General features: G+C 63.4%; 220 protein-coding genes, 1 tRNA gene and 1 riboswitch (1 of these 222 running past the window's edge). Of the genes, 130 read left to right on the forward strand and 91 right to left on the reverse strand.

Annotated features, from left to right (window positions below; translation table 11 throughout):
- Together EP376_RS11520 and EP376_RS11525 are read left to right on the forward strand one after the other, a co-directional pair.
- Window positions 1-130 carry the end of an NAD(P)-dependent oxidoreductase gene (locus EP376_RS11520; protein ID WP_127655670.1) on the forward strand. It extends 770 nt beyond the left edge of the window, so 130 of the gene's 900 nt are visible here — the last part of the coding sequence; the start codon falls outside the window, past its left edge; the stop codon is at window positions 128-130.
- Between the two features lie 97 nt (window positions 131-227).
- The gene (locus tag EP376_RS11525; protein ID WP_127655671.1) at window positions 228-635 is read left to right on the forward strand and encodes a universal stress protein; all 408 of its coding nucleotides are present in this window, start codon (window positions 228-230) and stop codon (window positions 633-635) included.
- A gap of 45 nt (window positions 636-680) precedes the next feature.
- On the opposite strand, the gene EP376_RS11530 is transcribed toward EP376_RS11525, so the two are convergent.
- From EP376_RS11530 to EP376_RS11545, 4 genes are all read right to left on the reverse strand, one after another.
- The gene (locus EP376_RS11530; RefSeq protein ID WP_127655672.1) at window positions 681-851 is read right to left on the reverse strand and encodes an adenylosuccinate lyase; all 171 of its coding nucleotides are present in this window, start codon (window positions 849-851) and stop codon (window positions 681-683) included.
- A gap of 188 nt (window positions 852-1,039) precedes the next feature.
- Window positions 1,040-2,143, reverse strand: a complete 1,104-nt coding sequence (locus EP376_RS11535) for a site-specific DNA-methyltransferase (RefSeq protein ID WP_127655673.1) — start codon at window positions 2,141-2,143, stop codon at window positions 1,040-1,042.
- Window positions 2,144-2,232: 89 nt separating this feature from the next.
- A complete protein-coding gene (locus tag EP376_RS11540; protein WP_127655674.1) occupies window positions 2,233-2,871 on the reverse strand; it encodes a ribonuclease HII in 639 nt (212 codons plus the stop codon).
- Window positions 2,872-3,017: 146 nt separating this feature from the next.
- Window positions 3,018-3,347, reverse strand: coding sequence for a hypothetical protein (locus EP376_RS11545; RefSeq protein ID WP_127655675.1), 330 nt, complete (start codon window positions 3,345-3,347; stop codon window positions 3,018-3,020).
- A gap of 168 nt (window positions 3,348-3,515) precedes the next feature.
- Between EP376_RS11545 and EP376_RS11550 the strand changes: the two genes are divergently transcribed.
- Window positions 3,516-3,800, forward strand: coding sequence for a hypothetical protein (locus EP376_RS11550; RefSeq protein ID WP_127655676.1), 285 nt, complete (start codon window positions 3,516-3,518; stop codon window positions 3,798-3,800).
- Window positions 3,772-4,476 carry a winged helix-turn-helix domain-containing protein gene (locus EP376_RS11555; protein WP_127655677.1) on the forward strand — a complete coding sequence of 235 codons (705 nt, stop codon included), beginning with the start codon at window positions 3,772-3,774 and terminating at the stop codon, window positions 4,474-4,476. Before EP376_RS11550 ends, EP376_RS11555 begins: the two co-directional genes overlap by 29 nt.
- A 3-nt stretch (window positions 4,477-4,479) precedes the next feature.
- Here EP376_RS11555 and EP376_RS11560 read toward each other — a convergent pair whose 3' ends face one another.
- Complete coding sequence (locus tag EP376_RS11560) at window positions 4,480-5,331, reverse strand: helix-turn-helix domain-containing protein (protein ID WP_127655678.1); 852 nt, start codon at window positions 5,329-5,331, stop codon at window positions 4,480-4,482.
- 95 nt (window positions 5,332-5,426) lie between these two features.
- Between EP376_RS11560 and pobA the strand changes: the two genes are divergently transcribed.
- Window positions 5,427-6,596 carry a 4-hydroxybenzoate 3-monooxygenase gene (gene pobA / locus EP376_RS11565; protein ID WP_127655679.1) on the forward strand — a complete coding sequence of 390 codons (1,170 nt, stop codon included), beginning with the start codon at window positions 5,427-5,429 and terminating at the stop codon, window positions 6,594-6,596.
- Here pobA and pcaQ read toward each other — a convergent pair.
- Window positions 6,590-7,534 (reverse strand): pca operon transcription factor PcaQ, encoded by a 945-nt coding sequence (gene pcaQ, locus EP376_RS11570; RefSeq protein ID WP_127655680.1) that lies wholly within the window; start codon window positions 7,532-7,534, stop codon window positions 6,590-6,592. The two genes, pobA and pcaQ, sit on opposite strands and share 7 nt — an antisense overlap.
- Window positions 7,535-7,634: 100 nt before the next feature.
- Here pcaQ and pcaC point away from each other — a divergent pair, with 100 nt between their 5' ends.
- The 3 genes from pcaC to pcaG are packed head-to-tail and all read left to right on the forward strand — an operon-like array spanning window position 7,635 to window position 9,340.
- On the forward strand, window positions 7,635-8,018 hold the full coding sequence (pcaC, locus tag EP376_RS11575; protein ID WP_127655681.1) for a 4-carboxymuconolactone decarboxylase: 384 nt from the start codon (window positions 7,635-7,637) through the stop codon (window positions 8,016-8,018).
- Window positions 8,011-8,739, forward strand: coding sequence for a protocatechuate 3,4-dioxygenase subunit beta (gene pcaH, locus EP376_RS11580; RefSeq protein WP_127655682.1), 729 nt, complete (start codon window positions 8,011-8,013; stop codon window positions 8,737-8,739). Before pcaC ends, pcaH begins: the two co-directional genes overlap by 8 nt.
- Window position 8,740: 1 nt before the next feature.
- The gene (gene pcaG, locus EP376_RS11585; protein WP_127655683.1) at window positions 8,741-9,340 is read left to right on the forward strand and encodes a protocatechuate 3,4-dioxygenase subunit alpha; all 600 of its coding nucleotides are present in this window, start codon (window positions 8,741-8,743) and stop codon (window positions 9,338-9,340) included.
- Here the strand turns inward: pcaG and EP376_RS11590 are convergent.
- Window positions 9,304-10,236 carry a LysR family transcriptional regulator gene (locus EP376_RS11590; RefSeq protein WP_127655684.1) on the reverse strand — a complete coding sequence of 311 codons (933 nt, stop codon included), beginning with the start codon at window positions 10,234-10,236 and terminating at the stop codon, window positions 9,304-9,306. The genes pcaG and EP376_RS11590 overlap by 37 nt on opposite strands.
- Window positions 10,237-10,357: 121 nt before the next feature.
- Between EP376_RS11590 and EP376_RS11595 the strand changes: the two genes are divergently transcribed.
- The 3 genes from EP376_RS11595 (at window position 10,358) to EP376_RS11605 (ending at window position 13,637) form a co-directional block, all read left to right on the forward strand.
- Entirely contained in the window at window positions 10,358-11,557 is a 1,200-nt protein-coding gene (locus EP376_RS11595) for an acyl-CoA dehydrogenase (protein ID WP_127655685.1), read from the forward strand.
- A complete protein-coding gene (locus tag EP376_RS11600) occupies window positions 11,550-12,704 on the forward strand; it encodes a CaiB/BaiF CoA transferase family protein (RefSeq protein ID WP_127655686.1) in 1,155 nt (384 codons plus the stop codon). Before EP376_RS11595 ends, EP376_RS11600 begins: the two co-directional genes overlap by 8 nt.
- Before the next feature lie 99 nt (window positions 12,705-12,803).
- Window positions 12,804-13,637 carry a 3-oxoadipate:acetyl-CoA acetyltransferase gene (locus EP376_RS11605; protein ID WP_127655687.1) on the forward strand — a complete coding sequence of 278 codons (834 nt, stop codon included), beginning with the start codon at window positions 12,804-12,806 and terminating at the stop codon, window positions 13,635-13,637.
- 68 nt (window positions 13,638-13,705) lie between these two features.
- Here EP376_RS11605 and EP376_RS11610 read toward each other — a convergent pair whose 3' ends face one another.
- Window positions 13,706-14,284 (reverse strand): TetR/AcrR family transcriptional regulator, encoded by a 579-nt coding sequence (locus EP376_RS11610; protein WP_127655688.1) that lies wholly within the window; start codon window positions 14,282-14,284, stop codon window positions 13,706-13,708.
- Here EP376_RS11610 and EP376_RS11615 point away from each other — a divergent pair.
- A complete protein-coding gene (locus tag EP376_RS11615; RefSeq protein ID WP_127655689.1) occupies window positions 14,277-14,690 on the forward strand; it encodes a DUF4188 domain-containing protein in 414 nt (137 codons plus the stop codon). The genes EP376_RS11610 and EP376_RS11615 overlap by 8 nt on opposite strands.
- A 191-nt stretch (window positions 14,691-14,881) precedes the next feature.
- On the opposite strand, the gene EP376_RS11620 is transcribed toward EP376_RS11615, so the two are convergent.
- Window positions 14,882-14,958: transfer RNA gene (locus EP376_RS11620), tRNA-Arg, on the reverse strand.
- 140 nt (window positions 14,959-15,098) lie between these two features.
- On the opposite strand from EP376_RS11620, the gene EP376_RS11625 reads away from it, so the two are divergent.
- A complete protein-coding gene (locus EP376_RS11625) occupies window positions 15,099-16,124 on the forward strand; it encodes a LacI family DNA-binding transcriptional regulator (protein ID WP_203331025.1) in 1,026 nt (341 codons plus the stop codon).
- Here the strand turns inward: EP376_RS11625 and EP376_RS11630 are convergent.
- On the reverse strand, window positions 16,121-17,005 hold the full coding sequence (locus EP376_RS11630; protein WP_127655690.1) for a DMT family transporter: 885 nt from the start codon (window positions 17,003-17,005) through the stop codon (window positions 16,121-16,123). The two genes, EP376_RS11625 and EP376_RS11630, sit on opposite strands and share 4 nt — an antisense overlap.
- A gap of 290 nt (window positions 17,006-17,295) precedes the next feature.
- On the opposite strand from EP376_RS11630, the gene EP376_RS11635 reads away from it, so the two are divergent.
- On the forward strand, window positions 17,296-18,000 hold the full coding sequence (locus EP376_RS11635; protein ID WP_127655691.1) for a hypothetical protein: 705 nt from the start codon (window positions 17,296-17,298) through the stop codon (window positions 17,998-18,000).
- A 56-nt stretch (window positions 18,001-18,056) separates the two neighbouring features.
- On the opposite strand, the gene EP376_RS11640 is transcribed toward EP376_RS11635, so the two are convergent.
- Together EP376_RS11640 and EP376_RS11645 are read right to left on the reverse strand one after the other, a co-directional pair.
- Complete coding sequence (locus tag EP376_RS11640) at window positions 18,057-18,344, reverse strand: HU family DNA-binding protein (RefSeq protein WP_127655692.1); 288 nt, start codon at window positions 18,342-18,344, stop codon at window positions 18,057-18,059.
- 132 nt (window positions 18,345-18,476) lie between these two features.
- Complete coding sequence (locus EP376_RS11645) at window positions 18,477-19,955, reverse strand: AMP nucleosidase (RefSeq protein ID WP_127655693.1); 1,479 nt, start codon at window positions 19,953-19,955, stop codon at window positions 18,477-18,479.
- Between the two features lie 127 nt (window positions 19,956-20,082).
- On the opposite strand from EP376_RS11645, the gene EP376_RS11650 reads away from it, so the two are divergent.
- The 5 genes from EP376_RS11650 (at window position 20,083) to EP376_RS11670 (ending at window position 25,922) form a co-directional block, all read left to right on the forward strand.
- Window positions 20,083-20,832 carry a class II aldolase and adducin N-terminal domain-containing protein gene (locus EP376_RS11650; protein WP_127655694.1) on the forward strand — a complete coding sequence of 250 codons (750 nt, stop codon included), beginning with the start codon at window positions 20,083-20,085 and terminating at the stop codon, window positions 20,830-20,832.
- 103 nt (window positions 20,833-20,935) lie between these two features.
- Window positions 20,936-22,096 (forward strand): acyl-CoA dehydrogenase family protein, encoded by a 1,161-nt coding sequence (locus EP376_RS11655; protein ID WP_127655695.1) that lies wholly within the window; start codon window positions 20,936-20,938, stop codon window positions 22,094-22,096.
- Entirely contained in the window at window positions 22,032-24,176 is a 2,145-nt protein-coding gene (locus EP376_RS11660) for an acetate--CoA ligase family protein (RefSeq protein WP_164744919.1), read from the forward strand. Before EP376_RS11655 ends, EP376_RS11660 begins: the two co-directional genes overlap by 65 nt.
- Window positions 24,173-24,958, forward strand: a complete 786-nt coding sequence (locus EP376_RS11665; protein WP_127655697.1) for a carnitinyl-CoA dehydratase — start codon at window positions 24,173-24,175, stop codon at window positions 24,956-24,958. Before EP376_RS11660 ends, EP376_RS11665 begins: the two co-directional genes overlap by 4 nt.
- A gap of 103 nt (window positions 24,959-25,061) precedes the next feature.
- Entirely contained in the window at window positions 25,062-25,922 is an 861-nt protein-coding gene (locus EP376_RS11670; RefSeq protein ID WP_127655698.1) for an SDR family oxidoreductase, read from the forward strand.
- Here EP376_RS11670 and EP376_RS11675 read toward each other — a convergent pair.
- A complete protein-coding gene (locus EP376_RS11675) occupies window positions 25,861-26,553 on the reverse strand; it encodes an androgen-induced gene 1 family protein (RefSeq protein WP_127655699.1) in 693 nt (230 codons plus the stop codon). The genes EP376_RS11670 and EP376_RS11675 overlap by 62 nt on opposite strands.
- Before the next feature lie 114 nt (window positions 26,554-26,667).
- On the opposite strand from EP376_RS11675, the gene EP376_RS11680 reads away from it, so the two are divergent.
- Entirely contained in the window at window positions 26,668-27,453 is a 786-nt protein-coding gene (locus EP376_RS11680; protein ID WP_127655700.1) for an ion transporter, read from the forward strand.
- Between the two features lie 48 nt (window positions 27,454-27,501).
- Here the strand turns inward: EP376_RS11680 and EP376_RS11685 are convergent, their stop codons facing one another.
- From EP376_RS11685 to EP376_RS11715, 7 genes are all read right to left on the reverse strand, one after another.
- The gene (locus tag EP376_RS11685; RefSeq protein ID WP_127655701.1) at window positions 27,502-28,401 is read right to left on the reverse strand and encodes a hypothetical protein; all 900 of its coding nucleotides are present in this window, start codon (window positions 28,399-28,401) and stop codon (window positions 27,502-27,504) included.
- 130 nt (window positions 28,402-28,531) lie between these two features.
- Window positions 28,532-30,457 (reverse strand): 1-deoxy-D-xylulose-5-phosphate synthase, encoded by a 1,926-nt coding sequence (gene dxs, locus EP376_RS11690; RefSeq protein ID WP_127655702.1) that lies wholly within the window; start codon window positions 30,455-30,457, stop codon window positions 28,532-28,534.
- 15 nt (window positions 30,458-30,472) lie between these two features.
- On the reverse strand, window positions 30,473-31,348 hold the full coding sequence (locus EP376_RS11695) for a farnesyl diphosphate synthase (RefSeq protein WP_164744920.1): 876 nt from the start codon (window positions 31,346-31,348) through the stop codon (window positions 30,473-30,475).
- Window positions 31,341-31,586 (reverse strand): exodeoxyribonuclease VII small subunit, encoded by a 246-nt coding sequence (locus EP376_RS11700; protein WP_127655703.1) that lies wholly within the window; start codon window positions 31,584-31,586, stop codon window positions 31,341-31,343. The genes EP376_RS11695 and EP376_RS11700 overlap by 8 nt, the downstream gene beginning before the upstream one ends.
- On the reverse strand, window positions 31,579-32,508 hold the full coding sequence (locus EP376_RS11705) for a histone deacetylase family protein (RefSeq protein ID WP_127655704.1): 930 nt from the start codon (window positions 32,506-32,508) through the stop codon (window positions 31,579-31,581). Before EP376_RS11705 ends, EP376_RS11700 begins: the two co-directional genes overlap by 8 nt.
- A 64-nt stretch (window positions 32,509-32,572) precedes the next feature.
- Window positions 32,573-33,268, reverse strand: a complete 696-nt coding sequence (locus EP376_RS11710) for a response regulator (protein ID WP_127655705.1) — start codon at window positions 33,266-33,268, stop codon at window positions 32,573-32,575.
- Between the two features lie 13 nt (window positions 33,269-33,281).
- Complete coding sequence (locus EP376_RS11715) at window positions 33,282-33,791, reverse strand: MarR family winged helix-turn-helix transcriptional regulator (RefSeq protein ID WP_127655952.1); 510 nt, start codon at window positions 33,789-33,791, stop codon at window positions 33,282-33,284.
- A gap of 137 nt (window positions 33,792-33,928) precedes the next feature.
- Here EP376_RS11715 and EP376_RS11720 point away from each other — a divergent pair, with 137 nt between their 5' ends.
- Together EP376_RS11720 and EP376_RS11725 are read left to right on the forward strand one after the other, a co-directional pair.
- Complete coding sequence (locus EP376_RS11720) at window positions 33,929-34,798, forward strand: branched-chain amino acid aminotransferase (protein WP_127655706.1); 870 nt, start codon at window positions 33,929-33,931, stop codon at window positions 34,796-34,798.
- 1 nt (window position 34,799) lies between these two features.
- Window positions 34,800-35,774 carry an ATP-grasp fold amidoligase family protein gene (locus tag EP376_RS11725; protein ID WP_127655707.1) on the forward strand — a complete coding sequence of 325 codons (975 nt, stop codon included), beginning with the start codon at window positions 34,800-34,802 and terminating at the stop codon, window positions 35,772-35,774.
- 74 nt (window positions 35,775-35,848) lie between these two features.
- Here EP376_RS11725 and EP376_RS11730 read toward each other — a convergent pair whose 3' ends face one another.
- On the reverse strand, window positions 35,849-36,814 hold the full coding sequence (locus EP376_RS11730; RefSeq protein WP_127655708.1) for an agmatinase: 966 nt from the start codon (window positions 36,812-36,814) through the stop codon (window positions 35,849-35,851).
- A gap of 300 nt (window positions 36,815-37,114) precedes the next feature.
- On the opposite strand from EP376_RS11730, the gene EP376_RS11735 reads away from it, so the two are divergent.
- A complete protein-coding gene (locus EP376_RS11735; RefSeq protein WP_127655709.1) occupies window positions 37,115-37,783 on the forward strand; it encodes an ureidoglycolate lyase in 669 nt (222 codons plus the stop codon).
- A 3-nt stretch (window positions 37,784-37,786) separates the two neighbouring features.
- Complete coding sequence (locus EP376_RS11740) at window positions 37,787-38,182, forward strand: hypothetical protein (protein WP_127655710.1); 396 nt, start codon at window positions 37,787-37,789, stop codon at window positions 38,180-38,182.
- Here EP376_RS11740 and EP376_RS11745 read toward each other — a convergent pair.
- Together EP376_RS11745 and EP376_RS11750 are read right to left on the reverse strand one after the other, a co-directional pair.
- Window positions 38,179-39,699, reverse strand: a complete 1,521-nt coding sequence (locus EP376_RS11745; protein WP_127655711.1) for a tryptophan halogenase family protein — start codon at window positions 39,697-39,699, stop codon at window positions 38,179-38,181. The genes EP376_RS11740 and EP376_RS11745 overlap by 4 nt on opposite strands.
- A gap of 1 nt (window position 39,700) precedes the next feature.
- Window positions 39,701-40,450, reverse strand: a complete 750-nt coding sequence (locus EP376_RS11750; RefSeq protein WP_127655712.1) for an SDR family oxidoreductase — start codon at window positions 40,448-40,450, stop codon at window positions 39,701-39,703.
- 135 nt (window positions 40,451-40,585) lie between these two features.
- On the opposite strand from EP376_RS11750, the gene EP376_RS11755 reads away from it, so the two are divergent.
- From EP376_RS11755 to EP376_RS11770, 4 genes are all read left to right on the forward strand, one after another.
- Window positions 40,586-42,094: a DUF2125 domain-containing protein gene (locus EP376_RS11755; RefSeq protein ID WP_127655713.1), complete on the forward strand. Its 1,509-nt coding sequence runs from the start codon at window positions 40,586-40,588 to the stop codon at window positions 42,092-42,094.
- A gap of 78 nt (window positions 42,095-42,172) precedes the next feature.
- Window positions 42,173-43,696, forward strand: a complete 1,524-nt coding sequence (locus tag EP376_RS11760) for a hypothetical protein (RefSeq protein WP_127655714.1) — start codon at window positions 42,173-42,175, stop codon at window positions 43,694-43,696.
- Between the two features lie 93 nt (window positions 43,697-43,789).
- Window positions 43,790-45,136 (forward strand): TldD/PmbA family protein, encoded by a 1,347-nt coding sequence (locus EP376_RS11765; protein WP_127655715.1) that lies wholly within the window; start codon window positions 43,790-43,792, stop codon window positions 45,134-45,136.
- Entirely contained in the window at window positions 45,129-45,899 is a 771-nt protein-coding gene (locus EP376_RS11770) for a 3'(2'),5'-bisphosphate nucleotidase CysQ (protein WP_338068399.1), read from the forward strand. The genes EP376_RS11765 and EP376_RS11770 overlap by 8 nt, the downstream gene beginning before the upstream one ends.
- Window positions 45,900-45,923: 24 nt before the next feature.
- Here the strand turns inward: EP376_RS11770 and EP376_RS11775 are convergent, their stop codons facing one another.
- Window positions 45,924-46,565, reverse strand: coding sequence for an MT-A70 family methyltransferase (locus tag EP376_RS11775; RefSeq protein WP_127655717.1), 642 nt, complete (start codon window positions 46,563-46,565; stop codon window positions 45,924-45,926).
- A complete protein-coding gene (locus EP376_RS11780) occupies window positions 46,562-47,173 on the reverse strand; it encodes a BglII/BstYI family type II restriction endonuclease (RefSeq protein WP_127655718.1) in 612 nt (203 codons plus the stop codon). Before EP376_RS11780 ends, EP376_RS11775 begins: the two co-directional genes overlap by 4 nt.
- Before the next feature lie 153 nt (window positions 47,174-47,326).
- Between EP376_RS11780 and EP376_RS11785 the strand changes: the two genes are divergently transcribed.
- From EP376_RS11785 to lpxK, 3 genes are read left to right on the forward strand one after another with little or no spacing between them, the layout of a single operon-like run.
- Entirely contained in the window at window positions 47,327-47,572 is a 246-nt protein-coding gene (locus EP376_RS11785; protein ID WP_127655719.1) for a DUF4170 domain-containing protein, read from the forward strand.
- Window positions 47,573-47,598: 26 nt separating this feature from the next.
- Window positions 47,599-48,804 (forward strand): 3-deoxy-D-manno-octulosonic acid transferase, encoded by a 1,206-nt coding sequence (locus tag EP376_RS11790; protein ID WP_127655720.1) that lies wholly within the window; start codon window positions 47,599-47,601, stop codon window positions 48,802-48,804.
- A gap of 5 nt (window positions 48,805-48,809) precedes the next feature.
- A complete protein-coding gene (lpxK, locus tag EP376_RS11795; protein ID WP_127655721.1) occupies window positions 48,810-49,811 on the forward strand; it encodes a tetraacyldisaccharide 4'-kinase in 1,002 nt (333 codons plus the stop codon).
- Window positions 49,812-49,848: 37 nt separating this feature from the next.
- Here lpxK and EP376_RS11800 read toward each other — a convergent pair whose 3' ends face one another.
- Window positions 49,849-50,520, reverse strand: a complete 672-nt coding sequence (locus tag EP376_RS11800) for a DsbA family protein (RefSeq protein WP_127655722.1) — start codon at window positions 50,518-50,520, stop codon at window positions 49,849-49,851.
- Window positions 50,517-51,050 (reverse strand): DUF721 domain-containing protein, encoded by a 534-nt coding sequence (locus tag EP376_RS11805; RefSeq protein WP_127655723.1) that lies wholly within the window; start codon window positions 51,048-51,050, stop codon window positions 50,517-50,519. The genes EP376_RS11800 and EP376_RS11805 overlap by 4 nt, the downstream gene beginning before the upstream one ends.
- 84 nt (window positions 51,051-51,134) lie before the next feature.
- On the opposite strand from EP376_RS11805, the gene mutY reads away from it, so the two are divergent.
- Window positions 51,135-52,211, forward strand: a complete 1,077-nt coding sequence (gene mutY / locus EP376_RS11810; protein ID WP_127655724.1) for an A/G-specific adenine glycosylase — start codon at window positions 51,135-51,137, stop codon at window positions 52,209-52,211.
- A 31-nt stretch (window positions 52,212-52,242) separates the two neighbouring features.
- On the forward strand, window positions 52,243-53,406 hold the full coding sequence (locus EP376_RS11815) for an alkane 1-monooxygenase (RefSeq protein WP_127655725.1): 1,164 nt from the start codon (window positions 52,243-52,245) through the stop codon (window positions 53,404-53,406).
- Here EP376_RS11815 and EP376_RS11820 read toward each other — a convergent pair.
- Both EP376_RS11820 and EP376_RS11825 read right to left on the reverse strand, forming a co-directional pair.
- The gene (locus EP376_RS11820; protein ID WP_127655726.1) at window positions 53,403-54,425 is read right to left on the reverse strand and encodes an NADP-dependent oxidoreductase; all 1,023 of its coding nucleotides are present in this window, start codon (window positions 54,423-54,425) and stop codon (window positions 53,403-53,405) included. The genes EP376_RS11815 and EP376_RS11820 overlap by 4 nt on opposite strands.
- A gap of 88 nt (window positions 54,426-54,513) precedes the next feature.
- Complete coding sequence (locus EP376_RS11825; protein ID WP_127655727.1) at window positions 54,514-54,813, reverse strand: HNH endonuclease; 300 nt, start codon at window positions 54,811-54,813, stop codon at window positions 54,514-54,516.
- 70 nt (window positions 54,814-54,883) lie between these two features.
- Between EP376_RS11825 and EP376_RS11830 the strand changes: the two genes are divergently transcribed.
- Together EP376_RS11830 and EP376_RS11835 are read left to right on the forward strand one after the other, a co-directional pair.
- Window positions 54,884-56,197, forward strand: coding sequence for a mechanosensitive ion channel family protein (locus EP376_RS11830; RefSeq protein WP_127655728.1), 1,314 nt, complete (start codon window positions 54,884-54,886; stop codon window positions 56,195-56,197).
- Window positions 56,194-57,369 carry a TIGR03862 family flavoprotein gene (locus EP376_RS11835; protein ID WP_127655729.1) on the forward strand — a complete coding sequence of 392 codons (1,176 nt, stop codon included), beginning with the start codon at window positions 56,194-56,196 and terminating at the stop codon, window positions 57,367-57,369. The genes EP376_RS11830 and EP376_RS11835 overlap by 4 nt, the downstream gene beginning before the upstream one ends.
- Here EP376_RS11835 and EP376_RS11840 read toward each other — a convergent pair.
- On the reverse strand, window positions 57,339-57,932 hold the full coding sequence (locus EP376_RS11840; protein ID WP_127655730.1) for a glutathione S-transferase family protein: 594 nt from the start codon (window positions 57,930-57,932) through the stop codon (window positions 57,339-57,341). The genes EP376_RS11835 and EP376_RS11840 overlap by 31 nt on opposite strands.
- 127 nt (window positions 57,933-58,059) lie before the next feature.
- Between EP376_RS11840 and EP376_RS11845 the strand changes: the two genes are divergently transcribed.
- From EP376_RS11845 to EP376_RS11860, 4 genes are all read left to right on the forward strand, one after another.
- Window positions 58,060-60,180 carry a YjbH domain-containing protein gene (locus EP376_RS11845; protein ID WP_127655731.1) on the forward strand — a complete coding sequence of 707 codons (2,121 nt, stop codon included), beginning with the start codon at window positions 58,060-58,062 and terminating at the stop codon, window positions 60,178-60,180.
- A 5-nt stretch (window positions 60,181-60,185) separates the two neighbouring features.
- Window positions 60,186-60,815, forward strand: a complete 630-nt coding sequence (locus EP376_RS11850; RefSeq protein ID WP_164744921.1) for a YjbF family lipoprotein — start codon at window positions 60,186-60,188, stop codon at window positions 60,813-60,815.
- 100 nt (window positions 60,816-60,915) lie between these two features.
- Window positions 60,916-61,131: a hypothetical protein gene (locus tag EP376_RS11855; protein WP_127655733.1), complete on the forward strand. Its 216-nt coding sequence runs from the start codon at window positions 60,916-60,918 to the stop codon at window positions 61,129-61,131.
- 276 nt (window positions 61,132-61,407) lie between these two features.
- Window positions 61,408-61,617, forward strand: a complete 210-nt coding sequence (locus EP376_RS11860; protein WP_127655734.1) for a hypothetical protein — start codon at window positions 61,408-61,410, stop codon at window positions 61,615-61,617.
- Window positions 61,618-61,721: 104 nt separating this feature from the next.
- Here EP376_RS11860 and holA read toward each other — a convergent pair whose 3' ends face one another.
- From holA to EP376_RS11885, 5 genes are all read right to left on the reverse strand, one after another.
- Window positions 61,722-62,753 carry a DNA polymerase III subunit delta gene (holA, locus tag EP376_RS11865; RefSeq protein ID WP_127655735.1) on the reverse strand — a complete coding sequence of 344 codons (1,032 nt, stop codon included), beginning with the start codon at window positions 62,751-62,753 and terminating at the stop codon, window positions 61,722-61,724.
- 4 nt (window positions 62,754-62,757) lie between these two features.
- Entirely contained in the window at window positions 62,758-63,252 is a 495-nt protein-coding gene (gene lptE / locus EP376_RS11870) for an LPS assembly lipoprotein LptE (RefSeq protein WP_127655736.1), read from the reverse strand.
- Complete coding sequence (leuS, locus tag EP376_RS11875) at window positions 63,239-65,788, reverse strand: leucine--tRNA ligase (RefSeq protein ID WP_127655737.1); 2,550 nt, start codon at window positions 65,786-65,788, stop codon at window positions 63,239-63,241. Before leuS ends, lptE begins: the two co-directional genes overlap by 14 nt.
- 89 nt (window positions 65,789-65,877) lie before the next feature.
- Window positions 65,878-66,318: a DUF3576 domain-containing protein gene (locus EP376_RS11880; RefSeq protein WP_127655738.1), complete on the reverse strand. Its 441-nt coding sequence runs from the start codon at window positions 66,316-66,318 to the stop codon at window positions 65,878-65,880.
- Between the two features lie 144 nt (window positions 66,319-66,462).
- Window positions 66,463-67,557 carry a porin gene (locus EP376_RS11885; protein ID WP_127655739.1) on the reverse strand — a complete coding sequence of 365 codons (1,095 nt, stop codon included), beginning with the start codon at window positions 67,555-67,557 and terminating at the stop codon, window positions 66,463-66,465.
- Window positions 67,558-67,792: 235 nt separating this feature from the next.
- Here EP376_RS11885 and EP376_RS11890 point away from each other — a divergent pair, with 235 nt between their 5' ends.
- The 3 genes from EP376_RS11890 to EP376_RS11900 all read left to right on the forward strand — a co-directional run bounded on the left by EP376_RS11890 (window position 67,793) and on the right by EP376_RS11900 (window position 70,796).
- The gene (locus EP376_RS11890; protein ID WP_127655740.1) at window positions 67,793-68,449 is read left to right on the forward strand and encodes a YggS family pyridoxal phosphate-dependent enzyme; all 657 of its coding nucleotides are present in this window, start codon (window positions 67,793-67,795) and stop codon (window positions 68,447-68,449) included.
- Between the two features lie 75 nt (window positions 68,450-68,524).
- Window positions 68,525-69,703, forward strand: a complete 1,179-nt coding sequence (locus EP376_RS11895; RefSeq protein WP_127655741.1) for an MFS transporter — start codon at window positions 68,525-68,527, stop codon at window positions 69,701-69,703.
- 70 nt (window positions 69,704-69,773) lie between these two features.
- Window positions 69,774-70,796 (forward strand): aspartate-semialdehyde dehydrogenase, encoded by a 1,023-nt coding sequence (locus EP376_RS11900; RefSeq protein ID WP_127655742.1) that lies wholly within the window; start codon window positions 69,774-69,776, stop codon window positions 70,794-70,796.
- 198 nt (window positions 70,797-70,994) lie between these two features.
- Here the strand turns inward: EP376_RS11900 and EP376_RS11905 are convergent, their stop codons facing one another.
- From EP376_RS11905 to EP376_RS11915, 3 genes are read right to left on the reverse strand one after another with little or no spacing between them, the layout of a single operon-like run.
- A complete protein-coding gene (locus tag EP376_RS11905; RefSeq protein WP_127655743.1) occupies window positions 70,995-71,306 on the reverse strand; it encodes a P-II family nitrogen regulator in 312 nt (103 codons plus the stop codon).
- Between the two features lies 1 nt (window position 71,307).
- Window positions 71,308-72,288 carry a sodium-dependent bicarbonate transport family permease gene (locus EP376_RS11910; protein WP_127655744.1) on the reverse strand — a complete coding sequence of 327 codons (981 nt, stop codon included), beginning with the start codon at window positions 72,286-72,288 and terminating at the stop codon, window positions 71,308-71,310.
- A 57-nt stretch (window positions 72,289-72,345) separates the two neighbouring features.
- Entirely contained in the window at window positions 72,346-72,996 is a 651-nt protein-coding gene (locus EP376_RS11915; RefSeq protein WP_127655745.1) for a carbonic anhydrase, read from the reverse strand.
- A gap of 158 nt (window positions 72,997-73,154) precedes the next feature.
- Between EP376_RS11915 and EP376_RS11920 the strand changes: the two genes are divergently transcribed.
- The 3 genes from EP376_RS11920 to EP376_RS11930 all read left to right on the forward strand — a co-directional run bounded on the left by EP376_RS11920 (window position 73,155) and on the right by EP376_RS11930 (window position 75,874).
- Window positions 73,155-73,571: a hypothetical protein gene (locus EP376_RS11920; RefSeq protein ID WP_127655746.1), complete on the forward strand. Its 417-nt coding sequence runs from the start codon at window positions 73,155-73,157 to the stop codon at window positions 73,569-73,571.
- Window positions 73,572-73,641: 70 nt separating this feature from the next.
- Window positions 73,642-75,027 carry a leucyl aminopeptidase family protein gene (locus EP376_RS11925; RefSeq protein WP_127655747.1) on the forward strand — a complete coding sequence of 462 codons (1,386 nt, stop codon included), beginning with the start codon at window positions 73,642-73,644 and terminating at the stop codon, window positions 75,025-75,027.
- A 4-nt stretch (window positions 75,028-75,031) separates the two neighbouring features.
- Window positions 75,032-75,874, forward strand: a complete 843-nt coding sequence (locus tag EP376_RS11930; protein WP_127655748.1) for a C40 family peptidase — start codon at window positions 75,032-75,034, stop codon at window positions 75,872-75,874.
- On the opposite strand, the gene EP376_RS11935 is transcribed toward EP376_RS11930, so the two are convergent.
- Both EP376_RS11935 and EP376_RS11940 read right to left on the reverse strand, forming a co-directional pair.
- Window positions 75,875-76,219, reverse strand: coding sequence for a DUF2794 domain-containing protein (locus EP376_RS11935; RefSeq protein WP_127655749.1), 345 nt, complete (start codon window positions 76,217-76,219; stop codon window positions 75,875-75,877).
- Window positions 76,220-76,469: 250 nt separating this feature from the next.
- Window positions 76,470-76,760: an I78 family peptidase inhibitor gene (locus EP376_RS11940; RefSeq protein ID WP_127655750.1), complete on the reverse strand. Its 291-nt coding sequence runs from the start codon at window positions 76,758-76,760 to the stop codon at window positions 76,470-76,472.
- A gap of 121 nt (window positions 76,761-76,881) precedes the next feature.
- Here EP376_RS11940 and EP376_RS11945 point away from each other — a divergent pair, with 121 nt between their 5' ends.
- The 3 genes from EP376_RS11945 to EP376_RS11955 all read left to right on the forward strand — a co-directional run bounded on the left by EP376_RS11945 (window position 76,882) and on the right by EP376_RS11955 (window position 79,959).
- Window positions 76,882-77,994 carry an S-(hydroxymethyl)glutathione dehydrogenase/class III alcohol dehydrogenase gene (locus EP376_RS11945; protein WP_127655751.1) on the forward strand — a complete coding sequence of 371 codons (1,113 nt, stop codon included), beginning with the start codon at window positions 76,882-76,884 and terminating at the stop codon, window positions 77,992-77,994.
- A gap of 14 nt (window positions 77,995-78,008) precedes the next feature.
- Window positions 78,009-79,100, forward strand: a complete 1,092-nt coding sequence (locus EP376_RS11950; RefSeq protein ID WP_127655752.1) for a serine hydrolase domain-containing protein — start codon at window positions 78,009-78,011, stop codon at window positions 79,098-79,100.
- Between the two features lie 124 nt (window positions 79,101-79,224).
- Window positions 79,225-79,959, forward strand: a complete 735-nt coding sequence (locus tag EP376_RS11955; RefSeq protein ID WP_127655753.1) for an NYN domain-containing protein — start codon at window positions 79,225-79,227, stop codon at window positions 79,957-79,959.
- 19 nt (window positions 79,960-79,978) lie between these two features.
- On the opposite strand, the gene EP376_RS11960 is transcribed toward EP376_RS11955, so the two are convergent.
- Window positions 79,979-80,599: a TetR/AcrR family transcriptional regulator gene (locus tag EP376_RS11960; RefSeq protein ID WP_127655754.1), complete on the reverse strand. Its 621-nt coding sequence runs from the start codon at window positions 80,597-80,599 to the stop codon at window positions 79,979-79,981.
- A gap of 134 nt (window positions 80,600-80,733) precedes the next feature.
- Here EP376_RS11960 and mbfA point away from each other — a divergent pair, with 134 nt between their 5' ends.
- The 5 genes from mbfA to EP376_RS11985 are packed head-to-tail and all read left to right on the forward strand — an operon-like array spanning window position 80,734 to window position 84,380.
- Window positions 80,734-81,711, forward strand: coding sequence for an iron exporter MbfA (gene mbfA, locus EP376_RS11965; protein ID WP_127655755.1), 978 nt, complete (start codon window positions 80,734-80,736; stop codon window positions 81,709-81,711).
- Window positions 81,712-81,735: 24 nt separating this feature from the next.
- Complete coding sequence (locus tag EP376_RS11970) at window positions 81,736-82,671, forward strand: AEC family transporter (protein ID WP_127655756.1); 936 nt, start codon at window positions 81,736-81,738, stop codon at window positions 82,669-82,671.
- A gap of 35 nt (window positions 82,672-82,706) precedes the next feature.
- Window positions 82,707-83,537 (forward strand): S-formylglutathione hydrolase, encoded by an 831-nt coding sequence (gene fghA, locus EP376_RS11975; RefSeq protein ID WP_127655757.1) that lies wholly within the window; start codon window positions 82,707-82,709, stop codon window positions 83,535-83,537.
- A 1-nt stretch (window position 83,538) separates the two neighbouring features.
- A complete protein-coding gene (locus tag EP376_RS11980) occupies window positions 83,539-83,934 on the forward strand; it encodes a (R)-mandelonitrile lyase (RefSeq protein ID WP_127655758.1) in 396 nt (131 codons plus the stop codon).
- Window positions 83,931-84,380, forward strand: a complete 450-nt coding sequence (locus EP376_RS11985; protein WP_127655759.1) for a YaiI/YqxD family protein — start codon at window positions 83,931-83,933, stop codon at window positions 84,378-84,380. Before EP376_RS11980 ends, EP376_RS11985 begins: the two co-directional genes overlap by 4 nt.
- Here the strand turns inward: EP376_RS11985 and EP376_RS11990 are convergent.
- From EP376_RS11990 to EP376_RS12000, 3 genes are all read right to left on the reverse strand, one after another.
- On the reverse strand, window positions 84,377-84,748 hold the full coding sequence (locus EP376_RS11990; RefSeq protein WP_127655760.1) for a VOC family protein: 372 nt from the start codon (window positions 84,746-84,748) through the stop codon (window positions 84,377-84,379). The two genes, EP376_RS11985 and EP376_RS11990, sit on opposite strands and share 4 nt — an antisense overlap.
- 20 nt (window positions 84,749-84,768) lie before the next feature.
- Window positions 84,769-85,296 carry a DUF4199 domain-containing protein gene (locus EP376_RS11995; protein ID WP_127655761.1) on the reverse strand — a complete coding sequence of 176 codons (528 nt, stop codon included), beginning with the start codon at window positions 85,294-85,296 and terminating at the stop codon, window positions 84,769-84,771.
- A 113-nt stretch (window positions 85,297-85,409) separates the two neighbouring features.
- Window positions 85,410-85,886, reverse strand: a complete 477-nt coding sequence (locus EP376_RS12000) for a response regulator transcription factor (protein WP_203331029.1) — start codon at window positions 85,884-85,886, stop codon at window positions 85,410-85,412.
- A gap of 194 nt (window positions 85,887-86,080) precedes the next feature.
- Here EP376_RS12000 and EP376_RS12005 point away from each other — a divergent pair, with 194 nt between their 5' ends.
- The 8 genes from EP376_RS12005 to EP376_RS12040 all read left to right on the forward strand — a co-directional run bounded on the left by EP376_RS12005 (window position 86,081) and on the right by EP376_RS12040 (window position 92,874).
- Window positions 86,081-87,046 carry a DMT family transporter gene (locus tag EP376_RS12005; RefSeq protein ID WP_127655762.1) on the forward strand — a complete coding sequence of 322 codons (966 nt, stop codon included), beginning with the start codon at window positions 86,081-86,083 and terminating at the stop codon, window positions 87,044-87,046.
- A gap of 60 nt (window positions 87,047-87,106) precedes the next feature.
- Entirely contained in the window at window positions 87,107-87,727 is a 621-nt protein-coding gene (locus EP376_RS12010) for an HAD family hydrolase (RefSeq protein ID WP_127655763.1), read from the forward strand.
- Window positions 87,724-88,656: an ornithine cyclodeaminase family protein gene (locus EP376_RS12015; protein WP_127655764.1), complete on the forward strand. Its 933-nt coding sequence runs from the start codon at window positions 87,724-87,726 to the stop codon at window positions 88,654-88,656. Before EP376_RS12010 ends, EP376_RS12015 begins: the two co-directional genes overlap by 4 nt.
- Window positions 88,635-89,549 carry an alpha/beta fold hydrolase gene (locus EP376_RS12020; protein WP_127655765.1) on the forward strand — a complete coding sequence of 305 codons (915 nt, stop codon included), beginning with the start codon at window positions 88,635-88,637 and terminating at the stop codon, window positions 89,547-89,549. Before EP376_RS12015 ends, EP376_RS12020 begins: the two co-directional genes overlap by 22 nt.
- Window positions 89,550-89,647: 98 nt before the next feature.
- The gene (gene zapE, locus EP376_RS12025) at window positions 89,648-90,706 is read left to right on the forward strand and encodes a cell division protein ZapE (protein WP_127655766.1); all 1,059 of its coding nucleotides are present in this window, start codon (window positions 89,648-89,650) and stop codon (window positions 90,704-90,706) included.
- Window positions 90,703-91,218 carry an NYN domain-containing protein gene (locus EP376_RS12030; RefSeq protein ID WP_127655767.1) on the forward strand — a complete coding sequence of 172 codons (516 nt, stop codon included), beginning with the start codon at window positions 90,703-90,705 and terminating at the stop codon, window positions 91,216-91,218. The genes zapE and EP376_RS12030 overlap by 4 nt, the downstream gene beginning before the upstream one ends.
- Window positions 91,219-91,303: 85 nt before the next feature.
- The gene (cobO, locus tag EP376_RS12035; protein WP_127655768.1) at window positions 91,304-91,924 is read left to right on the forward strand and encodes a cob(I)yrinic acid a,c-diamide adenosyltransferase; all 621 of its coding nucleotides are present in this window, start codon (window positions 91,304-91,306) and stop codon (window positions 91,922-91,924) included.
- Between the two features lie 122 nt (window positions 91,925-92,046).
- Window positions 92,047-92,874 carry a cobalamin B12-binding domain-containing protein gene (locus EP376_RS12040; RefSeq protein ID WP_164744922.1) on the forward strand — a complete coding sequence of 276 codons (828 nt, stop codon included), beginning with the start codon at window positions 92,047-92,049 and terminating at the stop codon, window positions 92,872-92,874.
- On the opposite strand, the gene EP376_RS12045 is transcribed toward EP376_RS12040, so the two are convergent.
- Window positions 92,871-94,523 carry a thiamine pyrophosphate-binding protein gene (locus EP376_RS12045; RefSeq protein ID WP_127655954.1) on the reverse strand — a complete coding sequence of 551 codons (1,653 nt, stop codon included), beginning with the start codon at window positions 94,521-94,523 and terminating at the stop codon, window positions 92,871-92,873. The two genes, EP376_RS12040 and EP376_RS12045, sit on opposite strands and share 4 nt — an antisense overlap.
- 114 nt (window positions 94,524-94,637) lie before the next feature.
- Here EP376_RS12045 and EP376_RS12050 point away from each other — a divergent pair, with 114 nt between their 5' ends.
- Complete coding sequence (locus tag EP376_RS12050) at window positions 94,638-95,168, forward strand: NADPH-dependent FMN reductase (RefSeq protein ID WP_127655770.1); 531 nt, start codon at window positions 94,638-94,640, stop codon at window positions 95,166-95,168.
- 32 nt (window positions 95,169-95,200) lie between these two features.
- A complete protein-coding gene (locus EP376_RS12055; RefSeq protein ID WP_127655771.1) occupies window positions 95,201-96,022 on the forward strand; it encodes an HTD2 family dehydratase in 822 nt (273 codons plus the stop codon).
- Here EP376_RS12055 and EP376_RS12060 read toward each other — a convergent pair.
- Complete coding sequence (locus EP376_RS12060; protein ID WP_127655772.1) at window positions 96,006-97,016, reverse strand: NAD(P)/FAD-dependent oxidoreductase; 1,011 nt, start codon at window positions 97,014-97,016, stop codon at window positions 96,006-96,008. The genes EP376_RS12055 and EP376_RS12060 overlap by 17 nt on opposite strands.
- A gap of 53 nt (window positions 97,017-97,069) precedes the next feature.
- On the opposite strand from EP376_RS12060, the gene mnmC2 reads away from it, so the two are divergent.
- Both mnmC2 and EP376_RS12070 read left to right on the forward strand, forming a co-directional pair.
- Window positions 97,070-97,744, forward strand: coding sequence for a tRNA (5-methylaminomethyl-2-thiouridine)(34)-methyltransferase MnmC2 (gene mnmC2 / locus EP376_RS12065; RefSeq protein ID WP_127655955.1), 675 nt, complete (start codon window positions 97,070-97,072; stop codon window positions 97,742-97,744).
- On the forward strand, window positions 97,741-98,616 hold the full coding sequence (locus EP376_RS12070; RefSeq protein ID WP_127655773.1) for a DMT family transporter: 876 nt from the start codon (window positions 97,741-97,743) through the stop codon (window positions 98,614-98,616). The genes mnmC2 and EP376_RS12070 overlap by 4 nt, the downstream gene beginning before the upstream one ends.
- A 37-nt stretch (window positions 98,617-98,653) precedes the next feature.
- Here EP376_RS12070 and EP376_RS12075 read toward each other — a convergent pair whose 3' ends face one another.
- Window positions 98,654-100,759: a lytic transglycosylase domain-containing protein gene (locus EP376_RS12075; protein ID WP_127655774.1), complete on the reverse strand. Its 2,106-nt coding sequence runs from the start codon at window positions 100,757-100,759 to the stop codon at window positions 98,654-98,656.
- A gap of 159 nt (window positions 100,760-100,918) precedes the next feature.
- On the opposite strand from EP376_RS12075, the gene dapA reads away from it, so the two are divergent.
- Window positions 100,919-101,791 (forward strand): 4-hydroxy-tetrahydrodipicolinate synthase, encoded by an 873-nt coding sequence (gene dapA, locus EP376_RS12080; RefSeq protein WP_127655775.1) that lies wholly within the window; start codon window positions 100,919-100,921, stop codon window positions 101,789-101,791.
- On the opposite strand, the gene EP376_RS12085 is transcribed toward dapA, so the two are convergent.
- Both EP376_RS12085 and EP376_RS12090 read right to left on the reverse strand, forming a co-directional pair.
- The gene (locus EP376_RS12085; RefSeq protein WP_127655776.1) at window positions 101,784-103,001 is read right to left on the reverse strand and encodes a winged helix-turn-helix domain-containing protein; all 1,218 of its coding nucleotides are present in this window, start codon (window positions 102,999-103,001) and stop codon (window positions 101,784-101,786) included. The two genes, dapA and EP376_RS12085, sit on opposite strands and share 8 nt — an antisense overlap.
- Complete coding sequence (locus EP376_RS12090) at window positions 102,998-103,441, reverse strand: ion channel (RefSeq protein ID WP_127655777.1); 444 nt, start codon at window positions 103,439-103,441, stop codon at window positions 102,998-103,000. The genes EP376_RS12085 and EP376_RS12090 overlap by 4 nt, the downstream gene beginning before the upstream one ends.
- 101 nt (window positions 103,442-103,542) lie before the next feature.
- Between EP376_RS12090 and smpB the strand changes: the two genes are divergently transcribed.
- Complete coding sequence (gene smpB, locus EP376_RS12095; protein ID WP_127655956.1) at window positions 103,543-104,019, forward strand: SsrA-binding protein SmpB; 477 nt, start codon at window positions 103,543-103,545, stop codon at window positions 104,017-104,019.
- Window positions 104,020-104,025: 6 nt separating this feature from the next.
- Here the strand turns inward: smpB and EP376_RS12100 are convergent, their stop codons facing one another.
- Window positions 104,026-104,238 carry a hypothetical protein gene (locus EP376_RS12100; protein WP_127655778.1) on the reverse strand — a complete coding sequence of 71 codons (213 nt, stop codon included), beginning with the start codon at window positions 104,236-104,238 and terminating at the stop codon, window positions 104,026-104,028.
- Window positions 104,239-104,342: 104 nt separating this feature from the next.
- Here EP376_RS12100 and EP376_RS12105 point away from each other — a divergent pair, with 104 nt between their 5' ends.
- From EP376_RS12105 to EP376_RS12115, 3 genes are all read left to right on the forward strand, one after another.
- Window positions 104,343-105,293 carry a LysR family transcriptional regulator gene (locus EP376_RS12105; protein ID WP_127655779.1) on the forward strand — a complete coding sequence of 317 codons (951 nt, stop codon included), beginning with the start codon at window positions 104,343-104,345 and terminating at the stop codon, window positions 105,291-105,293.
- A 180-nt stretch (window positions 105,294-105,473) separates the two neighbouring features.
- Entirely contained in the window at window positions 105,474-106,352 is an 879-nt protein-coding gene (gene sseA, locus EP376_RS12110; protein WP_127655780.1) for a 3-mercaptopyruvate sulfurtransferase, read from the forward strand.
- Window positions 106,353-106,385: 33 nt separating this feature from the next.
- Window positions 106,386-107,570, forward strand: a complete 1,185-nt coding sequence (locus tag EP376_RS12115; RefSeq protein ID WP_127655781.1) for an amino acid aminotransferase — start codon at window positions 106,386-106,388, stop codon at window positions 107,568-107,570.
- Window positions 107,571-107,712: 142 nt separating this feature from the next.
- On the opposite strand, the gene EP376_RS12120 is transcribed toward EP376_RS12115, so the two are convergent.
- Both EP376_RS12120 and EP376_RS12125 read right to left on the reverse strand, forming a co-directional pair.
- Window positions 107,713-109,044: an ammonium transporter gene (locus EP376_RS12120; RefSeq protein WP_127655782.1), complete on the reverse strand. Its 1,332-nt coding sequence runs from the start codon at window positions 109,042-109,044 to the stop codon at window positions 107,713-107,715.
- Between the two features lie 29 nt (window positions 109,045-109,073).
- Window positions 109,074-109,412 (reverse strand): P-II family nitrogen regulator, encoded by a 339-nt coding sequence (locus EP376_RS12125; protein WP_127655783.1) that lies wholly within the window; start codon window positions 109,410-109,412, stop codon window positions 109,074-109,076.
- Window positions 109,413-109,748: 336 nt separating this feature from the next.
- On the opposite strand from EP376_RS12125, the gene EP376_RS12130 reads away from it, so the two are divergent.
- Window positions 109,749-112,001 (forward strand): transglycosylase domain-containing protein, encoded by a 2,253-nt coding sequence (locus EP376_RS12130; protein ID WP_127655784.1) that lies wholly within the window; start codon window positions 109,749-109,751, stop codon window positions 111,999-112,001.
- 19 nt (window positions 112,002-112,020) lie between these two features.
- Here the strand turns inward: EP376_RS12130 and EP376_RS12135 are convergent, their stop codons facing one another.
- Window positions 112,021-112,386, reverse strand: a complete 366-nt coding sequence (locus EP376_RS12135; RefSeq protein WP_238928860.1) for a hypothetical protein — start codon at window positions 112,384-112,386, stop codon at window positions 112,021-112,023.
- A gap of 177 nt (window positions 112,387-112,563) precedes the next feature.
- On the opposite strand from EP376_RS12135, the gene EP376_RS12140 reads away from it, so the two are divergent.
- The 6 genes from EP376_RS12140 (at window position 112,564) to EP376_RS12165 (ending at window position 118,410) form a co-directional block, all read left to right on the forward strand.
- Entirely contained in the window at window positions 112,564-114,315 is a 1,752-nt protein-coding gene (locus tag EP376_RS12140; RefSeq protein WP_127655785.1) for a type I secretion system permease/ATPase, read from the forward strand.
- Window positions 114,312-115,610, forward strand: a complete 1,299-nt coding sequence (locus tag EP376_RS12145; RefSeq protein WP_127655786.1) for an HlyD family type I secretion periplasmic adaptor subunit — start codon at window positions 114,312-114,314, stop codon at window positions 115,608-115,610. The genes EP376_RS12140 and EP376_RS12145 overlap by 4 nt, the downstream gene beginning before the upstream one ends.
- 63 nt (window positions 115,611-115,673) lie before the next feature.
- Window positions 115,674-116,138 carry a RidA family protein gene (locus EP376_RS12150; protein ID WP_127655787.1) on the forward strand — a complete coding sequence of 155 codons (465 nt, stop codon included), beginning with the start codon at window positions 115,674-115,676 and terminating at the stop codon, window positions 116,136-116,138.
- Window positions 116,135-116,887 (forward strand): glycerophosphodiester phosphodiesterase family protein, encoded by a 753-nt coding sequence (locus EP376_RS12155; RefSeq protein ID WP_127655788.1) that lies wholly within the window; start codon window positions 116,135-116,137, stop codon window positions 116,885-116,887. The genes EP376_RS12150 and EP376_RS12155 overlap by 4 nt, the downstream gene beginning before the upstream one ends.
- Before the next feature lie 45 nt (window positions 116,888-116,932).
- Window positions 116,933-118,120 (forward strand): GNAT family N-acetyltransferase, encoded by a 1,188-nt coding sequence (locus EP376_RS12160; RefSeq protein WP_127655958.1) that lies wholly within the window; start codon window positions 116,933-116,935, stop codon window positions 118,118-118,120.
- Window positions 118,117-118,410 (forward strand): 4a-hydroxytetrahydrobiopterin dehydratase, encoded by a 294-nt coding sequence (locus tag EP376_RS12165; RefSeq protein WP_127655789.1) that lies wholly within the window; start codon window positions 118,117-118,119, stop codon window positions 118,408-118,410. Before EP376_RS12160 ends, EP376_RS12165 begins: the two co-directional genes overlap by 4 nt.
- A 45-nt stretch (window positions 118,411-118,455) precedes the next feature.
- On the opposite strand, the gene EP376_RS12170 is transcribed toward EP376_RS12165, so the two are convergent.
- A complete protein-coding gene (locus EP376_RS12170; protein WP_127655790.1) occupies window positions 118,456-118,944 on the reverse strand; it encodes a peroxiredoxin in 489 nt (162 codons plus the stop codon).
- A gap of 82 nt (window positions 118,945-119,026) precedes the next feature.
- On the opposite strand from EP376_RS12170, the gene EP376_RS12175 reads away from it, so the two are divergent.
- The 5 genes from EP376_RS12175 to EP376_RS12195 all read left to right on the forward strand — a co-directional run bounded on the left by EP376_RS12175 (window position 119,027) and on the right by EP376_RS12195 (window position 122,909).
- Entirely contained in the window at window positions 119,027-120,241 is a 1,215-nt protein-coding gene (locus EP376_RS12175) for an NAD(P)/FAD-dependent oxidoreductase (protein ID WP_127655791.1), read from the forward strand.
- Complete coding sequence (gene rsmD, locus EP376_RS12180; protein ID WP_127655792.1) at window positions 120,238-120,801, forward strand: 16S rRNA (guanine(966)-N(2))-methyltransferase RsmD; 564 nt, start codon at window positions 120,238-120,240, stop codon at window positions 120,799-120,801. Before EP376_RS12175 ends, rsmD begins: the two co-directional genes overlap by 4 nt.
- A 5-nt stretch (window positions 120,802-120,806) precedes the next feature.
- The gene (locus tag EP376_RS12185) at window positions 120,807-121,433 is read left to right on the forward strand and encodes an HAD family hydrolase (protein ID WP_240652462.1); all 627 of its coding nucleotides are present in this window, start codon (window positions 120,807-120,809) and stop codon (window positions 121,431-121,433) included.
- Between the two features lie 85 nt (window positions 121,434-121,518).
- Window positions 121,519-121,923, forward strand: coding sequence for a hypothetical protein (locus tag EP376_RS12190; RefSeq protein WP_203331032.1), 405 nt, complete (start codon window positions 121,519-121,521; stop codon window positions 121,921-121,923).
- Window positions 121,924-122,198: 275 nt separating this feature from the next.
- Window positions 122,199-122,909, forward strand: a complete 711-nt coding sequence (locus EP376_RS12195; RefSeq protein WP_127655794.1) for a hypothetical protein — start codon at window positions 122,199-122,201, stop codon at window positions 122,907-122,909.
- A gap of 70 nt (window positions 122,910-122,979) precedes the next feature.
- Here EP376_RS12195 and map read toward each other — a convergent pair whose 3' ends face one another.
- Together map and sfsA are read right to left on the reverse strand one after the other, a co-directional pair.
- Complete coding sequence (map, locus tag EP376_RS12200) at window positions 122,980-123,792, reverse strand: type I methionyl aminopeptidase (protein ID WP_127655795.1); 813 nt, start codon at window positions 123,790-123,792, stop codon at window positions 122,980-122,982.
- 84 nt (window positions 123,793-123,876) lie between these two features.
- Complete coding sequence (sfsA, locus tag EP376_RS12205) at window positions 123,877-124,593, reverse strand: DNA/RNA nuclease SfsA (protein ID WP_127655796.1); 717 nt, start codon at window positions 124,591-124,593, stop codon at window positions 123,877-123,879.
- Between the two features lie 43 nt (window positions 124,594-124,636).
- Between sfsA and EP376_RS12210 the strand changes: the two genes are divergently transcribed.
- The 9 genes from EP376_RS12210 (at window position 124,637) to EP376_RS12250 (ending at window position 132,310) form a co-directional block, all read left to right on the forward strand.
- A complete protein-coding gene (locus EP376_RS12210) occupies window positions 124,637-125,365 on the forward strand; it encodes a competence/damage-inducible protein A (RefSeq protein WP_127655797.1) in 729 nt (242 codons plus the stop codon).
- A complete protein-coding gene (locus tag EP376_RS12215) occupies window positions 125,362-126,099 on the forward strand; it encodes a GNAT family N-acetyltransferase (protein WP_203331033.1) in 738 nt (245 codons plus the stop codon). Before EP376_RS12210 ends, EP376_RS12215 begins: the two co-directional genes overlap by 4 nt.
- Window positions 126,092-126,664 carry a peroxidase-related enzyme gene (locus EP376_RS12220; protein WP_127655798.1) on the forward strand — a complete coding sequence of 191 codons (573 nt, stop codon included), beginning with the start codon at window positions 126,092-126,094 and terminating at the stop codon, window positions 126,662-126,664. Before EP376_RS12215 ends, EP376_RS12220 begins: the two co-directional genes overlap by 8 nt.
- Complete coding sequence (locus tag EP376_RS12225) at window positions 126,661-127,587, forward strand: OmpA family protein (protein WP_127655799.1); 927 nt, start codon at window positions 126,661-126,663, stop codon at window positions 127,585-127,587. Before EP376_RS12220 ends, EP376_RS12225 begins: the two co-directional genes overlap by 4 nt.
- 173 nt (window positions 127,588-127,760) lie before the next feature.
- Window positions 127,761-128,603, forward strand: coding sequence for a hypothetical protein (locus EP376_RS12230; protein WP_127655800.1), 843 nt, complete (start codon window positions 127,761-127,763; stop codon window positions 128,601-128,603).
- Window positions 128,604-128,677: 74 nt separating this feature from the next.
- Complete coding sequence (gene ilvD / locus EP376_RS12235; RefSeq protein WP_127655801.1) at window positions 128,678-130,411, forward strand: dihydroxy-acid dehydratase; 1,734 nt, start codon at window positions 128,678-128,680, stop codon at window positions 130,409-130,411.
- Between the two features lie 103 nt (window positions 130,412-130,514).
- Window positions 130,515-131,024, forward strand: coding sequence for a dihydroxy-acid dehydratase (locus EP376_RS12240; protein ID WP_127655802.1), 510 nt, complete (start codon window positions 130,515-130,517; stop codon window positions 131,022-131,024).
- Window positions 131,025-131,139: 115 nt separating this feature from the next.
- A complete protein-coding gene (locus tag EP376_RS12245; protein ID WP_203331034.1) occupies window positions 131,140-131,913 on the forward strand; it encodes a DUF6478 family protein in 774 nt (257 codons plus the stop codon).
- A 13-nt stretch (window positions 131,914-131,926) separates the two neighbouring features.
- Entirely contained in the window at window positions 131,927-132,310 is a 384-nt protein-coding gene (locus tag EP376_RS12250; RefSeq protein WP_127655804.1) for a hypothetical protein, read from the forward strand.
- A 20-nt stretch (window positions 132,311-132,330) separates the two neighbouring features.
- Here EP376_RS12250 and EP376_RS12255 read toward each other — a convergent pair whose 3' ends face one another.
- Window positions 132,331-132,831 carry a PadR family transcriptional regulator gene (locus EP376_RS12255; RefSeq protein ID WP_127655805.1) on the reverse strand — a complete coding sequence of 167 codons (501 nt, stop codon included), beginning with the start codon at window positions 132,829-132,831 and terminating at the stop codon, window positions 132,331-132,333.
- On the reverse strand, window positions 132,828-133,145 hold the full coding sequence (locus EP376_RS12260) for a putative quinol monooxygenase (protein ID WP_127655806.1): 318 nt from the start codon (window positions 133,143-133,145) through the stop codon (window positions 132,828-132,830). The genes EP376_RS12255 and EP376_RS12260 overlap by 4 nt, the downstream gene beginning before the upstream one ends.
- A 136-nt stretch (window positions 133,146-133,281) precedes the next feature.
- Between EP376_RS12260 and EP376_RS12265 the strand changes: the two genes are divergently transcribed.
- The 10 genes from EP376_RS12265 to EP376_RS12310 all read left to right on the forward strand — a co-directional run bounded on the left by EP376_RS12265 (window position 133,282) and on the right by EP376_RS12310 (window position 142,959).
- Window positions 133,282-135,300: an NADPH-dependent 2,4-dienoyl-CoA reductase gene (locus EP376_RS12265; RefSeq protein ID WP_127655807.1), complete on the forward strand. Its 2,019-nt coding sequence runs from the start codon at window positions 133,282-133,284 to the stop codon at window positions 135,298-135,300.
- Window positions 135,301-135,463: 163 nt separating this feature from the next.
- Window positions 135,464-136,369, forward strand: coding sequence for a LysR family transcriptional regulator (locus EP376_RS12270; protein ID WP_127655808.1), 906 nt, complete (start codon window positions 135,464-135,466; stop codon window positions 136,367-136,369).
- Between the two features lie 183 nt (window positions 136,370-136,552).
- The gene (gene accD / locus EP376_RS12275) at window positions 136,553-137,515 is read left to right on the forward strand and encodes an acetyl-CoA carboxylase, carboxyltransferase subunit beta (protein WP_127655809.1); all 963 of its coding nucleotides are present in this window, start codon (window positions 136,553-136,555) and stop codon (window positions 137,513-137,515) included.
- A 64-nt stretch (window positions 137,516-137,579) separates the two neighbouring features.
- Window positions 137,580-138,818 carry a bifunctional folylpolyglutamate synthase/dihydrofolate synthase gene (locus EP376_RS12280; protein WP_420837130.1) on the forward strand — a complete coding sequence of 413 codons (1,239 nt, stop codon included), beginning with the start codon at window positions 137,580-137,582 and terminating at the stop codon, window positions 138,816-138,818.
- A 215-nt stretch (window positions 138,819-139,033) separates the two neighbouring features.
- Window positions 139,034-139,810 (forward strand): hypothetical protein, encoded by a 777-nt coding sequence (locus EP376_RS12285; RefSeq protein ID WP_127655811.1) that lies wholly within the window; start codon window positions 139,034-139,036, stop codon window positions 139,808-139,810.
- A gap of 98 nt (window positions 139,811-139,908) precedes the next feature.
- Window positions 139,909-140,322, forward strand: a complete 414-nt coding sequence (locus EP376_RS12290; RefSeq protein WP_238929325.1) for a hypothetical protein — start codon at window positions 139,909-139,911, stop codon at window positions 140,320-140,322.
- Window positions 140,322-140,843 carry a hypothetical protein gene (locus EP376_RS12295; RefSeq protein WP_203331035.1) on the forward strand — a complete coding sequence of 174 codons (522 nt, stop codon included), beginning with the start codon at window positions 140,322-140,324 and terminating at the stop codon, window positions 140,841-140,843. Before EP376_RS12290 ends, EP376_RS12295 begins: the two co-directional genes overlap by 1 nt.
- 200 nt (window positions 140,844-141,043) lie before the next feature.
- Window positions 141,044-141,682, forward strand: coding sequence for a rhodanese-like domain-containing protein (locus tag EP376_RS12300; protein ID WP_238928862.1), 639 nt, complete (start codon window positions 141,044-141,046; stop codon window positions 141,680-141,682).
- Between the two features lie 36 nt (window positions 141,683-141,718).
- Window positions 141,719-142,597 carry a LysM peptidoglycan-binding domain-containing protein gene (locus tag EP376_RS12305; RefSeq protein ID WP_127655812.1) on the forward strand — a complete coding sequence of 293 codons (879 nt, stop codon included), beginning with the start codon at window positions 141,719-141,721 and terminating at the stop codon, window positions 142,595-142,597.
- A 179-nt stretch (window positions 142,598-142,776) separates the two neighbouring features.
- A complete protein-coding gene (locus EP376_RS12310; protein WP_127655813.1) occupies window positions 142,777-142,959 on the forward strand; it encodes a hypothetical protein in 183 nt (60 codons plus the stop codon).
- 243 nt (window positions 142,960-143,202) lie between these two features.
- Here the strand turns inward: EP376_RS12310 and EP376_RS12315 are convergent, their stop codons facing one another.
- The gene (locus EP376_RS12315) at window positions 143,203-143,682 is read right to left on the reverse strand and encodes a putative pterin-binding protein (protein WP_127655814.1); all 480 of its coding nucleotides are present in this window, start codon (window positions 143,680-143,682) and stop codon (window positions 143,203-143,205) included.
- A 218-nt stretch (window positions 143,683-143,900) separates the two neighbouring features.
- Here EP376_RS12315 and EP376_RS12320 point away from each other — a divergent pair, with 218 nt between their 5' ends.
- Window positions 143,901-144,503 (forward strand): response regulator transcription factor, encoded by a 603-nt coding sequence (locus EP376_RS12320; protein WP_127655815.1) that lies wholly within the window; start codon window positions 143,901-143,903, stop codon window positions 144,501-144,503.
- A gap of 15 nt (window positions 144,504-144,518) precedes the next feature.
- Here the strand turns inward: EP376_RS12320 and cobN are convergent, their stop codons facing one another.
- On the reverse strand, window positions 144,519-148,262 hold the full coding sequence (gene cobN / locus EP376_RS12325; protein WP_127655816.1) for a cobaltochelatase subunit CobN: 3,744 nt from the start codon (window positions 148,260-148,262) through the stop codon (window positions 144,519-144,521).
- A gap of 74 nt (window positions 148,263-148,336) precedes the next feature.
- Between cobN and EP376_RS12330 the strand changes: the two genes are divergently transcribed.
- Complete coding sequence (locus EP376_RS12330; RefSeq protein ID WP_127655817.1) at window positions 148,337-148,519, forward strand: hypothetical protein; 183 nt, start codon at window positions 148,337-148,339, stop codon at window positions 148,517-148,519.
- Window positions 148,520-148,533: 14 nt separating this feature from the next.
- Here EP376_RS12330 and EP376_RS12335 read toward each other — a convergent pair whose 3' ends face one another.
- The 4 genes from EP376_RS12335 to EP376_RS12350 form a co-directional block, all read right to left on the reverse strand.
- Entirely contained in the window at window positions 148,534-148,986 is a 453-nt protein-coding gene (locus EP376_RS12335) for a GNAT family N-acetyltransferase (protein WP_127655818.1), read from the reverse strand.
- Window positions 148,983-150,041 (reverse strand): cobalamin biosynthesis protein CobW, encoded by a 1,059-nt coding sequence (cobW, locus tag EP376_RS12340; protein ID WP_127655819.1) that lies wholly within the window; start codon window positions 150,039-150,041, stop codon window positions 148,983-148,985. Before cobW ends, EP376_RS12335 begins: the two co-directional genes overlap by 4 nt.
- Window positions 150,042-150,236: 195 nt before the next feature.
- Window positions 150,237-150,710 (reverse strand): hypothetical protein, encoded by a 474-nt coding sequence (locus tag EP376_RS12345; RefSeq protein ID WP_127655820.1) that lies wholly within the window; start codon window positions 150,708-150,710, stop codon window positions 150,237-150,239.
- Window positions 150,711-150,855: 145 nt separating this feature from the next.
- On the reverse strand, window positions 150,856-151,503 hold the full coding sequence (locus EP376_RS12350) for a HupE/UreJ family protein (RefSeq protein WP_127655821.1): 648 nt from the start codon (window positions 151,501-151,503) through the stop codon (window positions 150,856-150,858).
- Between the two features lie 119 nt (window positions 151,504-151,622).
- Window positions 151,623-151,835, reverse strand: a riboswitch (cobalamin riboswitch).
- Between the two features lie 215 nt (window positions 151,836-152,050).
- On the opposite strand from EP376_RS12350, the gene smc reads away from it, so the two are divergent.
- Together smc and EP376_RS12360 are read left to right on the forward strand one after the other, a co-directional pair.
- A complete protein-coding gene (gene smc / locus EP376_RS12355) occupies window positions 152,051-155,506 on the forward strand; it encodes a chromosome segregation protein SMC (protein ID WP_127655822.1) in 3,456 nt (1,151 codons plus the stop codon).
- Between the two features lie 60 nt (window positions 155,507-155,566).
- Window positions 155,567-155,941 carry a hypothetical protein gene (locus EP376_RS12360; protein WP_127655823.1) on the forward strand — a complete coding sequence of 125 codons (375 nt, stop codon included), beginning with the start codon at window positions 155,567-155,569 and terminating at the stop codon, window positions 155,939-155,941.
- Window positions 155,942-156,012: 71 nt separating this feature from the next.
- Here the strand turns inward: EP376_RS12360 and EP376_RS12365 are convergent, their stop codons facing one another.
- The 5 genes from EP376_RS12365 to EP376_RS12385 form a co-directional block, all read right to left on the reverse strand.
- Window positions 156,013-156,456: a DMT family transporter gene (locus tag EP376_RS12365; RefSeq protein WP_203331230.1), complete on the reverse strand. Its 444-nt coding sequence runs from the start codon at window positions 156,454-156,456 to the stop codon at window positions 156,013-156,015.
- Between the two features lie 87 nt (window positions 156,457-156,543).
- Window positions 156,544-157,725, reverse strand: coding sequence for a lytic murein transglycosylase (locus tag EP376_RS12370; RefSeq protein WP_127655825.1), 1,182 nt, complete (start codon window positions 157,723-157,725; stop codon window positions 156,544-156,546).
- A 65-nt stretch (window positions 157,726-157,790) separates the two neighbouring features.
- Complete coding sequence (gene cbiB / locus EP376_RS12375; RefSeq protein ID WP_127655826.1) at window positions 157,791-158,708, reverse strand: adenosylcobinamide-phosphate synthase CbiB; 918 nt, start codon at window positions 158,706-158,708, stop codon at window positions 157,791-157,793.
- A 31-nt stretch (window positions 158,709-158,739) separates the two neighbouring features.
- Window positions 158,740-159,711, reverse strand: coding sequence for a threonine-phosphate decarboxylase (locus EP376_RS12380; protein WP_127655827.1), 972 nt, complete (start codon window positions 159,709-159,711; stop codon window positions 158,740-158,742).
- Window positions 159,708-160,082: a DUF1636 family protein gene (locus EP376_RS12385; RefSeq protein WP_127655828.1), complete on the reverse strand. Its 375-nt coding sequence runs from the start codon at window positions 160,080-160,082 to the stop codon at window positions 159,708-159,710. The genes EP376_RS12380 and EP376_RS12385 overlap by 4 nt, the downstream gene beginning before the upstream one ends.
- 192 nt (window positions 160,083-160,274) lie before the next feature.
- On the opposite strand from EP376_RS12385, the gene EP376_RS12390 reads away from it, so the two are divergent.
- Complete coding sequence (locus EP376_RS12390) at window positions 160,275-160,673, forward strand: response regulator (RefSeq protein ID WP_338068400.1); 399 nt, start codon at window positions 160,275-160,277, stop codon at window positions 160,671-160,673.
- On the opposite strand, the gene EP376_RS12395 is transcribed toward EP376_RS12390, so the two are convergent.
- Window positions 160,674-161,669, reverse strand: a complete 996-nt coding sequence (locus tag EP376_RS12395) for a glutathione S-transferase family protein (protein ID WP_127655829.1) — start codon at window positions 161,667-161,669, stop codon at window positions 160,674-160,676. It lies immediately after the preceding gene.
- A 293-nt stretch (window positions 161,670-161,962) separates the two neighbouring features.
- Here EP376_RS12395 and EP376_RS12400 point away from each other — a divergent pair, with 293 nt between their 5' ends.
- The 8 genes from EP376_RS12400 to EP376_RS12435 all read left to right on the forward strand — a co-directional run bounded on the left by EP376_RS12400 (window position 161,963) and on the right by EP376_RS12435 (window position 169,421).
- On the forward strand, window positions 161,963-162,190 hold the full coding sequence (locus tag EP376_RS12400) for a DUF6732 family protein (protein ID WP_127655830.1): 228 nt from the start codon (window positions 161,963-161,965) through the stop codon (window positions 162,188-162,190).
- Window positions 162,187-163,428 carry a sirohydrochlorin chelatase gene (locus tag EP376_RS12405; RefSeq protein ID WP_127655831.1) on the forward strand — a complete coding sequence of 414 codons (1,242 nt, stop codon included), beginning with the start codon at window positions 162,187-162,189 and terminating at the stop codon, window positions 163,426-163,428. Before EP376_RS12400 ends, EP376_RS12405 begins: the two co-directional genes overlap by 4 nt.
- A gap of 32 nt (window positions 163,429-163,460) precedes the next feature.
- Window positions 163,461-164,099 (forward strand): precorrin-8X methylmutase, encoded by a 639-nt coding sequence (locus EP376_RS12410; RefSeq protein ID WP_127655832.1) that lies wholly within the window; start codon window positions 163,461-163,463, stop codon window positions 164,097-164,099.
- A 112-nt stretch (window positions 164,100-164,211) separates the two neighbouring features.
- Window positions 164,212-165,414 carry a precorrin-6y C5,15-methyltransferase (decarboxylating) subunit CbiE gene (cbiE, locus tag EP376_RS12415; protein ID WP_127655833.1) on the forward strand — a complete coding sequence of 401 codons (1,203 nt, stop codon included), beginning with the start codon at window positions 164,212-164,214 and terminating at the stop codon, window positions 165,412-165,414.
- A gap of 112 nt (window positions 165,415-165,526) precedes the next feature.
- A complete protein-coding gene (cobI, locus tag EP376_RS12420) occupies window positions 165,527-166,228 on the forward strand; it encodes a precorrin-2 C(20)-methyltransferase (RefSeq protein WP_127655834.1) in 702 nt (233 codons plus the stop codon).
- Window positions 166,219-168,048 carry a precorrin-3B C(17)-methyltransferase gene (gene cobJ, locus EP376_RS12425; protein WP_127655835.1) on the forward strand — a complete coding sequence of 610 codons (1,830 nt, stop codon included), beginning with the start codon at window positions 166,219-166,221 and terminating at the stop codon, window positions 168,046-168,048. Before cobI ends, cobJ begins: the two co-directional genes overlap by 10 nt.
- A gap of 148 nt (window positions 168,049-168,196) precedes the next feature.
- Entirely contained in the window at window positions 168,197-168,970 is a 774-nt protein-coding gene (gene cobM, locus EP376_RS12430; RefSeq protein ID WP_127655836.1) for a precorrin-4 C(11)-methyltransferase, read from the forward strand.
- Between the two features lie 97 nt (window positions 168,971-169,067).
- Window positions 169,068-169,421: a hypothetical protein gene (locus EP376_RS12435; RefSeq protein ID WP_127655837.1), complete on the forward strand. Its 354-nt coding sequence runs from the start codon at window positions 169,068-169,070 to the stop codon at window positions 169,419-169,421.
- A 10-nt stretch (window positions 169,422-169,431) separates the two neighbouring features.
- Here EP376_RS12435 and EP376_RS12440 read toward each other — a convergent pair whose 3' ends face one another.
- Entirely contained in the window at window positions 169,432-170,604 is a 1,173-nt protein-coding gene (locus EP376_RS12440; protein WP_127655838.1) for a MalY/PatB family protein, read from the reverse strand.
- Between the two features lie 140 nt (window positions 170,605-170,744).
- Here EP376_RS12440 and def (EP376_RS12445) point away from each other — a divergent pair, with 140 nt between their 5' ends.
- The 3 genes from def (EP376_RS12445) to fmt are packed head-to-tail and all read left to right on the forward strand — an operon-like array spanning window position 170,745 to window position 172,726.
- Window positions 170,745-171,266 (forward strand): peptide deformylase, encoded by a 522-nt coding sequence (gene def, locus EP376_RS12445; RefSeq protein WP_127655839.1) that lies wholly within the window; start codon window positions 170,745-170,747, stop codon window positions 171,264-171,266.
- Window positions 171,267-171,279: 13 nt separating this feature from the next.
- Window positions 171,280-171,774 (forward strand): peptide deformylase, encoded by a 495-nt coding sequence (gene def, locus EP376_RS12450; RefSeq protein WP_127655840.1) that lies wholly within the window; start codon window positions 171,280-171,282, stop codon window positions 171,772-171,774.
- 46 nt (window positions 171,775-171,820) lie between these two features.
- Window positions 171,821-172,726, forward strand: coding sequence for a methionyl-tRNA formyltransferase (gene fmt, locus EP376_RS12455; RefSeq protein WP_127655841.1), 906 nt, complete (start codon window positions 171,821-171,823; stop codon window positions 172,724-172,726).
- 9 nt (window positions 172,727-172,735) lie between these two features.
- On the opposite strand, the gene EP376_RS12460 is transcribed toward fmt, so the two are convergent.
- On the reverse strand, window positions 172,736-173,512 hold the full coding sequence (locus tag EP376_RS12460) for a sulfite exporter TauE/SafE family protein (protein ID WP_127655842.1): 777 nt from the start codon (window positions 173,510-173,512) through the stop codon (window positions 172,736-172,738).
- 144 nt (window positions 173,513-173,656) lie between these two features.
- Between EP376_RS12460 and EP376_RS12465 the strand changes: the two genes are divergently transcribed.
- Window positions 173,657-175,342 (forward strand): acyl-CoA dehydrogenase family protein, encoded by a 1,686-nt coding sequence (locus tag EP376_RS12465; protein ID WP_127655843.1) that lies wholly within the window; start codon window positions 173,657-173,659, stop codon window positions 175,340-175,342.
- Window positions 175,343-175,377: 35 nt separating this feature from the next.
- On the opposite strand, the gene EP376_RS12470 is transcribed toward EP376_RS12465, so the two are convergent.
- Complete coding sequence (locus EP376_RS12470) at window positions 175,378-175,968, reverse strand: hypothetical protein (RefSeq protein WP_127655844.1); 591 nt, start codon at window positions 175,966-175,968, stop codon at window positions 175,378-175,380.
- 132 nt (window positions 175,969-176,100) lie between these two features.
- On the opposite strand from EP376_RS12470, the gene EP376_RS12475 reads away from it, so the two are divergent.
- Window positions 176,101-177,129 carry an NAD-dependent epimerase/dehydratase family protein gene (locus EP376_RS12475; protein WP_127655845.1) on the forward strand — a complete coding sequence of 343 codons (1,029 nt, stop codon included), beginning with the start codon at window positions 176,101-176,103 and terminating at the stop codon, window positions 177,127-177,129.
- A 14-nt stretch (window positions 177,130-177,143) separates the two neighbouring features.
- On the opposite strand, the gene recO is transcribed toward EP376_RS12475, so the two are convergent.
- The 13 genes from recO to folK all read right to left on the reverse strand — a co-directional run bounded on the left by recO (window position 177,144) and on the right by folK (window position 188,515).
- On the reverse strand, window positions 177,144-177,869 hold the full coding sequence (gene recO, locus EP376_RS12480) for a DNA repair protein RecO (protein WP_127655964.1): 726 nt from the start codon (window positions 177,867-177,869) through the stop codon (window positions 177,144-177,146).
- A 66-nt stretch (window positions 177,870-177,935) separates the two neighbouring features.
- Window positions 177,936-178,265, reverse strand: a complete 330-nt coding sequence (locus EP376_RS12485; protein ID WP_127655846.1) for a DUF1491 family protein — start codon at window positions 178,263-178,265, stop codon at window positions 177,936-177,938.
- Window positions 178,262-179,167, reverse strand: a complete 906-nt coding sequence (gene era / locus EP376_RS12490) for a GTPase Era (protein WP_127655847.1) — start codon at window positions 179,165-179,167, stop codon at window positions 178,262-178,264. The genes EP376_RS12485 and era overlap by 4 nt, the downstream gene beginning before the upstream one ends.
- Before the next feature lie 77 nt (window positions 179,168-179,244).
- A complete protein-coding gene (locus EP376_RS12495) occupies window positions 179,245-180,123 on the reverse strand; it encodes a DMT family transporter (RefSeq protein ID WP_127655848.1) in 879 nt (292 codons plus the stop codon).
- Window positions 180,124-180,148: 25 nt separating this feature from the next.
- Window positions 180,149-180,844, reverse strand: coding sequence for a ribonuclease III (gene rnc, locus EP376_RS12500; protein ID WP_127655965.1), 696 nt, complete (start codon window positions 180,842-180,844; stop codon window positions 180,149-180,151).
- Between the two features lie 19 nt (window positions 180,845-180,863).
- The gene (gene lepB / locus EP376_RS12505; protein WP_127655849.1) at window positions 180,864-181,700 is read right to left on the reverse strand and encodes a signal peptidase I; all 837 of its coding nucleotides are present in this window, start codon (window positions 181,698-181,700) and stop codon (window positions 180,864-180,866) included.
- Between the two features lie 54 nt (window positions 181,701-181,754).
- The gene (gene acpS, locus EP376_RS12510; RefSeq protein ID WP_127655850.1) at window positions 181,755-182,192 is read right to left on the reverse strand and encodes a holo-ACP synthase; all 438 of its coding nucleotides are present in this window, start codon (window positions 182,190-182,192) and stop codon (window positions 181,755-181,757) included.
- 7 nt (window positions 182,193-182,199) lie between these two features.
- Window positions 182,200-183,648, reverse strand: a complete 1,449-nt coding sequence (locus EP376_RS12515; protein ID WP_127655851.1) for an alpha/beta hydrolase — start codon at window positions 183,646-183,648, stop codon at window positions 182,200-182,202.
- A 63-nt stretch (window positions 183,649-183,711) separates the two neighbouring features.
- Window positions 183,712-184,458: a pyridoxine 5'-phosphate synthase gene (locus EP376_RS12520; RefSeq protein WP_127655852.1), complete on the reverse strand. Its 747-nt coding sequence runs from the start codon at window positions 184,456-184,458 to the stop codon at window positions 183,712-183,714.
- A gap of 75 nt (window positions 184,459-184,533) precedes the next feature.
- A complete protein-coding gene (locus EP376_RS12525) occupies window positions 184,534-185,199 on the reverse strand; it encodes a DUF2062 domain-containing protein (protein ID WP_127655853.1) in 666 nt (221 codons plus the stop codon).
- A gap of 39 nt (window positions 185,200-185,238) precedes the next feature.
- On the reverse strand, window positions 185,239-187,386 hold the full coding sequence (locus EP376_RS12530; protein ID WP_127655854.1) for a RelA/SpoT family protein: 2,148 nt from the start codon (window positions 187,384-187,386) through the stop codon (window positions 185,239-185,241).
- A 60-nt stretch (window positions 187,387-187,446) separates the two neighbouring features.
- Window positions 187,447-187,800 carry a DNA-directed RNA polymerase subunit omega gene (gene rpoZ, locus EP376_RS12535; RefSeq protein ID WP_127655855.1) on the reverse strand — a complete coding sequence of 118 codons (354 nt, stop codon included), beginning with the start codon at window positions 187,798-187,800 and terminating at the stop codon, window positions 187,447-187,449.
- 124 nt (window positions 187,801-187,924) lie between these two features.
- Window positions 187,925-188,515 carry a 2-amino-4-hydroxy-6-hydroxymethyldihydropteridine diphosphokinase gene (gene folK, locus EP376_RS12540; protein ID WP_338068402.1) on the reverse strand — a complete coding sequence of 197 codons (591 nt, stop codon included), beginning with the start codon at window positions 188,513-188,515 and terminating at the stop codon, window positions 187,925-187,927.
- A gap of 98 nt (window positions 188,516-188,613) precedes the next feature.
- On the opposite strand from folK, the gene EP376_RS12545 reads away from it, so the two are divergent.
- Window positions 188,614-189,186, forward strand: coding sequence for a LabA-like NYN domain-containing protein (locus EP376_RS12545; protein WP_127655856.1), 573 nt, complete (start codon window positions 188,614-188,616; stop codon window positions 189,184-189,186).
- A 7-nt stretch (window positions 189,187-189,193) separates the two neighbouring features.
- Here EP376_RS12545 and EP376_RS12550 read toward each other — a convergent pair whose 3' ends face one another.
- Window positions 189,194-189,586, reverse strand: coding sequence for a c-type cytochrome (locus EP376_RS12550; RefSeq protein WP_476723923.1), 393 nt, complete (start codon window positions 189,584-189,586; stop codon window positions 189,194-189,196).
- A 209-nt stretch (window positions 189,587-189,795) separates the two neighbouring features.
- Here EP376_RS12550 and EP376_RS12555 point away from each other — a divergent pair, with 209 nt between their 5' ends.
- The 6 genes from EP376_RS12555 to rnhA all read left to right on the forward strand — a co-directional run bounded on the left by EP376_RS12555 (window position 189,796) and on the right by rnhA (window position 194,078).
- Entirely contained in the window at window positions 189,796-190,581 is a 786-nt protein-coding gene (locus EP376_RS12555) for a phytanoyl-CoA dioxygenase family protein (protein ID WP_127655858.1), read from the forward strand.
- Window positions 190,582-190,683: 102 nt separating this feature from the next.
- On the forward strand, window positions 190,684-191,634 hold the full coding sequence (gene ispH, locus EP376_RS12560) for a 4-hydroxy-3-methylbut-2-enyl diphosphate reductase (RefSeq protein WP_127655859.1): 951 nt from the start codon (window positions 190,684-190,686) through the stop codon (window positions 191,632-191,634).
- Window positions 191,631-192,446 carry a GNAT family N-acetyltransferase gene (locus EP376_RS12565; protein ID WP_127655860.1) on the forward strand — a complete coding sequence of 272 codons (816 nt, stop codon included), beginning with the start codon at window positions 191,631-191,633 and terminating at the stop codon, window positions 192,444-192,446. The genes ispH and EP376_RS12565 overlap by 4 nt, the downstream gene beginning before the upstream one ends.
- A gap of 85 nt (window positions 192,447-192,531) precedes the next feature.
- Window positions 192,532-192,981, forward strand: a complete 450-nt coding sequence (locus EP376_RS12570) for a DUF3429 domain-containing protein (RefSeq protein ID WP_127655861.1) — start codon at window positions 192,532-192,534, stop codon at window positions 192,979-192,981.
- A 220-nt stretch (window positions 192,982-193,201) separates the two neighbouring features.
- Window positions 193,202-193,636: a methyltransferase domain-containing protein gene (locus tag EP376_RS23310; protein WP_240652454.1), complete on the forward strand. Its 435-nt coding sequence runs from the start codon at window positions 193,202-193,204 to the stop codon at window positions 193,634-193,636.
- Window positions 193,629-194,078 carry a ribonuclease HI gene (gene rnhA, locus EP376_RS12580; RefSeq protein WP_127655862.1) on the forward strand — a complete coding sequence of 150 codons (450 nt, stop codon included), beginning with the start codon at window positions 193,629-193,631 and terminating at the stop codon, window positions 194,076-194,078. Before EP376_RS23310 ends, rnhA begins: the two co-directional genes overlap by 8 nt.
- A 42-nt stretch (window positions 194,079-194,120) precedes the next feature.
- Here rnhA and EP376_RS12585 read toward each other — a convergent pair whose 3' ends face one another.
- From EP376_RS12585 to EP376_RS12600, 4 genes are all read right to left on the reverse strand, one after another.
- Window positions 194,121-194,693, reverse strand: a complete 573-nt coding sequence (locus tag EP376_RS12585; RefSeq protein ID WP_127655863.1) for a cob(I)yrinic acid a,c-diamide adenosyltransferase — start codon at window positions 194,691-194,693, stop codon at window positions 194,121-194,123.
- The gene (locus tag EP376_RS12590) at window positions 194,693-194,902 is read right to left on the reverse strand and encodes a twin transmembrane helix small protein (RefSeq protein ID WP_127655864.1); all 210 of its coding nucleotides are present in this window, start codon (window positions 194,900-194,902) and stop codon (window positions 194,693-194,695) included. Before EP376_RS12590 ends, EP376_RS12585 begins: the two co-directional genes overlap by 1 nt.
- Window positions 194,903-194,965: 63 nt before the next feature.
- On the reverse strand, window positions 194,966-195,793 hold the full coding sequence (locus tag EP376_RS12595) for an SDR family NAD(P)-dependent oxidoreductase (RefSeq protein WP_127655865.1): 828 nt from the start codon (window positions 195,791-195,793) through the stop codon (window positions 194,966-194,968).
- A gap of 68 nt (window positions 195,794-195,861) precedes the next feature.
- Entirely contained in the window at window positions 195,862-196,470 is a 609-nt protein-coding gene (locus EP376_RS12600; protein ID WP_240652455.1) for an SH3 domain-containing protein, read from the reverse strand.
- A gap of 255 nt (window positions 196,471-196,725) precedes the next feature.
- On the opposite strand from EP376_RS12600, the gene parC reads away from it, so the two are divergent.
- The 4 genes from parC to EP376_RS12620 are packed head-to-tail and all read left to right on the forward strand — an operon-like array spanning window position 196,726 to window position 201,723.
- On the forward strand, window positions 196,726-198,999 hold the full coding sequence (gene parC, locus EP376_RS12605; RefSeq protein ID WP_238928865.1) for a DNA topoisomerase IV subunit A: 2,274 nt from the start codon (window positions 196,726-196,728) through the stop codon (window positions 198,997-198,999).
- Window positions 199,000-199,058: 59 nt separating this feature from the next.
- The gene (locus EP376_RS12610) at window positions 199,059-199,391 is read left to right on the forward strand and encodes a hypothetical protein (protein ID WP_127655867.1); all 333 of its coding nucleotides are present in this window, start codon (window positions 199,059-199,061) and stop codon (window positions 199,389-199,391) included.
- Window positions 199,388-200,560, forward strand: a complete 1,173-nt coding sequence (locus tag EP376_RS12615) for a DUF898 family protein (protein ID WP_127655868.1) — start codon at window positions 199,388-199,390, stop codon at window positions 200,558-200,560. Before EP376_RS12610 ends, EP376_RS12615 begins: the two co-directional genes overlap by 4 nt.
- Window positions 200,557-201,723, forward strand: coding sequence for a M48 family metallopeptidase (locus tag EP376_RS12620; RefSeq protein ID WP_127655869.1), 1,167 nt, complete (start codon window positions 200,557-200,559; stop codon window positions 201,721-201,723). The genes EP376_RS12615 and EP376_RS12620 overlap by 4 nt, the downstream gene beginning before the upstream one ends.
- The last annotated feature ends 110 nt before the right edge of the window (window positions 201,724-201,833 follow it).

Consider the following 201,833-nt stretch of genomic DNA (forward strand, 5'->3'; position numbering starts at 1 on the left):
GACCTCGCTGATGGTGCAAGGCGCCCTTGGCGCGCTGAGCGAGGCCGCCGCCCGCGGCGACGGGTCAGAGATGGTCGCGAAGATGGTCGACTTTCACGTGGCCCGCATGCGCGGTGACGACGACGACTGACCGGCGCCATCCGGTTTGACATGGCTCAAGGCCGGGGTGCGCGATCCCGGCCAGACTTCTTCCGATCCCCAGCTTCGGATCAGGAGGAGACACCGCCATGTACAAGAACATCCTAGTGCCCGTGATTTTCGACGAGACACATGACACGCAGGCCTCTTTTCTGGTGGCGAAACGGCTTGCCGGTGAGGGGGCGGAATTTACCGTCCTGCATGTGATGGAGACGATGCCCGCCTATGCGGCAATGCAGATCCCCGCCGAGATCCTTGCCCAGACGCGCGCCGATCTGGACCATAAATTGAAACGGCTCGCAGACGGGCTGGACGGTGCAAAGGCTGTCGTTGTCGAGGGTCACGCCGGACGGCGGATCGCCGATCATGCCCAAGACAACGGTATCGACTGCATCGTCATGGCATCACATCGGCACAGTTTGAAAGACGTATTCATCGGATCGACGGCCGATTGGGTTGTCCGGCACGCCAATTGTTCGGTTCACGTCATCCGCTAGGAAAGTGGCCCCGCCGATAAGGCGGGGCGGCACCTGTCCCGGTTCTTAACCGGTGACAACCGGCACGCAGGTGCCGGTCTCGTTGTCCATCATGGTTCCCTCGGCGCAGGACATCGCCGTGTCCGTCGTATGCGTTTCAAGGGAACAGCCCATCGCGAACGACAGTGTCGGGAACACGATAAGGGCAATGGCAGTCGTCATGGTCTTCAGAGTCATTCTGGAGGTCCTCCATGGCTATGCGCAAAATGGCGCTCCGAAAACTTTAGCGCGAGTTTACCCGGCGTCAAAGCCCGAGATGGAGATCGGTTCGATTTGCGCAAAAAAGAGGCCCCGCCAAAAGGCGGGGCAGTTCGTGCCCGGGCGGTTTGTCATGCCACGGGCACCGGCGGTAACACCGTGTCGCGTCAGTTCTCGCGCATCTCCGCGCGGATTTGCTGACGCAGAATGTCGATGGGGATGTCCTTCCCGTCCTTCTTGAAGTGCCAGTAAGTCCAGCCGTTGCAGGACGGGGCGCCTTCCAGATGCGCGCCGACCTTGTGGATCGACCCCTTGACGTCTTCGCCGATCAGCGTGCCGTCGGCCCGGACCTTGGCCGTCTTGCCGCGTGGCGAGAACAGCCTTTCGCCGGGGCGAAGCATTCCGCGTTCGACCAGGACACCGAAGGCGACCCGCGGTTCGGCGCGCTTGGGCGTCGTGACCTGAAGCGCCTCCTTGTCGAACTTGCGAACGTTCTCGATGCGCTTTGCGGCAACCTTGCGATAGGCCTCTTCGCGTTCGATCCCGATGAACTCGCGGCCCAGCATCTTGGCAACCGCGCCGGTCGTGCCGGTGCCGAAGAACGGGTCGAGCACGACATCGCCGGGGTTGGTCGTCCCGAGGATAACCCGGTGCAGAAGGCTTTCGGGCTTTTGCGTCGGGTGCGCCTTGTCGCCGCTTGCATCCTTGATGCGTTCGTGGCCGGTGCAGATCGGCAGAACCCAGTCCGATCGCATCTGGATGCCCTCGTTCAGCTCTTTCAGCGCCTCGTAGTTGAACGTGTATTTCGCGCCTTCCTGCTTGGAGGCCCAGATCAGCGTCTCGTGGGCATTGGTCAGCCGTTTGCCCCGGAAGTTGGGCATCGGGTTGGACTTGCGCCAGACCACGTCATTCAGGATCCAGAACCCCTGGTTCTGCAACTCGGCCCCGAGACGGAAAACGTTGTGATACGATCCAATGACCCAGATCGCGCCATTCGGCTTTAGAAGCCGGCGTGCCGCAGCAAGCCAGTTCTTCGTGAAGGTGTCATAGGCCCCGAAGGACGAGAACTGATCCCAGTCATCATCGACCGCATCGACGCGGCTGTTGTCGGGCCGATGGAGGTCGCCCCGGAGTTGGAGGTTGTAGGGCGGGTCGGCAAAGATCAGGTCGACGGACGCCTCTGGCAGGCTGCGCATCACTTCGATGCAATCACCGTCAAGAATCGAGTTAAGGGGGAGCGCTTGCGCGCCCGGAGCTTTCGTTTTCGTCATTTTCTGCCTCTGTCCCCGGCGCTTTTTGCGCTCGTTGGTTGGCCCTAAAGATGAGTCAGAGACGATTCGCTGTCAAAAACTTTATTGAATCAGGTGCTTGCGTTTTTTGCTTGATACAAGATTTCGTGGACCGGCCGGAACGAGCGTCTATGGTGTGGGGTCACACCAAGATTTCGGAGCGCCTCTTTGTGGCTTTTCGACGGATACCCGGAATTGCTCTCCCAGCCGTAACCGGGATGCTGTTGCGCCAAATCCACCATGATCGCGTCGCGCTTTGTCTTGGCCACAATTGAGGCAGCGGCAATCGACAGCGATCGCGCGTCTCCCTTGATCACGGCTTCGGCCGAACAGGTCAGATCCCGGGGGATCATATTGCCGTCACAAAGAACGTGATCCGCGGGGGCACCCAGCGCCGCGACCGCGCGGCACATCGCCAGATGAGAGGCATAGAGGATGTTGAGTTGGTCGATCTCTTCGACCGAGGCGATACCGACGCCGACCTCGCACAGCGCTTCGATCTGTTCGAGCGCGGCATCTCTGCGCTTCGCACTCAGCGTCTTGCTGTCGGCCAGACCTTGGGGAATTCGCGCGGGATCGATGATCACCGCAGCGGCAACGACGGGGCCGGCAAGCGGGCCGCGCCCCGCCTCGTCGACGCCGGCGATCCGGCGAAAATTCCGGGCCCGGGCGGCCTCTTCCAGTTCGAAGGTTGCGACGATCCTGTCCATACCTCCAACAACCAGAGAACACGCCCCGACTCAACCACCGTCGGGTTCGTATCCGGCCCAAAGGGGCGGAAGGTCATGTCCGGTCCTTCCGCCCCCAAGACACCGCGCAACTGGGGCTGAGCGCACGGCATCACTGCTCGACCGGCTTACTGGCCGGCCAAAACATAGCCCGCAGCCTCGAGACAGGCCGGGTCATAGGCCCGAACGCGTTCTCCTTCAGCGCGGAACGTCACGAGGCAATCCTGCGGCAACTCGCGGTTCTCGATATGTCCCTCCCGCAGGCAATCGGCGGTATAGAGCGTCACGGTGCCTGCCCGGGTGTCGTAGCCGTCAAGGCAACTGGCCGGAACGATCAGGTCCCGGCGTTCCTCGCGGGTTTCGCGCCGCTCCTGACGATCTTCACGACCAAGGGCCAGTGCAGGCGCGGCCTGTGCGACAGCGGCCAGGATCAGGACAGATTTGAACAGGGTCTTCATGGTCTTTTCTCCGGTATGTCTGGGCTGGCAGCGACGCCCGGTTGCGATGCCCAACAGATCGTCCTTTTGCCGTTCGACAGGCAATAACGGGCGCGTGTTATCGGCTATCAGGCCCGGTCGTTCAGGTTGGCTATTGTCTATCAACGCGTCTCGACGTCATGGTGAGGCATGTTCAGACAGTTCTTCGCCATCCCGACAACCCTCGCCTTCCTGGCCACAGCGGCACAGGCCGCCTGTTATGCCGATTACAAGGCAAAACAGGATGATCCCTTGCGGCTCCATTACGGTGTGGTCGAGGTGTCTGGCGAATGCTCTGCCGCGAATGCCGCATCCCAGCTTGGGCCGAAGCTGGCGGCAGACGGGTGGGAGCTTCTGACCATCGTCGGCGTCTTCGATGACGCGGGGCTCGACGAAAGGAGAGAGAGTGCAGGCGACTACTACCTCCGCTACTGAATCGCGGCAGACCGGCAACAGGATCGTCATCGGCGGCATATCTGCCATCGTGGGCATCCTTCTTGCTGCGGCGGCGCTGCTGTTTCTCAACCTTCCCGATGCGAATGCATTCAACGCGCGTGTCGAACAGCTGTTCGTCGAGAATGCCGATCTGACGAGCCAGGCCGAAATCAAGCTGCTCGAGATCCTCGCCCAATCGGGAACCGCGTTTTCCGAGACGCTCGACAGCTATCGTTTCGTGATCTTCGTGCTTCTGGTCTTCGCGACTTCGCTCCTGATCGCGGCGGTGGTGTTTCTCGTGATGCTGATCGCGCTGAACCAGCGGATGGGTCAGATCGAGAGAAAGGGGATCGAGGTCAACTCTCTTCTGATCGCGCGAGAGCAGAACACGGTCCTGCTGAACAATTTCGAATTCAAGCTGACGGATGCCGCGATCGAGACTCTCAGCGTTCTGGCAGAAGCCCGGATGGATGACGAGGTTCTGTCCGGCGCAGAGATCGAGGCCGTGATTTCAGGCCGATCCTCCGCTGATTGCGACGAGGCGGCGGGCGCCACCCGGATCAAGCGTCTGCGCGACACGCTGGGCAACCAGATGGTCAGCGAACTTCTGGTCAAGAACATCGCCCGGCGCGGCTATGTTCTGGCGATCGACAAATCCGTCATACGGATGGTGTGACGCCTAGCCGCTGAACCGGGCCCGGTAATCCGACGGTGTCTCGCCCTGTGACAGGCGAAACCGACGCGAGAAGTGGGACGGATCGGCAAAGCCTGTCCGATAGCCGACCTCGGCCACCGGCATCCGGGTAAACGCCAGCAAGCGACACGCCTCCGTCATGACCGCAGCCTCGATATAGGCGCCGGCGCTCATGCCGCGTTCCTGTCGGCAGATGCGGCTCAGCTGACCGGTGGTGACCGACAGGGCGGCGGCGAAATCGCCGGGCCGCCAATTGTCGCCAAGATGCCGGCCGATCAGTGCATCAAGCCGCTGCAGACGGTCGGTAGCCGCACTGTCCGGTCCGGCCTTGTCGCTTTGCCCGGCCTCGGCCACTTCGGCAAGGATGGTATGGGCCAGTCCCACGACGGACTGCGCACGAAAGGCACCAGTGCCGGCCAGTCGCCGTGTCATGTGGCCGATCAGATCGACAAGGGGGGCGCTGGCTCGCCCCGTGACGGGCGCCGACAGGCATCCGGCGATATCGTCTTGCGCGGGCCCGATCGAGGCGGTCACCGGCAGCGGGAAAGACAGGACCAAACCCTCGGTTCCGGGCGAGAAATCGAACCCGTGGACCGCAAGGATCGGCAGATAAAGAAAATCCCCGGATTCCAGATCGAAGGACCGGGCATCAACCTGCGTTCGGGCAGAGCCTTCCTCGATATAGAAAAGCTGGGTCATCTGGCTGTGCCGATGCGGCGCGATTACCCATCCGTGCCCCTGTGCCCGATCCCGGATGCGTTCGCAATGGACCACATCGGGGAAAGCGCCGGTTTCCCCGAAAAGCGAAAAGACGGGAATTCGGTTTTCATGCTCCATGCACGATTCGTACCAGTCATTGCGCGACCGGTCCATTCCCGGGGTGCATTGCCCGGACTAGGTGTCTTCTCTGGATTTATCGGGAGGTGGGGAACATGAAGACGGATGTGGTGATCATCGGGGGCGGCCCCTCGGGCCTTTTGCTGTCGCAGCTCCTGAACAAGGCCGGCGTCGAGACGATCATCCTTGAGAGGTCGAGCCGCGAACATGTGCTCAGCCGCATTCGTGCCGGTGTCCTTGAATGGGGAACGGTCGATCTCTTGCAGGAGGCCGGCGTCGACGAGAGATTGCGGCGCGAGGGCATCCCGCATGACGGATGCTACCTGGCGGACGAAGATCAGATGATCCACATCGATTTCCATGGCCTCACGAACAAGAGGTCGATGGTCTATGGCCAGACCGAAGTGACGAAGGATCTTTATGCCGCGCAGGACAGGCAGGGCACACCCATTCTGCACGGGGTCGAGGATGTCGTGATCAACGATCCCAAGTCCGACGCCCCCTATGTCACCTGCATCCTCGACGGCACTCCGACACGGATCGATTGCCGGTATGTCGCGGGCTGCGACGGATTTCACGGTGTCAGCCGCAAGACCATCCCCGAGACCGTCCGTGAGGAATTCGAGAGGGTCTATCCCTTCGGATGGCTTGGCATCCTGTCCGAGACCCCGCCCGCCAACGACGAGCTGATCTATTGCCACTCGGATCGGGGGTTTGCCCTGTGTTCGATGCGGAATGAGAACCTCAGCCGATATTACATTCAGGTCCCGCTGACCGACAAACCCGAGAACTGGAGCGATGACGAGTTCTGGGCCGAACTGAAACGCCGCATGCCGGCGCAAAGCGTCGAGACGCTGGTGACCGGACCGTCGATCGAGAAGTCCATCGCGCCGCTGCGTTCCTTCGTGACCGAACCCATGAGCTGGGGCCGATTGTTCCTCGTGGGGGATGCGGCCCATATCGTGCCGCCCACCGGAGCCAAGGGCCTGAACCTTGCCGCCTCGGATGTCTTCTACCTCAAGGAGGGGCTGATCGACGCAATCGTGAACGGCGACAGCACGAAGCTTGATGCCTATTCCGACCGGGCGCTTGCCCGGATCTGGAAGGCGATGCGCTTCAGCTGGGAAATGACGACGATGCTTCATCAGTTCGATGGCGAAGACAGCTTTGCCCCGCAGATGCGCAAGGCGACGCTGGACCATCTTGCCAGGTCTGAATCCGCGCGCCGGGACCTTGCGGAGAACTACATCGGCTTGCCCTACTGATCCGATGCGCCGAACGGGCCGTTGCCGGCCGTCATTCGCTCCGCTTCGGCGACCAGCGCCTCCATCAGGTGCTTCTGCTCGATGGGCCAGTCGGCATTGTCGCGCATCGAGATGCCGACCGGCCCGCCCAAGAGTTCGGTCGGAAGGCTCAGGGGCACCAGAAGCCCGTCATCGACGTCTTCGCGCACGACCCCCTGGCTGATGAACCAGACGACATCGCTTTCGGCCACGATCCGGCGCCCGATATCGTGCGAGACGTTCTCGAAGGCGGCTGCCGGATTGTCGATCCCCTGACGTGACAGGAAGGCCCGCACGACGGGCGAGATGACGGCACCGGACGGCGGCAACATCAGGGGGTATCCGATCAGCGCGGCGACGGGCGAAGGGTCACGCAGCAGCGGATGATCGGCCCGTACATAGGCCCCGACCTTTTCGGAATAAAGCTGCCGGAAGGTCAGCCCATCCATCACCGCAACCGACGCCATCCGCCCGACGACCATATCCAGATCACCCTCGCGCAGCTGCGACATCAAGAGCCAGTTCGGCCCCGTCGATATCCGGATCTGGCAATCGGGCCATTCCTCCCGGAAGGCGAGGCAGGCCCGGGGCAACAGATCGGTCGAGGCCGACGGCAGCGCACCGACCGCGATCTTGGGCCGCTCGAGCGCGCCGCCGCGCAGCAGATCCTGACCGCGGCGCAGTTCGACCATGGCGGAGCCGGCCGATTGCTGGAAGACGCGGCCCGCCGGAGTCAGGGTCAAGCGACGCGATGCGCGCGAGAAGAGGGAGGTTCCGAGGATCTCTTCCAGTTCACGGATCGTCTTGGACGCCGCTGGTTGCGACACGTTCAGGGCCTGTGCCGCCGCTGAAAGAGAGCCCAGACGCGCCACTTCAAGAAAGCAGCGCAGGTGGCGCAATTTGAGGTTCGGATCCAACATTATTAACTCATCGGTTATGTAAAAACCAAAACATTATAATTTATGGGCCATGCAGTATGTGCAACACTTCTGTCGACGTGCAGGCAGGAGAAGCGATCGCATGACAAACAGGTATGACACAGGCATGGCCGTGCGCCGTCAGGTTCTAGGTGATCATCATGTCGACCGGGCCGAGGCGACCAAGACGGAATTCGACACGCCCTTTCAGGATCTTATCACGGAATCCGCATGGGGGACTGTCTGGGCGTCGGACGCGATCAGCCGTCGGGAACGGTCGATGCTGACACTCGCGCTTCTGGCCGCGACCGGAAACTTTGAAGAGATTCCCATGCATATCCGCGCGACGGCGCGCACCGGTGCCAGCAAGGCCGATGTGATGGAGGCGTTTCAGCATGTCGCCATCTATGCCGGCGTGCCCAAGGCCAACCACGCCATCAAGCTCGCGCGGAAAACATTCGAAGAAATGGAGACAACCGATGTCTGAGACAGCCCCCCTCATGCCCCGCCGGCGCGAGGTGCATCCGGTTCCCTATGATCCCGACTACAAGACATCCGTCGTGCGGTCGCCGAAACAGGCGCTTCTGTCGCTGGAATCGACCCTGATCGAAGAGACGGGCCCCGTCTTCGGGCACGACCTTCTGGGCCCGCTCGACAACAACCTGATCTACAATTTCACTCAGGGCGCCGCCCCCGCGGTGGGCGAGAGAATCCGCGTTCATGGCCGGGTTCTGGATGAAACCGGACGCGCCGTTCCCAACACGCTGGTCGAGGTCTGGCAGGCCAATGCCGGCGGGCGCTATCGCCACGTGAAAGACACATATTTCGCACCTCTCGATCCGAATTTCGGAGGCTGCGGGCGAACGATCACGGATGAAAACGGCTATTACGAATTCATGACGATCCGCCCCGGCGCCTATCCCTGGCCCAACCGGGCCAACGACTGGCGGCCCATGCATATCCATTTTTCGATCTTCGGCTCGGGTTTCGGACAGCGGCTGATCAGCCAGATGTATTTTCAGGGCGATCCGCTGATCGACCTGTGTCCCATCGTGAACACGATCAAGGACAGGGGGCAGATCGACAGGCTCGTCGCGCCCCTCGACATGCAGAACAGCCGTGGGATGGATTACATCGCCTACAAATTCGACATCGTGCTGCGCGGGCGGCGGCAGACAATGTTCGAAAACAAGCCGGAGGGCATGTGACATGACGCAACCACTTGATATCCTGACCGAAACACCATCCCAGACAGCCGGCCCATATGTGCATATCGGCTGCATCCCCACATTCGCTGGGGTCGAAGGGGTTTATCCCGAAGACCTTGGCCTGAGCCCGATCTCAGACGGCGCCAGGGGCGAGGTGATCACGATCCGCGGTTCGGTCTATGACGGCACCGGCTGGGCCTTGCGCGATGCCATGATGGAAAGCTGGCAACCCGATGCCGCCGGGCTGTTTCCCGGGCAGGACGGTGCCGATCCGAAGGTCAGCGGCTTTTGCCGCTTTGCTGCCGACAAGGATAGCGGGGAATTCACCCTTCGCACCGTGAAACCGGGCCCCGTCCCATTGCGGCATGGCGGGTTGCAGGCCCCGCACATCGCGCTGTGGATCGTCGCGCGGGGGATCAACATCGGTCTGAGCACGCGAATCTATTTCGAGGATGAGGACAATTCCGGCGACATGCTTTTGAACCGGATCGAACAGCGCCCCCGTGCCGACACCCTGATCGCGCGCAAAACGGGCGAGGGCGAGTATCGGTTCGATATCCGGCTTCAGGGCGAAGGAGAGACGGTCTTTCTCGACATGTGATCCGGGTGTTGGCCCGCGGCCTGATCGGCCAGCCAGTCCCGAAACCGGGACAAGGCGCCTTGCGAGGCCTTGGCTTCCGGCCATGCCAGCCAGTAGGAGCCTGATCCCGGCACCGCCTCATCGAGGACAGGCAGAAGGCGTCCTTCGGCCATCTCGATCCGGGCGAGGTAATCGGGCAGGAGCGCGATCCCCAGCCCAGAGATCGCGGCCTGTATCATCATCGAGAATTGATCCACGACCATGCCTTCGGCCCCGGTCATCTGCCCGCCCTGACCGGCGAACCAATCCGCCCAGCTTTCGGGCCGGTTCTCGAGCCGCAGAAGTGGCAAGCCGGACATGTCCTCAGGTGTCGTGATCGGGTTGCGGTCAAGGAAACCGGGGGATCCACAGGCCGTCAGCGCCTCGTCGAACAGCTTGTGGTGATGCACGTCGGGCCAGTCCGGGTCGCCGAAATAGATCACGGCATCGAAAATCTCGGTCTCGAAGCTGAACCGCTGGATCCGGGTCGACAGGTTCACCGAGATGCCAGGATGCGCCTCGAAGAACCCACCCAGCCGCGGCCCCAGCCAGCGCGTCGCGAATGTCGGCAGCACGGCGAGGGAGATGGTCCCGCCGCCGGGATTGGCAACGACCGACATCGACGCCCGCTGGATCATGTCGAGGGCCCGTTGGATATCGCCTTGATAGGCCAGCGCGGCCTGCGTCGGCATCAGCCTGCGTTTCTGACGGATGAACAGGTCTGTCCCCAGCTGTTCTTCCAGGGATTGGGTCAGGCGGCTGACTGTCGATTGCGTCAGGTTCAGTTCGGTCGCCGCCGACGTCACGGACCTGTGCCGCACGACTGCGTCAAAGGCCAGAAGCTGGCTGAGGGAAGGAAGGAAACGTCGCTGTCGCATGATCATGCATCTAATGCATCAAGTGATGGAGGAATAGCGTTTCATTTCCAAGAATGATGCAGATATTGAAGAGCTGGAACAGAGTTTCTGCGCATGACCCGCCCCGGAAAGGATCGATCTGATGGCCGACAGCACTCACAAGGGACAGCCCTTCAAATGGGAGGATCCCTTCCTTCTGGATGACCAGCTGTCCGAAGAAGACCGGATGATCCGCGATGCCGCCGCGGCCTTTGCCGCCGACAAACTCGCGCCCCGGATCGAGGCCGCCTACATGAACGAGGAAACCGATCCGGCGATCTTTGCCGAGATGGGGGCCTCCGGTCTTCTGGGTGTGACGGTCCCCGAGGAATACGGCGGCGCGGGCGCCAGCTATGTGTCCTATGGTCTGGTGGCGCGCGAGGTCGAGCGGATCGACAGCGGATTCCGGTCGATGATGTCGGTGCAATCCTCGCTCGTGATGTTTCCGATCCATGCCTATGGGTCGGAAGAGCAGAAACAGAAGTATCTGCCGGGCCTCGCGGCGGGTGAACTGATCGGCTGTTTCGGACTGACCGAACCCGATGCCGGGTCCGACCCGTCGGGGATGAAGACGCGCGCGGAAAAGATCGATGGCGGTTACCGGCTGACCGGCTCCAAGATGTGGATTTCGAATTCGCCGATCGCCGATGTGTTCGTCGTCTGGGCCAAGTCGGATGCGCATGACGGCAAGGTCTGCGGGTTCATCCTCGAAAAGGGCATGAAGGGTCTTTCGGCGCCCAAGATCGGCGGAAAGCTGTCGCTGCGGGCGTCGATCACGGGCGAAATCGTGATGCAGGGCGTCGAGGTCGGCGAAGATGCGATCCTGCCCGGCATTCGCGGCATGGGTGGTCCGTTCGGCTGTCTGAACCGCGCGCGATACGGCATCAGCTGGGGTGTGATGGGCGCGGCAGAGGATTGCTGGATTCGGGCCCACAACTACGGGATGGAACGCAAGCAGTTCAACCGGCCTCTTGCGGCAACGCAGCTTTATCAGAAGAAACTCGCAGACATGCAGACCGAGATCGCGTTGGGCCTTCAGGGTGCGCTGCGCGTTGGCCAACTGATGGACCAGGGCAAGTTCGCGCCCGAGATGATCTCGATCATGAAGCGCAACAATTGCGGCAAGGCGCTGGATATCGCGCGCATGGCCCGCGACATGCATGGCGGCAACGGAATCCAGATCGGATATCACGTGATGCGCCACGCCCAGAACCTTGAAACCGTGAATACCTACGAAGGAACCCACGACGTTCACGCTCTGATTTTGGGCCGCGCGCAAACGGGATTGCAGGCCTTTGGCTGATGCACCTCTCAAGGGATTGCGGGTCGTCGAACTGGCCCGCATCCTTGCCGGGCCGTGGATCGGGCAGACGCTGGCCGATCTGGGTGCCGAGGTCATCAAGGTGGAATCCCCGGCGGGCGATGACACGCGCACATGGGGCCCGCCCTTCATCGAACGCCCTCTGCCCGATGGCGGAACTGAGACGGTGGCTGCCTATTTCCACGCCGCCAACAGGGGCAAGACCTCGGTCACCTGTGATTTCGGCGATCCTGCCGATCTGGTCCGCCTGAAAGAGTTGATCGCAACGGCCGACGTGGTGATCGAGAATTTCAAGCTCGGCGGGCTTGAGAAATTCGGGCTGCATTACGAGGCGCTTGCGCCTTCGAACCCACGGCTTGTCTATGCCTCGATCACGGGGTTTGGCCAGACCGGGCCAAGGGCCGCGCAGCCGGGCTATGATTTCCTGCTGCAGGGCATGTGCGGGATCATGGATCTGACCGGCGATCCGAACGGGGAACCGCAGAAGATCGGTGTTGCCTGGATCGATATCTTCACCGGTCTTTATGGCGTGATCGGAATTCAGGCGGCTCTTGCCGAACGGGAACGATCGGGCAAGGGTCAGCATGTGGACCTGTCGCTTCTCGATAGCGGCGTCGGCGTTCTGGCCAATCAGGCCGCGAATTTCCTCTTGGGGGATGTCGTTCCGCGGCGGCTGGGCAATGCGCATCCGAACATCGTCCCGTATCAGGTCTTTCCGGCCTCGGACGGGCACCTGATCATCGCCTGCGGCAACGATCGCCAGTTCCGGTCGCTTTGCGGTGTGCTGGACCTGCCCGATATCGCGGCCGCGCCCGAGTATGCCGCGAATTCCGACAGGGTGGCCAACCGTGACAGCCTTTCGGTGGCCCTGTCGGACGCCACCTCCCGCAGGACACGGGCAGACCTGATCGCTGCGCTGAAGGAGGCTGCGGTGCCCGCAGGGCCGATCAACACGGTTCCCGAGGCGCTCTCGGATCCGCAGACCGTCGCCCGGGGCATGGTGATCGAACCCGAGGGGATCGCCGGTGTCCGCACGCCGATCGTCTTTTCCCGAAGCGACCTGAACACCGCCCGCGCCGCTCCGATCCTTGGCTCCGGCGGCTGGTCGTTCGACGATGAGGAGCGTTGACAGGCCGGGCTCAGGCCTCTCATTTCCCGTGCATCCTTTGTGATGACGGCTAGTATAGCCGGAACTGCGCATACCGCATCGACAAGAAACAGGAAGACCATGACAAAGCCTTGCATCATCTGTGTCGCGATCACCGGATCAGTTCCGACAAAAGCTGACAATCCGGCGGTTCCCATCACGATCGAGGAACAGGTCGAAAGCACGCAGGAGGCGTTCGAGGCGGGGGCCAGCATTGCGCATTGCCATGTTCGCAATCCGGACGGATCGACGACCTCGGACCCTGAAAAGTTCGCCCTGCTCAAGGAAGGGCTGGAAAAGCACTGCCCCGGCATGATCGTCCAGTTTTCAACTGGCGGACGCTCCGGCAGCGGAACCGAAAGGGGCGGCATGTTGCCCCTTGAGCCGGACATGGCCTCCCTCACCGTGGGATCGAACAATTTCCCGACGCGGGTCTATGAAAACAGCCCCGACCTCGTGGCCTGGCTTTCGTCCGAGATGCGGAAGTATCAGGTCACCCCCGAGATCGAGGCCTTCGATCTGAGCCAGCTTCTGCAGGCGATCCGGATGCACGGCGAGGGGCTGCTTCATGGCAAGCTCTATGTCCAGTTCGTCATGGGTGTGAAGAACGCCATGCCCGTCGATCGCGAGGTCTTCGATTTCTATGTCCAATTGATGAAGACCCGCGCACCTGACGCCGAATGGTGTGCTGCGGGGATCGGTGCCGGCCAGATTGTCGTGAACGAATGGGCGATCGCGGCCGGGGGTCATACCCGCGCCGGTCTCGAGGACAACATTCGCCTCGACCGCGATACGCTCGCGCCCTCCAACGCTGCCCTCATCAAGAGGGCTGTCGATCTGTGCGAAAAATACGAACGCCCCGTCGCCACGTGGCAGCAGGCGCGCGAAATCCTCGGTGTCCCGCTTCGGACCTGACCTTGCATTCGGCAATGGGAACAATGGCGATCGCGGTCGGCATCGAACCGGCTCCCTGACCCGCGCGTTCAGCCGATATCCGACCGCAGCAAAGCGCTCTTGCAGCCGTCTAGCGCAATTGCGCAGACAGCGCGTGCGCGGATTCTGCGTTCGGCCTCGGTCACCGGTCCCAGTCCCTTGTTGAAGAGTTCTGACAGGCCGTGCACGTTGCTCCACAACGCGAACGACAGCACCTCAAGTTTCTGGTCATCAAGTCCCGGCAGCCATGCACGCAGCGCGGATTGTAGAATCTGATACGCATTCGGGTTGTTGTCCCCGCCTTGCGCCAGCTTTTCTGCCGGCGACTTTCCGGCAATGGCGAACATCATGGAAAATATGTTGGGATTGCGTGTTGCATAGTCCACATAGGTGAGGCCGACGGTCATGACCGCGTCCTCGGCGGTCAGAACCCCCGACTGTTCCGTGTCTGTGAGCATCGCCGCCGACAACTCGGCGAAAGCACGATGCGTCAGGGCGATCAGGATGTCGTCCTTGGACTTGAAATGGCGATAGACGGCCGCCGGGTCGACATTCGCCGCGCGCGCGCAGGCCCTCAGGCTCAGGTTTTCCGACCCATCGGACACCACGGTGTCCCACGCGATGCGCATCAACCGGCCATGGAAGGTTCACAAATGGGTGCCACCGCTCTCGGCGATGATGCGGCTCTTGCGTCGGCTAAGAAAACTGACGCCAGAAAAGACCGGTTGTCTGGGAACACTCGCGTCCACACCCGGGGTGACGGTGCAGTATTGGCGCAGCTTCGATGACCTCGAAGCCTTTGCCCATGCGGAGCCTCATAAACCGGCTTGGGCCCGCTTTAACCAAGCGGTCAGCAAGTCGAGGGGCGATGTCGGTATATGGCACGAAACCTATCTAGTCAGCCCCGAAGGCCATGAGAGCCTGTATTCCGGAATGCCGCCTCATGGTCTAGGCAAAGCCGTGGGTCTGGTGCCTGCCAAAGGGGCAATGTCATCCGCGAGGAAACGGCTCGGCAAAGGCGGTAGCCACGGCTGAAGACGTTGTCACTTTGGCACCCGGTGTCCCATCGACGCTGCCTGCTGGGTAGGCAAGGCCTGCTATCGATCTCTCATCGCTCGGCGCAGCCGACATCAGCCCGCGTTCCTCAGCCAATTGCATATCACGCGCGGCCTTCTGCACGCTTCGGCATAAGGCCAGGCAGACCTACCGGTCGTTTATGGGGTTCGTGGTGATCCCGGCAGGATTCGAACCTGCAACCTGCCCCTTAGGAGGGGGCTGCTCTATCCAGTTGAGCCACGGGACCGACCACCCTTTCCATGCCTGTTCAGCGCCGATCCGTCAACGCCCTGAAAGGTTGCATGCTGCCGCTTGGCCACGGCATCCTTGAGGAGTATAAGCGGCCACCGGCATCGTGGGCCGGCTGATTTTTCGGGACGATCCAGATTGACGAAACCGACAGTCAAACGACCGTTGACCCTGCGCGATGTTTCCGAGGCTTCGGGTGTCAGCGAGATGACCGTAAGCCGGGTGCTTCGCAACAAGGGCGATGTCAGCGAAGCGACCCGCCGCAAGGTTCAGGAAACGGCCAAGCGGATGGGATACGTGCCCAACAAGATCGCGGGCGCGCTGGCCTCGAGCCACGTGAATCTTGTGGCCGTCATCATCCCGTCGCTGGGCAACATGGTCTTTCCCGAGGTTCTGTCGGGTATCTCCGAGGTTCTGGAGGATACCGTCCTGCAGCCGGTGGTCGGCGTGACGGATTACCTTCCCGAAAAGGAAGAAAAGGTCCTGTTCGAGATGCTGTCGTGGCGGCCGGCCGGTGTGATCATCGCCGGGATCGAGCATTCCGACGCCTCGCGTGCGATGCTTGAACGCTGCGGCGTGCCAGTGGTCGAGATCATGGATGTGGATGGGGAGCCGATCGACGCCTGTGTCGGCATCTCGCACCGCCGCGCGGGTCGCATGATGGCCGAAGAGATAATCGCGGCGGGTTATTCACGGATCGGGTTCGTCGGAACAAAGATGCCGCTGGATCACCGGGCCCGGAAGCGGTTCGAAGGCTTCATCAGGACGCTGGGCCGCGCCGGGATCGAGATCGCGGACCGGGAATTCTACGAAGGCCCCTCGGCGCTCAACAAGGGGCGGGAGCTGACGCAGCGCATGCTGGAACGCACACCGGATCTCGATTTTCTCTATTATTCGAATGACATGATCGGGGCAGGCGGCCTGCTGTACCTGATGGAACAGGGCTATGACATTCCCGGAAGGATCGGTCTGGCCGGGTTCAACGGCGTCGAATTGCTGGATGGTCTGCCGATGAAACTTGCCACGATGGATGCCTGCCGCCGGGATGTGGGCCGCCGTGCCGCCGAAATCGTGGCAAACCGGATTTCTGATCCCGACGCGGAGGATGGCGCCTTGATCGAGCTGACGCCCCGGCTCGATCCTGGCGATACGCTGCTTCGCTAGGATTTTGCCGGAACGGCTGCCGGTTGCTTGGACAATTGCACCGCGAGGATCCCGGCCGCGATGATAGCCACGCCCAGCACGTCGAGGGGGCCGAGCCGTTCGCTCAGGATCGCGGCTGCGACTGCCACGCCGAAGAACGGGTTTAGGAAGTGGAACGTTGCCGCGCGCACGGCGCCGATCCGGTTGACGAGCACGAACCAGGTGAACGTGGCAAGCAGACCGGGCACCAGCGTCGTATAGATGAACGCCGCGACAAGCGACCAGTTCCAGTCCACCGACCATGTCTCGAACAGGAAGGCAGGCGGCGCCAGAACGGCAGCGCCGACCAGCATCTGCAGGCCCACGACCATCAGCAGGTTCCCCCCGGAAGAGGCGTTGCGCACCGCAAGCGTCGCCACTGCCAGCGAGATGACCCCGATCAAGCAGAGCAGGATGCCCAGCAGATCGACCCCGCCCGTCATGCGCAGCCCCATGATCAGAAAGACCCCCGCGATCCCCGCACCAAGGCCGAGAATGGCGAGGGGCTTTGGCCTGTCACCAAAGACAAGCCAACCCGCGATCGCCACAATAAGCGGCATCGTCGAAGCGATGATCGCCGCGAGGGAGGCTTCGACCCATTGCATCGCGACGAAGTTCATCCCGAGGTAAAGCGCGTTCTGACAGATGCCGAAGATGATGACCGCGCGCCATTGCCGGGAAGTCAGTCGCATCGACTGGCCCATCAGGGTGGCGATCCCGATCCCGATCAGCCCCGAAATCAGGAACCGCAGCGACAACGATCCCATGGGCGGGGCATATTCCACGATGATCCGCGCCGAAGTAAACGCCGAAGACCACATGAAGGCGAAGGCAAGACCCATCAGTATTGCGCGGATATCCATCAAGTGCCCTTCCCTTCATCTTCGACCCTCCTAATCAGAGTGACTGTCGTTGACCAGAACCCTTGCGAACGGGGCGGGCGGGTGGCGAACCATTCAAGTCTTTCTCTATCGGTTGGCAAAGCTGCCGCATGTCCTTAATGATCCCGGCCTGCGCCCAAGATGAGAGCAGAGGATGATCATGTATCTGGCGGCCTGTTTCTTCGCGGTGTGTATGGCGTGCCACGTCGGCACAAACCGTTTCGGGGCCGCCGCCCCGTGACGACATTGACATGGATCGAGGGTGGCGGTCGTTGGCAGCGCTGCTGCCGTCAGCGCGGGGCGACCAGCCTTATGCCGAGTGGTTTCGCATGCGCGCCATACTGACCGGCCTTTGGCGGCGGCGGCGCGCCATTGTCTTCTATCTCGTCCTGCTGGCCATGGGCTGGATGATCGGGCTGGCTTTCCAGAATGTAAGCTTTCTTGAGACAAGTCTCATGAACGAGCCGATGATCCATCGGATCGTGATTCTGGCCCTCGTGGCCTATGTGCTTACCGCGGCGATACCCTTCGTCCCGGGAGCCGAGATCGGATTCGGCCTTTTGCTGATGTTCGGAAGCGCGGCGGCCCCGATCGTCTACTTCGGCATGGTCGGGGCGCTGTCCTTGTCATTCATCGTGGCGCGCATCGTGCCGCGCGGGCCATTGTGCAGGGCCCTCGCCTGGATCGGTCTGGGCCGCGCGGCCGCATTGGTGGACGACCTCGATCAAGTGGCCGCTGAAGACAGGGAAAAGCTGATCCTTTCGTATTTTCCCGCAGGGCTGACCCGGGGCCTTGTCAACGGCCGCTATCTCCTGCTGGGCCTCGCGATCAATCTGCCCGGAAACTCGATCCTCGGCGGCGGGGGTGGGCTGGCCTTTGCGGCGGGGCTCAGCGGTCTTTACGGGGTCTGGGCCTTCATCGGAACCATCGCGATTGCCGTGGCGCCCATTCCGCTGGCATTCCTGATCCTGGCATAGAAAAAGGGCCGCCCGCTAAGGCGACCCTTTTCCCGATTTCTCTAACCTTGCGAGGTTCAGCCGTTGACGCTGTCCTTCAGAGCCTTCGCGATCGTCATCTTGACGACCTTGTCGGCCTCTTTCTTGATCTGCTCACCGGTGGCCGGGTTGCGCACCATGCGCTCGGGCCGCTCGCGGCAATAGATCTTGCCGACGCCGGGAAGAGTCACGGCACCGCCGTTCGACACTTCTTCGGTGATGATCTGGATAAGGGCATCAAGACTGGCCCCGGCCGTTTTCTTGTCGCTCTCGGTCTTTTCGGCAAGCGCAGTCACAAGCTGCGATTTGGTCATCGGTTTGGCCATTGTCTTTCTCCCTGATTCTGCACCCCCTATGGGGGCCTGTTCGTGTCGGTCCACGCTATCTGGTATAGCTCCACAACGATTTGGGCCGTATTGCAAGTGTAAACAGCACTATTTGTGTAAAAATGGCGAAATTCAGAGAAAGGCCGTCTCTTCAAAGCTACGCAGCTTCCTGCTGTGAAGTCGCTCCAGCGGCATCTCGCTCAATCGTTCCATTGCTCGAATTCCGATCATCAGGTGCCGCGACACCTGCGTCTTGTAGAAACTCGAGGCCATGCCGGGAAGTTTCAGTTCCCCGTGTAACGGCTTGTCACTCACGCACAGAAGCGTGCCATAGGGCACCCGGAAACGAAACCCGTTGGCCGCAATCGTGGCACTTTCCATATCAAGAGCGACGGCCCGCGACTGGCTGAGCCGCTGAACCGGACCACGCTGATCACGAAGCTCCCAGTTTCGATTGTCAAAGCTCGCAACCGTTCCCGTCCGCATGATCCGCTTGAGGTCATAGCCCTCGAGTTCGGTCACATCGGCAACCGCCCCTTCAAGGGCCACCTGCATCTCTGCCAGCGGCGGGATCGGCACCCAGACGGGCAGGTCGTCATCCAGCACCTTGTCTTCGCGCAGATAGGCATGCGCCAGAACGAAATCGCCCAGCCTTTGTGAATTGCGCAGGCCCGCGCAATGGCCGACCATCAGCCACGCATGAGGCCTGAGAACGGCGATATGGTCGGTTGCCGTTTTCGCGTTCGAGGGGCCGACCCCGATATTGACCAGCGTGATGCCTGAGCCGTCCGCCCTCTTGAGGTGGTAGGTCGGCATCTGCGGCATCTTTGGCGGCGGCCTTAGCGGATCGTCCGGCCCATGGATCACCTGGTTTCCGGTGGCCACAAAGGCGGTATAGCCGCTCTCGGGATCGGCCAGAACCTTGCGGGCATAGGCTTCGAATTCCTCGACATAGAACTGGTAGTTGGTGAAGAGCACGAAATTCTGAAAATGCTCGGCCGAGGTGGCGGTGTAATGCGCCAGCCGGGCCAGCGAATAATCCACGCGCTGCGCCGTGAACGGGGCAAGCGGCGTCGATCCGTCCGGATAGACATAGCCGTCGCCGTTGACGATATCGTCATTCGTGGTGGCGAGGTCGGGCACATCGAAGACGTCACGCAGCGAAAAGCCGATGGCCCCTTCCTGCGGAACAGACACGCTCGGGTCATCAGCCACGGCAAAGTGAACCGGCATCGGCGTGTGCGACATGTCGATCACGACCGGCTGATCGTGGTTCTGGATCAGAAGCTTGATCTGCTGCCTGAGGTAATTGGCGAAAAGGTCCGGCCTTGTGATCGTGGTCGAATAGACCCCGGGCTCGGCGACGTGACCGAAACTCAGCCGGCTGTCCGTCAGCTCGAAGGTCGAGATCGTCAACCTGATCTCGGGGTAGAACGCCCGGATGCGCGATGCCGGCCGGCCATTCTCCATCGCGTCGGAGAAGTGTTCCGACAGGAATTGCGTCGAAAGGCGATACAGCTCCTGAAGTCGCACAATGGCGGCGTCCGGGTCGGTAAAGGCCTCGGGCGGCGGTGCGGCAGGGCTGAGGATGTCTTGTGCAGATGTAACCATTTCAATCTATCACCACGAACGGGTTTCCTTGGCAAGCCAATCGTCTCGCGCGGGCCCGGACATGAAGGACACTTGCGCCGACGCGTGACCCGCCTAGTCTGGAAATGTAACGGCAAAGGATCAAGCGATGGCGAACCACGGTTCCAACATCAATCACTGGACAGAGCGCTGCGATCTGGCGGCGGCGTTTCGATGGACGGCCCGGCTCAATATGCACGAGGCCGTGGCGAACCATTTCTCGTTCGTGATCTCGGATGATGGCCGCAAGTTCCTGATGAACCCCAATCAGCGGCACTTTGCCCGTATCCGGGCCTCGGACCTGATCGTTGTCGATCTTGACGATCCCGATGCGATGACAGGGCCGAATGCCCCTGATCCGACGGCCTATGGATTGCATGGCGGCATCCATGCGCATGTGCCTCATGCGCGCTGCGCCATGCATTGCCATTCGATCTTTGCCACGGTTCTGGCCAGTCTGGCGGATTCGCGGCTTCCGCCGATCGACCAGAACTGCGCGACCTTCTTCAATCGGGTGGTGATCGACGAAGATTACGGCGGGCTGGCCTTCGAGGAGGAGGGCGCAAGATGTGCCGCGCTGTTCGACGATCCCTCGAAAAAGGTGATGGTCATGGGCAATCACGGCGTGCTGGTCATTGGCCAGACCGTCGCCGAGACGTTCAACAGGCTCTATTACTTCGAACGCGCGGCCGAGACCTATATCCGCGCGCTTCAAACCGGCCAGCGGCTTCGGGTGCTGCCTGATCACATCGCCGAAAAGACGGCACGAGAGCTTGAAGATTATCCCGAACAGGACGAACGCCACCTCGCCGAACTGCGTGCCTTGCTCGACGCCGAAGGGTCTGATTACGCGACCTGAATCGGGAGGCGGGTCTGTGCGCGCCATCGCAATGTCGCATCCCGGCATGCGCTGTCGCCCAATGGCTCCAATCTGATCCGGGATGATGGCGGGGAGAACATCGATGCAGTTTGGCCTTTCGGACGAGCAGGAGATGATCGCCGACACCGTGCGGAGTTTCGTGGAGAAAGAGATCTATCCCCACGAAGATCTTGTTGAACGGAGTGGCGAGGTTCCGGCGGAAATCGCGACCGAGATCAAACGCAAGACGCTCGAACTGGGGTTCTACGCCTGCAACTTTCCCCAAAACGTCGGTGGCGCGGGCCTGAACCATCTTGAATTCGCGCTGGTCGAAAGGGAATTGGGTCGGGGATCGATGGCCCTTACCCATTTCTTCGGTCGGCCCCAGAACATCCTGATGGCCTGCGAGGGCGATCAGGTCGACAGGTATCTGATGCCCGCGGTGCGGGGCGAGAGGATGGATGCCCTTGCCATGACCGAACCCGGCGCCGGTTCCGACATCCGCGGCATGAAATGCATGGCGCGGCGCGACGGCGACGACTGGATCATCAACGGAACCAAGCATTTCATCTCGGGCGCGGATCATGCGGATTTCCTGATCGTTTTTGTCGCGACGGGCGAGGATCAGACGCCACGGGGCCCGAAAAAACGGATCACCTGTTTCCTCGTGGATCGAGGCCATCCCGGTTTCACGATCCGCGACGGCTATGCCTCGGTCAGTCACCGGGGCTACAAGAACATGATCCTCGACTTCGACGAGTGCCGCCTGCCCTCGGGTCAGGTTCTGGGTGAGGTCGATGCCGGGTTCGATGTCATGAACACATGGCTTTATGCCACGCGGATCACCGTTGCGACCATGAGCGTCGGACGCGCCCGCCGTGCGTTTGATTATGCCTTGCGCTATGCCGCCGAGCGCGAACAATTCGGCCAGAAGATCGGCAAGTTTCAGGGCGTGAGTTTTCAACTGGCGGACATGATCACAGAGATTGACGCCGCCGATCTGCTGACCCTCGCCGCCGCCGACAGGCTGGATCAGGGCCTGCCCGCGAACCGCGAAATCGCAAGCGCCAAGCTCTATGCCTCCGAGATGCTGGCGCGTGTCACGGATGCCGCGATCCAGATCCACGGCGGCATGGGATTGATGGAAGACTATCCACTGGAGCGTTTCTGGCGCGATGCCCGGGTGGAGCGCATCTGGGATGGCACCTCGGAAATTCAGCGTCACATCATCAGTCGCGATCTGTTGCGCGCGCTGGGCGCCTGACGTGGCGCAGCGCCGGTTGAACAGGCTGCTCCGCCCCCGAAGCATCGTCTTCGTGGGGGGGCGGCATGTCGCTTCCGCGATCCGGACGACGCGACGGGCGAGCTTCGATGGCGATATCGCCGTCGTCAACCCGACCCGCGAGGATATCGCAGGCGTGCGCTGCACCCCCTCAATCGCGGATTTACCGTTCATACCGGACGCGGCGCTTGTCGCCCTGTCGCCCGAACGCAGCATTGTGGCGGTGGGTGAACTTGCGGCCCTTGGCGTGGGCGGCTCGGTCGTGATCTCTTCGGGGTTTCGCGAGATCGGTGCCTATGGTGCAGACCTCGAAATACGTCTGGCAGAGGCCGCGGGCGACATGGCCCTGATCGGGCCGAATTGCCTTGGTGTCATCAACCAGTTCGATGGCGCCGCCGTCTTTGGCGATGATGTTCTGGCGCGGCAGGTCGCGGTTCCGGGGGCCGCAATCGTATCGCAATCCGGCGCCTTCATGATCGGGATCGCCTGTGTCGAAAGGGCCTTTCCCCTCGGCTATGCCATCTCGATCGGCAATCAGGCGCAGATCGGGCATGCCGAATGCATCGAGGCCTTGCTCGATGATCCCCGCGTCAAGGCGATCGGGCTTTATCTCGAGGGGCTGGATGACGGCGCGGCCCTTGGTCGGGCCTGCTGGAGGGCGGCGAAGGCCGGGGTTCCGATCGTGGCGCTCAAGGGTGGGGACGGCGCGCTTGGGTCGCAGGTCGCCCAAAGCCATACCGCCGCGATCCTTGTGGAAAGCGCTGTCTGGCGGGCTTTTGTGGACCGGTTCGGTATCCGGGAGGTGTCGTCCCTCAAGGCGCTTGTCGAGACGCTCAAGATTCTGTCGGTGGGTGGCGTGTCGCGCGGGCGCCGGGCCACCATCGTGTCGTTCTCGGGCGGGCTGAACGGGCAGGTCGCGCGAGCTGCTGCGACATGGGGGATCGAGCTGCCGCCGCCGTTACCGGATCGGGCTGAAGCGCTGACCGCGCGACTGCCCCGGACGATAGCGGTGTCGAACCCGCTGGATCTGAACCTGCCCTACACCTCGAATACCGGGGCGTCGCTTGAAGACGAGGAGGCGATCGCCGACATCATCGTCGATCTGGCAGAGGGCGTCGCCGATCAGGTGGCCTTCATCCTTGATGTGCCACCTTCCGGGCCGGACCGGCTGGACGAACCGTGGCTGCCGGCGATCCGCGCGATGACGCAAGTGCGGGATCGTCTGGGCGTGCCCGCGATTGTCGCGGGTATCCTCCCCGAAGGGCTGGAGCCTGCGTTGCGAGAGCGCATCCTCGCGGATGGTCTTGTTCCGCTGGGCGGCTTTGCCGAAGCCATCGAGGCGATGGGCCATGCCGCAGCCTTGGCCATCGCTGACCATGGGGCCGGGCCTTGTCCGGAACTTCTGCCCCCCTTGCCGGATGCGCCGGTGCGCACCCTCGACGAACAGGCTGCCAAGGCGATGTTCGCGGCGGCCGGCATCGCTGTGCCTCGCCACATTGCTGCCACGCCCGAGGAGGCGCCGATCGCGGCGCGGTCCTTTGACGTGCCGGTTGCGATCAAGGCGCTGTCGGGGGCAATCCTGCACAAGGCGGCAATCGGGGGCGTCTCCCTGTCGCTTGGGCCGAACGAAGTGGTCCGCGCCGTGACGCGGATGCAATCCGCACTTGCCGACCACGGGCATGACCTTGCCCAAATCCTGATCGAAGAGATGGTCCCCGATCCCCGTCGCGAAATCATCCTCGGGGCCCGGCACGATCCGGCGATGGGGATCGTGATGGTCGTGGGGGCGGGTGGCGCCGGGGTCGAGGCGCACAGGGGCACGGTTCACACCCTTCTCTTGCCGTTGCAGGAGGCCACGCTTGAACATGCGCTGGCCGATCTGGGGCTGACGGAACATGCCGCCATGCGCGCCGCCGCCACAGCCTTTGCCGCCTTTGCTGTCGCCCATTCCGAAACGCTCGAAACGGCAGAGATCAACCCGCTCATCCTGACCGCCAGCGGCGCGGCAATCGCTGCCGACGCCGTGATCCAATTGCGCGATATCGAAGGAGACCCCCGATGACCGACACGCCCATCCGGACCGAGCGCCTTGGCCCGATTCTCGAGGTAACGATGGCCAGACCCAAGGCAAACGCCATCGATCTGGCCACAAGCCGGATCATGGGAGAGGTTTTTCGCGAGTTCAGGGACGACCCCGATCTGCGCGTCGCCATCATCACCGGCGCGGGCGAAAAGTTCTTTTCCGCGGGATGGGATCTGAAAGCCGCCGCCGGGGGTGACGCCGTTGACGGGGATTACGGTGTCGGAGGCTTCGGCGGGATGCAGGAATTGCGCGGCCTGAACAAACCGATCATCGCGGCCGTGAATGGCATCGCCTGCGGCGGCGGTCTGGAGATCGCGTTGTCGGCCGACATGGTGCTTGCCGCCGATCACGCCACCTTTGCCCTGCCCGAAATCCGGTCGGGCACGGTCGCGGATTCGGCCTCGATCCGGCTGCCAAAGCGCATCCCCTATCACATCGCGATGGAGCTTTTGCTGACCGGGCGCTGGTTCGATGCCGAGGAGGCGCATCGCTGGGGCCTCGTGAACCGGATCGTCCCGGCCAAGAACCTGATGGACGAGGCGCGCGAACTGGCCGAACACCTCGCCTCCGGTCCGCCCCTTGTCTATGCCGCCATCAAGGAGATCGTGCGCGAGGCCGAGGACATGAAATTCCAAGACGCGCTCAACCGCATCACCCGCAGCCAGTTTCCGACGGTCGAGGCGCTCTACCGGTCCGAGGACCAGAAAGAAGGCGCCCGCGCGTTTGCCGAAAAACGCGATCCTGTCTGGAAGGGCAAGTAGGGGCAGGCCAGACCGCGGGTCGTTCCGACGGCGACCTCAAGACGCCGTCGGAATGGCGAACCGTCCGCTTGCGATTCCGTTGGGCTTGCGCCACGAGGAGATCATGGAAAAGACACTTCTTTCATTCGGTCATGGCTTTTCGGCCCGTGGGCTGACCCGTCTCTTGCTGTCGCGCGGCTGGCGGGTGATCGGCACGACTCGGTCCGAGGACAAGGCGAACCGTCTCATGGCAGAGGGGGTGGAGCCGCGCATCTGGCCCGGCGCCGATATGGCCCCTGCGCTGGATGCCGCGACACATGTGCTGGTATCGGCCGCGCCCGGCCCTGACGGTGATCCCGTCCTTGGCGCCCTGCATGATGAGATCGCCTCGCGCGCGTCGCAATTCGAGTGGGTGGGCTACCTGTCCACCACCGGCGTCTATGGCGATCACGATGGCGACTGGGTTGACGAAACGACGCCGCTGAACCCGGCGACCGCTCGCGGCCAGGCGCGGGTGGACGCAGAGGCCGCATGGTCGGCAATCCCGGGCCTTCCGCTGCATATCTTTCGCCTCGCGGGCATCTATGGCCCCGGGCGTGGCCCTTTCGCCAAGGTGCGGGAGGGCACGGCGCGCCGGATCATAAAACCGGGACAGGTCTTCAGCCGGACCCATGTCGACGACATCGCACAGGTGCTTTGGGCCTCGATCGAACGGCCCAACCCCGGTGCCGTCTACAACGTCTGTGATGATGATCCCGCTCCGCCCGAGGATGTGATCGAAGAAGCGGCCCGCCTTCTGGGTCTGCCGATTCCACCGGCCGAGGATTTCGAAACCGCCGAGATGAGCCCGATGGCCCGCAGCTTCTATTCCGAAAGCAAGAAGGTGCGGAACGACCGGATCAAGTTGGAGCTGGGTGTCGTGCTCAGATATCCCGATTACCGCGCCGGTCTTCGTGCCTTGCTGGATTCGGAAGAGCACGGCTGATGATCCATGCCATCGCGGTGAACAACGCCAGAACGACGAGCGCAAAGCCCACGTTGGTGGCATAGAATTCGATCCTGCCCGCCGGCTCCAGATTGTTGAGAAACCTGTAGGGCAGGCCGCTTGTGACCGATCCCGCCGGCGTGTCGTTGAGCGGAGCCACCGCGAATTCGATCCATGCGAAATAGGCTGCGACGCCGCCGATCAGCCAGCCCGCCGAGGCAAGTGGCCGCCGAAAGCCGCGATGGATGAACAGCGCGTCGATCCATTGCAGGGCAGGGCCCAACGCATGCAGATATCCCTCAAGCCACCATGCCGAGAGTTCGCCGTTGCGCGTTACCGATGAAGGATCAGCGAAATACAGACGCCAGTAGAGCAGGACGACCATGAAATTTAGCACAGCCGTCATTCCAACAAAGCCGTCCCAACGCTTGTCAGTGCGGCCCTCTTCCCGGGCGATCATCCGGCTTGCGGCAAAGAACGAACAGAACAGGGCCCAGTTCGTGAGAAACCGGAACGGCCCGCCGAATTCGTCGAAACCGCCGTATAGGACCTGTCTCACGCAATAGCCGGCGGCAAGCAGGAACACGATCCAGCGAAAGATCAGCCTGCCCGACAATTGTGCATCTCTCATTGGCGTTTCATCCTTGCTGCGCAGGCAGACCCGGAGCCAGCCCGATCTGGTGTTTCCACCTTGCGGTGATCCTGTGCGCAGACCATATCCCGAGCGAAACACGGAGTGCCATGCATGACCATCCGCGAACGCGTTGCCGCGTATCTTGAAAGAGACATCGTCAAGAACGTGATCATCGGGGTGATCATCTTCAACGCGGTGATCCTCGGCCTCGAGACGTCCGAACCGGTGATGACATCGGCGGGGTCCCTGATCGTGACCCTCGACAAGCTGTGCCTCGCCATTTTCGTGGTCGAGATCGCGGCAAAGCTGTTTGCCCATCGCGGGCGGTTCTGGCGCAGCGGATGGAACATCTTCGATTTCGTGATCGTGGGCATCTCGCTTGTGCCGACGGGGCAGATCTTCTCGGTCCTGCGGGCGCTGCGGATCCTGCGGGTTCTGCGCGTGATCTCGGTCGCACCGCGTCTGCGCCGGGTGGTCGAAGGGTTCGTCACCGCCTTGCCGGGAATGGGGTCGGTGTTCCTTCTGATGGGGATCATCTTCTACATCGGCTCCGTCATGGCCACGAAACTGTTCGGTGCGGCGTTTCCCGAATGGTTCGGCACACTGGGCAGGTCGGCCTATTCCCTGTTCCAGATCATGACGCTGGAAAGCTGGTCGATGGGCATCGTGCGCCCTGTGATGGAGACGTTCCCCTATGCGTGGGTATTTTTCGTCCCGTTCATCATGGTCACCACGTTTGCCGTCGTGAACCTGCTTGTCGGCTTGATCGTCAATTCGATGCAGGAAGCGCATGACGTCGAAGCCAACGCCGCGACCGATCTTTACCGCGAAGAGGTGATGGACAGGCTCAAGGCTATCGAAGAGGCGCTGGCCCGGCGCGACGCGTCCGGGAAATAGAAAACGGCGCCCCGTGTCGCAGGGCGCCGTTTCGGTATTGGTGTGCGATCAGACGGCCTGGCGCAACTCGCCGGTTTCACCGGTCTTGAGGAAGGTGTCGAGGATGCGGCTGGAATCCGGGAAATGCCGGAAACACAGGTCGCGAACCTCGTCATTCGTCCACAGGATCGCCATCAGGTGCACGAAATAGGCATTGTCGCGGAAATGCGACCACCTGTCCGCCACGTCGAGTTGGGTCGGATCCGTCACCTTCACGCCCGAGAAGGACGATCCGCCACCATGGGTGCTGATCTCCGGCAGATCGAGGTTCCGGGGGTCCAGCCCAAGCTGTTCCACGATCTGGCGGCGATGCGCCTCGTCGACATAGAAGCTGTCATAGACTGCGCCGACGTTGCGCGCGGTGCCGGTCATCGACGTTCCACCGGCGGTGATCGCGGCGTCGACTTCGCGCATGTGGGCGAGCCAGTTGCGGAACACACGCAGGGCCTTTTCGGTCACGAAAAAGGGGTTGGTGTCGTAGTTGAACGCATGATCGGGGTTGTTCTTCGTCTTCTTCAGTCTTTGCTGCAGCCACGACGCCATCCAGTTGGGCAGACTGCGCGTGATGAAGAGGTTGTAATCGATCCGGTCCTCGTAAGGCTCTGATATCCGGTTCGCCAGCGCGTGATGGGCGTCAAGAAACAGGTCCTCGTAGGAAAAGACGACGAGATCATAGCTGTCGAGATCATGCTCGCCACGGATCTTTTCCAGATGTTCCGGGTTCGACGGGCGCAAAAGACCGTCACGGGTCTCGACGCTGTGACATTGAAGCGGGTCTTTCAGCGGCGGACAAAGGTTGAAATGAATATAGCCCCTCGGGCCGGCATTCTCGCAGATCATCTTGATCACGGCGTGATTGCCCACGCGCGGAATACCCATCGCACGGATGAACTTGGTACTGCCTGTCATTTTTGTTTTCCAGTTTTGAACTGCCTCGATAGCAAGACGCTATCAACGGGTCCGAAAGCTGGCAATCTGGGTTACACGCCGACAGGGGCCGGACAGCCGGCCTCGTGGCTTTTCCGTCACCGTGACGGCATCACGCCCTCTGGCTGAGAGTGGCGACGCCCATGACATCAAGGACCTTGGCCTCGATGTGTTCGGCATTCATTCCGGCAACATCATACATCTGCGACGGGCTGGCCTGATCGATGAAGATATCGGGCAACACCATCGACCGGTATTTCAGACCGGCATCGAAGACGCCTTCATCAGACAACAGCTGCGCGACATGGCTGCCAAAGCCGCCCACCGCGCCCTCTTCCACCGTGATCAGGGCGTCATGATCGGCGGCAAGTTTCAGGATCATGTCCCGGTCGAGGGGCTTCGCGAACCGGGCGTCGGCGACGGTGGGCACGATGCCGCGCGCCGCCAGCGCCTCCGATGCCGCCATGACCTCTTGTAGCCGGGTGCCGAAGGACAGGATCGCAACGCCCTTGCCCTCCTGGATCATCCGGCCCTTCCCGATCTCGAGCGGTTGCGCATCTTCTGGGATGTCGACGCCCACGCCTTCGCCGCGCGGGAACCGGAACGCGATGGGTCCGTCGTCATGGGCTGCGGCGGTGGCGACCATGCGCACCAGTTCCGCCTCGTCCGAGGCGGCCATCACGACGAAACCGGGCAGGTTCGCGAGATAGGCAATGTCATAGCTGCCGGCATGGGTGGCACCGTCTGCCCCCACGAGGCCCGCGCGGTCGATTGCGAAGCGCACCGGAAGGCGCTGGATCGCCACGTCGTGGACGATCTGGTCATAGCCGCGCTGAAGGAAGGTCGAATACAGCGCGCAGAACGGCCGCATTCCGCCGGCCGCAAGCCCTGCGGCAAAGGTGACGGCATGTTGTTCGGCAATGCCGACGTCAAAGCAGCGCGAGGCGAACCTATCCATGAATTTCGACAGGCCGGTGCCATCGGGCATCGCGGCGGTGATCGCGCAAATCCGGCTGTCGGCCTCGGCCTGTTTGATCAGGCTTTCGGCAAAGACGGATGTATAGCTGGGCGCGTTCGACTTTGCCTTGGCCTGCTTGCCGGTGATCACGTCGAATTTCGCCGTGGCATGGCCCTTGTCGGCGGCGTTCTCGGCGGGGTGGTAGCCTTTGCCCTTCTTGGTGATCACATGCAGCAGGATCGGCTCGTCGGCGCGCGCGTGGACGGTGCGCAGGACCGACAGAAGCTGTTCCATGTCGTGCCCGTCGATCGGGCCGATGTAGGAAAAGCCCAGCTCCTCGAACAGGGTGCCGCCGACCGTCACATGTTTCAGCAGGTCCTTGGCCCGGCGCGCACCTTCCTGGAACGGATGCGGCAGGTAGGACACGGCGGATTTCGCCGCGGCCTTGAGTTCCTGCATCGGAGCGCCCGCGTAAAGCCGCGACAGGTAGGACGACATCGCCCCAACCGGAGGCGCGATCGACATCTCGTTGTCATTGAGGATCACGAACAGCCGCTTGCCCTCGTGGCCGGCGTTGTTCATCGCCTCGTAGGCCATGCCGGCCGACAATGCGCCGTCACCGATCACCGCGACCGCGTCGCCCAGCCCCTGTTCGGTGCTGCCGCCCATTTCACGGGCCATCGCAAAGCCCAGTGCGGCCGAGATCGAGGTCGAGCTGTGGGCGGCCCCGAACGGGTCATAGGGGCTTTCGGATCGCTTGGTGAAGCCCGACAGGCCGTCCTTCTGGCGCAAGGTGCGGATGCGGTCCCTGCGTCCGGTCAGGATCTTGTGGGGATAGCACTGGTGGCTCACATCCCAGATGATCTTGTCCTTGGGGGCATCGAACACGGCATGAAGCGCCACGGTAAGTTCGACGACGCCGAGGCCTGCACCAAGGTGCCCGCCCGTCTCGGAGACGGCCGAAATCGTTTCGGCGCGCAGTTCATCGGCAAGCTGCCGAAGCTGTGCATCGGTCAGCCCCTTCATGTCCGAAGGAATCCGGACCTTGTCCAGAATAGGAGTGCTGGGACGATCAGACATGCTGCGAAGCCTTTCTCAGTTCCGGCGGGCGATAACAAAGCGGGCCGCATCCCGCAAGTTGTGCGCGCGGTCGCCATAGGGGGCGAGCGCATCGCACGCCTCCTCGACAAGGGTCTGGGCCCGGGCTTTCGCCCCCTCGATGCCCATCAGCGAAACGAAGGTTGCCTTGCCCGCGGAAGCGTCTTTTCTAAGGGCCTTGCCCACATGCTCCTCTTCGCCCTCGACATCGAGGATGTCGTCGGCGATCTGGAACGCCAGTCCCAGCGCAGAGGCATAACGCCGCAACGGCGCGGTATCGGCGGCGGCCAGCCGTGCGCCGGCCTCGGCGGCCCAACCGATCAGAGCGCCGGTCTTGCCGGCCTGAAGGGTCGTGATCTCGTCCAGTGTCAGGGGCCGGTCTGCGGTCTCGGCCGCGATATCCAGCGCCTGACCCAGCACCATGCCCTCTGCTCCCGCAGCCCGTGCCAGCGACTGGACAAGATCGATCCGTACATCGGCTGATCCGACCTCTTCGCGGGCACAGAATTCGAATGCAAGCGTCTGAAGCGCATCCCCGGCCAGAACGGCGGTTGCGTCGTCCCATTTGCGATGGACGGTGGGCTGGCCGCGGCGCAGGTCATCGTCATCCATGCAGGGCAGGTCGTCATGAACCAGCGAATAGGCATGAATGGCTTCGATCGCGGCGGCCGGCCAAACGGCGCTGGCGCGCGCGACATCATGCAGGGCGGCGCTTTCCAGAACGAGGAACCCCCGCAGCCCCTTCCCGCCTGCAACGGCATAACGCATCGCATGAACGATCGGCACATCGGCCAGACCTGACATCGCCTGCGCGAGCGCCGCCTGGGTCTCGGCCGCGGCGCGGTCCAGCGCCGCCTGAAACCCGTCAGTCATCGAGCGAGGTCGTCCCTTCGGGCTGCCCGCCGGGGCCCAGCGTGATCTTGGCGACCTTTTCCTCGGCGTCCTTGAGCTTGGCTTCGCATCGTTTGCGCAACGCGGCGCCACGTTCGTAAAGCGCGATCGAATCCTCGAGCGCGACATCCCCGCGTTCAAGTTTGCCGACGACGGCCTCGAGCTCGCGGATCGCGTCCTCGAAACTCATTTCGTTGACGTCTCTTGCCTCGTCAGCCATCGCTTCGCTCCTTCAGAACTTTGACATGCGCCGCAGCGCTTTCTCCCAGTGCCGCAAGATCATAGCCGCCTTCAAGACAGGACACCACGCGTCCCTCGCACAAGGTGTCCGCCAGATCGCAGATGCGCGCGGTAATCCAGATGAAATCCTCGACGACAAGTTGCAGCCCGGCCAGAGGATCGTCCCGGTGGGCATCGAACCCGGCAGAGATCATGATCAACTCGGGACGGAACGCCTCGACGCGCGGCAGGATCGTGCCCTCCCATGCCTGTCTGAAGGCTTTCGATCCCGACCCGTCGGGCAGGGCCACATTGAGGATCGTATCGTGCGGGCCTGTCTCGGACGGATCGCCGGTTCCGGGGTAAAGCGGCATCTGGTGTGATGAACAGAACAGGATCCGCGCATCATCCTCGACAAGGTCCTGCGTGCCATTGCCGTGGTGCACGTCGAAATCGAGGATCGCGACACGTTTCAGCCCATGGTGATCCAGCGCATGTTTCGCCGCGATGGCGACATTTCCGAACAGGCAGAACCCCATCGGGGTCTCGCGTTCCGCGTGATGACCCGGCGGCCGTGTCGCGCAAAAGGCATTCCCGGCCTCGCCCTGAAGGACGAGGTCGACCGCGCGCACGGCCGCACCCGCGGCACGATACCCGGCGGCCAGACTGCCGACCGACATATGCGTATCCGCATCCAGAGACCGGAACCCGGTTTCAGGGGCCGCTTCGCGAATTGCGGTCACGTGGGATTTCGGGTGCACCCGAAGAAGATCGTCCTCGGCCGCCATCGGGGCCGAGACCCGCATCAGGTCAAGATCCTGCAAAGCACCAAGAACGGCATCCATCCGGGCAACCTGTTCGGGGTGCCCCGGGGGGGTGACATGTCCATGACAATCGGGGTGGGAAATCAGCGCGGTTTTCATGATCCGGACGAAACCCCGAAACCGGCCGCGCTGCAAGCCCGGGCGTGCGGGAAGTTGCCGGCGATCAGTCGGGCGCGAGAAGATATCCCTCGCCGCGGACCGTCTGGATATAGCGTGGCTGCTTCGGGTCTTCCTCGATCTTGCGTCTCAGGCGCGTGATCTGAACGTCGACCGCGCGTTCCTGGGCGCGCCCGTCGCCGCGGCCCAGTTTCTCCACCAGTTGGGATCGGGAGATCGGCTCTCCGGGGGAGCTGGAAAAGATGCGCATCAGCTGGCTTTCGGTCGCCGTCAGCCGGACAGGTGTATCGCCGCTCCACATTTCGCCGCGTTCGATGTCATAGCGGAACGCCCCGAGGTTCAGGACCTTTGGCGCAACCGGCACTGTTTCTGCCGCGGGCACCCGTCGCAGGATCGCGTTGATCCGCAGAAGGAGTTCTTTCGGCTCGAACGGTTTGGCGAGATAGTCGTCGGCCCCCGCCTCGAGCCCGGAAATCCGGTCGCCCGTCTCGGCCTTGGCCGTCAGCAGCAGGATCGGGGTCGAGGTGGTCGTTCGCAGATCGCGGCACAGCGAGATCCCGTCCTCGCCCGGCATCATCACGTCAAGGACGATCAGGTCGAATTCAAGGCCGGTCAGGATGCGTCTGGCATGGGCCGCGTCGCGCGCGGCGCTCACCAGAAATCCATTCCGTATCAGGAATTTCTGAAGCAGGACGCGAATGCGCTCATCATCATCGACAATCAGAAGGTGGGCGTCATCCATGTCGTCAGGCCTTTCAGTCGCGGAGCCGCTCGCTCAATGCGTCATAGCGGCGGCGCATCTCCGGATCCATCATGGCCTCCAACACTTGACGAAACCCTGCGACCGCTTCTGGTCCCGCCAAACGATAGGCGGCGCGCATCCTGTCGCGCTGGGCGTCGGATAGTTCCTTTTCAAGTGCCTTGCCGTCCTCGGTCAGGAAAAGATGCCGTTCTCTCTTGTCGGACTTGCCGACCTCGCTCGAGACCAAACCGTCTTCGATCAGGGTCCGCAATACACGATTGAGGGATTGTTTCGTGACGCCGAGAATGGACAACAGGTTGTTGACCGTGGTGCCCGGGCTTCGGTTGATGAAATGAACCGCACGGTGGTGTGCCCGACCATAGCCTTTCTCAGCAAGGATCCTGTCCGGATCGGCAGTGAAGCCCTGATAGGCGAAGAACATCGCCTCGATCCCTTTGCGCAGCTGCTCGTCCGTCAGAAAGAGGAGGGATTGCCCACCTGTCGGCGAAAGGGTCTGTTCCATGCGAAGATCCTCCTTTGGGTGAATATACGTCAGTGTTGTTGACATTCCAAGGATCAACTGGTAGCGAATCGCAGATTTCGCGCAACATTATGTCCACTTCGGACCTATGGGCGAAATATTTGCAAAGGGAGGAGCCCATGGCTGGGAGCTACGCAGATCGGGACGGCAAGATTTGGTTCAACGGTCAGATGGTGGATTGGCGCGATGCCAACGTCCATATCCTGACGCATGCCATGCATTATGCCTCCTCCGTATTCGAGGGGGAGCGGGCCTATAACGGCAAGATATTCCTCAGCCGTGCTCATTCCGAACGACTTCATTTCTCGGCCGGTGAGCTGGATTTCCAGATCCCCTATACCGTCGACGAAATCGAGGCCGCAAAACAGCAGGTGCTCGCGGTCAATGGCCTGACCGACGCCTATGTCCGGGCCGTGGCGTGGCGCGGTGCCGGCGAAGACATGGGTGTCGCCTCCGCACGCAACCCGGTTCATCTGGCGATCGCCGCCTGGGAATGGGGCGCCTATTACGGTGATGCCAAGTTCAAGGGTGCCAAGCTTGACATCTCGAAGTGGAAACGCCCCAGCCCCGAGACGATCCCGGTTCATGCCAAGGCTGCCGGCCTCTACATGATCTGCACCACCTCGAAACATGCCGCCGAAGCCAAGGGCTGCGCCGATGCGCTTTTCATGGATTATCGTGGTCTCGTGGCCGAGGCGACAGGCGCCAACATCTTCTTCGTCAAGGATGGCGAGGTTCACACGCCCAAGCCTGACTGCTTCCTCAATGGCCTGACACGGCAGACCGTGATCGGCATGCTGAAAGAGCGTCAGATCCCGGTCCACGAACGCCACATCGAACCGGCCGAGATGGAAGGTTTCGAACAGTGCTGGCTGACCGGCACCGCGGCCGAGGTCACTCCGGTGGGCCAGATCGGCGACTACAATTTCGAAGTGGGCGCCCTGACCCGCGACATGGCGGAAAGCTACGAAAAGCTCGTTCGCGCCTGACATGACCCGCGCGGCAGCAGGATCGGATATCGAATCCCTGCTGTCGCTTGGGCGTTCGGCGTTTCGCAAGGGCGACGACGACGCCTCGCGTGAGGCCTTTCGTGCCGCTGTCCTAGCGGACCCCGCCGTTCTGCATCGTCCTTGGGGGCTGATCCCGGAACTCGAAGCCCGCGGGCAAGCGCGCATTCGGGATCGGTTCGTTGAGCGCCTCGATCGTTGGCACAAGGGTGATCCGCCGCCCGCTGTCGCCGAACTCGTGAAGCTGGTCAACAAACGGCATCTTCGCGACTGGGCGGCCAAATCCGGCTTCGCTGTCCCGCGCAAGATCGCCGTCGCGGACCGCCCGGACCAGCTCGATTGGTCGTCTCTGCCGGCCAATGTTGTCGTGAAGCCGGATAACGCCGCATCGAATGCCGGGGTCGTCGTCGCTGTGGACGGTATCGACCGTTTGACGGGACAGCCGATCACAGGATCACTCGCCGATCATGTTGCGCGTCGCTGGCAGGAGGACAAGGTCGGTTCCGCCCGGATCATCGCCGAAGAGGCCGTGGAGGACATCGCGGGTCGGGGCACGGGCAACGGGCTCTGGATTCCGCGCGATTTCAAGGTCTTTGCAGTCGGTGGTATCGCTGGCGCGATCCGCGTGCTCGACCGCAACGCACCGAAAGGCAAGCGGTCCCGGATCACATTTGACCGGTCTGGCCAGCTGATAGACGATCCGATGCCGGACTGGCCTGAGGCGACGGACAAGACGATGCCGGACGGATTCGATACCGTCGTGGCCGAAGCGGAGAGGCTATCCCGCGTTTTCCCCTGGCTGCTGAGATTCGATTTCTACCTGACACCAGACGGTCCCCTCCTTGGGGAGATCACGACATTTCCCAATGCCGGGCTGAGTTTTCGCGGCCCGATGCGGCGTCTGCTGCTCCAGATGTGGCATCTGGAGCCGGACCCACCGCAACGTCCGGCTGCGTGACATCTGTCGTCGATCCGTCACGTCGATGGACGTGTTGCCAGCCTCTCCACCCGCTCGCCATCGTGCCGCGGTTGTCAGGCTGAGCCGTGCGCAGTGACCATGTTGCACAGCATTTCGAACATGATCGACACGCCGAGATAGGCGGTTCCGCCGGACGGATCGAACGGGGGCGAGACTTCGACAAGATCGGCGCCTGCAATGTTGACCCCGGCCAATTCGCGTGCGCAGAGCATGGCCTGGAACGAATTCGGCCCGCCCACCTCCGGTGTGCCGGTGCCGGGCGCAAACGCCGGATCGACGAAATCGATGTCGTAGGAGACATAGGTCGGCGCATTGCCCACCAATTCGCGGGCCTGTGCCATAACGTCGTTCACGCCGCGCGCGTGGAACTCCTCGATCGGGATGATCGTGATCCCGACAGCGGCGGCGAAATCGCGATCCTCGAAATCGTAGGCCGTGCCTCGGATGCCGATCTGTATAACCCGGGTCGGATCGAGAAGGCCCTCTTCCACGGCGCGGCGGAACGGGGTGCCATGGGTCAGAAGCGTGCCGTTGAAATAGCTGTGGAACAGGTCCGTGTGGCTGTCGAAATGGATCATGCCAAGGGGGCCGTCCGAGGCCAGTGCCCGCAGGATCGGCAAGGAACACAGGTGATCGCCCCCCGCCGTGAGCGGGCGGACCCCGGCGGCCTTCACCCGCGCATAGAACTCCGTCATCCGGGCCATGCTGTCGGCCACGTCCGCGGGGTTCGGGCCCACATCGCCCAGATCAGCGCAATTGGCGACCTCGAAGGGGCGGACGCGTGTCACGCTGTTCTCGGCCCGGATCATCGTCGACATGTCGCGCAATTGCCGGGGCGCGTGGCGCGGGCCGGGCCGGTTGGTGGTTCCCCCGTCCCAAGGTGCACCGATCAGCCCGATATCCACCTCGGCCAGACGCGGATCCTCAAGGGTCACATGCGGCAGCCGCATGAAGGTGGGAACACCGGCGAAGCGCGGCAGATCGAAGCCCGAGACAGGTTGGAAGAAAGGGTCAGACAAGGCGGTCTCCATCTTTGAATTCCCGCCCGTCCGGATGACGCCCATCATGATGGGGCGAGGAATACCGATTTATCGCGGCATTCCCAGACTGCTCCAAGGTCCGACAGGGCCTGATCCTGAAATCCGGGGCCATTGGTCCATGTTCTGCCTGTTGCCCGGGCAGTTCGGGGGCGCGCTGGCCACGCGCGATGCAGCATCGCGCCGCGACGGGGCCAACTGGCAATTGCGCCGCGCCCCGCTCTGGGTCAGTCTGACGGCGCGTGGCCCACGACCGCGCATCCTGACGCGGAGCCCATGCCCATGAACGCCCCCGAATACATCTTTGATGCGGCAACGAAGCCCTCGCTGCCTTGGCAAGACGTGCCGCTGATCCGCGCGACCGAGGACAGTGTGAAGGGTTATGGCTGCCTTGTGGACGATCCCGCAGGGTTCGAGATCGAAATCACCCGCTGGCCACAACAGGGCTGGCGCCCGATCGACGACGGAACAGGCGACGAGGCCGGCCACGTCGAAGGCATCTTCCGGGGCGAATGGCAGGGAGATGTGCTGTTTGGGAAGAACGAAGCCGTGGGCGGGCATTATGTGCTTGGCTGGTCGACCGATCCGCAGAACGCCAGCTCGATCCGGCAGACGGCGCCCCGCGATCAGGTTCTGTTGTGGCACATGAACTATCATCCCGATGGCGGGCAGATGTTCTATCCGCTCGACAACGAACCTTTCATCGTTCCGGTCGCGCTGCCGGGCGATAATCTGAGCCCGGACAAGGTGATTGCGTTCTGGTGCGACGGAACGCGCGGTCTCTATATCCATGCGGGCATATGGCACGAGGGGATCTTTCCGGTGGGCGATACGGGCCGGTTCCTCGACCGGCAGGGTGCGGTCCATGCCCGGGTCAGCGCCGATATCGGCCGGGAATTCGGCGTCTACCTGTCCTGCCCTCTCGATCCGGCAGCGATCCGGGACCTGTGATCGGTGACCGGCCCGTCCGGCTATCCATCGGTCATCCGGCGCTACTGGTATTCGATCGACTGGGATGTGAAGGAGCTTTGGGCTCTTGATCTGCCCGTGGCGGCGGTCGGGATCGAACCGCTGCTCTGGCATCTGGATGTGCCGGTCTGGCCTGACCCCGACGGGCGCCCCTATCGCGTGACCCCGCGCGCGGTGATGGCCGATCCTGCCGGCCATGAGGTGGAATACCGGCGGATCATGGCCGCCGATACCGGTTTCCCGATCGAGGTGATCGACCGGGACGGTCGGCCCATGATCCTTGACGGGATCCATCGGTTGACCCGGCTTTGGGCCGATGGCGCCAAGACGATCAGGATCCGCCATGTGCCCCCTGCCGCTGTGCGCTGGCCTGATCTTTAAAGCGCGTCGAGAAAGGCCCGGTGACCTATCGCCTGAGCGGCGGCCCTTCGATATTCGCTCCGCAGGTTTTCGGTGACCTTGCGGGCATGGGCCCGAAGTCGCGGATCGCCGGACATTTCCTGTTTCGCGGCTTCGCGGCGTGTCAGGCCAAGTCCGTCGAGCACGGGCACATAAAGCTGCTCTTCCACATGGGGCAGGCCTGCGGGAAACGGTGCGAAATCCCCGCGTGACGGCGTCTTGCCTCGCCATTTGTCCAAAAGATCCCTGACCTCGTCCGAGATGCAGGTTTCGGCCACGTGTCGCCAGAACGGCGTGTCGCGCCGTTCGCTGACGTAATGCATGTTGATGAAGGTGCAGAAATCGTCGCCCTGACGCGCCACATCGGCGTTGTAGGCCTCGGGTTCGAACTGCCCCGAAGCCACCTCCGGCAGGTGCCGCTGCGCAAACAGCATCATCTGAACGATCGTGCCATGGATCGATGTGGCCTCCAGCGGTTCGAAGAAACTCTGCGCCAGCCCGGCCGCCACGCAATTGCCGATCCATGCCCTGTCGAGCCGGCCGGCGTTGATCGGAATGTCGTTGCGCGGCTCGATCGGGTGGCCAAGCCGGGCCTCGATCTCGGCGCGGGCTTCGTCGGGCGTGAGGAACGCGTCCGAATAGACATATCCGCAGCCGATGCGCTCCGTCGTGGGGATCTGCCACATCCAGCCCGCATCCTGCGCCCAGGCGAGGGTATAGGGCGCGATCTCGGCTCCGTCCTGATGATCGATCCAGAACGGCATCGCCCGGTTGACCGGCAACCTGTCGCCGTATCCGACCCAGCTTGCGCCCATTTCGGTCTCTATCAAGGCGCGCCGAAACCCGGTGCAATCCACGAAGAAATCGGCCTCGTGTCGCGCGCCGTCCTCAAGGATCAGCGCCCTGATATGCCCGGTCTCGGGGTTGCGCTCGGCCCCCTCGACGAGGGCGTCGATATGTTCGATCCCCCCGGCTTTTGATCTGAGCCACTGACCCACCTTCGCCTGATCAAAGTGGAAGGCGTGGTGGAACGGGCCCAAGGGGATCAGCGTCCCGTCGGTCTTTCGGGCATAGGGCGATCTGTTCCGACGCATGAGTTGCGCGAACAGGTGCGGCTCCGTCACAGACTTGCCCGAGGCAATGCAGTAACGGTCGAGCCAGTTGCCCGCCGGTCCGCCAGCGACCCGATGCGGATCGTCGATCGGCCCGTCGTAATGGTGGCCCTTGTGGCGCCAGTCCTTGTGCCGGATCCCGAACTTGATCGTGGCGCCCGTCGCCCGCAGGAATTCCATCTCATCCAACGCGAGGACCCGCAGCATCTCGCGGAAGACGGCTGTCGTCCCTTCACCCACGCCGATGGTTGGCACCTTGGTCGATTCGATGACAGACAGGTCAAGGGTCAGGCCGGCCCGTTTGCCACCCTCCCGCAGGATCAGCGCACTGAGCCAGCCAGCCGTGCCACCACCCACCACGGTGATCCGGAACGGACGGTCGGGCATGTCAGACAAGGCCCACCTTGCGACGGATATCGTCGTCACGCAGCGAAATGTCCTGTCCCAGCCAGTCGTCGGCGGCCGCGCTGCACATCCACATCAGCGCCTGCGCCGGCCAGTCCGGCGGGATATGATCCGACCAGTCCAGTTGGCTGACACGGTTGATCCCGCTTGCCTTGATCTCGCGCTGCATCTGGGTCGCGACCGTCCCCGGCGACAGACCAAGCGCCCGGATCCCCGCCTCGGCATATTCCGTGTGCAGGCAGCCCGTGAGCATTTTGGCCCCAGCCTTCGACGAACAATAATGTGACCAGGCTTCGATTGGCGAAGTTGCCGCACCCGACGAAATCGTGATGATCGTGCCGCCGCCCGCGTCGATCATATGCGGTAGTGCGGCTCTCATGCCGTGGAACACGCCCTTGAGGTTGATGTCGATCACGTTGCCCCAGTCGTCGGGATCGATCTCGGCGATATGGGCGATCGGCTCGATGATGCCGGCATTGCCGATCAGCACGTCAAGTCTGCCAAACGCCTTGATCGTGGCGTCCACCGCGGCCTCGACCTCCCAGTATCGGCCTACATCGCAGGGGATCGCGATCGCGCTTGGCCCGATTTCGCCGGCGATTTCCGCGATCCGGTCTTCGGTCCGGGCAAGCAGCGCAACCTTCGCGCCGTTCTGCGCAAATAGTCGTGCTGCGGCCTCGCCGATCCCGCGGCTGGCACCTGTGATCATCACCACCTTTTCGGCCATGTTCATCGGGCTTCTCCTTTCCTGCTTTCATTGCCCGTTCCACAGACGTAGATTCGGGGTCGAGATTTCCAGACCTTGACCCGCAAACGCCGGAAACGGAAGCTGGAAGCCAAGGATTTGAACAGGGAAGGGATTCTACCCATGGCATTGAACCTAAAGACAACCGCGACTTGTGCAGCCGCTCTTTTCGCGGCTGGCGCGGCACAGGCCGATGTGACCGCCCAGGATGTCTGGGATCGCTGGCAGGAAGGCCTCGCGGTCTATGGCGAAGAGGGCATCACGATTGGCTCCCAGGAAATGGTTGGCCCCAGCCTGACCATCACCGATCTGACAATGTCGATGACCGACCCTGAAATGGGGGATGTCGAGGTGACGGCCACGATCCCCTCGATCGTCCTGACCGAGAACGGGGATGGAACAGTCAGCGTCGTGATGTCGGAAAGCTATCCGATCCGGATCATCGATTCACCCCAGAACCAGGCCACGGTCATGGTCACGCAGGCAGGACTGGACCTGCAGGTGTCCGGCACGCCCGATGCCATGGTCTACGATATCTCTGCCGACAAGCTGTCCATCTCGCTCGACGAGATCACCGATGGCGGTGAGCCGATGCAGGCCGAAGCCCTTCTGTCGCTCAACGGTGTTTCGGGGAACTACACGGCAAGCTATGGCGATCTGAACACCGTCGTCTATGCCGTCACCACCGGTGGCATCGACATGCTGGTCGACGTGTCCGACCCCGATGGCGAAGGCTATCTCAACTTCTCGGGTCAGATCGCGGATCTTGCGATCGCGGGGGATATCTCGATCCCGGCCGACATGGATTATGACGCGCCCGAGTCGATGTTCATCGACGGGTTTGCCGTCGACACGTCTTACGAATTCGGCCAGTCGGCCTATCTGCTCGATTTCATGGATGGGTCCGACGCCGCCAACGGAACGCTCTCGGCCTCGAACGGGACGTTCGGGCTTTCGATCGACTATGATGCGGTGACCTATTCCACGGGGTTCAGTGATCTCGCGGTGAATTTCACGGCGTCCGATGTGCCGCTTCCGATCGAATTCTCCATCGCCGAATATGACATGGGCATCGACATGCCGCTGAGCAGTTCTGAAACCGCCTCGCCGCTGGGAGCGCGGTTCATTCTGCGCGATCTGGCCATCAGCGACATGATCTGGGGCATGGTCGATCCGGGCGCGTCGCTGCCGCATGACCCGCTGACGGTGGCCATCGAATTGTCTGGCATGGGCCGCCTGTTCTTCGACATGATGGACCCGGCACAGGCCATGCAGGCCACCAGTGGTTCGGATCTTCCGGGTGAACTGGACTCGCTCTCCCTCGATGATCTGACGATTCGCGGCGCTGGCGCCGAGATCCTCGGAAGCGGGGCGTTCACGTTCGATTTCACCGATTTCCAGACGATCCCCGGTGCCCCTCGTCCCGAGGGTGAGCTGAACCTTGCCATCAACGGGGTGAACGGCCTGATCGACACGCTTGTTCAGATGGGTCTTGTGCCCGAACAGCAGGTCATGGGCGCGCAGATGATGATGGGTGCGTTCACCCGTCCCGTCGGCGAGGACATGCTGGAAACCACGATCGAGATCAACAGTGAGGGTCATATCCTCGCAAACGGTCAGCGTCTCCAGTAAGCTGAACGAGGCTAGCCTGAACGCGCCGCGCGGGCCAAAGGGGCCGCGCGGCGTTTCATTTCCGAAAGGAGAACAAGCATGTTTGCCGTTCGCATCGGTACGATTGCCGCACTGACAGCCACTCTTCCTGCCGGACCGCTCATGGCCGATATCACCTCGGCCGACGTCTGGAACAATTCGTCGGCCCTGATCGAGGCCCTTGGCGGCAGTCACGAGGCCGAGTTTCTGCGTGACGGGGACAGTGTCACCATCCGCGGGCACAACGGGTCCTTTGTTCTGCCCATGGGGGCGGGCCGCATCACCTTCGGTATCTCGGACTACACCATGACCGAAGAGGCCGGGACGGTGACCGTTACCTATCCGGCGGGGATGGAAATCACGCTGGGCGCGTCGATCACCGGTGAGGGCGATGCCTCGATGACCATGCGGACGGGAGATACCGCCATCTCCACAATCGCAACCGGCGATCCCGGCGCGGTGAGCTATGTCACGCAGACGGGGCCGTTCTCGCTTGCCCTGACCGATTTCACTGTGTCGTCGGAGCCGTCCTCCACAGCCGAATTCGAGGTCGATATCGACGGCTACACCGCCGAGACCCGGATCGTGGAAGACACGCTTGTCGTCGTCTTTTCCCAATCGGAGATCGGTCGAACCACGACGACGTCCACCTTCAGCGATGGCTTCGGCTTCGAAACCGCCACAGTGGCCGAAACCGGCCCCTCGACCAACACGTTCAGCATGGGGCTGATCCCCGGGGGCGCGGATCTGCTGAACCTGTCCGGCGCGTTGCGGAACGGGATGTATATCACCGCCGAAAGCAGTGCCCAGAACTCCACGTCGCAAAGCCGCACGACGATCGACGGGCGTCTCGAGCAGGAGGACTTCTACGACGTCGAGCGGGCCTCGGGCACCTTCGCACTCGATCGCACGCAGCTTGCCTTTGGCGTCGATGTGGGGCCGGGTATCTTTGAGATGGCGCAGGAATTCATGACGCCGCGGGCATTCGGGATCGATTTTCAGGGCTTTCACATGGACATCGGCGGCCCGATCCTGCGGTCCGATGAAACGCAACCGTTCCGGATCGGGTTCGGCCTCGATGATCTGCGGCTGGGGCCGACGATCTGGGCGCTCTTCGATCCCGACAAGGCGCTGCCGCGGGGGCCTGCGTCGCTCGATCTGTCGATGACGGGCGATGTGATCCTCGATGCGGATTTGCCGGATTTTCTGGCCTTGCCGGAATTGGGCGGGCGGCAGGATGCATCGGTTCAGGTGACCGAGGTCGAGATCGAACGGTTCGGCCTGTCCGCGCTGGGCGTCACGGCGGACAGTTCGGGCGCGTTCAAGCTGGATTACGGGGAGTATTCCGTCTTTCCCGGCGTGCCCTGGCCCGAAGGCGCGGGGCGGGCCGAGATCAAGGGCCTGAACGGTCTGCTCGATGCCCTGATCGACGAGGGATTGATCCCCAGCGAAGAAGCCTTTGGCCTGCGTCTGATGATCAGCCTCGGCACGATCGTCGCGGGCGACGATATCCTCAGTTCCGAGATCGAGTTCACCGAAGACGGCAGGATCATCGCCAACGGACAGCCTTTCAACCTGCCCTGACGGGCATCGCTTCCAGGATGCTTGGCCCCGGTGCCTTGCCGTTCATGCGGCAAGGGCCTACCTCTCCTGCAACACAATCACGCAGGACCCATCATGGCTCATGTTCTTTCCGATCTGGCGCACAAGGCGCTTGAGGCCGCGAAATCCGCAGGGGCCGAAAGCGCCGATGTCGTGGCCGTCGACGGAACCTCGGTCGGTATCGACGTTCGGGACGGTGTTCTCGAACAGGCCGAACGCTCCGAAGGCGTCGATATCGGTCTGAGGGTCTTTGTGGGTCAGCGGCAATCCTGCGTGTCGGTGTCTGATGCGCGAGACGAGGCGATCATACGGATGGCCGAACGCGCGGTCGCCATGGCCCGCGAAGCGCCCGCAGATCCGCACGCGGGTCTGGCGGATCCCGATCAACTGGCCACGGACACCGCGATGGCATGGCTGGAGCTATCGGATCCCACGCCGGAACCGTCTGCCGCCGATCTGGAAGACGATGCCCGCACAGCCGAGGCCGCGGCCCGTGCCGTCGAGGGTGTCACCCGGATCGACAGTGCATCTGCCGGATACAGCCGCCGCCGCATTCACCTTGCCGCGACGACCGGTTTCTCAGCGGGGTATGAGCGGACCGACAGGTCACGCTCCTGCGTTGCCATCGCCGGGGAAGGCACAGGGATGGAGCGGGACTACGACTATGACACCCGCATCTTCCAGTCCGACCTGCGCGACGCGGGCGAAATCGGGACCTCGGCCGGCGAACGTGCGGTCGCCCGCCATGCGCCGCGGCGCCCCAAGACCGGTACCTACCCGGTGCTGTTCGATGAACGGATCGCGAGTTCGCTTGTCGGTCATCTGTTGTCGGCGACGAACGGCGCGATGATCGCCCGAGGCTCCAGCTGGCTTCGCGATGCGCTGGGCGAACAGGTTCTGCCGCAGGGGCTTGATATCATCGAGGATCCGCATCGGGCCCGGACGTCGGCGTCCCGGCTTTTCGACGCCGAGGGGATACCGACCCGCATGAAGAAGATCGTCGATGACGGTCGTCTGACGGGCTGGACGCTCGATCTGGCGACGGCGCGCAAACTCGGTCTCGAGACGACCGGAAATGCCGCGCGCGGCACCGGCGGGCCGCCGTCGCCTTCGGTCACCAATATCGCGCTGACCCAAGGTCCCCACAGCAGGGCAGATCTTCTGAAGGAAATGGGAACGGGCCTTCTGGTCACGTCGATGATCGGGTCGACGATCAACCCCAATACCGGCGATTATTCGCGCGGCGCATCGGGTTTCTGGATCGAGAACGGCGAGATTGCCTTTCCGGTCAGCGAATGCACCGTCGCGGGCAACCTGCGCGAGATGCTGATGCGGATCGTGCCGGCCAATGACGCGCGCCTGCATCTGAGCCGGGTTGTGCCGTCGATCCTGATAGACGGTCTGACGCTTGCCGGTGAGTGATCTCGATCTTGTCGTCAGCGCCGTCCGCGAGGCGGGAAAGCTGGCCCTGCAACACCAGGCCCGGCCGATAAATGTGACGGAAAAGCCCGACGGTGCGGGCCCCGTCACCGAAGCCGACATGGCCGTCGATGAGCTTCTGAAACAGCGGCTTCTGGATAGCCGCCCGGATCATGGCTGGCTGTCCGAAGAAACGCCCGACAATACCGACCGGCTTGGCCCGTCGCGCACATTCATCGTCGATCCGATCGACGGGACCCGGTCTTTCATCGCCGGATCGAAGGATTGGGCCCATTCCGTCGCCATCGTCGAAGACGGGCGTGCCGTCGTAGGGGTCGTCTACCTGCCTGCGCGCGATGCCCTTTACGCGGCCGAGGCCGGGCAGGGCGCGACGCTGAACGGCGACCCCCTGATCATCGGTGACGCACCCGCGATCGGCTGTGCCCGCGTGCTGACGACGAAACCCTCGCTCGCGCCCGAACATTGGCACGGTAACGCCCCCCCGCCCTTCGAGCGTCATTTCCGCTCGTCGCTGGCCTGGCGGCTTTGTCTTGTGGCCGAAGGCGCGTTCGACGCGATGCTGACCCTGCGTCCGGCATGGGAATGGGACATCGCCGCCGGAGCGCTGATCGCCGCCGAAGCCGGGGCCAAGGTCACCGACCGGGCAGGTGCCGCATTGACCTTCAACAAGTCATGGCCCCAGAGCGACGGCGTGCTTGTGGCTCAATCCGGCCTGCACCAGCAGATATCCGAGCGATTGGTCTGACCTCCCGCCACCGGGGTGGGCGGCCTATTTGCGCTTGATCGGGACGATCTTGGCCTGACTGTGGTTGGCGTAGGTGTCCCAGGTGGGGGTGTAGTCCTCGGACTGGTTGCCCCAGACTGTCCAGCCCGGACGGGGGCCGCGGGCGAAGAGCTCCAGCTTTTCTCCGAAGGAACAGGCCTCGATCAGGTCGTATTGTTCGTCTGGCTTGCGGCTGTGTTCGCGTTTCTGAGCGCAGATGATGTTTTCCTGACTGCGCGCGGGGGGCAGCGTGCGCACGTTCTTGCCCCGCACGCCGAACAAGAGGATCTCGGTCACGTTGCGGAAATAGAAGCCGACACCGCGCCTGTCGGGCCCGCCATCCTTCCGGGTCTTGTACCAGATGATGTTCGATTTGTAGCTGAACCCCCAATGCTCCATGACCTTCAGCCCTTCGGGCAGAAGCGCGTTGGGCACCCAGAGGTAAAGATGCGCCTGATCGTCCGCGATCGCCTCGACCGGCATGTCGCAGATATCGTCGAGCCCCATCGTCGGATAGCGCGCGAGGCGCTTGTGTTCCGGCGCCATCTTCCCGGTGCGGTTCTGGAACTGCCAGGGCGGGTCCGCCAGGATCGTCTGGAACTTGCAGCCCCCCAGATCGGAGAGAAGATCATCGGATGCGCTTGTCATGTCTCGCCCTCCTCGAAGAACAGGTCATCTTCATAGAGGCTCGCGCGGATGCCGAACACCAGAATCGGGCAACCCGCCCCGCCGCCGCCTTCGATCCGGGGCAGAAGCTTGGACATGTGGGTCGTCGACGACCCGTAGGACCCCGCCCGCCCCAGCTTGCGAAAGATTTCCTGCAATTCGTCGCAGCGCGTGATGATCACGCCGACGCTGACGGCGCGCAGATCGAACAGCATGCGGAAATTGTTCAGATCCCTGTCATAGAACGGATCCTTGTTGTTCCACTCGATCTCGAGGGCGATCCGATTCCTGTAGCAATCCACCCCATGCGTCGGCGATTCCATAAGCTGGCCATCGACCATCACGGCCGTTTCAAAGCCTTTTTCCAGCCATCCCCGTTCATACAGCCGTTCATCGATGAAGCCCGAGACACGGGATTTCTGTCCGCCGCCTTCGGTGATCCACGACCGGCGCAGCCTGAACTCCGTCAGCACATCGATGATGTCCTGCCATTCCGCCGGAAAATCATGTGCCAGAATCGCGCTGGCATGGCGCCATTCGTGGCATTCGTAATGCGTCCGAACAAAGTCGGGAAGGCGCGTCATGAGCATGGGATGATCCTCGTGACCCCCACATCTAGCGGTGGGGATCCCTCTTGCCAAGCAAGGCTTGCGCCCTTGACCGGTCGCCCCGTTCCCGTAGGTTGCGGCGCGAAGCCGTTTTGCACCAACGTGATCTGAACCAGAGCACAGAAAGGTCTTTCCATGACGCAGCGTCTGCACCTCGTTTTCGGAGGCGAGCTGATCGATCCGACCAAGTCGGCCTTCAAGAATGTCGATGACATCCACGTGGTCGGGATCTTTCCCGATTATGAAACCGCCTATAACGCGTGGAAGGCAGAGGCCCAGCGCACGGTCGATAACGCGCATATGCGGTATTTCATCGCCCATCTGCACCGGCTGCGCGACGAAGGGGCCGAGACGTCCCCGACCGAAGAACTGGGAAGCTGATCCCCGGCTACCCGGACACGGCGTCAATGGCCCGCCCCTTGTCACTCAGGGCTTTGTTTGCGTTGCGGCGCGGCAAACCCGAGGCGCCTGCCGATGGCGGTGCATGGCCCGACAGGCCCGTCGGGCCTTTGGTCTGGTTTCACGCGGGCCGGCCCGAATTCGTGGATGCGGCACTGTCGCTGATGGCCGAGTTCCGTGCCGAGGGCGAGGCGGCGACGCTGCTGCTGACGACGGAACAGGCGACCGAGGTCCGGTCCGGGGGTGACAGGACAATCACGCTCGTCCTGCCCGACGACCGCGGCGAAGATGCGGCGCGGTTCACCGGGCATTGGCAGCCCGATATCCTGATCTGGTCTGGCGGTGGGCTCAGGCCGCGCCTTCTGGATCGCAGCCGCGACCATGGCATGCGGCGGATCCTGATCGACAGTCCGGGCGACGCCGCGCTTGTCGATGCGGGCGGGCCGCTTGTTCCGGGGGTGACCCGGGCGCTTCTGTCCCTGTTCGACGAGGCGCTTTGCTCTGATGCGGAACGCGCGGCACAGTTGATCCGCTCTGGTCTGCCGCAGGATCGTGTCCGACGGATGAACCCGCTGGAATCGGCGCCACCCGTATTGCCTTTCGTCGAGAGCGACCGGCAGGAAATGGCGCGCGCCCTGGGCACCCGGCCTGTCTGGCTGTGCGTCGATCCGTTGCCGGGCGAGATTGATTTCATCATCGCCGCACATCGGCAGGCGGCACGGCGCGCGCACCGGCTCTTGCTGATCATAGCGGCGTCCGAACCCGACACGATCGCGCCGATCCTGTCGGAGGAGGGGCTGGATGTGGCACACCGGCTTGCCGGTGATGAGCCGTCCTTCAACACCGATGTCCTGCTCGCCGATCTGAGCGAGCCCGGCCTTTGGTATCGCCTTGCACCGATGACATTTGTCGGGGGCACGGTTGACGGGGAGCCAAGCCGTGATCCGTTCGAGGCCGCGGCCCTTGGCTCTGCCGTTATCCACGGGCCGGCCGAGGGCCCCTATGGCCATCGCTTCCGCGCATTGCAGGGGGCAGGCGCCAGCAGAAAGATCCAGTCAGGGACCGAGCTTGGCTACGCCGTGGTGGGGCTTTTGTCGGCGGATCGTGCCGCACAATTCGCCCATGCGGGATGGGACGTGGCCACCCGTGGATCAGAGACGATGTCGCACCTGATCGATCGGCTGCGCGAGGCTGTCGACGGATCGGGGGGATAGAGTCCATGCGTGCGCCCGGATACTGGTTCAACCCGCCAGAGCGCCCTGGGCATCTGGCCCGTAGCCTTGCGCCCCTGGGATGGGTCTATGCGCAGGCCACTGCGCGCCGGGTGGCGCGTGCGCCTGCCTATCAGGCGGGCGTTCCGGTCATCTGCGTGGGCAACATCAATGCCGGCGGCACCGGCAAGACACCCACGACAATCGCGATTGTCCAAAGGCTTCAATCCCGGGGGCTGTCGCCTGTGGTCGTCACCCGGGGCTATGGCGGATCGCTGCGCGGGCCGGTCCGGGTCAATCCGGAAAGTCATGATGCCTCTCAGGTCGGGGACGAGGCGCTGTTGCACGCGGCCTTTGCGCCCACCATCGTGGCGGATGACAGGATCGGCGGCTGCAAGCTTGCCGAAGCCGGCCCTTGCGACGTGATCATACTGGATGACGGGCACCAGGATCCGGCGGTCCGGAAATCGCTGTCACTGGTCGTGGTCGATGCCGCGCGGGGCTTTGGCAACGGGCGGGTCATTCCCGCCGGACCCCTGCGCGAGCCGGTCGGCGCAGGTCTTGCGCGCGCCGATGCGGTCGTGTCGATCGGTCCGGCGCCGGCCCAACGACGGTTTGCGCCGAGCCTCGGGACCTTCGATCTGCCGCTGCTGATGGCCGAACTCAAGCCCCTCGCGATGGGTCTGCCGTGGACGGGGCGTCGGGTTCTGGCCTTCGCGGGGATCGGACATCCCGAGAAATTCTTTGCGATGTTGCGGGCCGATGGGGCCGAGGTGATCCGGGCCGAAGCCCTGTCGGATCATCAACCGCTGACCGATGCGCTGATGACGCGCCTGTCTTTGGAGGCCCGAGCCAGCGTCGCGCAACTGGTCACCACCGAAAAGGATTTCGTCCGATTGCCAGCGGGATTCCGGTCACAGGTTCTGTCGGTGCCGGTGCGGCTGGAATTCGACGACCCGTCCGCACTTGATACGCTGTTGGATCGGTTGGGCCTGATCGCAAAGCCTTGATCCCCGGAGGCCCGAGCCGCCGGGGATACACAGGCGCCTACTGATCGGCCAGACGTTCGTCGATCAGGGCCGACAGATCGCTGTAGGACATGTTGGCATACTTCGTGCCGTCGATGATCAGCGTCGGGGTCGATGTCACATTATCGGCTTCGGCATTTTCCTCGAACCACGCGACAAGGGTCTGGGCCATCGTCCCGTCGGACAGGCAGGCATCCAGCGCCTCGGGCTCGATCCCGGCGGTCAGACCGATGCGGCGCAGGTTTCCGGCGATCACGGCCGGGTCGTTGCCACCGGCGATCCAGTCGCGCTGCTGATCATACAGCATTTCGGTGATGCCGAAGAATTTCTCTTCTCCGCCACAGCGCGCGACCATCGACGCCCACAGCCCGAAGCGGTCGAAATAGACTTCGCGGTAGGTGAAGCGCACCATCCCCGTCTCGATGTAATCGGCCTTGAGTTGGGGATACTGGTTTTCGTGGAAGCTGGCGCAATGCGGGCATGTAAAGGAGGCGTATTCGATCACCTCGACAGGCGCATCCTCGGCGCCTATCGACATCTCGACGATGGTCGACACATCGATTTCAGCTGTCTCCTGCGCCGAGGCCGCGCCGGGAAGGGGAAAGTTCGGTTGCGTCGGCTGCGACAGGAACCAGGTCCCGCCCAGAACGGCGGCGGCGGCCAGTGCCGCTACGGGAAGCAATCTTGTCATGTGTCTTTTCTTCCTTTTTCGATCTTCTGCCTTTGCAGGACATTTGTTCCAAGCGCCTCGAGGGCAAGCCGCAGGTCTTCACTTTCGATCCGGGCGGCTGCGTCGGCGGCGGCCCGCCGAATTGCGGGTTCCGGCTCGGTGCCGGTCCTTTTCTTCGCGTGGCCGAATGCGACCCGACCTTCGGCAAATCCGGTGGGCGCGGTCTGCGTGATCCGGATCCGGGCGATGGCCCGATATCCATAGCAGGCATTGACCCGTTCGCGGATCTGATCCTTCTGCATCTCGAGAACTGGTGCGTTCGGCCCGGTTGTCAAAACCGTCAGCGTCGCCCCCAGCCCCTGCCTGCCATAGCTGACATCCACGGGGTTCGCGATGCGGGCAACAGCTTCCCCCACGATTTCCTCCCAATGGGTCAGAAGCCGTGTCACCGCGAAGCCGCGCGATTCCGACGCCGTGCGAATGCGCGATTGCAGCAAGCGCGAGGTCGGGGCGAAACCATGGGTCGTTGATGTGTGGCGGGGCTTTTTCATCGTCCTAGGTCATACTAGACAACCAAAGCGCTTCGCCAGAGAAACCCGACTGTTATCCCATAACGAGAGTGTGAAGGCGAGATCATGCCAATTTCTGACCTGCTTCTGGACTGGTATGACCGTCACGCGCGGGATTTGCCGTGGCGCACCAGCCCTGCCGCGCGGCGGGATGGCGTTCGTCCCGACCCGTATCAGGTCTGGCTGTCCGAGATCATGCTTCAGCAGACCACCGTCGCGGCGGTCAAGGATTACTTCCGGAAGTTCACGGAACGCTGGCCTGAGGTTTCGGATCTGGCGGCAGCCCGCGACGAAGATGTCATGGCCGCATGGGCGGGCCTTGGATACTACGCCCGGGCCCGGAACCTGCTCAAATGCGCCCGCGTCGTGGCCAACGATCATGACGGCCGTTTTCCCGAAGACAGGGAGGTGCTTCTGACGCTTCCGGGGATCGGACCCTATACCGCAAGCGCGATTGCCGCGATCGCCTTCGACGCGCCCGAGACGGTTGTCGATGGCAATGTCGAACGGGTGATGGCGCGGCTGCACGATATCCATGCCCCCTTGCCGGGCAGCAAGCGGGAACTGACCGAACGCGCCGGCGATCACACGCCCCGGCTCCGCGCCGGGGATTACGCACAGGCCGTCATGGATCTGGGCGCCACGATCTGCACGCCGCGCAATCCGGCCTGCGGCATTTGCCCCCTGCGCGACCCTTGCGTGGCGCGCGCGCAGGGAACTGCGGCCGAACTGCCGAAGAAATCGCCCAAGAAACCCAAACCCGTGCGACAGGGCGTGGCCTATGTCGCGCGCCGGGCCGACGGGGCCTGGCTCCTTGAGACGCGCCCGCCTCAAGGGTTGCTGGGCGGGATGCTGGGCTGGCCGGTCACCGACTGGATCGAGGAGGGCATGCCGCCCCATGATCCGCCGATCGAGGCAAATTGGCATGATCCTGCTCTGGAGGCGCGGCACACCTTTACGCATTTCCACCTGAGGCTTGCGATCCGGACGGTGCAGCTTCCGATGGATGCAACGCCCCACCGGGGCGATTTCGTCCCCCATGCAGCCTTCCGGCCCGCCGATCTGCCGACGCTGATGCGCAAGGTCTTTGACCTGTCCCATGCGACGCTTCGCGATCTGGAAGGCGACCCGGAGCTGCCATAGCTTCGCCCACAATCGGATGTAGTATGCGCTTATGAGTTCGAACGTGACATTTGCCAAATCGGAGGTTGGCCGCCTGTGGCGGGCGCTGCCGTTCTGGTCCTCGCTTGTCGTGATCCCGGTTGCCTGGATTGCGGCCATGAATGGCGGCTGGACGATCGCGCTTCTTCCGATCTGCACCTGGTATCTGCATATCGCGCTGGATTCGGTTCTTGGCCTTGAGCTTGAGAATGCCGATCCCGAGACGCCGGAAAGCGGATTGTTCTGGTATCGTCTGGTCACGCTGATCTGGGCGCCAGCCCAGATCGTCACCGTCATCGGGATACTGGCCTATGTCACGTCAGGGGGGCACCTGTCCCTGTTCGAGCAATGGGCCCTCTTTGCAGCGCTTGGGTTGGTCTATGGCACGATCGGCATCAACTTCAGCCACGAGCTGATGCATCAGAAACCACGGACGGAACGATGGTTTTCCGATCTTCTGCTCGCCACCGTGCTGTATTCTCATTTCAGGTCCGAACACCTGCTGGTGCATCACCGCCATGTCGGAACGCCGCGCGACACCGTAACCGCGCGCTTTGGAGAGAGCTTCTACAAGTTCTTTGCCCGCGTGCCGATGCAGGGGCTGCTTTCGGCCTTTGACGCCGAAAAGGCGATGCTGGCCCGCCGGGGCCTGCCGTGGTGGCACCGAACCAACCCGTTCTGGCGATACTGGGCGCTCGAACTGGTGTTTGCCGGGCTTGCCGTCTGGATCGGCGGCTGGTGGGGCTTGTTTCTCTGGTCGACGCAGGCGTTCTGGGCGATCTTTCAGCTCGAACTGGTCAATTACATCGAGCATTACGCACTGACCCGCCGTCATCTTGGCGAGGGAAAGTACGAACATGTTCTGCCCCGGCATTCATGGAATTCGGCGCACAAGGCGTCGAACTGGCTGCTTCTGAACCTTCAGCGCCATTCCGATCACCACTACAAGCCCGACCGCCGGTTCCCGCTCTTGCAGACCTACCACGAGGACGAGGCGCCCCAGCTGCCCCATGGCTATCCGGTCATGACGCTCGCGGCTCTGATCCCGCCCCTGTGGCGGCGGATCATGCATCCCCGCGTGCGGGAATGGCGGCAGGCCTTCTATCCGGACATCGCCGACTGGGGCCCCTACAACAAGGCGCAGACCCCGCTGCCGAGGTCCTGGAGCCCGCCCTAGCGTTCGGCCACCTTCACCAGTGTCTTGCCGAAATTGCCGCCCTCCAGCATCCGGAAGAAGGCGTCGGGCGCATTCTCCAGCCCTTCGGTCACGTCTTCGCGAACCTTGATCCTGCCATCCATGACCATCGGCGCCACCTCGGCATGGAAAGTCGGGAAATCGGCGTAATGGTCAAAGACGATAAATCCGCGCACGCGCAACCTGCGCGTCAGGATGTTGCGCCAGATCAGGGGCAGGGGGGCCGCCTTTTCGACATTGGCTCCGTCATACCACGCGATCATGCCGCAAAGTGCGATCCGGCCGAAATCGTTCATGTTCATGACGGCGGCAGACAAGGTATCGCCGCCCACATTCTCGAAATAGACGTCGATCCCCTGGGGTGCGGCCTCCGCCACGGCCGTTGTCAACGCCGCGGCATCAAGGGCCCGGTGATCCAGACAGGCGTCATAGCCAAGCTCATCCATGGCAAAGGCGCATTTCTCGGGGCCGCCGGCCACGCCGATCGTGCGCAGGCCGCGCGTCTTCGCAAGTTGCCCGGCCATCGCGCCCACGGCGCCGGTCGCGGCGCTGACAAGGATCGTCTCGCCCTGCGCTGCGCCGGTGATCTCGCCCAGTCCGGTCCAGGCGGTGAAGCCGGGCATACCCAGAACGCCAAGCGCGGTTGAGATCGGCGGCCCCTCGGGTACCTTCACGACATCTCGACCGTCCGAAATTGCATGATCCGTCCAGCCAAAGCCGCCCAGCACGATATCGCCCTCGGCGAACCCCGGATGTCGGCTGGCCACGACCTCGCCCACGGCCTGCGCCGTCATGATCCCGCCGATCTCGACGGGCGGGGTATAGGATTTCCCGGCATTCATGCGCCCGCGCATATAGGGATCGAGCGACAGCCACAGGATCCGGACCAGAAACTCGCCCTCGCCGGGGTCGGGCAGGGTATCCTGCGTCATTCCGAAATTCTCGTGGCTTGCAGCACCTTTGGGGCGCGATTTCAGTCGGATCGACCGGGCGTTTGTCATGATGCTCTCTCTTTCTTGCGGAGCCGGGGGTGGGGCAGACACTGTGATGTGCGGATCGCTCATGCAATCCGAAATGCGCCGGGTCGCGTCAGCGCCGCCGCTTGCCGGGCACGCGCGAGTCGAAATCCGGTGGGCGTTTGCGGATCCAGCCGATGAACTTCTCCAACCTCGGATGCGTGCGCAGTTTCTCCGGCGTGTTCCACTCCCGGGCAAGCTCGTTTTCGGTCAGGGTCGCGTGGATCTCTCGATGGCACAAGTGGTGCAACAGAACGGTCGGACCTCCCTTGCCGCCGCGCAGCTTGGGGATCAGGTGGTGCTGGCTTTGCGGGACGCCTTCGGGGATCGGGCGGCCACACAGGGCGCAGATCGGATCGATGGTTTCGGTCATCGCTTGTGATTTTCCGTCGGTTGCTGAATCAAGGTGGGGTTTGGGTTGATCGGGGCAAGGTTTGATGGAGATGAACGGGTTGATGGAGCAGGCGCTCGGCTATCTCGAAGCGGGATGGGCGCTTGCCGAAGGCTGGCTTCTGTCGCCTGCGGCGTGGTCGCAATTCGGGCTTCTGGTCGCCGCATGGATCCTTGCGGTTCTGGCGAACCGAACGATTGCACCCCGGATCGACAGGCTCCTGCGCCCTGCCGAAGGGTCTGAGACCACGATTGCCAAGGCGCGCCGGTTCGTCCTGTTGTTTCTGCCGCTTCTGCTGCCGCTTTTTGCCTATGTCTTCACGGCCATCGGCGAGCAGGTCACCCGGAGCCTGTTCGGCTCGGGCGCTGTCATCGCCTTCGGCAAGCGGCTTTTCCTGTTTGTCGCAGCCCGGATCCTCGTCCGCGATATCATTACCGAACCGTTCCTCAATTTCCTTGGCCGCTATGCTCTGATCCCGATTGCGGGGCTCTATGCGCTGGGTCTGCTCGATCCGATCCAGACCGCGCTGACCGAGACGGTCATCTCGCTCGGCAATATCAGCTTTTCGGTGATGTCGCTGATCCGGGGTGTGCTGGCGGGCAGCATCCTGTTCTGGCTGGGATCATGGAGCAATCAGCAATCGGCCAGCTATATCGGCAAACAGCCCATGCGGCCCGCGATCCGGCAATTGTCGATCAAGACGGCGGAAATCGCGATCTTCGGTATCGCGTTCCTGCTGTTGATGAACATCATGGGCATCTCGCTCACCTCGCTGGCCGTTCTGGGTGGTGCGATCGGTGTGGGCCTTGGTTTCGGCCTGCAGAAGATCGCGTCAAACTTCATCTCCGGCGTGATCCTTCTGGTCGAGGGTCAGGCGACCGTGGGCGATTTCGTCGAGCTGGATGGCGGTGAGGCGGGGACGATCATCAAGATGACGGCACGCGCCACCATCCTCGAGACGTTCGACGGCAAATGGATCGTCGTGCCGAACGAGGATTTCATCACGACCCGTGTCGTCAACTATTCCGACGCGGGCAGCGCCAAACGTTACGAGGCGGCGTTTTCGGTCAGTTATGACACCGACATCAACGTGGTGCCCGGCATCATCAACGCGGCGGTGGAGCAGTTGCCCTTTGTCCTGTCGGCGCCTGAGGGCCCTGATTGTGAATTGGCGGGCTTCGGCGAGTCGGGCATCGATTTCGTCTGCGAATACTGGGTCGAGGGGATCGACGACGGCAAGAACAAGTATCGCAGCCACGTGCTCTTCGCGATCTGGAACGCGCTCAAGGAGGCCGGGATCGAAATCCCCTATCCGCATCGTGTGATCGAAATGAAGGGCGGCGCATTACCCCGGATGGCAGAGTGAGCCGTGCCCTCGTCATCGGGGCCGGGCCTGCGGGCCTGATGACGGCAGAGGTTCTGGCCGATGCGGGCCATTCGGTGACCATTGCCGATCACATGCCCTCGCCCGCCCGCAAATTTCTGATGGCGGGAAAATCGGGGCTGAACCTCACCAAGCAGGAGCCGATCGAGCCGTTTCTGTCGGCGTTTCCGGACCTGCCTCGGCCGATGGAACAGGCGTTGCGCGCCTTTGGCCCGCGCGAGGTAATCGGCTGGGCCGAGGATCTGGGGCAGGAGGTCTTTGCCGGGTCGACCGGGCGGGTTTTTCCCAAGGTCATGAAGGCCTCGCCGTTGCTGAGGGCCTGGCTCGCCCGGCTGGAGACAAAGGGCGTTACCCTGTCCCGGCGCTGGAAATGGACAGGCTGGGACGAGGCCGGGCTCGCCCTCTTTGACACGCCTGAAGGTGCCCGGGCAATGGAATACGATGCGCTTGTTCTGGCGCTGGGCGGGGCCAGCTGGCCGAGGTTGGGCTCGACCGGTGACTGGGCCGCGACCCTCGGCCCGGTGGCGCCGTTTCGCCCGGCGAACATGGGGTTCAATGTCGAATGGTCGGGGCATATGGCCGCGCATTTCGGACGGCCCCTCAAGGGCATCACCCTGCGCGCGGGCGACCTGCAGTCGCGGGGGGAGGTCACAATCTCTGCCCACGGGCTGGAAGGCGGCGGGATCTACGAGGTTTCGCGCGCAGTGCGTGACGGGGCCACCCTGACCTTCGATCTCAAGCCGGATTGGTCGGCGGAAAAGTTGCGAGCCGCGCTTGCCCAGCCGCGCGGCAAGGCCAGCGTCACGAACCACCTGCGCAAACGCGCACGCCTTGGGGCAGAGCAACTGGCGCTGCTCAACGAATTCGGGCGGCCGTTTCCGGATGACCTGGCCGGGTTGACCAAGGCCCTGCCCATCCGGCATCTCGGGCCGCGGCCCATCGCCGAAGCCATCTCCACGGCCGGCGGCCTGCGCTTTGACGCGCTGACCGACGACCTGATGCTGCGCGACAGGCCGGGCGTCTTTGCGGCAGGTGAAATGCTGGATTGGGAGGCGCCGACGGGCGGTTACCTGATCACGGCCTGCCTTGCCACAGGCCGGCTGGCGGGGCAGGGCGCGGCCCGCTACATCGCCGAGCCGAGCGCGCGGATATAGGCAGGGCGCTTGCGCATCCGGTCGCGATACGCGGTGAGTTTCGGTCCGGCATCGGGAAACTTGGCCACGACGGCCCAGCCCAGACAATGGGTCAGCAGGATATCGGCGATCGTCATCGCCTCACCCATCAGGAAGGGGCCTTCGAAGGTATCGGAAAGCCGCGCAGCGGATTGCGAGAATTCCCATTTCAGCGAGTCTTTCACCTCGGGCAACCGATACTCCTCGGGCAGGGCAAAACTGTGCCGTGACGCCGTCCAGAGGACCGAGTCGAATTCATCGTTGATCAGCTGTGTCCAGCCGTCCTGGCGCGCGCGATCCAGTGATCCGGCGGGAAAGGTCAGTTGCCCGGTCCGGTCGGCCAGAAAGGTCAGGATCGCGGTGCTGTCGCTAATTGCCGTGCCGTCGACGACCAGAACCGGGATCTTTCCCGACCCGTTCAAGGCCATGACCTCGTCGCTGCGCGGGGCCGCGAGACTGTGCTGATAATCAAGCCCCAGTTCCTCGAGCATCCAGATCACGCGGAACGCACGGCTTTTCGGGCCGCCGTAAAGATGAAGATCCATTCTTTCTCCTGTTCGGCCACCTCCGGGGTGACGCGTGCTTGCATCAAGTCGCCTGCCACCCAGAGGAGCGCTTTCATCCCGGAGCGGTGGGGGCTAGTATGCCCCAGAGGATACTTGGGTGGTAAGCATGGCACAAAGGGCAATCGGCGCAGGCGCTGCAATCAGCCTGATTGCGGTTCTGGCGTCGGGTGGGGCGCAGGCGCAGGATCGCGGCATCACCTATACGCTGTATGGGACGCCCGGCCTGCTGGAAATGCCGACGGCCCTTGTTCCGCCTGACGGCGAATTCGCCGCCACGCTGGGCGCGACGACGACGATGCAGCGCACCACGATGACGTTCCAGATCACGCCGCGCCTGATGGGCAGTTTCCGTCTTTCGACGACGCAGGATTTCTACCTGCCCTACGAAGACCCGCAGGAGGGCCTTTATGTCGATCGCAGCGTCGATCTGCGTTACCAAATCCTTGAAGAGGGGCCTTTGCTGCCCTCGGTCTCGGTCGGCCTACAGGATTTCATCGCATCAGGCCAGTTCGGCGCGGAATACATCGTGGCCAGCAAGGCGCTGGGCGATGCCTTTCGGGTGACCGCGGGTCTGGGCTGGGGCCGGTTCGGGAGCGGGAACGGGTTTGACAACCCTCTGGGCCTCTTGTCCTCGGAATTCGAGACCCGGCCCGACGACACCGACGCGATCTATGATGGACAGTGGTTTACCGGCGACGCCGCGTTCTTTGGTGGTGTGGAATGGGCCGCGACAGATACCCTGACGCTCAAGGCCGAATATTCGTCGGATGCCTTCGAACGGGAGACCGCGCTCGGCATCATCACCATCGATTCGCCGATCAATGCCGGCGTGACCTGGGAACCCAAACCCGGCTACCAGATCGCCGCGAACTACCTTTACGGCAATACCTTTGGCCTGACCGGCACGATCCTGTTCAACCCGAACAACCGCCCCTTTGACGGGGGCTTCGATCCCGCGCCCGTGCCTGTCGCCCAACGCGATGCTGGCGCCGGTGCAGGCGGTTGGGATCGCGCAGCCGATCCCGAGGCTGCGATCATTGCGGCCACGTCGCGCGCATTGGCCGCCGAGGGGATCGAACTCAATGCGATCCAGCTGAATGCCGGGGCCGCGCGCATCCAGTTCACCAACAATCGCTACCGCAGCGAGGCGCAGGCGCTTGGTCGTGTTGCCCGCATCATGACCCGGACCCTGCCCGCCTCGGTCGAGACGATCATTCTTGAACCTCTGGCACGGGGCATTCCGACCTCTGCGGTAACGTTCAACAGGTCTGATCTCGAGGCACTTGAAACGGTTTCCGGTGGCAGCGACGCGATCCTTGAACGCGCGATGATCGCCGAGGCCGGGTCTTCCGCGGGCCTGACCCCGGTCGCCGCCCCGGGCGGGCCGCTGACATGGGGCATCGCCCCCTATGGCGCGGTTCAGTTCGGCGATGGCGAAAACAGCAGTTTCGGTATCAATGGCGGGATCGAAGCCTCGGCGGCCTACGAGATCCGGCCAAACCTTGTTCTGAGCGGCGCGTTGCGGCAGCAGTTGTTCAATACGGCTGATGCAACGACCGAACTGCCCAGCGACGATCTTCAGCGGGTCAGGACCAATTCTGCATTCTATGTGCAGGAAGGCACGACAACGATCCCCACGTTGACCCTGTCGCATTATGGCCGACCCCTGCCCGAGCTCTACAGCCGGGTTACCGCGGGTCTGTTGGAGCCGATGTTCGGGGGCGTCTCGACAGAGCTTTTGTTCAAGCCGGTCGACAGCGACTGGGCCGTCGGCGGCGAGGTCGCCTATGTCCGCCAGCGCGAGTTCGATCAGCTGTTCGAATTTCAGGATTACGAGGTGATCACGGGGCACGGGTCGGTCTATTATGATTTCGACAATGGTTTTCACGGTCAGCTCGATGTCGGTCGGTATCTTGCGGGCGATTGGGGGGCGACTCTGGCCGTCGATCGGGAATTCGAAAACGGCTGGCGGGTCGGGGCCTTTGCCACAGTGACGGATGTGTCATTCGACGGAGAGATAGATTCGGGCGTCGATTATGGCATCCGTGTCGAGATCCCGATCGATTTCGTCGTCGGTCAGCCAACGCAGAGGACACTTGGAACAACGCTTGGTGCGCCCGAGCGGGACGACGGCCAGCGGCTTGATCTTGATGGTCGCCTTTACGAAGAAATTCGTGACGGCCACTACACCAATCTTTCTGAAGGATGGGGACGGTTCTGGCGATGACACGGATGATCAGATCTTTCTGGGTCGTGCTCGGGCTGTTTGCCCTTGCCGGTTGCGGCAACCAGACCGAACCCGGCCTTGCGAGCCAGCTTGGCGGCCGTTTCATTCCCGCGCTTGCCGTCGAGGCCGAAAGTGCGGTGGAACCCGGCGCGCCGTCACCCGAAACGGCCATGCTGTTCCAGGTGTCCGGGCTGGGGATCGTGGGTCTGGGCCAGCTGGTCGAAGCCTCGGGCGGACGCCGCACCTATCTGGGCGAGACCGGGTATTCGGTCACGTTCGAAGGCGACGTGATGGTCGCGACGCGTGGCTTCGGCAAGGATCTGATGGCGGCGGATGTCTCACAGGTGCGGGCTGCAATCGCACAGCGCAGCGGCACAGCACGCCGGGTTCACGAGTATCTGGACGCCCGCGATCAGATCTCACGCCAGGTCTATGAGTGCACCTTCGAACTCAAGGGCACCGAAGAGGTCGACCTTGGCCTGAGACAGGTCGAAACGCGGATATTGTCTGAAACTTGCCAGAATCCGCGAATCGTCTTCGAGAATGTCTATTACATTGATTCGAATGGGACGGTGATCGCCTCTCGGCAATTTGTCTCCGACGTGATTGCGTATTTGCGCAACAATCGGCTGTAAAAGACTTATCCACAGCCTTCTGTGGAAACATTGCCGTTGGCAGTCAAACTGACGATCATTAGATGTGCATTGCAGGTAGCCGCTAACAAAGGAGTTTTCCATGCGCGCCGTTAAGACCTTCGCGATCGCCGCCCTTGCCGCGGCCTCGTTCTCCACCGCCGCCTTCGCAGGCGGTTTCCAGGCCGAGATCGTCGAGCCCCCGGTTGTTCCGGTGATCGTCGAGCCCGAGCCCGCAGGTTCGTCCTATGGCTGGGTTCTTCCGGTTGTGGCTCTGGCAGCCCTTGCTGCTCTGGCCTACACCCAGACTCAGGAATGATTCTTCCCTGATTTTTCGGGGGCCACGGAGCCGGTCTTCGTGGCCCCTGAATACGATATTCGCGAGGACGTCGCCGAGAATGCGACACGTTCCTCCTTGTAAGAGTGCTGGCGTTTGCCACTCTGCGCCACACGGCTGACACAACTGTTGCATTTTTGCGCTGCATCCCGATTTGAATGCTACGTGCATTGTCGAGTCGGAAGAGTGTCGCTTGAGTCGATAGATCAAAGCCGATATAGCCGAACCAACGCTTTGTTTATCAACTGGAGTAGAGACATGCGCCTCACCAAGACCCTTATCGCCGCTGCCGTCGCAACCGCCTTCGCTGGCTCCGCAATGGCTGGTGGCTTCGCTGCCGAAATCATCGAGCCCCCGGTCGTCGTCGTCGAAGAAGCTGCCGGCTCGTCCTACGGCTGGATTCTCCCCGTCGTTGCCCTGGCTGCTCTTGCCGCTCTGGCATACACCCAGCTGAACGAAGACGAATAAGTCTTTCTCAGTGTCTGCGTTCCCGGATAGGGCGCGCAAACCGAAAAGGCGGGCCTCGAGCCCGCCTTATTCGTTTCCGGATGCGATTTGACGAGCGCCGCCGCCTAGCTGCGTCCGCGGCTTCCCATCATCGACAGACGGATCAGTGCCCTCTCTACCAAGGCATGTTGAGGGGCTGTTGATGCGGAACGCAGCTGAAGATCGGTGTCGATCAACAGTGTGACTGCGCGTTCCAGCTTGTCCCGCCCCCAATTCTGCGCCTGCCGAACCATCGTATCGCGCCGCGGACCAAAGACCGGTGGCCGCAGTCTGCCGATGCCCGACGCCGGACCACCCGGATCGGATGCCGCGGCATGAAGTGCTCTGAAATGGCGCATCGCCGCGATACACAGGCTCACCGGCGTGGTGCCTTGCGCATACAGGCGTCGAAGCAGTTCCGCGATCTGCTGAGTCCTGCCGTCCGCCACCACCGCGAGCAGGGTGTCGAGCCCCGCTTCGGCCGATTGCGGGGCACAATCCTCCACGTCTTTCGAGGTCACAGGCTCATTGACCGAACGCATGTAGAGGCCCAGCTTCTCGATCGTCTGACGAAAATCGCCGGGGTCCAGAATCCGGGACAAAGCGGTCACCGCTTCGGTCGCGTCGCGATCCAGATTGGTCAGGCCGGCCTCTGTCAGCAGGCCCTCGATCTCTGCCCGGTCGGGCGGATCGTCGTAGATCCCTACGGCGTAGCATTTCGAATGCCCTTCGAAGAGTTTTCTCAGGGCTGAACGGGCCGCAAGTTGCCCCGCCGTGACGATCACCTGCGCATCACCCGGGCGCCAATCGGAAACCGCGGCCTCGATCACCTTGGCAAGACCATCGCCTGCATCTTCGACCAGGGCCACCCGGGCACCGGGAAAAAAACCCTGTGCCCGCATCGCATCCGAAAGGAGCGCGGGGTCCTTGCGCAATTCTGCGGCCGAGATGCGGGTCAGCCGCATCTCTCCCTCGCCCTCGGGGCCGATCAGTCTTTCGACGACCTCCTTGCGGCGCAGCGCCACACGCATCGCATCCCCGCCATAGATCAACAGTCCCGTCGCGTCTGCGTCGGGTTTCTTGAAATAGGCACTCGCGTCGCGGGTCGAAAGCTTCATGCGATCACGCCAAACCGATCTGAAGTCGAGCTATGATCTGGTCGGCCAGGATGCCCGCCAGCCTTTCTTCGGCATTCGCGCGGGCGTTCTCGGTCGAGACGGTGGAATCTGTTGTCGAATAGCCGGTAAAGCTGTCGGTCTCGCCTGACACCAACACCATATCGTCCTCCCGCCGGATCAGGCGGAACGCTGCAACACCCTCGAGCGTGAAGCGCGTCACCGCACCTTCCTGGGTGATCGCGGTGCCGATTTCCCGGATATCAAGCGTGACGTCCAGACGATAGAGCGCCTGTCCATCCGGCGGTCCGAGACGGTCACGAACACGATCGGCAAGCCGATATCCGGCTATGGTCGGAGGCACGATCACTTCGACCGTGCCGATCAGCACATCGGAGGCGCCGTTCGTGCCAAAGGCCGGGACAAACCCACAAGCAGAGAGGCCAGAAATGACCCCGAGGAGCGCAACGCGGCGGGTTATCCGGGCCTCAGACAACCACATTCACGATCCGGCCCGGAACGACGATCACCTTCTTTGGAACGCCACCCGCAAGCGCCTTTTGCACCGCTTCGTCAGCCATCGCCGCGGCTTCGACTGCGTCTTTCGCCAGATCCTTGGCGACCACGATCTCGGATTTGCGCTTGCCATTGATCTGGATCGGCAATGTGATCGTGTCTTCGACCAGAAGGTCTTCGTCCGCGACAGGCCAATTCGCAGTGGCGACAAAGCCCTCGTTGCCGAGGCTTTTCCAGATCTCTTCGGACAGGTGCGGCGTCATCGGCGACATCAGCTGCGCCAGTGTGCTCATCGCTTCTTTGCGAACCGCCGCACCGGCCCGCGACTTGGCCAGCGTGTTCGTGAATGCATAGAGCTTCGCGATCGCCGCATTGAAGCCGAAGGATTCGACGCCCATCGTCACATCATGAATCGCGCGGTGAATGGCTCGGCGCAGGTCTTCATCCGCTTCTGGCGTGCCATCCTCCTCCGCTGTGACGATCTCCTGAGACAGGCGCCAGACACGGGCCAGGTGCTTGGACGCGGCCTCGGCGCCCGAAGCCGTCCATTCAACGTCACGCTCGGGCGGACTGTCCGACAGGACGAACCACCGCGCGGTGTCTGCCCCGTAATCGCGCACGATATTGGCCGGATCGACGACATTGTTCTTGGACTTCGACATCTTGGCCGATGGCACGATCTCGACCTCGGCGCCCCCCTCCTTGAGGAAGGCCTTGCCATCACGCAGCTCGACCTCTTCGGGATAGTGGTAGACCGGGCGGCCCTTCGGATCGCGCGATTGATAGATCGCATGCGTCACCATGCCTTGGGTGAACAAGGCGTCGAAGGGTTCAATCGCCTTGGCCGGCAGGTGGCCGGTCCTGTGCATCGCGCGGGCGAAGAACCGGGAATAGAGAAGGTGCAGGATCGCGTGTTCGATCCCGCCGATATACTGATCGACGTTCATCCAGTATTCGGCATCCTCGGCCACGGTCGGGGTCGGGGCCCGGGGTGCCGTAAAGCGTGCGAAATACCATGAGGAATCGACGAAGGTATCCATCGTATCCGTCTCGCGCCGGGCCGGTTTGCCGCAGGCAGGGCAGGGCACATCGCGCCACGTCGGGTGACGGTCCAACGGATTGCCGGGGATGTCAAAGCTGACATCGTAGGGCAATTCGACGGGGAGGTTTTCCTTCTTCTCAGGAACCACGCCGCAGCTGTCGCAATGGACAACAGGGATCGGACAGCCCCAATACCGCTGCCGGCTTAGGCCCCAGTCACGCAAGCGGAATTTGGTGACACCTTTCCCCCAACCATCACGTTCGGCGATGGCGATCGTGGCATCGATGGCTTCGTCGCTCGTTGCATCTTCGGCCCAGCCGAAGGGGCGCGTCCAGTGCACCTTTTCGGATTTGGGCGGCACATAGGGCGCGGCCGTGATGTCCCACTCTTCATCGCGGGGCAGATAGGTGTCGACGATCGGCAGATCGTATTTCCGGCAGAAATCATGGTCGCGCTGGTCGTGCCCCGGGCAGCCGAAAATCGCACCGGTGCCGTAATCCATCAAGATGAAATTGGCGATCCAGATCGGCAATTCCCACGTGGGATCCAGTGGATGCTTGACCGTCAGCCCGGTATCGAACCCCAGCTTCTCGGCCTTTTCCAGTGCCTCTTCGGTCGTGCCACCCTTGGCGCAGGCCTCACGGAAGGCCTGAACCTCCGGGTTCGCCTCGGCCAGTTCCTTGGACAGCGGATGGTCCGGAGAAATCCCGACAAAGCTCGCGCCCATCAGAGTATCGGGCCGCGTCGTATAGACCTCGATCTCGCCGCCATCTGTCCGCTCGAACGCGAACTCCAGGCCCCGGCTCTTGCCGATCCAGTTGGCCTGCATCAGCCGCACCTTGGCGGGCCAGTCATCCAGCCCGTCCAGAGCTGACAGCAGCTCATCGGCCATGGATGAGATGTTGAAGAACCATTGCGTCAGTTCGCGACGTTCGACCTCGGCACCGGAGCGCCAGCCCTTGCCATCGATCACCTGTTCGTTGGCCAGAACGGTCATGTCGACTGGATCCCAGTTCACGACGGCATTCTTGCGATAGACCAGACCCTCTTCCAGCATATCGAGGAACAGCGCCTGCTGCTGGCCATAATACTCGGGGTCACAGGTCGCGAATTCACGGCTCCAGTCCAGCGACCAGCCCAGAGGTTTCATCTGGGTCTTCATCTCGTCGATGTTCTTGTAGGTCCAGTCCTTCGGGTGGCCGCCCGACGCCATCGCCGCATTCTCGGCCGGCATGCCGAAGGCGTCCCAGCCCATTGGATGCAGAACGTTGTGCCCCGTCGCCATCTTGTAGCGCGCGATGACGTCACCCATCGTGTAGTTCCGCACATGACCCATGTGGATCCGCCCCGACGGATAGGGAAACATCTCGAGCACGTAATACTTCGGTTTGCCCTCGGTGCGGGTCGCGGCAAAGATGCCGGCCTTGTCCCAGGCGGCTTGCCATCTGGCTTCGATTTCGGCGGGGGAATAAGCGGTCATCGGGGCATGTCTCGAAACAGGATGTCGGGGCTGCGCACTCGGCGCATCGAAGTCTTTTCGCGGAAGAGGGCAGGGGAGGCGATGATGCCCTAGAGCGCCCCGTCCGCGATACGTAGCTGCCGCGCGCGGGCAAGGATCGCATCCTCGACGGCGCGCTGTGTCTCAAGCGAAACCGGACCGCCCCGCGTGGCAAGCGCGACATTCAGCGAACGCGCGTCAAGGGCGGGGTCATCGACCAGAACCGTGGCCCGGTAGGCCGTTCCTCCGCCGGGCGGCACGCCATAGCCAAAGACGATCACACCTGTGAACGGGTCGACGCTCTCGACGGGCATGAAGCCCAGCGTCTCGAGAGAGGCGGCCCATAGATAGCGGTTGACGGCCACGGTTTCCGAGCCGCTGACGCGGGAGGCCTCGCGCGTGGCATCCGTGCCCGCGCCAGATGAGCCGCAGGCGGCCAGTCCAAGACAAAGGAGGGCTGCGGCCGTGGCTCGTGAGAATCTGGAAATGGCGGTTCCGTCAGGCGCTGTCACGGATCACCCCTCGCTGCATTGTTCTTCCCGCGATGTGTATCGAAGCGGTGGGGGCCGAACAAGCCTCAAGCGGGCCATGGCCCCCCGACAAAAGAAAAGGGCGGCCCCGAAGGACCGCCCAAATCTGTAACCGATCGGTTAAGATCAGAACTCGAAGGACAGCTCGGTCGTGATGCCTTCTTTGTACTCGGGGCCGCCGAGGTCTTCGCCACCCACAGCGTCGTCACCGTCCGTGGCATAGGACACCAGGAAGGATGCACCGCCGCCGAGGTCGTAGGTCGCTGCGCCGTAGAAGCCGGTCGCGTCGCCGTCCAGATCGTCGATGAATGCACCGGCGAGGATGGTGATGCCGCTGCCGACTGCGTAGGACGCGTCAACTTCGAGCGACTGGGTTTCGTCAGCAGCCACGTCAAAGCCAGCCGACACAGAGATCGGGCCGGAAGCGTAAGCAGCGTCGACACCGTAAGCGGAGCCTTCGACGTCACCCGTGTTCTGGGTGAAGTAACCACCGATGGTGATCGGGCCAATCGGGTAGGACGCGGAAGCGCCGATCGACTGGGTGCCACCATCGTCTTCGAACGCGGCCTTGAGGTCGGCACCGAAGAAGGACGCGGTTGCGCCAACAGCGATGACCTGGGGCGTGAGGCCTTCCATTTCCTGCTGGAACGCAGCCATCACACCAAAGGCGCCGAAGGTGCCCATGGCAGCAGCCTGGAGAGCGTCGATGTTGTTGCCCGTCAGGTTGGTCGCGTCGTCGTCAACACCGAACGACACTGCAGCGTCGATGCCCATGTAGGAAACGTCACCACGCAGGATGGCGTCAAAGCCAACCACGTCGAAGTGAGCTTCGTCGTCGTTGAAGCCAGCGACCTCGGAACCGTCAACACCGGACCACATGTCGTCGGCGGCCGGAGCAACGTCACCAAACCGCAGGCTGGCCATGTCCGACTCGAGGGTCAGGAGCCAGTCGGCGGAGGTCACGTCACCACCGATTGCACCGTCAACAATGTTGAGGCCGAAGGTGGCGGATGCGGTCAGGCCGTTGTCGAGAGCGGCAGAAGCCGTCACGGACAGGCCGGAGTCGAAGTAAAAACCACCCTGATCGGCAGCGCCCAGATCCATCTGGTCGTTGAAGCCGACGGTGGCGTCACCACCAAAGGTGATGCTTGTGTGGCCATCAGCAGCGGCAGCGCCAGCGAAGGCGAAGACCGAAGCGGAGGCGAGGAGGATGCTTTTCATTGATAATCCCTCGTGGTTTGCATTCCCAAGAATGCCAGTGCAACTAGCATTGACAGTGTCTTTGCTCCCTCAGCCCTGCACACTCAAGCAAATTGGCCCCTGAACTCGCCCGATCCACCAAAATGATGCAACATGGCCACACAGCCTCGAATGGCCCTGATCTTCGCCAAAGGAGCGAGAGGATCTATGGTGGTCTTGGGCCGGATGAAAGAGCCCTGAAAACAAGGATTTGATAATGTCGCTGGACCGGATTCGCCAAGAAATCGAAACTGCGGCCCATACAGCCGGACGTGACCCATCGGATGTGACCCTGATCGCGGTGTCCAAGGTTCAGCCCCTCGACCGCGTCGAGGCGATTCTGCGCGCAGGCCATAGGGTTTTCGGTGAAAACCGCGTTCAGGAGGCCGCGTCCAAATGGCCGGAGTTCCGGACGCGGTTCGATGGGATCGAACTTCACCTGATCGGACCGCTCCAGACCAACAAGACCCGTCAGGCGATGGAACTTGCCCAGGCGATCCACTCCGTCGACAGGCCGAAACTGGCCCGGTCGATCGCCCGCATCGCGCAGGAAATCGGTGCCTGTCCCGACCTTTTCATACAGGTGAATACCGGCGAAGAACCGCAAAAGGCCGGGATCCTGCCGTCGGACACCGATGCCTTCGTGGCCGAATGCCGCGAGATGGACCTGCCTTTGCGCGGCCTGATGTGCATCCCGCCGGTCGACGAACCGGCAGCCCCCCATTTCGCGATGCTGGCGCGTCTGGCCTCAGACAATGGTCTGACCGGGCTTTCGATGGGGATGAGTGCCGATTTCGCCGAGGCCATCGCGCATGGGGCGACCCATATCCGGGTCGGATCGGCGATTTTCGGCGAGAGGGTTCCGCAGGGCTGATCTGCGCTGAAGGTCTTGCACAGGCGGCCCGATCCGTGACTTATGCGCGTCAATCTTGCCAGGGGAGGGGCCGGAGTGAAGCTTGGGATTGCCGGCCTCGTGCTGGCCTATACGCTGTCGCAATTCTATCGCGCCTTCCTGGCCGTACTGACCCCGGCCCTTTCCGCCGACATCGGGGCGACGCCGGCTGATCTGGCCTTTGCGTCGGGCCTTTGGTTCCTGGTCTTTGCCGCGATGCAAATCCCCGTGGGCGCCGCGCTTGACCATTTCGGGCCGCGTCGGACCGCGGCGATTCTCCTGGCCGTCGGGGGTGCGGGCGGGGCCGCCGTATTCGCCAGCGCGCAGTCGCCAGTGCATATCGCCTTGGCGATGGCGCTGATCGGTGCCGGCAGCTCACCTGTCCTGATGTCGTCCTACTTCATCTTTGCCCGGGTCTATCCGCCCGCGGTCTTTGCCACTCTGGCAGGCGCGATGATCGGGGTTGGATCGCTGGGCAATATCGCAGGATCTGCCCCGCTGGCCTGGTCCGTCGCGGAATTCGGCTGGCGCGAGACGATGTGGGCCCTGTCAGCCGTAACAGCGGCAGCGGCGGCTCTGCTTTTCCTCGTGGTCCGCGATCCGGAGTCGATTGCGCGCACCGAGAAGGGATCGGTTCTCGACCTTCTGCGGATGCCCGTCCTGTGGCCGATCTTCGCGATGATGTTCGTCAGCTACGCGCCCTCTGCCGGGATCCGCGGCCTGTGGGTCGGCCCCTATGCCGAAGGCGTCTTTGCCGCCGATACCGTCACGATCGGGCGGGTCAGCCTTGTGATGGGGCTGGCGATGATTGCGGGCAATTTCCTTTATGGCCCGCTCGACCGTATCCTCGGGACCCGGAAATGGATCGTCATCGTCGGCAATCTCATCGGTGCGGCCGCGTGCCTTGCATTGTTCGCGTTGCCCGATGCGAGCCTTCTGGTCTCGACCGTGCTTCTGGCGCTGGTCGGACTAATGGGGGCGTCCTTCCCGGTCATCCTCGCCCACGGACGGGCCTTCTTCCCGCCGCACCTGACGGGGCGGGGTGTGACGCTGGTCAACCTCTTCGGTATCGGCGGCGTGGGTGTGAGCCAGTTCGTGACCGGGCGCATTCACGGCACGGTCGCCGGCCAATCCGATGTCGCCTCGGCGCCCTTTGCCGCGATCTTCCTGTTCTTCGGGGTCAGTCTGCTGATCGGCATCGCCATCTATTTCGCCTCGCGTGATCGCACGGATTAAGCCGATCCCCCTTTCGGTGGCCTTCCCGTTGGCGTATAGCGCCTCCGACTTCAGACAGAGGAGCCATTCAATGGGCTACAAGATCGCCGTCGTCGGCGCGACAGGCAATGTCGGGCGAGAGATGCTCAATATCCTGCATGAACGTCATTTCCCGGTGGACGAGGTCGTCGCACTGGCCAGCCGCCGTTCGCTCGGCTCTCAGGTCAGTTTCGGTGACAAGACCCTTGTCACCAAGGATCTCGACGCTTTCGATTTCACGGGCTGGGACATCGCCCTCTTCGCCGTCGGATCGGATGCCACCAAGATTTATGCGCCAAAGGCCGCCAAGGCGGGCTGCGTCGTGATCGATAACTCGTCGCTGTATCGCTATGATGCGGATGTGCCGCTGATCGTGCCCGAGGTGAACCCGCAGGCCATCCACGGCTATGCGAAGAAGAACATCATCGCGAATCCCAATTGTTCGACCGCGCAGATGGTCGTGGCACTCAAGCCGCTGCATGACCGGGCCACGATCAAGCGGGTCGTGGTGTCGACCTATCAGTCGGTCTCGGGCGCCGGGAAAGAAGGCATCGACGAGCTGTGGGATCAGACGAAATCGATCTACAACCCGACCGATGACAAACCGGCCAAGAAATTCACCAAGCAGATCGCCTTCAACGTGATTCCCCATATCGACGTCTTCATGGATGACGGGTCGACCAAGGAAGAATGGAAGATGGTCGCCGAAACGAAGAAGATCATCGATCCGTCGATCAAGGTCACCGCGACCTGTGTGCGGGTGCCGGTTTTCGTCGGCCATTCGGAATCGATCAACATCGAGACCGAGGATTTCCTCGACGAGCACGAGGCCCGCGACATCCTGCGCGAGGCGCCCGGCATCATGGTGATCGACAAGCGCGAGGATGGTGGCTACGTGACCCCCATCGAATGCGTGGGCGATTTCGCCACCTTCATCAGCCGCATCCGGCAGGATTCGACCATCGACAACGGCCTGAACCTCTGGTGCGTGTCCGACAATCTGCGCAAGGGCGCGGCGCTGAACGCCGTGCAGATCGCCGAACTCCTCGGGCGGGAAGTGCTGAAGAAGGGCTGACCCTTTTTTGAGAGCAAGTCAGAGCGCCGGGCAGGTCACCTGTCCGGCGTTTCTGCTTTCGGTGGCCGACGATCTCGCGGTGCATCCTCGGCACACCTTCAGTCTCTGTTTCGGCTTTTCCGAACCGCTGCTCAATTCGATATGCGGTGCTTCATCGCCAACGAAGACCATGACGGGATGGCCGGCTATGCTGGCACGTCAGAACCGCTCGGCCCGGACAACTTCGACATCGCCGATGGTGACCACGCCGATATGCTTTTCGACCACATCGAAGGCCGCCTCCATCAGGGTATCGAGCCGTTCTTCGCGGATGATGCAGATGACCTGCACCATACCGCTGGCTCGGCTGATCTGGCCCTCGGATGTCCATGGCCCGGACCGCCCCGAACCGCCGATCACGTCGAGGATCGAATAGCCCGTCACACCCGCACTTTCGAGCGCGTCCGTCAGCCGTTTCTGCATGATCGCCTCGATGGTGATGACCACCCTCTTTGCCTTGTGAGTCTGCATGTTAGCCTCCTGTCATGGCTTGGCTCACCGCAACATAGAGCGGGATGCCAAGGGTGAGGTTGAACGGAAAGGTCACGCCGAGCGACAGCGTCAGGTAGACCGAGGGGTTGGCCTCGGGCAGAGCCACCCGCATCGCGGCGGGAACCGCGATATAGGACGCCGAGGCCGACAGCACCATCATCAGGGCCACGCCGCCCGGCGTGAGCCCGCACAACAGGCCGGCCAGCAGGCCGAGGCTTGCCCCGGCCAGCGGCATTGCCATGCCAAAGAGGATCGCGCCTTTCCCAAGCCCCGAGGCGCGCGCCTGCCTCAGGCCGCGCCCCGCGACCAGACCCATGTCGAGAAGAAACAGGCACAACACCCCCTGGAAGGGCGCGACGATGAAACTGTCGATCTGCGCCAGACCTTCGGTTCCGGTGATGACCCCGATTGCGAAGGATCCGACCAGAAGAACGATCGATCCGTTAAGCAGGATCTCTCGCATCAGCCCGTCGTTGCCGGCCGGCCTGCCGCCTCCGCGCGAGACAAGCCACAAGGCAGACAGGATCGCAGGCGCCTCCATGGCGGCGGCGACGGCGACCATATAGCCTTCGGCAAAGATGCCCTGACCTTCCAGAACGGTGCTTGCCGCGACGAAGGTCACGATCGAGATCGAGCCGTAGTGCCCCGCAACGGCGGCCCGGTCGATCCGTGACAGGCCGGTCAGGACGGACAGCAAGCCGAATGCCACGAAGGGCAACCCGAAGGACAACACGATCCCCGCGCCGATGGCCGCGATCAGATCGGGGCCCAGCCCGTGTTCCGACACGCTGACACCGCCCTTCACCCCGATCGCGAACAGCAGGTAGATCGACATCGCCTTGGCGGCGGCCTCGGGAACCGACAGATCGGACCGGGCCAGAGCGGCACCCAGACCCAGCGCAAAACTCAGGATGATCGGCGACAACAGGTTGTCGGCCGCCAGCGCCAGTATTTCGTTCATGAACCCACGACCCTCCGGTTTTGGCGGGTCATAACGGTTTGGGGCAATGTGGCAAGCTCAGATCGCCGCAAAGGCGCCTGTCTTTCCGTCCACGCATTCCAGCCCGCCCGAGGAAATGTCGTTCCACAGACCATGGAGCGACAGATCGTCGGCCTCGACTGCCTTCTTCACGAACGGAAAGGTCATCAGGTTCTCGAGCGAGACGATCACCGCCTCTTTCTCGAGCCTGTCGATCCGGTCGGAGTCCGCCTGTCCGGTGGGAAGCCGTTCGAACCCCGGGCGCAGGATATCCATCCAGCGGCCAATGAAACTGGTATTGGCATCCAGTTCGGGCGCGTGGCCCGAACACATGTCATAGCAGGCGCGCACGCCGCCGCATCCCGAATGGCCCAAGACCACGAGGTTCGAGACATGAAGACTGCTGATGGCATATTCGACGGCCGCCGAGGTTCCGTGGTGATCCGTGTCGGGCGCATAGGGCGGGACAAGGTTCGCGATGTTGCGGTGAATGAAGAATTCGCCCTGCTCGGCCCCGAAGATCGAGGTCACGTGGACCCGGCTGTCGCAGCAGGAAATCACCATCGTTCGGGGGCGCTGTCCGTCTTCGGCAAGCCTGTGATACCAGGATCGGTTCTCGGCGAAGGTGGTGGCTTTCCATCCATGATAGCGCCGGACGAGGTATTCCGGCAGCGGACGAGCATGTTCCATGAGGCTGCCTCCGGTCTTTGCGCCTGTTGCACTCCGCGTCGAGGTTTAGGTTGTATTGTCAGGAAATTCGAGAGGAAATCCTAGCGCGGCCGAAGCTGCGGAAACACTTCCGAAACGCCTGGGTTCTAGACCGTGGTCCACAGCAAAGGTGGAAGCGGATGGATCGAACTCCGAAACGCAAGGCGATCATTGGTGCAGGTCGGGCTGTCATCAGGCTTGAGCCGTCCTACGCCAACGATACCGATTTTGCCGCCATGGCAAGTTTCTATGCTACGGCCGATGGCGGCCGGGCAGGTGCGATGAGCGCGGCACAGGATGATCTTGACCACAGGCTCGGCCTGATCGTGCGGGCGCATGCCGATTGCGATATCGACGGGATCATCCTGTCGGCACGTCGGATTCGTCATCTGGCCCTCCAGCTGGGGTTTCTTGAACTTCGGCGCGCCACGGACAACGCGATTGCCTGTTGCCGCGATGGCGACGCCACGGCGCTGGCCGCCGTGATCGGCCGGATCGACCGTTTGGGCACCATGGCCTTGGCCCAGGTCGACCTGATCACGAGAAGCGTTACCTGACCGGGGCTTGCAGCGGCGGCCCGTCTGGTTAGGCTGTGCCGTAACGCTTTCTCAGCCAGGCGAGTTCCCCATGATACCGACCTTCGCTTCCGATGACGGCAGCGCCGTCCCCCTCGATCTCGTGACGACCGAATGTTTCGACACCTATTCCGCGGATTTGCCCGAAAGCCATCGCGTCTGGCTCGATCGGCAGGGCTTCACCGGGGGCTTGGGCAAGATCGCGCTCTTGCCCGATGAGGCGGGTGACATAATCCGGGCCATCGCGGGCCTTGGCGGTCGCAAAGATGCGGAGCGGGGCCGGTTCCTGCTGGCCAAGGCCGCGGCCCAGTTGCCGGCGGGCACCTACCGGATCGACGCGAACCCGGCGGATGCCAATCTTGATGAGGCGGCCCTCGGCTGGCTTCTCGAGAGTTATCGCTTTGGCCGCTACAGCGCAGCGCCGGAGATGCGGGCCCGGCTGGTCGCGCCCGCTGGCGTCGATGCGCCCCGGATCGAGGCGATCGCCGCGGGCGAGGCGCTGACCCGCGATCTGATCAACACGCCGGCTTCGGATATGGGGCCAGCCGAACTGGAGGCTGCGGTATCTGATCTGGCGCGCGAATTCGATGCGCGGCTTGCCGTGACCCCGACAAATGATCTTCTGGCCGAGAACCTCCCGCTGATCCACACGGTGGGCCGGGCCGCCGCGCCTCACCGCGGCCCCCGGCTTCTGGATATGCGTTGGGGTGACGCCGGCCCGAAACTCACCCTTGTGGGCAAGGGCGTCTGCTTTGATACAGGCGGCCTGAACCTCAAGCCCGGCGCGTCGATGGGGCTCATGAAAAAGGATATGGGCGGCGCGGCCACGGTCCTTGGGCTTGCGCGGATGATCATGGCGCTGGAACTGCCGATCCGGCTCCGGGTCCTGATCCCGGCGGTCGAAAACGCGGTCAGCGGCGATGCCTTCCGCCCCGGTGATATCCTGCGTGCACGCAATGGCCTGACGGTCGAAATCAACAACACCGATGCCGAGGGCCGCCTTGTCCTTGCCGATGCGCTGGCGCTTGGCGCCGAAGAAGATAGCGATCTGACGATTTCGATGGCGACACTGACGGGTGCGGCGCGGGTGGCCGTCGGCCCCGATCTGGCCCCGTTCTTTGCCAGTGCGGATGACGATGCCGCACGCCTGTCGGACGCGGCGATCCGTGCCGCCGATCCGGTTTGGCGGATGCCATTTCACGCCCCTTACGAGGCGCAGATCGAACCGGGCATCGCCGATCTGGACAATGCCCCGTCCGGGGGCATGGCCGGGTCGATCACGGCGGCGCTGTTCCTGCGGCGCTTTGCGGCGCAGCGCTACGTTCATTTCGATATCTACGGCTGGCAGCCAAGTCCGGCCCCGGCCCGGCCCAAGGGCGGTGTCGGGCAGGGCGCGCGCGCCGTGCTCGAGGCTTTGTCCGACCTTCTGGGCCTGTGATCCCGTGGATCGGCGGCTGACACCGGCCAATGGACGCGTCGCATCCTATGCGCTGGCAGGCCAGGTCGAGGCGGAGCGCTATGTTCCGGGCGAGGAGGCGCAAGTCGTCCTGCCCGTTCTCGACCTTCTGGATGCGCCGAATGGCAAGCGCGATCGTCAGTTGCTCTTCGGTGAGGCGGTAACGGTCTATGACCGGTTTGCCGATCACACCTTCGTTCAGGCCGCGCGAGACGGCTATGTCGGCTATGTCGCCGAGGCTGCGATTGGTGCACCGCTTGCACCGACCCATCGGGTCGCGGTGCGGGCGACGCATCTCTATGCCGACGAAGACATGAAATCGCCCGACCTGATGCGCCTGTCCTTCGGGTCGTGCGTCACTGTCACGGACGAACGGCGCAAGTTCTTCGAGACGCCTTCGGGGTTTGTGCCGAAACGACACCTGCGCCCTCTGGATCGGCCCTTCGCCGATCCGGTTACGATCGCGCAAATATTCTTCGGGGCGCCCTACCTCTGGGGCGGAAACTCCGATCTGGGCATTGACTGTTCGGGTCTTGTTCAGGCGTCTTGCCTTGCCTGCGACATTCCCTGCCCCGGCGACAGCGATCTGCAATGCGCGGCGCTGGGCGATCTGCTGGGCCCGGACATCGCGCCGCAGCGGGGCGATCTGTGGTTCTGGAAAGGCCATGTCGGCTGGGTGGTCGATGACCAGACGCTTCTTCATGCCAATGCCCATCATATGGCCGTCGCCTATGAACCGCTCGAAGCGGCGTGTCTGCGGATCGAGGCGCAGGGGGGCGGTGGCGTGACGGCGCGGAAGCGGCTGCTTGCACCCGGCAGTGCGGCCTGACTATTCGACCGCGCGGATCAGCTTGCGTTCAAGAACACGCAGCACCTGACGCAGGTCGTTCCCTCGTTTGAGAACCTGCCCCTCCATCCCGATCACCGCGTATTGCCCCTGTTTCATCCGAAGCCGGGGGCGTTTTTCGATCCGGTAGAGAGGGTTCTCCGCGGTGCGGCGGAACACCGAAAAGACGGCGACGTCGCGCAGGCTCGAGATGCCGTAGTCGCGCCATTCGCCGGCGGCGACCATCCGCCCGTAAAGCGACAGAATCGGCTGAAGCTCTGTCCGGTGGAAAGACACCTGCTCCGTGCCGGCATTCCGGCCGAAGGGTCCTGGGGTCACAATGTTCATGGGCACAGACTTGCGCCAATCCCTGCGCAAATCAAGGCGCGGTTTTCGGGGTCCGTTGCAGAATGTCTGTCGAACACGCGAATGTCTCAATCCTTTCCAATTCGCGCCTGAATCTGGCGGCAGATTGAAAACATCGAGACAGTGGCCCCGGCGTGCGGATTATTGCCCCCACCCAGTTCGTTAACTGGGGTCGCTGTCCGATCGTTCCCCTCGAAAGATATGCAAACCGCAACAGTCCGGACCCATCGGTCTAGCCGCAGGTGATTGCTGTGATCGTCTCCTGCGGGCCAATCTGGAAATTGATCCTCTCGGACCGGTAATCCATCGTGACGGGCTGACCGGGGCGGATGATCCTGACCTGACGCATGATCAACACGCGTTCCAGCGCTGTCACATCCTGTCCGACCAGATAGGCGTATGGACCGGCACCGCAGGTATCCTGTTCGGGCGGCGGGACGGGCGGACCCGAAGGCACGTCCTCGACCGGCAACTGGGCGCAGCCGGCAAGCAGGACAAGGGCGAAGGACAGGGTTCTGAACATGCAGGCACAGTGCACAATTGCTTGCACCCGTTGCAAGCGTCGCCATGAATGAGGTTGAAACCGAACCGCTTTTCTTCGAACTTCGCACCAAGCAATCAATCGCGTTCAGGGAGGAACGATCATGCGCACCCGAGCCGCCGTGGCCATCGAGGCCGGAAAACCCTTGGAAATCATGGATGTGAACCTTGACGGCCCCAAGGCGGGCGAGGTTCTCGTGGAAATCAAGGCAACCGGCATCTGCCATACGGACGAATTCACGCTGTCGGGCGCCGATCCCGAGGGGCTGTTTCCCGCGATCCTCGGCCATGAAGGCGCCGGTGTCGTTCTCGAGGTCGGTCCGGGTGTGACCTCTCTCAAGCCGGGGGATCACGTGATCCCGCTTTACACGGCCGAGTGCCGGGAATGCGAATACTGCCTCCATCCCAAGACCAACCTTTGCCAGAAGGTCCGCGCGACGCAGGGGCAGGGGCTGATGCCCGACGGGACCTCGCGATTCACCACCCTCGATGGGGATCCGATCCTGCATTACATGGGCTGTTCGACGTTCTCGAACCATACGGTTCTGCCCGAGATCAGCCTTGCCAAGGTCCGGTCCGACGCGCCCTTTGACAAGATCTGCTATATCGGTTGCGGCGTGACCACAGGGATCGGCGCGGTGATCTATACCGCCAAGGTCGAAATCGGGTCGCGGGCGATTGTGTTCGGGCTGGGCGGCATTGGCCTGAACGTGATCCAGGGCCTGCGGCTTGCCGGTGCCGATCAGATCGTCGGTGTCGACCTGAACCCGGCCAAGAAGCCGATGGCAGAGCATTTCGGGATGACGGATTTCGTCAATCCCTCCGAGGTCGAGGGCGATCTGGTGCCCTATCTCGTCGATCTGACAAAGGGCGGCGCGGATTACACCTTTGATGCCACGGGCAACGTCAATGTCATGCGCGCGGCGCTGGAATCGGCGCACAAGGGCTGGGGTGAATCGATCATCATCGGTGTGGCGCCTGCGGGGGCCGAGATCTCGACCCGGCCCTTCCAGCTCGTCACCGGCCGGTCATGGCGCGGCACGGCCTTTGGCGGCGCCCGCGGTCGCACCGATGTGCCGCAGATCGTGGATTGGTATATGGACGGCAAGATCGAGATCGATCCGATGATCACTCACCAGCTCACGCTGGACGAGATCAACAAGGGCTTTGACCTGATGCATGCGGGCGAATCGATCCGCTCTGTCGTGGTCTACTGACGGGATCGGGGAGCATGGCCTTGCATGAGGCCATTTCAGGGGTGGTGTCGGGACTGGCGCCACCTCTTGCCCATGCGGCTGTGGCCATTTCCCGTGCGGGCGAAGACCCGGTCTTCGCAATCGCCTCCGCCGACGGCGTCCGGCCCCTTGCGCGGGGCCGGGCATTTCGTGCGGCCTCGATCACCAAGATCGTCACGGGCCAGACTGTCTGGGCTGTCTTGAGAGACACACCCGGCGCGGCCGATGCGGATGCCGGCGCGCTGCTGGGTGTCGACCTGACCCATCCCAAAGGTGGACCGGTCACGCCGAGGCAGCTGATATCACATACCTCCGGATTGTGGGACGAGGCGGGCTATCTGATCCCGTCCGGCCAGACGTTGGCCGATTGGGTCGGCGAGATGGGGCCTGCGATCTGGTCTCCCGATCCGCCGGGCACGCTCTACCGCTATTGCAATCTGGGCTACATCCTTGCCGCCGCCTGCGCCGAGCGACTGGCGGGTGCGCGGTTCGACGAACTGGCGCAGCGCCATGTTCTGGGCCCGAACGGGATCGAGGCCGGGTTCAACTGGTCCGGCATGTCGTCTGCTGCGCGCGAGGAACGGGTTCCCTGCTACCGCGCCGGTCCCTCGGGACGGCAGGTCACGCAGATCGATGACGACGTGGCCCCTACCGACGCAAGCGGCCCGAACGGGGAAAGGATCGTTCTGGATGATCTTGCGCCCGGCGTGGCGGCCTTGGCCCTGTCGCCGCAAGGCGGGCTGAGGATATCGCTGGAAAACGGGTTGCGACTGGCGCGTGCGCTTCCGTCCATGGATCACACCCGGCTCTGGTCGCCCGAGATGGGGGGCATGGATGATCCGACCGGCGTGGTTGATGCCTATGGGGCGGGGCTGATGTTCCATGATCGCCCCGATTTCTACCCCCGCCCCCTGATCGGCCATTTCGCAAATGCCTACGGCTTCTGCGGCGGGCTGTGGTTCGACGCGGCGCGGGACGCGGCCCTTGTCATCGCACTGAATGGCCTGCCCGAGGGCGAGGATGCCGATACGCTGCGCCCCGAGGAGACGGCCCTGTTCGATGCGGTCGCGCAGGCGTTGGAGGATTGAAACCCAAGGCGCCATTGCGTAACGCGGGGATAAGCTATCCAAACCGGATGCGATCCGGTTCATACTGCCTTGCGCGGGCCAATACGGCGCGCAGGGCGTTCACCAGCATGTGCCGGAGGCCTTGATGCCCGACGAAACGCGACCGATCTTCGCCATCCTCATCGATGCCGACAACACCTCGCCCAAACACGCTGCCGCGATATTCGAGGAAATCGCAGGCTTCGGTGAAGCCTCGGTCAGGCGCTGCTATGGCGATTTCTCGTCTCAGCAGATGGCCGGCTGGAACAAGGTTCAGGCCGAACACGGATTGGTGCCGCACCATTCGCCCGCCAACACGGTGGGCAAGAATTCCTCCGATATCGCGCTGGTCATTGATGCGATGGATCTTCTGCACACGGGCCGGTTCGACGGGTTTGTCCTCGTGTCGTCCGACAGCGATTTCACCCGGCTGGCCAGTCGTATCCGTGAGCAGGGGCTGGACGTCTACGGGATCGGCCAGAAAAAGACGCCCGAGGCCTTCCGCAAGGCCTGCAAGCGGTTCATCTTCCTTGAAAACATCGGTGGCCAGACCGAAGCCGAAAGCGACGCCTCACCGAAGACGCCGGCCACCGGCAGCAAGCCAAAGGGCGCGCCCCTGCACGAGGCCCGCGACCTGATCATCCGCGCCATGGAAGCGATCGAGACCGAGGATGAATGGTATCCGCTCGGAATGCTGGGGCAGTTCATGGTCGCGTCGAATCCGGATTTCGACACGCGTACCTATGGCCACAAGAAGCTGAGCGATCTGATCGCGGCGCTCAAGGTCTTTGAAACCCGCCGCAGCGAGGGCAATCAGCTTATGGTGCGGCGCATCGACTGACACCTGCGGGCCAGCGTCGTCAGGCGCGATACCGCGCCATGAATGTCGCAACTGCGCCATCGACCACGCGATCGACGGCCGCGTGGGTGATCCCCTGTTCATTCTTGAAGACGACACGGTCGAGTATATCGACCTTGCACAGCATGTGGAACTGATCGGCCGCAAGCTCCAGATCGTCGATCTTCAGGGCGCCATTCTCTGCCGCGGTCGCGAAGAATTCCGTAAGCCGGGATCGCACGAGCGCGGGCCCGCTTTCATAGAAATCCCGGCCAAGGGCGGGGAACCGTTCGCTTTCGGCCACACAGATCCGGAAGATGGATTGCCCGAAGTCGGACGTGATGAAACGCACGATCTGACGGCCTGCGCTGCCGAGGATTTCCTCGACCGGGGCCGACATGTCGATCGAGGCGATGGCCTCATCCGCCTGTCGGAGGCATTCCGACTTGGCCACCTCCATGAACAGACGCTGCTTGTCGGGGAAATAGCTGTAGAGCGTGGCTTTTGACACGCCCGAGCGTTTCGCGATGTCGTCGACGCTGGCGCCGTCGAAACCGTCCGTCATGAAGACCTCGCGCGCACCCGCAAGCACCTGGTCGAACTTTCGACCACGCTTGATCGCGCTGTTTGCTCCGTCGGGCATGGGGTCCTCCTCGAATGAGCGATAGTAGCTTAGGGGAGTCGTGCCGGGCAAGGCCTCCCGGGTTCGCTGTTGCCTCTTGCCGCTGTCATTCAGCGGAATATAGTTAGAATAATTCTAAATAGGATCTTCACGTCATGCTTCCAAGCTTTCAGAATCGCCGTCGGTTCGCTGATCTAAAGGAACAAGAGGTTCTGGCTCTCGCCATTTCGGCAGAAGAGGACGACAGCCGGATCTATCGCAGTTTCGCAGAACGGCTCCGCGAGGAGTTCCCGGCGACAGCGCGCGTGTTCGATGGCATGGCCGAGGAAGAGAACGAACATCGCCGCCGGCTGATCGAATTGCACCGCAAACGGTTCGGCGATGTCATCCCGCTTATCAGGCGTGAACATGTCGCAGGTTTCTATGCCCGCAAACCGATCTGGCTGATCGAGAACCTCAGCCTCGAGGCGGCCCGCGATCAGGCCTCCGACATGGAGCGGCAGGCCGAGCAGTTCTATCTGCGCGCCGCCCAAAGCACGACCGACGCCGATACGAGGAAGCTCTTGGGCGATCTGGCTGCGGCCGAGGCAGGACACCAATCGACAGCAGACGAATTGTCGGCCGAACACCTGACCGCGGATGCGCGCGACGAAGAAGATCGTGCAGCCCATCGCAAATTCATCCTGACATGGGTTCAGCCCGGGCTTGCCGGGTTGATGGACGGATCGGTGTCGACGCTTGCGCCGATCTTTGCCACCGCCTTTGCGACGCAGGACACATGGACGACATTCCTCGTTGGTCTTGCCGCGTCGGTTGGTGCCGGCATCTCGATGGGCTTTACCGAAGCGGCCTCGGATGACGGGCAGATCTCGGGCCGCGGCTCTCCGATCAAGCGGGGATTTGCATCGGGGATCATGACGATGGTCGGGGGGCTGGGCCACGCGCTCCCGTATCTGATCACTGATTTCTGGACCGCGACGATCATCGCGATCATCGTCGTCTTCGTCGAATTGTGGGCCATCGCCTGGATCCAGAACAAGTTCATGGAGACACCGTTCTTCCGCGCCGCATTCCAGGTGGTTCTGGGCGGGGCACTGGTCTTTGCCGCGGGGGCCCTGATAGGAAGCGGCTAGTCGAGTGTTTGCGGCCGGGGCCACATGATCGAGATCCTGTTTCAGACTCTGCCGTTCTTCGCGATCATCGGGCTGGGCTACGGTGCCGGGCGCACCGGTTTCTTCTCCGAAGGGGCGACCGCAGCCCTGACGAAGTTTGTCTTCTACTTTGCATTGTCGGCCATGCTGTTCCGGTTCTCGGCGACCCTGTCGCTGGGCGACCTGCTGGACCGGAACTTCATCCTTGCCTATCTCGCGGGCACGACGGCGGTCTATGTCATTGTGGCGGTCGTCGCGCTCTTGCGCCGTCGTGGCGTGGCCGAGGCCGCGATCGAGGCGCAATGCGGGGCGATCGGGAACACGGGGTTCCTCGGGCTGCCGCTTCTGGCGGCGCTGATGGGGGAACAATCGATCGGGCACAACATGGTCGTGCTGTCGATCGACCTGATCGTCTTTTCCTCGCTGATCGTCATCCTTGTCACGGGATCCCGGGAGGGGCAGTTGTCGCCGAGGATCCTCGTGACCGTCGGTCTGGGGCTGGTCAAGAATCCGATGATCGTGTCCATCGTGCTGGGGCTTGCGTGGTCGTCCACGTCTCAGCCGCTCCCCCGCCCGCTGGATGACCTTTTGCAGACCTTGGGTGCTGCCGCGACGCCAGGCGCGCTTTTCGCGATCGGCGCGTCGCTTGCATCCAAGAGCGCCGAACGTTTTGCCGTCGCGGGCTGGCTGTCGTTTGCCAAGCTGATCCTTCATCCGGCCTGCGTGGCCGTGGCGGCGCTGTGGATCTGGCCGGTCGAGCCCTATGCGGCTGCGGTCATGATCGCGGCGGCCTCGCTTCCGGTGGCGGGCAACATCTACATGCTGGCGCAACATTACGGCGTGGCGCCGGCGCGCGTCTCCGCCTCGATCCTGATTTCGACGGCCCTGTCGATCGTCACGGTGACGACCGTGATCGCCTGGGTGACAACGATGGTGCCGTGAGTTAGGCCAAGACAAAACGATCAGAGGGGCGAGCCATGCAGACGATTTCCGAAAACAGATGCTTTGGCGGGGTTCAGGGCGTCTATTCCCACGCCTCCGAAGCAACCGGCACCGACATGACCTTCGGGCTCTACCTACCGCCCGCCGCGTCGGATGGTCCGGTTCCGGTTCTGTGGTATCTGTCGGGCCTGACCTGCACCCACGAAAACGCCATGGTCAAGGCCGGGGCACAGGCCCATGCCGCGCAGCACGGGCTGGCCCTGATCTTTCCCGACACATCGCCCCGCGGCGAAGGCGTGGCCGATGATGCGGCCTATGATCTGGGGCAGGGCGCGGGGTTCTATGTCAACGCGACCGAGGCGCCCTGGGCGCCGCATTTCCGGATGTGGGACTACGTGGCCGAAGACCTGCCGTCGCTGGTCTTCGAGAATTTCCCGCTCGACCGGGATCGGCAGGCGATCACCGGCCATTCCATGGGCGGGCACGGTGCACTGACCCTGGCGATGGGTCTGAAGGAGCGGTTCCGTTCGGTTTCCGCCTTTTCGCCGATCTGCCACCCGAAGCAGAGCGACTGGGGCCGCAAGCAGCTGACCGCCTATCTGGGTGAGAACGAGGATCTCTGGGCGCCGCATGACGCCACGCTGATGATGCGTCGCGAAGGGTTCGAAGGGCCAGTCCTGATCGATACCGGCACCGACGATCAGTTCGGCGATCTCCTGAAGACCGAGTCGCTTGCCCAGGCGATGGCCGAACGCCGGCAGGCCGGGTCCCTGCGGCTTCAGCCCGGGTACGATCACAGCTATTTTTTCGTGTCGACGTTCATGGGGGACCATGTTCGTTTCCACGCCGAAGCCCTTGGAGGTTGAGATGAAGATCACCCGCGCCAACGAGATTGCGGCAAAGGACGGCCCTGCCGACTGGTTCACCGGCGCTGTCCGGTTCGAGACGCTGCACAGCAACGAAGAGCCGTCACGCGCCAACGCGGTGCGCGTGACCTTTCAACCGCGTGCCCGGACCGCATGGCATACCCACCCGCTGGGCCAGACCCTCATCGTTCTGTCGGGCGCGGGCCTCGTTCAGCGCGATGGCGGCCCGGTCGAAGACATTGCCGCCGGCGATGTTGTCTGGTTCCCGCCCGGCGAACGGCATTGGCACGGCGCGGGCCCCGACGGCCCGATGTGCCATATCGCGATTCAGGAGGCGCTCGAGGGCAGCACGACCACCTGGCTCGAACATGTCAGCGACGCGGATTACGGCCGGTGATCTACGTCGATGCCGATGCCTGCCCCGTCAAGGCCGAGGCCGAACGGGTCGCATCACGGCACGGATTGCGCCTTTTCATCGTGTCGAACGGGGGATTGCGGCCCTCTCCCAACCCTCTGGTCGAGACTGTGATCGTGCCGGATGGTCCCGATGTGGCGGATATGTGGATTGCCGACCGGGCCGGCCCGGGAGACGTGGTCGTGACCGGTGACCTGCCGCTTGCGGCGCGCGTCATCGAAGGTGGCGCCCGGGTCGTCAAGCATAACGGCGAGACGCTGAACGACCGCAACATCGGGCCCGCGCTGGCGTCCCGCGACCTGATGGCAGATCTGCGGTCCGCCGATCCTTTCCGGCAGGGCGGAGGCAAGGCGTTCGGCAAGGCCGATCGCAGCCGGTTCCTCGATGCACTGGAACGCGAGGTCCGCGCCGCCGCGCGTAACGCCTAGCGGTGCTGATCGACGAGGATCGGATTGCCGTCCGGGTCGGCGAGGACGAAACTTGCTGGTCCCTCGGTCGTCTCGTCGGCCTCCTGCACGAACTCCATGCCCTGCGCCTTCAACGCCTTTTGCAGGTCGCGTATGTCGGTAAAGTTGTCGAGGTCCTTCGCGTCCTGACCCCAGCCTGGATTGAAGGTCAGCATGTTCCTTTCGAACATCCCCTGAAACAGCCCGATCACGGTGTCGCCGTTCTTCAGAATCACCCAGTTCTGCTCGGGCACGCCGCCCAGATCGGAGAAACCAAGTTTCTCGTAGAAGGCCTTGGAAGCGGCAAGATCCTTGACTGTCAGGCTGATGGAAAAGGCACCAAGTTGCATATGTTCGATCCTTTCTAGGGTCAGCGGGCCGGAAGGATCCTCGGGTTCCGCAGGAGTGCCGCGGAGATCAGTGAAATCACCACGCCGACCGGCAGGATTTCCGACATCGTAATCGGAATGCGGAATAGCGGGTTCTCATAGCGAACCTGCAACAATTCCATTTCGGCACGCAGCGCCTGCAGTTCCGCGCCGGCAACGCCCAATGCCTCCTGCTCCTCGATATGGGCCGCGGCATAGGCTTCCATAAAGTTCGAGCCGGAGAGCGCGAGATAGAGTTCCCACACAACGACATAGGCAATCGACGCGACCGCGGAGATCAGAAGTCCAAGGCCAAGTGCGGGCAGGAACGCAATGACCCCGCCGCAATTCACGTCCCGATGACGTTTGATGCCAAAGAAGATGATCGACAACGCGATGAACATGATCAGATAGCCGACCAACTGCGACGCGGTCGAGGGATCGTTGCCAGACCAGACCAACGAAAGAATTATTCCGGTTATCACGACGAGGCCCGAGATGGACCCAAAGGTCAGAGCGATGAGGGTCATGTGCGATACTTCCGAGGTGAAGAAAGGACTCTTCAGAGCCTGCCCCATCGTGACGATGGATATCCATCGCCCAGAAGGGTGATCTTCCCGATTTTTCGCCCCGAAATCGGCCATCAGGCAATCAGCGACAACTCCCGTGCCCGGCGCAGAGCCTGTGTCCGGCGATTGGCGCCCAGCTTTTCGAACAGACGTGCGACATGGGTCTTGACCGTGTTGGGAGAGATGCCCAGTTCGCGCGCGATCTCCTTGTTCGAGTGGCCCTCGGCCAACAGGTCCAGTACGGTGGCCTCTCGATCAGTGATGCCATGGGCCGCCAATCGGGACAGCCGGTCCAAAGTGCCATGCTGTGGCCCGGTGGATGTCAGACGCGTTCCGATCCAGACCCCGAGACCTGCGAACGCGACGGCGACGACCACCACGTAGATCTCGGTCGGGACAAGCAGAGAAGCGTGCCGATATTCCAGCCAGGAGATCGCAAAGGCAGCGCCGGCCAGAACAGCGCCGTAGCCAAGGATCGCTGACCACGGCATGGCCGCGCCTGCCTGCTTTGTCTTGCGGATCGTCGAATTCCTTTGCCCCATGGTCGTCATGCCGCAGCCTGGCCTCGTCGTCACAGGACAAGGCTAGCGCCGGTTCGCTTGCCAGACCAGAGCTGATCCTGTTGCCTTGATCTCGGCTTCCGATCCTGCGGCGCCGGAGGGCTCCGGACCTCTCATATCGAAAACTTGGCCCCGATGACGCCGACGGGCGAGACTCTCCCTGCCTGAGTGGATAAGTCGGGATCATGCTGCGCAATCTATCCCAACCCACCCTCGGGTCCCTTGCCGCCATCGGGGCGGTCTTCTGCTTTTCGGTCAACGATGTCGCGATCAAGTTCTTGTCCGGGGCGTATGCGCTGCATCAGGTCGTTCTGATCCGGTCCACGATTGGCCTGTTGTTCCTGCTGGCGCTGATCGTGCCCTTCGCGGGCGGTCTTCGCGCCCTCAAGACGCGGCGGCTTCACATGCACCTGTTGCGCGGCCTCTGCGTCGTGTTTGCCAACATGTCATTCTTCCTTGGCCTTGCGGCGCTGCCCCTGGCCGAAGGGGTCGCGATCTTCTTCGTCTCGCCCCTGATCATCACCGTCTTTTCGGTGATCTTCCTGCGTGAAACCGTGGGGCCGTTCCGCTGGGCTGCGGTGGCCGTCGGCATGATCGGGGTTCTGGTCGTCCTGCGCCCCGGCACCGAGGCGTTTCAGCCGGCCTCGCTCCTGCCGATCGCGGCGGCGTTCGGCTATGCCTCGCTGCACATGCTGACGCGCCATATCGGGAAGACGGAATCCTCGGCCGCGCTGTCGTTCTATATCCAGCTGACCTTCATCGCGGTGACCGCCATCTTCGGTCTTGTCGCTGGGGACGGCCGGTTCAACCCCGGCACCGATCCTTCCTTGGAATTCCTGCTCAGGGCATGGACGATGCCCGCGCTGGAGGATGCGTTCATCTTCGTGGCCGTGGGGGTCGCCAGCGCGATGGGCGGGTTCCTGATCAGTTTTGCCTACCGCACCAGCGAGGCGGCACTTGTTGCGCCGTTCGAATATGTCGCGCTGCCGTTGTCGATCGTCTGGGGGATCCTCGTATTCGGTGACTGGCCCGATGCGATCACCTATGCGGGCATCGCGCTCATCCTTGTCTCCGGGCTTGTGATCATCTGGCGTGAGGCGCGCAGCAACGGCCCCCGCCGCGTGCCCCGGACACCCCGATACCGGCGTTAGGCCCTTTTCCGTCTCCGTTCCTTGGTGCAGGTTGTCGCCGAACAACGCGGGATGAGGTGCATGGCGGTCAAGGCGGTTATCTTCGACATCGGGAATGTGCTCATCGAATGGCAGCCCGAACGGTTCTATGACAATGTGATCGGGCGCGACCGGCGGACCCGGATGTTCGACGCGGTCGATCTTCACGGGATGAACGACCGCATCGACCGGGGCGGAGATTTCAAGACGATCGTCATGGAAGAGGCCGAGAAAACGCCCGAATGGCGCGACGAGATCCATATGTGGTACAGCCATTGGATCGATATGGCGGCGCCGACCATCGACCATTCCGTCCGGCTGTTGCGGGCGCTGCGGCGCAACGGGATTCCCGTATTCGCGCTGTCGAATTTCGGGATCCAGACGTTCGAGATCGGGGTGAGGAATTATCCGTTCCTCGAGGAATTCGATCGTCGTTACATTTCGGGCCATATGGGGGTGATCAAGCCCGAGCCTGAAATTTATGAAATGGTCGAGGCCGATTGCGGTCTGCCGGCGGAGGCGCTTTTGTTCACGGATGACAGGCAAGACAACATCGATGCCGCTGCCGCCCGCGGATGGCAGACCCACCTGTTCGAGGGTCCCGACGGCTGGGCCGCGCGGCTTGTCGATGCAGGATTGCTGACCAAAGAGGAGGCCGCATGACCGCTCCGTTCATTCCATTCGACGAGGGACAGCAGGGGCTGGACTGGATTGCCCTGACCGAGGCGATCGCACGGGGGCACGAGTTGCCCGAAGCAAAGGTCGAGGATGTCTTCATCCGCCGTGGCGACGACACGCTTCTGAACCGGTCGGCCTGGATCGACGGGATGGGCGTGGCGGTCAAGGCCTGCATGGTCTGCCCCGGCAATCCGTCCGAGGGACGGCCCATGGTCAATGGTGCGGTCAACCTGTTCGACGATGCGACCGGTGAATTGTCGGCGATCCTGGATTTCCACCTGGTCACGAAATGGAAGACCGCGGGCGATAGTCTTCTGGCTGCACTCCGGCTGGCCAGGCCCGAGAGCCGTAAAATCCTGATCGTCGGTGCGGGAACCGTGGCGCGATCCCTGATCGAGGCCTATTCGGCGGGGTTCCCGGATGCCTCGTTCCTTGTCTGGAACCGGACCGTCGCGCGCGCGGAGGAACTGGCTGCCGCATTCGACCATGTCAGCGTGGCCGAGAATCTGCCCGGTGCCGTTGCCGCGGCCGATATCGTCTCTTGCGCGACCATGTCGTCAGAGCCGATCCTGAAGGGGGAATGGTTGCAGCCGGGTCAACATGTCGACCTGATCGGGGCCTTCCGTGCCGACATGCGCGAGGCCGATGACGAGGCGATCCGACGCGGTCGACTGTTCGTCGATGCCCGCGCCACAACGATCGGACACATCGGCGAGATCGCCATCCCGATCGCCGAGGGAACGATCACCGCCGATGATATTCTTGCAGATTTCAGAAATCCTTCAGCTTTTTGCCGCAATTCCGAGTCAGAAATAACCATCTTCAAGAACGGCGGCGGCGCCCATCTCGACCTGATGGTAAGCCGATACATCCTCGAAGTCTGGAATGCCCGATGGTCTGGTGGATCCTCATAGCCGTAGTCGCGGCCGCAATCGTTTCGATCCCCTTCGTTCAGGAGTTGCGCCGCGACGCGCTCGATCCGTCGAATGCTAAAGGCAGGTTCGCCGATCTTCCCAGTGGCCGGACCCACTACCGCTGGTTCGGCGGCGCGCGAGGCCCGGTCGCTGTTTGCGTCCATGGCCTGACCACGCCATCCGACGTCTGGGAGCCTTTCGCTCGCGAGCTTTGCGATCTTGGCTATCGGGTTCTGATCTATGACCTCTACGGGCGGGGATTTTCCGACAACGTTGCAGGCCCGCAGACGGCAGAATTCTTCGTCACGCAACTCAGGGAACTGCTGGATGATCAGGGCCTTGAGGACGACTTGACGCTTGTCGGCTATTCGATGGGCGGCTCTATCGTCACGGCCTTTACGGCGCGGTATTCGCACCGTGTTCAGCGGGTCGTGCTGATCGCCTCCGCAGGTGTGGAGTACGACGAAGAGCCGTTTCTCAGGCGGATCCTCGGGCTGTCGTTTCTGGGCACATGGCTGCATGCGGCGATCGAGCCGTTCAGGATGCGCCGCGCCCTCGCGGCAGAGGCCGGCACAGGCGATCCGGCCCTTCATCAACTGCGATTGGCGCAGATCGAACGCCCGGGATATTTTCCGGCCGTCATCGCCAGCCGACGTGGCATCCTTTCGGACAGGCAGGAAAAGGAACATCGCGCGATCAGTCGGCTTGATATCCCCGTTTTTGCGCTCTGGGGCGAAGAGGACGATGTGATCCCGATCCAAAGCGTCGGCACGCTGGCCCGCTGGAACCGGGCCGCCCTGCAAGACACGATCCCGGGGGCGAACCATGGGCTGGTCGTGACCCATTCCCGGGAACTTGCCGCGCTCTACCGGACGCTTGTCCGGGGCGACTAGATGGTGTTTCAACCCGGTCTCAGCCCGCTCTCTTACTGGTCGAAGGGCACACGCAAGTTGGGGTTTTCCCCCCGGCATCAGACGGCTACTCAGAGACCATGACCAGTGTGGCAGAGGCATATTCCCGCAGGGTGGCCGACGGGCGGCTGAACGCCGATCCCGTGCAGGAGGCCATGCTCCCGGACCTCGACAGGGTTCGAAGCGAACTCGAGCGACCTGTGAAGAAGGGCCTGTTCCGCAAGCCCCCCCCGCCCGTGCGTGGGCTGTATCTGTGGGGCGGTGTCGGGCGTGGAAAATCCATGCTCATGGACCTTCTGTTCGAAACGGTAACCGTGCCGAAACAGCGCCGCCATTTCCATGCTTTCATGCAATGGGTCCATGCCGAGATGGGCAAGGCCCGCAAACGCGGTGTCGACGACGCCATTGCGCCGGTGGCCGATCAGCTTGCCGAGGAAGTGCGGTTCCTCGCCTTTGACGAGATGCAGATCACGGACATCACCGATGCGATGATCGTCGGACGCCTGTTCCAGCGGATCTTCGATGCGGGCGTGACGGTTGTCACGACGTCGAACCGGCCGCCGCGCGATCTGTACAAGGACGGTCTCAACCGGGACCTGTTCGTGCCTTTCATCGAGATGATCGAGGCGCGGATGGACGTCGTCGAGATGGCGAGTGACACCGACCACCGGCAGGGCAGACTGAAGGGCACGCAGACCTATTTCACGCCGATCGACGCGACCGCGCGGGCCGAGATGAACCGAATCTGGGACGAATTGACAGACGGGCAGGCGCATCCCGAAATTCTTCGGGTGCATGGCCGCGACGTGGAGATACCGGGCTTCTACAACGGGGCGGCGCGCGCCCGGTTCTATGATCTGTGCGGCCGGCCTCTTGGCCCCGCCGATTACCTCGCGCTTGCCGGCGCCGCGAAGGTGATCCTGATCGACGATATTCCGCAGCTGGGCTCGATGAACTTCAACGAGGCCAAGAGGTTCGTGACCCTGATCGACGCCCTTTACGAAGGTCGGGTCCGGCTGATCTGTTCCGCCGCGGCGCGGCCCGAAATGCTCTATGTCGAAGGCGAGGGGTCGTTTGAATTCGGCCGCACGGCAAGCCGCCTCGAAGAGATGCAATCCGAGGATTGGGGACGCGCGTGACGCTGGAGGCTCTCTTGTTCGAGGGTCAGGCAGGGCCCATCCTTCTGGTCGTCCTGACCCTGCTCGTCGCTGTCATCGGGTGGCTGCCCCGGGGCCGGCGCGTTCGCGCCCGCAAACGGCCGGTCATCGTCGTCGATGGATCGAACGTGATGCATTGGGGCGGAGGAGAGCCTTCGTCTGAAAAGCTGTCCTCGGTTCTTGCCGCGCTGATCGAGGCCGGTTTCGAACCCGAGACTTGGTTCGACGCGAATGTCGGATACAAACTGATCGGGCGCTATGCGGGGCCCGGTCAACTGGCGCGGATCCTGCCGATCCCGGCCTCTTCGATCCGCGTCGTGGACAAGGGGACGCCTGCCGACCCCGAACTGATCCGCTCGGCTCTTCGGCAGCGGGCCCGGATCATCACGAATGACAGGTTTCAGGACTGGCGCATGGATTTCCCGGCCCTGGAGGAGGAGGGGCGCCTGATCAGCGGACGCATTCGCCAGGGCTGCCCCGAATTCGATCTGTGATCGAACCGGTCGCAATGCGCTTGCGGTCGGCGGACGGATCCGGGACTTTGTCAGGCGCAACACACAGGTTTGAGGATACAGGCACATGAGCGGACCGGCCCCCGAGGACACAGATCGCCACGCCGCCAAGATGGCCAAGAAAAAGGCCGCGCGCGACAAGATCATGGCGACCAAGACCGATCAGAAGGGCCTGATCATCGTCCATACCGGCAAGGGCAAAGGGAAAAGCTCGGCCGCGTTCGGCATGATATTCCGGTGCATCGCCCATGGTATGAAATGCGCTGTCGTCCAGTTCATCAAGGGCGGCATGTCGACCGGGGAGCGGGATCTGATCCTGTCGAAGTTCAGCGACATCTGCGCGTTTCACACCATGGGCGAGGGCTTCACCTGGGAAACCCAGGACAAGTCCCGCGATATCGAGATGGCGCAGGCCGCATGGGCCAAGGCGAAGGAGCTGATCATCGATCCGTCGAACAAGATGGTCTTGCTGGACGAAATCAATATCGCGATCCGCTATGATTACGTCGCGATCGACGAGGTGGTGGCCTTTCTGCGGGACAACAAGCCACCGATGACCCATGTCGTTCTGACAGGCCGCAATGCCCATGGCGACCTGATCGAACTGGCCGATCTCGTGACAGAGATGGAGTTGATCAAGCATCCGTTCCGAGCGGGGATCAAGGCTCAGCAGGGCGTCGAATTCTGAAAAATCATGCCCAGTGCCGGGAGACCGCCTGAAAAATCATGCTATCATGATCACGAGAACGCCGAATCAACCAAAATTGCGTGGAAATTAGCCACCGCGCAAATCGGATGGGGACCCGAGATTTGAGCGATAGTGCCAACGACCGGGAGGGAGCGGCAAAGTCCGCCCAAAGCGCAGTTCGCCTCGATCCGAGCGAATTGCCCTACCACGCTGTGAGGTCGCTTGCCGACGAAGTCGTCGTTCGGCTTGCAGGCAAGATGCGCAGCGTTCAGGGGCATGCGCCGTCGCAGATCGACGTCGATATTCACGCGTTCACCGCGGCGCTGTTGTCCGATACGCCGGACGATGCCCACGAAATGATCCGTCAGGAACGCCGCGAAGGCGTCCCGATCGAGACGATCTATCTTCACACGCTTGCCGGCTCGGCCAAGCTGATGGGCAAGATGTGGGAAGAGGACCGGCTGTCATTCCTGTCCATGACAGTGGCCGTCGGTCATATCTTTTCCATCATGCGCGGGCTGCGCTACGAGGTGCCTCTGGCAGAGCGGGCCAGGATCGACAGTCATCGCGCGCTTTTCCTGTCCGTCCCGGGCGAGACGCATACAATCGGCATCACCATGGCAGCCGATCTGCTGCGCAACAATGGCTGGGACATCAGTCTCAAGACAGGGCGCCTGCATGACGATCTGATCACCGCGATCGAGGGCGAGCACCACGAATTGATCGGGATTTCGGCCAGTCAGCCCACGTCGATCGGCCCGCTGACCCAGCTGGTCGTGGCCTTGCGGTTTGTTCAGCCGCACGCGCATATCGTGATCGGCGGGCAGATCGTTTCTCATCTGCCCGAACTCAATTCGCTGATCGCGGCGGATGCCGTGATCCGGGACGGTGAGGATGTCGAGGCGTTGCTTGATTCGCTGTCTCAGCTGCCTCCGCGGGATTCCTTCTAGACCCCGCCTGCGCTGGCCCGAAGGTCGGCGATCGTTGCCGTCGTCGAAATCGCTTCCGGATCGAGCCTGACTTCGATCACTGCAGGCAACGCGGCAGCTCTGGCCCTCTCGAACGCGGCTGCGAAATCCTCCTGCTTATCGACGGTCTCGCCATGCCCGCCATAGGCGCGGGCCAGTGCGGCGAAGTCCGGATTGGCAAGACCCGTCCCCGACACGCGGCCGGGATAGGTGCGTTCCTGGTGCATCCGGATCGTGCCGTACTGGCCGTTGTTCATCACGATGACGAGGGGCGTTGCCCCATGTTGAATTGCCGTCGACATCTCGTTCAGGGTCATCTGAAAACATCCGTCTCCGGCCAGGCACACGACCTGCCGTCCGGGATATTCGAGCGAGGCGGAGATTGCAGCCGGAAACCCGTATCCCATCGAGCCCGAAGTGGGCGCCAATTGCGTGCCATAGCGTTTGTACCGGAAATACCTGTGCAGGAACGCGGCATAGTTGCCGGCTCCGTTGGTCAGGATCGCATCCGCCGGGAGATTTTCCGAAAGCCAGCTGATCACGTCTTCTTGCCGGATCGCGCCCGGCGTCGCGCGCGGTGTCGCCCAGTCCAGGTAGTCCTGCCGCGCCTGTGCCGTCCAGTCGTGCCAATCACCGCCCCGGCCCGGGCATTCCGCCAAGGCACTGACAAAGGCCGGCGCGGTGCAGACAAGGCTCATCTCTGCCGGATAGACCCGGCCGATCTCGTCCGCATCGGCATGGACATGGAATATCGCAGGGCTGTCGGAGCCCGGTTTCAGCAGGCTATAGCCCCGGGTTTCGATATCGCCCAGCCGCGACCCGATCACCAGCAGTCGGTCGGCCTCCTGCATCCGGCGGGCAAGCGCGGGGCTCATCCCGACATTCAGATCACCGGCAAAACAGGCATGGTCATTGTCGAGATAGTCCTGCCTCCGAAATCCGACGGCCACCGGGACGCCCTGCACGGCGGCGAAACGGCCGAGCTCTTCGGCCGCATTCGACGACCAATGCGGCCCGCCCACGACGACAAGGGGGCGCTTTCCCTCGGCCAGCCAGTCGATGGCCTGCATCGCAGGCTCTGTCAGATCCGGCGCGATCCGGCCGCCGGGCAAGGGGGCATCCGCCACATCGGCGCTGTCGGACAACATGTCTTCGGGCAGGGACAGGACGACCGGCCCCGGACGACCCGACAACGCGACATTGAAGGCGCGGTCCAGATATTCCGGGAGCCTGTCGGTCTGGTCGATCTCGGCCACCCATTTCGCCAGAGGCGCGAACATGGCGCGGAAATCGACCTCCTGAAACGCCTCGCGGTCGCGATGATCGCGCGCCACCTGCCCGACGAACAGAATCATCGGCGTCGAATCCTGTCGCGCGACATGAACGCCCGAACTGGCATTGGTGGCCCCCGGTCCGCGCGTCACGAAGGCGATGCCCGGCTGACCGGTGATCTTGCCATGGGCCTCGGCCATCATGGCGGCCCCGCCCTCGTGCCGGCATACGATATTGTCGATCCCGCTTTCGTGCAGGCCATCCAGCGCCGCCAGAAAGCTTTCTCCGGGAACGGAAAAGACCCGTCTGATCCCCCGCCGCTTCAGGTGATCGCTCAGAATCTGGCCGCCGTGCCGCATCATGTGTTTCTCCCGTTTTGGCGCACATTGAGTGAGCAGCGCCGAAGGGGCAAGCCGGTTGCCGGCGGATGGCAAAGGCTTACTTGTTCGCGGTAGTCGACAGGAGTTTGTTCAATGACACGCCTTCTTGGCATTTCGGGGTCCTTGCGACGCCAATCCTTCAACACGATGCTGGTCCACGAGGCCGCCCGGCTGTTCGATCCCGAAACCTTTGAATTCGCCGATATCCGGTTTCCGCTCTATGATGGTGATCTCGAGGATGCCGAAGGCATCCCGCCCGAGGTGCAGAAGGTCGCCGATCAGATTGCCGTGGCCGATGCGGTCATCATTTCCTGTCCCGAGTATAACAAGAACCTTTCCGGTGTGATGAAGAACGCACTCGACTGGATCAGCCGCACCGAAGGCAATCCGTGGCTCGACAAGCCGGTTGCCATCATGTCCGCAACTGCGGGCCGTGCAGGCGGCGAGCGAAGCCAAAATTCGCTGCGCCTGTGCATGCAACCGTTTCGTCCCCTGATCCTTCAGGGGCCGGAGGTTCTGGTCGGCGGGGCACAGAATCATTTCGACGATGACAGGCGACTTTCGACGGAAAGTTACGTGACATTCCTCCAGAGCTTGATGGATGACCTGAAAACAAGGACTTGAGTTCCGCGCGTTTGGTCGTAGCGTGCCACATCATGACGGAAGCTTCGCATCAGACACGGACGATGACCGATCCGATCGACCCGGCCCGTGCCGCGGCATTGCAGGCCGCGCTGGGCGAAGCGCCGACGATTACGGCCGGCGACCCTCTCCCGCCATTCTTTCAGCAGGTCTATTTCTGGGAGGCTGTCCCGCCGCCGCATCTGGGTCGTGACGGCCATCCAAAGACCGGCGGGTTCATCCCGGACATGGGTCTGCCGCGGCGGATGTGGGCGGCCGGGCGTCTGGATTTCCACAGCCCCCTCAGGGCCGGAACGCGCACCGAGCGTCTGACCAGCATTGACCACGTCACGCGCAAGGAGGGCAGATCGGGACCACTGGCCTTTGTGCGCCTGCGTCACGACTTCCGGCAACGGGGTGGGCTGGCCCTCACCGAATATCAGGAACTTGTCTACCGCTCCGAGGCAGCGATCCATGCCGCGTTGCCCGCGCCACCCGTGGCGGCCACTGACGAAGAGGTCTGCAGGACCCGGTCTTTCGACCGCACCTTGCTGTTTCGTTACTCGGCGCTGACCTTCAACGGTCATCGCATCCACTATGACGAGGCCTATGCCCGTGGGGTCGAAGGCTATGATGGCCTGGTTGATCATGGCCCGCTTCTGGCCCAGCTTCTGATGCTGCTGGCGTGCGATGTCATGGGGGATCTGGCGCGGTTCAGCTACCGGGCCACGGCCCCCCTGATGCATCACGAGACGGCTGAGCTCTGCTGGAAGTCTGACGGAACGCTGTGGGTCCGTGGCCCCGACGGCCGTCAATGCATGGAAGCCAGCGCAACTCCGGTCAGTCGGCCGGCCTGAAGTCGGCGGGGATGCGGTCGCGACCGTCGAGGATCAGATCGGCCATGATGTCGGCGATCAGGGGCGCCATGCCGAATCCGATCTTGAAGCCGCCGTTCGCGATATAGCCCCGATGTTCGAGAGGGTGCGGGCCGATCACCGGCGCGCGCGATCTGCTGCGGGGGCGCACGCCTGCCCATCTCTCGATCACCGGCGCGTCGGCAAGCGCGGGGATCAGCTGCCTTGCCTTGTCGATCAGCGCATCAAGCTGTGCATCGGTCGTAGCGGGATCCGACCAGTCGCGTTCGCTGGTCGATCCGATGGCGACCGTGCCGTCATGATGGGGAACGAGGTGCAGCCCATCCACGAAAAGCTGGGGCGCGTCGCGCTGATCAAGCTGGAAGAGGGCCGCCTGTCCCTTGACCCCTGCGCCCGCCACGCCCATGCGCGCGAGATCGTGATACCCGGTGGCCCAGACCACCGCCCCCGCGTCAGACCCGGCGGCGACGATCTCGCCCGACCGGGCCCGGATCGCGCGGGCCAGACAATCGAGTGCGGCGCGCGGATTGATCCGGGCCGACAGCGTGTCGTGGATAAGGTAGCCGCTGTCGCTGGGCGGGGACCATGCCCCGGCATCCGCACGCGGGACGATGGACCAGCGGGCCCTGCCGTCCCAAAGTGCCTCGGCGCCGACCGACCGGGCCTGTGCCCGTTCCAGCGCGGCGGCGTCGGCAATGGGCTGCAACCTGCCCGACCGACAATAGCCCGGGTCGCCGCCGCCTGCCTGCGCCGCCACGGTCCACCATTCCTCGGCCATCAGAAGGGATTCCAGCTGAAACGCTTTCTTGTCGTTCCAGTTCTCGGGCACATGCGGGCTGAGCGCGCCGACGATCCCGCCGCTCGATCCGGCCCCGATGCCGTGGGGGTCGATCACCCTGACCTTGGCGCCGCGCCGGGCGCAGGCCCATGCGATCGACAGTCCGAAAATCCCCGCGCCGCGGATGGTGACGTCCATTGCCAAGCCTCGTCATCGTGATCAATGTCGCGCCGACCATAGAGCGAGGAAACATGGCCGACCAGCAATCGGATATCGGATGGCGCGACGGGGATGTTCCCGTCTCCGAACGGTTTCAGGATCCCTATTTCTCGCTGGAGAACGGGCTGGAAGAGACGCGGTATGTCTTTCTGTCCGGCAACGACCTGCCCGCACGGTTCGCGCCGGGTTTCTCGATTGCAGAGCTGGGCTTTGGTACGGGCCTGAACTTCCTGACGACCTGGCTGGCCTGGGAAAAGGCAGACATCGACGGCTCGCTGAGGTTTACCTCATTCGAGGCCTATCCGCTCGCGCCCTCGGACATGGCTCGCGCCCTGTCGGCATTTCCTGCGCTGGACGACAGGGCGGCCCGGCTTGTCGACGCGGTCGCGCAGGGCGGCGGTCTGGTGGACCTGGGGCCGGTGATCCTCGATCTGGTGATCGGCGATGCACGCGAGACGGTGCCGGTCTGGACAGGTCAGGCCGATGCATGGTTCCTCGATGGATTTGCGCCTGCGCGAAACCCCGAATTGTGGGAACCCGCCTTGCTTTCGCAGGTCTTTGGGCATACCCGCCCGGGCGGAACCGCCGCGACATACACTGCTGCTGGAGCCGTGAGACGTGCTTTGTCAGAGGCCGGTTTCGAGGTGTGGCGGGGTCCGGGCTATGGCCGCAAGCGCCACATGACCCACGCACGGAGACCTCTATGACCCGCAACGATTCAAGACTTGGAATCGTGTTCATGATCGCGACGACACTGGTCTTCGCGGCGCAGGACGGCCTGTCACGGCATCTTGCGGGGGAATACAACGTCCTGATGATCGTGATGATCCGGTACTGGTTCTTTGCGGCCTTCGTCATCGCGGTCGCGGTGCGGAAATCGGGCTCCCTGCGCGCGGCGGCGCGAACCACGCAGCCCGTCCTCCAGGCGAGCCGGGGGCTTCTGCTGGCGGCCGAGATCTGCGTGATGGTTCTGGCCTTCGTTCTGATCGGGCTGGTGGAAAGCCACGCGATGTTCGCCTGCTACCCGCTTCTGATCGCGGCCCTGTCCGGGCCGGTTCTGGGTGAAAAGGTCGGCTGGCGGCGCTGGGCGGCGATCGGCATGGGTTTTGTCGGTGTGCTGATCATCCTTCAGCCCGGGGTCGGCGTCTTCAGCCCCTATTCGCTGGTGGCGCTCCTGTCGGCGACGATGTTCGCGCTTTACGGGCTGCTGACCCGTTTTGCCGCCCGAAAGGATACCGTCGCCACCAGCTTCTTCTGGACAGGCACAGTGGGTGCGATCCTGATGACGGTGATCGGCATCTGGTTCTGGGAGCCGATGACGGGCCCGGACTGGGCTTTGATGGCGGTTCTGTGCGTGACCGGCGCATCGGGTCACTGGCTTTTGATCAAGACCTACGAGGTGGCCGAGGCAAGCGCCGTTCAGCCCTTCGCCTATCTTCAGCTTGTCTTCGCCTCGCTGGTGGGGATCACCGTCTTCAACGAGGTGCTGGAACCCAACGTCGCCATCGGGTCGGCCATCGTGGTGGGGGCGGGCCTGTTCACGCTGCTGCGCGAACGGAAGGTCAAGCAGGCCTCCTGACTGCGCGATCCTGACCGCGCGATCCTGACCCTTGGGCCTAGCCGCCGGGCCGGGCGATCGGGCGGATGATCAAGGGTCCGTCAGGCGGGGCAGGGGCCGCGGGTTCCGCGATCGCACCCGTGTCTGATGCGGCGTCGGTCTGATCGGTGGCACTGGGGCGCAGGCGCGGCCGGACAAAGGGCGGCTCGCCGTTCAGAAGTTGGGTGAACCGCACTGGCCCGCCCTGACCCGTCAGGCGTGCCCGATAGACAGGGATCGATTCCGTCACCCGCATCACGTAATTCCGGGTTTCGGTGAAGGGGATATGCTCGATCCAGTCGACCACATCGACCTCGCCTTTGCGCGGATCGCCCCGTTCCGCCATCCATGTCGAGGGCCGGCTCGGCCCGGCATTGTAGCCCGCCGCGATCATCACCGGGCTGTCGCCGAATTCCTCGCGGAGGAAGGACAGATACCGGGCGCCAAGGGTCACGTTATAGCGCCAGTCGGTTATCAGCCGGTTGCGCGAATAGGGCAGGGACAGTTCGCCTGCCACCTCTTCGGCGGTGGCGGGCATCAGCTGCATCATCCCCAGCGCGCCGACCGGACTGCCGGCATCTTCGCGAAACTCGCTCTCGCGGCGCGCGATCGAAAGCGCCAGTTCGGGTGAGACCGGCATCTCCATTTCCGCCAGCGGGTGGAGCGGGAAATACATGTCGGGGATGATCATGCCGCGCGCGGCCCCCGCCTTTCCCAGTAGAACGACAAAGAACGTCTCGTCCTGCGCCTGCATCATCTGCCCGAGGTGGCCCAGTTCGTCGCGATCAAGGGTCCGGCCAAGCTCTGCCGCGAACAGGACGGCACTGCCCCTGTCGCCCGCCTCCAGAAGCAGCATCAGGGCCTCAACAAGGTCGTTGTCATCAAGCGAGGCGCGGGCTGCATCGGAAAAACTCTCGCCGCCCGCGAGCGTCGGATCAAGCGACCGGCCGATCAGTTCCGACGCAAGAAGCCCGTAGAAAGCGGTCTGGTGGTCGGCGGCACGGGCAAGGGCAACGGCGGCGGCCTCGGCGTCGCCAAGGGCAATGTGGGCCTGACCTTCCCAATAGCCGGCCCGCGCGACAGAGATCGGGCTGTCGACGTCAGAGGCGAGGTTGCGGAAATGGCCCAGAGCCAGCGCCGGGTCATCCAGATAGCGCAGGGCCAGATAGCCCGAAAGCCATTCGAGGTCGGAGTAGAAGCGCCCTTCTTCAAGGTGATGCTGACGGGCCATGTCATAGGCCAGACGGGCGCGGCCCTCGCGCATGTGCCACCGCGCAAGCGAGGCGCGCCAGCTAGCCCAGCGGAACGGCTGGCCCAACGTGTCGGCGCTGCCCGTGCGGGCCAAAAGGATTTCGGTTGCCTCGGTGTAGTCGCCACTGTCGGCAAAGCGGTTATAGCGGTCATAGGCCAGACCGGGATGATCGCGGAGCGCGGCGGGAACGGCGGTCAGCTTTTCGGCGGCATCGGCCGAATTCCGGATCAGCGCGATCCGCGCCTCGGCCAATGCGCGGTCGTCGTCGCCGAGAAGATCAAGAAGGCGCTCGGCATCGCTGATCCGCCAACGCCAGAGTTGCGCATCGACCCGGGCCGCGTGATGGGGCGCCAAGAGTTCCCCGTGTTCGGCCAGCATGATGGCCAACCCATCATCGCTGAGCCCGGCGCCGAGCCATGTGTCGATCAGGGTCTGGGCCGCCTGATCGGGCCTGCCGGCCTCCGTCAGGGCGGCGGCCAGCCGCACGGCACCTTCGCCTGTCTCGGGCGGAGTGTCGGCAAAGAAGGTCAGCACATCGACGGCAGAGGCGCGTTCGGGAATGGCCTCTTCGGCACGTTCGCGGATACGCTCGAGCCCCGGCCAATCCTTGCGATTGCGCAGAAACCCCCGAAACTCGCCGAAGGTGCCCGCACCGTCCCGCAGCCGTTTCCATGTCACGAGGTCGATTGCGACACGGCCTTCGCCCTCGGTCAGGAGGTAGGCAAGATCCCAGTCGCCGGCATCCATGGCAGCCTGTGCTGCCACGAACCCCGTCTCCGGCAGGCCGGTCTGATCCTGAGCTGAAACGGCCCATGCGGAAAGAGACAACGCTGCCCCAGCCAACATCGACGCAAACCAAGCGCTCTTGCGCATATCCACACCCTGCCTCTGCGAAACAGAAACCTAATCTTCCCGCGCCGCCATGCAACTCACAAACTTGGCAAGCCTCGAAATCCCGTCTAGGAAAGCTTCGTTTTGAAACGGGTGATGACGGCTGTTCCGTCGCGGCCCAAACCACGAAGGACGCGTGTCATGATCAAGGGGTCTCTGCCTGCTCTCGTCACGCCGTTTGCCGACGGCGAAGTCGATCTGGACGCGCTCAAGAAACTGGTCGACTGGCATATCGATCAAGGCAGCCACGGCCTTGTGCCCGTTGGCACCACTGGCGAAAGCCCGACACTGAGCCATGCCGAACACGATCTGGTCGTGGAAACCGTGGTCAAGCAGGCCGCGGGCCGCGTTCCCGTCATCGCTGGCGCAGGGTCGAACAGCACGCGCGAGACGGTGCGTCTTGTCTCGGCGGCCAAGGCCGCGGGCGCGGATGCGGCGCTGGTGGTGACGCCCTATTACAACAAGCCCACCCAAAAGGGCATGATCGCGCATTTCCTGGCTGCCGCCGAATGCGGCCTGCCGATCATCATCTACAACATTCCGCCGCGGTCCGTCGTCGACATGACGCCCGCGACGATGGGCGAACTGGCCAAGCACCCCAACATCATCGGCGTCAAGGACGCGACCGCCGATCTGAGCCGCGTGCCGCAACAGCGGATCACCTGCGGCACCGATTTCATCCAGCTTTCGGGCGAGGATCCGACGGCGCTTGGCTTCAATGCGCATGGTGGCCGGGGCTGCATCTCGGTGACCGCCAATGTCGCGCCGCGCCTGTGTTCCGAATTCCAGGAGGCGACGCTTGCGGGTGATTTCGCAACGGCCCTGACGATTCAGGACCGGTTGCAGCCGCTGCATCAGGCGATCTTTCGGGAACCGGGCCTTGCCGGGGCGAAATACGGCCTGTCCGTTCTGGGCATGATCCGGGACGAGGTTCGATCCCCTCTGACGTCGGTGGGCGAAGAGACTCAGGCCGAGATCCGCTCTGCCATGGCGCATGCCGGTCTGGTCAACTGACCGGATCGCGAAGCCAGTCTTCGGCGAAGTCAAGCGCGCGGCAGGCGCCAAGTCCGGCCGCGCGTTCAAGCTCCGAGACGAGCTTTGCCTGACGCCCCTTGCCCATGCGCACACCGTCTTCGGGCCAGAAGGCTCTGATCCAGAGGGTCTCGGTCGATCTGTCGGCCTTCATGTCGATCCGTCCGATCAGCCGGGTACCTTCCATGACGGGAAAGACGTAGTAGCCATAGACACGCTTGGGCTCGGGCACGAAGATCTCGATCCGGTAGGAGAAATCGAACAGGCGTTCGGCCCGGGCCCTGTCGCGCAGGGCCGGGTCAAAGGGCGACAGGATGCGCACCCGGGTCGACGGCTCGGGCAGGGATAGTGCCTCGTCGACAACGCCCGGACGCGCCAGTGACACACGCCGCGATCCGTCGGCGCAGACGATCTCGACCTCTTCGATCAGACAGGATTGCAGGGCGGACCTGCACCAACGGGCAGCCTCTGCCTTGGTGATGATATCCCAGAACGCAGCGATTTCGCCCGACGTGCCGAACCCCATCCGGTCGAGCGCGGCGCGACAGGCCCAATCGATGATCTCGTCATCGTCCTTGCGCCGGGCAAGCGTCTCGCTCGGGATCACGCGTTCGGTCAGATCATAGACCTTTCGGAATCCCTCGCGTCTGGTCACGGCCAGCGCGCCCGACCGCCAGAGATATTCCAGCGCCGTCTTGGACGGGTGCCAGTCCCACCAGCCGCCGGACGATTTCTCTTCGTCCTTGCCGACATCGCGGGTGGTGCAGGCGCCATGCCTGGCCACGTGATCGAGGATCTCGTCGATCTGTTCGACGAACCCCTCGCGGCGGTTCTTCTGCCAGCGACCTTGCAGCCGGGCGGCATCCCGTTCGAATTTCAGCCGCCAGTACGGGTAGAAGGCCATCGGAATGGCCGCGGCATCGTGGGTCCAGTGTTCGAAGATCGTCCGATCCTGCGCCAGCGCGGTGTTCAGTGCGGGCGGGCGGAACTGTTGGCGACGCGACCACAGGATCAGGTCATGGGCCCGGGCGAAGGTGTTGACGCTGTCCAGCTGGACGAAGCCCAGCGTTTCGATGACCCCGGCCAGATCCGCGCCCCGGCCCGGGCCTCCGCCGGGTCTCAGAAGCGCGTGGCGGTCAAGAAAAAGCCTGCGTGCCTGTTCATTGTCGAGCCGCGGAAGAGCGCCGCTCATTCCTCGGCATCCTGCGCCGCGATCTGGCCCAGCCTGACCTGCCGGATGCCCTCGATCAGGACCGCCGTCATCAGGCCGAAATGCATCAGACCGTTCGCTGCGGCCAGACCGCTGAGGAGACGCCATTGATCCGGCAGAAGGACATCGCCGAAGCCAAGCGTCGTGAATGCAACGAGTGAGAAATAGACCGCCGGCTCGATCCCTTCGAAGATTCCCAGCCCCAGAAAGGCAAAGGCCCAGATCCAGACGGCGATCGAGAATTGCAGCATGATCCAGACCGCGAGAACGCATAGCGCGAAGATCAGCTTCGGTCGGTGCGGGGGCTTAAGAATCCAGCCGCGGTTCCGCGCCAGCGCGATTTCCAAGAACCAAAGTGCGACGCCCGATAACATGATCGTCGACAGGATCAGTCCCAGCCCGATCAGGAATTGAATCAGCATCCCGCGCTCCCTTTGCGGGACAACTTAATCAATCACGCGCGGGGGGCCAGACCCCGCCGCCTTCCTTGTGTCGGACAAGGTGATCGCCTATGTCGATCCGCATGGCCAAGAAGGACGAAAACAAGAACTACAAGGTCGTCGCCGAGAACCGGCGCGCACGGTACGATTATGCCATCGAGGACGATATCGAATGCGGGATCGTTCTCATGGGATCGGAAGTGAAATCGCTCCGGGACGGTCAGGCCAACATCGCCGAAAGCTATGCTTCGGTCGAGAATGGCGAATTGTGGCTCACCAATTCCTACATCGCCCGCTATGACCCGGCCCGCCAATGGGGCCATGAAGAGCGGCGTAAGCGCAAGCTTCTGGTGTCACGTCGCGAATTGGCGAAGTTGTGGAACGCGACCCAGCGCGAGGGGATGACCATCGTTCCTCTGGTGATGTATTTCAACGACCGCGGCCTGGTGAAGCTCAAGATCGCGATCGCCAAGGGCAAGAAGGTCCATGACAAACGCGCGACCGAGGCCAAACGTGACTGGAACCGGCAGAAACAGCGGCTTCTGCGCGATCACAGCTGAGGCCGATCAGTAGTCACCCGGATACTGGCTCATCATGAATTGAACGTCGAGGTCGCTGCCAAAGGCATCGGGGCTACGGCTCATCATCTCCGTCAGGACTTCGCGCTGGTTGCGCTGGTCTTCGTGGTGATCGACGACGGGCGCGTCGGTCCGGGTCCGCTGAAACAGGCCGGCAAGGCGCGACAGGATCGGGGCGGGGCTGTTGATCATCATGGTCATGGCGGGGTCCTCGTTCATTTGGCTGGCTCGTGTTCTGTTGATTTGACGATACGGCCCGCAAACGCCTGCTGGTATCCGCCGCAACGTTGTGGTGTTCTACAAAAATGAAGAGCGACTTCAGGGAATGGTCCGACATCCGCGTCTTCCTCGCCGTCATGCGCGCGGGCTCGACGCTTGCCGCGTCACGGGTGCTTGGCATGTCACAGCCGACAGTCGCCCGGCGGATCGATGTTCTCGAACATGTCTCGGGTCTGACGCTGTTTGACCGGACGACCCAGGGCTTCTGCCCGACACCTGCCGCCGAGGCGCTGTTGCCGGAGGCTGAAAAGATGGAGGCAGCCGCCGGGGCCTTGGCGCAGATTGCGACCCGCGAGCGGAACGCGCCGTCGAAACCGATCCGGTTCAGCCTTGCCCCCGTGGCGCTGACCAAGAACCTGACCGCGATCCTTGCGAGGTTTCGGGCCGACCATCCGGGGACGAGTTTCGATTTCCTGCCAACCCGGGACGAAGTGGATCTGATCGGTGGCGAGGCCGACATGGCCCTGCGCTACGCGCTCGAGATCAACGACGAGCGATTGATTCGCTACAAGCTGAGCGAGATCCGTACCGCTCTCTTCGCGTCTGAAAGCTATGTGGCCGAGTACGGGCTCCCGACGACAGAGGCCGATCTGTTGCGTCACCGCTTTGTCATGCGGGAAGGGCGGATCAGGCCCGGGCCCATCGACACATGGCTTCTGGAACGGATCACGCCGGATCAGATCGTCTCGCGCAGTCAGGATTTCGAATCCCTCTTTGCGGCCGTGCAAACCGGTATTGGCATCGGTGCGCTTCCCCGGGTGCGCGCCCACCTCGAAGGGGGATTCGTTGAGTGTTTCACCCCGGCGGACACGGTCGTCGGCTATACTTGGCTTGTCGTGTCCCCGGCGGCGATGCGTCGACCCGAGATCAGGGTCTTCGCCGAGTGTTTCGCGCGCGACTACGCGGCCTTCCTCGCCGAAGAGAAGGCCCAGATCCTTGCCGGGGCCGAGGCTTCGGGACAAAGCGACACGGCTTGAACATCCGGTTCGGCAACGGCGCCGCCGCGTGGCGGAAATGCAGATCGACCTGTGTCTGGCTGTCTTGCGCGCGGTTGGTGTTGGCCCAACCAACAAGAGGCGGTCGCCGTCAGATCGGGTCGACCCTTGTTTCCCGGCCTCAGCGGCGATACTCACGATCCGATCCGCACGGAGGGTTTCATGAACGCCGAGTCCCCCAATTCAAACGACGATCCCAAGGTTCTGGTGTCAACCGACTGGCTTGCCCGGCATCTGAAATCACCCGATCTGCGCATTCTTGACGGGTCGTGGTACCTGCCCGATGCAGGCCGTGATCCAAAGGCGGAATATGCCGAGGCGCATATTCCTGGTGCCCGGTTCTTCGATATCGACGAGATCTCGGACCACCGGTCCGAACTGCCGCACATGGCCCCGCCGGTCGAGAAATTCATGAGCCGGCTGCGCGCCATGGGCGTGGGCGACGGGCACCAGATTGTGGTCTATGACGGTGCGGGCCTGATGTCGGCGGCGCGGGTCTGGTGGATGTTCCGGCTGATGGGGCAGAAGAACGTCGCTGTTCTGGATGGCGGCCTGCCGAAATGGCGGGCCGAGGGCCATCCGCTCACCGACGACAATCCGATCATCCGCGACCGGCACATGACGGTGACGCGCCAGAACCATCTGGTGCGCGACGTCACCGAAGTGGCCCGCGCCGCAAAGCTGGGCGATCACGTGATCATCGACGCCCGCGCGCCGCAGCGTTTTTCAGGTGAGGCGGCCGAGCCGCGTGCCGGCCTTCGTTCGGGTCACATCCCCGGATCGCGCAACGTCTTCTACCGCGATCTTCTGAACGACGATTTCACCATGAAGCCAGCCGAAGAGCTGCGCGGAATTTTTGAAGGGGCAGGTGTCGATCTGTCCAAACCCGCGATCACGACCTGCGGCTCCGGTGTCACCGCGGCCGTGTTGTCGCTGGCGCTCGAACGGATCGGAAAGACCGACCATTCCCTTTATGACGGATCATGGTCCGAATGGGGGATGTATGCCGATCTTCCCATCGAAACGGGGCCTGCCGCCTGATCCAAACTCACTCCCACCCGTCCGGAGAACAAGATGTTCGAACATCTCAAGGAACAACCCGCCGACAAGATCCTCGCCTTGATGGGCGAATATCGCGCCGATCCGCGCAAGGAGAAGATCGATCTTGGTGTCGGTGTCTATCGCAATGCCGAAGGCGTCACGCCTGTCATGCGCGCGGTCAAGGAAGCCGAGCGCCGGATTGTCGCCGATCAGGAGACCAAGGCCTATACCGGCATGGCCGGTGACCCGGCCTTTTCCGACGCGATGATCGGCCTCGTGCTTGGCGAGGCGGTGCCCCGCGACCGGATCGCCGCGGTGGCGACGCCGGGCGGCACGGGGGCGATCCGTCAGTCGCTCGAGCTGATCCGGCTGGCCTCGGCTGATGCGCGGGTCTGGCTCTCGAACCCGACCTGGCCCAACCATCCCTCGATCATCAACTATCTCGGCATTCCGTCGAAGACCTACCGCTATTTCGACGAGGCGACGCGCGATGTCGATTTCGCCGGGATGATCGAGGATCTCGGCGCGCTGGCCGAGGGTGACGTGGTTCTGCTGCATGGCTGCTGCCACAATCCGACCGGCGCCAACCTGACCGCCCCCCAATGGGAAGAGGTCATCGCGCTGATGAAAGCCAAGGGTGCGATCCCGCTGGTCGATATCGCTTATCAGGGCTTCGGCGACGGTCTGGACGAAGACGCACAAGCCACCCGGCGCGTGGCCGCGGCGTTCGACGAATGCCTGATCGCGGCCTCCTGCTCCAAGAATTTCGGCATCTACCGGGAACGGACCGGTATTCTCATGGCGATTTCCCGCGATGCGGAGCAGCAGAAGGTGACGCAGGGCACGCTCAATTTCCTCAACCGGCAGAACTTTTCCTTCCCGCCGGACCACGGGGCGCGGGTCGTCACCACGATCCTGAACGACCCCGAACTGCGTGCCGACTGGGAGGCCGAGCTGGAAGAGACGCGCAACGGTATGCTTGCGCTGCGTCAGCAACTGGCCGACGAACTCAAGCGCCTGACGAATTCGGACCGGTTCGAGTTTCTGGCCAAGCATCGTGGCATGTTCAGCCGGATCGGCGCGTCGCCCGATCAGGTCGCGGCGATGCGGGAGGCTGACGGCATCTACATGGTCGGTGACAGCCGGATGAATATCGCGGGTCTGAATTCCGAGACGGTTCCCAAACTTGCCGCGGCCATCGTCAAGGCTGGCGTCTGAACCCGATCCAGTCTGACTTGAATGCAAGGGGCCGCCCATCGGGCGGCCCTTTTCTTGTGTGGCTTCGCCGAGATGCCGGGCATGAAAAAACCCGGGCGCGAACGCCCGGGCAGAGTTTGCGATCGACTGACTGGAAGGAGTGTCAGCCTTTCGTGAAATCGGGATAGGCTTCCATGCCCAGCTCGGACGTGTCGAGGCCGTTGATCTCGGCTTCTTCGCTGACGCGGATGCCCATGATCCCCTTGAGGATGACCCAGATGACCAGCGCACCGACGAAAGTGAACACACCGTAAGCGATGATACCCGTGATCTGAGCGCCCCAGTTGCCGGTGTAGAAGGCAACAGCCAGCGTGCCCCAGATACCTGCAAAGAGGTGAACCGGGATCGCACCGACGACGTCGTCGATCTTGAGCTTGTCGAGAAGCGGAACCGTGAAGACCACGATGACACCACCTACAGCGCCCGTCAGAAGCGCACCGAAGAGAGAGGGTGCCAGCGGTTCGGCCGTGATGGACACGAGGCCGGCAAGCGCACCGTTCAGAACCATCGTCAGATCGACCTTCTTGTAGAGGATCTGCGTCAGGATCAGCGCGGCAACGGCACCCGAAGCGGCGGCCATGTTCGTGTTGGCGAAGATGCGGCCGACATCGGTGATGTCGCCAACGGTGCCGGCAGCAAGCTGCGAACCGCCGTTGAAGCCGAACCAGCCCAGCCACAGGATGAACGTACCCAGAGTGGCGAGCGCCAGGTTGGAGCCCGGCATCGGGTTGACGCGGCCATCCTTGTACTTGCCAAGACGCGGCCCGAGGATCAGAGCACCGGCCAGAGCGGCCCAGCCACCCACGGAGTGAACGATCGTGGAACCGGCGAAGTCAGAGAAGCCCAGCTCGCTCAGCCAGCCACCGCCCCACTGCCAGGAGCCGGAGATAGGGTACATGATGCCGGTCAGGATGACGACGAAGATCAGGAACGGCCAGAGCTTGATCCGCTCGGCCAGGGCGCCCGACACGATCGACGCGGTCGCGGCGACGAACATCAGCTGGAAGAAGAAGTCCGACGCGACAGAGGCGTAGTCGAGCGACGCATCAGCGGCCGCAAGGCCTACGGGCTCGAGAACGGTCGGGACGAAATTCGGTGCGAAGTAGCCGTTGAAATCGCCCGGGTACATCAGGTTGAAACCAACCAGCCAGTACATGATCGACGCGATCGAGAAGAGCGCGATGTTCTTCGTCAGCTGCATCGTCACGTTCTTGGACCGAACAAGACCGGCCTCGAGCATCGCAAAGCCCGCGGCCATCCAGAACACCAGGAAGCCGCCCACGAGGAACAGCAGGGTCGTCATGATGTAGGGGCCGATTTCGTCAAAGCCGGGCGCTGCGGCCTCGGCTTCCTGCGCGAGCGCGAGCTCTGGTAGCAGGATGCCCGCGGTGAGCGCCATGGCAGGCACTGCGAGCTTGGATTTCCAATTCAACATCCGTTTAACTCCTATTATCGCGTTCACGCTCAAAGCGCGTCTTCGTTGGTTTCGCCGGTCCGGACCCGGAGCGCGCCTTCAACGTCGAGGACGAAAATCTTGCCGTCGCCGATCTTGTCGGTCTTGGCAGTGCTTGCGATGGTCGAGACGACCTGATCCGCGAGGGAAGCAGGGACGACGATCTCGAGCTTGACCTTCGGCACGAAGTTGACGGCGTATTCGGCGCCGCGATAGATTTCGGTGTGTCCGGACTGAGAGCCGAAGCCCTTGATCTCGGTCACCATCATTCCCTGAACTCCGATGGAAGTGAGAGCCTCGCGCACCTCCTCGAGCTTGAAGGGTTTGATCGTTGCGATGATGAGTTTCACTGTCTTCCCCTTGAATAGGTTCTCAATGCAGCGCTGAGCGGCACTGCTTGGGGCAACAAGGAAGTCGACAAACGCTTGCTCTCAAGCCGGGAGAGGCCATTCCCACCAGGTTGCGGAATGCATTATGCCCAAATTTTATACTTTTTGGGCTATTCGCACAAAAATAAGGCATACAAGAAAAGCTTTGATTGGGCGTCAGAGTCGCATGCCTGCGGATTTCGAGGCCGAAACTCGCCAAATCCGACTCGTTCGACATTACATTGCGACCGGCACACGCTAGAGTGGCCGCAAGACGGGCGATCGAGACCCTGATCAAGGAAGAGCGGTAATTCAGGTATGAGCGGTAGCGGACGCAGACGCACGCCTCTGGTGGCGGACAAGAGGTATCGGAGCAGGGTCGCCCCGGCCTCGAAACCCAAGAAGACGACCCGGAGCAAGAAGTCGGCACCTCGGCGCAAGGCGCCGGTGAGGCGCGGTATCGTGGGCTCGATCGTCGCGTTCTTCGGCCGCATCCTTGGCTGGATAGCGGGCCTTTTCTGGCGGATCACCTGGCGGCTTTCGCTGGTGGTGTCGATCCTGATCGGGCTGGGCGTTCTCTATTATGCGATGCAGCTTCCGCCCGCCAACTCGCTGGTTGACGGACGGGCCCGGGGCTCGGTCACGCTTCTTGATCGTGAAGGTCAACCCTTCGCGTGGCGCGGCGATCAGTTCGGCGGGATGATCACCGCGGATACCGTATCGGCCCATCTGCACAACGCGGTCATCGCGACGGAAGACCGGCGGTTCTATTGGCACCCCGGTGTCGATCCCCGCGGCATCGCGAGTGCGGTTCGTATCAACCTGCGCGAAGGTCGGGGTCCTCTCGAAGGTCATGGCGGCTCGACGATCACGCAGCAGGCGGCAGAGTTGATCTGCCTCGGCCGCCCGTTCGATCCCGCCGAATGGGAGGACGAGCGCGATTACGAACGCTCCTGCCGCCGAACCACGATCTGGGGCAAGATCCAGGAGGCGGTCTTTGCCATGGCGATGGAGGCCCGCTACTCCAAGGCCGAGATCCTCACAATCTATATGAACCGCGTCTATCTGGGTGCCGGGACGCGTGGCTTCGAAGCGGCCTCGCAACGCTATTTCGGAAAATCCGCCGCCGAGGTGACCCCGGCAGAGGCCGCGATGCTGGCCGGTCTGCTCAAGGCGCCGTCCGCGCTTGCGCCAACCAGCAACCTGCAGCGCTCGCAGGATCGCGCCAGCCTTGTCGTGGGCCTAATGGAGGAGCAGGGATACCTCTCCGCCTCGGCTGCGGCAGAGGCCCGGGCCAACCCGGCCCAGCTGTCACGCGCCGCGCGCGAACAGGCTGGCGGTTACTTTGCCGATTGGGTCATGGATACCGGGCCGGAGTTCTTTACCCGCGGAACGACCGAAGACGTGATCATCCGCACGACATTCGATCGGCGCATCCAGTCGGCCGCCGAGGCCGCGATGATCGAGGTCTTCGAGAATCAGGTCCGCGAGGGATCGGCTGCGCAGGCAGCTATCGTGGTGATGAGCGCCGATGGCGCGGTCCGTGGCATGGTCGGCGGGCGGGATATCCGCGTCTCGGGCGCCTTCAACAGGGCGACACAGGCGCTTCGGCAGACGGGATCGGCCTTCAAGCCCTTCGTCTATGCCGCAGCACTTGATCTGGGCCGGTCGCCGAACGATCTGGTCGAGGACGTGCCCTTGACGATCACGATCCCCGGATCGGGCGACTGGACGCCCCAGAACTATGACCGCGAATTCAAGGGATGGGTGACCCTGACACAGGCCATGGCCGAAAGCCGCAACGTGCCAGCCGTGAGGCTGGCGCAGGAGGTGGGTCTTGGCAATGTTCGCACGGTCGCCGCCATGTTCGGCATCGAAAGCGATCTGGCCGCCGGTCCCGCGCTGGCACTGGGCGCCTCGGAAAGCACGCTTGTCGAGATGACCGGCGCTTTTGCCGGCATCCTCAACGGTGGATCGTCGGTGACGCCCTATGGCCTCGTGGAATTGCGCCTTCTGGGCGACGACGCCCCGCTGATGGGGGCCGGCGGCGGCATCGGCGAGCGTGTCATCCGCGAAGAGGCCGCCCGTCAGCTGACGTGGATGATGCACCGGGTTGTCGAGGACGGAACCGGCCAGCGCGCCCGGATCGAAGGCTGGGAGTTCGCCGGCAAGTCAGGAACGACCTCGGCGGCGCGCGATGCATGGTTCATAGGCTTTTCGGCCGATTACGTGGTCGGCGTCTGGATGGGCTATGACGACAACACACCTCTCAACGGCGTGACGGGCGGCGGGCTTCCGGCCGAGATCTGGCGCCAGACCATGGAGCGCGTGATCGCGGGGCTGCCCCCGACCCCCTTGCCGATGGATGTGCCGATCCCGGGTTCTGGCGATGCGATCGCCACAGCGTCGAATGTGGAGCTTGGTCAGCCGCTGTCGGATGCGGCGCTCGATGCCGCGCTGGAAAGCGCCTTCGGACCCTCGCCCACACGATCAGAGGAGACCCCGGCACAGGCCGACCGCGATACCATCCAGAGCGTCCTCGACAACATTCTTGGCGGCGGAGGAAACTGACCCGGCGATGACCGCTGCATCACTCGGCGGGGTCGCACCGTTCATAGCGAAAGGCATAGCCGTCCCACAGCATGATGATGTCGTCATCCTCGGCGCTGTTCATGAGAAGCGCGCGTTCGGCCCACTGATCCGACTCGCCGATGCATTGCATCGTGTAAAGGATCGCATCCATGTTGATGACGTCGACCGGGCGCGTCATCCGGCATTCCATCTCGACCCCGTAGAAGATGCCTCCCCTGATCTCGAGAGAGCCGCCATCAACCCCGATCAGACTGCAATCCGAGTTTGCGGTCTGTCGGTAGACACCGTCGAACGGGCCCGCCAAGGCCGAGGCGGAATAAAGAGTTGCCGCAAGGATCGAAACGATCTTGAATGAAATACGCATGAAAAAACGAACTCCGAACTTGTGGGCAATCGCGCCCGAAATGGATTTATAGACTATCAAATCTCGGAATCGCCTTATTTTCGACCCAACGAGAGCGTATGGACACCGGACTGTCGACGATTTGGGACCAATTCGGGAAGGTCGAGATGATTGTATCTGAACGAGGGTTAAACGGTCATGGCCACCGCTGATCCGCAAGGGCGCAGAATACAGGAAGGCATCTCCGAACTGAGGTCTGTCCGACGCCGGAGCAGGCCCCTGTTCTGGGCCGTCGCCGTGTTCAGCTTTTTCGTGAACGCGCTGATGCTGACGGGCCCGCTCTATATGCTGAACGTCTATGATCGGGTGCTTGGTTCCCGGTCAGTCGAGACGTTGCTGGCGTTGTCGGTCCTCGTGGCGTTCCTCTTCGCGATGATGGGGCTGCTCGACGTCGTCCGGGGCCGTGTCATGGGGCGCGTTGGCGCCCGCTTTCAGGCCGATCTCGATGAACGGGTCTTTGCCGCCTCGATCCGCGGGGCGACGATGCCCGATGTCCACAAGGAGGCGGCGACAGCGCAGAAAGACCTCGAATCGATCCAGCGGCTTCTGGTGTCTCCGGCGTTGATGGCCGTCTATGACCTGCCGTTCGCGCCCCTGTTCTTCCTTGGCATCTTCATCTTCCATCCGTGGATGGGTTACCTCGCGCTGGTGGGTGCGGCGATCCTTCTGACGCTGGCGGTCATGAACCAGATCATCTCGAGAGGACCGTTGTCGCGGGCCTCGGCGACGGCGCATGTCGCCGAACAGATGGGCGGCCAGATCCGGCAGGAGGCCGAACTGGTCCTTGCGCTGGGGATGCGCGGTGCCGCGTTTTCGCGCTGGCAGAATGCCCGGGGCGAATCCCTGACCGCCGCGATCGGCGCAACCGATCACACAGGGACGTTCTCATCCGTGATCAAGGCGGTCCGGCTTCTGCTGCAATCGGCGATGTTGGGTCTCGGGGCCTATCTGGTGCTGCAGAACCAGATTTCGGCGGGCGCGATGATCGCCGGATCCATTCTTCTGGGCCGGGCGCTGGCCCCGATCGAGATGATCGTCGGACAGGCGTCCGTGTTTCAGCGCGCGCGCGACGGCTGGAAGAACCTCGGCGTTCTTCTGGGCTATGTCCGCGACGGGCAAAAGCGCACGGCCCTTCCGCAACCCAAGGCCAAACTGGATGTCGAACAGGCCACCGTCTTCCTGCCCGGAGAGCCGACGGCCACGCTCCGAATGATCAGTTTTTCAGTTCAGCCGGGCGAGGCCGTGGGCGTGATCGGCACGTCGGGGGCCGGGAAGTCAACGCTTGCCAAGGCGTTGACCGGCTTCCTGTCGCCAGCCGCCGGGCGCGTGCGGCTCGATGGTGCGGCGCTCGATCAGTACGAACCCGACATCCTTGGCAAATACGTCGGCTATCTCCCGCAGCGGGTCGCGCTGTTCGATGGCACAATCAAGGAAAACATCGCGCGCTTGTCGCCCGATCCCGATGATGCCGCTGTCGTTGCAGCGGCCAAGCGTGCCGGCGCACACGAGATGATCCTGCGGCTGCCGCAAGGCTATGACACGCGGGTCACCTCGACGGGCGGTCGTCTGTCGGGCGGACAGGTCCAGAGGATCGGGCTGGCGCGCGCCATGTATGGCGAACCGGTGATGCTGGTTCTGGACGAGCCGAATTCCAACCTCGACAACGAAGGCGGGCAGGCCCTGAATGCCGCCATTCGCGAGTTCAAGGAGCAGGGCCGGATTGTCCTGATCATGGCGCACCGTCCGGCCGCCATTCAGGAATGCGACAAGCTTCTGATCCTTGAGAATGGAACACGCCGCGCTTTCGGCCCCAAGGACGAGGTTCTGCGCGACATGGTCAAGAATGCCGAGACGATCCAGAAATCGACCGGCCAGGCAGGGATATCATGAGCGGCGGCAAACAATGGTCGGTGCGCAAGCCGATGCTGATCGGCGCGGCGGCCCTTCTGGTTCTGGTGGGGGGCCTTGGCACGTGGTCGGTCATGAGCCGGATCACGGGCGCGGTGATCGCGCAGGGGCAGATCGAGGTCGAGACCAACCGGCAGGTCATCCAGCACCCCGACGGGGGCATCGTCGCCGAGATCCTGGTCAAGGAGGGCGACACCGTCGAGGCGGGCGAGGTTCTGATCCGTCTTGACGCGGAAAACCTCCGCTCTGATCTCGCGGTGGTCGAAGGTCAGCTTTTCGAGGTGCTTGCCCGCCGCGCCCGGTTCGAGGCCGAGCGTGACAATGCCGAGGAGATCGAGTTTCCCGAAGAGCTTCTGCAAAGCGACAATCCCGTCGTTCCGGAACTAATCGACGGGCAAAAGCGCCTGTTTCAGGCCCGGATCGAGGCGGAGGATCAGGAAAAGGAACAGCTGGCGCGCCGCCGCGATCAGATCTCGAACCAGATCGACGGGATCGTCGCGCAGCAGGCTGCTGTCGAGGAACAGCTGTCCCTGCTGGAAGAGGAACTTGAATCCCAGCAGACCCTGCTGGATCGCGGTCTGGCACAGGCCACCCGGGTTCTGGCCCTGCGTCGCGAGGCGGCCAATGTCGCGGGCCAGTTCGGCGAATTGACCGCGACCAAGGCGCAGGCCGAGGGCCGGATCACAGAGCTCGAGATCGAGATCCTGCGCATCGGAACGAGCCGCCGCGAAGAGGCGATCACCCGCCTGCGGGACCTTCAGTTCAACGAGATCGAACTGGCCGAACGGCGTCGCTCTCTCAAGACACAACTCGACCGGCTGGAAATCCGGTCCCCGGTCAGTGGCATTGTCTATGGCATGCAGGTCTTTGCCGAACGCTCGGTCATCCAGTCGGCCGATCCGGTGATGTATGTGATCCCGCAGGATCGGCCGCTGATCATCACCAGCCGCGTGCAGCCGCAGGATATCGATCAGGTCTATCTGGGCCAGGTCGTGGCCCTTCGCTTTTCGGCCTTTGATCAGCGCAGGACGCCGGAGCTTTTCGGCTCGGTGACGCAGGTCTCGGCCGACGCCTTCACCGACGAGAACACCCAGACCAGCTATTACCGGGCCCAGATCGTTCTGTCCGAGGGCGAGGTGGAACGGCTGCCGCCCGAAATGTCGCTCCTTCCGGGGATGCCGGTCGAGGCGTTTCTTGCCACGCAGGAACGCAGCCCTCTCGATTACCTCGTGAAACCGCTGACGGATTACTTCGCCAAGGCGTTCCGCGAGGGCTGATTGCCTCTGTCGGCAGGGCGGATTAGCTTCCGCCTTGTCAGCATTCATACCGGAGCGAGGAAGATGGCAGGAAAGATCGAAACACGACTGGCCGAATTGGGCGTGAGCCTGCCTGACGCTGCGGCGCCGGCGGCCAATTATGTGCCCTCCGTCCGTCAGGGCGACACGCTTTATGTTTCGGGTCAGATCAGCATGGATGCCAGTGGCCTGATCCTCGGCCGGCTGGGTGCCGGGATGTCCGTGGAAGAGGGCGCTGCCGCCGCCAAGGTCTGTGCCATCAACCTGCTGTCGCAGGTCAAGGCCGCTTGCGACGGTGACCTCGATCGGCTGGTGCGGATCGTCAAGCTGACGGGTTTCGTCAATTCCGCCCCCGAATTTACCGATCAGCCCAAGGTCATCAACGGCGCGTCGGATTTCCTTGTCGAGGCATTGGGTGATGCGGGGCGTCATGCACGCTCGGCCGTTGGCGTCGCGGCATTGCCGCTGGGTGTCGCGGTCGAGATCGAGGGGATCTTCGAAATCGAATGACCTTGCCTGCATCATTTATCGCGCGGCCCTTTGCGCATCGGGCTTTGCATGATCGCTCCGATGGCCGGCCCGAAAACAGCCGCGAGGCGATCGCAGCCGCCATCGCGGCCGGCTATGGGATCGAGATCGATCTTCAGCTGTCCTCTGACGATGTGCCGATGGTGTTCCATGACTACGACCTCGGACGCCTGACGGGCGCGTCCGGGGCCGTGGCGCAGCGCAGCGCTGCAGAGCTTGCGTCGATCGGTCTTTCCGGTGGCCCGACGGGTATTCCCACGCTGGCCGATATCCTTGGGCAGGTCGCGGGGCGGGTGCCGCTCCTGATCGAGTTCAAGGATCAGGACGGCGCCATGGGCCCCGATGTCGGGCGGCTCGAACGTGCGGCCGCCCGGTTGATCGCGGCCTACGACGGGCCGGTCGCAGTGATGTCGTTCAACCCGCATTCGGTGGCCGTTCTGGCCGAGGAATTGCCCGATATCCCGCGCGGGATCGTGACCGAGAGCTATTCCGAGGCCTCGACACCGACCCTGCCTGCCCCCGTCCGCGACACGCTCAGGCAGATCGGTGACTTTGACCGGGTCGGCGCCTCTTTCATCAGCCACGAGGCGGCCGACCTCGATCGTCCACGGGTGGCGGAACTCAAGCAACGGGGCGCCACGATCCTGTGCTGGACGGTGCGATCCCCCGAGGCCGAGGCCGAGGCCAGAAAGGTTGCCGAACAGGTGACATTCGAAGGCTATCTTGCCTGATTGCGCCTTGACCGGCGGGCAGACCGGGACAGGTTATCGACCATGATGGATGGCGCACAGATCGAGATTTCGGTTCACCCCGACTTCGGCGAAATCGCCGAGGCCGAATGGGATTACTGTGCCTGCCCCGAGGCTGCGGATGGCGGTCGTCCGGACGATCCGTTCACGACCTACCGGTTTCTCAAGGCGCTTGAGGATAGCGGGTCCGTCGGTCGCGGCTCCGGCTGGCAGCCGCGATATCTGACGGCGCGGATGGATGGCGAAATGATTGCCGCCGCCCCGCTTTATGCCAAGGGCCACAGCCAGGGCGAATACATTTTCGATCACAACTGGGCCCATGCCTACGAGAATGCGGGCGGGCGCTATTACCCCAAGCTTCAGATCGCGGTGCCGTTCACGCCAGCGACCGGCAGGCGGTTTCTGACGCGACCGGGCATGGAGAGCGAAGGCATATCCGCGCTCTTGCAAGGGGCGATCCAGATCGCCTCGGACAACGAATTATCCTCGCTTCACATCACCTTCTGCACCGAGGTCGAGGCCATCGCCGGCGAAGAGATCGGTCTTCTGCGCCGCACGGGTCAGCAGTTTCACTGGGAAAACGACGGCTACGACAGCTTTGACGATTTTCTGGCGGCGTTGTCGTCGCGCAAGCGCAAGACGATCCGCAAGGAACGCCGGGGCGCGGCCGAATTCGGCGGTGAGATCGTGTCCCTGACCGGAGACCAGATCGAGCCTGCGCATTGGGATGCCTTCTGGCAATTCTACCAGGATACCGGCGCGCGCAAATGGGGCACGCCCTACCTGACCCGCGCCTTCTTCGACATCGTGCAGGAAAAGATGCGCGACGATGTTCTTCTGGTGCTTGCGATGCGCGAGGGCCGGGCTGTCGCGGGCGCACTGAACTTCATCGGGCGGCACACGCTCTATGGGCGCTATTGGGGCTGTATCGAACATCACCCCTTCCTGCACTTCGAACTGTGCTACTACCGTGCGATCGATTATGCGATCGAACATGGCCTCGACCGGGTCGAGGCTGGCGCGCAGGGCGAACATAAACTTGCGCGGGGTTACCTGCCCGTCGAGACGCATTCGCTGCACTGGATCGCCGATCCGGGCTTCCGGGAAGCGATCCAGCGCTATCTCAGGGCCGAACGGGACGCAGTCGATCACGAGATCGAGGTGCTGACCAGTTACGGCCCGTTTCGCAGACATTCCCAGGAGGAACAGCAATGACCGACAAGCTTGATCCCGCCGCACGCGATACCGCGATCTCGGAACTTGGCGCGAATGGTTGGGAGCCGTGCGGCGATCGCGACGCGATCCGCAAGACGTATACCTTCGCGAATTTCGTCGAAGCCTTCGGCTTCATGTCAAAGGCCGCGATCTGGGCGGAAAAGATGAACCACCACCCCGAATGGGACAACGTCTACAAGACGGTCAACGTCACGCTGACAACTCATGATGCCGGGGGGCTCAGCCAGCTGGATGTCGATCTTGCCCGCAAGATGGATCAGCTGGCCTGACGGATGGCGCATGGGCCGGGTGGTCCGACACCCGGCCCAGACCCTTCAGATCTGAGAGACGAGCGTCTCACCCGCGGAAATGTCGCATTCGCCGGGGCCGGATTCGGGGTTCAGGATAGTGACCTTGCCGTCTTCGACCAGCATCGAATAGCGCCTGGACCGGCCGAAGAAGCCGGCACCCGCCGCTGTCCAATCCATGCCGATGGCCTTCGTGAACGATCCGTCCGCATCGCCAAGCATGGAAATGCCCGCTGATTTCGCACCGGTCGAGTCGCCCCATGCATCCATGACGAAGGGGTCGTTGACCGAGACGCAGATCACCTCGTCGACGCCCTTGTCCTTGAGCGCATCCATCGACCGGATAAAGCTGGGGACGTGGGCATTGGTGCAGGTGCCGGTATAGGCGCCGGGCACGCCAAAGATCGCAACCTTGCGGCCGCCTGTCTTCTCGGCCATCGAGACGGGCGCAGGACCGTCAGGGCCGATGGTCAGAAGCGTTGCGTCGGGAAGGGTATCACCTGTTTCAATAGTCATGACTGGGCCTTTTTGGGTGTGAACTTTTCTCTGCGGCGATATAGGGTTCGCAACGCGGGAAACCATGAAAAAGGGTCACTTCATGAGCCACTTCGTCGTCGTTGGCGCTGGTCAGGCCGGATCTTCGCTGGTCGCAAAGCTCCGATCCTCTGGTTTTGACGGCAAGATCACTCTTGTCGGCGCGGAAGATGTGCCGCCGTATCAGCGACCGCCCCTGTCGAAGGCCTACCTTCTCGGCGAGATGGAGGAAGAGAGGCTCTACCTCAGGCCCGAAAGCTATTACGCCGAACACGGGATCGAACTGAAACTCTCGACCCGTGCGGTGGGCATTGATCCCGTGGACCGGATCCTGACCCTCGAGGCCGGCGAGGAGCCGATCCACTATGATGCGCTTGCGCTGACCACGGGCTCCCATCCGCGGACGCTTCCTGCCGCGATCGGCGGTGATCTCGATGGCGTGATGACGATGCGGGACCTGCGCGACGCCGATGGCATGGCGCCGGAACTTGTCGCCGGGCGCAAGGTCCTGATCGTGGGCGGCGGATATATCGGGCTCGAGGCTGCGGCGGTCTGCGCCAAGAAGGGGCTCGAGGTCACACTGGTCGAGGCTGCGGATCGCATCCTGCAGCGTGTCGCCGCGCCCGAAACCTCTGCCTTCTTCCGTGATCTCCATGGTTCTCATGGCGTCAAGATCCTCGAAAAGACGGGGCTGGAACGGCTCCTTGGGGAAGACAGGGTCACCGGCGCGCGGCTCACCACCGGCGAAGAGATCGCCACCGATTTCGTCGTTGTCGGCGTGGGGATCGAACCCGCGACGATCCTTGCCGCCTCGGCCGGGCTCAGCGTCGAGAACGGGATCGAGACCGACAGCCATTGCCGCACCTCTGATCCCCATATCTGGGCCGCCGGCGATTGTGCGTCGTGCCTGTTCGAAGGGCGGCGCATCCGGCTGGAATCCGTCGGCAACGCGATCGACATGGCCGAGGTGGCCGCGCTGAACATGATGGGTCAGGAAACCGAATATGCGCCCAAGCCTTGGTTCTGGTCGGATCAATACGATTGCAAGCTTCAGATCGCGGGGCTGAATGCCGGGTATGACGCCATCCATGTGCGTGACAGCGGCGCGGGCGCAAGGTCGCACTGGTATTATCGCCAGGGTCGTCTGATCGCGGTCGACGCGATGAACGACAGCCGCGCCTACATGGTGGGCAAGCGCCTGATCGAAAGCGGAAAATCCCCCGCGCCCGAGGCGGTGAGCGATCCGGCGACAGACCTCAAGGCGCTTCTGAAGGCGTGAGGATCATCGCAGGCAGACATCGTGGCCTGACACTTGCCGCCGTGGGCGTGGGTGACAAGGGGGCCTCGCTCAGGCCGACGTCGGATCGCGTGCGGGAGGCGCTGTTCAACGTGCTGACAGGGGGGCGGTTCGGCGATCCGGTGACCGGTGCCCATGTCCTCGATCTGTTTGCAGGAACCGGCGCGCTGGGCCTCGAGGCATTGTCGCGCGGCGCGGCGCATGCCACCTTTGTCGACGATGGCCGCGTGGCACAGAACCTGATCCGGCAGAACCTGCGCCGCGCCGGGCGTGACGAGGACGCCCGGGTTCTGAAGGTCGATGTGCGGTCCCTTCCGACGGCAGAGGAGGGGGCAGATCTTGTCTTTCTCGATCCGCCCTATGCAAAGGGGCTCGGAGCACCGGCGCTGGGCGTGGCGCGCGCGCAGGGCTGGATCGCCCCCGGCGCGGTGGTGGTCTGGGAAGAACGTTCTCCGCAACCGCCGCCCGCAGGGTTTTCGCTGATCGAGCATCGCCGCTATGGCGACGCCCATCTTACCTTTCTCAAGGCGGATCCATCTTGAAACTCGTGATTTTCGATTGTGACGGCGTCCTTGTGGACAGTGAGGGCCCGGTCAACGCGCTCCTTCTCGAGGATCTGAACGCGCGGGGCTTGTCTCTGCGATCCAGGGACATGCAGTCCTTGTTCGTCGGCGGAACGATGGAAGGCGTCTTTCGACAGGCGCGCGCCATGGGGGGCGACCTGCCCGACGATTGGGTCGACCGGTTCTATGAAAAGATGTTCGCCCGCCTTTCCCAAGGCGTGCCGCTGATCGACGGCGTCCTCGATCTTATCGCGGCCGTCGAGGCGACGGGCGCCCAGATCTGGGTCGCCTCTAACGGCCCCTATCAGAAGATGCGCCATACCCTTGCGCCTCACGGGCTGTGGGACAGGTTCGATGGCCGCATCATGAGCCGTGAGGATTTCGCGCCGAAACCCGCGCCGGACATGATCCTTCACGCGATGGCGCAGGTCGGTGCGGACCGGTCCGAGACCGTATTTGTCGACGATAGCGCGACCGGATGTGCGGCAGGGATCGCCGCCGGGGTCCGGACAATCAGCTATGCAGGCGAGACACCGGCGGCCATCCTTGCCGAGGCGGGCGCCGAACCGGTAGCGTCGATGGCGGAGGTCCGGCATCTGCTTGGTCTGTAACGGCCNGGCGTCGATGGCGGAGGTGCGGCATCTGCTTGGTCTGTAACGGCCCTCGGTTCATTTCCCCGCGAGGAGGCACCCCGTGATGAGTGACCCTGATACCAACCATTTCTGCCCCGGCTGCGGCGTGTCGATAAAGCACTTCCCCCGTTATCCATGGCATTTCTGCAATTCCTGCCGGGAGACTGCCACCGACCGTGAGGGGCATCGCTACCGGTTCGGGAACATCAGTCTTTCGGGCGGCTTCGAATTCGGCCTCGACGGCTCGGATGAGAGGTTCTCATGTCTGGGTGTGATCTGCCTGATCAAGGGTCGGCCGGCCTATATCCACGAGGCGCGCTTTGGCGGGATCGTGGCGGAGCCTGTTCCGGATCTGCCGTTCCGCAGAAAAGGTGTCGTCGATATCCGACGGGGCATCCCGCAAGCCTTTGTCGACGAAGAGCGTGCGCGACAGGAGGAGCGCAGACAGCCGCGCATCCGGCCCGAATAGCGGGTCGATCGCACAGTCCTGGCCGCGCAGGAGTGATTCGCAGATCACTCCACCGGTCTTGGCATCAGTTCAGGGGGTCTGGATCAGTCTGTTGCGCCTGAAGAAACAATCGGGTTGAGGCCAATGGGGCTCGATGGCCCGAATTGCACGGACTGGTTGTATTTGCCACAATTTCGCCCGATTTGATTTCCGGAAGGCGCTCATCCGGGATACTACTAATATTCGAAAGGGCACTATTTCCGCCCTCTTGCTGCTGTCTTATTGGAGGAAGTGATATGAAGCGTTTTGTTCTCGCCGCGGGTTTCGCGGCAGTCGGGTTGCTTGGCGGAGCAGCGAATGCTCTCACGCTTCAGCTCGACAGCTACACCGCCAATATTCAAACGGTGAATATCGGCGCCTCGCCGGTTGCTGGAACGCCCAATCAGGTTGGCGCGACAGGGTTCAACGTGACCGATACGACGGGTGACATGGGGTCCTTCGTTGCATGGTGCCTCGATGTCTCTCACCTCCTGATGGGCACGGGAGATACGCAACTCTACTCGGTGACAGATAATCCGTTTTCCAACAGCTTTGGCCTGACGGCGGTCGCACGCGACCGGATCCAGCTTATGTTCGATGCGAATTACGACGATGTCGATTTCTCGAACGCAGATCAGGCGGCTGCGTTCCAGATGGCCCTTTGGGAAGCCGCTTATGAAGATGACAGCGGTGTGCTCGATCTGATGAGCGGTCTTTTCAGCGCGTCGTCGAACGGAAGCAATGGCCTTGCTGCGACCTATATCGCCAACGCGCTCAGCTATACGGGTGACAAGCTTTGGAACATGACGTTTCTGGAGGTTGCCGGTTACGGCCCCGACCGGGGAAGGGATACCGGCCAGAACCTCGTGACGGTTTCTGCCGTTCCGCTGCCGGCCGCTGGTCTGCTTTTGCTGACCGGGCTTCTGGGTGCCGGGGCGTTGTCGCGTCGCCGGGCGAACCGGGCCTGAGGCTCAGACACAAGTCACAATAGTGATAAAGCGCGGCGCCATTGGCGCCGCGTTTTCGTTTGCGTGTCGATCAGGACGGATTGGTCGGGTGAAACAGGTTAGCCGGCGACGGGGTAAAGATTTCGCAGCCCGTCGCGGTGATCCCGATCGAATGCTCGAACTGGGCTGACAGGGATTTGTCCCGCGTGACGGCCGTCCAGTCATCGGCGAGGATCTTGGTTTCCGGCCGGCCGAGATTGACCATCGGTTCGATGGTGAAGAACATCCCCTCTTCCAGCCGGGGTCCGGTTCCGGGACGCCCGTAATGCAGGACATTGGGCGGCGCGTGAAACACGCGCCCCAGTCCATGACCGCAGAAATCGCGCACCACCGACATGCGTTGACGTTCCACGTAGGTCTGGATGGCGGACCCGATATCCCCGAAGGTATTGCCGGGTTTCGCAGCCTCGATCCCGAGCATCAGGGAATCGTGCGTTACCTGGATCAGGCGCTCCGCCTTCCGGCTGATCTGGCCTGCGGTATACATCCGGCTCGTATCGCCGAACCAGCCATCGACGATGACGGTCACGTCGATATTCAGGATGTCGCCATCCTTGAGCTTCTTGTCGCCGGGAATGCCGTGGCACACGACGTGATTGACGCTGATACAGGAAGCATGGCGATAGCCCTTGTATCCGATCGTCGCGGATACCGCGCCGGCCTGTTCGACCTTCTCGGTGATGATGCGGTCGATCTCGCCGGTGGTCTGGCCCACGAACACATGTTCGGCGATCTCATCGAGGATTCGGGCCGCCAGTTCACCGGCCTTGCGCATCCCGGCGAAATCCGCCGCCTCGTGGATCCGGATGCCATCCTTCGTCAGTCTGCCCTTGTGTTCGTCCAAATCGTCACTCCGTCATTTCACACTGCAAGTCTAATTCACCATGCGGCCAAGGGCCAGAGGAGCCGGAAAACGCCTCATCGGATGTCAGATGGGGGTCGGCGGATGAAACGGCAACACCTTGTCCGTGTCTATCCCGTCCGGGCTGATCCGCGTTCCGACGCACAAGACCTCGACCCCGGCGCGCATCGCCCTGTCGAAGGCCGCGGCATAGGCAGGGTCGATGTCATTGGCAAGCGTCACGGTCGCGGCATCGGTTCTTTGCACCAGAAACAACATGACGGACCTGCCGTCGGCCCGGGCCACATTGGCGAGGTCGTCGAGGTGCCGCGCGCCCCGCGCCGTCACGCTGTCGGGAAACTCGGCCAGCCCGGCCTCGCGCGACAGCGTCACGCTCTTGACCTCGACATAGATGTCGGCCGGCCCGCCTGACAGCAGGAAATCGACCCGGCTGCCCGTGCCATAGCGAACTTCCGGACGCACCGTTTCATAGCCTGACAGTCCCTCGATCCGATGATCTTCGAGCGCGGCCCTGACCACCCGGTTCGGGATGGCTGTGTCGACGCCCGTGAAGTGGCCGTCGGGATGCTCCACCAACCGCCAGCCGAATTTCAGCTTTTTCTTCGGGTCGTTGTTCGGCTCCAGCCAGCATCGCGTGCCGGGTTCGGCCAGCCCCATCATCGACCCCGGATTGGCGCAATGGGCCGTGATCTCGCGACCATCGGCATCAAGCGTCATGTCCGCGAGGAACCGTTTGTAGCGGCGGGTCAGCCGGGCAGGGACAAGAGGAGTGGCAAAGCGCATGGCCCCGTCCTATACCCTCCTCCAGTTTCAGGGAGAAGCCGCCATGACACATCCGAATCCCACCGCCGCCATGCTCGTCATCGGAGACGAAATCCTGTCGGGCCGCACGCGGGATGCCAACATGCATTATCTTGCCGGTCGGCTGACGGAGGCCGGGATCGACCTGCGCGAAGTCCGGATTGTTTCGGATGACCGCCCCGCAATCGTCGAGGCCGTCAGCGGTTTGCGCCGCGCCTATGCCCATGTCTTCACATCGGGCGGGATCGGGCCCACGCATGACGATATCACCGCCGATTGCATCGCCGCCGCCTTTGGGGTGGCCATCGGTGTGCGCGACGATGCCCGGGCCATTCTTCAGGCCCATTACGACAAGGCCGGCACCGAGATGAACGCGGCGCGGCTGCGCATGGCCCGGATCCCGGACGGGGCCACCCTGATCGACAATCCCGTCAGCGCCGCGCCTGGGTTCACCATCGGCAACGTGCATGTGATGGCCGGGGTTCCGACGATCTTTCAGGCGATGGTCGAGGGTCTGCTTCCGACGTTGACCGGCGGCACGCCGCTCACGTCGGATGCGATCCGCATCCTGCGGGGCGAGGGCGATATCGCCGGCCCCCTCGGGGATCTGGTCGCGCGCTATCCGGGCCTGTCGTTCGGCTCCTACCCGTTCCAGAAGGATGGCGTCTTCGGTGCGCAGGTCGTCGTTCGGGGGCAGGATGCCGATGCCGTTGCCGCCGCCCTCGGGGAACTCAGGGCCGCCTTCCCGGAATGAGCGTGACGCCGGAGGATATCTACCGGCTTGTCGATGCCACATGGCCGCCCGCCTCGATCCGCGATCTTGGCGGGTTCCGTATCCGCGAAGGACAGGGCGGCGGCAACCGCGTGAGTGCTGCCACTGCCGAAGCGCCGGTCTCAGCCGCCGAAATCGCTGCCGCTGAAGACGCCATGCGCGCCTTGCGACAGACGCCCCTTTTCATGATCCGGCATCATGACAGAGCCCTTGATCAGGCGCTGGATGATCTGGGCTACACGATCAAAGATCCGGTCACGGCATATGCGGCCCCGGTCGACAGGCTCATGCAAGACCTGCCGCCGCCGGTGACGACCTTCGAGGTCTGGCCATGGCTCGCCATTCAGCGCGAGATCTGGGAGGCCGGCGGGATCGGCGAGGCACGCCTTGCCGTCATGGATCGCGTGGAGGGGGCCAAGACGACGATCCTCGGGCGCACGGATGATCGGCCTGCGGCGACCGCGTTCGTCGCCATGTCAGGCGATCTCGGCATGATCCATGCGATCGAGGTGCATCCCCGGTTTCGGCGCCGCGGATTGGGCGCGCGGCTTCTGCAAGCGGCGGCGCGCTGGACCGCGCGGCAGGGCGGGCAGCACCTGTGCCTTCTGGTGACACAGGCCAACCAGCCGGCCAATGGCCTCTATGCTTCCATCGGGATGACGCCTGTGGGACATTATCACTACAGGATTCATCCGGGGCAGCAGGGCCATGACTGACGAGACACCGATAACCGCGCTTGACCTGCCGGCGGCTGCAGACCTGCCGCCCGAGATCGAGGCCTATTTCGACAAGTGCCGCGAAAAGCTCGGCATGATCCCGAATGTCCTGAGCGCCTATGCCTTCGACCCGGCCAAGCTTTCGGCCTTCATGGCGATGCATGATGACCTGATGCGAGCCCCTTCGGGTCTGACAAAACTTGAACGCGAGATGATCGCCGTCGTCGTCTCATCGATCAACAGATGCTTCTACTGCCTCACGGCCCATGGCGCGGCGGTTCGTCAAATCTCTGGCGACCCGGTGCTGGGCGAGACGCTTGTGATGAACTGGCGCGCTGCGCCGCTTCATGCCCGGCAGAGGGCCATGCTGGCCTTTACCGAAAAGGTCACGACCCAAAGTGCGGCGATCGAAGAAAGTGACAGGCAGGCGCTGCGTGATAGCGGTTTCACCGACCGGGACATCTGGGACATCGCCTCGGTCGCCGGGTTCTTCAACATGACGAACAGGATCGCGTCTGCAGTGGATATGCGTCCCAACGACGACTACCACGCACAGGCCCGATGATTGCGACAATCTGCACCGCGCTGGCGCTGAGCCTTGTTCTGCTGCCCGGGCCGCTGCGGGGGCAGGTGCTGGATTTTCCTGCAAATGCCCGCCCGATGTATGATCAGACGACCGATCCCGACCGCTATCTTCTGCCCACCGGCCCCTGGGACGGGACGTTGCCGACCCGGGCCGTCGAAGGGGCCGTCACACGGCAGGCCTGGCGGATCGATGCGGGCGGGTTGAGTGTCCTGCAAACCCTCCTTCCCCTACGCCAACAGCTGCTGGATGCGGGGTTCGAGGTGGTCTTTGAATGCGGAACCGAAGAATGCGGTGGTTTTGATTTCCGGTTCGCGACCGAGGTTCTGCCCGAACCCGAAATGCACGTCGATCTGGGTGATTTCCGGTTTCTTTCCGCCCGGCGGGATGATGAGGCGCTTGGCGTGCTGGCCAGCGTGACCTCGCGAGAGGCGTTTGTGCAGGTCATCCGCGTCGCGCCATCTGGGTCTGCGCCCGTCGCCCAGGTGTCCGGCCCCGCGATGCGCGAGCCTACGCCGCGAAGCCTTGGCGACTTTGGCGCGCGGCTTGAGGTCGACGGGCGGGTGATCCTGTCGGATCTGAGTTTCGATACCGGCTCTGCGCAGCTTGGCGAAGGCTCCTTCGCCTCATTGCGGGCGCTTGCCGCCTATCTGGACGCCAATCAGGGCAGGCGTGTCGCGCTGGTCGGTCACACAGATGCCGAAGGTTCGCTTGACGGCAACATCACCCTGTCGCGCCGGCGCGCGGGATCGGTTCTTGAACGACTGGTGTCCGAATATGGCGTGCGTCGAGCCCAGCTCGATGCCCAGGGGATGGGCTATCTCTCACCGATTGCCACGAACCTCACACCCGAGGGACGAGAGGCCAACAGGCGCGTCGAAGTGATCATCGTTTCGACCGAATAGACACTGGCGCTCCCGCGTCTCGCGCACAGATTGCAACGAGACTTGTCGGATGCCAGATCGTTTTCTAGTCCAGATGATATGATGGAATGTGTTGCCGCGGCGACCCGGACGCCCCGCATGCAGGCAAATCATCCTGCGAGCGTGGTCTGCTGCAGCGTTTTGTGGAGGTTGATGTGAACCCGATCTACAAAGACGACCTTGCGGGGTTGGAGGCCTTCTATCGCCGCTACCGAAGCCCGTACGACGCCCCCGGCGAGGTCTTGCCCGCTGCTGATGCCGATCTCGACGCCATTGCCGAACGGATCGTTGTCGCTATCCCCGATGCACCGCGCTTGCGCCACAGCACATTGCGGGTCAAGCACGATGCCCTGACGCGCGAGTTCGATGGCAAGTCAGAGCTACATCTTCTCCATTCGGTGGTGATCGCCGTACTTCGGCGCGATGATCCTCCGGTCGCGGCTGAGGTTCTTTTCCATCGGATCTGGTCCGAGCAGACCGATCGGATGTGCAGTGAACTGCCGACCCGATGGCTGATCTCGGCTGCGACGACGTTTTCCACATTTGGCAGGAACGAAGCGCAGCGGCGCGCCGGGCTCGCGATCTCGACCCTTTTCGCAATGCTCAAATTGACCGAGAGTGAACGCCTGTTTGCCGGGCTCGCGCCCCGGCTGGCACATGGGCCCAATCCGAAGATACGGCATAAGCTTCCGATGGATCTTCCGCCCTACCGTCTGCTGGGTGGCGAACTGGATCGGCTCATGTTGCATGACGTCTTTTCCGCCGCGAAGGGCGATCCTCCGATGGAGCGGCTTGCCAGGGAACTCTTCGACAGGATCAACCAGTCCGAGAATACGATGTTCCGTCGGCTGGCCCAGCTGCGCCAATACGAAGAGCAGAAACAGAACATGCGTCGGTTCAACAGGAAACAGAGGGAGCTGAAGGAACGGAAAGAGAAATCCATTCGGGATCGGCTGTCCGATTTCCTCCGGCGTGGCGGTCCCGGACAGGACGGCTGAGCGATCCGCGCTTGCCCCCCGCAGCGGCGCCATTTATTCGGGGTCTCAACCAATTCGGGAGAGAGGGTCACCACATGTCCAAATCGCGTTACGACAAATCCAAGCTTCCAAGCCGCCATGTGACCGAGGGCCCGGCCCGCGCGCCGCATCGGTCGTATTTCTATGCGATGGGCATCCAGGAAGAAGAAATCCATGCCCCCTGGGTTGGCGTCGCCACCTGCTGGAACGAAGCCGCCCCGTGCAACATCGCGCTGAACCGTCAGGCTCAGGCCGTCAAGCAGGGCGTCAAGAAAGAGGGCGGCACGCCGCGCGAATTCACCACCATCACCGTTACCGACGGGATCGCCATGGGCCACGAAGGCATGCGCTCTTCGCTTGCCTCGCGTGATGCGATTGCGGACACGGTTGAACTCACCATGCGGGGCCATTGCTATGACGCGCTGGTGGGACTTGCGGGCTGCGACAAATCGCTGCCGGGGATGATGATGGCGATGGTCCGGCTGAACACGCCGTCGGTGTTCATCTATGGCGGATCGATCCTTCCGGGCCGGTTGAACGGCAAGGATGTGACAGTGCAGGACGTGTTCGAAGCGGTCGGCAAGCATCAGGCCGGCAATTATTCGGATGCCGAGCTTGATGTGCTTGAGCGAGTGGCCTGCCCCTCGGCCGGGGCCTGCGGCGGTCAGTTCACCGCCAACACCATGGCCTGTGTGTCCGAAGCGGTGGGGCTCGCGCTGCCGAATTCCTCCGGCGCGCCGGCCCCCTACGAATCGCGCGACCAATATGGCGAGGCCTCGGGCGAGGCGGTGATGCGGCTGATCGAAAAGAACATCCGCGCCCGCGATATCGTCACCCGCAAGAGCCTCGAGAACGCGGCCCGTATCGTCGCCTGCACCGGCGGCTCGACCAATGCGGCGCTGCATCTGCCCGCAATTGCGCATGAGGGCGGGATCGAATTCGATCTGTTCGACGTGGCCGATATTTTCCGCGACACGCCCTATTTCGTCGATCTCAAGCCGGGCGGTCAGTACGTCGCCAAGGACCTTTACGAATCCGGTGGCGTGCCGGTCGTGATGCGCGAACTGCGCAAGATCGGCCTGATCCACGAGGATTGCATGACGGCCACCGGTCGCACCATGGGCGAGGAACTCGATCTTGTTGAGCGCGAGGCCGATGGCCGCGTGATCTATCCTTCGGCCACGCCGATCACGAAGACCGGCGGCGTTGTCGGCCTCAAGGGCAACCTCGCCCCCGAGGGCGCGATCGTGAAGGTCGCCGGGATGAGCGTCGAAGAGCAAAGCTTTACCGGCCCGGCCCGCGTGTTCGAATGTGAAGAAGACGCATTCGAAGCCGTGAAGAAGCGCGAATACGAGGAAGGCGAAGTCATCGTCATCCGCAACGAGGGCCCCGCAGGCGGCCCCGGAATGCGCGAGATGCTGGCCACCACCGCGGCCCTGTCCGGTCAGGGCATGGGCAAGAAGGTCGCGCTGATCACGGACGGCCGGTTCTCGGGTGCGACGCGCGGGTTCTGCGTGGGCCATGTCGGCCCCGAAGCGGCGCATGGTGGCCCCATCGGAATGCTCAAGAATGGCGACATGATCACCATCAATGCCATCACCGGCGAGCTTTCGGTGGATCTGAGCGAAGATGAACTGGCCAAGCGCCGGGAGGCGTGGGGCGGCCCGCGCAAGACGATCTATGACACTGGCGCGCTGTGGAAATATGCCCAGCTTGTCGGCGGTGCGCGCAAGGGGGCTGTCACGCATCCCGGCGGGTCAAAGGAAAGCCACGTGTATATGGACCTCTGATTTGGTGCGCTTGTTTCCGGTTTGGGCTGGTATCGCCCTTTTTCTTGCATCGTGTGACGGGCTGCCTTCGCTGAATGGCGGAGGCGGCGACCCGGTCAGGTCGATGTCTCTGGCCGAGGGCGATGTCGTCGTGGCGACGCCAACCGGTTATTGTATCGATGAACGGACAAGCCGTCCGTCGCGGGGCTTCGTCGTGATGGCGGGCTGTGCTCTGGTTTCGGACGAACCGAGCATGCCCGCGGTCGACGGTCTGATCACCGTTCAGGTCGGGGACGCCGACACCGCCCTTGTCGATAACGACGAGGAGGCTCTGGCGGCGCTTCTGGCGACAGCGCAAGGCGCCGCTGTCCTGAGCCCCAACGGCGATCCGACCGCGATCGAGATCGATCGCCTCGAGAATCGCGATGGTGTCGTCTATGTCCATTTCATCGATAGCGCCGCGCCGCCCGTCGACGGGCTGGAACAGCTTGAATGGCGGGCGTTCTTCGATCTGGGCTCGCGTCTGGCGACCGTCACTGTTCGAGGGTTTGCGCGAGCCCCCATTGATACCGACGAGGGGCTCAGCCTGCTGCGCCGGGCCGTGGCCACCATCCGCGATGCAAGCCCGTCATGAATTTATCGCCCATCGCGCCAGGATTGTTTTCATTTGCGAAACAATTTGGCAGGAATGAAGTGGGGATAGCATCGGGTTATGTCGGCCTGCGTGCCGGCACCTTCTCCGCGGGGATATGAGGACGGCTGTATTGGGACTGCTGGACAAGGCGATACACAAGCGGAACCTGCTTCGCTGGTCCCGGGCCGCGCGGGGCGCGGCCAAGGCAGACCTGTCAGAATTGCGGTCCGATCGAGCCAAAGCACGGCAGTTGCGACACAAGCTGGACGAGCTGCTTCAGATCGCCGACAGCCGGCTTGCCCTGCCCCGGATCGGATCCTCTGCCTTTCCCAGGCCGGTCGGCACCGACTGGAGCTGGCGGCCCAACCTGTGGCGCGGGCCGATCTCGCCGCGGGGGGCTTCAAGCGTTCCCAGCAAGACGCCCATCGGGGATGAGGTTACCATTTTCCACGATTGCCGGATCAGTGAACTGACCTACCGGCAGTTGCGCAACCAGCGCGAAGAGGACCTTGCGCCCTTCGGGTTGCGCCTTGACGTGTTCAAGTTCGACGGGAGCTTTCTGTCGGTCGTGATCGAGCTTCCGCCCGAGGCCTGCGAAGGCCTGAAACGGCGCCACCTGGTGCGGGTGGATATGATCGTGGAAATGGAAAAGCCGCTCGAGATCTTTGCCCGGCTCAATATCCGGCATGGCCCGAATACCGACCAGATCGTCCGCGAGATGCCGTTGCACGAAACCGATGTCTTCGTCGAATTCGACCTGGGCTATACCAAGCTCAATGAAAAGCGGATCGAACGGATGTGGCTGGATCTGATCTTCGAAGGCCCTGAAATGAACCAGGTCACACTTCGTGACGTGACCATGGCGCGAAGCCCGCGCGCGGAATTGTGACGAGGCAGACGGTATGAGTGACACAGGCAATCTGACCCTGACCAAGACGCGCCTGATCGAAGGGTCGTGGGAAGGCGTGCTGACAGGCGCCAAAGGCGAGGATCCCCCAGCCATCCGCGTCACTCATTTCGATCGTGCGATCGAGGGTGTCACGCTCGACAAGCTTCCTGATGGGTCTGGCTGGCGGGTAAAGGTCCCGATCCCTCCGGAGACGATCGCAGACGGGGTTCAGACCTTCCTGATCCGTGCCGACGGGTCAGATGAGACGCTCGACAGCTTTTCCATCCTCGCGGGCGAGGCGTTGTCCGAGGATATCCGCGCCGAGATCGAGCTCTTGAGAGCCGAGCTTGATATGCTCAAGCGGGCGTTTCGGCGGCACTGCATCGAGACGACATAGCCGGCGGCTGCCCAGAGGGATCACCCTGCCGATTTCAGGGTTTCGAGGGCGGCCAGTTCGGCCTGTGTCAGATTGATCGCAAGCAGCGCCGTCGAAGTTGCGATATGGTCTTTGTCGCCGCGCAATTCCAACAGACGGGACCGACGCTCCTCGATCATGCGATCGATCAGCGATGACGGCAGGTCCGCCCCCGCGTCATGGGCCAGCAAGATCGCCATCAGTGGCGCGATCGGCGGCAAAGACGCCTGCGCCAGTGCGTCAAGCGCCTCGTCCTGCGCGGCATGGCCGTCCTGTGTCAACGACATGACCGTCTTGTCGGGATAGCTGCCCGAACCCGTCGTCTCGCCGGTGATCCAGCCGCGTTTCTCAAAACGGTCAAGGATGGCATAGACGGCCGGCCGGCTCAGCCCGAGATGGGCCAAGGGTCCCGCAGCCACGGCCCGAGCGATGTCGTAGCCGTGGGCAGGGTGCGCCTTCAAGAGGCTGAGAATGGCAAGTTCGCGCGCGCGGGCGAGCGTCATCCCGCGGGGCCCGTCGCCGTGGGCGTCAGGTCGAACATCTCGAATGTCTCGATGATTTCTTCCATCTCGTTGGCGTCGCCGTGATTGCCGCGTGCCGCATCCGACGCGAGATAGTCGTAAAGCGCGTCTTTGGTCTCGAACGTGCTCCACACTATGACGGTGTTGCGATCCCTGTCGACGCCCACCTGATAGCCGATCAGTCCTTCGACCACGCCCTCCATGGCGGCGGGCGGTTGTCCCGCGATGCGGACCAGGTCGTCAAGTTTTCCCGGTTTGGCGGTGGATTTTGAAACGAATGTATATCCTGGGGTCATGTCCAGCTCCTAATCTACTGTGACTAGTAAATAGTGACTATTTATCCGGAATGCAAGATATCGCTTTACCGATGACGTTGCGTTCCCCCGTGACCGTGCCGCAAAGCTTCGTCATTGTGCCGGGACGGAGGATCGCATGACACATTACCCCCACCTTCTGGCGCCGCTCGACCTTGGCTTCACGACCCTGAAAAACCGGGTCCTCATGGGGTCGATGCATACCGGGCTCGAGGAGACCGGCGACTGGAACCGCGTCGCCACCTTCTATGGTGAACGCGCGCAGGGCGATGTCGGGCTGATCGTGACGGGCGGCATGGCGCCCAATCGCGAGGGCGGCGTCTTTCCCGGTGCCGCAGGTCTGTTCAGCGAGACCGATATTGCCAACCACCGGATCGTGACCGACCGTGTCCACGATGCAGGTGGCAAGATCGCGATGCAAATCCTTCATGCGGGCCGTTATGCCTATTCGCCTGACTGCGTGGCGCCCTCGGCGATCAAATCCCCGATCTCCCCGTTTCCGCCCAAGGCGCTGGACGAGGAGGGGATCGAAAAGCAGATCACCGATATCGCAACCGCCGCCGCTCGCGCCCGCGACGCAGGCTATGACGGGGTCGAGATCATGGGATCGGAGGGATATTTCCTCAACCAGTTCCTCGTCATCCATACCAACAGGCGCGAGGATCGCTGGGGCGGGTCGGTCGAGAACCGGCAGCGCCTGCCGATCGAGGTCGTCCGCCGTGTGCGCGAGGCGGTGGGCCCCGATTTCATCGTGATCTACCGGATATCGATGATCGACCTCGTTCCGGGCGGCCAGACATGGGATGAGGTCGTAAGCCTTGCCCACGGGATCGAGGCTGCCGGGGCCAGCATTCTCAACACCGGGATCGGCTGGCACGAGGCGCGCATCCCGACGATCGCAACCTCCGTTCCGCGCCGTGCTTTTGCCTGGGTCACCAAGAAGATGATGGGAGAGGTGTCGATCCCCGTGATCACCTCGAACCGGATCAACATGCCCGACGTCGCCGAAGCCGTGCTGGCCGAGGGCTGCGCCGACATGGTGTCGATGGCGCGGCCGTTCCTCGCGGATTCGCAATTCGTCGCCAAGGCTGCGGCAGGCCGCTCGAGATACATCGTGCCCTGCATCGCCTGCAATCAGGCCTGCCTCGATCATACCTTCTCGGGCAAGCTGACGTCCTGCCTCGTGAACCCGCGCGCCTGCCACGAGACGGAACTGGTGATCGAACCTGCGGCGCGGCCCAAGCGCATCGCGGTCGTTGGCGCGGGGCCTGCCGGCCTTGCCGCTGCGCTGACCGCCGCCGAACGCGGGCATGACGTGGCCCTGTTCGACAGGGCGGACCGCATCGGCGGTCAGTTGAACATGGCCAAGGAAATCCCCGGCAAGGAGGAGTTCGTCGGACTTGTCGACTTCTTTACCCATGCCGTTGCCGACAGCGGGATCACACTGCACCTCGGGCAGGAGGTCCGCCCCGATGACCTTGCCGATTTCGATGACGTGATCATCGCGACGGGTGTGCTGCCCCGCGATCCTGCGATCCCGGGTCAGGACGGACCGAACGTGCTGTCCTATCTCGACGTGCTCAGCCGCAAGGTCGACGTCGGTAAGACTGTCGCCATCGTGGGGGCGGGGGGCATCGGCTTCGACGTGGCAGAATATCTGTCGACGGATCAGGGCAGCACCGAGGACCTTCCCGAATGGCTCGGCGAATGGGGGGTCGCGGATCCCGCGCAGCATCGCGGTGGCCTCGCTCCGCAGGGCCCCAACCCGCCAAAGCCCGTGCGCAACATCACCCTTCTTCAACGCAAGGCCGAGAAGCTGGGCAAACGACTGGGCAAGACAACGGGTTGGATCCACCGCGCCACGCTTCAGATGAAGGGCGTCCGGATGATCGGCGGCGTGAGTTATGAGCGGATCGATCATCAGGGTCTTCATGTCCGGCGCGGTGAAGACGGCGCCCAGGTGATCGAGGCCGACACGATCGTTCTATGTACCGGTCAGGTCCCGGACCGGAGCCTTGCCGATGCGCTGGTCGCCATGGGTCGCGAGGTGCATGTCATCGGTGGTGCCGATGTCGCCGCCGAGCTTGATGCCAAGCGCGCGATCGATCAGGGCACACGTCTGTCGGCGCGTCTGTGACGGTTCGAGATGATCGACATGGCTGGGAACCCCCTTTGTTTCGGCGTTTCCTGTCTTTGTATAGTCGCCGTGAATTCCTGATATTGTCAGCCGCCGGTCCCATTCCCGCCTGAATTCGTACCCATAAAAAGGGTCGAACACGGGAATAACCAAAGGGAAAGCCATGGATCGGCTGACAGAAATGGAGGCTTTCGCCACGGTAGTGGATCAGGGCGGTTTTACCGACGCTGCAAAGAAGATGGGGATCTCGAAATCCGCCGTCTCCAAGCACGTCTCATCGCTCGAAGCCCGCCTCGGTGCAAGGTTGCTGAACCGGACGACCCGCCGGGTCAGTCCGACCGAGATCGGACTTGCCTATTATGATCGTGCCCGGCGCGTTCTGAATGATGCAGGTGAGGCCGATGCCCTTGTAACCTCGATGCAGTCGGCGCCGTCCGGGCTGTTGCGGATCAGTGTTGCGACCGATTTCGGTGTGAACCACCTGTCTCCGATCCTTGGCGATTTCCTTCAGGAATTTCCCGATATCACGGTGAACATGGTTCTGAACAACCGCTTCGTCGAACTGATCTCGGAAGGCTTCGACATGGCTGTCCGGATCGGCGAACTTGAGGACAGCACCCTTCGGGCCCGCAAGCTGACCGAGACGACGAAACGGATGATCGCCGCGCCGTCCTATTTCAAGCAATATGGCCGCCCGACCCGGATCGACGATCTGAACGAACACAAGCTGCTGCATTATTCCAACCAGTCCAACGGGGCCGTCTGGAAGATCACCGCCCCCTCGGGCGAGCGGCGCCAGGTGCGCACGGCGGGCTGGCTTACGGTCAATGACGGTCAATCCCTGCTCAATGCCTGTATCTCGGGCCTTGGCATCGCCTACCTTCCCTCGTTCCTTTATGCCGATGCGATGGAACAGGGCCTTGTCGAAGAGGCGATCCCCGATCTTCCGATCGAGACACAAGGAATCTACGCGGTCTATCCGCCGGGCCGGTTTACCCAACCCAAGGTCCGCGCCTTCATCGATTTTCTGGTGAATTCCTTCGCTGAAAAGGGTCCCGAAGCGTGGTGATTTGACCTGATCCCAAGTTCATCTTGAAAAGGCGCTCCCATCTCGGGGGCGCCTTTTTCCTTTGCCGGGTCCTGCCACCGCAGCACCCGCCAACCGGCGGGGGACGGCTCTTGCATGCATGTTTGCAATTCCGCTTGGCCCGGCATATCTCGGAACCGCTAACGTCTCAGAGGCAGCGTCCACATGAACTGGATCACCAATTATGTCCGGCCCAAGATCAATTCCATCTTCTCGCGTCGCGAGATGCCGGAACATCTTTGGACGAAATGCGACGAATGCGGAACGATGCTCTTTCACCGCGAGCTGTCGGAAAACCTGAACGTCTGCACCAATTGCGGCCATCACATGCCGATCTCGCCGCGCGACAGGTTCAGAACCCTGTTCGATGCGGGCGTCTTCACCGAAGTCTCGGTGCCCGACCCTGTCGAGGATCCGCTGAAATTCCGCGATCAGAAGCGTTATCCCGACCGCCTCCGCGCGGCCCAGAAGAAGTCCGGCGAAAAAGAGGCAATGCTTGTCGCCGAGGGTGAGATCGGCCGCACGCCGGTTGTCGTGGCCGGGCAGGATTTCTCGTTCATGGGCGGGTCGATGTCGATGTATGTCGGCAACGCGATCCTTGCCGGCGCCGAACGCGCGGTCGAGACGAAGCGCCCGTTCATCCTGTTTTCGGCCGCCGGTGGCGCACGTATGCAGGAGGGCATCCTTGGCCTGATGCAGATGCCGCGCACCACGATCGCGGTCCAGATGATCAAGGAAGCAGGCCTTCCCTATATCGTCGTTCTGACCCATCCAACGACGGGCGGGGTCACGGCCTCCTACGCGATGCTGGGGGACGTGCAGATCGCGGAACCCAACGCGCTGATCGGTTTCGCAGGCGCGCGCGTCATTGAACAGACGATCCGCGAACAACTGCCCGAAGGATTTCAGCGGGCCGAATATCTGCTGGATCACGGCATGCTTGACCGTGTGACCCCGCGCGGGGAAATCCGCGATGAGCTGATCACCATCGTCCGGATGCTGATGAAGGAGCCACCTGCCATCAAGGGCGATCTGCCCGCACCCGAGCCGATGCTAGAGCCCGTGGCAGAGCCTGCCGCCGAAGAGTCCCCGGCAGAGCCCGCCCAAGACGAGGACGAGCCAAAGTGAATCTTGCCGGTTTGGCAGGCACGGCCCCGAGATGAGCACTGGTTCCGACGCAATCCTGGAGCGGATGATGACCCTTCATCCGAAGGTCATCGACCTGACGCTTGATCGTGTCTGGCGATTGCTGGATGCACTGGGCAATCCGCAGAACGACCTGCCGCCCGTGATCCATATCGCGGGGACGAATGGCAAAGGCTCGACGCAGGCGATGATCCGGGCCGGGCTCGAGGCGCGCGGCGACGTGGTTCATGCCTATACCTCTCCCCATCTGGCGCGGTTTCACGAACGTATCCGTCTGGCCGGGACGCTGATCACCGAAGATCATCTGACCGAGGTTCTGGATCGCTGCTATGCCGCCAATGGTGACGCGCCGATCACCTATTTCGAGATCACGACCTGCGCCGCCTTCCTCGCGATGGCGGAAACGCCCGCCGACTGGACCTTGCTCGAGGTGGGGCTGGGCGGGCGGCTGGATGCGACAAATGTCCTTGATCGGCCCGCGTTGACGATCATCACGCCGGTCGACCTAGATCATCAGTCGTTCCTTGGCGACACGATCGAACAGATCGCGGGCGAGAAGGCCGGCATCATCAAGCGCGGCGTCCCCTGCGTCGTGGCCCCGCAGCATGAGGCCGCACGTGACGTGATCGAGGCCCGGGCCGAACGGCTTGGGGCGCCATTGCTTTTTCACGGTCAGCATTGGCATGTCACCCAGGAACATGGTCGGCTTGTCTTTCAGGACGAAACCGGCCTGCTCGACCTGCCGATGCCGAACCTGCCCGGCCCGCACCAGGTGATGAATGCCGGGACGGCGCTGATGGCCCTGCGCCATCTTGGGGCGGACGAGGCCGCCTGCGAGGCCGCCGTCACCCGCGCGTTCTGGCCCGCGCGGATGCAGCGCATCAGCCATGGTCCGCTGGCCGAACTGGCAGGGCAGGCCGAGCTGTGGCTGGACGGTGGTCACAACCCCGCCGCCGGCGAGGCCCTTGCACGCACCATGGCGGCAATGCCGCCCCGGCCGACCCATCTTGTATGCGGGATGCTCAAGACCAAGGATATCCGGGGCTATCTCCGCCCGCTCGCCTCGGTGTCGCAAAGCCTGACCGCGGTCAGCATCCCGGGCGAGGCCGCGACACTCGACGCCGCCGAGACCGCGCAGTTCGCCACGGAAGTTGGCATGACGGCTGAAACGGCGACGGATGTCCGCGACGCCATTGCCAGGATCACGTCACATTCGCCCTCGGCCCGCATCCTGGTCTGCGGATCTCTCTATCTTGCGGGTCATGTCCTTCGGGAAACGGGCTGATCTTTTCCCGTCACCGGGGCAGGATTTGTTTTGACCGGAAAACCCACGGATGCCTATATCTGGGGCCAAGGTGCCAAGTCCCGCTACCTTTTTGGGCTTTTTGCCAGATGTTGAGGGCGCGGCAGTTCCTTTGTCTATGGGTCAAATGGTGGAAGGGTGTCGGGAACGATGCAGGCAAATCAGACCATGGATCGGAAGTTCGGGGGCCGGTTGACATGAGTCTCTATATTCCGCCGTCACCGAAACGCCGGGCGTCTGTCTGGCCAGTCGTTGCGATCGGTCTGGGGCTTTTCATTGTCGGTGGCTCCGCGGCCATCGGGATCGGAATGTGGACCACGCGTGATGAACGTTCCAACATCGCCGAACTGACAGCCCAGATGCATGCAGCCGAGGTCACGCGCGCGGCGCGCGTCGATACGATGGTTCTGCCCGACGCGGCCGACGCTGCGGTGCAGGCCATGGTCGCGGCGCAGCTCTCTATCGACGAAGAACTTCGTGCGCTGACCGATCGGATCGCCGGGGGGCGCTACAGCGTCGCCGTCGTGAGGGGCGCCGACGGGCGTCCAAACTTGCGACTGGACCTGCCGGGCGAGGGCGAGACGCTTGAAAGACTGGCGGAGCAACTGCCAGCCGCGGTGCAGGACGGCCGGATCAACCAGCCGCCCGGCCTGTCGATGGCGGATGGCGGACTGGATGTGCAGTCATTCGTCTATCACCTCGTGCAGGCCCGATTGCAGGAGGGCGACGCTCAATCAAGGGACGTCGCCGACAGCCTGCGCCATCAAGCCATCGCATCCCTTGGTTCCGGCACGATCGCGACGCCCGACGGCTATCTGCATACCCTGTCCGAGGGCGATACCCTCGCCCTGATCGCGCTTGTCTTCTATGGCGATCTGAACGCGCATTCGCGGATCGTGGCGGCCAATCCGAACATCCTGTCTGGTGGCAACGCGCCGGTGGCCGGCCAGCGACTGCGAATTCCGGGCGCGTGATCGTTCGGGTGCTATTGGCTCTGGCGCTGAGTGCTATCGCCAGCGCTTCAGCGGGTGAAACCCGGTTCATCTGTTGGCGCGGGGCCGGCGGCTATACGATGACCGGGCAGTTCGAATATCCCGATGCCCTGTCCGGAAAGCCGGTCATCCGGGAAAGCGATCTTGTCGCGTTCGAAATCAAGGGATTTCTGGATGGCGCACCGATCGGCGAATGGTCTCTCGATCATCTGGGTCCGGAGACAAGCTGGTTTCTGCGCTATGATCCGGTGCGGCATGTCTTCCCGCTGACGGACCCAAGCGGTCTGTATCAGATGTGGAACGCGAACGGCTTTGTGGATGATTGCGGGACCCCGGGATTCGGGTTCAACGCCGGCAATGGCGGACAGGATATCTGCCTTGACGATACATTCGTCACCGCTTCGACAATCGATCCGGCGACGCCCCTGATAAGCTTTGCAAACCCTCAGCCGGCGGATTGCATCGGTCAGCCGCTTCTGGGAAAAGCGCGCTGATGTTTCGCGTTGCCCTTGTCCTGTCCCTGTTGTCCGCACCCGCCGCTGCGGCGGAGTTCAATTTCTGTTGGGCGGGCAGCGGCGGCTATACGATGACCGGGCGGATCGCGTTTCCAGATGCCTTGATGACCGCACCCATCGTGACCGAAAGGGATGTCACGGCCTTCGAAATCGTCGGGTATGAACAGGGGATCGCCATCGGCCGCTGGAACATGGCGGATCGGATGCCCTCGACGACGTGGCACCTGCGGTTCGATCCCGCGACCCTGACCTTTCTGACGGGCGGCAGTTTCCCGGGAGACCGATCGCAAGGCTGGAACGCCAATGGCGATGTCACCGATTGCGGGCGGCGCGGCTTCGGGTTCAATTCCGGGAATTACGCGCAGGACATCTGCCTTTACGGTGTCTGGATCGCGCAATCCTCGATCCCGCCCGAGACGCCATTTCGTGCCACGCCGAATGCGGTGACGCCGGATTGCCGGGCGGTCGATTTTCTTGGCAAGTCCGCGTCCGGAAAATAGGCACGCTTGACCACTATCAGGCGAAAACCGGGCGACAGGCTGCCCTGAGTGGCCGCGACCAGTGGAAAATGTACAGGCGATTCGCAAACGGGTTTGACTTGCGAATCACCAATCCACTACACCTAGAGAAACTTCTGTGGCCCACACCGCCTGTTGCGGATCTGCCGAAATCATGTGGGTCAAGGATGGGAGATGGGCAGATGAAGCGCGAGCTTCGGGTTTTGTTGGTAACATGGTTTGGAATGCTGGCGGGGGCGGCTGCGGCCCAGGACGTGCGCATTACCGAGGATATGGCGACAGCGCCGTTTTCCGTGGCGGGCCGCGACTATGTGATCGCCCGCAATCAGGAAATTTCGAACAGACTGACGGGGGAGCTTGCCCGCACATCGCGGCCATGCCCGGATTTCTGCATACAGCCCATGCGCGCAGCACCCGGTGTCCGGACGATGGGTGAGCTTGAGGTGATCGCATATCTTCAGGATGAGGTGTCCGCCGGGAACGGTCTGTTGATCGATGCGCGGCCGCCCGGGGCCTTTGCTGCAGCGGCGGTGCCAGGTTCCGTGAGCGTTCCACTGGACGTGATCCGGGCCGGCAACCCCTACCGAGGTCAGATTTTCGAGGCCATTGGCGGGCGGCAGGACGGAATCGGCTTTGATTTCAGCTCGGCCCTTCAACTGGTCATCTATGGGGATGGACCTTGGTCGTCCGAGGCGGCCGAGATGATCCGCGTGTTGGTGGATGCCGGCTACCCTGCGGCCAAGCTGGGCTATTATCGGGGCGGTATGCAGGGCTGGCAAAGCCTTGGCCTGACCGTGGCCGATACGGTGAGCGGCGGATGAGGGGGTGACGATGGTCCGACCCGGGAGCAGGCTCCAATGATCCGCATTGTCGTGGCCCTCTTTGCCTTTGCGGTCCTGTTGTGTGCGTGGATCATCTATGATCCCTTTTCCGGTCAACCGGCGGAACGGCTAGAGGCCGAGGCCCCCGCGCCGATCGCCGCGCCCACTCCGACGGACGAATTCGTTGATCGACTGGGCGAGGCGATCGAGGTGACACGCAATGTCCCCGAGGTCGCGCCCACCCAGCCCGTCATGCGCGAAATCACCCGCACCTTCGTCGAGCCCACGATCCGTGTCGATGATCGGACCCTTTCGGAGACCACGGCCGGTGTGCTGGCCGGGCTGGGATTGGATGTCCGCAACCCGGCACAGGCCTCCGTCGACGATCCGATGGCGCAGATGACGGTCGGCGTTCTCAGCGGCATTCGCGCCGTGATCGGTGAGACAGAGGCCACACTCACCGAACCCACAGCTCTTCAGGTTCTGGTGATCCAGGCCCTGCGCGACGGTCAGACCGACGCGGCGATCGATGCGGCCGTGAACGAGGCCGCACTGGCCGGTGACGTGGCTGTCCCCGACGTTATGATCACGTCGGATGGCCGGGTCGATACCAGCGTCCTTCTGGCGAGCATCATCGCCGAGGCCCGGGTCGCCGCCGGCGAGGCCCGGCCGCCCGCCAGTTCCGAGTCCGTGGGCGGTGACGGCGTCGAGGTGCGGGTCGTCCAGACTGTCGAGGAAACCCAGCAATACAGGTTCTACACCGTGAGCGCTGGTGACAGTCTCGGGTCCATCGCGATCAAGTTCTATGGCGATGCCAGCTATTACAACGTCATCTTCGATGCGAACCGGGCCATCCTCTCCAGCCCGGATCGAATCCGGTCCGGCCAGAGGCTCGTGATTCCGAACGCATCCTGAATTCAAAGGTCGCAGGCAGGTGAAAAGGGGGGCCGATCAACGGCCCCCCGCCAATTTTTGGACCGGCCTGACCAAAAGCATACAAGTGGTATCCGTTTCGGAGGACCGGCTGTCCTTCCGTCCTGCTGACATGCTGGCGAAGAGGGTCAATAAAGGATCAACAGAAGAGGACCGACACGATGAAAATTCTTACCAGATTGAACCGCTCGAGCGCCAACAGCCAAACTCGCCGCGCGCTGGCAGGTGGGATCCTTCTCTGCTCCCGGTCTTCTTCCAATGCAAAGGTCGCTGATGCGCGTCCGCGCGTCGTTCGTTTCCTGGCCGTGTTCCATTCCGGACAGGAAATGTCCTCCTCCTATTGAAACTCCATGCCTCCTCTCTGGCGCGAGGTGAGGCAGGATCATGCGAGCGCCACCGCCTCGACTTCGCTCGCTTGAAAGCCCGTCCTGGCCTGTCTGGAGGGGCCTTCGCTCGTTTGAGTATCGGACGCGCCCATCCGGGTTGGGTCACCGAAAAAATCAGCCCCGCGCCTAGAGGGGGGGTGGCGCGGGGCTGTCTATCAGTCGAAGAATCGTTGCATCGTCCCTGTTTGGCAGCACGTCGTGCTAGTCGAGCAGTTCAAGCCTGTCGAGCTGCCAGATGCTCCGTGAGTAGGTGACCTCCGACTGGTATTCAGAATTGGAATCATATGGATAGACAATCCAGAGCGGGCCCTTGTCCCGCACCGACATGGTTTCGCCATTGCGTTCGTAGGCGATGATCGGGCCACCCGGGATCGCATCGGTCACCGGGATTTCGATGGCGTAGTCGTTGATCGCTGTTGCGGAAAGGACAGTCCCCTCGGCGCCGATGTGTGCAAGCAGAACGTCAAGGGCGACACCTGTGAAGACCTGAGGGCCATCTGTCCAGATCGTCGTTGTTTCGAACTCGGTCGCATCTATCGCCCGGAGGTCATCCAGCGTGTACTGCATGACGCTGTCGCCTGTGGCGAAAGTCAGGATGGTGCCGTCCTGCGCCGTTGTCTGGCCCGCAGCCAGAACAATCACTGCAGTCAGGGCAATTCCCAGTTCGCGCCGATTGAACATGTCAGGCCTCCTCTGGTTTGCCGACCTGGCCGAACCCATTAAATTACAATGCCTCTCAGGTGTGACGCACTAAGTCACTAGAGCAAACGGATAAGAAGCTATACGGAAGTATATATAAGGAATTGGTGGATAGAGATTCTCCGTTCGCCGCCCGATAGGGACACCGGCACACCGCGATCGCGGTCTTTCCGGAACGGCAATGGATCGAAAGACTTGTGATGCGTATACTGATCGCTGATGACCATAATCTTGTCATAGACACGATTTCGATGTTTCTGGAGGCCGAGGGCGATGTCACGGTCGAAACGGCATCCAGTCTTGACGGGGCGATCGACCTTGTCGGCAGAGCGGCTCCGTTCGACATGGTTGTGCTGGATTTTCAGATGCCCGGGATGCAGGGGCTTGATGGATTGTCGAGGATGCTCACCACTGTCCCGGACGTGCCTGTCGCCGTGATCTCGGGAACGGCAAGCCCACAGGTTGCGCAGGAGGCCATCGCACGTGGTGCGTCGGGTTTCCTGCCCAAGACCCTTGGTGCGAAATCGATCATGAGCGCGATCCGGCTTATGACGGCAGGCGAGATCTTCGTTCCGTTCGATTTCATGCGTCAGACCGACAAGAAGACGGTGGCGAACCTTACCGAACGCGAGACGCAGGTTCTGGACGGTCTGTGCGGCGGCAAATCCAACAAGGAAATCGCGCGGGATCTGGAGCTTCAAGAAGTGACGATCAAGCTGCACGTCAAGACCCTCTGCCGGAAGCTCGAGGCCAAGAACCGGACACAGGCGGCGATGATCGCGAAGGAACGCAACCTGCTCTGACGAGGGGCCGGTGTGTCAGCCGCGACGCAGGGCGTCGATGCGAGCGCGGGCGGAATTGGACCTTGGCCGCCACAGATCGCGCTCGATCGCTTCGGCCAGCCTGTCGGCGATATCGGCAAGGGCCGGGGCATTGTGCTCGGCGATGAAGTCACGCGTGTCGTCATCGCCAAGAAACGCCTCTTCGACCAGGTCGAAATGGTGGTTGGCGACCGCTCCCGTCGTCGCGGAAAACGCGAAGAGATAATCGACGGTTGCGGCGATTTCGAACGCGCCCTTGTAGCCGTGCCGTTTGACCCCGTCGATCCATTTCGGATTGACGACGCGAGACCGGATCACCCGGGCGATTTCTTCGTCAAGCGTGCGGATCACTGGGCGTTCGGGGCGCGAATGGTCGTTGTGATAGATCGGGCGATCGCGTCCCTGCAGGGATGAGACCGCCGCCGCTGCGCCGCCTTCGAATTGGTAGTAATCGTCGGAATCCAGAATGTCGTGTTCCCGGTTGTCCTGGTTCTGGACGATCGCCTCGACCTGGCGCAACCGCGCCTCGAACCCGGCTCTGTCGGCCTGTCCCTCGGTGCCCGCGCCATAGGCATAGCTGCCCCAGGCAAGATAGGCCTCACCCAGATCGGCGCGACTGCCCCAGAGCCGTTCGTCGATCATCGCCTGAAGCCCCGCGCCATAGGCCCCCGGCTTCGATCCATAGACCCGCGCGCCATTTTCCCCGGCGCGGTGCCGGGCCGCGGCGGGGTTTGCCTCGTCGGATTCGTCGAGGGCCTGAACCGCGCGGGCGGCGCTATCGAACAAGGCCACCAGCGAGGGGAAGGCATCCCGGAAAAAGCCGGAAATCCGCAAGGTCACATCCACGCGCGGCCGACCGAGCGCGGTTTCGGGGATGATGTCAAAGCCTGTCACCCGCCGGTTTGCGGCATCCCATCGGGGCTTGACCCCCATCAGGGCGAGCGCCTGCGCGACGTCGTCCCCGCCGGTGCGCATGTTGGCAGTGCCCCATGCCGTGACAAGCAGGGCGCGCGGCCAATCGCCTTCGGTCTGAAGGTGTTTCTCGATCAGCAGGTTCGCCGATTTCCAGCCGAGCGCCCAGGCTGTGGGCGTGGGCACGGCGCGACTGTCGACGGAAAAGAAGTTGCGCCCTGTGGGCAGCGTATCGAGCCTGCCACGGGTCGGCGCGCCACTGGGCCCGGGCGGGATCGCCCGGCCATCGAGCGCTTTGAGGATGGCACGGGATTCATCAGGTCCGCAGCGCGCGATCATGGGCAGGATCGTCCGGTCCACGTGATCGAGGACGGCGGCAGAGGCGGGGCCGGGGGGCGACGCTCGGCTTGCGCCATCGCCCCGCCCGCCGTCCCGCAAGGCACCGACCAGTTCGATGGACAGAAGCTCAAGCCGCTCGACCGTATCGCCGGTGCTGCGCCAGCTATCCGTGCTGATCCGGCCCAGGATCTCGGGCCGGGGCCCGGACCACGGTTCACCGAGATCCGCGGACAGCGGATCGAAATCCAACCCAAGGTCCACGGCAAGCGCCCGCAGGAGCGACGCATCCTGCCCCGCGCCATCCCCGCGCGGCACCCGGGCCAACGCGATGGCGAGATCGCGCGCCAGATGCCCCTCAGGGCTCTGACCGAAGACATGCAGACCATCGCGGATCTGCGCCTCTTTCAGATCGCAGAGAAAGGCATCGAGCTTGCCCAGATCGGCATCGCGATCCTCCCCCGTCATCCCGGCATCGCGGCCGAGGCCCGTCGCCTCGCTGAGCGAAAGGATTTCTTCGCGCAGATGCGTGATCCGGCGCGGATCCATCCCTGCCGCGTCGTAATATTCATCCACCAGCGCCTCGAGATCGCGCAGCGGACCATAGCTCTCCGCCCGTGTCAGCGGCGGCGTCAGGTGGTCGACGATCACGGCCTGAGCCCGACGCTTGGCCTGCGTGCCCTCACCCGGATCGTTGACGATGAAGGGATAGATATGCGGCATCGGCCCAAGCGACAGTTCGGGCCAGTCACCGGGGCCGAGCGCCACGGCCTTTCCCGGCAGCCATTCCAGGTTGCCATGCTTGCCCATGTGCACCACCGCGTCGGCATTGGCCGCGATCCAGCGATAGAAGGCGAGGTAATTGTGGGGCGGGACGAGATCGGGTGAATGATAGGTTTCGGTCGGATCGATATTATATCCGCGCGCCGGCTGCAGCCCGATCGAGACGTTGCCAAACCGGTGGATCGACAGCTTGAACGCCGCTGTCCCCGGGTCATCTCCATCGATCGCGGACATGACGAAGGGATCGTCCTCCGCCGCGCCCCAGCGCTCCGTCAGCGCCTGTTTCGCGGACCACGGCAGATCGCCGAACCAGCGCAGGTATTCGGTCAGCGGAAAGGCTTCGCCACCCTCCCGTTCGGCCCGATCCGTGAGCCAGTTCGTCGGCCCGGACATGAGCCTGTCCATCAGCGCCTGAGGATCGGCGGGCAGGGGGCCGGTCTCGTAACCCGCCGCGCGCAACAGGTTCAGCACATGAAGCGTCGCGGCGGGTGTGTCGAGGCCGACGCCATTGGCAAGCCGCCCATCCCGGTTGGGGTAGTTCGCAAGAACAAGCGTGACCCGCCGATCCTGCGCCGGCCTGTGCCGCAGCGCCGCCCAGTTTGCCGCCAGTGCTGCGACAAAGCCGATCCGGTCGGGCTGTGCCTGATAGGTGGCGATCGGGCATTGCGTCGCCTCGTCGAAGAAGGCCTCGCCCTTGAAACTGATCGCCCGGGTGATGATCCGTCCGTCCACTTCCGGCAGGGCCACGTTCATCGCGATGTCGCGGGCTGAGAGGCCGGCAAGCCCCTCTTCCCAAGCCTGCTGGCTGCTGCCGGACAGGATGACCTGGAACACGGGGGCGCCATTCGCATGGGGCCCGGACAGCGGGTTTTCGGGACTGTCGTCACCGGAATGCGGGCTGCCGACCGCGAAAGCGGTCGCGTTCACGATCACATCGGGCGGCGCCTGTTCGAAGAGGGTTTCCAGTGTGGCCCGGCTGAGCGGATCCTTCAGCGAGGCCACGAAGATCGGCAGCGGCGCAAGGCCCTGACGCAAGAGCGCCTTGACCATCTGCGCAAGCGGAGCGAGCCCGGCGCCCTGAACAAGCGCGCGGTAGAACACGATCGGAACGACCGGTGCGCCGTCGGGCCAATTGGCCCGTGCCGTCTCGATCCCGGCCACGCCTTCGCCGGGCCACCAGACACCGGCGCGGAGCAGGGGCCGTGCCCCTTCTGGCCGTGGCCCGCCCTCCAGCATCGCACCCGCGTATCGCAGAAGGTTCACCGCGTTCTCGGCGCCACCTTCGACGAAATAGGCCCAGAGTGCGTCGTAATCCTCGGCCGACACGGTCGACAGGTCGCGCAATTCCGGATCCGGCTTGTCGTCGCCGGGCAGGGCGCAGAAAGGGATCCCTGCCTCGGCCAGGCGCGCTGCGAATTGCTCGAACCCGTAGCGCCAGTAACCGGCGCCGCCCAGCAGGCGCAGAATGACGAGGCGCGATTTCGTCACGCAGCGATCCAGATGCATGTCCACCGAAAGCGGATGCGACAGGTGCATCAGGTTGCCCAGCCGCAGCGTTGGCGCGGCGTCCATCGCGGCGCGGGCCTCGGACAACAGGACAAGCTCTGTATCGGCGGCCGACAGGATGACGACATCCGCCGGATCCTGCCCCAGATCCACGGGTTCCTGACCGTCGCCGATCGCACCGGGTGTTGCGGCAAGCAGGTGCATCAGGCCCGCCCGCCTTGTGCTGACCGCACAAACAAGGGTATTCGTGGACCAGATTTCATGACGGCAGGTGCGATATGACCGACGATTCCAAGAAAACGAACGGCGATGGCGCCGCGCAGCAGACCAGCAGCGCCATGGCGCCGAAATCCAAGCGCGATGCACTGCGCGAAAAGCTCAAGAAAGCCGCGAGCAACGCTGGCCCCCCGACCGATGATTGGGGAACCGCCGAACTGCCCGACGACGTCAAGCGCAAGTAGGGGCACGCGGCGCCTCACAGTCGTTTCTCCATGAAGACGGAATGCGGCCCTTCGACGTAATCGCCGAACGGGCCGCAGACCGAAAAACCATGACGGGCATAAAGCCGGTGCGCCGCGTCGAGCGTATCGCCCGTTTCGAGTTTCATCATCCCGATCCCCAGACTCTTCGCCTCCGCCTCGAGTGCGGCCATCAGGGCGGCGCCCGTGCCTGAGCCGCGGGCAGCCGGATCGACGAACATCGATTTGATTTCGCAATACCCGTCAAAGGTCTTGATCGCGGCGCAGCCGGTCGTCTGGCCGTCAATCACCGCGACGAAAAAGGCGATGTCGGGGGCGCAGAGCGCGTCGATCGACAGGAAATAGTTGTCCTCGGGCGGATAGAGCGAGGTCAGGTAGGCATGGCTCGCCGTCAGAAGCGCGACGGCCCCCGGTGACCTTGGGTCGCCCCTCTCGATCCGGACAATCATGCCCTCAGGGCGGCGTCGATTGCCGCCCGGTCAAGACCGGCCTGCCCGATCACGACAAGGCGCGTTTCCCGCTGATCGCTGCCGAAGGGCCGGTCGTAATAGCTGTCGATCCGGGGCCCGACCGCCTGAAGCGTCAGTCGCATCGGCTTGCCCGCAACGGCGGCAAAGCCCTTCAGGCGCAGGATATCATGCCGGGCAATGATGTCCGACAGGCGCGCGGTAAAGGCCTTGGGGTCGTCGATTTCCGGTGCCGTCACGACAAAGCTTTCGAACTCGTCATGGCCGTGTTCATGTTCGTGATCGTGGTGGTCATCGTCGTCGTCATGGTGGTGATGATGATGCACCTCGTGACGTGCTTCCATATCGGCCTCGGCCCCGATCCCCTGACCCAGGAGAACATCCACCGGAAGCGCCCCCATAGAGGCCTGCAGGACCTGAACCCCGGTGCGCGCCTCGGCACGCAGCCGGCCGGCGAGGGCGTCGGCCTCCTGTTCGTCCAGAAGGTCGGCCTTGTTGACGACGATCATGTCGGCGCAGGCGATCTGATCCTCGAACAATTCGGACAGCGGCGTTTCGTGATCCAGCCCGTCATCCGCCGCGCGCTGGGCGTCGATCGCCGCGACATCATGGGCAAAGCGGCCTTCCGAGACGGCCTTGCCATCGACGACGGTCACCACCCCGTCGACCGTGACCTTGGTCGAAATTCCGGGCCAGTTGAACGCCCGGACCAGAGGTTGCGGCAGGGCAAGGCCGGATGTTTCGATCACGATGTGATCGGGCTTCTCCTCGCGGCTGAGCAACGCCTCCATGGTCGGGATGAAATCATCGGCCACGGTGCAACAGATGCACCCGTTCGACAATTCCATGATGTCGTCTTCACTGCAGGATTCGATCCCGCAGCCGCGCAGGATTTCGCCGTCGACACCCAGATCGCCGAACTCGTTGATGATCAGCGCGATGCGCCGTCCATTCGCGTTCTCCAGCATGTGACGGATCAGCGTTGTCTTTCCCGCGCCAAGAAAGCCGGTGACAACGGTTGCGGGGATTTTCTGCATGGATGCGTTTCCTTCGGACGGGCCTGCGGCTCTATGGCTTTGCCGTGACAGGACGATTGACGATGTGTGGATCACTTGACGGACCGGAGGGGCGAGATCGCGACGCAAGTCTCGGTTCCGGGCAGAGAGATGTGGCTGCACGATTGCTGGGCCGCCTGAGGTTCTGTCTCAGGGGACGGGTGCCGCTGCGACAGATCATGGGGCGATTATCGTGGCGGCAAGCGGAACGCCGTCCACGGCCCATTCGGTGTGATCGTTGGCATTCAGCGTGACGCGAATTTCCGCGCCTTCCGGCAGGGCGGTCAGGTGCGCGTAGGGGCCATAAAGGCGCGCGATCTTTTCACCGTTCACATAGATATGGGCGTGGCCTGTGGCCGGCGTGACCGCGCCGTTCACCTCTTCCGGGGTGAAGGTGAACCCGGGCGCGTCGACGCGCAGGTTCATGTCCCGCCCCGCATCGGGCCAGAGCGTCAGGGCGATTTCGGGGCTGGGCATGTTTGCCGGCCATTCGCTCAGTTGGGAATGATCGTGGCTGGCATGGTCGTGGACGGCGGCCTCTGTGGTTGACCGATCATGGCCATCCATCGGCCCGTGGAGCCCGCCGGCGAGCAGGAAACCGCCCGCGGTTCCGAAGACGATTCCGATGAGGAAAAGGATCAGGGGTCTCATTTCGCGTCTCCGAAGGCACGGGTCCGGTTCCGGAAAAGGCTGCGGGCCGTCGCGTCACCCCGCACGTCTGTCCGGGACCGCCGGACCTCCCACCGGTCCGTACCGGGTGGCCCGCAGGCCACCCGCAGAGTGGCTCGCCTGCGGATCAGGCTCCGCTGATCAGGGCCACGACCGGCCCTTCGACGATCTCGAGCGCCAGAAACACACCGACGCCGGCCACCATCGCTCCCACGAGACGGGCATTGACGGCATTGGCGGTCGTGACGCCAAGGCCCTTTTCGGCGATCCATCCTGCGGCGATCGCGATCGCATACTGGATCGCGGCGAGGCCAAGGAAGTAACCGAGAAGCACAGCGCCTCCGACGCCCCCTTCCTGCGCGGCGATCGACCCGCCGAAAGCAGAGCCGTGAAACAGGCCGAAGCCGGCGAAGACTGCCAATGCGGGGGGCAAGGTCAGTCCGCGGCCCGAAAGGACGATGCCGCCCAGCACGATCAGGGAGGCCACGATCACGCCTTCGACCAGAGGCATGGAGATTCCGGCGTACATCAACGCGCAACCCGCGATCATCGCACCGATATAGGCGGCTGGTGCGAGCATCCGCTGGCCGGTGAACAAGGCGGCAACGCCGACCAGCACAACGAAGAACAGATGGTCAAAACCCAGAACCGGGTGCCCGACGCCAGACAGGAGGCCGTGCGCGAACGTCTCCATCGGAAGGCCGCCCAGCGGGTGGTGGGCCAGGGCCGGGCTGGCAAACAGCGTCGCGCCTGCGGCGATAAGAAATCTTTTCATGTTTTTCCCCTTCGGATCAATCATGTGAAGGGAGGTCGCGTCAGAGGAGCCGGCATCACTGCCGGCTGACCCCCACGGAACACCCCGTCCGTAGTCAGCATATCCCGGCCACGCATCGCGAGGGTCCGGTGCATGGCAGGTCTCCTGGCTTGCGGGTGATCACGCTCTGCCGGCCTTCCCGGGCGAACCCAGTGGCGTATCGGCGGGCGCTCTCCGCATACAGTCGCGGGGGCGGCTGCGGCTCCGGGCCTCGCACTTGGATCGGCCCGCTCCGCATTCCCTTTTGATCCCAGGCGCTTTGCGCTCGATTGGGAACCATGCCCGTTGGTTGTGCGCCGTCGTGCACCGTCCGGTCAAGACCGATTCCGACATGGCGTGGCCGAATGCGCCCTTCTGACCTTTGGAATTGGGGGATAATACGGCGGATCGTCGCAAAATCTTGTGGATAAGCGATGCATTGCTTCCAGATGCGGTGTGCCAAGGTTGACTCGTGCCGATCTGCTTGGCCACCATCGCGGGATAACAAGAATCGGGGCAGCGGTTTTCCATGCGGTTCACACGGCTCAGGCTGAACGGGTTCAAAAGCTTCGTCGATCCGACCGATCTCGTGATCGCGGATGGTCTGACAGGTGTGGTCGGGCCCAATGGCTGCGGCAAGTCCAACCTGCTGGAGGCCCTGCGCTGGGTCATGGGGGAAAACCGTCCCACCGCGATGCGTGGCGGCGGCATGGAAGACGTGATCTTCGCAGGTGCGGCGACCCGTCCCGCGCGCAATTATGCCGAAGTCGCCCTGTCGATCGACAATTCGGAACGGCTGGCGCCTGCGGCGTTCAACGATGCCGACACGCTCGATATCATCCGGCGGATCACCCGCGATGCGGGCTCGGCCTATCGGATCGGCGCCAAGGATGTGCGCGCCCGCGATGTGCAGATGCTGTTTGCGGATGCCTCGACCGGCGCGCATTCGCCCGCGCTTGTGCGTCAGGGCCAGATCTCCGAACTGATCAACGCAAAGCCCACGTCGCGGCGCCGCATCCTCGAAGAGGCGGCCGGCATCTCGGGTCTGTATCAGCGCCGCCATGAGGCCGAGCTCAAGCTGCGGGGCGCAGAGTCGAACCTGACCCGCGTCGATGACGTGATCGAACAGCTGGCTCAGCAATTGGCGCAGTTGGCCCGGCAGGCCCGGCAGGCCGCCCGCTATCGCGAGATCGGCGATCGGCTGCGTCACGCGGAAGGTCTCCTGCTGTATCGCCGCTGGAAAGAGGCTGACGAGGCGCGTGCAACCGCCGAAGAGGCGCAGCGCGTCCGGACGGTCGAGGCCGCCTCGGCAGAAACTGCTGCGCGGCAGGCCACCAAATCCCGAAGCGACGCGGAAGAGGCGCTGCCCCCGCTGCGCGAGGAAGAGGCGATTGCCGCGGCGATCCTGCAACGGCTGGCGGTCAGCCGTGACAGTCTCAACGAAGAAGAGACGCGGGCCCGTGAAACCGTCGAGACGCTGACCTCGCGGATCGATCAGCTCGCCCGCGATATCGAGCGGGAAGAGGCGCTGAACCGCGATGCGGGCGAGACGATCGAACGGCTGGAATGGGAGGCGCGCGAACTGGTGAAGGCCGGGGAAGGCCACGAGGAAAAGCTGGCCGCCGCCGCCGAGGCCGCGCGCGAGGCTGCCTCTGTCCTGCAATCGCGCGAGGCGGATTTCAGCGAACAGACCGAAGATGTGGCCCGCCTCGCAGCGCGGCATCAGTCTGCCCAACGGCTGATCGAGGATCACCGCAAGACCCTGACCCGCACCGAGGCCGAGGCCGAAAAGGCGCGGGCGGCGCTTCTTGGCGCCGAGGCCGCGCTGGAAAAGGCCGAAGGCGATCTGGTCACCGCCCGCGCCGCCGAGGAAACCGCCGCTGCCACCGCCGTGCGTGCGGATGAAACCCTCGCCGAGACGGAGGCCGCCCGGGCCGAGACGCAGACCCGCGAGGCCGATGCCCGGGCACAGCGATCCGAGGCCGAGGGCGAGGCAAGCGCCCTGCGGGCCGAGGTTTCGGCCCTTGCCCGGCTGGTCGAGCGCGATACAGCTGAGGGTGGTCAGGTTCTGGATCTGCTGACGGTGAAGTCCGGCTATGAAAAGGCGCTGGGTGCCGCGCTGTCGGATGATCTGCGCGCGCCTGCTGTCGCCGATGACGTGAAATCCGGCTGGGTGTCCCTGCCCGGATACAGCGATGCGCCCGTGCTTCCCGAGGGTGTTCTGGCGCTGACCAACTTTGTCAGCGTGCCAGATATGCTGGTTCGGCGGATGGGTCAGGTCGGCCTTGTCGACGCCGCGGACGGCCCGCGCCTGCAACCGCTGCTGCGCCCCGGTCAAAGGCTGGTCAGCATCGAGGGCGATCTGTGGCGCTGGGACGGCTTCCGCGCCGGGGCTGAAGATGCGCCGTCGGCGGCGGCGCTCAGGCTGCAGCAGCTGAACCGTCTGGTCGAACTCAAGCGCAATCTCGAAGAGGTCTCGGCCCGGGCTGCTGGCGCGTCGCAGGCGCACGAGGCCCTGTCAAAACGGCTGGCCGATCTGACAGAGGCCGACAAGATGGCGCGCAACGCCCGGCGCGAGGCCGATCGCCTCATGTCCGAGGCGAACCGTGCCGTGTCGCGAGCCGAGGCGGATCGCGATCTGGCGCAGGGACGCCGCGAGGCCGCGACCATGGCGCTGAGCCGTTACGAGGACGAATCCCGTTCTGCCCGAAAGGCGCTGGCCGAGGCCGAGCGCGCGGCCCGCGATCTGGGCGATCTGGATGCAGCCCGCGCCTCGATCGAGGATATCCGGACGACCGTCGAAGCCGCCCGGATCACCATGATGTCGCGCCGGTCGGCCCATGACGAGGTGCGCCGCGAGGGCGAGGCCCGGATCCGGCGCAGCCAGGAAGTGACAAAGGAAACAAGCGGTTGGCGTCACAGGCTCGAGACCGCAACGACCCGTGCGACCGAGCTTGAAGAGCGCAAGGCCGCCAGTGAGGCTGAACTTGCCTCGGCGCAAGGCAAACCCGCCGAGATCGCGGCCAAACGCGATGAACTGGCGGCCTCTATCGCCCAGGCCGAGGCGCGTAAGGCCGCTGCCACCGACGCGCTGAGCGTGGCCGAAGCCGCCCTGCGGGAGGCCGCCATCGCGGAACGCGAGGCCGAGCGCGCAGCCTCCGAAGCCCGCGAGGCCCGCGCCCGCGCCGAGGCCCGGACCGAGGCCGCCCGCGAGGCCGTCACGACCGCGGCCGAGCGGATCATGGAGGCGATGGAGATCAGTCCGGAGACGCTCCTCGAGCGTCTGGGGGCCGATCCCGACGACACCGGCGATGCCGCAAAGCTCGAGAACGAGGTTACGATGCTGCGCCGGCAACGGGATGCGCTCGGCGCCGTGAACCTGCGCGCTGAAGAGGATGCGCGGGAAGTTCAGGAAGAGCATGATACCCTGCTCAAGGAAAAGACCGATCTCGAAGAGGCGATCCGGACCCTGCGCAACGGGATCGCCAGCCTCAACAAGGAAGGCCGTGAACGGCTTCTGACGGCGTTCGAACAGGTCAATGAGAACTTCGGCACGCTGTTCACGCATCTGTTCGGTGGCGGCGAGGCCAAGCTGGTTCTGGTCGAAAGCGACGATCCGCTTGAAGCGGGGCTAGAGATCATGTGCCAGCCGCCGGGCAAGAAGCTGAGCGTGCTGAGCCTTTTGTCGGGCGGGGAACAGACGCTGACGGCGCTTGCCCTGATCTTTGCCGTCTTCCTCGCCAACCCGGCGCCGATCTGCGTTCTCGACGAGGTCGACGCGCCGCTGGACGACGCCAACGTGACACGGTTCTGTGACCTGCTGGACGAGATGACCCGCCGGACGGAAACCCGCTTCCTGATCATTACGCACCATGCCGTCACCATGAGCCGGATGGATCGGCTGTTTGGTGTCACGATGGGGGAACAGGGCGTGAGCCAGCTCGTGTCGGTTGATCTGAAGGCGGCCGAACGTCTGGTGGCCTGAGGATCCGGCCCCACGACATGGTGATGAGGTCGTGGGGCGGATCCGGTGCAGGATGACCGCATGAGACGATTGTTCCTGATTCTGGGGCTTGTTGGCCTGACGACTCCGGCAGCAGGGCAGGACTGGGCCCTGCGCGCGACGGATGAACGCTTCGCCGATGCAGAGGGGCTCGTGGACGCGATGACGGGCCGGACGCTTACCTTCTATGATGACGGTCAGTCGAAGTTTTCTGCAGGCGGGGCCTATTCCTATACCTATTCCTCCGCCAATGGCGGCGGCAGCCAGTTCGGAACGTGGTCGGCAGGCGCCGAGGGGATCATCTGCATCGCCTATCGCAACGGGTTATCGCGCTGCGACATGTATGTTCGCGCAGACGGGCGGTTCGTCGTGCTGACCGAAGACGGCGGCCGGTATCCCGTGCGACCGGAGGAGTGAGGGCCGGCAGGGCGACGCTCGGGGCCGTTGGCCCCATCGCCCCGCCCGCTATCCCGCAGTTGCGCAGCTAATCAGTGACTGGTGACCAGCCAGGCGCCGAGGATGACACAGCCGATGCCAGCCATCGTGCGGATCGATGCGGGATCGATCGTAAGGCCGAACCAGCCCAAATGTCCGATCACGGCACCGGTCATGACCTGACCCGCGATGAACAGCACGAAGAACGGCCCCGGCCCGATCTGCGGGATCAGGAAGGCAGAGCCCAGGATCATCAGCCCACTCAATACGCCCGAGAGATACATCCACCACGGCAGCCCGCTGAAACGCGCCAGATCGCCCGGCTTGTGCCCGGCGATCCATGCGACGGCGATCGCGGTGATCAGGCCGAAGCCGAAGAAGGTGATATTGGCCAGAAAGGGCGATCCGACGAGCCGGGCCGTCAGGCTGTTGAGAGGCAGGTAAAGGCCGAAGGTCACGCCCAGACCAAGGGCGGCAAGATAGGCTGCGGTCTGCATCAACGGCCCGGCCTCCTGACTTGTCCGACGCCGTCACCTTATGGCAGGATCCCGATCCTCCAAAGACTTTCGGTGCGCGCCTCCGTCTTAGAGAAGATCGAGCAATTGCCGGGTCGGCCATGCATCGGCGGGCAGGCCAAGCCGTTCCTGCTCCACCCGGATCGCGGCCCGGGTCATCGCGCCGAGGATGCCGTCGATCCCGCCCACATCGTGGCCACGCGCGGCCAGCTTGAGTTGCAAGGCCTCCACCTCCTCGCCCGACAGGCCGGGATCGGGATTGCCGGCGTCATATACGGGCGCGCCCATGATGCGGGTCGCGAAATAGGCGGCGGTCGTGACATAGACGAGGCTCTGGTTCCATTCGAAATAGACCTCGAAATTCGGATAGGCGAGGAAGGCGGGGCCATTGCGCCCCATCGGCAGAAGAATTGATGCCTCCAGGTCTGTGGGCCCCAGCGGCTCGGACCGTCCCGCGATACCGAGGGCGGCCCAGTCGCCGACGCTGCGCTTTTCGTGCAGGCCTGTGAGCCGCCAGTCGAGGTTCTCGGGAACCGTCACCTCCTGAAGCCATGGCTCGCCCGCGCGCCAGCCCAGTGATTGCAGCATCTTGCCGCCCGACATCAGCGCGTCGATCGCCGAGGTCTTGAGCGTGACATGCCCATCGCCGTCGCCGTCGACACCGTTCTCGATGATGTCGGCGGGCAGCATCTGAACCTGACCAATTTCGCCGGCCCAAGCCCCGGTCGTCGTGGCCGGATCGAAATCGCCCCGCGCATAAAGCTCCATCGCGGCGAAGATCTGGGGCCGGAACAGCTCCGGCCTGCGGCAATCATGGGCCAGAGTGAACAACGCGTTGGCGGTGTTGAAGTCGCCCTGAACCTGCCCGAAATCCGTCTCGAAGGCCCAGAAAGCCAGAAGAACGCCACGCGGCACGCCATAATCGGCCTCGATCCGGTCGAAGGTCGCGGCATAACGCTCTGCGTTGCGGCGGGCGTTGTCGATCCGGTTCTGCGAGATCAGCCGACGGGAAAAGTCGATGAAATCGCGCTGAAAGACGCCTTGCCTGCGGTCGGCGGCGATCACGCTGTCATCGATCCGCAGGACCGACACGAAGTCGCGCGCGGTGCCGGCATCGAAGCCGCGTTCCGTGGCTTCGGCAACGAGGCCGTCGCGGAATTGGGCAAGGGGCGTGCCGCATTGCGATTGTGCGAAACCGGCGAGGGGCAATGCCGAAAGTGCAAGGGCGAAGGGCAGGGCGCGATTGAACATGAGGGCTCCGGAACGTGTTATTTCGCAGAAGCCTAACAGGGATCGCCTGCGCGGCAAGCCGTCACTCAGAAAGCCGCGGCGACAAGGGAGATCGCCACGATCCCGGCCAGAGCGAGCGCCCAGGCCGCCCAAAGACGCGCCACGGCGGCCTCGATTTCGTTGGCGCCGATGTCGCGCCGCCCGTGCGGATGAACGTAGGGAAACGGGCGGGTGACACCGTTATAGCTGCGTGGCCCGGCCAGCGAAATGTCGAGGGCACGCGCCATCGCGGCCTCGGGCCATCCCGCGTTCGGGCTTCGGTGGAGCCGGGCATCCGCAGCGATATCCTGCCACGACACCGGGCGCGGCGCGGTCAGTTTGATCAGCAAAGCCGTCAGCCGCGCGGGCGCGAGGTTGAGAAGATCATCCAGTCGCGCCGCAGCCCAGCCGAACTCCGCGTGGCGCGGCGTGAGATAGCCGATCATGGAATCGGCGGTATTGACGATCTTGTAGATCAGGAGGCCCGGCAGGCCGAACAGCAGGAACCAGAAGGCCGGCGCGATCACCCCGTCGGAGAGGTTCTCGGCCGCACTTTCGATGGCGGACCGCGCAATCGCAGGCGGCTCCATTTCGGTTGTGTCGCGCGAAACGATCATCGCGACCTCGGCCCGGCCCGCAGGCACCGACAGACGCAGACCGTTGGCGACCCGGGCCACGTGATCCGACAGGGATCGCTGGGCCAAGAGCATCGCGGCCACGATCACGTCGGCCGTCAGTCCCGGCAGGGCTGCGAGGGCCCGCCCCAGCAGCGCGGCGCCGGTCACGAGTATCAGGACGGTCAGGATGCCGGCCATTCGCTGCCCACGGCTGCGATTGAGATGCCGATCCAGCCATCCGACGATCCGCCCCATGATGACGGCGGGATGGGGAAACCGGTCCCACAGAACACGCGGTTCACCAAAAATCGCGTCGAGAACAAGCGCCGCGACCAGCGCCCCGCTCATGACACGACCTGCGCCGGATCGGACGGGCGGGTCATCCGATTGCCTTTTCGAGCCGCGCCCAGCGGTTGGGGGCCGGCAGACCGAGCCTCAGCCAGCTCCGCGAATAGGGAAAGGTCCGCGACCAGACATGATGGCCGGCCAGACGTGCCTGCCATTCTGCGGCGGATTGCACGTCATAGAGCCGGAAAAGATCGGTTCCGCCCACGACATTTGCGCCCGCCGCGATCATCATCTGATCGAGCCGTGCGGCATCCCGGGCGAGGCGGTCCCGCGTCTTGTCGGCCCAGCCGGTATCGCGCAGCGCGCGGGCGCCGATCGCGAGCGCCGGACCCGAAACCGGCCATGGCCCCAGCAATTCCGACAGGTTGCGCTGCCCGTCCGGGGGAAGGAGCGTCTCGGGCTGGCCAATGGCGAAGCCCAGCCGAAGCCCCGCGAGCCCCCAGAATTTGCCAAAGCTCTTCAGGATGACGAATCCGGGTTGTCCGGCACAGGCGACAAGGCTCTTTTCGGGGCAGACATCGCAAAAGCTTTCGTCAATCACGGTCAGCGCCTGAGAGCCGAGCGACGCAGGATCGGTCAGACGCCCGTCGGGATTGTTCGGGTGGACACGGACATGAAACCCCGCGTCCCGTTCATCGGGGGCGATGGCCCATCGGCCCGATGCCCGCAGGGCCGCCTCGTGTTCGTTGTAGGTTGGCCCCGGAACATGGGCCCGACCGCCTTGGGGTGTCAGATACGGCAGGCGCGCGATTATGGCAGAGGCGCCGGGCGCGGGCACGATTGCCGCGCTGTCCGGAACCGCCCAGAATGTCCGGGCGGCATCGACAAGCGCATGTGTTGCGCCGCCGTCAGGCAGGGCCTGCCACGCCTCGGCAGCGAGGGCGCCGATGGGATAAGCCACCGGGTTGATGCCGGTCGACAGATCGAGCCAGTCGTCACGCTGCCCGCCATGGCGGGCGATTGCGGCGTCGAGCCCGCCGCCGTGATCGCGCTGTGCGGTCACGGCGCGTCGGGAAGCGGAACCTGACGCGAGACGAAATGGCCTTTTACGCCCTGAGGCCACTGGCGAAACGGGACCTGACCCGTTTCACTCTCCGCATGGGCGGCCGCGTAGGCGACGATCGCTTCGGCAGCCTCGGCATCGGGTTCGAAGGTGCCCAGCGAATAACCGATCTTGCCCGGCGCCTGAACGATGACATTGCAGGCGCGCTCGCATCCCATGGTGCAGGAAACGCGCCGGGTCGCGACCATTGCTTGCGATGCGGCGGCTGTCTCGATGAGCTCGGCCAGAGCCTCGCCATCGGTTCTCTCCATCGAGGTTTGATCCCATCCGGGGCGCTTGCAGGTGTCGCAGATCGTAATCCATGTTGTCATCGGTGGGGTGCGAGCCTCGTTCATTGGGCGCGGCGGCGGGATCTGGCCTGTATGCCGCCGGCAATTGGATTTGATTTCGGAAATTCCGTCGCGCGGACTATGGTGAACCAAACCGGGAATGTCGATGGATTCGTCAACTTTCAAGGTGCCTCGTGCGCGCCCCGGAGGGTGTTGTGACAAGGTCGTAAGGGAATGATGAAGGTTCTGATCGTCGAAAGTTGCAAGGAGTTAGCGACCGTTTGGGGACGTCATCTTGAGCGTCTGGGCGCCGAAGTGGCCCAGGCCCACGATGCCGATTCAGCGATTGATCTGATCCGGAAGGAGGACTTCGATGTTCTGGTGCTCAATCTCGTTCTGGACGAGGGCTCAGCCCTCGCGGTTTCGGATTTCGTCGAATACCGCTCTCCCGGCACATCCGTGATATTCGTCACCGACACCACGTTCTTTTCCGACGGGTCCATCTTCTCGATGACATCGAACGCCCGCGCACTTGTCCGCTCGGGGGCCCCGCCCGAAGACATCGCCGCCATGGTTGAACACTACGCGACCCATGCCATGGATCGCGCAGCACCGCTGGCCACGGGGCGCTGATCAGCGCCCGTCGCGGCCGTGCGGTTCATCGTAATCGAGGACAGGGCCGATCGGAATGATCCGGTGCGGGTTAATCGAGTCGTGGCTGTAGTGGTAATGGCGGATGATGTGTTCGAGGTTGATCGTGTCTGCCACGCGGCCGCCATCGGGCGTCGGCCATTGGTACAACTCGCGCGTATAGGCCCAGAGATTCGGCAGATCGACGATCCGCGACCGGTTGCATTTGAAATGCCCGTGATAGACCGGATCGAACCGGATCAGCGTCGTGAACAGTCGCCAATCGGCTTCGGTGATCCTGTCGCCCATCAGGTAGCGCTGCGATGACAGCCGCTCTTCCAGCCAGTCGAGCGTCTCGAACAGAGGATGCACGGCCGCGTCATAGGCCTCCTGCGTGGTGGCGAAGCCGGATTTGTAGACCCCGTTGTTGAACGTGTCATAGATCCGGGCATTGACCGGCTCGATCTCCTCGCGAAGAGATTCCGGCCAGAAATCGTCGGTATTGCCCGTAATCGCGTCGAAGGCCGTGTTGAACATGCGGATGATCTCCGAACTTTCGTTCGACACGATCGTATCTTGCGCCTTGTCCCAGAGAACCGGCACCGTTACGCGCCCCGACACCTTTGGATCGTTGCGGATATAGATATCGCGCAGGAAATCCGATCCGAAGAGATGATCCCCCGTCGCACCGTCGTAATCCGTGGAGAACGTCCACCCATCCGAGAGCATGTCGGGATGCACGACAGAGACGCCGATATGATCCTCGAGCGCCTTGAGCTTTCGAAAGATCAATGTCCGGTGCGCCCAGGGGCAGGCGTGGCTGATATAGAGGTGATAGCGCCCGCTTTCGGCCTTGAACCCACCCTCGCCGCTGGGCCCCGCGCGTCCGTCGGCGGTAATCCAGTTGCGGAACTTCGAAGTCGAACGCTTGAAAGCGCCACCGGTAGATTTCGTATCGTACCACGTGTCGTGCCAGACACCGTCAACCAGTTGGCCCATGATCTTTCCCCTTGTTCCGTGTTCCGATCCGCACCTAAGCCGTCGTCGCCCGCACGCAAACCCCGTTCAGGGCGCAGTTGCCCTGCATCCGCGCACATGCGGGCCTGTCGGACCTGCCTGCCACCGGGTCGCTAATCGGTTTGCGCCGAGGCTCTGCTATCCCTATAGCTTGCTCCAGACGACGCCCTTTAAGGGCCGGAGAGGTGGCGGTGCCGCGTTGACCCTGACGGGAACGAAGGCGCCGCATCGTCGGATTGCCCATCTCTTCGGCCGGATTTTTGACGGAGTGTGCCATGCGCAAGCTGATCGCCCCCCTGTTCCTTTTGCCGGTTGCCGGCCCAGCCATTGCGCATCCCGGGCATCTTTCCGGGCTGGCCGGCCATGATCATTGGGTGGCGGGCGCTGCGATCGGTCTGGCCATCGCCGTTGGCGTCTGGGGTGCCCTCAAGGGGCGGCGGAAGGACGAGGCGGCGGAGCAAGCTGGTGAGCCTGAGGCCGAAACAGAGGAACAGGCAGCATGAAGACAGGTGTCATGATTTGCGGGCATGGGTCCCGCAGCCAGGCCGCGGTCGATGAATTCCGGGTCCTTGCCGACAGGCTTCCGGAACGGCTCCCGTCGGACTGGATCACGGAATACGGCTATCTCGAATTCGCCAACCCGGTTCTGCGTGACGGGCTGGACAAGTTGCGCGAGGCCGGCTGCGAACGCATCCTCGCGGTTCCCGGAATGCTGTTCGCCGCGATGCATTCCAAGAACGATATTCCCACCGTCCTGAACACCTATGCCGCCCGCCACGGGATCGAGGTGCGCTATGGCCGGGAGCTGGGCGTCGATCCCAAGATGATCGCCGCCGCAGGTGGCAGGATCCGCGACGCGGTGGCCGCCGCCGACGCAACCTCGGGCTCAGTGCCGCTGGAAGAGACCTGCCTCGTGGTGATCGGACGCGGTGCCTCCGATCCCGATGCCAATGGCAATGTCGCCAAGATTGCCCGGATGCTTCAGGAAGGGCTGGGTTTCGGCTGGTGCGAGGTGGGCTATTCGGGCGTCACCTTCCCGTTGGTCGAACCCTGTCTTCAACATGTGGCCAGGCTGGGATACCGGCGTGTCGTCGTGTTCCCCTATTTCCTGTTCTCGGGCATCCTGATCGACCGGATCTATGGCTTTACCGATCAGGTGGCGGCGGAACATCCCGGCATCGAATTCGTCAAGGCACCCTATCTGGGTGATCATGATCAGGTGCTCGATACCTTCGCCGAACGGATCAAGGAACTGGTCAGCGACACGCCGCCGCCCAATTGCGGGACCTGCCCCTATCGCACGCAGATCCTCGCCGTCGAGGAGGGCCGGGTCGAGACGATCCCGGCCGAGGCCCGGGCCGCAATGGCGGGCCAGTCGGGGCACCCGGCGCTGGGTGCCGTGCCGCCCCCGACCTGCGTGATGTGCAAATACAGGACCGAGGTTCTGGGCTTCGAGGGCGAGGTGGGCGCAATCCAGGAAAGCCACCACCACCATGTCGAAGGACAAGGCGCCAGCGCGCCGGGCTCGAACGTGGCCGATTGCGTTCTGTGCGACACCTTCTGCACCGGGCTGTGCCGACTGGAGGCCGCGAAGGATCACCATCACCATCATCACCACCATGATGGCGATCACGATCATCACCACCATGACCACGATCACCACCATCACCATGCGCCCTATCCCCACGCGGATCACCCGCACGGCCCCCTGAGCGCGTTGAAGTCCAGAAAGCAGGACTGAGTGCCCCGCCTGTCCCGAGGGAGACCCGCCTCTTGCGCCCCTACCTGACCGATCCGGCCGCGATCTATGCCGAGAGCTTTGCGACGGTGCGTCGGGAAGCGCGGCTGGACAGGTTTCCGCCGGAGATGGAGCCCATGGTGATCCGGTTGATTCATGCCTGTGGCATGGTCGAGATCGCGGATCGGCTTGCCTTTTCCGAGGGTGCGGCCGGGGCCGGGCGCTCAGCTCTTGGGGCCGGGGCGCCCGTCCTGTGCGATTGCGAGATGGTCCGGTCAGGCATCATCGGCCGGACATTGCCCAAGGCCGTCGAGACAGTGTGCACGCTGAATGACAGCCGGGTGCCCGATATCGCCGCGCGGCTCGGCACGACGCGCTCCGCCGCGGCGGTCGAACTGTGGCGGGACCGGATCGAGGGCAGCGTCGTCGCGATCGGCAATGCGCCCACGGCGCTGTTCCATCTGCTCGAGCGTCTGGACGAGGGATGGCCCCGGCCTGCGTTGATCCTCGGGTTTCCGGTTGGATTCGTGGGCGCGGCAGAATCGAAGGCCGAACTCGCCGGAGCGCCGCGCGGCTGCGACTTTGTCGCGTTGCGTGGACGCCGGGGTGGATCGGCCATGGCGTCGGCCGCCGTCAATGCGCTGGCCGCCGGGTTGCCGGGAGAACAGCGATGAACCTCTGCGACCGGCTGACACCCGGCGGCCAACAAAATTTCAAAATTTTGTTGGCCCGCGCAGTTGGCCGCGGGCAGTCTGTCCGCCAATCGAAAAGCATGGAGGGATCGCGATGACCGAGCCGTGGCTTCATATCGTCGGGATCGGCGAAGACGGGCTCGACGGTCTTGTGCCCGCGACCCGGGCCGTGGTCGAGGCCGCCGAGGTCATCCTCGGCGGGGATCGGCATCATGTCCTGTCAGAGACCATCACGGCAGAACGGTTGAGCTGGCCCTCCCCGTTCGATGCGATGATCGACACGATCCGGGGGCTCAGGGGGCGACGGGCCGTTGTGCTCGTGACCGGTGATCCGCTCTGGTTTTCCGTGGGCGCGCGGATCGGACGGGCGATTCCGTCCGAGGAAATCGTCTATCACCCGCAGCTTTCCGCGTTCCAGCTGGCGGCGGCCCGCATGGGCTGGAGCCTCGCCGATGTCGAGACCCTCACCGTACACGGCCGCCCGGTCGAGCAGATGATCGCCTTCATCCAGCCCGATCAGCGGCTGCTGATCCTGACGACGGGGGCCGAGACGCCGTCGCGCATCGCCGCATTCCTGACGGAGCGTGGATATGGCCAGTCGAAGATGACCGTTCTTGCCGCGATGGGCGGTGCGCAAGAGCGTCGTTTCGACGGTATCGCCGAAAGCTGGGACGCCGAGGTGCCACCCTTCAACACGATGGCTATCGAGTGCATCGCGGCACCTGGTGCGGCCCTGCAGCCCCGGGTTCCCGGGCTGGAGGATGCCCTGTTCCAGTCGGACGGCACGATGACGAAGCAGGAAGTCAGGGCTGTCACCGTGGCGCGCCTGATGCCGATGCGCGGCGCCCTGCTGTGGGATATCGGCACCGGTTGCGGCTCGGTTGCGATCGAATGGATCCGGGCCGCGCGCTATGCGCGCGCGATCGGGATCGAACCCCGGGCGGATCGTCGGGCGATGGCGGCGGCCAATGCCCTGTCGCTGGGTGCGCCGGGCCTGCAGATCGTCGACGGAGAGGCGCCGGCCGCGCTCGAGGGCCTGCCTGCGCCGGATGCGATCTTCATCGGCGGGGGATTGGACGAGGCCGTGTTCGAAGCGGCCTTTGCCGCATTGCGCCCCTTGGGGAGGATCGTCGCCAATGCCGTCACTTTGGAGAGCGAGGCGGTTCTTCTTGACCTTCACAAGCGTCACGGCGGGCAGATGTCCAAGATCGCTGTTCAGCGTGCCGAGCCGGTGGGCCGGCTAACCGGCTGGAAGCCCCTGATGCCGGTCACGCAATGGAGCCTAGTGAAACGATGACGATGCGCGCCGCTCGGGCCTATGGCCCATCGCCCCGCCCACCGTCCCCTATGGGCATGTGTGCCCGGTGCCAGTGCCCAGGTCCTATGACGCTGGCCTCGCGGGTCCGGGCATGACGGGGCGGCTTTTCGGCGTCGGTGTCGGGCCGGGTGCGCCCGACCTCGTGACCTTGCGTGCCGCGCGCCTGATCGAGGGAGCTGCGGTCATCGCCTATCCGACCCTCGCCGGCGCAGAGAGTTTCGCCCGCGCGATCGTCGCGGGGCTGATCCCTGCAGGGGTCGAGGAAATCGTCATGGACGTGCCCATGAGCCCGGAACGGGAGCCTGCGCAGGCCGCCTATGACGATGGTGCCGCGCGGATTGCGGCACAGCTCGAAGCCGGACTGGATGTCGTGTGCCTCTGCGAGGGCGATCCGTTCTTCTATGGTTCGTTCATGTATCTTTTCGCGCGGCTGTCCGATCGGTTCGAGACGGAGATCGTCCCCGGCGTGACCTCGGTCACCGCCTGTGGGGCCGCGGCTGGTCTGCCTCTGGTGGCCCGCAACGAACGGTTGACCGTGCTGCCGGGGCCGCTTGATGCCGATGAGCTGGAGGCGCGCGTGGCGGGCGCCGAGGCCGTTGCGATCATGAAAGTCGGGCGGCATCTCGAAAAGATACGGGGCGTGTTCGACAGGCTCGGGCTTCTGCATCGCGCGGTCTATGTCGAGCGTGCGACGCTTGACGGGCAGGTCGTCTGCCCGCTGTCGGAGGCGAAGGTGCCCGCGCCCTATTTCTCGATGATCCTAATGACGAAGGGGGCCGATCCATGGCTGTGACACCCGTGGTTCTGGCCCTGAGCCGGTCGGGCGAGGCGACGGCGCACAAGGTGGCAGCCCAGCTCGGCGCACCGGTTCACGGGCGCGAGGGCCGGGTCGAGCGGGCCGATGCGTTTTTCCCCAATGCGCTGGATCACATACGCGACCTTTTTGCCGCCGGTATCCCGGTGGTCGGCGTCTGCGCGTCGGGGATCCTGATCCGGGCCGTCGCACCGATCCTGAACGACAAGACGACCGAGCCCCCGGTCATTTCGGTGTCGGATGACGGCGCCGTCGTCGTCCCGCTTCTGGGTGGGCATCGGGGTGCGAACCGGCTTGCCCACGAGATCGCCCGCGCGCTTGACAGCACGGCCGCGGTGACGACCGCGGGCGATGTCGCGCTGGGCATCTCGCTGGACGAGCCGCCACCGGGCTGGCGCCTCGCCACGCCGCAGAATGCAAAGGCGGCGATGGCCGCCCTGCTCAGTGGTGCGGGCGCGAGGCTGGCCGGCGATGCGGTGGATGAGGCGGAGTGGCTGAGCGGGCTTCCTCGGGGCGAGGGTGTAACGATAACCTGCACCGCGCAACCCGTCGATCCGGTGGCACCGGAGGCTCTGGTCTATCACCCGCAACGCGCGGTTCTTGGCGTTGGATGCGCGCGCAACTGTCCGCCCGCCGAACTCGAGGCGCTGGCCATGGCGCAGCTTGATGCGGCGGGCCTTGCAGCGGGGTCGCTGGCGGCGGTAGCGACGGTCGATCTCAAGGCGGACGAGCCTGCCGTGATCGATCTTGCCCGCAAGCTGGGCGTGCCGCTGAAGCTGTTTACTGCTGCCGAACTGGAGGCGGAGACCGGGAGGACGGAGAACCCGTCCGACGTTGTATTCGCCGAGATCGGCAGCCATGGCGTGGCGGAAAACGCGGCGCTGGCCTGTGCGGGCCCGGAGGCGCGGTTGGTCAGGCCCAAGGAAAAGACCGCGATGGCCACGGCCGCTATCGCGCTGGCGCCGGTGCCGATCGTCGCACCGGCAGGCCGAGCGCGCGGGCGGCTTGCGGTCGTGGGGATCGGTCCGGGACAGGCAGGCTGGCGGACGCCGGAAGTGTCGCGCCTTGTTGCCGAGGCCGAGGAACTCGTGGGCTATGGCCTCTATATCGATCTTCTGGGGCCGCTGGCGGCGGGCAAGATCCGCACCGATTTCCCCTTGGGCGGAGAAGAGGCCCGCTGTCGCCACGCGCTGGAACGTGCGGGCGAGGGGCGGAATGTGGCGCTTGTCTGTTCGGGGGATGCGGGGATTTACGCGATGGGGGCGCTTGTCTTCGAGCTGCTGGATCGCGAGGAGGCTGCGGGCGGGGTCTCGGATGCCGCCCGGCGCGCCGAGGTGATCTGCTCCCCGGGCGTGAGCGCGTTGCAGGGCGCCGCGGCGCGGGCCGGTGCGCCCCTGGGGCATGATTTCTGCACGATTTCCCTGTCTGACCTGCTGACGCCGAGAACGGATATCCTGCGCCGCCTTCGGGCCGCGGCTGAGGGGGATTTCGTGATTGCTTTCTATAATCCGGTTTCCAGGACGCGGCGGACACTTCTGGCCGAGGCGCGGGATATCCTGCTGGAGCACCGTCCTGCGGATACGCCCGTCATGCTGGCATCGAATCTTGGCCGCGAGGGCGAGGCGGTGCGCTATCGCAGGCTTGCTGATTTGCAGGTCGACGAGGTCGATATGCTGACCGTGGTGCTGGTGGGGTCGTCGAATTCGCGGCTGGCGCAGCTGGGCGAAGGGCCGCGGATGTTCACGCCGCGGGGCTATGCCCGCAAGATCGACGGCGATCTGGCGCCGGTTCGGGAATGATCGCGCGACGCTCGGGCCCCGAGGGGCCCATCGCCCCGCCCGCCATCCCGTCGGCGCGCATGGCGGGCGATCCGACCGGGAATGACCGGAACGAACGCTTTGTGCCGAGGGGCGATTTGAACGGGGCGCCGCCCCGGGGGAGAATGACATGACGGTCTATTTCATCGGCGCGGGTCCGGGGGATCCGGAGCTTCTGACGCTTAAGGCCGCGCGGCTGATCGGCGCCTGCCCGGTCTGTCTTTATGCGGGATCGCTGGTGCCCGAAGAGGTCGTGGCCATCGCGCCGGCGGATGCGCGCGTTCTGGATACGGCGCCCATGACGCTGGACCAGACCCATGCGGAAATCAGGGCGGCGCATGAACGGGGACAGGATGTGGCCCGGGTCCATTCCGGCGACCCGTCCCTTTATGGTGCGATCGCCGAGCAGATCCGCCGCCTCAAAGCCGACGGCATCGATTACGAGATCGTGCCCGGTGTGCCGGCCTATACGGCCGCGGCGGCCGCATTGGGGCAGGAACTGACAATTCCCGAAGTCGCGCAAAGCATTGTCCTGACACGGATGTCGATGAAATCGACGTCGATGCCCGAGGGCGAGACGCTCGAGAATTTTGCGGCCACGGGCACGACACTGGCCATTCACCTTGGCGTGCGGGCATTGCGCGATATCGAACGCCGACTGACGCCGCTCTACGGGGTCGACTGTCCCGTCGCCGTGATCTATCGCGTAGGCTGGCCCGATCAGCTGATATTGCGTGGCACGCTGAGCGACATTCACGCCAAGGTCAGAGCGGAAAAGATAACCCGGACCGCGTTGATACTTGTTGGACCTGCGCTTTCCGGGTCACACGGTTTTCCTGATTCGGCGCTCTACGATCCGTCGAAACCCCATGTCCTCAGGCCGCGCGCGGACGCAGGACCGTAGTACCGGAAGTCTGACGGACCGGCTTCTTCATAGGTTGACTTGATTTGCGGCAGGTTTGCCAGATTCTTGTGCAGGGGAAGAGAATCGGAGGGGCATCATGTCGACTCATCTGCCAGAGGCGGTGCGCAAGGGGCTCGAAGATGCCCGGCTGGCCATGTTGCGCAAGTCGGGTCGACTGTGCATCCATGCCGGCGACGACATCTATCGCGTGGTGAAGCTCTGGGAAACCGGCTTCGCCGTCATGGCCGAGGACGTGCCGCATCTGCGCGGGCTGGTCGATATTCATGACGGGCCGGCCCATGTCATGCAGTGCCTCGTGGTGGCAAGCCATGAAGCCGACGGGCTGATGAATTTCGAATTCAAGCGGGCCACGCAGGTCACCGACAGACCGGCGGTCGACTTCGAACGCACGACGCCCGAGCCCAAGGCCCTGCTGCAGCGGTTGTTCTGACGGTCCCGCCTTACTGAAGATCCGAGAACGCATCGGCGAGACGGCTTGCCGCCTCTTCGATGACGCTGCGCGGCGCGCCGAGGTTGAACCGCAGGCAGGTTTCGCCCCCGGGTCCGAGGTCTATGCCCGGTGTCGGGCAGAGTTTGGCTGTCCCATAGACCCTTTGACGGACCTCCTCCATCTCCATGCCGGTGCCCGAAAAATCGAGCCATGCGAGATAGGTCGCTTGCATGTGGGTCGCCGTCACGCCCGGAATACGGGCCACCGCATCCTCGAAGAACCGGGCGTTTCCCGCAATGTAGGGGCAAAGCTGATCGACCCATTCGGCGCCTTCAGGCGAGAATGCCGCCTCGCAGACCTTGATCCCGCAGAGATTGGGCTGAAGGTTGATGCTGTCCATGAAGCCCGAAAGCCGGGCGCGCATGTCGGCATCTTCGATGATGACGTTTCCGGTGCGCATCCCGGCAAGATTGAAGACCTTCGACGCCGAGGTCATCGTGATAAGCCGATTGCTCAGCTTTGGTGCGGCCAGCGGCGTGATCGTGTGGCGCTGGCCCGGAAAGATGATGTCGTGGTGGATCTCGTCGCTGATCAGGATCAGATCATGGCGTTCGCAAAAGGCGGCGAGGCCCGCCAGTTCGGCCTCGGTCCAGATGCGCCCGCCCGGATTATGGGGCGAGGAAAACAGGACGACACGTTCGCGTCCTGAAAGCATGCGCTCGTAGCTGTCGAAATCCAGTTCGTAGTTCGTCTCCGATCGGACAAGGGGAAATTCCCGCGGGACCCGACCGGCCCGTTTCACCTTCATTCGAAACTCGTGATAGACGGGCGAGAACATGATGACCTCGTCGCCCGGTTCGGTCAGGGCATGCAGGGTCATGGCGATACCATTGCCAAGGCCCGCCGTGACCACGACCCAGTCGGGATCGATCTCCCAGCCATGACGCGTCGAAAGCCACCACGCCACGGCGCGGCGATAGGAATCGACGCCGGTGAAATAGCCGAAATGACCCTTGTCAGCGAGGTCGCGCACCTTATCCAGAAGGAACGGGGCGGGCTCGAAATCCATGTCGGCGATCCACATGGGAATCCCGTCCGCGGGTGAGACGCCAAATGCGCTCTCCATGGATTCCCAGGTTGAACGAGACCGGCCCTGCCAGTCGATCTTTCTGTCGAAATTCATATGACTCGTGACCTTCATTGCCCGACGTGATCTGTTTGCGCGGCAAGCTATGACCTGCGCGAGGTGAGGTTCAAGGCCCAAACGACCGCTCCGTCCGGGCCGAGTTGCGCGGATCGTCGGCATCGACTACATGCACCCGCATGAGCGTCAAACCTATTCTCATCCATCCTGATCCTCGCCTGAAAACGCGATGCACGCCGATCGATTCGGTGACCGATGAACTGCGCGAACTGGCCGACGACATGCTGCAGACGATGTACGACGCCCCCGGCATCGGCCTCGCCGCGCCCCAGATCGGCCTGACCAAGCGCTTGCTGGTCATGGATAGCGTCAAGGACGAGGATGAACCGCCCCGACCGATGGTCCTGATCAATCCCGAAATCACCTGGAGTTCGGAAGAGACCTCGGTCTACGAGGAGGGCTGTCTGTCGATCCCCGACCAATATGCCGAGGTCGAGCGCCCGGCCGAGGTTCGGGTGAAGTGGATCGATCTGGACGAACAGGATCGCGAGGAGTCGTTTTCGGGGCTGTGGGCCACCTGCGTGCAGCACGAGATCGATCACCTGAACGGCAAGCTGTTCATCGATTATCTCAAGCCGCTCAGGCGGCAGATGATCACCCGCAAGATGCAGAAGCTCAAGCGTGAACGGGCGCGGGCATGAGCCCGTCTGTCGCATGAGCCACCGCCCCTTTGTCATGTGGCCCGACCGCATCCTGCGGACGCCCGCCGCGCGGGTCGACGAGGTAAATGACGACATTCGCGCCATCTGGGACGAGATGATCGACGCGATGGAGGCGATGCCCGGTGTGGGGCTCGCGGCGCCGCAATTGGGGATCGGTCTCGCGCTTGCGGTGGTCGACGCATCCGAGGCGCGGGGCCAGGCGATCCGGATGGCCAACCCCGAGATCTTGCATGCCAGCGAAGTCCCGCGCGAGCACGAGGAAGCCTCGCCCAACCTGCCCGGCGTTTCGGCCATGATCACCCGACCCCGTGCGGTGACTATCCGGTTCCTGAACGAGACGGGCGAAACCGAAGAGCGCGATCTTGTGGGCCTTTGGGCGACCAGCGCGCAGCATCAGGTGGATCATCTGGCCGGGCGGATGTATTTCGACAGGCTCAGCCGGGTGAAGCGCGATATGCTGATCAAGCGGGCCCGCAAGCATCGGTAGCCCGTGCCTTGGGCAGAACCGCAGTTGAACGTTGGAAGGGGCCGCGATGCGCGTGATCTTCATGGGAACGCCCGATTTTTCGGTTCCCGTCCTCGATGCTCTGGTCGAGGCCGGTCATGACGTGGTCTGCGTCTATTGCCAGCCGCCGCGCCGCGCCGGACGCGGCAAGAAAGAGCGTCCGACACCGGTTCACGCACGGGCCGAGGCGCTTGGCCTGCCGGTGCGGCACCCGTCCAGCCTCAGAACAGAAGAGGCGCAGGCCGAATTCGCGGCGCTGGGCGCCGATGTGGCGGTGGTCGTTGCCTATGGGCTGATCCTGCCGCAACCGGTTCTCGACGCGCCTCGGCGGGGATGCCTCAACATTCATGCGAGCCTTCTGCCGCGCTGGCGCGGGGCCGCGCCGATCCATCGCGCGATCATGGCAGGCGATGCGCAGACAGGCGTGTGCATCATGCAGATGGAGGCGGGGCTGGATACCGGCCCCGTCTTGTTGCGCGAAGAGACACCGATCGGCACTGACGAGACGACCGGCGATCTTCATGACCGGTTGTCAACGATAGGGGCCTCGCTGATCGTGCAGGCGCTGGACCGGATCGACGCCCTGACACCCGAGACACAGCCCGAGGACGGCGTCACCTATGCCGCCAAGATCGACAAGGCCGAGGCCCGCGTCGACTGGAGCCGCCCCGCCGCCGAGGTCGACCGGCTGATCCGGGGGCTTTCGCCCTTTCCCGGCACGTGGACCGAGATCGCGGGTGAGCGGGTGAAACTCCTCCGCTCGCGCGTCGTTGCGGGTGAGGGTGCGCCGGGCAGTGTTCTTGGCGGGTTCGTCATCGCCTGTGGCAGCGGCGCGGTCGAGATCACGCAGGTTCAGCGCGAGGGCCGCCGGCCAGTCACCGCGGAAGAGGCGTTGCGCGGCATGCAGATGCCTGCTGTCATTGGTGCGGGCTGAGCGGCAGACTCAGGTCAGGCCGCGCCGCAGGAGGTTCAGCCCGGCAATCAGCAGGATCAGCAGCGTGACCCGTCGAAACAGGCGCTGGTCGATCCGGTCCTGCAACAGCTGTCCCAACTTCACCCCGATGATGGCCGGCACGATCATCCACAAAGACAGCGGCAAGGTCTGGGCGTTCAGGATGCCCGAACGTGCATGGCCGAGGAACAGGGCAATCGCGCCCGATCCGTAGATGATCCCCTGAACGCGGACGCTTTCGGCCTTGGGCAGGTTGATCGCCGTCAGATACGCCACCGTCGGAGGCCCCCAGACACCACTGATCCCGCCCGCGAAACCGGAAATGGATCCGATCACGACCTCAAGTGCGGGATTCTGCCGCGCAAGGGTCAGCCCCTTCGAGACGAGGTTGAACAAGGTGAACAGCACGATCGGGATGCCGAGGATCAGGTAGAATGTCCGTTCCGGGATCGCCGGCACCAGCTGTGTCGTGATCAGCAGCACGATCAGAAGCGTGCCCAGATATATCCGGAATCGCCAGGTCAATTGCGCCGCGCCGCCGATACCGCCCCGGAACGCCTGAAAAAGATTGCTGAACATCGTCGGCAGGATCAACGCCGCCAGCGCCAGATCGGGTGCAAGGATCAGGGTCAGCCCCGAAACCATGATCATGGGCATGGCGAAACCCACCAATCCCTTGATGACGCCTGCCAGCAAGGTCACGCTGAAGGCGAAGAGCAGGAGCGGCGGAGCCAGATTCGGGTCGAGCCAGGCAGGAAGAATGGTCATATCTGCCCATATCCCGTCCGAAAATCGGGTGCAGCATGAATCGAAAGGGTAAGCTATTTACTTTTCAGGGTCACTTTTTGAATTATTATTGCGCTGCGGTTGCAAAGGCGATATCGCTGCACCCGCATTGCAAAGGAGACGGACATGGCACATGACGGGCAACCCATGATGAATGCACAGAGCATCCTGATCGCGGATCTGCGCGAGGTGACCGGCGCGGCGCTGCCCGCCGTGGAACAGGTTCTCGACATGGCCGTGGCCCGCCTGCGCGAAACCGTCACGATCGATGGCCGGGTCTCTGCCTCCGCGATCGAGGCGCATCAGACGGCAGCCCACGGCGTGGCCTGGCTTGCCACTTATGTCGAGGCGCTGCGCCAGATGCAGAACTGGGCCACCCGGCTTGGCGATGAAGGCAAGTTCGGCGAGATGGAGGCCCTGATCCTGCAGATCGGGTTCGGCGAGTATCTCTGGCAGATTTACGGCGGCATCCCGATGAGCCAGGGCGAGATGCTGCGCCTGCAGGACATGGGCCTGACGCAGGAAGACATGCGCGTTCTCATGGTCCCCGAGGTCATGCGCCTGACGCAGGACGCCAATACGCAGGCCGCCCGGACCCGCTTGGTCGAGCTGATCCAGGAACAGGACGCCAACACCACCTTCGGTGCCGCTGGCCTTGATGACGAAATGGAAATGGTGCGCGAGCAATTCCGGCGCTTTGCCGTCGAAAAGGTCGAACCTTTCGCCCATGAGTGGCACCTCAAGGACGAGCTGATCCCGATGGAGGTGATCGAAGAGCTGGGCGAAATGGGTGTCTTCGGCCTGACCATCCCCGAGGAATATGGCGGGTTCGGCCTGTCCAAGACGGCGATGGCCGTTGTGTCGGAAGAGTTGAGCCGGGGTTACATCGGTGTGGGTTCACTGGCGACCAGGTCGGAAATCGCTGCCGAACTGATCCTGTGCGGCGGCACCGAGGCGCAGAAACAGAAGTGGCTGCCCGGCATCGCCAGCGCCGAGATCCTGCCGACCGCCGTCTTTACCGAACCGAACACGGGATCCGACCTCGGGTCGCTGCGCACCCGCGCGGTTCGCGATGGTGACGATTGGTCTGTCACCGGCAACAAGACGTGGATCACCCACGCGGCCCGGACCCATGTCATGACGCTCCTGGCGCGGACCGACCCCGAGACGACCGATTACAAGGGGCTGAGTATGTTCCTTGCCGAGAAGACGCCGGGTACCGATGATGCGCCGTTTCCCACGCCGGGCATGACCGGCGGCGAGATCGAGGTTCTGGGCTATCGAGGAATGAAGGAATACGAACTGGCCTTCGACGGGTTCCACGTGAAGGGCGAAAACCTTCTGGGCGGCGAAACGGGTCAGGGCTTCAAGCAGCTGATGCAGACCTTCGAAAGCGCCCGTATCCAGACTGCGGCCCGGGCCGTGGGTGTCGCGCAATCGGCGCTCGATGTCAGCCTGCGCTACGCTCGCGACCGCAAGCAGTTCGGAAAATCGCTGATCGAGTTTCCCCGCGTTTCGGGCAAGATCGCGATGATGGCGGTCGAAGTGATGATCGCGCGTCAGCTGACCTATTTCTCGGCCCGCGAAAAGGACGAGGACCGGCGCTGCGACCTCGAGGCGGGGATGGCCAAGCTGCTGGGTGCCCGCGTGGCGTGGGCCGCGGCCGACAACGGGCTCCAGATCCATGGTGGCAACGGCTTTGCGCTGGAATATTCGATCAGCCGTATCCTGTGTGACGCGCGAATCCTGAACATCTTTGAAGGCGCCGCAGAGATTCAGGCGCAGGTGATCGCGCGCCGCTTGCTGGGGTAACGGCCCTCGGGCGGGCGGCGGTGGCGGTTGTGCCGCTACTTGGCCCCGGGCAGCAGGACGCAAGGCCAGCTCGGCGCATCCGGGCTGGCAGGTTGCCGGCGGAACGATTCGCAATCTCTCATCGCGGCCTGCTCGGCCTCGGCGCGTGAGCTGTGTCCCCAGACAAGGGAATAGGCCCCGTCGGCGCTGATCGCTGCGGCACGGAAGGGCGATTCCCGAGACAGTTCGTCAAGGTATCCCGCGATCTCGACCGTAACCGTGGCGGCATTGTCCGAGGGTTCGACGAATCCCGTGGGCAGGATTTCAGCGATCACACGGCATTGATCATTATGGGCGAGGCATTCCGTCATCGCGATCCCGCGGGCCGCGCTTCGTGAATTGGTGGTGATGGCATAGCCATAGCCGCCTGACTTCGACAGCGCGAAAGCCGAGAAGTAGGACGACGGAAGAAACTCCGTATCCCATGCCTCTCGCGCAATATCCGAAAGCTGAGGCGCTGAGATCTGCACCAGTTCAGCGCCTTGCCCATAGGTGATGACCTCGCGAATTGGCGGTGTGAAATCGGCGTGCAACGGCGACGCTGCGATGACGGTCGAAATCAGTATCGGTGCAATAATTGGGCGCATGATCATGGCTCCGTTGGCAGGAATAATGGCCAAAGATTAGACGGAGGTCTGGAAACCGCGCAATACGCCCTTGTGCCGATATGTCCGGGCCCTATCTGAACGGAACAGTTCAGTTTTGAGAAAGGGAAGTGTATGTCGAACCTCGTCACCCTGACAGGGGCCAGCGGCTATATCGCCCGGCACATTCTGGTGCGGCTTCTTGATGGCGGGTATCGGGTCCGCGCGACACTGCGCGACGCGGGCAAGGGCGACGCGCTTTTCGACGACATCGCTCCTTATCTGGCGTCGCCCGAAGACGCCCGAACGGGTCTGGAATTCGCGACGCTCGATCTTGAATCCGATGATGGCTGGGACGTGGCGCTGGCCGGGTCAGATGCGCTCGTGCACACCGCATCGCCCTTTCCCATCGATATGCCCGACAACGAGATGGACCTTATCCGACCCGCCGTCGAAGGCACCAAACGCGCCTTGGGCGCGGCGACGAAGGCCGGGGTCAGGCGGGTTATCCTGACATCGTCGGTCGCGTCGATCATGGGGGACGGCACCAAAGCCGGGTCCGGACCCATCAACGAAGACGACTGGACCGACCCCGAAGAGGACAAGATCTCTGCCTACAGCAAGTCCAAGACGCTTGCCGAAATGGCGGCATGGGATCACGTGAAAACGGTCGATCCGGCGATGGAGCTGACGACGATCTGCCCCAGCCTCGTGATGGGTGCCCCGCTTGGGGCAAGCAACGGCAGCTCGATGTCCATCGTGAGGCGGATGTTGCGGCGCAAGGATCCGATGCTGGCGAATTTCGGCCTGTCGATCGTCGATGTTGGCGATGTCGCCGAGGCGCATGTGCGCGCCCTCTCGACGCCCGACAGCATCGGCAAACGGATCATGATGGCCCACGATTTCATGTGGCTGCGCGAGATTGCCGAGACGCTGAAAGCGCGGTTCCCGGAGCGGAAGTTCGTCACCCGCGTCGCGCCGGACTGGATAGTCCGGATCCTCGCGCGGTTTGACGGGACGATCCGGTTGATCGTCCCGATGCTGGGCCAGGAAATGCGCACCGATGCAAGCCGTGCCCGCGGCATGCTGGGAATCGAGTTTCGCGATCCGCGTGACAGCCTCGAAGATGCGGCCCGTGCCTTGATCAAGATGGGCCTCGACTGAGGGCAGGCGCCCGGTCAATCGTCCCGGCAGATCAGGTCGACGAGCCGCTGGCGTGCAGGCGGCACCGGGCGGTCACCAAGGCTGGGCAGCAGGCTTTTCGATATGAAATGGCCCGTGACATCGAAGGCCAGCTTCATGTCATCGGGGCCGGCATCGCCGTCGCCCAACAGAACCGGTGGCAATGGCAGAAGCCGGTCGGCCCATTCGCCCGCGCCTTCGGCGCTGACCGCGCGGCCGGTCCGCGGAGAGATATAGGAAAGACCGGTCGTCTGGCCCGTCGCCGCGCAGCGGCTGAGATCGAGGGCAAAGCCCATCTCTTCAAGAAGAGCGACTTCCCAATGCAGATAGGCCAGTGGCCACAGATCGGGCTGATCCGCCAGATCGAGCAGGGCGGAGGTCCTGTCATAAAGCGCAGGATGCGGGTCGCGCTCGGGCAGGGTGAAGGTCAGGAGCGCCGCGATCGCATTCAGACCCGCCAGCGCCAGCCTCTCACCCATGACGAGCGAGGGCCGGCTGCGTCGCGGCTCGACCGTGAATGTGCCAAGATGCTCGTCCAGCCGGGCCTTCCACGTGACCGCGACCTGTCCGCCCGGCTGAAGCACCGGCGCCATGCGCCGGGAGGCGCCGCCCCGAACGACACCCGCGTGACGGCCATGGCCGGAGGTGAAGACCTCTATGATGGCAGAGGTCTCGCCATGCCGGCGCAGCGACAGAACAGTGCCTTCATCCGCCCATTCGATCATGGCGCCATCAGGCCCCAGCGCCGCGAGGGGCGCAATCGAAAACCGAGGCGGCGGTGGATGAGGTCACTCGAGGCCCGGTTCATCCAGAAGGTGCCGGCCCGCGCGATCTTCGACCTCGATCACCCAGAGATCGGGATCAAAGCGGCGCTGCGCGGCGATCGAAAGATCGACCTCGGTCTCGGGGCCTGCGGCAAGTTCCGTCCAGCGCCGGTCACCGGTCGCAAGATCGAAGCTGCGGGTGAAGGCCCGGGCCTGCCCGTCCAGGGTGTTGAGTTTCACGAGAACGGCGCCCGCCGTATCGTCGCCATGCGACGTCACGAAGGCGGGGATATCGTTCAGTCGAAGCCGGACAAGGTAGGCATCGACCCAGAATCGCGCCGTCAGCCGGCTCATGATCCGTCGCGGATATCGAGGCCCATCTCGGAATAGCGTTCGGCCTCGTCGAGCCAGTTGGGCCGCACCTTGACGGTGACAAAAAGATGGATCTTCCGGCCGAGAAACTCTTCGAGTTCCTCACGTGAGGCGCGGCTGACGGATTTGATCGTCTCGCCCTTATGGCCGAGGACGATCCCCTTGTGGCCATCCCGCGCGACATAGACCACCTGATCGATCCGGGCCGAGCCGTCCTTCCGCTCTTCCCAGTTTTCCGTCTCGACGGTCAGCTGGTAGGGCAGTTCCTGATGCAGGCGGAGCGTCAGTTTCTCGCGGGTCATCTCGGCCGCGATCATGCGCAGCGGCAGATCGGCGATCTGATCCTCGGGGTAAAGCCACGGGCCTTCGGGCATCCGGCCCGCAAGCCAGGCTTTCAGATCATCGCAGCCATGGCCTTTTTCGGCCGAGATCAGAAATGTCTTTTCGAAATCGAATGCCGCGTTCAACTTCTGGGTCAGTTCGAGCAGGACCTCGGATTTCACCCGGTCGATCTTGTTGATGGCAAGGGCCACCGGCGCGTTGCCGCCCCGATCCTTCAGCCGGTCGATGATCGCCTGAACGCCTCGTGTCAGCCCGCGATGCGCCTCGACCAGAAGAACGATGACATCGGCATCCGACGCGCCGCCCCAGGCTGCCGCCACCATCGCGCGATCCAGCCGGCGTTTGGGCTGGAACAGGCCGGGGGTGTCGACAAAGACGATCTGGCTTTCGTCCTCGATCGCCACGCCGCGGATGCGGGCGCGCGTCGTCTGGACCTTGTGGGTCACGATCGAGACCTTTGCCCCGACCATGTGATTGGTCAGGGTCGATTTGCCCGCATTGGGCTCCCCGATCAGAGCTACGAAACCGGCGCGTGTTGTCATCTGGTGGATGTTCCTCGTGATCAAGACCGCGCTTTAGCCGGTTTCGCGCCGTCGCGCCATAGGGCTGGGTCCGCGGATCAGGTCGCGGCCTTGCGGCGTGCGTCCCGCATCAGCGTATAGAGGCCCGATCCCACGATCAGCGCCGCGCCCAAAAGCGTCAGCGCGTCGGGGCGCTCGCTGAAGATGGTCATGGCGATCGCCAGTGCGACGATCAGACGGAAGTAGCGGAACGGGGCGACGATCGACACCTCGCCCGTGCGCATCGCGGCGGTCAGCGCGCTGTAGCCCATCACGCCCGCAAGCGCGGTGCCCGTGATCATGGCGGCCCCCTGCGCGGTGGGAAGCGCGGGCCTGCCCGGTTCGAACAGGATCAGGACGATCCCGGCCAGCGCGACCGTGGCGAAGCCCAGAAGGTTCAGTTGGGTGGCATGGACCTCGGGCGGGCTGGTGCGCGTGGCCAGATCGCGGCCCGCGAAGCCCAGCATCCCCAAGACGGCAAAGATCGTGGTCGGGGTGAAGGCGTCCGGCGTAGGGCGCAGGATCAGCATGACCCCGAAAAAGCCGACGGCCATTGCGATCCAGCGGCGCGGCCCGATCCGCTCGCCAAGGATCAGTCCCGCGCCCAGCATCACGACCAATGGCGCGGCCTGCAGGATCGCAGAGGTCGTCGACAGGGTGTTGAACGCAAGGCTCAGTGCAAAGAACAGCCTGCCCATGATCTCGAACCCGGTCCGGATCATCAGCCGGCGTTCGAGATAGGCCCGATGCCAGAGCGGTTGGCCCTGAACCGTTGCGATGACGGCCGAGATACCGAGAGCCAGAAGCCCGAACAGCAATGTCCCGCTTCCGGGCGTGACGGCGCCTGCGCCGGTGGCGGCCTTGAAGAAGGCGTCTTCGACCGCGAAGCCCGCCATCGCCAGAAGCATCCAGAGGCTGCCACGCAGGTTGTCGGTCACGTCGCGGCCCCGCGATGGGCGTGGATCACGGCATGCCGCCCTTGTCTTCGAGGCGCGACAGAAGGGCGCGCGCCGCGGCCTGTTCGGCCTGCCGCTTGTTCCCGGCCGTGGCGCTGGCGGTTTCGCCGGTCAGAAGCTTTGCCTCGATCGTGAATTCGGGGGCGTGATCGGGGCCGGACCGTGCCGTCTCGACATAGGCCGGCGGCTCCATCCCGCGGGCCTGCGCCCATTCCTGAAGCGCGGTCTTGGGGTCGCGGGCATCGGCCTTCACGGTCTCGACCCGTCCGGACCAGTGCCGCAGGATCACGGTGCGGGCGGCATCCAGACCGCCGTCGCGGTAGACGGCGGCAATCACGGCCTCCATCGCGTCGGCAAGAAGGGCGTCCTTGCGGCGGCCGCCGGATTTCATCTCGGACCGACCCAGCTTCAGCACGGCGCCCAGATCGATTTCGCGGGCGACCTCGGCGCAGGTTTCGCGCCGCACCAGTGCGTTGAAGCGCGGGGCGATCTGGCCTTCGGTCGCAGCGAGATCGGCGTCGAGAAGCGCCTCGGCGATGACGAGGCCCAGAACCCGGTCGCCCAGAAATTCGAGCCGTTGGTTGTCATCGCGATGGGGCGAGGCAATGGAACTGTGCGTCAGCGCCCGGATCAGAAGCTCGGGTGCGGCAAAGCTGTGTCCCAGCCGATCCGAGAAGGCGCGCAGGTCTGATGAGAGCGAGATCGCCATGGCGCTCCCGCCGTCACTCGAGCTTGTGGAAGAAGCGGTCGCCGCGCCACGTCCAGAAGGCCAGCATCGAACTGCCAGCGGACGAGAACATCACCCGGTCCGCCCGGCCCACCAGATCCTCGAGCGGGACGAAGCCCACGCCGCCCGCGGTCTGCGGGACACGGCTGTCGGTGGAATTGTCGCGGTTGTCGCCCATGAAGAAGAAATGACCCTCGGGTACGGTGAAGACGCCGGTGTTGTCGGTGGACTGGTTCGTGATGTTGAGAACGTAATGGGTGGTGCCATTGGGAAGCGTCTCGGTGAAGAGGCTCTTTTCGCAGGGCGCGCCCATGGCGACGGCGCCGTTCTCACAGCGCGGCAGCGCGCCTTCGGGGCCCTGACGGGCCATCTCTTCGACGAAGGTGCCTGCATCTTCGAGAGTGACCGGCGTGTCGTTGATGAACAGGATCCCATCCTTCATCTGGATCCGATCGCCCGGCAGGCCGATCAGCCGCTTGATGAAATCGACTCCGGTCACGGGGTGGCGGAAGACGACGATATCGCCGCGCTCGGGTTCCGATCCGAACAGACGATCGTTGTCGCCACGGAAGACACCGCAGAAATCATCGGCCGAGATGTCGATGCCGAGCGCCGGGATGCGGATCGACGGGCAGGAGGCGTAGGAATAGCCATAGGCCATCTTGTTGACGAAGAGGAAATCACCGATCAGCAGCGTGTTTTTCATCGAGGCCGACGGGATCCAGAACGGCTGAAAAAAGATCGTTCTGAACAGGCCCGCAATCAGCAGGGCATAGACGACCGTCTTTACCGTTTCGATGATGCTGGCGCCGAGGCCGCCTGAATTCGACATTTGACTTATCCTGCTCTTCGCCCTCGCGCTAAATGCGGACGTTCGGAGGGCAAGTCAACCCGCTGTCCCCGAGGGGAAGGGTCCCGCCGCCGATCCGATCGGGCGGGCCTCGATCACGACGAAGGCCTGCGCCCAGGGATGATCGTCGGTCAATGTGACGTGGATGATCGCCTCGTGTCCCGGCGGTGTCATCTGTGCGAGCCTCTCCTTCGCCCAGCCGGTCACCTCCATCACGGGTTGGCCGCTGCGCAGGTTGCGGACGGACATGTCCTTCCACGCGATACCCATTGCTAGGCCGGTTCCCAGCGCCTTTGAACAGGCCTCTTTCGCGGCCCAGCGTTTCGCATAGGTGCCGGCGATATCCTTGCGGCGTTCGGCCTTGGCCTGCTCGATCTCGGTGAAGACGCGGTTCTTGAACCGGTCGCCGAACCGGTCGAGCGTGCCGGAAATCCGGTCGATGTTGCAAAGATCAGAGCCGATACCAAGGATCATGCGGGCCTCATGCCTGAAATAGCGGGAAACTGACACCCAGTGCCCATGCCAACACAAGGCCAAGTGCGATCCCCGCCGACGCCGCCCCCGCACGCTGCGAAACGACGCGGCCCATCAGACCGAAGGTGAGCCAGAACAGAACGATGACCGGCGCGATCATCAGAAGGAAGAACAGGCCCTCGAAATTCAGCGCAACCGCGATCCCTAGGGAGGCAAGAAAGGCCAGCCGTGCCAGGACCCGTTGCCAGACCGGCGCCCCTTGCGCGGCCCAAGCGTCGCCGAGCATGAAAGGTATGGCGCCAAGGGCGAGGGCCGCGATGATCCAGAGCCTCTGACCCACGGGCCAGAAATTCGCGCCATATCGGTCGAGCGCGAGGCCGAAGACCGCGATGCCATAGACGGCAAGCGCAATGACCGCCCAGACAGATGGCCCGGGAAGGCGCGGGCCAAGCCGCCACATAAGACCGATCTGCAAGACGCCATAGATCAACAGATGCAGGGCAAGATAATCGGCGACAAGAACGGGCAGAAACCCGGTCTCGATCGGCGCGGCCAGAAGCGGCGCCGCGATCATCGGCACGAGCGTGACCGCGGCGAAAGTGCGCGCCCGCATTGGCTCGCCCCCCGCCGCCGGGTGCTTTCGCAGCAGCGCCGCAAACGGATAGGCCAGCGCCGTGATCGCCGCGAGAAGGCCAAGCAGGGCCCAGCCGGTTTGCGGAACCGGCACATCAGCCTCGGTCCCGTGGAAGTCGTTGATCCAGTCTAGCGCTGCGGCACGCCCCGCCCGGCTGTGCAGGATCGAGACATGTTCGGCGGCTGGCGCCAGAAGGGCCATGCGCGTGACATTGCCCGCCGTGACCCTTTCGCCGTATTCGGCGGAGGGATCGACCATCTGCGCGGCCTCCAGCGCGAATTCGCGCAGGCCCGGCTCCCATGCGCCGGTGATCAGCAACAGGTTTTCGGGATGCGTGTCGTCGATGGCGAGGGAAAAGGCCGACAACAGGACAATCGGGCCGATCCCCGGTGTCTCGGCCGCCGTGCGGACAAGGATATCGGTCGCCATGGAATGCCCCAGAAGCGCGACAGGCGCGTCGCCGCGTCTGACGGTCTGGATCACCGATCTGGTCTGTTCGACCAGAAGCCGGGTCGTCCCGTCGAGGGCATTCACATCGCCCGACATCGGCAACACGTGGCGGCCATGCCCTTCGAAATCGAAGGCAAAGACGGTATAGCCCGCTTGCGCCAGCAGCAGGGAATAGCCCTGCATCATCTGCTGGGACCCGGCAAAGCCGTGTGCCACCACGACGACCGGCCCCTCCGAGCCGTCGGAATAGCGGGTGATCGGGGTCGGCCCGTCGGGAAAGCTGGTGATCTCGATCCCGGTGCGTGCGCCTTCCAGCACCCAGATGGCCCAGCCGGCGACCACCAGCGCAAGAATCGTGATCGCCGCCCGCATCTCAGCCTCTCAAGACGTGCGCTGCGGCCTGTCGGCCGGCTGCGGATCGGGTTGGTCCGATGGTCAAGCGCGGGCCTCGTCCATCAGGCGGCGCATCTCGGCAATGGCGGGGGACAGGCCCCGAAAGATCGCCTCGCCGATCAGGAAATGCCCGATGTTCAGCTCGACCACTTCGGGAAAGGCCGCGATGGGCTGGACCGTTTCATAGGTCAGGCCGTGACCGGCATGCACCTCGAGGCCGAGGCTGTCGGCAAAGGCGGCCATCTCACGCAGCTTTTCAAGCTCGGTGTCGCGGGTCGAGAAATCGCCCTCGGCATGGGCGTCGCAATAGGCGCCGGTATGCAGTTCGATCACCTGCGCGCCGATCCGCTGGGCGGCCTCGATCTGGCGGCGGTCGGCGGCAATAAAGATCGATACCCGGCAGCCCGCCTCGCGCAACGGCGCGATGAAATGGGCAAGCTGGTTTTCCTCGCGTGCAACCTCAAGTCCGCCCTCGGTCGTGCGCTCTTCGCGTTTCTCGGGCACGATGCAGACGGCATGCGGCTTGTGGCGCAGGGCGATGGCCTGCATCTCGGCGGTGGCGGCCATCTCGAAGTTGAGGGGGATGGTCAGTGCCTCCATCAGCCCGTCGATATCTGGGTCGGTGATGTGGCGGCGATCTTCGCGCAGATGCGCGGTGATGCCGTCGGCTCCCGCCTCTTGGGCAATGCGGGCCGCGCGCACAGGATCAGGTGTATCCCCGCCCCGAGCGTTCCTAACGGTTGCCACGTGGTCGATGTTGACCCCGAGCCTGAGTTTGCCCCGTGACATCGCATCTCTCCTGCCTAGTGGTTGCCCGCGCAACGTAGTGCGCAAAGCGGGCAGGGAAAACCGCGAATAACGGCGCTAGTTGTTGCGACCGGGAAGCCGGGGCAGGCGCCGTCCCGGGGGCCTTTCGCCGCGCAGCTGGGCCAGCTTCGCCTCGAGTTTCTTGCGGCGGCGGTTCTGATAGGCCCGGATCACCGGCACGGAGAGTCCATAGACGATCGAGGCCGAGATCACACCGGGGATCAGGCCACCCACCAGATAGGGCAGGAAGACCTCATCATAGAACCGGGCGAGGCCCGACCATTCCATCCTCTCATCGGTGAAGATGGCCAGAAGATTGTGCCACAGATCGGCCCAGGCGCCGGAAAACTTGGTGCCGAGGGAGCGTTCGATCCCGTCCGCGGGGCGTGTGCCAAGGATCGTGTGCCCGAACCACAGCGACGTTGCTGCGATCGGAAGATAGGTCAGCGGATTGCCGAAGAATGTCGCCAGAAGTGCGGCAAGGATGTTGCCGCGCATCATCCGCGCAATGATCGCCGCGCAGATGAAATGCAGGCCATAGAACGGCGTAAACGCGACGAAGACGCCGGCCCAGATCCCGCGGGATATCTTCTCCGGGGTGTCGGGCAACCGGCGGACGCGGTGTTTGACATATTCGAAGGCCCGGACCCAGCCGCCACGGGGATAGAAGAAGTCGGCCACGACTTTCCAGACCGGTCGCCTGTCGCGTCGTTTGAAGACCACGTCTGTTTATCCTCCATCGCCCCGCTTCGGTGTCGCGGGTCAGTCGCGAAAAGCCTCGGCCGCGCGGTTCGGATCCCGGTGCCGCGAGATCGAGGCAACATCGCTTTCGGCCTCGAGCGCCGTCATGACGCGGTGCATGTGTTCCGCATCGCGCAGTTCGACGTCGACAAGCACGCGATAGAAATCCGGTTTCCTGTCCGCGAATGTCAGGTTCGAGATATTGGCCTTCTGTTCGCCGATCAATGTGCAAATCCGTCCCAGCACGCCCGCATCGTTCGTGATCGTCAGATCCAGCGTGACGGTATTGACGGCGCCGTGGGTTCCTTCCTGCCAATGCACGTCGATCCAGCGGCCCGGCTGTTCTTCGAAATCGATCAGCGCGGCGCAATCGATGGCATGCACCGCGACGCCCTTGCCGCGATAGGTGATGCCCACGATGCGTTCCCCCGGAACGGGCTGGCAGCACGGGGCGCGCACATGGGCCTGATCGGGGTTGAGACCCACCACGGCGCGGGCCTTGTCGACGGTCGCGGCGCGTGTCGGCTGAAGATCGGGGTAGATGGCCCGCACGGCGTGGCGCGCGGAAAGCTCGGCGCTCCCGATCCGGGCCAGCATGTCTTCGGCATCGTCGATCGCAAGGGCCTTGGCCGCTGTTGTCAGCGCCTTTTCGGTGACCTTCTTGCCGACGTTTTCAAAGGCCACGCGGGCCAGCTCGCGCCCTAGCTTGACGAAGCGTTCCTTGTCTTCCTCGCGCAGGGACCTTCGGATCGCGGTCTTGGCCCGGCCGGTCACGGCGATATCGATCCAGGTCGATTGCGGCGTCTGGCCTTCGGCGGTGATGATCTCGACCGACTGGCCGTTCTTGAGACGGGTCCAGAGCGGGACACGCATCCCGTCGACCTTGGCGCCGACGCAGGCGTGCCCGATCCGTGTGTGGATCGCATAGGCGAAATCGATGGGTGTGGCGCCGCGCGGGAGTTTGATCACGTCGCCCTTGGGCGAAAAGACGAAAACCTGGTCGGTGTACATCTCGAGTTTGACGGCCTCGAGAAACTCGTCGTGGTCGTGATCTTCGTCGAACCGTTCGGTCAGCGAGGCGATCCATTTCACCGGATCGACGGCAAAGCGGTTCTCGACCCGTTCGCCATCCCGGTAGGACCAATGGGCGGCGACACCGGTTTCGGCGACCTCGTGCATCTCGCGGGTGCGGATCTGCATTTCCACCCGTTTTCCGTCGCGGCCCGAAACAGTCGTGTGGAGCGAACGGTAGCCGTTCGATTTCGGATTCGAGACATAATCCTTGAACCGCCCCGGCACGAGTTTCCAGCGCTGGTGAATGACACCCAGCACCCGGTAGCAATCCTGTTCGGAGCGGGTGATGATGCGAAAGCCGTAGATGTCGGACAGCCGGGAAAAGCCCTGATCCTTTTCCTGCATCTTGCGCCAGATCGAATAGGGTTTCTTGGCGCGGCCATAGACCTCGGCCTCGATCCCGGCAGTGTCGAGTTCGAGGCGAATGTCACTGGTGATCTTTTCGATCACATCGCCCGTTTCCTTCTGCAGCGTCAGGAACCGGCGAATGATCGAGGCGCGGGCCTCGGGGTTGATGACCTTGAACGCAAGATCCTCAAGCTCTTCGCGCATCCATTGCATACCCATGCGCCCGGCTAGCGGCGCATAGATTTCCATGGTCTCGCGCGCCTTCTGAAGTTGCTTCTCGGGGCGCATCGACTTGATCGTGCGCATATTGTGCAGACGGTCGGCCAGCTTGACGAGAGTGACCCGCAGGTCACGCGATGTCGCCATGAACAGCTTGCGGAAGTTCTCGGCCTGCTTGGTTTCAGTCGAGGACAGCTGCAGATTCGTGAGCTTGGTGACGCCGTCCACAAGATCGGCGATCACCGTGCCGAACCGCTCCTCGACCTGGGCGTAGTTGGCCTTGGTGTCTTCGATCGTGTCGTGGAGGAGCGCGGTGATGATGGTCGCATCATCCATCTGCTGTTCGGCGAGGATCATCGCGACCGCGACGGGATGCATGAAATAGGGCTCGCCCGAATGGCGGAATTGCCCCTCATGCATTTTTTCCCCGAACGCATAGGCATCGCGGATCAGCCCGGCCGATGAATTCGGGTTGTAGAGCCGAACCAGCTCTATCAGATCATCAGCCGTGGTAAGGACGTGCGTCATGGGGCGCGGGCTCAAAGGTCACTGTGCCGGTCAGCCCCGAACTCGCCGCCGGTAAACTGCTCAGCGCTGGCCCTGAGCTTCCATCAACTCGCGCAGCAGACGCTCGTCGGGCATGTCGTCATCGGCGGGTTTGTCCTGCTCGGCACCCATGAGAAGCGCCATCGAATCGTCTTCGGGCTCGTCGACCTCGTTCTGGGTCTGCTGCGATTCGATCATGCGTTCGCGCAGATCCTCGGCCTGCTGGGTTTCTTCGGCGATTTCCCGCAAGGCCACGACCGGGTTCTTGTCGTTGTCGCGATTCACCGTCAGCGGCGATCCGGAGGAGATTTCGCGCGCGCGGTGCGCCGCAAGCATGACAAGCTCGAACCGGTTGGGAACCTTGTCGACGCAATCTTCTACGGTAACGCGGGCCATGTGGCACTCCTGCTAGGACTCTGTCGGGCACAGCAAACAGGGCCGGAGACCGGCCATGGATCGCTGAAAGCCGGTAGATAGGCAATTTCGAGCCGAGACGCAAGGCCCCGACCGTTCAATCCGCCTAAGGCAGCCTCTCGATTCCGGATAAGTGTTCGGAGGGCAGAGCGTCCCGCATCTCGTCCACGGTCTGCCCCAGTATCGGGTGGCGCCAGTCCGGTGCGACTTCGGCGAGTGGAACAAGCACGAAGCCCCTGTCCTGAAGCCGTGGATGCGGAAGGATCAGGTCATCCGGCGTCGTTGTCATCTGCGCCTCTACCGGAAGCATCCGCCAGTGATCCTGTGTCTGACGATCAGGATGTATCTCGGAACCAGCGGCGACAAGATCGATGTCAAGCGTTCGCATGCCCCAGCGTTGTTCCCGGCGGCGGTCGAACGCGGCCTCGATCTCGTGCAGGATGCCGAGGATTTCACCGGCGGGTCTGTCCGACATTACCGCGGCCGCGGCGTTCACGTAATCCGGGCCTGCGCCGGCCGGGAAACAGGGGGTTCGGAACAGTGCGCTTTTCCCCGTTAGGCGGCCAAGGCTTTCCCCCAGAAGATCGAAAGCAAGACACAAAGTCTTGTCGGGGGGCGCGTCGTCTTTCCCGGGAAGGTTCGCGCCAAGGGCGAGCAGGATTATCCTTTCGGATAGTCGGACATTCCGGGCTTGCACGGCTAATCGTTTCCTCTATTTTCGACAATCGTCCTCATTAGTTCGAACCCACTCACACATTGCGGCTTCTGAGCAAAGGGAATTTGAAAGGCTAGATTATGTTTTATCGTGATGAGCGGCTCGCGCTCTTCATTGATGGATCGAACCTCTATGCGGCGGCCAAGTCGCTGGGCTTCGACATCGACTACAAACTCTTGCGTCAGGAATTCATGCGGCGGGGCAAACTGCTGCGCGCGTTCTACTATACGGCGCTGCTGGATAACGACGAGTATTCTCCCATTCGCCCGCTTGTCGACTGGCTCCACTACAACGGCTTCACGATGGTGACCAAGCCGGCCAAGGAATACACCGACAGCCAGGGCCGGCGTAAGGTCAAGGGCAACATGGATATCGAACTGACCGTCGATGCCATGGAACTTGCACCGCATGTGGATCACGTCGTTTTGTTCTCGGGCGACGGCGATTTCAGGCCGCTTGTCGAAGCGCTTCAGCGCAAGGGCGTTCGGGTCTCGGTCGTCTCGACGATCCGCAGCCAGCCGCCGATGATCGCCGATGAGTTGCGCCGTCAGGCTGATGATTTCATCGAGCTTGACGGTCTGAGAGATGTTGTCGGTCGCCCCCCGCGGGAACCGCGTCCCCAGTCATCCGAAGAGGCGATGGCCGGGGACTGATCCCGGCCTATCCGCCCCGCTCGCGGTTCATCTCGGTATGGCGCGCCTGAATGGGTTCGGGCCACGTGCTCTTGATGAACGCCAGCACCGCAATGATCTCGGCATCCGTCAGGATGTCGTGAAAACCGATCATGTTGGACCGGTAACTGCCGCCCACCATCGCCTCGGTGCCGTATTTGGTGATCTGGAAAAGCTGCGCATCGGGATGATGCCAGGTGTGGCCGGTCTCGTCATGCGGCGGGGCCGGCAGTTTCCCATCGGGCCCGGGGCTGCGCCAATCGGCCTCGCCTTCCAGATCGGCCCCATGACAACTTGCGCAATGCACGGCATACAGCGCCTCGCCTCGGGTGACGACCGAGGCATCCTTGTAGGGCAACATTCCGGCCGGCTGATCGGTCATCGATTGCGCTGTGACAACGGCGATGGTCGCAGCTATCGCGGCAACAAGGGCAAGGCTGGCAAGTTTGATGGATCGGTGTGACATGGCGCGACTCCCCCCGACGTCCTGAATAGGTCTTCCTCCTGCTGGCGGGTCAAGGCAAAGTGACGGACAAGACGGAATTGTGAACCCGGTTGGCCACGCCGGGAAATCTGAAGGAAAGCAAGGCAATGGCGATGGTATCGACGGAAATGACACAGGCCTATGCGCGTGACGGCGCGGTTGTCGTCCGGGGGCTGTTTGCAGATCACGTGGAGGCGTTGCGCGAAGGCATCGCCTTCAACATGGCATCACCCGGTCCCTATGCCGCCGAGAACCTCAAACCCGGCGAGGCCGGCCGCTTCTTCGACGATTACTGCAACTGGGAACGCATACCCGCGTTCGAACGCGCCGCGCGCGACCCGGCCGTCATCGCGGCCGCAGCAGCCCTCATGCAATCAACCGGGGTTCAGCTGTTCCACGATCATGTCCTCGTCAAGGAGCCGGGCACGTCAAAACCCACGCCCTGGCATCAGGATGGCCCCTATTACTTTGTCGAAGGCACGCAGACCGTCAGTTTCTGGGTCCCCCTCGATCCGGTGCGCGAGGCAAGCCTGCGCTGCGTTGCGGGGTCACATCTTTGGGAGAAACCCGTCCTTCCCAAGCGTTGGCTGGCAGAGACCGATTTCTACCCCGATCCCACCGAGTTCATGGAGGTTCCGGACCCCGATGCCGAGGGAATGCGGGTTCTGGAATGGCAGCTTGAGCCGGGCGATGCGGTGGCCTTCAACTTCAAGGTCCTGCACGGCGCGCGGGGCAATGAAACGGGCCAGCGGCGCCGGGCCTTTTCGCTGCGTCTGGTGGGCGATGATGCGCGCTATGTCGAACGACCGGGCCGAACCTCGCCGCCCTTTCCGGGGCACGACATGCAGCCCGGTCAGCGTCTGCGCGAGGATTGGTTCCCGGTTCTGGCCTGATCGGTGCGGCCGGATCTGCCGCATCCGGGTCTTTTCCGGACGTTCCGGTTCTGGACCCGAAGGCCCAAAGCCCCTAGGTCTGGGACGAGACAGGAGAGCCCGATGACCAAACCAGCCCTCACCCTTTATCTGGCCGCGCCGCGCGGCTTTTGCGCCGGTGTCGACCGCGCGATCAAGATCGTCGAGATGGCGCTCGAGAAATGGGGGGCGCCGGTCTATGTCCGGCACGAGATCGTTCACAACAAGTTCGTCGTGGATGATCTGCGCGACAAGGGCGCCGTCTTCGTCGAGGAACTGGACGAATGCCCCGATGACCGGCCGGTGATCTTTTCGGCGCATGGGGTGCCGAAATCGGTACCTGCCGCCGCATCGGCGCGGCAGATGATCTATGTCGATGCGACCTGTCCACTGGTCAGCAAGGTTCATATCGAGGCGCAGCGCCACCACGAGAACGGCCTGCAGATGATCATGATCGGCCACGAGGGTCACCCCGAGACGGTGGGCACCATGGGCCAGTTGCCACCGGGCGAGGTTCTTCTGGTCGAGACGGTCGAAGACGTGGCCCATGTCGAGGTGCGCGATCCCGAACAACTGGCCTTTGTCACGCAGACGACGCTGTCGGTGGACGATACCGCCGATATCGTGGCGGCTCTTCAGGCGCGGTTCCCGGCCATCGTCGGCCCCCACAAGGAAGACATCTGCTACGCCACCACCAACCGGCAGGAAGCCGTGAAGGCGATGGCGCCGAAGGCGGATGCCATGCTTGTGGTGGGCGCGCCCAATTCGTCGAATTCCCGCAGGCTGGTCGAGGTCGGTGCGCGGGCGGGCTGCCAGTATTCGCAACTGGTTCAGCGGGCCACCGATATCGACTGGCGGGCGCTGGAGGGCATCTCGAGCATCGGTATCACGGCCGGGGCCTCGGCGCCCGAGGTGCTGATCAACGAGGTGATCGACGCTTTCCGCGACAGGTATGACGTGACGGTCGAACTGGTCGAGACAGCGCAGGAAAACGTGGAATTCAAGGTGCCCCGCGTCCTGCGCGAACCGGCGTGACCGACGGACGGACCGAGTTCTTCGGGACAGAGGCGCAGCGTGCGCTGCTGGCCCGAGGAAAGGCGCTGTTCGATGTCGTGCGCGGAGACCCGCGGTTCACCTATTATGGCCGGACCGTCGGGCTCGCCACACCCGAGGATGGTGATCCCACGTTGCTGCGCAGCCTTGTCGCCCTGCAGGGCAGCGCGCATTTTGCTGCCGTCGATACGGATGCCATCGCTGAATTGCAGAGTGACGCCGAGGCGCACGGCTTTGCCGTGACCCGATATGTCCGCTGGAGCGGGGCTGGCGATGCCCTTGATGCCGCGCGCCGGGTTCTGGCGGGCGCGCGCCTGCCCGACGGGATCGAAATGGTGCGGATCACACCCGAGACGCCGGAGCCCGTGATGACCGCTTTCGCGCAGATGGCGCTCGATTGTGGGGTCCTGCCGCCGGTTCGCTCGGTTCTCGACGGGCGCGACAGGTCGGGGCTGTGCCTGATCGCCCGGACGCCGGAAGGCGAGGTTGTCAGCTGTGCCGCAAGTGCGGCCTTTGCCGACCCGGCGCATCCCAAGTTCGGCGATATCGGATGGTGGGGCATGTTGGCGACCCGACCGGATCATCGCGGGTCCCGGCTGTCTCTGATCCTCGGAGCCCATGCGTTGGTCGGGCTGATGGAGGAGAGGGGGCTGAAATCCGTCTTTACCGGGGTCGTCGCCGGAAATGCCCCGTCAGAGGCCGTGTGCGCGCGGATGGGGCTCGCACCCGAAATGTCCGAGACATTGTCTCTGGCTGACCCAGTTCTTCTTCCCGGCGGGCGCATGACGAAGTAGCGGCCTTCTGCGACCGTTTCTCCCGTCGTCATCACTGGCGGCGCCCGGAAAGCGGCGCTAGGTAAGCCGGGGACGGAGAGCCGCCATGTCACAGATCCCCAGATCCGCCCTGATCCTCGGTCTTGCCGGGTTGATCCCTTTCGTCTGGGGCGCGTTGACCCTCCTTGTCCCGGAACTGGCTGTGGCGGGCATCAATTCCATCGGGTCGCGCTTCGTCGGGCCCTATGTGCAGCTTTTCTACGGATCGGTGATCCTTTCCTTCATGTCCGGCGTGCTTTGGGGGTTCGCCACCAAGGCGGAGGGCCGGATTGCAGCCGCGGGATATGCCTTGTCCGTCATACCAGCCCTCTGGGCCTTCCTGATGACTGGCGGCGGCCCGGTCACGGCAGGGATCAACCTCGTCTTCGGGTTCCTCGGGCTGCTGGGGCTGGACTGGCTGTTCTGGCGTCAGGGACTGGCGCCGCAATGGTGGATGCGTCTGCGTCTGCTTCTAACGGCGATCGTTGTCGTGACATTTCTGCCGGTGATCCTGTGAGCGTCGATCCCGAAACCCGGGCCGTCTATGACCGCAAAGCGGAAGATTACGCCCGGATGGTTCGGTCGGAAAAGCCCAGTGGCGCGCTTGCCGAATTCATCGGTCTGATGCCCCCGGGCGCCAGAGTGCTCGATCTGGGGTGCGGCCCGGCGGATGCGGCGGCGGCGATGCGCGATGCTGGTCTGCGGCCCNGTGCGGCCCGGCGGATGCGGCGGCGGCGATGCGCGATGCTGGTCTGCGGCCCGATGCCATCGATGCAAGCCCCGGCATGGTGGAGATTGCCAACCGGACACATGACATCGGGGCCCGCTGTGCGACATTCGATGATTTGACGGAAGAGGCCGCCTATGCCGGTGTCTGGGCCAGCTTCAGCCTGCTTCATGCAGCGCGCGACGATCTGCCCCGGCATCTGGCCGCGATCGCCCGCAGTCTTGTGGATGGGGGACATCTGACCATCGGCATGAAGGTGGGTGAGGGCGGCGGTCGTGATTCGCTGGGCCGGTTCTACGTCTATGTGGGCGTAGCGGAACTGGAGGGGATGCTGCACGACGCGGGCCTGAGCGTCCTTTCGAAACGCGAGGGCGCTGAGCGCGGCATGGCGGGCACGATCGATCCCCATGTCATCATGCTTGCAAGGAAGACCGCCGATGGCTGACCTGTTCGCCTATACGGATGGGGCCTGCTCGGGTAATCCCGGCCCGGGGGGATGGGGCGCCCTGCTGATCGCGCGCAATGGCGACGACATCGTCAAGGAACGCCCCTTGAGCGGAGGTGAGCCCGATACCACGAACAACCGCATGGAATTGATGGCGGCGATCAGTGCCCTCGAGGCGCTGGAGCGGCCCAGCCGGATCACGGTCGTCACCGACAGCGCCTATGTCAAAGGCGGCATCACTGAATGGCTGCGCGGCTGGAAACGCAACGGCTGGCGGACATCAACGAGGAAACCCGTCAAGAACGAGGACCTGTGGCGCCGGCTTGATGACGCGGCAGCGCGCCATGACGTGACGTGGGAATGGGTCAAGGGCCATGCCGGCCATCCCGAGAATGAACGCGCCGACGAACTGGCCCGCGCGGGCATGGCGCCGTTCAAATAGGCGCCGCCGCTGCCCCCGCGTGACGAGGGCAGGGCGCGGTCATTACCGGTTCGCGCCGGGAACCCAGAGCACGTCGCCGCGTCCGCCATCATTGGCCACGCGGCTTGCCACGAAGAACCAGTCGGATAGGCGATTGAGATACTTCACCGCGGCGGGGTTCACCTCTTCCATCGTGGCCAGTTCCACCACCAGCCGTTCGCCGCGGCGTGCGACAGTGCGGCACAGGTGGAGATAGGCGGCAAGCGCGGTTCCGCCCGGCAGCACGAAGCTGCGCAGCGGATCGAGGTCGCCGTTCATGCGGTCGATCTCGGCCTCGAGCCGGTCGACCTGCGCGTCCGACATCCGCAGCACCGGATAGGGCGCCTCGGCATCCTTGGCCATCTCCGGGCGGCACAGATCGGCGCCCAGATCGAACAGATCGTTCTGGATCAGCGCCAGAAGCGCGTCCATCTCGCCCTCGGCATGAAGACGGGCAAGCCCGAGCGTGGCGTTGCATTCGTCGACGGTGCCATAGGCTGTCACGCGCAGGGAATGCTTTGCCACACGGGCGCCGTTTCCGAGTGCGGTATCACCATCGTCGCCGGTGCGGGTGTAGATGCGGTTTAGAACGACCATCAATTGCCTCCCTGGCGCCGGACCCAGACGTAAAGCAGGATCAGGCAGATCGCCACGAACTGCGCCACGATTCTCAGGCGCATGATCTTGTTGGCGTATTTGCGATTGAACTCCCCGCCCTTGCCGAAGCCGCCGACGCCGACCAGCAGAACGACCGCAACAATCAGGACCGCGACGAGCACGAGGATGAAGAACGGATCGTTGAGCATGGGGATTCCTTCCTTGTCCGGCCCGATGTAGCAGGCTCAGTCCCGAAGGAAAGAGCCCGTGTCTCAGACCCGGCGCAGGATCCAGTCCGTGGCCCGCGTCGGCAGCACCCGCCGGAGCACCAGCGCAACAGTCGCGAGCCGCGTCACCCGGTAGCGCGGACGCGGTCGGGGGGATTCCAGCGCATGTCGCAGCTTGCGGGTCACCGCCGAGGCGGGGGCGTCGAGTTTTCCGCGGCTGGCCTCGGCATAGATGCGTTTGCGAAGAATGTCATATTGCGCCTTGCGGGCCGAGTTTTCGGTGTCGATCCATTTTTCGAAATGCGGGATGCCGTTTTCGCGGAATCTGGTGGTGATCAGCCCCGGCTCGATCAGGATCACCTTGATCGGCGTATCCGACATTTCGATCCTCAGGACATCCGTCAGACCCTCCATCGCGTGCTTGGTCGCGACGTAGGGGCCGCGCCAGCGCAGCGCGACATAGCCCAGAACGGAGGAACAATTGACGATCCGCCCATGGCCCTGCGCCCGCATTACCGGGATGACGCGGGTCGTCAGTTCATGAACACCGAAGAGATTTGTCTCGAAAATCTCGCGCAGCGCCGCGCGGGGGACGTCCTCGACCGCGCCGGGCGCGCCATAGGCGCCATTGTTGTAGAGCGCGTCGAGCGTGCCGCCGGTCGCCTCGAGAACCTCGGCCAGCCCCTGTTTGATCGAGGCACTGTCGGCGTAGTCGATCCGGGGGCTTTCAAAGCCTTCGGCGCACAGCTTGTCGCAATCTTCCTGCTTCCGGCAGCTTGCGAAGACGCGCCATCCCGCGGCGCGCAAGCCGTGAGCCGCATCATAGCCGATGCCCGAGGAACATCCGGTGATCAGTACAGATTTTCCGCCCATGCGCCGCCCCGATCTTCATCCGATCCCGGAGATCTATTGCGGCGGGGACACCCCGGCAAGTGACGGGATCAATCCGCGAGGAAACGGCTTGCGACCCAGCCTTCGACGCCGTCGCCTTCGATCCTGATCCGGGCCCAGCCATCGGGCGTTTCTTCCAGCAATTCGACGATCTCGAATTGCAGCAGACGCCCGACCACGGCGTTCGATGTCGACGGTCCGGACCTGACGTTCAGTGCGGAGGCCTCGACCGTCCGGGTCTCGGCATTGGGCCCCTGCGCAACGGCCTCTTCAGCGAAGGGATCGAACACACGCGGATCCTCTGTTTCCGCGACGGGAACGCCATCGGGTGAAACGGAAAGGGAGGCGAACGACACAGCCGGCCGGTCGCCGTCATCTGTCGCGCGCAATGGCTGGGACAGGCGGGCCGTCACGCCGTCAAGGTTACTTTCGGATGACGAGGCCAGCGTGACGGAGCCGTTGTCGCGGATCGAGATGTCGGTCTGCCGTTCGTCTCTGCCAGCGATTGCCAGGATTTCCTCGGCGGTTACCTCGGGTTCCGGCACAGGCGCGGCCTCGGCCAGATGTGGCCGTTCCTCCGGAACGAAATCAGAGCCTCCAGACAGCTCATAGAATATGAAGCCAAGGACCCCAAAGGTCACAAGGATGAATTTCCACACGGGCCAAGCCCCCCAAACGCACAGAATCACAATAAATGGTCTGTTTTTCGAATAGCAGAAATCGAACGTGATTTGGACGGGGAGTTTTTACTTTTTTTGTCCCCCATCGGATTGGCCGCATTGGCAGATGTTTCCAACGTGCCCGCAGGTAGTGTTGTCGGGTGCGAGGGGCGCTAGACCTTGGGGCGGTCGCGGTGTATCGCTGATCCTATGTCGGATACTCCTGAACCTCCCGAAACGGATGACGCCCCGGACATGAATCCGGTCGAGCCTCTGCGCCGCGCCATCGGCGAGAGGTATCTGACCTATGCGCTCTCCACGATCATGAACCGCGCGCTGCCGGATGCACGCGACGGCCTGAAGCCGGTCCACCGCCGGATCCTTTACGCGATGCGGGAGTTGCGGCTGAGTTCGACCGGCGGGTTCCGGAAATCGGCCAAGATCTCCGGCGACGTGATGGGCAATTATCACCCGCACGGCGATGCCGCGATTTATGACGCGATGGCGCGTCTGGCGCAGGATTTCAACGTCCGCTATCCGCTGGTCGACGGGCAGGGCAATTTCGGCAACGTCGACGGCGACAACCCGGCAGCATCCCGCTACACCGAGGCGCGCCTGACCGCGGCGGCCGAGGCCCTGATGGAAGGGCTGACAGAGAACGCCGTCGATTTCCGCGAAAATTACGACGGCACGCTGACCGAGCCGGTCGTTCTGCCGGCCGCATTCCCGAACCTGCTGGCAAACGGTTCTTCGGGGATCGCCGTCGGCATGGCGACCAACATCCCGCCCCATAACCTGCATGAACTGATCGAGGCCTGCCTGCACCTGATCAAGGCTCCGAATGCGCGCGACGAGACATTGCTTGAATACGTGCCGGGCCCGGACTTTCCGACCGGCGGCGTTATCGTGGAGCCGCGAGAGAACATCGCTGAAGCCTATCGCACCGGGCGTGGCGCGTTCCGGCTGCGCGCAAAATGGGAAAAGGAGGATCTGGGTCGCGGCCAATGGCAGATCGTGGTCACCGAGATCCCCTATCAGGTCCAGAAATCCAAGCTGATCGAACGGCTGGCCGAGGTGATCCAGACCAAGAAGGTTCCGCTTCTGGCCGATGTCCGGGATGAAAGCGCCGATGACATCCGCATCGTGCTAGAGCCGCGTTCGAAGACCGTCGACGCCGAAGTCATGATGGGAATGCTCTATCGCAATTCCGATCTCGAGACCCGGTTCAGCCTGAACATGAACGTGCTGATCGACGGGCTAACGCCCAAGGTCTGCAGCCTGAAAGAGGTTCTGCGCGCGTTCCTCGACCACCGCCGCGACGTCCTGTTGCGCCGCAGCGTCCACCGGATGGAAAAGATCGACCACCGGCTGGAGGTTCTCGAAGGCTTCATCATCGCCTTTCTGAACCTCGACCGCGTGATCGACATCATCCGTTATGACGATGCGCCCAAAGACGCGCTGATGGCCGAGCAATGGGGCAAGGATCATGTCCGCGCCCGTGACGAGGCCGACTACGTCTCGCCGCTGCCCGCCACCGGCGAAGGGGAACTGTCGGATGTTCAGGCCGAGGCGATCCTGAACATGCGGCTGCGCAGCCTGCGCCGCCTCGAAGAGTTGGAGCTTCTGCGTGAGCAGAGCGCCCTGATGGAAGAGCGGGCGGGGCTGGAGGATCTTCTCGACAGCGAAGACCTGCAATGGAAGACGATCGCCGATCAGTTGCGCGAAACGCGCAAGCAGTTCGGCCGTGACGCCCCGGGCGGCGCGCGTCGTACCATCTTTGCCGAAGCGGGCGAGGTCGCCGAAGTGCCGATGGAGGCCATGATCGAGCGCGAGCCGATCACGGTTGTCTGTTCCGAGATGGGCTGGGTCCGGGCGATGAAGGGCCATATCGACCTGAGCCAGGAGTTGAAGTTCAAGGACGGAGACAAGGGCCGGTTCATCTTTCACGCCGAGACGACGGACAAGCTTCTTGCATTCGGCTCGAACGGGCGATTCTACACGATCCTTGCCGCGAACCTGCCCGGCGGGCGCGGCATGGGAGAGCCGCTGCGCCTCATGGTCGATCTGCCGAACGAATCGCAGATCGTGTCCTTCTTCATTCACAAACCGGGGGCACGTCTTCTGGTCGCCTCGTCGGCGGGGGACGGCTTCATCGTGCCCGAGGCCGAGATCGTGGCCCAGACCCGTGCGGGCAAACAGGCGCTCAACGTCAAGGACGAGGTCGTGGCCCGTGTCTGCCGGCGCGTGGCGGGCGATCACGTGGCTGTCGTGGGCGAGAACCGCAAGGTCCTGATCTTCCCCATCGAGGAATTGCCGGAAATGTCGCGGGGCAAGGGCGTTCGGCTTCAGAAATACAAGGACGGCGGGCTTTCGGATGCCACGACCTTCGATCTGGAGCAGGGGCTGAGCTGGCATGATCCGGCGGGTCGGACCAGAACGGAAACCGACCTTGCCGAATTCGTGGCCAAGAGGGCAGCTGCCGGACGAATGGCGCCGCGCGGCTTTCCTCGGGACAACAGGTTCAACTAGGCAAGGTGCGGCGGCGCATCCTCCTCTGGGCCGTCGGGGCCTGCGTAGCGGGGGCTGTGGTGTTTGTGCCCTGGGGCGAGATCTGGCTTCACCGTGGTATCGAAGGCCCGCCCTGTGTCGATCTGTATGATCGCGACGACCTTGATTTCACGTCCGAATTCCCGAGCGAGAACCGGTTCGTCAACGGATCGAAAATCCGAAGCCTTGCTGGTGATCCCTCTCCCGATTGCACGATGATCGGTCAGGCCTATCGTTGCGACGTGCTCAGCAATACGGCAGTCGAGATTGAGCTTTTCGACTACACCCACCGCTACGAGGCCCCCCAAGGCAGCGTCATCTATGGGAATGCGCGTTTTGCCGACTGCTTCATCCCGCCGGACGCAGGCATATGAGTGATGTCGTTTCCACAGCGTTCGTAGGCGCGCGGCGGCGGCTTTTCGGGCTGGCGCTGAAGACGGGGATCGCCACGATCCTGACCCTTGGGTTCTACCGTTTCTGGGCCAAGACACGGCTGAGACGGTGGTACTGGTCCTCGATCCGGCCGGGGGGGCATCCGCTGGAATACACCGGCGACGGTGTCGAAAAGATCACCGGCTTCCTGATCGCGGTGGTGATCCTTGCGTTCTGGCTGGCCATCGTGAACCTGCTTGTGATGTTCGCGAGCCTGTCGATCTTTGCCGCGCCGCAATCCGCCTATGCGATCAGTATTCTCTTGCTCGTTCCCCTGTGGTTCTGGGCGCGATATCGGGCGCGGGCCTATACGCTCTCCCGGACACGCTGGCGCGGAATACGGTTCGGCATGGCGCCGGGGGCCTTGGGCTATGCGATGCGGGCCTGCCTGCACTGGGTGCTGACCATTGCCTCGCTTGGCTTGCTGTGGCCGCGCATGACCTTCCGGCTCGAAAAGTACAGAACCGACCGGACCTATTTCGGCACGGCGAGGTTCGAACAGGGGGGCAGGGCGCTGATGCTATATCGCGCATTTGCGCCGGCCTATGTGGCGGCCCTCCTGTGCGTGGGTGCCGGGATTGTGGGGGCTGCCGCGGACCCAAGGGCATTCTGGCTTCTGCTGCCGTTGGTGCCGCTGTTTCTCGCGGCGGCGTTGCGCTACCGGGTTCGGTCGATTGGCATCATGGCCTCTGAAAAGCGGCTCGACGGCCTCAAGCTCGCCGCCCGGCCCAGCCCGGCCGGGATCGGACGGATCGTGGCCTATGGCGGGCTCGCGATCCTGATCCTGTTGCTGCTGCCGGTTCTGGGCCTTGCACTGGCGCAACTCTTGCTGTTGCCGGAAGAGGTGCTGTCCAACCCGTTCGATCTTTTCTCTCTCGGGCCGATGGCCTGGCTGGCCGCCGGCCTGTTCGTCGTGATCTATTTCGGGGTCTTCCTGATGTGGGGCGTGCTGCGTCATGCGCTGATCACGGCGCCGATGCTGCGCCACTATGCCGAATCTCTGACGCTCGAGGGCGTCGGCGCGCTCGAGGCCGTCGCCCAGCGACCGGGTGCCGCGGCGCGCGGGGCCGAAGGCTTTGCCGAAGCGCTTGATCTGGGGGCCGCGATATGACGGCGCGCACGGTCATTGCGATCGGCGCTCGGCCCCCTGTCTATGAGGGGCGGGCCATCTATTTCGACGGTGCGCATCCTGTTCCCGCCGAGGTGACGCTGAGGTTCGACGACGAAAAGGCCGAGTTGCTGATCGAGGGGGCGGGCGATGCCATCATCCGCTGGCCCTACCTGTCCCTCAGGGCGCAGCGCGATCAGGCAAAGCCGGATGACGGGCTGATCCTGAGCCTTGCGGATGGCGATCCGGCCCGGCTCATGCTCGATGCCCGCGATACACTTCTGATCCGGGCCCGCGCCCACAGGCTGCATCGGCGGGTGTATCCTGTCCGCTGGCGCAGGATCGCGCTTCTGGGCCTGTCGGCGCTGGCATCCGTTGCACTGATGATCGCGGTTCTCGTGCCGGTCCTGTCCGACCGGCTGGCCGAGGCCCTTCCCCCCGAGGGAGAGGCCGCGCTGGGCGAGGCGACGCTTGGCCATATCCGGCGGGCGCTGGATCCGGGGGGCATGGGCATCGGGCTGTGCGATGACCCCGAGGGCCTGACCGCGCTGGCCCTGATCGAGGCGCGCCTGTCCGACGCCCTGCCCGAGCCGGTGCCATTCGCCGTCTCGGTGGCCGACCACGAGATGGTCAATGCCTTTGCCTTGCCAGGTGGGCAGATCGTCCTGTTTCGCGGTCTGATCGAGGAGGCCGGCTCCGCCGAGGAGGTCGCGGCGGTCCTCGCGCACGAGATCGGCCATGTCGCCGCACGCGATCCGACGCGGATCGCCCTGCGATCGGCCGGGTCGATCGGCGTCCTTGGGCTTCTGTTCGGGGATTTCGCCGGCGGCGCGATCGTCCTGTTCCTGGCCGAGCGCATCATGACTGCCGACTATACCCAGGAGGCCGAGGCCCAGGCGGATGCCTATGCGCACAACGTCCTCGTCTCTGCAGGTGTCTCGCCCGCGGCGATTGCCGACTTCTTCGATCGGCTGATGTCGCAAAGCGGTGATCCGCCGCCTCTTGTGCAGCATTTCCTCGCCCATCCGGCAATGTCCGACAGGATCGCCGCGGCGCGGTCCGCCGTGCCTGACGATTTCCGGCCCGATCCGCTGCTTTCCGGCGAGGAATGGGCCGCACTTCAGGGGATGTGCCAAGGCGGCGGCGAAACCGGATCTGGCGCTTGATTTTCCTGTCCCGCTCCAATAAATGCCGCGCGACGTTGATCCGGGTCGACGATGGCCCCTTTAACCTGCGAGGCGCGAGGCGAGAATGGCGAAGGCAAAGTTTGAACGCA

The sequence above is a fragment of the Alexandriicola marinus genome (genome assembly GCF_004000435.1).
In the GTDB taxonomy this organism is placed as follows: Bacteria; Pseudomonadota; Alphaproteobacteria; order Rhodobacterales; family Rhodobacteraceae; genus Alexandriicola; species Alexandriicola marinus.

Coding starts and splice junctions, on each gene's coding strand:
- EP376_RS11890 (WP_127655740.1), top strand. CDS start 67,793: ATGTCGCTGGACCGGATTCGCCAAGAAATCGAAACTGCGGCCCATACA.
- mbfA (WP_127655755.1), top strand. CDS start 80,734: ATGCTTCCAAGCTTTCAGAATCGCCGTCGGTTCGCTGATCTAAAGGAA.
- EP376_RS12615 (WP_127655868.1), top strand. CDS start 199,388: ATGAGTGATGTCGTTTCCACAGCGTTCGTAGGCGCGCGGCGGCGGCTT.
- era (WP_127655847.1), bottom strand. CDS start 179,167: ATGACAACACGCGCCGGTTTCGTAGCTCTGATCGGGGAGCCCAATGCG.
- EP376_RS11630 (WP_127655690.1), bottom strand. CDS start 17,005: ATGGATATCCGCGCAATACTGATGGGTCTTGCCTTCGCCTTCATGTGG.
- EP376_RS11995 (WP_127655761.1), bottom strand. CDS start 85,296: ATGACCCTCATCGCTCTGACCTTTGGGTCCATCTCGGGCCTCGTCGTG.
- EP376_RS12295 (WP_203331035.1), top strand. CDS start 140,322: ATGTTTCGCGTTGCCCTTGTCCTGTCCCTGTTGTCCGCACCCGCCGCT.
- EP376_RS11830 (WP_127655728.1), top strand. CDS start 54,884: ATGAACGGGTTGATGGAGCAGGCGCTCGGCTATCTCGAAGCGGGATGG.
- pcaQ (WP_127655680.1), bottom strand. CDS start 7,534: ATGTTGGATCCGAACCTCAAATTGCGCCACCTGCGCTGCTTTCTTGAA.
- cobJ (WP_127655835.1), top strand. CDS start 166,219: ATGGCTGTGACACCCGTGGTTCTGGCCCTGAGCCGGTCGGGCGAGGCG.
- EP376_RS12075 (WP_127655774.1), bottom strand. CDS start 100,759: ATGCGCAAGAGCGCTTGGTTTGCGTCGATGTTGGCTGGGGCAGCGTTG.
- EP376_RS12465 (WP_127655843.1), top strand. CDS start 173,657: ATGGCACATGACGGGCAACCCATGATGAATGCACAGAGCATCCTGATC.
- smc (WP_127655822.1), top strand. CDS start 152,051: ATGCGGTTCACACGGCTCAGGCTGAACGGGTTCAAAAGCTTCGTCGAT.
- EP376_RS12475 (WP_127655845.1), top strand. CDS start 176,101: ATGTCGAACCTCGTCACCCTGACAGGGGCCAGCGGCTATATCGCCCGG.
- EP376_RS12270 (WP_127655808.1), top strand. CDS start 135,464: ATGGATCGGCTGACAGAAATGGAGGCTTTCGCCACGGTAGTGGATCAG.
- EP376_RS12190 (WP_203331032.1), top strand. CDS start 121,519: ATGAGTGACCCTGATACCAACCATTTCTGCCCCGGCTGCGGCGTGTCG.
- accD (WP_127655809.1), top strand. CDS start 136,553: ATGAACTGGATCACCAATTATGTCCGGCCCAAGATCAATTCCATCTTC.
- EP376_RS11670 (WP_127655698.1), top strand. CDS start 25,062: ATGGAAAAGACACTTCTTTCATTCGGTCATGGCTTTTCGGCCCGTGGG.
- EP376_RS11765 (WP_127655715.1), top strand. CDS start 43,790: ATGGCTCATGTTCTTTCCGATCTGGCGCACAAGGCGCTTGAGGCCGCG.
- EP376_RS12305 (WP_127655812.1), top strand. CDS start 141,719: ATGATCCGCATTGTCGTGGCCCTCTTTGCCTTTGCGGTCCTGTTGTGT.
- EP376_RS12290 (WP_238929325.1), top strand. CDS start 139,909: ATGACCGGGCAGTTCGAATATCCCGATGCCCTGTCCGGAAAGCCGGTC.
- EP376_RS12085 (WP_127655776.1), bottom strand. CDS start 103,001: ATGAGCGGCGCTCTTCCGCGGCTCGACAATGAACAGGCACGCAGGCTT.
- EP376_RS12530 (WP_127655854.1), bottom strand. CDS start 187,386: ATGACGCACGTCCTTACCACGGCTGATGATCTGATAGAGCTGGTTCGG.
- EP376_RS12150 (WP_127655787.1), top strand. CDS start 115,674: ATGGCAGGAAAGATCGAAACACGACTGGCCGAATTGGGCGTGAGCCTG.
- EP376_RS11590 (WP_127655684.1), bottom strand. CDS start 10,236: ATGCGACAGCGACGTTTCCTTCCTTCCCTCAGCCAGCTTCTGGCCTTT.
- sseA (WP_127655780.1), top strand. CDS start 105,474: ATGAACGCCGAGTCCCCCAATTCAAACGACGATCCCAAGGTTCTGGTG.
- EP376_RS12045 (WP_127655954.1), bottom strand. CDS start 94,523: ATGCGGCACGGCGGCCAGATTCTGAGCGATCACCTGAAGCGGCGGGGG.
- EP376_RS12370 (WP_127655825.1), bottom strand. CDS start 157,725: ATGTTCAATCGCGCCCTGCCCTTCGCCCTTGCACTTTCGGCATTGCCC.
- EP376_RS11715 (WP_127655952.1), bottom strand. CDS start 33,791: ATGGAACAGACCCTTTCGCCGACAGGTGGGCAATCCCTCCTCTTTCTG.
- def (WP_127655839.1), top strand. CDS start 170,745: ATGAGCGTCAAACCTATTCTCATCCATCCTGATCCTCGCCTGAAAACG.
- mnmC2 (WP_127655955.1), top strand. CDS start 97,070: ATGGCCGACCAGCAATCGGATATCGGATGGCGCGACGGGGATGTTCCC.
- EP376_RS11845 (WP_127655731.1), top strand. CDS start 58,060: ATGGCACAAAGGGCAATCGGCGCAGGCGCTGCAATCAGCCTGATTGCG.
- EP376_RS12250 (WP_127655804.1), top strand. CDS start 131,927: ATGAGTGACACAGGCAATCTGACCCTGACCAAGACGCGCCTGATCGAA.
- EP376_RS12015 (WP_127655764.1), top strand. CDS start 87,724: ATGACCGCTCCGTTCATTCCATTCGACGAGGGACAGCAGGGGCTGGAC.
- holA (WP_127655735.1), bottom strand. CDS start 62,753: ATGAAGCTTTCGACCCGCGACGCGAGTGCCTATTTCAAGAAACCCGAC.
- EP376_RS11685 (WP_127655701.1), bottom strand. CDS start 28,401: ATGACAGGCAGTACCAAGTTCATCCGTGCGATGGGTATTCCGCGCGTG.
- EP376_RS12020 (WP_127655765.1), top strand. CDS start 88,635: ATGGTCTGGTGGATCCTCATAGCCGTAGTCGCGGCCGCAATCGTTTCG.
- EP376_RS12050 (WP_127655770.1), top strand. CDS start 94,638: ATGACACGCCTTCTTGGCATTTCGGGGTCCTTGCGACGCCAATCCTTC.
- EP376_RS11530 (WP_127655672.1), bottom strand. CDS start 851: ATGACTCTGAAGACCATGACGACTGCCATTGCCCTTATCGTGTTCCCG.
- leuS (WP_127655737.1), bottom strand. CDS start 65,788: ATGACCGCTTATTCCCCCGCCGAAATCGAAGCCAGATGGCAAGCCGCC.
- EP376_RS11905 (WP_127655743.1), bottom strand. CDS start 71,306: ATGCAGACTCACAAGGCAAAGAGGGTGGTCATCACCATCGAGGCGATC.
- EP376_RS11645 (WP_127655693.1), bottom strand. CDS start 19,955: ATGGTTACATCTGCACAAGACATCCTCAGCCCTGCCGCACCGCCGCCC.
- EP376_RS11900 (WP_127655742.1), top strand. CDS start 69,774: ATGGGCTACAAGATCGCCGTCGTCGGCGCGACAGGCAATGTCGGGCGA.
- EP376_RS11560 (WP_127655678.1), bottom strand. CDS start 5,331: ATGGAGCATGAAAACCGAATTCCCGTCTTTTCGCTTTTCGGGGAAACC.
- EP376_RS12345 (WP_127655820.1), bottom strand. CDS start 150,710: ATGAGACCCCTGATCCTTTTCCTCATCGGAATCGTCTTCGGAACCGCG.
- EP376_RS12555 (WP_127655858.1), top strand. CDS start 189,796: ATGGCGATGGTATCGACGGAAATGACACAGGCCTATGCGCGTGACGGC.
- pcaC (WP_127655681.1), top strand. CDS start 7,635: ATGACAAACAGGTATGACACAGGCATGGCCGTGCGCCGTCAGGTTCTA.
- EP376_RS12240 (WP_127655802.1), top strand. CDS start 130,515: ATGTCTCTGGCCGAGGGCGATGTCGTCGTGGCGACGCCAACCGGTTAT.
- acpS (WP_127655850.1), bottom strand. CDS start 182,192: ATGATCCTTGGTATCGGCTCTGATCTTTGCAACATCGACCGGATTTCC.
- EP376_RS12590 (WP_127655864.1), bottom strand. CDS start 194,902: ATGCTCAACGATCCGTTCTTCATCCTCGTGCTCGTCGCGGTCCTGATT.
- EP376_RS12115 (WP_127655781.1), top strand. CDS start 106,386: ATGTTCGAACATCTCAAGGAACAACCCGCCGACAAGATCCTCGCCTTG.
- EP376_RS12520 (WP_127655852.1), bottom strand. CDS start 184,458: ATGTCACGGGGCAAACTCAGGCTCGGGGTCAACATCGACCACGTGGCA.
- EP376_RS12300 (WP_238928862.1), top strand. CDS start 141,044: ATGAAGCGCGAGCTTCGGGTTTTGTTGGTAACATGGTTTGGAATGCTG.
- EP376_RS11785 (WP_127655719.1), top strand. CDS start 47,327: ATGACGCAGCGTCTGCACCTCGTTTTCGGAGGCGAGCTGATCGATCCG.
- EP376_RS11535 (WP_127655673.1), bottom strand. CDS start 2,143: ATGACGAAAACGAAAGCTCCGGGCGCGCAAGCGCTCCCCCTTAACTCG.
- pobA (WP_127655679.1), top strand. CDS start 5,427: ATGAAGACGGATGTGGTGATCATCGGGGGCGGCCCCTCGGGCCTTTTG.
- EP376_RS12225 (WP_127655799.1), top strand. CDS start 126,661: ATGATTGCGACAATCTGCACCGCGCTGGCGCTGAGCCTTGTTCTGCTG.
- def (WP_127655840.1), top strand. CDS start 171,280: ATGAGCCACCGCCCCTTTGTCATGTGGCCCGACCGCATCCTGCGGACG.
- cobW (WP_127655819.1), bottom strand. CDS start 150,041: ATGCAGAAAATCCCCGCAACCGTTGTCACCGGCTTTCTTGGCGCGGGA.
- EP376_RS11615 (WP_127655689.1), top strand. CDS start 14,277: ATGCGCATCAACCGGCCATGGAAGGTTCACAAATGGGTGCCACCGCTC.
- EP376_RS12390 (WP_338068400.1), top strand. CDS start 160,275: ATGATGAAGGTTCTGATCGTCGAAAGTTGCAAGGAGTTAGCGACCGTT.
- EP376_RS23310 (WP_240652454.1), top strand. CDS start 193,202: ATGCGCGATGCTGGTCTGCGGCCCGATGCCATCGATGCAAGCCCCGGC.
- EP376_RS11935 (WP_127655749.1), bottom strand. CDS start 76,219: ATGAACATTGTGACCCCAGGACCCTTCGGCCGGAATGCCGGCACGGAG.
- EP376_RS11775 (WP_127655717.1), bottom strand. CDS start 46,565: ATGACAAGCGCATCCGATGATCTTCTCTCCGATCTGGGGGGCTGCAAG.
- EP376_RS12620 (WP_127655869.1), top strand. CDS start 200,557: ATGACGGCGCGCACGGTCATTGCGATCGGCGCTCGGCCCCCTGTCTAT.
- EP376_RS12010 (WP_127655763.1), top strand. CDS start 87,107: ATGGCGGTCAAGGCGGTTATCTTCGACATCGGGAATGTGCTCATCGAA.
- EP376_RS11735 (WP_127655709.1), top strand. CDS start 37,115: ATGAACGCCCCCGAATACATCTTTGATGCGGCAACGAAGCCCTCGCTG.
- EP376_RS12135 (WP_238928860.1), bottom strand. CDS start 112,386: ATGCGTATTTCATTCAAGATCGTTTCGATCCTTGCGGCAACTCTTTAT.
- EP376_RS12060 (WP_127655772.1), bottom strand. CDS start 97,016: ATGGACGTCACCATCCGCGGCGCGGGGATTTTCGGACTGTCGATCGCA.
- rpoZ (WP_127655855.1), bottom strand. CDS start 187,800: ATGGCCCGCGTTACCGTAGAAGATTGCGTCGACAAGGTTCCCAACCGG.
- EP376_RS12315 (WP_127655814.1), bottom strand. CDS start 143,682: ATGTTCAATCGGCGCGAACTGGGAATTGCCCTGACTGCAGTGATTGTT.
- EP376_RS12585 (WP_127655863.1), bottom strand. CDS start 194,693: ATGGTCGTTCTAAACCGCATCTACACCCGCACCGGCGACGATGGTGAT.
- EP376_RS12140 (WP_127655785.1), top strand. CDS start 112,564: ATGGCCACCGCTGATCCGCAAGGGCGCAGAATACAGGAAGGCATCTCC.
- EP376_RS11980 (WP_127655758.1), top strand. CDS start 83,539: ATGAAGATCACCCGCGCCAACGAGATTGCGGCAAAGGACGGCCCTGCC.
- EP376_RS12175 (WP_127655791.1), top strand. CDS start 119,027: ATGAGCCACTTCGTCGTCGTTGGCGCTGGTCAGGCCGGATCTTCGCTG.
- mutY (WP_127655724.1), top strand. CDS start 51,135: ATGCCAATTTCTGACCTGCTTCTGGACTGGTATGACCGTCACGCGCGG.
- smpB (WP_127655956.1), top strand. CDS start 103,543: ATGGCCAAGAAGGACGAAAACAAGAACTACAAGGTCGTCGCCGAGAAC.
- EP376_RS11665 (WP_127655697.1), top strand. CDS start 24,173: ATGACCGACACGCCCATCCGGACCGAGCGCCTTGGCCCGATTCTCGAG.
- cobM (WP_127655836.1), top strand. CDS start 168,197: ATGACGGTCTATTTCATCGGCGCGGGTCCGGGGGATCCGGAGCTTCTG.
- EP376_RS12215 (WP_203331033.1), top strand. CDS start 125,362: ATGAGCGTGACGCCGGAGGATATCTACCGGCTTGTCGATGCCACATGG.
- EP376_RS12470 (WP_127655844.1), bottom strand. CDS start 175,968: ATGCGCCCAATTATTGCACCGATACTGATTTCGACCGTCATCGCAGCG.
- EP376_RS12260 (WP_127655806.1), bottom strand. CDS start 133,145: ATGACCCCAGGATATACATTCGTTTCAAAATCCACCGCCAAACCGGGA.
- EP376_RS12055 (WP_127655771.1), top strand. CDS start 95,201: ATGACGGAAGCTTCGCATCAGACACGGACGATGACCGATCCGATCGAC.
- lpxK (WP_127655721.1), top strand. CDS start 48,810: ATGCGTGCGCCCGGATACTGGTTCAACCCGCCAGAGCGCCCTGGGCAT.
- EP376_RS12310 (WP_127655813.1), top strand. CDS start 142,777: ATGAAAATTCTTACCAGATTGAACCGCTCGAGCGCCAACAGCCAAACT.
- EP376_RS11920 (WP_127655746.1), top strand. CDS start 73,155: ATGGATCGAACTCCGAAACGCAAGGCGATCATTGGTGCAGGTCGGGCT.
- EP376_RS11800 (WP_127655722.1), bottom strand. CDS start 50,520: ATGACAAGATTGCTTCCCGTAGCGGCACTGGCCGCCGCCGCCGTTCTG.
- EP376_RS12485 (WP_127655846.1), bottom strand. CDS start 178,265: ATGAGCCGGCTGACGGCGCGATTCTGGGTCGATGCCTACCTTGTCCGG.
- EP376_RS11680 (WP_127655700.1), top strand. CDS start 26,668: ATGACCATCCGCGAACGCGTTGCCGCGTATCTTGAAAGAGACATCGTC.
- EP376_RS12170 (WP_127655790.1), bottom strand. CDS start 118,944: ATGACTATTGAAACAGGTGATACCCTTCCCGACGCAACGCTTCTGACC.
- EP376_RS12570 (WP_127655861.1), top strand. CDS start 192,532: ATGTCACAGATCCCCAGATCCGCCCTGATCCTCGGTCTTGCCGGGTTG.
- EP376_RS12165 (WP_127655789.1), top strand. CDS start 118,117: ATGACCGACAAGCTTGATCCCGCCGCACGCGATACCGCGATCTCGGAA.
- EP376_RS11710 (WP_127655705.1), bottom strand. CDS start 33,268: ATGGATGACGCCCACCTTCTGATTGTCGATGATGATGAGCGCATTCGC.
- cbiB (WP_127655826.1), bottom strand. CDS start 158,708: ATGAGCGGGGCGCTGGTCGCGGCGCTTGTTCTCGACGCGATTTTTGGT.
- parC (WP_238928865.1), top strand. CDS start 196,726: ATGAATCCGGTCGAGCCTCTGCGCCGCGCCATCGGCGAGAGGTATCTG.
- EP376_RS12385 (WP_127655828.1), bottom strand. CDS start 160,082: ATGACAACATGGATTACGATCTGCGACACCTGCAAGCGCCCCGGATGG.
- EP376_RS12515 (WP_127655851.1), bottom strand. CDS start 183,648: ATGCGGGCGGCGATCACGATTCTTGCGCTGGTGGTCGCCGGCTGGGCC.
- pcaG (WP_127655683.1), top strand. CDS start 8,741: ATGACGCAACCACTTGATATCCTGACCGAAACACCATCCCAGACAGCC.
- EP376_RS12145 (WP_127655786.1), top strand. CDS start 114,312: ATGAGCGGCGGCAAACAATGGTCGGTGCGCAAGCCGATGCTGATCGGC.
- EP376_RS11660 (WP_164744919.1), top strand. CDS start 22,032: ATGGCACCTCGGAAATTCAGCGTCACATCATCAGTCGCGATCTGTTGC.
- EP376_RS11650 (WP_127655694.1), top strand. CDS start 20,083: ATGGCGAACCACGGTTCCAACATCAATCACTGGACAGAGCGCTGCGAT.
- EP376_RS11700 (WP_127655703.1), bottom strand. CDS start 31,586: ATGGCTGACGAGGCAAGAGACGTCAACGAAATGAGTTTCGAGGACGCG.
- EP376_RS11675 (WP_127655699.1), bottom strand. CDS start 26,553: ATGAGAGATGCACAATTGTCGGGCAGGCTGATCTTTCGCTGGATCGTG.
- EP376_RS12105 (WP_127655779.1), top strand. CDS start 104,343: ATGAAGAGCGACTTCAGGGAATGGTCCGACATCCGCGTCTTCCTCGCC.
- lepB (WP_127655849.1), bottom strand. CDS start 181,700: ATGTCGAATTCAGGCGGCCTCGGCGCCAGCATCATCGAAACGGTAAAG.
- EP376_RS11820 (WP_127655726.1), bottom strand. CDS start 54,425: ATGACAAACGCCCGGTCGATCCGACTGAAATCGCGCCCCAAAGGTGCT.
- EP376_RS12210 (WP_127655797.1), top strand. CDS start 124,637: ATGACACATCCGAATCCCACCGCCGCCATGCTCGTCATCGGAGACGAA.
- EP376_RS12405 (WP_127655831.1), top strand. CDS start 162,187: ATGAAGACAGGTGTCATGATTTGCGGGCATGGGTCCCGCAGCCAGGCC.
- EP376_RS11955 (WP_127655753.1), top strand. CDS start 79,225: ATGCCCGACGAAACGCGACCGATCTTCGCCATCCTCATCGATGCCGAC.
- EP376_RS12280 (WP_420837130.1), top strand. CDS start 137,580: ATGATGACCCTTCATCCGAAGGTCATCGACCTGACGCTTGATCGTGTC.
- EP376_RS12160 (WP_127655958.1), top strand. CDS start 116,933: ATGGATGGCGCACAGATCGAGATTTCGGTTCACCCCGACTTCGGCGAA.
- EP376_RS12195 (WP_127655794.1), top strand. CDS start 122,199: ATGAAGCGTTTTGTTCTCGCCGCGGGTTTCGCGGCAGTCGGGTTGCTT.
- EP376_RS11605 (WP_127655687.1), top strand. CDS start 12,804: ATGACAAAGCCTTGCATCATCTGTGTCGCGATCACCGGATCAGTTCCG.
- EP376_RS11950 (WP_127655752.1), top strand. CDS start 78,009: ATGGCCTTGCATGAGGCCATTTCAGGGGTGGTGTCGGGACTGGCGCCA.
- ilvD (WP_127655801.1), top strand. CDS start 128,678: ATGTCCAAATCGCGTTACGACAAATCCAAGCTTCCAAGCCGCCATGTG.
- EP376_RS11540 (WP_127655674.1), bottom strand. CDS start 2,871: ATGGACAGGATCGTCGCAACCTTCGAACTGGAAGAGGCCGCCCGGGCC.
- EP376_RS11925 (WP_127655747.1), top strand. CDS start 73,642: ATGATACCGACCTTCGCTTCCGATGACGGCAGCGCCGTCCCCCTCGAT.
- EP376_RS12435 (WP_127655837.1), top strand. CDS start 169,068: ATGTCGACTCATCTGCCAGAGGCGGTGCGCAAGGGGCTCGAAGATGCC.
- EP376_RS12595 (WP_127655865.1), bottom strand. CDS start 195,793: ATGGGCGGAAAATCTGTACTGATCACCGGATGTTCCTCGGGCATCGGC.
- EP376_RS11525 (WP_127655671.1), top strand. CDS start 228: ATGTACAAGAACATCCTAGTGCCCGTGATTTTCGACGAGACACATGAC.
- EP376_RS11805 (WP_127655723.1), bottom strand. CDS start 51,050: ATGAAAAAGCCCCGCCACACATCAACGACCCATGGTTTCGCCCCGACC.
- EP376_RS12400 (WP_127655830.1), top strand. CDS start 161,963: ATGCGCAAGCTGATCGCCCCCCTGTTCCTTTTGCCGGTTGCCGGCCCA.
- EP376_RS11610 (WP_127655688.1), bottom strand. CDS start 14,284: ATGCGCATCGCGTGGGACACCGTGGTGTCCGATGGGTCGGAAAACCTG.
- EP376_RS12365 (WP_203331230.1), bottom strand. CDS start 156,456: ATGCAGACCGCAGCCTATCTTGCCGCCCTTGGTCTGGGCGTGACCTTC.
- EP376_RS11990 (WP_127655760.1), bottom strand. CDS start 84,748: ATGCAACTTGGTGCCTTTTCCATCAGCCTGACAGTCAAGGATCTTGCC.
- EP376_RS11760 (WP_127655714.1), top strand. CDS start 42,173: ATGTTTGCCGTTCGCATCGGTACGATTGCCGCACTGACAGCCACTCTT.
- EP376_RS12090 (WP_127655777.1), bottom strand. CDS start 103,441: ATGCTGATTCAATTCCTGATCGGGCTGGGACTGATCCTGTCGACGATC.
- EP376_RS11725 (WP_127655707.1), top strand. CDS start 34,800: ATGACCCGCGCGGCAGCAGGATCGGATATCGAATCCCTGCTGTCGCTT.
- EP376_RS11750 (WP_127655712.1), bottom strand. CDS start 40,450: ATGAACATGGCCGAAAAGGTGGTGATGATCACAGGTGCCAGCCGCGGG.
- EP376_RS11755 (WP_127655713.1), top strand. CDS start 40,586: ATGGCATTGAACCTAAAGACAACCGCGACTTGTGCAGCCGCTCTTTTC.
- sfsA (WP_127655796.1), bottom strand. CDS start 124,593: ATGCGCTTTGCCACTCCTCTTGTCCCTGCCCGGCTGACCCGCCGCTAC.
- EP376_RS11850 (WP_164744921.1), top strand. CDS start 60,186: ATGATCAGATCTTTCTGGGTCGTGCTCGGGCTGTTTGCCCTTGCCGGT.
- EP376_RS11960 (WP_127655754.1), bottom strand. CDS start 80,599: ATGCCCGACGGAGCAAACAGCGCGATCAAGCGTGGTCGAAAGTTCGAC.
- EP376_RS11910 (WP_127655744.1), bottom strand. CDS start 72,288: ATGAACGAAATACTGGCGCTGGCGGCCGACAACCTGTTGTCGCCGATC.
- EP376_RS12220 (WP_127655798.1), top strand. CDS start 126,092: ATGACTGACGAGACACCGATAACCGCGCTTGACCTGCCGGCGGCTGCA.
- EP376_RS12330 (WP_127655817.1), top strand. CDS start 148,337: ATGACCGACGATTCCAAGAAAACGAACGGCGATGGCGCCGCGCAGCAG.
- EP376_RS12100 (WP_127655778.1), bottom strand. CDS start 104,238: ATGACCATGATGATCAACAGCCCCGCCCCGATCCTGTCGCGCCTTGCC.
- EP376_RS11825 (WP_127655727.1), bottom strand. CDS start 54,813: ATGACCGAAACCATCGATCCGATCTGCGCCCTGTGTGGCCGCCCGATC.
- EP376_RS12285 (WP_127655811.1), top strand. CDS start 139,034: ATGAGTCTCTATATTCCGCCGTCACCGAAACGCCGGGCGTCTGTCTGG.
- EP376_RS12360 (WP_127655823.1), top strand. CDS start 155,567: ATGAGACGATTGTTCCTGATTCTGGGGCTTGTTGGCCTGACGACTCCG.
- pcaH (WP_127655682.1), top strand. CDS start 8,011: ATGTCTGAGACAGCCCCCCTCATGCCCCGCCGGCGCGAGGTGCATCCG.
- EP376_RS12005 (WP_127655762.1), top strand. CDS start 86,081: ATGCTGCGCAATCTATCCCAACCCACCCTCGGGTCCCTTGCCGCCATC.
- EP376_RS12255 (WP_127655805.1), bottom strand. CDS start 132,831: ATGACGCTCGCCCGCGCGCGCGAACTTGCCATTCTCAGCCTCTTGAAG.
- EP376_RS11915 (WP_127655745.1), bottom strand. CDS start 72,996: ATGGAACATGCTCGTCCGCTGCCGGAATACCTCGTCCGGCGCTATCAT.
- rnhA (WP_127655862.1), top strand. CDS start 193,629: ATGGCTGACCTGTTCGCCTATACGGATGGGGCCTGCTCGGGTAATCCC.
- lptE (WP_127655736.1), bottom strand. CDS start 63,252: ATGTGGTTGTCTGAGGCCCGGATAACCCGCCGCGTTGCGCTCCTCGGG.
- EP376_RS12320 (WP_127655815.1), top strand. CDS start 143,901: ATGCGTATACTGATCGCTGATGACCATAATCTTGTCATAGACACGATT.
- EP376_RS11860 (WP_127655734.1), top strand. CDS start 61,408: ATGCGCCTCACCAAGACCCTTATCGCCGCTGCCGTCGCAACCGCCTTC.
- EP376_RS11695 (WP_164744920.1), bottom strand. CDS start 31,348: ATGACTGACGGGTTTCAGGCGGCGCTGGACCGCGCCGCGGCCGAGACC.
- EP376_RS12350 (WP_127655821.1), bottom strand. CDS start 151,503: ATGAAAAGATTTCTTATCGCCGCAGGCGCGACGCTGTTTGCCAGCCCG.
- cbiE (WP_127655833.1), top strand. CDS start 164,212: ATGACCGAGCCGTGGCTTCATATCGTCGGGATCGGCGAAGACGGGCTC.
- EP376_RS12335 (WP_127655818.1), bottom strand. CDS start 148,986: ATGATTGTCCGGATCGAGAGGGGCGACCCAAGGTCACCGGGGGCCGTC.
- EP376_RS11840 (WP_127655730.1), bottom strand. CDS start 57,932: ATGGATCTTCATCTTTACGGCGGCCCGAAAAGCCGTGCGTTCCGCGTG.
- EP376_RS12155 (WP_127655788.1), top strand. CDS start 116,135: ATGACCTTGCCTGCATCATTTATCGCGCGGCCCTTTGCGCATCGGGCT.
- EP376_RS11640 (WP_127655692.1), bottom strand. CDS start 18,344: ATGGCCAAACCGATGACCAAATCGCAGCTTGTGACTGCGCTTGCCGAA.
- EP376_RS11550 (WP_127655676.1), top strand. CDS start 3,516: ATGTTCAGACAGTTCTTCGCCATCCCGACAACCCTCGCCTTCCTGGCC.
- EP376_RS11815 (WP_127655725.1), top strand. CDS start 52,243: ATGAGTTCGAACGTGACATTTGCCAAATCGGAGGTTGGCCGCCTGTGG.
- EP376_RS12265 (WP_127655807.1), top strand. CDS start 133,282: ATGACACATTACCCCCACCTTCTGGCGCCGCTCGACCTTGGCTTCACG.
- EP376_RS12545 (WP_127655856.1), top strand. CDS start 188,614: ATGTTTTATCGTGATGAGCGGCTCGCGCTCTTCATTGATGGATCGAAC.
- EP376_RS11790 (WP_127655720.1), top strand. CDS start 47,599: ATGGCCCGCCCCTTGTCACTCAGGGCTTTGTTTGCGTTGCGGCGCGGC.
- EP376_RS11780 (WP_127655718.1), bottom strand. CDS start 47,173: ATGCTCATGACGCGCCTTCCCGACTTTGTTCGGACGCATTACGAATGC.
- fmt (WP_127655841.1), top strand. CDS start 171,821: ATGCGCGTGATCTTCATGGGAACGCCCGATTTTTCGGTTCCCGTCCTC.
- ispH (WP_127655859.1), top strand. CDS start 190,684: ATGACCAAACCAGCCCTCACCCTTTATCTGGCCGCGCCGCGCGGCTTT.
- EP376_RS11705 (WP_127655704.1), bottom strand. CDS start 32,508: ATGAAAACCGCGCTGATTTCCCACCCCGATTGTCATGGACATGTCACC.
- EP376_RS12120 (WP_127655782.1), bottom strand. CDS start 109,044: ATGTTGAATTGGAAATCCAAGCTCGCAGTGCCTGCCATGGCGCTCACC.
- EP376_RS12245 (WP_203331034.1), top strand. CDS start 131,140: ATGAGGACGGCTGTATTGGGACTGCTGGACAAGGCGATACACAAGCGG.
- fghA (WP_127655757.1), top strand. CDS start 82,707: ATGCAGACGATTTCCGAAAACAGATGCTTTGGCGGGGTTCAGGGCGTC.
- EP376_RS11720 (WP_127655706.1), top strand. CDS start 33,929: ATGGCTGGGAGCTACGCAGATCGGGACGGCAAGATTTGGTTCAACGGT.
- EP376_RS11885 (WP_127655739.1), bottom strand. CDS start 67,557: ATGAAAAGCATCCTCCTCGCCTCCGCTTCGGTCTTCGCCTTCGCTGGC.
- dxs (WP_127655702.1), bottom strand. CDS start 30,457: ATGTCTGATCGTCCCAGCACTCCTATTCTGGACAAGGTCCGGATTCCT.
- cobN (WP_127655816.1), bottom strand. CDS start 148,262: ATGCACCTGCTTGCCGCAACACCCGGTGCGATCGGCGACGGTCAGGAA.
- zapE (WP_127655766.1), top strand. CDS start 89,648: ATGACCAGTGTGGCAGAGGCATATTCCCGCAGGGTGGCCGACGGGCGG.
- EP376_RS11970 (WP_127655756.1), top strand. CDS start 81,736: ATGATCGAGATCCTGTTTCAGACTCTGCCGTTCTTCGCGATCATCGGG.
- EP376_RS11940 (WP_127655750.1), bottom strand. CDS start 76,760: ATGTTCAGAACCCTGTCCTTCGCCCTTGTCCTGCTTGCCGGCTGCGCC.
- EP376_RS12395 (WP_127655829.1), bottom strand. CDS start 161,669: ATGGGCCAACTGGTTGACGGTGTCTGGCACGACACGTGGTACGATACG.
- cobO (WP_127655768.1), top strand. CDS start 91,304: ATGAGCGGACCGGCCCCCGAGGACACAGATCGCCACGCCGCCAAGATG.
- EP376_RS12000 (WP_203331029.1), bottom strand. CDS start 85,886: ATGACGACCATGGGGCAAAGGAATTCGACGATCCGCAAGACAAAGCAG.
- EP376_RS12460 (WP_127655842.1), bottom strand. CDS start 173,512: ATGACCATTCTTCCTGCCTGGCTCGACCCGAATCTGGCTCCGCCGCTC.
- dapA (WP_127655775.1), top strand. CDS start 100,919: ATGATCAAGGGGTCTCTGCCTGCTCTCGTCACGCCGTTTGCCGACGGC.
- EP376_RS11545 (WP_127655675.1), bottom strand. CDS start 3,347: ATGAAGACCCTGTTCAAATCTGTCCTGATCCTGGCCGCTGTCGCACAG.
- cobI (WP_127655834.1), top strand. CDS start 165,527: ATGACGGGGCGGCTTTTCGGCGTCGGTGTCGGGCCGGGTGCGCCCGAC.
- EP376_RS11745 (WP_127655711.1), bottom strand. CDS start 39,699: ATGCCCGACCGTCCGTTCCGGATCACCGTGGTGGGTGGTGGCACGGCT.
- EP376_RS11655 (WP_127655695.1), top strand. CDS start 20,936: ATGCAGTTTGGCCTTTCGGACGAGCAGGAGATGATCGCCGACACCGTG.
- EP376_RS11595 (WP_127655685.1), top strand. CDS start 10,358: ATGGCCGACAGCACTCACAAGGGACAGCCCTTCAAATGGGAGGATCCC.
- EP376_RS12440 (WP_127655838.1), bottom strand. CDS start 170,604: ATGAATTTCGACAGAAAGATCGACTGGCAGGGCCGGTCTCGTTCAACC.
- EP376_RS12550 (WP_476723923.1), bottom strand. CDS start 189,586: ATGACCGATCAGCCGGCCGGAATGTTGCCCTACAAGGATGCCTCGGTC.
- EP376_RS12130 (WP_127655784.1), top strand. CDS start 109,749: ATGAGCGGTAGCGGACGCAGACGCACGCCTCTGGTGGCGGACAAGAGG.
- EP376_RS12070 (WP_127655773.1), top strand. CDS start 97,741: ATGACCCGCAACGATTCAAGACTTGGAATCGTGTTCATGATCGCGACG.
- EP376_RS11945 (WP_127655751.1), top strand. CDS start 76,882: ATGCGCACCCGAGCCGCCGTGGCCATCGAGGCCGGAAAACCCTTGGAA.
- EP376_RS11855 (WP_127655733.1), top strand. CDS start 60,916: ATGCGCGCCGTTAAGACCTTCGCGATCGCCGCCCTTGCCGCGGCCTCG.